General features: G+C 36.0%; 193 protein-coding genes, 4 tRNA genes, 1 pseudogene and 2 riboswitches (2 of these 200 only partly in view). Of the genes and pseudogenes, 84 read left to right on the forward strand and 114 right to left on the reverse strand.

Annotation, left to right across the window (positions count from 1 at the left end):
* The 8 genes from ACKXGU_RS06125 to ACKXGU_RS06160 all read right to left on the reverse strand — a co-directional run.
* Positions 1-326: the beginning of a DUF3857 domain-containing protein gene (locus ACKXGU_RS06125; protein ID WP_463467172.1), read on the reverse strand. The gene continues 1,684 nt to the left of window position 1, outside the view; 326 of the gene's 2,010 nt are visible here — the first part of the coding sequence; it begins with the start codon at positions 324-326; its stop codon lies off the left edge, out of view.
* Position 327: 1 nt separating this feature from the next.
* The gene (locus ACKXGU_RS06130) at positions 328-2,232 is read right to left on the reverse strand and encodes a DUF3857 domain-containing protein (RefSeq protein WP_463467173.1); all 1,905 of its coding nucleotides are present in this window, start codon (positions 2,230-2,232) and stop codon (positions 328-330) included.
* A gap of 69 nt (positions 2,233-2,301) precedes the next feature.
* Positions 2,302-2,754, reverse strand: a complete 453-nt coding sequence (gene dtd, locus ACKXGU_RS06135; RefSeq protein WP_463467174.1) for a D-aminoacyl-tRNA deacylase — start codon at positions 2,752-2,754, stop codon at positions 2,302-2,304.
* Complete coding sequence (gene rsgA, locus ACKXGU_RS06140; RefSeq protein ID WP_463467407.1) at positions 2,751-3,707, reverse strand: ribosome small subunit-dependent GTPase A; 957 nt, start codon at positions 3,705-3,707, stop codon at positions 2,751-2,753. Before rsgA ends, dtd begins: the two co-directional genes overlap by 4 nt.
* 21 nt (positions 3,708-3,728) lie before the next feature.
* Positions 3,729-4,814: a chorismate mutase gene (locus ACKXGU_RS06145; protein WP_463467175.1), complete on the reverse strand. Its 1,086-nt coding sequence runs from the start codon at positions 4,812-4,814 to the stop codon at positions 3,729-3,731.
* Between the two features lie 11 nt (positions 4,815-4,825).
* Positions 4,826-5,677: a prephenate dehydrogenase gene (locus tag ACKXGU_RS06150; protein ID WP_463467176.1), complete on the reverse strand. Its 852-nt coding sequence runs from the start codon at positions 5,675-5,677 to the stop codon at positions 4,826-4,828.
* Between the two features lie 7 nt (positions 5,678-5,684).
* Positions 5,685-6,827 carry a pyridoxal phosphate-dependent aminotransferase gene (locus tag ACKXGU_RS06155; RefSeq protein ID WP_463467177.1) on the reverse strand — a complete coding sequence of 381 codons (1,143 nt, stop codon included), beginning with the start codon at positions 6,825-6,827 and terminating at the stop codon, positions 5,685-5,687.
* The gene (locus ACKXGU_RS06160; protein ID WP_463467178.1) at positions 6,824-7,651 is read right to left on the reverse strand and encodes a prephenate dehydratase; all 828 of its coding nucleotides are present in this window, start codon (positions 7,649-7,651) and stop codon (positions 6,824-6,826) included. Before ACKXGU_RS06160 ends, ACKXGU_RS06155 begins: the two co-directional genes overlap by 4 nt.
* Before the next feature lie 361 nt (positions 7,652-8,012).
* Here ACKXGU_RS06160 and gldA point away from each other — a divergent pair, with 361 nt between their 5' ends.
* Entirely contained in the window at positions 8,013-8,909 is an 897-nt protein-coding gene (gldA, locus tag ACKXGU_RS06165; RefSeq protein ID WP_463467179.1) for a gliding motility-associated ABC transporter ATP-binding subunit GldA, read from the forward strand.
* On the opposite strand, the gene ACKXGU_RS06170 is transcribed toward gldA, so the two are convergent.
* From ACKXGU_RS06170 to thrA, 16 genes are all read right to left on the reverse strand, one after another.
* Positions 8,902-9,648: a head GIN domain-containing protein gene (locus ACKXGU_RS06170; RefSeq protein WP_463467180.1), complete on the reverse strand. Its 747-nt coding sequence runs from the start codon at positions 9,646-9,648 to the stop codon at positions 8,902-8,904. The two genes, gldA and ACKXGU_RS06170, sit on opposite strands and share 8 nt — an antisense overlap.
* Positions 9,649-9,682: 34 nt before the next feature.
* Positions 9,683-10,774, reverse strand: a complete 1,092-nt coding sequence (locus ACKXGU_RS06175) for an acyloxyacyl hydrolase (protein ID WP_463467181.1) — start codon at positions 10,772-10,774, stop codon at positions 9,683-9,685.
* 44 nt (positions 10,775-10,818) lie between these two features.
* A complete protein-coding gene (locus ACKXGU_RS06180; RefSeq protein WP_463467182.1) occupies positions 10,819-12,078 on the reverse strand; it encodes a pyridoxal phosphate-dependent aminotransferase in 1,260 nt (419 codons plus the stop codon).
* 65 nt (positions 12,079-12,143) lie between these two features.
* Positions 12,144-13,100, reverse strand: a complete 957-nt coding sequence (gene metF / locus ACKXGU_RS06185) for a methylenetetrahydrofolate reductase [NAD(P)H] (protein WP_463467183.1) — start codon at positions 13,098-13,100, stop codon at positions 12,144-12,146.
* A gap of 79 nt (positions 13,101-13,179) precedes the next feature.
* Positions 13,180-15,837 (reverse strand): methionine synthase, encoded by a 2,658-nt coding sequence (gene metH / locus ACKXGU_RS06190; protein WP_463467184.1) that lies wholly within the window; start codon positions 15,835-15,837, stop codon positions 13,180-13,182.
* Positions 15,830-16,837 (reverse strand): homocysteine S-methyltransferase family protein, encoded by a 1,008-nt coding sequence (locus tag ACKXGU_RS06195; RefSeq protein ID WP_463467185.1) that lies wholly within the window; start codon positions 16,835-16,837, stop codon positions 15,830-15,832. The genes metH and ACKXGU_RS06195 overlap by 8 nt, the downstream gene beginning before the upstream one ends.
* A 48-nt stretch (positions 16,838-16,885) precedes the next feature.
* Positions 16,886-16,991, reverse strand: a riboswitch (SAM riboswitch).
* 56 nt (positions 16,992-17,047) lie between these two features.
* Complete coding sequence (cysM, locus tag ACKXGU_RS06200; protein WP_463467186.1) at positions 17,048-17,938, reverse strand: cysteine synthase CysM; 891 nt, start codon at positions 17,936-17,938, stop codon at positions 17,048-17,050.
* Entirely contained in the window at positions 17,935-18,666 is a 732-nt protein-coding gene (gene epsC / locus ACKXGU_RS06205; protein WP_463467187.1) for a serine O-acetyltransferase EpsC, read from the reverse strand. Before epsC ends, cysM begins: the two co-directional genes overlap by 4 nt.
* Positions 18,667-18,808: 142 nt before the next feature.
* The gene (locus tag ACKXGU_RS06210) at positions 18,809-19,858 is read right to left on the reverse strand and encodes an NAD(P)/FAD-dependent oxidoreductase (protein WP_463467188.1); all 1,050 of its coding nucleotides are present in this window, start codon (positions 19,856-19,858) and stop codon (positions 18,809-18,811) included.
* Positions 19,851-20,405: a precorrin-2 dehydrogenase/sirohydrochlorin ferrochelatase family protein gene (locus ACKXGU_RS06215; protein WP_463467189.1), complete on the reverse strand. Its 555-nt coding sequence runs from the start codon at positions 20,403-20,405 to the stop codon at positions 19,851-19,853. The genes ACKXGU_RS06210 and ACKXGU_RS06215 overlap by 8 nt, the downstream gene beginning before the upstream one ends.
* Before the next feature lie 41 nt (positions 20,406-20,446).
* A complete protein-coding gene (cobA, locus tag ACKXGU_RS06220) occupies positions 20,447-21,217 on the reverse strand; it encodes a uroporphyrinogen-III C-methyltransferase (protein WP_463467408.1) in 771 nt (256 codons plus the stop codon).
* A gap of 2 nt (positions 21,218-21,219) precedes the next feature.
* Positions 21,220-23,310, reverse strand: coding sequence for a HEPN domain-containing protein (locus ACKXGU_RS06225; RefSeq protein ID WP_463467190.1), 2,091 nt, complete (start codon positions 23,308-23,310; stop codon positions 21,220-21,222).
* Between the two features lie 15 nt (positions 23,311-23,325).
* Positions 23,326-23,952: a phosphoadenosine phosphosulfate reductase domain-containing protein gene (locus ACKXGU_RS06230; protein WP_463467191.1), complete on the reverse strand. Its 627-nt coding sequence runs from the start codon at positions 23,950-23,952 to the stop codon at positions 23,326-23,328.
* Positions 23,953-24,103: 151 nt separating this feature from the next.
* Entirely contained in the window at positions 24,104-24,511 is a 408-nt protein-coding gene (locus tag ACKXGU_RS06235; RefSeq protein WP_463467192.1) for an RrF2 family transcriptional regulator, read from the reverse strand.
* Positions 24,512-24,538: 27 nt separating this feature from the next.
* Positions 24,539-25,708 carry a trans-sulfuration enzyme family protein gene (locus tag ACKXGU_RS06240; protein ID WP_463467193.1) on the reverse strand — a complete coding sequence of 390 codons (1,170 nt, stop codon included), beginning with the start codon at positions 25,706-25,708 and terminating at the stop codon, positions 24,539-24,541.
* A gap of 18 nt (positions 25,709-25,726) precedes the next feature.
* Positions 25,727-29,122 carry a bifunctional aspartate kinase/homoserine dehydrogenase I gene (gene thrA / locus ACKXGU_RS06245; RefSeq protein ID WP_463467194.1) on the reverse strand — a complete coding sequence of 1,132 codons (3,396 nt, stop codon included), beginning with the start codon at positions 29,120-29,122 and terminating at the stop codon, positions 25,727-25,729.
* Between the two features lie 111 nt (positions 29,123-29,233).
* A riboswitch (SAM riboswitch) is annotated at positions 29,234-29,385 on the reverse strand.
* A gap of 249 nt (positions 29,386-29,634) precedes the next feature.
* On the opposite strand from thrA, the gene ACKXGU_RS06250 reads away from it, so the two are divergent.
* The 5 genes from ACKXGU_RS06250 (at position 29,635) to ACKXGU_RS06270 (ending at position 36,511) form a co-directional block, all read left to right on the forward strand.
* Positions 29,635-29,973, forward strand: coding sequence for a P-II family nitrogen regulator (locus ACKXGU_RS06250; RefSeq protein WP_463467195.1), 339 nt, complete (start codon positions 29,635-29,637; stop codon positions 29,971-29,973).
* A gap of 9 nt (positions 29,974-29,982) precedes the next feature.
* Positions 29,983-31,221: an ammonium transporter gene (locus ACKXGU_RS06255; protein WP_463467196.1), complete on the forward strand. Its 1,239-nt coding sequence runs from the start codon at positions 29,983-29,985 to the stop codon at positions 31,219-31,221.
* Positions 31,222-31,472: 251 nt separating this feature from the next.
* Positions 31,473-32,726 carry a methionine adenosyltransferase gene (metK, locus tag ACKXGU_RS06260; protein WP_463467197.1) on the forward strand — a complete coding sequence of 418 codons (1,254 nt, stop codon included), beginning with the start codon at positions 31,473-31,475 and terminating at the stop codon, positions 32,724-32,726.
* 129 nt (positions 32,727-32,855) lie between these two features.
* A complete protein-coding gene (locus ACKXGU_RS06265) occupies positions 32,856-34,637 on the forward strand; it encodes a carboxypeptidase-like regulatory domain-containing protein (RefSeq protein WP_463467198.1) in 1,782 nt (593 codons plus the stop codon).
* Between the two features lie 77 nt (positions 34,638-34,714).
* The gene (locus ACKXGU_RS06270) at positions 34,715-36,511 is read left to right on the forward strand and encodes a carboxypeptidase-like regulatory domain-containing protein (RefSeq protein WP_463467199.1); all 1,797 of its coding nucleotides are present in this window, start codon (positions 34,715-34,717) and stop codon (positions 36,509-36,511) included.
* A 36-nt stretch (positions 36,512-36,547) separates the two neighbouring features.
* Here the strand turns inward: ACKXGU_RS06270 and ACKXGU_RS06275 are convergent, their stop codons facing one another.
* From ACKXGU_RS06275 to ACKXGU_RS06285, 3 genes are all read right to left on the reverse strand, one after another.
* Positions 36,548-39,301, reverse strand: coding sequence for a carboxypeptidase regulatory-like domain-containing protein (locus ACKXGU_RS06275; RefSeq protein WP_463467200.1), 2,754 nt, complete (start codon positions 39,299-39,301; stop codon positions 36,548-36,550).
* Between the two features lie 38 nt (positions 39,302-39,339).
* Positions 39,340-40,236 carry a GLPGLI family protein gene (locus tag ACKXGU_RS06280; protein WP_463467201.1) on the reverse strand — a complete coding sequence of 299 codons (897 nt, stop codon included), beginning with the start codon at positions 40,234-40,236 and terminating at the stop codon, positions 39,340-39,342.
* 101 nt (positions 40,237-40,337) lie between these two features.
* Positions 40,338-41,186, reverse strand: a complete 849-nt coding sequence (locus ACKXGU_RS06285) for a GLPGLI family protein (RefSeq protein ID WP_463467202.1) — start codon at positions 41,184-41,186, stop codon at positions 40,338-40,340.
* Between the two features lie 123 nt (positions 41,187-41,309).
* Here ACKXGU_RS06285 and ACKXGU_RS06290 point away from each other — a divergent pair, with 123 nt between their 5' ends.
* Genes ACKXGU_RS06290 through ACKXGU_RS06305 form a run of 4 tightly spaced genes read left to right on the forward strand, consistent with a single transcriptional unit; the run spans position 41,310 to position 44,899 of the window.
* Positions 41,310-42,791 carry a sensor histidine kinase gene (locus ACKXGU_RS06290; RefSeq protein ID WP_463467203.1) on the forward strand — a complete coding sequence of 494 codons (1,482 nt, stop codon included), beginning with the start codon at positions 41,310-41,312 and terminating at the stop codon, positions 42,789-42,791.
* Entirely contained in the window at positions 42,784-43,467 is a 684-nt protein-coding gene (locus ACKXGU_RS06295; RefSeq protein WP_463467204.1) for a response regulator transcription factor, read from the forward strand. The genes ACKXGU_RS06290 and ACKXGU_RS06295 overlap by 8 nt, the downstream gene beginning before the upstream one ends.
* A 33-nt stretch (positions 43,468-43,500) precedes the next feature.
* Complete coding sequence (locus ACKXGU_RS06300) at positions 43,501-44,277, forward strand: hypothetical protein (RefSeq protein WP_463467205.1); 777 nt, start codon at positions 43,501-43,503, stop codon at positions 44,275-44,277.
* A 7-nt stretch (positions 44,278-44,284) separates the two neighbouring features.
* Positions 44,285-44,899 (forward strand): deoxynucleoside kinase, encoded by a 615-nt coding sequence (locus ACKXGU_RS06305; RefSeq protein ID WP_463467206.1) that lies wholly within the window; start codon positions 44,285-44,287, stop codon positions 44,897-44,899.
* A gap of 71 nt (positions 44,900-44,970) precedes the next feature.
* Here the strand turns inward: ACKXGU_RS06305 and ACKXGU_RS06310 are convergent, their stop codons facing one another.
* Both ACKXGU_RS06310 and ACKXGU_RS06315 read right to left on the reverse strand, forming a co-directional pair.
* Positions 44,971-47,403 (reverse strand): sodium-translocating pyrophosphatase, encoded by a 2,433-nt coding sequence (locus ACKXGU_RS06310; RefSeq protein WP_463467207.1) that lies wholly within the window; start codon positions 47,401-47,403, stop codon positions 44,971-44,973.
* Between the two features lie 117 nt (positions 47,404-47,520).
* Complete coding sequence (locus ACKXGU_RS06315; RefSeq protein ID WP_463467208.1) at positions 47,521-48,048, reverse strand: inorganic diphosphatase; 528 nt, start codon at positions 48,046-48,048, stop codon at positions 47,521-47,523.
* Positions 48,049-48,175: 127 nt separating this feature from the next.
* Here ACKXGU_RS06315 and ACKXGU_RS06320 point away from each other — a divergent pair, with 127 nt between their 5' ends.
* From ACKXGU_RS06320 to ACKXGU_RS06340, 5 genes are all read left to right on the forward strand, one after another.
* Positions 48,176-48,535, forward strand: coding sequence for a hypothetical protein (locus ACKXGU_RS06320; RefSeq protein ID WP_463467209.1), 360 nt, complete (start codon positions 48,176-48,178; stop codon positions 48,533-48,535).
* Positions 48,536-48,612: 77 nt separating this feature from the next.
* The gene (locus ACKXGU_RS06325) at positions 48,613-50,838 is read left to right on the forward strand and encodes a M1 family metallopeptidase (protein ID WP_463467210.1); all 2,226 of its coding nucleotides are present in this window, start codon (positions 48,613-48,615) and stop codon (positions 50,836-50,838) included.
* Between the two features lie 71 nt (positions 50,839-50,909).
* Positions 50,910-51,509: a (2Fe-2S)-binding protein gene (locus tag ACKXGU_RS06330; protein ID WP_463467211.1), complete on the forward strand. Its 600-nt coding sequence runs from the start codon at positions 50,910-50,912 to the stop codon at positions 51,507-51,509.
* Positions 51,506-52,495, forward strand: coding sequence for an FAD binding domain-containing protein (locus tag ACKXGU_RS06335; protein WP_463467212.1), 990 nt, complete (start codon positions 51,506-51,508; stop codon positions 52,493-52,495). The genes ACKXGU_RS06330 and ACKXGU_RS06335 overlap by 4 nt, the downstream gene beginning before the upstream one ends.
* Entirely contained in the window at positions 52,492-54,675 is a 2,184-nt protein-coding gene (locus tag ACKXGU_RS06340) for a xanthine dehydrogenase family protein molybdopterin-binding subunit (protein WP_463467213.1), read from the forward strand. Before ACKXGU_RS06335 ends, ACKXGU_RS06340 begins: the two co-directional genes overlap by 4 nt.
* 11 nt (positions 54,676-54,686) lie before the next feature.
* Here ACKXGU_RS06340 and ACKXGU_RS06345 read toward each other — a convergent pair whose 3' ends face one another.
* On the reverse strand, positions 54,687-57,188 hold the full coding sequence (locus tag ACKXGU_RS06345) for a DUF5686 and carboxypeptidase-like regulatory domain-containing protein (RefSeq protein ID WP_463467214.1): 2,502 nt from the start codon (positions 57,186-57,188) through the stop codon (positions 54,687-54,689).
* Positions 57,189-57,252: 64 nt separating this feature from the next.
* Entirely contained in the window at positions 57,253-58,230 is a 978-nt protein-coding gene (locus tag ACKXGU_RS06350; RefSeq protein ID WP_463467215.1) for a pyruvate dehydrogenase complex E1 component subunit beta, read from the reverse strand.
* Between the two features lie 158 nt (positions 58,231-58,388).
* Between ACKXGU_RS06350 and ACKXGU_RS06355 the strand changes: the two genes are divergently transcribed.
* From ACKXGU_RS06355 to lspA, 10 genes are all read left to right on the forward strand, one after another.
* Positions 58,389-59,135, forward strand: coding sequence for an electron transfer flavoprotein subunit beta/FixA family protein (locus tag ACKXGU_RS06355; protein ID WP_463467216.1), 747 nt, complete (start codon positions 58,389-58,391; stop codon positions 59,133-59,135).
* 23 nt (positions 59,136-59,158) lie between these two features.
* Positions 59,159-60,118: an electron transfer flavoprotein subunit alpha/FixB family protein gene (locus tag ACKXGU_RS06360; RefSeq protein ID WP_463467217.1), complete on the forward strand. Its 960-nt coding sequence runs from the start codon at positions 59,159-59,161 to the stop codon at positions 60,116-60,118.
* 120 nt (positions 60,119-60,238) lie between these two features.
* Positions 60,239-60,853, forward strand: coding sequence for a bifunctional nuclease family protein (locus ACKXGU_RS06365; protein ID WP_463467218.1), 615 nt, complete (start codon positions 60,239-60,241; stop codon positions 60,851-60,853).
* A gap of 6 nt (positions 60,854-60,859) precedes the next feature.
* Positions 60,860-62,581 (forward strand): NupC/NupG family nucleoside CNT transporter, encoded by a 1,722-nt coding sequence (locus ACKXGU_RS06370; protein WP_463467219.1) that lies wholly within the window; start codon positions 60,860-60,862, stop codon positions 62,579-62,581.
* Between the two features lie 102 nt (positions 62,582-62,683).
* Complete coding sequence (locus tag ACKXGU_RS06375; protein ID WP_463467220.1) at positions 62,684-63,508, forward strand: thymidylate synthase; 825 nt, start codon at positions 62,684-62,686, stop codon at positions 63,506-63,508.
* Positions 63,509-63,592: 84 nt separating this feature from the next.
* Complete coding sequence (locus ACKXGU_RS06380; RefSeq protein ID WP_463467221.1) at positions 63,593-64,501, forward strand: dihydrofolate reductase; 909 nt, start codon at positions 63,593-63,595, stop codon at positions 64,499-64,501.
* Positions 64,502-64,562: 61 nt separating this feature from the next.
* Positions 64,563-65,615 carry a DUF6340 family protein gene (locus ACKXGU_RS06385; protein WP_463467222.1) on the forward strand — a complete coding sequence of 351 codons (1,053 nt, stop codon included), beginning with the start codon at positions 64,563-64,565 and terminating at the stop codon, positions 65,613-65,615.
* Positions 65,616-65,619: 4 nt separating this feature from the next.
* Positions 65,620-66,513 carry an alpha/beta fold hydrolase gene (locus tag ACKXGU_RS06390; protein WP_463467223.1) on the forward strand — a complete coding sequence of 298 codons (894 nt, stop codon included), beginning with the start codon at positions 65,620-65,622 and terminating at the stop codon, positions 66,511-66,513.
* An 80-nt stretch (positions 66,514-66,593) separates the two neighbouring features.
* Entirely contained in the window at positions 66,594-67,487 is an 894-nt protein-coding gene (gene fabD, locus ACKXGU_RS06395) for an ACP S-malonyltransferase (RefSeq protein WP_463467224.1), read from the forward strand.
* Complete coding sequence (gene lspA / locus ACKXGU_RS06400) at positions 67,487-67,987, forward strand: signal peptidase II (RefSeq protein WP_463467225.1); 501 nt, start codon at positions 67,487-67,489, stop codon at positions 67,985-67,987. Before fabD ends, lspA begins: the two co-directional genes overlap by 1 nt.
* An 18-nt stretch (positions 67,988-68,005) precedes the next feature.
* Here lspA and ACKXGU_RS06405 read toward each other — a convergent pair whose 3' ends face one another.
* From ACKXGU_RS06405 to ACKXGU_RS06420, 4 genes are all read right to left on the reverse strand, one after another.
* On the reverse strand, positions 68,006-68,197 hold the full coding sequence (locus ACKXGU_RS06405) for a hypothetical protein (protein ID WP_463467409.1): 192 nt from the start codon (positions 68,195-68,197) through the stop codon (positions 68,006-68,008).
* A 166-nt stretch (positions 68,198-68,363) separates the two neighbouring features.
* Entirely contained in the window at positions 68,364-69,644 is a 1,281-nt protein-coding gene (locus tag ACKXGU_RS06410; RefSeq protein ID WP_463467226.1) for a metal-dependent hydrolase family protein, read from the reverse strand.
* A gap of 10 nt (positions 69,645-69,654) precedes the next feature.
* Positions 69,655-70,677, reverse strand: coding sequence for a UDP-glucose 4-epimerase GalE (gene galE, locus ACKXGU_RS06415; RefSeq protein WP_463467227.1), 1,023 nt, complete (start codon positions 70,675-70,677; stop codon positions 69,655-69,657).
* Entirely contained in the window at positions 70,670-71,827 is a 1,158-nt protein-coding gene (locus ACKXGU_RS06420) for a DegT/DnrJ/EryC1/StrS family aminotransferase (RefSeq protein WP_463467228.1), read from the reverse strand. The genes galE and ACKXGU_RS06420 overlap by 8 nt, the downstream gene beginning before the upstream one ends.
* 88 nt (positions 71,828-71,915) lie before the next feature.
* On the opposite strand from ACKXGU_RS06420, the gene ACKXGU_RS06425 reads away from it, so the two are divergent.
* Both ACKXGU_RS06425 and ACKXGU_RS06430 read left to right on the forward strand, forming a co-directional pair.
* The gene (locus tag ACKXGU_RS06425) at positions 71,916-73,175 is read left to right on the forward strand and encodes a 3-deoxy-D-manno-octulosonic acid transferase (protein WP_463467229.1); all 1,260 of its coding nucleotides are present in this window, start codon (positions 71,916-71,918) and stop codon (positions 73,173-73,175) included.
* A gap of 109 nt (positions 73,176-73,284) precedes the next feature.
* Positions 73,285-73,596, forward strand: a complete 312-nt coding sequence (locus tag ACKXGU_RS06430; protein WP_463467230.1) for a hypothetical protein — start codon at positions 73,285-73,287, stop codon at positions 73,594-73,596.
* A 113-nt stretch (positions 73,597-73,709) separates the two neighbouring features.
* Here ACKXGU_RS06430 and ACKXGU_RS06435 read toward each other — a convergent pair.
* The 3 genes from ACKXGU_RS06435 to mutS all read right to left on the reverse strand — a co-directional run bounded on the left by ACKXGU_RS06435 (position 73,710) and on the right by mutS (position 76,608).
* Positions 73,710-73,794: transfer RNA gene (locus tag ACKXGU_RS06435), tRNA-Leu, on the reverse strand.
* A gap of 31 nt (positions 73,795-73,825) precedes the next feature.
* Positions 73,826-73,897, reverse strand: a tRNA-Gly gene (locus ACKXGU_RS06440).
* 95 nt (positions 73,898-73,992) lie between these two features.
* A complete protein-coding gene (mutS, locus tag ACKXGU_RS06445) occupies positions 73,993-76,608 on the reverse strand; it encodes a DNA mismatch repair protein MutS (protein ID WP_463467231.1) in 2,616 nt (871 codons plus the stop codon).
* Positions 76,609-76,730: 122 nt separating this feature from the next.
* On the opposite strand from mutS, the gene ACKXGU_RS06450 reads away from it, so the two are divergent.
* From ACKXGU_RS06450 to ACKXGU_RS06460, 3 genes are all read left to right on the forward strand, one after another.
* A complete protein-coding gene (locus ACKXGU_RS06450; RefSeq protein ID WP_463467232.1) occupies positions 76,731-77,264 on the forward strand; it encodes an RNA methyltransferase in 534 nt (177 codons plus the stop codon).
* Between the two features lie 38 nt (positions 77,265-77,302).
* Positions 77,303-77,920, forward strand: a complete 618-nt coding sequence (locus ACKXGU_RS06455) for a class I SAM-dependent methyltransferase (protein ID WP_463467233.1) — start codon at positions 77,303-77,305, stop codon at positions 77,918-77,920.
* Between the two features lie 73 nt (positions 77,921-77,993).
* Positions 77,994-79,067, forward strand: a complete 1,074-nt coding sequence (locus ACKXGU_RS06460; protein WP_463467234.1) for a toxin-antitoxin system YwqK family antitoxin — start codon at positions 77,994-77,996, stop codon at positions 79,065-79,067.
* Between the two features lie 3 nt (positions 79,068-79,070).
* Here the strand turns inward: ACKXGU_RS06460 and ACKXGU_RS06465 are convergent, their stop codons facing one another.
* Positions 79,071-79,556 (reverse strand): GyrI-like domain-containing protein, encoded by a 486-nt coding sequence (locus ACKXGU_RS06465; RefSeq protein ID WP_463467235.1) that lies wholly within the window; start codon positions 79,554-79,556, stop codon positions 79,071-79,073.
* Entirely contained in the window at positions 79,546-80,679 is a 1,134-nt protein-coding gene (gene folK / locus ACKXGU_RS06470) for a 2-amino-4-hydroxy-6-hydroxymethyldihydropteridine diphosphokinase (RefSeq protein ID WP_463467236.1), read from the reverse strand. The genes ACKXGU_RS06465 and folK overlap by 11 nt, the downstream gene beginning before the upstream one ends.
* 72 nt (positions 80,680-80,751) lie before the next feature.
* On the opposite strand from folK, the gene ACKXGU_RS06475 reads away from it, so the two are divergent.
* The 3 genes from ACKXGU_RS06475 (at position 80,752) to rpsU (ending at position 84,415) form a co-directional block, all read left to right on the forward strand.
* Positions 80,752-81,456 (forward strand): queuosine precursor transporter, encoded by a 705-nt coding sequence (locus ACKXGU_RS06475; RefSeq protein WP_463467237.1) that lies wholly within the window; start codon positions 80,752-80,754, stop codon positions 81,454-81,456.
* A gap of 90 nt (positions 81,457-81,546) precedes the next feature.
* Positions 81,547-84,174 carry an AsmA family protein gene (locus tag ACKXGU_RS06480; RefSeq protein ID WP_463467238.1) on the forward strand — a complete coding sequence of 876 codons (2,628 nt, stop codon included), beginning with the start codon at positions 81,547-81,549 and terminating at the stop codon, positions 84,172-84,174.
* A 46-nt stretch (positions 84,175-84,220) separates the two neighbouring features.
* Positions 84,221-84,415: a 30S ribosomal protein S21 gene (gene rpsU, locus ACKXGU_RS06485; protein ID WP_103051659.1), complete on the forward strand. Its 195-nt coding sequence runs from the start codon at positions 84,221-84,223 to the stop codon at positions 84,413-84,415.
* Between the two features lie 60 nt (positions 84,416-84,475).
* Here the strand turns inward: rpsU and ACKXGU_RS06490 are convergent, their stop codons facing one another.
* The gene (locus tag ACKXGU_RS06490) at positions 84,476-85,267 is read right to left on the reverse strand and encodes a DUF2797 domain-containing protein (RefSeq protein ID WP_463467239.1); all 792 of its coding nucleotides are present in this window, start codon (positions 85,265-85,267) and stop codon (positions 84,476-84,478) included.
* A gap of 43 nt (positions 85,268-85,310) precedes the next feature.
* Between ACKXGU_RS06490 and ACKXGU_RS06495 the strand changes: the two genes are divergently transcribed.
* A complete protein-coding gene (locus ACKXGU_RS06495) occupies positions 85,311-86,831 on the forward strand; it encodes a GH3 auxin-responsive promoter family protein (protein WP_463467240.1) in 1,521 nt (506 codons plus the stop codon).
* A gap of 226 nt (positions 86,832-87,057) precedes the next feature.
* Here ACKXGU_RS06495 and ACKXGU_RS06500 read toward each other — a convergent pair whose 3' ends face one another.
* The gene (locus ACKXGU_RS06500; protein WP_463467241.1) at positions 87,058-87,933 is read right to left on the reverse strand and encodes a MerR family transcriptional regulator; all 876 of its coding nucleotides are present in this window, start codon (positions 87,931-87,933) and stop codon (positions 87,058-87,060) included.
* Positions 87,934-88,083: 150 nt separating this feature from the next.
* On the opposite strand from ACKXGU_RS06500, the gene ACKXGU_RS06505 reads away from it, so the two are divergent.
* From ACKXGU_RS06505 to ACKXGU_RS06525, 5 genes are all read left to right on the forward strand, one after another.
* Positions 88,084-89,514 carry a fasciclin domain-containing protein gene (locus ACKXGU_RS06505; protein WP_463467242.1) on the forward strand — a complete coding sequence of 477 codons (1,431 nt, stop codon included), beginning with the start codon at positions 88,084-88,086 and terminating at the stop codon, positions 89,512-89,514.
* Between the two features lie 134 nt (positions 89,515-89,648).
* Positions 89,649-91,118, forward strand: coding sequence for a phytoene desaturase family protein (locus ACKXGU_RS06510; RefSeq protein ID WP_463467243.1), 1,470 nt, complete (start codon positions 89,649-89,651; stop codon positions 91,116-91,118).
* On the forward strand, positions 91,115-91,951 hold the full coding sequence (locus tag ACKXGU_RS06515; RefSeq protein WP_463467244.1) for a phytoene/squalene synthase family protein: 837 nt from the start codon (positions 91,115-91,117) through the stop codon (positions 91,949-91,951). Before ACKXGU_RS06510 ends, ACKXGU_RS06515 begins: the two co-directional genes overlap by 4 nt.
* A 27-nt stretch (positions 91,952-91,978) precedes the next feature.
* Positions 91,979-92,434, forward strand: a complete 456-nt coding sequence (locus ACKXGU_RS06520; RefSeq protein WP_463467245.1) for a sterol desaturase family protein — start codon at positions 91,979-91,981, stop codon at positions 92,432-92,434.
* Positions 92,434-93,114, forward strand: a complete 681-nt coding sequence (locus tag ACKXGU_RS06525) for a lycopene cyclase domain-containing protein (protein ID WP_463467246.1) — start codon at positions 92,434-92,436, stop codon at positions 93,112-93,114. The genes ACKXGU_RS06520 and ACKXGU_RS06525 overlap by 1 nt, the downstream gene beginning before the upstream one ends.
* A 49-nt stretch (positions 93,115-93,163) precedes the next feature.
* Here ACKXGU_RS06525 and clpX read toward each other — a convergent pair whose 3' ends face one another.
* From clpX to ACKXGU_RS06555, 6 genes are all read right to left on the reverse strand, one after another.
* A complete protein-coding gene (gene clpX / locus ACKXGU_RS06530) occupies positions 93,164-94,396 on the reverse strand; it encodes an ATP-dependent Clp protease ATP-binding subunit ClpX (RefSeq protein ID WP_463467247.1) in 1,233 nt (410 codons plus the stop codon).
* A 31-nt stretch (positions 94,397-94,427) separates the two neighbouring features.
* Positions 94,428-95,102 (reverse strand): ATP-dependent Clp endopeptidase proteolytic subunit ClpP, encoded by a 675-nt coding sequence (gene clpP, locus ACKXGU_RS06535; RefSeq protein WP_103051669.1) that lies wholly within the window; start codon positions 95,100-95,102, stop codon positions 94,428-94,430.
* Between the two features lie 95 nt (positions 95,103-95,197).
* Complete coding sequence (tig, locus tag ACKXGU_RS06540) at positions 95,198-96,526, reverse strand: trigger factor (protein ID WP_463467248.1); 1,329 nt, start codon at positions 96,524-96,526, stop codon at positions 95,198-95,200.
* A gap of 75 nt (positions 96,527-96,601) precedes the next feature.
* The gene (locus ACKXGU_RS06545) at positions 96,602-96,952 is read right to left on the reverse strand and encodes a phage holin family protein (protein ID WP_463467249.1); all 351 of its coding nucleotides are present in this window, start codon (positions 96,950-96,952) and stop codon (positions 96,602-96,604) included.
* A gap of 37 nt (positions 96,953-96,989) precedes the next feature.
* A complete protein-coding gene (locus ACKXGU_RS06550; RefSeq protein ID WP_463467250.1) occupies positions 96,990-97,754 on the reverse strand; it encodes an alpha/beta fold hydrolase in 765 nt (254 codons plus the stop codon).
* Positions 97,754-98,467 (reverse strand): pyridoxine 5'-phosphate synthase, encoded by a 714-nt coding sequence (locus tag ACKXGU_RS06555; RefSeq protein ID WP_463467251.1) that lies wholly within the window; start codon positions 98,465-98,467, stop codon positions 97,754-97,756. The genes ACKXGU_RS06550 and ACKXGU_RS06555 overlap by 1 nt, the downstream gene beginning before the upstream one ends.
* A 91-nt stretch (positions 98,468-98,558) precedes the next feature.
* On the opposite strand from ACKXGU_RS06555, the gene ACKXGU_RS06560 reads away from it, so the two are divergent.
* The 8 genes from ACKXGU_RS06560 to murI all read left to right on the forward strand — a co-directional run bounded on the left by ACKXGU_RS06560 (position 98,559) and on the right by murI (position 106,825).
* The gene (locus ACKXGU_RS06560; protein ID WP_463467252.1) at positions 98,559-99,218 is read left to right on the forward strand and encodes a CBS domain-containing protein; all 660 of its coding nucleotides are present in this window, start codon (positions 98,559-98,561) and stop codon (positions 99,216-99,218) included.
* A 4-nt stretch (positions 99,219-99,222) separates the two neighbouring features.
* Entirely contained in the window at positions 99,223-100,107 is an 885-nt protein-coding gene (locus ACKXGU_RS06565; protein ID WP_463467253.1) for an NAD kinase, read from the forward strand.
* 99 nt (positions 100,108-100,206) lie between these two features.
* Positions 100,207-100,899 (forward strand): type IX secretion system protein PorG, encoded by a 693-nt coding sequence (porG, locus tag ACKXGU_RS06570; protein ID WP_463467254.1) that lies wholly within the window; start codon positions 100,207-100,209, stop codon positions 100,897-100,899.
* Position 100,900: 1 nt separating this feature from the next.
* Positions 100,901-101,641 (forward strand): isoprenyl transferase, encoded by a 741-nt coding sequence (locus ACKXGU_RS06575; protein WP_463467410.1) that lies wholly within the window; start codon positions 100,901-100,903, stop codon positions 101,639-101,641.
* On the forward strand, positions 101,574-104,252 hold the full coding sequence (locus ACKXGU_RS06580; protein ID WP_463467255.1) for a BamA/OMP85 family outer membrane protein: 2,679 nt from the start codon (positions 101,574-101,576) through the stop codon (positions 104,250-104,252). The genes ACKXGU_RS06575 and ACKXGU_RS06580 overlap by 68 nt, the downstream gene beginning before the upstream one ends.
* Positions 104,253-104,420: 168 nt before the next feature.
* The gene (locus ACKXGU_RS06585; protein WP_463467256.1) at positions 104,421-105,443 is read left to right on the forward strand and encodes an OmpH/Skp family outer membrane protein; all 1,023 of its coding nucleotides are present in this window, start codon (positions 104,421-104,423) and stop codon (positions 105,441-105,443) included.
* Between the two features lie 30 nt (positions 105,444-105,473).
* Entirely contained in the window at positions 105,474-105,983 is a 510-nt protein-coding gene (locus tag ACKXGU_RS06590; protein ID WP_463467257.1) for an OmpH/Skp family outer membrane protein, read from the forward strand.
* Positions 105,984-106,045: 62 nt separating this feature from the next.
* Complete coding sequence (gene murI / locus ACKXGU_RS06595) at positions 106,046-106,825, forward strand: glutamate racemase (RefSeq protein ID WP_463467258.1); 780 nt, start codon at positions 106,046-106,048, stop codon at positions 106,823-106,825.
* On the opposite strand, the gene ACKXGU_RS06600 is transcribed toward murI, so the two are convergent.
* From ACKXGU_RS06600 to ACKXGU_RS06625, 6 genes are all read right to left on the reverse strand, one after another.
* Positions 106,822-107,319: a DUF6265 family protein gene (locus tag ACKXGU_RS06600; protein WP_463467259.1), complete on the reverse strand. Its 498-nt coding sequence runs from the start codon at positions 107,317-107,319 to the stop codon at positions 106,822-106,824. The two genes, murI and ACKXGU_RS06600, sit on opposite strands and share 4 nt — an antisense overlap.
* Before the next feature lies 1 nt (position 107,320).
* Positions 107,321-107,839 carry a gamma carbonic anhydrase family protein gene (locus ACKXGU_RS06605; RefSeq protein ID WP_463467260.1) on the reverse strand — a complete coding sequence of 173 codons (519 nt, stop codon included), beginning with the start codon at positions 107,837-107,839 and terminating at the stop codon, positions 107,321-107,323.
* 47 nt (positions 107,840-107,886) lie between these two features.
* Positions 107,887-108,621 (reverse strand): LytR/AlgR family response regulator transcription factor, encoded by a 735-nt coding sequence (locus ACKXGU_RS06610; protein WP_463467261.1) that lies wholly within the window; start codon positions 108,619-108,621, stop codon positions 107,887-107,889.
* 39 nt (positions 108,622-108,660) lie between these two features.
* A complete protein-coding gene (locus ACKXGU_RS06615) occupies positions 108,661-109,176 on the reverse strand; it encodes a hypothetical protein (RefSeq protein ID WP_463467262.1) in 516 nt (171 codons plus the stop codon).
* Between the two features lie 15 nt (positions 109,177-109,191).
* Complete coding sequence (locus tag ACKXGU_RS06620; RefSeq protein ID WP_463467263.1) at positions 109,192-111,345, reverse strand: tetratricopeptide repeat-containing sensor histidine kinase; 2,154 nt, start codon at positions 111,343-111,345, stop codon at positions 109,192-109,194.
* 286 nt (positions 111,346-111,631) lie between these two features.
* Positions 111,632-112,633 carry a PorP/SprF family type IX secretion system membrane protein gene (locus ACKXGU_RS06625; RefSeq protein ID WP_463467264.1) on the reverse strand — a complete coding sequence of 334 codons (1,002 nt, stop codon included), beginning with the start codon at positions 112,631-112,633 and terminating at the stop codon, positions 111,632-111,634.
* A 252-nt stretch (positions 112,634-112,885) separates the two neighbouring features.
* On the opposite strand from ACKXGU_RS06625, the gene ACKXGU_RS06630 reads away from it, so the two are divergent.
* From ACKXGU_RS06630 to ACKXGU_RS06645, 4 genes are all read left to right on the forward strand, one after another.
* Positions 112,886-113,788, forward strand: coding sequence for a NifU family protein (locus ACKXGU_RS06630; RefSeq protein ID WP_463467265.1), 903 nt, complete (start codon positions 112,886-112,888; stop codon positions 113,786-113,788).
* Between the two features lie 79 nt (positions 113,789-113,867).
* Positions 113,868-114,068 carry a dodecin family protein gene (locus ACKXGU_RS06635; protein ID WP_103051687.1) on the forward strand — a complete coding sequence of 67 codons (201 nt, stop codon included), beginning with the start codon at positions 113,868-113,870 and terminating at the stop codon, positions 114,066-114,068.
* 39 nt (positions 114,069-114,107) lie between these two features.
* Complete coding sequence (locus ACKXGU_RS06640; protein ID WP_463467266.1) at positions 114,108-114,464, forward strand: DUF1304 domain-containing protein; 357 nt, start codon at positions 114,108-114,110, stop codon at positions 114,462-114,464.
* A 65-nt stretch (positions 114,465-114,529) separates the two neighbouring features.
* Complete coding sequence (locus ACKXGU_RS06645; RefSeq protein ID WP_463467267.1) at positions 114,530-115,348, forward strand: mechanosensitive ion channel family protein; 819 nt, start codon at positions 114,530-114,532, stop codon at positions 115,346-115,348.
* A gap of 5 nt (positions 115,349-115,353) precedes the next feature.
* Here the strand turns inward: ACKXGU_RS06645 and tsaB are convergent, their stop codons facing one another.
* The 33 genes from tsaB to ACKXGU_RS06810 all read right to left on the reverse strand — a co-directional run bounded on the left by tsaB (position 115,354) and on the right by ACKXGU_RS06810 (position 157,150).
* Positions 115,354-116,028 (reverse strand): tRNA (adenosine(37)-N6)-threonylcarbamoyltransferase complex dimerization subunit type 1 TsaB, encoded by a 675-nt coding sequence (tsaB, locus tag ACKXGU_RS06650; protein ID WP_463467268.1) that lies wholly within the window; start codon positions 116,026-116,028, stop codon positions 115,354-115,356.
* Position 116,029: 1 nt separating this feature from the next.
* On the reverse strand, positions 116,030-117,361 hold the full coding sequence (locus tag ACKXGU_RS06655; RefSeq protein ID WP_463467269.1) for a TolC family protein: 1,332 nt from the start codon (positions 117,359-117,361) through the stop codon (positions 116,030-116,032).
* Positions 117,354-118,463 carry an efflux RND transporter periplasmic adaptor subunit gene (locus ACKXGU_RS06660; RefSeq protein WP_463467270.1) on the reverse strand — a complete coding sequence of 370 codons (1,110 nt, stop codon included), beginning with the start codon at positions 118,461-118,463 and terminating at the stop codon, positions 117,354-117,356. Before ACKXGU_RS06660 ends, ACKXGU_RS06655 begins: the two co-directional genes overlap by 8 nt.
* Positions 118,464-118,486: 23 nt before the next feature.
* Positions 118,487-119,731, reverse strand: coding sequence for an ABC transporter permease (locus tag ACKXGU_RS06665; protein ID WP_463467271.1), 1,245 nt, complete (start codon positions 119,729-119,731; stop codon positions 118,487-118,489).
* 1 nt (position 119,732) lies between these two features.
* Complete coding sequence (locus ACKXGU_RS06670) at positions 119,733-120,962, reverse strand: ABC transporter permease (protein ID WP_463467272.1); 1,230 nt, start codon at positions 120,960-120,962, stop codon at positions 119,733-119,735.
* Complete coding sequence (locus ACKXGU_RS06675; RefSeq protein ID WP_463467273.1) at positions 120,955-121,656, reverse strand: ABC transporter ATP-binding protein; 702 nt, start codon at positions 121,654-121,656, stop codon at positions 120,955-120,957. Before ACKXGU_RS06675 ends, ACKXGU_RS06670 begins: the two co-directional genes overlap by 8 nt.
* A 79-nt stretch (positions 121,657-121,735) precedes the next feature.
* Entirely contained in the window at positions 121,736-121,933 is a 198-nt protein-coding gene (locus ACKXGU_RS06680) for a hypothetical protein (protein ID WP_463467274.1), read from the reverse strand.
* A 31-nt stretch (positions 121,934-121,964) separates the two neighbouring features.
* Positions 121,965-122,489 carry a DUF420 domain-containing protein gene (locus tag ACKXGU_RS06685; protein ID WP_463467275.1) on the reverse strand — a complete coding sequence of 175 codons (525 nt, stop codon included), beginning with the start codon at positions 122,487-122,489 and terminating at the stop codon, positions 121,965-121,967.
* Complete coding sequence (locus ACKXGU_RS06690; RefSeq protein WP_463467276.1) at positions 122,489-123,244, reverse strand: SCO family protein; 756 nt, start codon at positions 123,242-123,244, stop codon at positions 122,489-122,491. The genes ACKXGU_RS06685 and ACKXGU_RS06690 overlap by 1 nt, the downstream gene beginning before the upstream one ends.
* The gene (locus tag ACKXGU_RS06695; RefSeq protein ID WP_463467277.1) at positions 123,237-123,944 is read right to left on the reverse strand and encodes a hypothetical protein; all 708 of its coding nucleotides are present in this window, start codon (positions 123,942-123,944) and stop codon (positions 123,237-123,239) included. The genes ACKXGU_RS06690 and ACKXGU_RS06695 overlap by 8 nt, the downstream gene beginning before the upstream one ends.
* A gap of 65 nt (positions 123,945-124,009) precedes the next feature.
* Complete coding sequence (locus ACKXGU_RS06700) at positions 124,010-124,390, reverse strand: cytochrome C oxidase subunit IV family protein (protein ID WP_463467278.1); 381 nt, start codon at positions 124,388-124,390, stop codon at positions 124,010-124,012.
* Positions 124,391-124,411: 21 nt separating this feature from the next.
* Positions 124,412-125,392 carry a cytochrome c oxidase subunit 3 gene (locus tag ACKXGU_RS06705; RefSeq protein ID WP_463467279.1) on the reverse strand — a complete coding sequence of 327 codons (981 nt, stop codon included), beginning with the start codon at positions 125,390-125,392 and terminating at the stop codon, positions 124,412-124,414.
* A 126-nt stretch (positions 125,393-125,518) separates the two neighbouring features.
* The gene (locus ACKXGU_RS06710; RefSeq protein ID WP_463467280.1) at positions 125,519-126,100 is read right to left on the reverse strand and encodes a cytochrome c oxidase subunit 3; all 582 of its coding nucleotides are present in this window, start codon (positions 126,098-126,100) and stop codon (positions 125,519-125,521) included.
* Between the two features lie 2 nt (positions 126,101-126,102).
* Entirely contained in the window at positions 126,103-126,996 is an 894-nt protein-coding gene (gene cyoE / locus ACKXGU_RS06715) for a heme o synthase (RefSeq protein ID WP_463467281.1), read from the reverse strand.
* A 97-nt stretch (positions 126,997-127,093) separates the two neighbouring features.
* The gene (locus tag ACKXGU_RS06720; protein ID WP_463467282.1) at positions 127,094-129,199 is read right to left on the reverse strand and encodes a gliding motility protein RemB; all 2,106 of its coding nucleotides are present in this window, start codon (positions 129,197-129,199) and stop codon (positions 127,094-127,096) included.
* Between the two features lie 107 nt (positions 129,200-129,306).
* Positions 129,307-130,101: an energy transducer TonB gene (locus ACKXGU_RS06725; RefSeq protein ID WP_463467283.1), complete on the reverse strand. Its 795-nt coding sequence runs from the start codon at positions 130,099-130,101 to the stop codon at positions 129,307-129,309.
* A 116-nt stretch (positions 130,102-130,217) separates the two neighbouring features.
* The gene (locus ACKXGU_RS06730) at positions 130,218-130,937 is read right to left on the reverse strand and encodes an energy transducer TonB (RefSeq protein ID WP_463467284.1); all 720 of its coding nucleotides are present in this window, start codon (positions 130,935-130,937) and stop codon (positions 130,218-130,220) included.
* Positions 130,938-130,996: 59 nt separating this feature from the next.
* The gene (locus tag ACKXGU_RS06735; protein WP_463467285.1) at positions 130,997-131,401 is read right to left on the reverse strand and encodes a VanZ family protein; all 405 of its coding nucleotides are present in this window, start codon (positions 131,399-131,401) and stop codon (positions 130,997-130,999) included.
* On the reverse strand, positions 131,373-131,753 hold the full coding sequence (gene gcvH, locus ACKXGU_RS06740) for a glycine cleavage system protein GcvH (protein ID WP_463467286.1): 381 nt from the start codon (positions 131,751-131,753) through the stop codon (positions 131,373-131,375). The genes ACKXGU_RS06735 and gcvH overlap by 29 nt, the downstream gene beginning before the upstream one ends.
* A gap of 59 nt (positions 131,754-131,812) precedes the next feature.
* Complete coding sequence (sov, locus tag ACKXGU_RS06745) at positions 131,813-139,024, reverse strand: T9SS outer membrane translocon Sov/SprA (RefSeq protein WP_463467287.1); 7,212 nt, start codon at positions 139,022-139,024, stop codon at positions 131,813-131,815.
* Positions 139,025-139,030: 6 nt separating this feature from the next.
* Entirely contained in the window at positions 139,031-139,612 is a 582-nt protein-coding gene (gene ruvA, locus ACKXGU_RS06750; protein ID WP_463467288.1) for a Holliday junction branch migration protein RuvA, read from the reverse strand.
* A gap of 58 nt (positions 139,613-139,670) precedes the next feature.
* Positions 139,671-141,974 carry an NADP-dependent malic enzyme gene (locus ACKXGU_RS06755; RefSeq protein ID WP_463467289.1) on the reverse strand — a complete coding sequence of 768 codons (2,304 nt, stop codon included), beginning with the start codon at positions 141,972-141,974 and terminating at the stop codon, positions 139,671-139,673.
* Positions 141,975-142,025: 51 nt separating this feature from the next.
* Positions 142,026-142,952, reverse strand: coding sequence for a tRNA epoxyqueuosine(34) reductase QueG (gene queG / locus ACKXGU_RS06760; protein ID WP_463467290.1), 927 nt, complete (start codon positions 142,950-142,952; stop codon positions 142,026-142,028).
* A complete protein-coding gene (locus tag ACKXGU_RS06765; protein WP_463467291.1) occupies positions 142,952-144,283 on the reverse strand; it encodes a cytochrome P450 in 1,332 nt (443 codons plus the stop codon). The genes queG and ACKXGU_RS06765 overlap by 1 nt, the downstream gene beginning before the upstream one ends.
* Entirely contained in the window at positions 144,283-145,305 is a 1,023-nt protein-coding gene (gene ruvB, locus ACKXGU_RS06770) for a Holliday junction branch migration DNA helicase RuvB (RefSeq protein ID WP_463467292.1), read from the reverse strand. The genes ACKXGU_RS06765 and ruvB overlap by 1 nt, the downstream gene beginning before the upstream one ends.
* Positions 145,306-145,376: 71 nt before the next feature.
* Positions 145,377-147,170: a cytochrome c oxidase subunit I gene (locus tag ACKXGU_RS06775; RefSeq protein WP_463467293.1), complete on the reverse strand. Its 1,794-nt coding sequence runs from the start codon at positions 147,168-147,170 to the stop codon at positions 145,377-145,379.
* A gap of 34 nt (positions 147,171-147,204) precedes the next feature.
* Entirely contained in the window at positions 147,205-148,272 is a 1,068-nt protein-coding gene (locus ACKXGU_RS06780; protein WP_463467294.1) for a cytochrome c oxidase subunit II, read from the reverse strand.
* Between the two features lie 26 nt (positions 148,273-148,298).
* Positions 148,299-149,672, reverse strand: a complete 1,374-nt coding sequence (locus ACKXGU_RS06785) for a quinol:cytochrome C oxidoreductase (RefSeq protein ID WP_463467295.1) — start codon at positions 149,670-149,672, stop codon at positions 148,299-148,301.
* A gap of 24 nt (positions 149,673-149,696) precedes the next feature.
* Positions 149,697-150,254, reverse strand: a complete 558-nt coding sequence (locus ACKXGU_RS06790; protein WP_165780079.1) for a c-type cytochrome — start codon at positions 150,252-150,254, stop codon at positions 149,697-149,699.
* Positions 150,255-150,260: 6 nt separating this feature from the next.
* Positions 150,261-150,794 carry a DUF3341 domain-containing protein gene (locus tag ACKXGU_RS06795; protein WP_463467296.1) on the reverse strand — a complete coding sequence of 178 codons (534 nt, stop codon included), beginning with the start codon at positions 150,792-150,794 and terminating at the stop codon, positions 150,261-150,263.
* Positions 150,795-150,802: 8 nt separating this feature from the next.
* Entirely contained in the window at positions 150,803-152,533 is a 1,731-nt protein-coding gene (nrfD, locus tag ACKXGU_RS06800) for an NrfD/PsrC family molybdoenzyme membrane anchor subunit (RefSeq protein ID WP_463467297.1), read from the reverse strand.
* Between the two features lie 31 nt (positions 152,534-152,564).
* The gene (locus ACKXGU_RS06805; RefSeq protein WP_463467298.1) at positions 152,565-155,834 is read right to left on the reverse strand and encodes a TAT-variant-translocated molybdopterin oxidoreductase; all 3,270 of its coding nucleotides are present in this window, start codon (positions 155,832-155,834) and stop codon (positions 152,565-152,567) included.
* Positions 155,835-155,863: 29 nt separating this feature from the next.
* Positions 155,864-157,150, reverse strand: a complete 1,287-nt coding sequence (locus ACKXGU_RS06810) for a c-type cytochrome (protein ID WP_463467411.1) — start codon at positions 157,148-157,150, stop codon at positions 155,864-155,866.
* Between the two features lie 214 nt (positions 157,151-157,364).
* On the opposite strand from ACKXGU_RS06810, the gene ACKXGU_RS06815 reads away from it, so the two are divergent.
* A complete protein-coding gene (locus ACKXGU_RS06815; RefSeq protein WP_463467299.1) occupies positions 157,365-157,766 on the forward strand; it encodes an SPOR domain-containing protein in 402 nt (133 codons plus the stop codon).
* A gap of 50 nt (positions 157,767-157,816) precedes the next feature.
* Here the strand turns inward: ACKXGU_RS06815 and infB are convergent, their stop codons facing one another.
* Genes infB through rimP form a run of 3 tightly spaced genes read right to left on the reverse strand, consistent with a single transcriptional unit; the run spans position 157,817 to position 162,279 of the window.
* Positions 157,817-160,540: a translation initiation factor IF-2 gene (gene infB / locus ACKXGU_RS06820; protein WP_463467300.1), complete on the reverse strand. Its 2,724-nt coding sequence runs from the start codon at positions 160,538-160,540 to the stop codon at positions 157,817-157,819.
* A 31-nt stretch (positions 160,541-160,571) separates the two neighbouring features.
* A complete protein-coding gene (nusA, locus tag ACKXGU_RS06825) occupies positions 160,572-161,804 on the reverse strand; it encodes a transcription termination factor NusA (RefSeq protein WP_463467301.1) in 1,233 nt (410 codons plus the stop codon).
* Between the two features lie 13 nt (positions 161,805-161,817).
* Positions 161,818-162,279, reverse strand: a complete 462-nt coding sequence (rimP, locus tag ACKXGU_RS06830) for a ribosome assembly cofactor RimP (RefSeq protein WP_463467302.1) — start codon at positions 162,277-162,279, stop codon at positions 161,818-161,820.
* Positions 162,280-162,435: 156 nt separating this feature from the next.
* On the opposite strand from rimP, the gene ACKXGU_RS06835 reads away from it, so the two are divergent.
* Positions 162,436-163,260, forward strand: a complete 825-nt coding sequence (locus ACKXGU_RS06835) for a universal stress protein (RefSeq protein WP_463467303.1) — start codon at positions 162,436-162,438, stop codon at positions 163,258-163,260.
* A 64-nt stretch (positions 163,261-163,324) separates the two neighbouring features.
* Here the strand turns inward: ACKXGU_RS06835 and ACKXGU_RS06840 are convergent.
* Positions 163,325-163,397 (reverse strand) — tRNA-Gln (locus ACKXGU_RS06840).
* Positions 163,398-163,549: 152 nt separating this feature from the next.
* Here ACKXGU_RS06840 and ACKXGU_RS06845 point away from each other — a divergent pair.
* Both ACKXGU_RS06845 and ACKXGU_RS06850 read left to right on the forward strand, forming a co-directional pair.
* Complete coding sequence (locus tag ACKXGU_RS06845) at positions 163,550-166,897, forward strand: glycosyltransferase family 117 protein (protein WP_463467304.1); 3,348 nt, start codon at positions 163,550-163,552, stop codon at positions 166,895-166,897.
* Between the two features lie 16 nt (positions 166,898-166,913).
* Entirely contained in the window at positions 166,914-167,564 is a 651-nt protein-coding gene (locus tag ACKXGU_RS06850; protein ID WP_463467305.1) for a polysaccharide deacetylase family protein, read from the forward strand.
* On the opposite strand, the gene ACKXGU_RS06855 is transcribed toward ACKXGU_RS06850, so the two are convergent.
* The 5 genes from ACKXGU_RS06855 to ACKXGU_RS06875 all read right to left on the reverse strand — a co-directional run bounded on the left by ACKXGU_RS06855 (position 167,561) and on the right by ACKXGU_RS06875 (position 174,733).
* Entirely contained in the window at positions 167,561-167,857 is a 297-nt protein-coding gene (locus ACKXGU_RS06855; RefSeq protein WP_103051734.1) for a thioredoxin family protein, read from the reverse strand. The genes ACKXGU_RS06850 and ACKXGU_RS06855 overlap by 4 nt on opposite strands.
* 136 nt (positions 167,858-167,993) lie before the next feature.
* Positions 167,994-169,229: a metallophosphoesterase gene (locus ACKXGU_RS06860; RefSeq protein WP_463467306.1), complete on the reverse strand. Its 1,236-nt coding sequence runs from the start codon at positions 169,227-169,229 to the stop codon at positions 167,994-167,996.
* A 65-nt stretch (positions 169,230-169,294) separates the two neighbouring features.
* Positions 169,295-171,766: a beta-mannosidase gene (locus ACKXGU_RS06865; RefSeq protein ID WP_463467307.1), complete on the reverse strand. Its 2,472-nt coding sequence runs from the start codon at positions 171,764-171,766 to the stop codon at positions 169,295-169,297.
* Positions 171,763-172,461, reverse strand: coding sequence for a copper homeostasis protein CutC (locus tag ACKXGU_RS06870; protein WP_463467308.1), 699 nt, complete (start codon positions 172,459-172,461; stop codon positions 171,763-171,765). Before ACKXGU_RS06870 ends, ACKXGU_RS06865 begins: the two co-directional genes overlap by 4 nt.
* Before the next feature lies 1 nt (position 172,462).
* Positions 172,463-174,733 (reverse strand): glycoside hydrolase family 20 protein, encoded by a 2,271-nt coding sequence (locus ACKXGU_RS06875; RefSeq protein ID WP_463467309.1) that lies wholly within the window; start codon positions 174,731-174,733, stop codon positions 172,463-172,465.
* 42 nt (positions 174,734-174,775) lie between these two features.
* Between ACKXGU_RS06875 and ACKXGU_RS06880 the strand changes: the two genes are divergently transcribed.
* From ACKXGU_RS06880 to ACKXGU_RS06900, 5 genes are read left to right on the forward strand one after another with little or no spacing between them, the layout of a single operon-like run.
* Positions 174,776-175,330 (forward strand): hypothetical protein, encoded by a 555-nt coding sequence (locus ACKXGU_RS06880; protein ID WP_463467310.1) that lies wholly within the window; start codon positions 174,776-174,778, stop codon positions 175,328-175,330.
* A complete protein-coding gene (locus ACKXGU_RS06885; RefSeq protein ID WP_463467311.1) occupies positions 175,248-177,695 on the forward strand; it encodes a GH92 family glycosyl hydrolase in 2,448 nt (815 codons plus the stop codon). Before ACKXGU_RS06880 ends, ACKXGU_RS06885 begins: the two co-directional genes overlap by 83 nt.
* A gap of 2 nt (positions 177,696-177,697) precedes the next feature.
* Positions 177,698-180,034 carry a GH92 family glycosyl hydrolase gene (locus ACKXGU_RS06890; RefSeq protein ID WP_463467312.1) on the forward strand — a complete coding sequence of 779 codons (2,337 nt, stop codon included), beginning with the start codon at positions 177,698-177,700 and terminating at the stop codon, positions 180,032-180,034.
* Complete coding sequence (locus tag ACKXGU_RS06895) at positions 180,027-182,357, forward strand: GH92 family glycosyl hydrolase (protein ID WP_463467313.1); 2,331 nt, start codon at positions 180,027-180,029, stop codon at positions 182,355-182,357. Before ACKXGU_RS06890 ends, ACKXGU_RS06895 begins: the two co-directional genes overlap by 8 nt.
* A 1-nt stretch (position 182,358) precedes the next feature.
* Positions 182,359-183,369: an isoaspartyl peptidase/L-asparaginase family protein gene (locus ACKXGU_RS06900; RefSeq protein ID WP_463467314.1), complete on the forward strand. Its 1,011-nt coding sequence runs from the start codon at positions 182,359-182,361 to the stop codon at positions 183,367-183,369.
* Here ACKXGU_RS06900 and ACKXGU_RS06905 read toward each other — a convergent pair.
* Both ACKXGU_RS06905 and cphA read right to left on the reverse strand, forming a co-directional pair.
* The gene (locus ACKXGU_RS06905; RefSeq protein WP_463467315.1) at positions 183,366-184,775 is read right to left on the reverse strand and encodes an aldehyde dehydrogenase family protein; all 1,410 of its coding nucleotides are present in this window, start codon (positions 184,773-184,775) and stop codon (positions 183,366-183,368) included. The genes ACKXGU_RS06900 and ACKXGU_RS06905 overlap by 4 nt on opposite strands.
* Before the next feature lie 7 nt (positions 184,776-184,782).
* Positions 184,783-187,422, reverse strand: a complete 2,640-nt coding sequence (cphA, locus tag ACKXGU_RS06910; protein ID WP_463467316.1) for a cyanophycin synthetase — start codon at positions 187,420-187,422, stop codon at positions 184,783-184,785.
* A 106-nt stretch (positions 187,423-187,528) separates the two neighbouring features.
* Here cphA and ACKXGU_RS06915 point away from each other — a divergent pair, with 106 nt between their 5' ends.
* Positions 187,529-188,389, forward strand: coding sequence for a cyanophycinase (locus ACKXGU_RS06915; protein ID WP_463467317.1), 861 nt, complete (start codon positions 187,529-187,531; stop codon positions 188,387-188,389).
* 20 nt (positions 188,390-188,409) lie between these two features.
* Here ACKXGU_RS06915 and ACKXGU_RS06920 read toward each other — a convergent pair whose 3' ends face one another.
* Positions 188,410-189,339 (reverse strand): isoaspartyl peptidase/L-asparaginase family protein, encoded by a 930-nt coding sequence (locus ACKXGU_RS06920; RefSeq protein ID WP_463467318.1) that lies wholly within the window; start codon positions 189,337-189,339, stop codon positions 188,410-188,412.
* 100 nt (positions 189,340-189,439) lie between these two features.
* Here ACKXGU_RS06920 and polA point away from each other — a divergent pair, with 100 nt between their 5' ends.
* Together polA and ACKXGU_RS06930 are read left to right on the forward strand one after the other, a co-directional pair.
* Entirely contained in the window at positions 189,440-192,286 is a 2,847-nt protein-coding gene (gene polA / locus ACKXGU_RS06925; protein ID WP_463467319.1) for a DNA polymerase I, read from the forward strand.
* 33 nt (positions 192,287-192,319) lie between these two features.
* A complete protein-coding gene (locus ACKXGU_RS06930) occupies positions 192,320-192,826 on the forward strand; it encodes a hypothetical protein (RefSeq protein WP_463467320.1) in 507 nt (168 codons plus the stop codon).
* A 202-nt stretch (positions 192,827-193,028) separates the two neighbouring features.
* Here ACKXGU_RS06930 and ACKXGU_RS06935 read toward each other — a convergent pair whose 3' ends face one another.
* Positions 193,029-194,198, reverse strand: a complete 1,170-nt coding sequence (locus tag ACKXGU_RS06935) for a lipase family protein (RefSeq protein WP_463467321.1) — start codon at positions 194,196-194,198, stop codon at positions 193,029-193,031.
* Positions 194,199-194,390: 192 nt separating this feature from the next.
* Here ACKXGU_RS06935 and rplM point away from each other — a divergent pair, with 192 nt between their 5' ends.
* From rplM to ACKXGU_RS06990, 11 genes are all read left to right on the forward strand, one after another.
* On the forward strand, positions 194,391-194,846 hold the full coding sequence (gene rplM, locus ACKXGU_RS06940) for a 50S ribosomal protein L13 (RefSeq protein ID WP_463467322.1): 456 nt from the start codon (positions 194,391-194,393) through the stop codon (positions 194,844-194,846).
* On the forward strand, positions 194,846-195,232 hold the full coding sequence (rpsI, locus tag ACKXGU_RS06945; RefSeq protein ID WP_103053087.1) for a 30S ribosomal protein S9: 387 nt from the start codon (positions 194,846-194,848) through the stop codon (positions 195,230-195,232). The genes rplM and rpsI overlap by 1 nt, the downstream gene beginning before the upstream one ends.
* A gap of 258 nt (positions 195,233-195,490) precedes the next feature.
* Positions 195,491-196,264 (forward strand): 30S ribosomal protein S2, encoded by a 774-nt coding sequence (gene rpsB, locus ACKXGU_RS06950; RefSeq protein WP_463467323.1) that lies wholly within the window; start codon positions 195,491-195,493, stop codon positions 196,262-196,264.
* An 83-nt stretch (positions 196,265-196,347) separates the two neighbouring features.
* Complete coding sequence (gene tsf / locus ACKXGU_RS06955; RefSeq protein ID WP_463467324.1) at positions 196,348-197,322, forward strand: translation elongation factor Ts; 975 nt, start codon at positions 196,348-196,350, stop codon at positions 197,320-197,322.
* A 130-nt stretch (positions 197,323-197,452) separates the two neighbouring features.
* On the forward strand, positions 197,453-198,160 hold the full coding sequence (gene pyrH, locus ACKXGU_RS06960) for a UMP kinase (protein WP_103053132.1): 708 nt from the start codon (positions 197,453-197,455) through the stop codon (positions 198,158-198,160).
* A gap of 52 nt (positions 198,161-198,212) precedes the next feature.
* The gene (gene frr, locus ACKXGU_RS06965) at positions 198,213-198,770 is read left to right on the forward strand and encodes a ribosome recycling factor (RefSeq protein ID WP_463467325.1); all 558 of its coding nucleotides are present in this window, start codon (positions 198,213-198,215) and stop codon (positions 198,768-198,770) included.
* Positions 198,771-198,863: 93 nt separating this feature from the next.
* A complete protein-coding gene (locus ACKXGU_RS06970; protein ID WP_463467326.1) occupies positions 198,864-200,102 on the forward strand; it encodes a DUF5686 family protein in 1,239 nt (412 codons plus the stop codon).
* Positions 200,103-200,160: 58 nt separating this feature from the next.
* Positions 200,161-202,575, forward strand: a complete 2,415-nt coding sequence (locus tag ACKXGU_RS06975; RefSeq protein WP_463467327.1) for an efflux RND transporter permease subunit — start codon at positions 200,161-200,163, stop codon at positions 202,573-202,575.
* 67 nt (positions 202,576-202,642) lie between these two features.
* On the forward strand, positions 202,643-204,079 hold the full coding sequence (asnS, locus tag ACKXGU_RS06980; RefSeq protein ID WP_463467328.1) for an asparagine--tRNA ligase: 1,437 nt from the start codon (positions 202,643-202,645) through the stop codon (positions 204,077-204,079).
* A gap of 90 nt (positions 204,080-204,169) precedes the next feature.
* Positions 204,170-205,630 (forward strand): RNA polymerase factor sigma-54, encoded by a 1,461-nt coding sequence (rpoN, locus tag ACKXGU_RS06985; RefSeq protein WP_463467329.1) that lies wholly within the window; start codon positions 204,170-204,172, stop codon positions 205,628-205,630.
* Positions 205,627-206,235: a hypothetical protein gene (locus ACKXGU_RS06990; protein ID WP_463467330.1), complete on the forward strand. Its 609-nt coding sequence runs from the start codon at positions 205,627-205,629 to the stop codon at positions 206,233-206,235. The genes rpoN and ACKXGU_RS06990 overlap by 4 nt, the downstream gene beginning before the upstream one ends.
* Before the next feature lie 33 nt (positions 206,236-206,268).
* Here ACKXGU_RS06990 and ACKXGU_RS06995 read toward each other — a convergent pair whose 3' ends face one another.
* The 8 genes from ACKXGU_RS06995 to ACKXGU_RS07030 all read right to left on the reverse strand — a co-directional run bounded on the left by ACKXGU_RS06995 (position 206,269) and on the right by ACKXGU_RS07030 (position 211,482).
* Entirely contained in the window at positions 206,269-206,970 is a 702-nt protein-coding gene (locus ACKXGU_RS06995) for a porin family protein (protein ID WP_463467331.1), read from the reverse strand.
* Between the two features lie 87 nt (positions 206,971-207,057).
* A complete protein-coding gene (locus ACKXGU_RS07000; protein WP_463467332.1) occupies positions 207,058-207,540 on the reverse strand; it encodes an ExbD/TolR family protein in 483 nt (160 codons plus the stop codon).
* A gap of 16 nt (positions 207,541-207,556) precedes the next feature.
* Positions 207,557-208,192, reverse strand: coding sequence for an ExbD/TolR family protein (locus tag ACKXGU_RS07005; protein WP_463467333.1), 636 nt, complete (start codon positions 208,190-208,192; stop codon positions 207,557-207,559).
* Positions 208,193-208,194: 2 nt separating this feature from the next.
* The gene (locus ACKXGU_RS07010; RefSeq protein ID WP_463467334.1) at positions 208,195-208,647 is read right to left on the reverse strand and encodes a hypothetical protein; all 453 of its coding nucleotides are present in this window, start codon (positions 208,645-208,647) and stop codon (positions 208,195-208,197) included.
* A 26-nt stretch (positions 208,648-208,673) separates the two neighbouring features.
* Positions 208,674-209,447: a MotA/TolQ/ExbB proton channel family protein gene (locus tag ACKXGU_RS07015; protein ID WP_463467335.1), complete on the reverse strand. Its 774-nt coding sequence runs from the start codon at positions 209,445-209,447 to the stop codon at positions 208,674-208,676.
* A gap of 74 nt (positions 209,448-209,521) precedes the next feature.
* Positions 209,522-209,609, reverse strand: a tRNA-Ser gene (locus ACKXGU_RS07020).
* Between the two features lie 71 nt (positions 209,610-209,680).
* A complete protein-coding gene (locus ACKXGU_RS07025; RefSeq protein ID WP_463467336.1) occupies positions 209,681-210,712 on the reverse strand; it encodes an asparaginase in 1,032 nt (343 codons plus the stop codon).
* Between the two features lie 2 nt (positions 210,713-210,714).
* Entirely contained in the window at positions 210,715-211,482 is a 768-nt protein-coding gene (locus ACKXGU_RS07030) for a TatD family hydrolase (protein ID WP_463467337.1), read from the reverse strand.
* A gap of 50 nt (positions 211,483-211,532) precedes the next feature.
* Between ACKXGU_RS07030 and ACKXGU_RS07035 the strand changes: the two genes are divergently transcribed.
* Entirely contained in the window at positions 211,533-211,973 is a 441-nt protein-coding gene (locus ACKXGU_RS07035; RefSeq protein ID WP_463467338.1) for a retropepsin-like aspartic protease, read from the forward strand.
* Positions 211,974-212,029: 56 nt separating this feature from the next.
* Entirely contained in the window at positions 212,030-212,662 is a 633-nt protein-coding gene (locus ACKXGU_RS07040; RefSeq protein ID WP_463467339.1) for a response regulator, read from the forward strand.
* 570 nt (positions 212,663-213,232) lie between these two features.
* On the opposite strand, the gene odhB is transcribed toward ACKXGU_RS07040, so the two are convergent.
* Both odhB and ACKXGU_RS07050 read right to left on the reverse strand, forming a co-directional pair.
* Complete coding sequence (gene odhB / locus ACKXGU_RS07045) at positions 213,233-214,450, reverse strand: 2-oxoglutarate dehydrogenase complex dihydrolipoyllysine-residue succinyltransferase (RefSeq protein WP_463467340.1); 1,218 nt, start codon at positions 214,448-214,450, stop codon at positions 213,233-213,235.
* Positions 214,451-214,481: 31 nt separating this feature from the next.
* Positions 214,482-217,238, reverse strand: coding sequence for a 2-oxoglutarate dehydrogenase E1 component (locus ACKXGU_RS07050; protein ID WP_463467341.1), 2,757 nt, complete (start codon positions 217,236-217,238; stop codon positions 214,482-214,484).
* A 116-nt stretch (positions 217,239-217,354) separates the two neighbouring features.
* Here ACKXGU_RS07050 and ACKXGU_RS07055 point away from each other — a divergent pair, with 116 nt between their 5' ends.
* Positions 217,355-217,897, forward strand: coding sequence for an alpha-ketoglutarate decarboxylase (locus ACKXGU_RS07055; RefSeq protein WP_463467342.1), 543 nt, complete (start codon positions 217,355-217,357; stop codon positions 217,895-217,897).
* Here the strand turns inward: ACKXGU_RS07055 and ACKXGU_RS07060 are convergent.
* Together ACKXGU_RS07060 and ACKXGU_RS07065 are read right to left on the reverse strand one after the other, a co-directional pair.
* Complete coding sequence (locus ACKXGU_RS07060; protein WP_463467343.1) at positions 217,894-218,247, reverse strand: hypothetical protein; 354 nt, start codon at positions 218,245-218,247, stop codon at positions 217,894-217,896. The two genes, ACKXGU_RS07055 and ACKXGU_RS07060, sit on opposite strands and share 4 nt — an antisense overlap.
* Positions 218,247-219,221: a polyprenyl synthetase family protein gene (locus ACKXGU_RS07065; protein WP_463467344.1), complete on the reverse strand. Its 975-nt coding sequence runs from the start codon at positions 219,219-219,221 to the stop codon at positions 218,247-218,249. The genes ACKXGU_RS07060 and ACKXGU_RS07065 overlap by 1 nt, the downstream gene beginning before the upstream one ends.
* A gap of 123 nt (positions 219,222-219,344) precedes the next feature.
* Here ACKXGU_RS07065 and ACKXGU_RS07070 point away from each other — a divergent pair, with 123 nt between their 5' ends.
* From ACKXGU_RS07070 to ACKXGU_RS07100, 7 genes and pseudogenes are all read left to right on the forward strand, one after another.
* Entirely contained in the window at positions 219,345-219,950 is a 606-nt protein-coding gene (locus ACKXGU_RS07070) for a TetR/AcrR family transcriptional regulator (protein ID WP_463467345.1), read from the forward strand.
* Positions 219,951-219,974: 24 nt separating this feature from the next.
* The gene (locus tag ACKXGU_RS07075; RefSeq protein ID WP_463467346.1) at positions 219,975-221,387 is read left to right on the forward strand and encodes a TolC family protein; all 1,413 of its coding nucleotides are present in this window, start codon (positions 219,975-219,977) and stop codon (positions 221,385-221,387) included.
* Positions 221,388-221,402: 15 nt separating this feature from the next.
* Positions 221,403-222,587, forward strand: a complete 1,185-nt coding sequence (locus ACKXGU_RS07080) for an efflux RND transporter periplasmic adaptor subunit (protein WP_463467347.1) — start codon at positions 221,403-221,405, stop codon at positions 222,585-222,587.
* A gap of 27 nt (positions 222,588-222,614) precedes the next feature.
* Positions 222,615-226,121, forward strand: a complete 3,507-nt coding sequence (locus ACKXGU_RS07085) for an efflux RND transporter permease subunit (RefSeq protein WP_463467348.1) — start codon at positions 222,615-222,617, stop codon at positions 226,119-226,121.
* A 98-nt stretch (positions 226,122-226,219) separates the two neighbouring features.
* Positions 226,220-227,975 (forward strand): annotated as a pseudogene (gene aspS, locus ACKXGU_RS07090) (aspartate--tRNA ligase).
* 60 nt (positions 227,976-228,035) lie between these two features.
* Positions 228,036-229,814 (forward strand): chloride channel protein, encoded by a 1,779-nt coding sequence (locus tag ACKXGU_RS07095; RefSeq protein WP_463467349.1) that lies wholly within the window; start codon positions 228,036-228,038, stop codon positions 229,812-229,814.
* Between the two features lie 2 nt (positions 229,815-229,816).
* Positions 229,817-230,050, forward strand: coding sequence for a hypothetical protein (locus tag ACKXGU_RS07100; RefSeq protein WP_463467350.1), 234 nt, complete (start codon positions 229,817-229,819; stop codon positions 230,048-230,050).
* Here ACKXGU_RS07100 and ACKXGU_RS07105 read toward each other — a convergent pair.
* Both ACKXGU_RS07105 and ACKXGU_RS07110 read right to left on the reverse strand, forming a co-directional pair.
* Positions 230,047-230,496 (reverse strand): nucleoside deaminase, encoded by a 450-nt coding sequence (locus ACKXGU_RS07105; protein WP_463467351.1) that lies wholly within the window; start codon positions 230,494-230,496, stop codon positions 230,047-230,049. The genes ACKXGU_RS07100 and ACKXGU_RS07105 overlap by 4 nt on opposite strands.
* Before the next feature lie 66 nt (positions 230,497-230,562).
* Positions 230,563-230,686, reverse strand: the 3' portion of a protein-coding gene (locus ACKXGU_RS07110) for a T9SS-dependent M36 family metallopeptidase (protein ID WP_463467352.1). The gene runs 2,516 nt beyond the window's last position; only the last 124 of its 2,640 coding nucleotides appear in the window; the start codon falls outside the window, past its right edge; the stop codon is at positions 230,563-230,565.

Genomic DNA, 230,686 nt, shown 5'->3' on the forward strand with positions numbered 1-230,686 from the left:
TAAGTATATGCTTTTAGACCTTTTAAATTTTCACTATTTGCAGCAGATTTATCATACAACTTTACTTTATGAGTTGCCCAATCATAACCCTCTTTATCATATATTTTAATTCTTTTATGTATGTAATTAATTTTAGAAAACCCATCTTGTTGACTGTAACGATAACTTATCTCTTGATTTTGATATAATATAGTTGCATGTGCTAAAGAATCCTTTGGGTTTTGCTTTTCCAAAAGCTCATCCTCACTTACTTTCCCAAATCTAAAGTCTTGAGAATATACAGTAACACTTATAAATAAAACCAAAACTCTTATAAAATACCTCATTTTAATCCTTTTTAACTAATGCAATTCTGGATTTATCATATTTGATAATATCAAGCCAAAATTTTCTAAAATCTTGATATAGTTCTTTTTCAAATGTTCCTTTATTAAGAAGAAATTTTCTTTTAAATATCAATTTATTTGGCTCTGACAACTTAACTGAATATCCATATTCACCAAATTTGTTTTTTATGTTAATATCATCTTGGAGGGTTTCTACTTCAAAAGCATCTGGAATAATTATTTCAAATTCGTCAACATCCAAAAACCCCCTATCAATTTCAATGGGCAACCTTCTATTTTTGTATCTAGGAGGAGCTTCTAAAACCCTATTAAACACATTTGGCTGCAACAGTAATCTGTTTCCTGATTTTGAAGCATAGTTTGATGCCGTAACATTAATCTCTTCTGATAATTCAACTTTGGTTTTATCATTAATTATTTCAATATCTGTTATTGACAAACCATTAATATAACTCCAATACTCTTTATAATGTAAATCTTGATACTTTTCTGTTTTTGAAAGAACATTTTCGTGGGTATCATATTGAGTGCCGCCTGATAGCATTTTAACAATAGCAGATATATTTCCTGCATCATCTAAAATAATTTTCGCATCAGTTTTTAGTAGATTCTCACTTGCTTCATAGACTCTTGTATGAACAACCTTACCCCCTTCAGGTGTTATTATAAGGGCATCCCTATCATCAGTGAAATTAGCGATATGACCAAATGGATTTGTTTGGCTCGTACACTCTAACCATATTTCATTCCCTTCAATTGGCATATACAAAATGGCATGATTACCTTCGGTTGCAGAAAACTCTTTGTCAATATTAGTTATATTTCTGCTACCATAAATTATTGTATAATATGATTCAATTCCTACTTCTTTTAGCAAGGATTTAGTATAATTTGTAAGTGCCTTACAATCTCCATATCCCAACCTATCAACATCTGAAGCATACATAGGTTTCCATCCGCCAATACCCACCTGAACACTAATATATCGTGTTTTATTCTGCATATATTCATAAACAATTTTGGCTTTTTCCATTTCTGTTTCAGCATTTGCAGTCAATGCTTGAATTTCATCTTTTATGCTTTGAGGCAATTCTTGGGTATTTGACAGTAACTCATCATTTACCCATAAACCAAAATCTTCCCAACTATTATTATATCCATTTACACCTTCCATATCAAATTCTGTTAGCGCTAATCGTAAATGAGGTGCAAAAGTTCTGAATGATGGCCCATAGGCTTCTGGTTTGAGTGAATTTAAACGAGACGCTTTAAAAAAAGAGTCTCCTTTTTTTTCAATATTGTAACCTTCAAAATTTGAGGTTTTAATTTTCAAATCAATTCCAGAGGAGTTAATAACTTCATAATGCGATTCTTGAGTACTAACATAATACCCTTCAATGGGCATCCAATTTGGTAAAAAAGCAGTTGATTTGAATTGCACTTCCACCTCAAAATCTACTGTATAAGGGTAGCTTATAGGGGTGTAATTGAGGTATTTTCTTCTTTTATCAGAATACAAAGTGCCTCCATCTACGGCACTGACATCGTTAAAGTCTTTTTCTCTAATTTTTTTTATTTGATTTCCGTTGGCATCATAAATCCTACATTCCATATTTTTTATAACACGATTCTCATCATATCCCATATGAGCACCAACATAGGCATCTCCGTATTCATTTAAAACAGTAACTATTCTACGATTAGAGTAATAGACATTATTGTAATCTTCTATTTCTAGTTTTTCACTATTATACCTAATTACTGCATTAGCCTTATTTTTTAGATCTAAAGGTATATTGTAAGCATTAAAGACACCCTCTTCTTGAGAGAACAAAATAAAAGGCAAACAAAATAAAATGAATTGAATTGAAAATTTAGAGGTCATTATTGGAATTTATTCCATAAAAATAGAATTAATTACATAAGATTAGGGTCGAACGCCAAAAAAATTGTACTAAACTTTATCTTTACTATCTATAATAATCGTGACCGGTCCATCATTCAACAATGCCACTTTCATATCGGCACCAAATTCACCAGATTGCACCTTTTTACCAAAATCAGTTTCTAGTTGTTTAATAAAAATCTCATACAATGGAATAGCCAATTCAGGTTTTGCAGCTTTGATGTAGCTGGGTCTGTTTCCCTTTTTTGTGCTGGCATGTAATGTAAACTGACTAACCACAATGATATCACCATTTACATCTAGAATTGATCTATTCATAACACCATTAGCGTCAGGAAAAATACGCATATTAATAATCTTATTGGATATCCATTGAATATCTTCCAATGTATCATCATCAACAATACCAAGCAATATCAAAAGTCCGTTTTGAATATTGGCTATTCTTTCTTTGTTAACTGTTACACTAGCCTGTGATACTCGTTGTATAACTACTTTCATAATGATTCATTATCCCAATTATCTGTTCGATAGTTTTCATCTTCACCTTCGAGTATTTGAATATAACTGCGATAACGCGAATACGCAATCTCACCACTTTCAAGAGCATCTTTTACAGCACATTTTGGTTCATCAATATGAATGCAATTGTTAAACTTACAGTCCTGTTTTAGCACAAAAAATTCAGGAAAATAATCTCCAACTTCTTCTCGATCCATATCCACGACTCCAAAGCCTTTTATGCCTGGTGTATCAATTATCTTGGCTCCGAAACTTAAATCAAACATTTCGGCAAACGTTGTAGTATGTTGACCTTGCATATGCTGATTTGAGATTTCTTTAGTTTTTAAATCCAACGTTGGTTCAATAACATTGACTAGAGTCGATTTACCGACACCGGAATGTCCGGCAAACATACTCACCTTGTCTACCATTAAGGCTTTAACCTTATCGATATTTTTTCCGGTTTTGGCAGAAATACCAATACACTCATATCCGATCTTTCTATAAACATGAGCCAAATATTTTACCTCATCCAAGGTATCACCGTAATAGGAATCAACTTTATTAAACAGTAAAACTGTTTTGACGTCATAAGCTTGAGCTGTGACCAAAAAACGATCAATAAAACTGGTAAATGTGGGTGGATTGTCAATGGTAATTAATAAAAAAACCTGATCAATATTGGCAGCAATGATATGTGTTTGTTTCGATAGGTTTACCGATTTTCTAACGATGTAGTTTTCACGATCGTGAATGGATTCAATCACACCCGTAACTTCATCATTTTTGGTTTCCAGTTCAAAATCTACAACATCACCAACTGCAATAGGATTGGTGCTTTTTATACCTTTGAGTCTAAACTTACCTTTAATTCGGCATTGATAACTTGCACCCAATGTTGTTTTTACGGTGTACCAACTTCCAGTAGATTTATAAACAGTTCCTGTCATCACTACAAAGATGCTAAAATTCTAATTAGCATTGATAATCTTCTCCTGATGATTGATAGATTCTTGGTGAACCGCTTTAAAAACTCTTAATATAAATTCTTCACTCAAATTCTTTTCTTCACCCTGCAATATCATTTTACCTAAAATTTCATTCCAACGCTTGGTCTGTAATACAGCCACATTATGAGCTTTTTTAAGCGAACCAATGTCATCGGCCACCTTCATACGTTTGCCTAGTATCTCAATGAGTTGATGATCTATAACATCTATCTGTGTTCGAAGTGTGTTTATCTTATTTTTGAATTCAGCCGCTTCACCGGTTTCCTTTCTGATTTTCAAATTGTTCATAAATTCAATCAGCGTACTCGGTGTGATTTGCTGTGCTACATCACTCCAAGCATTATCAGGATCAAAATGCGTTTCTACCATTAAACCATCATAATTTAAATCTAGAGCCGTTTGACATAAATCAAAAATGATATCGCGTCGTCCAGCTATATGCGAAGGATCCAAAATAAGGGGTAAATCTGGGAAACGATTTTGTAAATCAATAGGTAATTGCCATTCTGGGTTATTTCTATATCGGGTTTTTTCGTAGGTTGAAAACCCTCTATGAATAACTCCTAATTTTTTTACATTGGCTGTATAAAACCGTTCAACAGCTCCCAGCCACAAGGCCAAATCTGGATTAACCGGATTCTTGACCAATACCGTTTTATCCGTTCCCTTTAGGGCTTCAGCAATTTCTTGGACTATAAATGGACTCACAGTTGTTCTGGCTCCTATCCATAGAATATCCACATCATGTTGTAATGCCAAATCGACATGATTCGCATTGGCCACTTCCGTGGTAATGAGCATACCCGTTTCTTCTTTTGCTTTTTGCAACCATTTAAGTCCCAATGCACCTACACCCTCAAAATTTCCCGGACGTGTTCTGGGTTTCCAGATACCGGCTCGTAAAACCGTAGCATCACTATCTTTTAATTGATGCGCTATTTTTAACACTTGCTCTTCGGTCTCTGCGCTACAGGGACCTGCTATGACCAATGGATGATTCAACCCAAATGCATCTAACCAAGACCTTAATTCCTTTTTGTTTTCCATAGTCTTCTCCTTTATTTTATTCCGTTTAATATATCCTTAATATGATTGGTATTTCTCATCTCATTGTAGATTTCATCAAAATCATCATGCTTCATAAAATCTTTAAAAGCTGTCAAATTTTGAATATACTCTTCCAGGGTTTCAATAACATTGGTTTTATTTTGCCTAAATATTGGGGTCCACATGTCGGGTGAACTTTTTGCCAATCGAACTGTTGACGCGAAACCACTGCCTGCCAAATCAAAAATATCCCGTTCGTTTTTTTCCTTTTCGATGACTGTTTTTCCAAGCATAAATGAACTGATATGCGACAGATGCGACACATACGCAATATGCTTGTCATGAGCTTCAGGGTTCATATAACGAATACGCATACCCATAATTTTAAATATCGCCAATGCACGTTCCTGTAACTTGAATGCCGTTTTTTCAACTTCGCAGATAATGTTGGTTTTTCCCTGAAATAGACCTTCCATGGCAGCTTTTGGCCCTGAAAATTCCGTTCCAGCAATGGGATGGGTTGCTAAAAAATTTCGGCGTTTGGGGTGGTTAGCAACACTATTACAAATGGCTGACTTTGTTGAACCAGACTCCATGACCAAGGCATCATCAGAAACAGCATCTAAAATTTTGGGAAGCATTTCAACCGTAGCATCTACTGGAATTGACACAATAACGATGTCGGCCTTTTTTAAATCGCTAAACACCGCTTTCTTGTCAATGATTCCAAGTTCCAAAGCTTCTTCCAGATGACTATTATTACTATCAATTCCATTAATGGTAATTTCTGGATTGAGCTTTTTAACATCTTTGGCAATACTACCACCAATTAAACCAACTCCTATGATATAAATATTCTTCATACTTTTCTTATATTCTGGCTAATGCTTCTTCTAAATCATCCGTTGTGGCACACAGTGAAAAACGAATATACCCTTCGCCTTTTGGACCGAAGATGGTACCTGGCGCAACAAATATGTTTTTGTCCTTGAGTAACACATCAATAAATTCTTCGGATTTCACATAAGCTGGTAATTTTGCCCAAACAAACATACCAGAACTATTTTTGTCATAAGTACAGTTGAGTGCTTCGGCTATTTTCCAAACAATTTCACGTCGTTGTTCATAGACATTGTTGAGACTGACATACCATAATTTAGTACACTTTAAAGCCTCAATAGCACCTTTTTGAATACCATAAAACATCCCAGAATCCATATTGCTTTTAACTTTTAAAATGGCATTAATGAACTCGGATTTCCCCAAGACCATTCCCACGCGCCATCCAGCCATATTAAAGGTTTTACTTAATGAGTTTAACTCCAGACCAACATCTTTGGCTCCCGAAACACTAAACAAACTTTTTGGTGAATCATTCAAGATAAAACTATACGGATTGTCATTGACAATTAAAATTTGATGCCTTTTTGCAAAAGCCACCAATCGTGTAAAAAAAGCTTCACTGGCCTTTGCTCCTGTTGGCATATGCGGATAGCTAATCCACATTAGTTTGACGTTTGACAAATCTTGTTCTTCCAGAGCATCCAAATCTGGTAACCAATTATTTGATGCATCCAATTCATAAAAAATGGGTTTGGCACCAACCAATTTAGTAACCGATGTATAGGTTGGATAACCCGGATTTGGAATAAGCACGCCATCACCTTCATTTAAAAAAGCCATTGAGATATGCATAATCCCTTCTTTGCTTCCCATAAGTGGCAATACTTCCGTTGAAGGACTCATATACACATCAAACATATCACGATAAAATGCCACAATAGCCTCGCGCAGATCTGGTAATCCTTGATAACTTTGATATCTATGCGCCTGTTCATCATTCAAACCTTCAACCAAAGCCGAAATGACTTTTTGAGGTGGCTGCAAATCCGGACTACCAATACCCAAGTTAATGATTGGCTTACCGTTTGCCTTTAAAAAATTGACCTCGCGCAACTTCCTTGAGAAATAGTATTCCTCTACTGATTCCAGTCTATTTGCAAATTCAATCATGGTTTCGCATTTATATATTCTCCCAATACCTTAAAATGTTCTGTCATTATGGCCATTATGGACTTGGCTTTTTTAAAATGTTTATAATCATCAAAAGTAACATCAATAAAAAAAGCGTATTTCCAAGGTGTTTCAATTTTAGGCATGGATTGTATTTTGGTTAAATTCAAATGACAATCACTCATCACATTCAACATAGCTGCCAAACTCCCTCGCTTATGTTCCAACTCGAATTTTAGTGATGCTTTGTTTATAAGATTTTCAGCAACTTCATGATTTTCCCTTTTCACTATAACAAATCGCGTTTCGTTATGTTTAATAGTCTGAATACTTTTGGCTACTATCTCTAAACCATATAGTTCGGAAGCTAATTGGCTACCAATAGCAGCTATTTTTTTGACTTCAGTATCTGCAATCCGTTTAGCTACTTCGGCTGTATCAGTATCTTCTACAAGTTTCATGTGCGGGTAGGACTTAAAAAAATCCTTACACTGTAGCAGTGCCATTGGGTGTGAACGAACTTCCTCAATTTCTTGTAAAGACTGATTTGGCAATGCCATTAAACAGTGCTGAATATCCAAATAATGCTCACCAACAATATGCAAATTATGAGTATCAATCAATGCATAGTTAGGAATAATTGAGCCCGCTATTGAATTTTCCAAAGCCATAACCACAGCATCAGTTTCATCAGTTAACAAACTTTGAACCGCACTATCAAAAGTCAAACATTCTTGTATGGTAACTTCCTTTCCAAAATATTGATTGGAAACGATATGATGGAATGATCCTTTTATACCTTGTATGGCAACCGATTTTATCATGTAAAAAAAAAGTCCCGATTTCCATCGAGACTTATATTTATAGTTTATTCAAAATACACCTATAACGTCTCGTTTCTTCTGTTAAAAAAGAAATAATAACCGCTATAGTATGTAAAATTTGTGCTTGTTTTCATAATCTGAATAGCTAAAGTAACCAATAAAATGAAAAAACAAAATCATTTTTAAAATCTTTTAAAATTATATCGTTTTCGTAGTACAAGGCAATAATAGAATTTCTAAAGGGAGTGCTCTAAAAAAGAAATTCTATTATTTTGGATTCCCGTCTTCACGGGAATGACAATTTCAACGGAATTCTTTTTTTATCGAATTAAATCCTATTTTTGAGAAACAATTCACACCTATGTCAATATCTGTTGAAAACATTAGCAAACTTTATGGCGAACAAAAAGCTCTAAACAATATTTCCTTTAAGGTCAACAAACCTGAAATTGTCGGGTTTTTAGGTCCTAATGGTGCTGGTAAGTCAACGATGATGAAAATCTTGACAACCTACATTGAACCATCGGAGGGTCAAGCCAAAGTCAATGATTTTGATATTACGGCTCAAAAAAAACAAGTACAACAAAGCGTTGGTTATTTGCCTGAACACAATCCGTTGTATCTGGAACAATATGTCAAAGAGTATTTAGCGTTCAATGCCCAAGTTTATGGGGTTAAAAAAACACGCATAGATGAAGTCATTGAATTGACGGGATTAACGCCGGAAGCACATAAAAAAATAGGGCAACTATCTAAAGGCTATAGACAGCGTGTTGGGCTTGCCAATGCCATGTTACACAATCCTGATGTGCTCATTCTTGATGAACCCACAACGGGTTTGGACCCCAATCAATTGGTGGATATACGCAACTTAATCAAGTCTATTGGTAAAGAAAAAACGGTCTTCTTATCAACTCATATCATGCAAGAGGTGGAAGCTATGTGCGACCGTGTTATCATCATCAATAAAGGTGAAATTGTAGCCAACAAAACCCTTAAGGAATTAAGAGATGATAAGGAACAAGTGGTGATAGTTGAATTTGATTATCGTGTGGAGGACGCCTTTTTATTAAAACTTCCGAAGGTGAAACAGGTTGAAAATACCCACGACTTCGTGTATGAAATCACCTTTTCAACAACTGATGATATGCGTTCGCATGTGTTTGATTTCGCCCATGACAATCAATTAAAAATTCTGCAGCTGAATCAAAAAAATGCTAGTTTGGAAAGTCTGTTTTGGGAGTTGACAGCTAATTAAAAATAAGCCTTCCAGTATATAATTGCTCCACCTCTACTGTTGGTGGTCTATTTACCGAAATCAAATCGCCTGTTCCAACCAATTCGCCACTCAAGGATTGTTGTGGGTTCACAATCATATCATTACTGCCTCGATGGTATATTTCTACATCTTGAGCAACCAAATGAGCGCCTTCAAATCGTCCGGCTCCGGAATAGAATTCAACTGTGAGATTATTGGTTTCACCAGAGATATAAAAAGAAGAAATATTATTCGATACGATTCGCAAATTGTTGGTATTTAACTGTAAATTAAAATCCCCAACCGTAAAGGTACCAGTAGCATTAAAATCTTCCGAAAGCAGGTTCAATGTTTGGTAATTTAAAACACCATCTGATTTTACGGAATATTGTGAAGACGTTCTAATAGTTCTAATATTGGGTGCCGAAACATAAACTTTCGTTATACCATATTCACGCACATAATTACAGGTATTATTGTCTATTAATTGTAATTCATTATCCACAACGCGAGCTTCCACATCATTCAACAAGTATTCACCAGTTTCAATAATAACTTGATAGTCGGAAGCTTCCTTCAAAATTAATTCCACATCGCGATTAACCAAAATCTTGTCAAAATCTGAAACCGCAACCTCCTGCTGAATGATAGTCCCGGCATTTTGAATGCAGTCATTGGCATTCTCCTTGCTACAAGATGCAATAAAAACTATAATTAATATGTATATAATTTTCTTCATAATAGATTCCTGCCTTCGCAGGAATGACAGACTTTTATAATCGAATTCCAGCACCAAATTCAACGGCTTCGGCTTTAGCGCCATGAGATTTTAAAGTCAAAGCTCCAAACCATTTATCACCAAAATAACGTTTCAGACCAACCCGAATATAGGTTCTACCTTCAAAATCAAACGGGTAATACACATAATATCCCAATTGGGTAACCACCGACATTTTATTGATAAATAATTCATGCCCTGCAAACAAACCTACACGCTTATAATCTTCATCACCAGACACATTCTCTTCTGGAAACGCGACCGATTGGTAATATATTAATTCATCCAAAAACTTCGAGAAAAAAGCATCGACACCTAATTGCACCGCACTTTTGTGACCCAATCGCTTATCAGCATAGGCCGACACAATATAAAATGGAAACTGACCACTACCTACAACATCACTTTCATTCACGCCACTTCTGAATACCAAATTATACTTTATACGCTCTGTAAATTTTTCTTTGGTGATGGTTTTAATGTATTCAGCATCTTCTTCATCCAAATTATAGGTCACACCCACATTAAAGGTTATGGAATTTACACTGGTATTTGGTGCCTTAACATTGGCATTGCTATAGTGAATTAAACTCACACCTGCCTGTAATCCAAACCTATCAAAAATGCGCTCCTTTTTATAATTAAGCATCAAATAGGTGCTACTTAATAATCGTGATCCAAATGCTATATTTTTGTGATTATCAACCTTATCATAAGGATTGGTAGTATAAGCCAGCCCTTGACCAATTCGTAACATCAGGTTACGCTTCAAGAAATAAAAATTGTAATGGGCATACAATGAGTAGTTATTTCCTAACACGTCATTCTTCAAATTTTGATAGGCAAATGATACGCCATAATCAGGATAACCATAACGTTGTTCCCAATCTTGATTACCAAAGGTCTTTTTATTCCAGCTTAAAATAAAACCTTCAGGATGTCCTTTGATTAAATGAAGGATATCGTTGTTATGAAGCGCGATATTTCCCTTAAAGTAGTTAATATCGAAGTAAGAATTGGTTTGTTTTTCTTGAGAAAAACTCAATAAACCAAAACCGAAAAGAAAAAACGCTAAATAAGGCCTCATGAACAAAGTTGTGGCGTAAATGTATGTAAATTCTTAAACAGTCATTAGCTTAATTTCAACAAAGCAGCTTCCAGCAATTCAAAAATGGTTTCAATATCTTCTGTTCTTGCTGTTCCAACTGATAATCTGAACCAATTAGAATCTGTCGATGCCCCAAAGGCATAAAAGGGAACGATTGCTAACTTGGCTTCATTTAATAAATAACTGGTTACTTCTTGAATAGTATGCAATTGACTCCCATCTTGAGTTGTTTTACCAATCAAATCAAACTGAACAGTCAAATACAAAGCGGCTTCGGGTTCTATGGCTTTTACTGGAAATCCTTTGTCCTGCAACGCACTAAACCCTTTATAAAATGACACTAAACGATCATTTAATTCCGATTTAATGTTTGAAAGATAATCAGAGACTTCAGCATCTTGATTCAGATAGGTTGCTGTTGCCAATTGTTCTGCTTTAGGTGACCAAGCACCGATGTGGCTTAACATGGCTTTCATTTTATTGATAACATGACTTGGTCCAAAAGCCCAGCCTACACGAACACCAGTCGCTGCGAAGGCTTTAGAGATTCCATCAACAAAAATAGTATAGGCTCTCATTTCTGAAACCAGCTCTACTGGATTATAGTGAACGGTCTCTCCATAGGTTAATTGCCAATAAATTTGATCGTATAACACATATAATGGTTTTTCATCATTTACCGTTCTGCGTTTGTTTTCCTTGACAACCAGTTCAGATATTTCAAACAGTGTATCCTTATTAAATGTGGTCCCTGTTGGGTTTAACGGTGAACACAATGCTATTAAATTCACTGACTCAATATGAGGTTCAATATCAGCAACTGTTGGCATGAATTTATTTTCCGCTTTTGTTTCAACAACCACCGCATTGTTTCTTGACAAATATGTATAAGCATCATTGTTCCATGATGGCACTGGGTACAAAACGGTATCGTTAATATCTAGTATCGTCTGGTAAATGGCATAAATTAAAGGTCTTGCGCCACCAGATACTAAAATTTCGTCTTTTGAATAATCTAACTTGAGATTTTCAGATAAATAATTAGCAACACTCACACGCAGCGATTCCATACCATTAGCAGCAGGATAATTTGTGTGATTGTTACCATAAGCTTTAATAATCTCTTCCTTAAGGGCATTAGGAATAGGAAAAATATTAGGATCAAAATCACCAATAGTTTGGTTATAAACCACTACCCCTTGTTCTTTGAGAGCATTAACTTCTCCCGCAATTTTTATAATTTCTGAACCTTTTAACCCTTCGGCTAATTTAGACGTTTTCATTACCTGACATATTTTCCGCAAAAGTACACTTTATAAAACTATTTTTATAAAGCATCACGCTTTTATTAAAACACGGCTTTAGCAATAGATTTAATATTATCACTCTTACCCATTGAGTAATAATGCAATACCGGGATACCTGCTTTTTGAAGTTCTTTAGATTGTTGAATACACCATTCCATGCCCACTTGAGCGACTTGGGTATTGTCTTGACACTTTATAATCTCCAAAATTAAAGCTTCAGGCAAGTCTACATGAAACCGATGCGGAATTAAGTTCAATTGTTTTTTAGTTGCAATGGGTTTTAAACCTGGAATAATAGGAACTGTAATACCTTCGCTTCGACATTTTTCAACGAATTTGAAGTACTTATCATTATCAAAAAACATTTGTGTCACAATATATTCAGCCCCTTTTTTGATTTTCTTTTTTAAAAAGTGAATATCACTTTCCAAACTAGGTGCTTCAGCATGCTTTTCTGGGTATGCAGCCACACCAACGCAAAAGTTTGTTTTGGACGAATTCTGTAAATCATCATCCAAATAATTTCCTTGATTCAATTCCTGAATTTGGTGTACTAATTCACTGGCATAAGCATGACCCTCTTTTTCGGGTCTAAAATAGGTTTCTGTTTTTACGGCATCACCTCGTAAAGCCATGACATTATTAATGCCCAAAAAATCTAAATCAATTAAAAAATTCTCCGTATCCTCCTTCGTAAATCCACCACATAAAATATGTGGGATAGCATCAACACCATATTTGTTTTGAATGGCCGCACAAATCCCAACAGTCCCTGGACGTTTTTTTACGACCTGCTTTTTTAATAAGCCATCCTCCAATTCTTTATACACATACTCTTCTCGATGGTAAGTTACATCAATGAATGGTGGTTTAAACTCCATCAAGGGGTCGATATTATCAAAAATGGACTGTATGTGCTGCCCTTTTAATGGTGGTAAAATTTCAAAGGAAAACTGCGTTTTCCCGTTGGCATTCTTAAGGTGTTCTGTTACTTTCATACTCATGCCTGCAAAAGCAGGTGTCTTTTTATTTAATATTTATGCTTTCAATAGATTCCAGCCTACGCAGGAATGACAGTTATTCTACCAAGTTTGGACTCAACCATTTTTCAGCGTCTTCTTTACTTAATTGTCTCCGTTTGGCATAATCCTCCAATTGGTCGTTGGTAATCTTACCCAAACCAAAATATTTGGCCTCTTTGTTGCCAAAATAATAACCACTAACACTAGCAGCAGGCCACATGGCTAAACTCTCTGTGAGTTTCACACCTATGGCTTCTTCAACATTTAAAATATCCCAAATGGTTTTCTTCTCCAGATGATCTGGACAGGCAGGATAACCGGGCGCTGGACGAATACCCTTGTAATGTTCCGAAATTAATTGGTCATTATTTAAATTTTCTTCAGCAGCATAACCCCAAAACTTCTTACGAACCTGTTCATGCAAGTATTCAGCAAAAGCTTCAGCCAATCGATCAGCCAAAGCTTTAATCATGATGGCGTTATAATCATCATGATTCGCTTCAAAGTCTTTAGCTATTTCATCGGTACCGAAACCAGTAGTGACACAAAAGCAACCCATATAATCTGTTTTACCAGATTCTTTGGGCGCAATAAAATCGGCTAAAGCGTAATTAGGAATTCCATCTCGTTTTTTGAGTTGTTGGCGCAGCGTTAAAAACTTAAATTGATTATCAATTTCAATGTCATCATCATTTACGGTGTTTGCCGGAAACAAACCAAAAATGGCTTTGGCTTTCAAGAGTTTTTCTTTGAATATTTTTTGAAGTAGTATTTGAGCATCGTTGAATAATTCTGAAGCTTGTTTACCAACTATCTGATCAGTTAAAATTTCAGGATATTTTCCATGTAAATCCCAACTTCTAAAAAACGGAGTCCAATCAATATAGCCCTCCAAAATTGATATATTAAAATCCTCTAAAACCTGAATACCGAGTTGATTTGGCTTAATAATGTCAGCACTTTCCCAATTAATTTGGAATTTTCTCTTTCGGGCTTCTTCTAAAGTCACATATTCCTTTTGCTTACTTCGTCCCAGGAATTGTTCACGGAAATTTTCGTATTCTTCTTGAATTTGTTCCTTATAAACACGGTTATCCTTTTGTAGCAAATTTCCAACAACCGTTACTGCGCGAGAAGCATCATTGACATGCACCACCGTATTGGAATAATTGGGCGCAATTTTTACAGCCGAATGTGCCCTTGAAGTTGTAGCCCCTCCAATCATTAATGGAATATGAAAACCTTTTTCTTCCATGGCTTTCGAAACATAAACCATTTCATCTAAAGATGGTGTGATTAATCCACTTAATCCAATGACATCCACATTCTCTTCAATAGCTGTTTGTATAATTTTTTCAGGTGGCACCATGACGCCTAGGTCAATAATATCATAGTTATTACAACCCAGAACCACACTCACAATATTTTTACCAATATCATGTACATCACCCTTAACCGTTGCAAGCAATATACGACCGGCACTTTTTGCGGTGGAATCTTTGTCTTTTTCTATAAACGGTTGTAAATATGCTACAGCCTTTTTCATCACGCGTGCCGATTTTACAACTTGCGGTAAGAACATTTTTCCGCTTCCAAATAAATCGCCAACGACATTCATACCTTTCATTAAATGGCCTTCTATAACTTCAATAGGTCGTTCTACGGATTGTCGTGCCTCTTCTACATCATCAACAATGAAAGCATCAATACCTTTTACCAAGGCATGGGTAATTCGTTCTTGAAGAGGCTCTTGTCGCCACTCTTGAACTTTGGTATTATCATCCTTTTTCTGTCCTTTTACTTTTTCGGCAAACTCTAATAAACGTTCAGTGGCGTCATCACGACGATCAAGTAGAACATCTTCGACGTGCTCGAGTAAATCTCTTGGTATTTCATCATAAACTTCCAGCATAGCCGGATTCACAATTCCCATAGTCATGCCATGTTTAATGGCATGGTAAAGAAATGCTGAATGCATGGCTTCTCTCACTGTATCGTTTCCACGGAATGAAAAGGATACGTTACTCACACCACCTGATACATTCACACATGGTAAATTTTCTCGAATCCACTGTGTTGCTTTGAAGAAATCTACTGCATTTTTTCGGTGTTCATCCATCCCAGTCGCAACCGGAAAAATATTGGGATCAAAAATGATATCTTCTGGTGAAAAGTGAACAATATCAACTAATATGTCATAGGAACGTTTACAAATCTCAATTCGTCGCTCATAGTTGTCCGCCTGTCCTTGCTCGTCAAAAGCCATGACAATTACAGCAGCTCCATAACGTTTTATCAATTTAGCCTGACGTGTAAATTCAGCTTCACCTTCTTTTAAGCTTATAGAGTTCACGACACATTTCCCCTGCACCACTCTTAAACCCGCTTCAATAATTTCCCATTTGGAACTGTCAATCATAATGGGAATTCTTGCAATATCGGGCTCTGAAGCAATCAAATTAAGAAAGGTTGTCATGGCTTGCACACCATCGAGCATACCTTCATCCATGTTCACATCCAAAATCTGCGCACCACCTTCAACTTGATGCCGAGCAATTTCCAAAGCTTCAGAAAAATTTTCTTCCTGAATCAATCGTAAAAATTTTCTGGAACCTGTAACATTGGTACGTTCCCCAACATTAATAAAATTACTTTCAGGCGTGACAACCAATGGTTCTAAACCTGATAATGTTAAATAGTTACAATTAGACATTGGCGGCAGTTTTTAAGGGTCTAGGTCTATATTCTTCAGCCACTTCAGCAATGGCTTTAATATGTTCAGGTGTGGTACCACAGCAACCACCAATAATGTTGACTAGCTCATGATCCAAATAATCTCTGATGAGTGCTTGCATTTCTTTGGGTGTTTGATCATATTCCCCAAAGGCATTCGGTAAGCCTGCATTAGGATGTGCCGAAGTAAAAAATTCTGTTTTTTGGGCTAATCGTTGTAAATAGGGCTTCAATTGTTCAGCTCCCAAAGCACAATTAAACCCAATACTTAATAACGGGATATGAGAAACAGACGCCATGAATGCTTCTACCGTTTGTCCTGACAATGTTCTCCCTGAAGCATCCGTAATGGTACCTGAAACCATTACTGGTATATCTATCTGGCGTGTCTCTTTGACTTCTTCAATGGCAAATAAAGCCGCTTTGGCATTGAGTGTATCAAATATGGTTTCCACCAAAAGCATATCAACACCACCATCAATCAAAGCTTCCACTTGCTCTTTATAGGCAATACGTAGTTCTTCAAATGTAATGGCCCTATACTCTGGACGGTTAACATCAGGTGATAAACTCGCCGTACGATTGGTCGGCCCAATACTTCCAGCAACAAAACGTGGTTTGGTTGGGTTAGTATTTGTAAATTCTTCAGCAACTAGTTTAGCTATTTTTGCAGATTCATAATTCAACTCATAAACCAAATCTTCCATATGGTAATCAGCCATCCCTATAGAAGTTCCAGAGAAGGTATTCGTTTCCACAATATCAGCTCCAGCTTCAAAATACTTTCTATGTACTTCAGCAATAGCCTGCGGTTGGGTTAAGGACAGTAAATCGTTATTTCCTTTTAAGGGATATGGAAAATCTTTAAATCGATCTCCGCGATAATCTGCTTCATCAAATTTATAGCGTTGCAACATGGTACCCATGGCGCCATCAAGCACAAGAATTCGATTTTGTAATATTTTGAAAATTTCTGACATTTTATAGTATTTAAAATGTCATCAAGAAAAGAGAGAAGAATAATTCTCGGGTTATCTGTCCCATTCTATATGGGTAGAATTTAGCACCTTCTTTAGAAATAAAGGGTTGCTAAGGCTTCAACGGGTCTATTCCCTCTGCCTTTCGTGATAACATCAATAATATTATGAACTAAAGGACAAATAAAAAGAATAAAAATGGGATACACAATTTTATTCAAACAAATCTGAAGACAAATACCTATCACCAATATCACAGATGACGGCAACAATTGTCCCTTTATCAATCTGATGCGCAACCTTCAAAGCCACAGCAACTGAACCACCACTGCTCATTCCTGCAAAAACGCCTTCTTTTTGAGCTAATAATCCGGCTGTTTCTCTAGCTTCCCCCTCGCTCACTTCAATAATTTCATCTACTTTTTCAGGGTTAAAAATCTTTGGTAAATAGGCTTCTGGCCATTTGCGGATACCTGGAATTTTAGAACCGTCGGTAGGCTGTGCGCCTATAATTTGAATATTTTGATTTTGTTCTTTTAAAAAAGTTGACGTTCCCATAATGGTTCCTGTGGTTCCCATGGCAGATACAAAATGGGTGATTTCTCCGTTAGTATCTTTCCAAATTTCTGGGCCAGTGGTTTTGTAATGCGCTTTCCAGTTATCATCGTTAGCGAATTGATTGAGCATAAAGTAGCCTTTTTCTTTTTGCAATTTTTCGGCAAAATCGCGAGCACCTTCTATGCCTCCTTCATTGGAGGTTAAAATTAATTCGGCTCCATAAGCTCGCATAGTTTTAATGCGTTCCTCCGTTGAGTTTTCAGGCATTACCAAAACCATATTCAATCCTAACAATCTTGAAATAAATGCCAAAGCTATGCCTGTATTGCCACTTGTTGCCTCCACAAGCGTATCGCCTATTTTGATTTCACCTCGATTTAAGGCTTCAGAAATCATATTGAAGGCTGCCCGATCCTTTACACTGCCTCCTGGGTTTTTTCCTTCCAATTTCAGAAACAATTTAACGCCTTCTTTATTGACGATGTTTCGAGCTTCAACAAGTGGCGTGTTGCCAATAAAATCTAAAATGGTTTTTTTGTAGGTCATGGTTTTCTTGTGCTAATTTTAATTTCAGATTGATACGTGACCAAGGAATTTGGCGGCACAGATTGGGTGATCCAGACATTGGCACCAATAATACTGTTTTCACCAATAACAATATCCCCTCCCAATATGGTAGCATTAGCATAAATAGTCACATTATCCTCTATGGTTGGATGGCGTTTGGTCTGTGCCAAACTTTTTTTGATGGACAATCCGCCTAAAGTAACCCCTTGATAGATCTTGACATGGTCTTTTATAATAGACGTCTCTCCAATTACAATTCCTGTACCATGATCAATAAAAAAAGACTTACCTATAGAAGCTCCAGGATGGATATCGATTCCTGTTTTGCCATGTACCGATTCACTCATCATACGCGCTAAAATGGGTAAACCCAAATTAAAAAGTTCGTGACTCAATCTATATATGGCAATAGCATAAAAGCCAGGATAGGCTAAATAAACTTCCTGCAAACTATTACTGGCTGGATCATTTTTCTCTATGGCTATGGCATCCAATTCTATATTTTGTTTAATAAAAGGGATTTTTGATTTAAAGGCTTCCCAAAGCGGTTTGCTGTTATTATTGCTTACTTCTGAAACAATAGTTTCAAATAGTGACTCCAGTTCATTAAATTCCTGTTTCTGTTTATTGTCATCATCAAACAAGGCATAGAACAATTGCTTTGTAAATTCATTTACCGTTTCCTTAATCCTTAAATTTATTTGCATGTTGTTTTAAATAAAATCATAATCAATATAAAATTAACACTTCTATTTTAAATTATGCTATTCAATATTTAACATCAAAAATAAACCCTCACAACAAAAACGCCGTGAGGATTCATCAATTAACTAAACTAACCATAGAACACTAATTTATGGCTTGTACCACGGCTTTTGGGGCTTCTTTTCTGGTGCCGTCAAAACCATCAACACCACTGACGGTTGTATATTTTAACACATATTTTTTTCCTGGATTGATAATTTTATAAGCCGATTGACACATTAAAGTTGCTTCGTGGAAACCACACAAAATGAGTTTTAATTTACCTTCGTAGGTATTAACATCGCCTATGGCAAAAATTCCCGAAATGTTGGTTTGATAATCCAAGGTATCCACCTTAATGGCATTTTTTTCGATTTCCAATCCCCAATTTGAAATAGGTCCAAGTTTTGGTGACAACCCAAAAAGTGGTATGAAATAATCGGTTTCCAAAAGGATTTTTTCGCGTTCTTTTTCGATAGTTACACCTTCAACTGTTTTATTACCATGAATGGCAGTAACTTCGGCAGGTGTTATCAAGTTTATCTTGCCTAATAATTTCAATTCCCTAACGCGTTCTACTGAATCCAAAGCACCTCTAAATTCATTCCTTCTATGTACCAATGTCACTTCCTCGGCAACATCTGCCAAAAAAATACTCCAATCCAATGCCGAATCGCCACCACCTGAAATAACCACTTTTTTGTTGCGATACACTTCTGGATCCTTTATAAAATAGTCTACACCTTTATCCTCATAATACTCTAAATTATCAATAACCGGTTTTCTGGGTTCAAAGGAGCCTAAACCACCTGCAATGGCAACTACTGGAGCGTTGTGCTTGGTGCCCTTGTTGGTAGTAACAACAAAGCTACCATCTTCCAGTTTCTCAATAGTATCGGCACGTTCTCCCAATGTAAATCCGGGTTCAAACTGCTTACCTTGATCCAATAGGTTCTTGGTCAAGTCGCCAGCTAAAATTTCTGGAAACCCTGGAATATCGTAAATTGGTTTTTTAGGGTATAATTCCGAGCATTGCCCCCCAGGTTGTGGCAATGCATCTATTAAGTGGCATTTCATTTTTAATAATCCTGCTTCAAAAACGGTAAACAATCCGGTTGGGCCTGCACCAATAATCAATAGGTCTGTTTTAATCATTGTATTTCTCATTTTGAATTAAAGTTTTGGTAACCGTGTTCAAGGTCTGTACTTTTTGTTGAAAGTCACCTCTTATGGTCTGTCTGTATCGGTTTAAATTTTGCACTAGATCGTTTATATTTTCGGGAATCACATCTTCATAAAACTGTCGTAACCGCTTGGCCGTAGTAGGCGATTTCCCATTGGTAGAAATAGCTACTTTAACATGACCCTTTGTAACAATTCCTCCTAAATAAAAATCACATAATTCTGGTGTATCTGCGACATTTACCAATATGTGATTTGCTTTGGCATCGTTGTAAATTTGCTTATTTACTTCTGGTTTGTCAGTCGCAGCAATAATTAAATCTTGATCCAATAAAAACGAATCGTGATAAGACATCTTAATTAACTTAACATCAAACTGCTTTGCTAACATTATAACATCTGGTCTAAAAAAGTTAGCAACCATAGTAACTTTAGCATTTGGACTAGATTTCAGTAAAAACGTCAACTTTTCTAAAGCCACATAACCACCACCAACAATTAGCGTGTTAATGCTATGCATTTTTATAAAAATTGGATATAAATTATTTCTTTCATTCATGGTTATGCTACTTTTAAAGTTTCTACTTGTTTAGCTATGGAATTAAGCACAACACGCTGTTTTACAACATCACCAACTACAATAATTGCAGGATTAGACAGTTGCTGCTTTTTTACAACATCGCAAATCGTATCTACGGTTCCAATGCCGAACTTTTCATCTTTTGTTGTTCCGTTTTGAATAATTCCAACGGCAGTTTTTGCTTTACCTTCAGATGAAAACACATCCATAATTTGTTGTAGTTTTCCCATTCCCATAAGGATAACAACTGTTGCTGTAGATTTTGCTGCAAGCACAATATCGTTCGACATATTGTGCGATTTGGTTGTACCAGTAATGACCCAAAAACTTTCTGAAGCGCCACGTTTTGTTAACGGAATTCCTTGAAATGCTGGCACTGCTAATGCTGAAGAAATACCAGGCACCACAAAAGTTTCTAAACCAAAAGGCTTCACATAATCAATCTCTTCAGCTCCACGACCAAACACAAAAGGATCGCCGCCTTTTAGTCTTACAACATGTCCTTTTGTTTTTGCTCGCTGAACGATTAACTCGTTAATTTGTTCTTGTAGATAAGCATAACAACCTTTGCGTTTACCAACAAAAATCAGTTCTGCCTTTTTTGACGCATAGGCAAGCAAATCTTTATTTATTAATGCATCGTAGAGAATTACATCTGCTGACTGAATGGCTTTAATAGCTTTAAGTGTTATTAATTCTGGATCGCCAGGTCCTGCACCAACAATGGTCAATTTTGGAATTATTGTCTTCATCATCATCCTACTTTTTGATCATTTTCACGATAGGCTTTTACTGTTTTTAAAAATGCTTCGGCACTTTTAAAATATTGTGCTGCAAATGCTTTATTTGGTGCATTTTCTTTAATTTGAAATACTAACTCTGAAAATGATACGTCAAGCGGAATACGTTTTGTTGCTACAAAATCTTCATCAAACTGCTTAATAATTCCTGCTTGAGAGTTAGTAGATTTATTTTCTGTTAGTAATATTGCTTTAGCTGAATTTATAAACGCATTATACGTGTGATAAATCGCATGAGAATACACCTTGTTCTCTAAAGCGTCTTTTGCTAGCTCTAATTTTTCTTCGCTTTCTAAAAATAAAGTTGAAATTAAATCGATAACTACACCTGCACATTCGCCAATACCAATTGCTTTTTCATAAACTTCGGTATTTCCCCAATCGATAAAATCGTTTTGAGTTAAATTACTTACATCTGATAAGTCTGTAAGCATATCATAAAAATACATTTGCCCTTTTTCTTGGTAGTAATCTTCAAACGACAGGTTTTTTGCATTAATTTGAAAATCGTCCAACAAACGACGTAACGCAATTGGTGCACGACGACTTGGTACTTTTACTACTTTGTCAGCAAAAACACCATGTCCGTTACCTTTATTTGCTCCACCTAAAAGCACTTGTAATGCTGGTGCAACTAATTTATCTGGCGTACGAATAGACATACCTTGAAACCCAATATTTGCCATATTGTGTTGACCGCAAGCATTCATACAACCGCTAATTTTAATTACAAGATCATTATTATTTAAGTATTGCGGATATTCGGTTTTAATCACACGTTCTAACTCTTCGGCAATTCCTGTACTGCTTGCTATTCCTAAATTACAAGTGTCTGTTCCTGGACAAGCTGTAATATCTACCGCTTTGTTATAACCTGCTTCTGCAAACCCTAATCTGGATAATTCTTGATAGAAATATGGTAATAAATCTTCCTTTACAAAAGGAATTAAAATGTTTTGTCTTAACGTCAAACGAATTTCTCCTGCTGCATAATTTTCAACTAAATTAGCTAACAACCTTGCTTTGTCTGTGTAAAAATCACCTAACAACACTTTTATTCCTATCGCTACATAACCGTCTTGTTTTTGCTGAATAACGTTGGTGTTTTTCCAAGTTTGAAATGCTCTTTCGTCTTTTATAACAACTTCTGGCGCTGTAACATTTACTGGTTTTGAAACCGGATAATGCTTTGCATCTATTGGAATAGAAGCAAATTCTATTGCTTTTTGCTCTTCTGCTACAAGTCGCTTAAATTCCTCTAAACCAATATCTTTTATTAAGAATTTCATACGTGCTTTTGCACGACTTTTACGTTCGCCATAACGATCGAAAATGCGCAAAATACCTTCCATTACAGGAATAATTTTTTCACTTGGTAAAAACTCATAAAACACATCGGCATGCCTTGGTTGCGAACCTAATCCGCCACCAAGCATAACTTTAAATCCACGTACATTGTTTTCAACTTTTGCGATAAAGCCTAAATCGTGCATGTAAGACAATCCTGTATCTTCATCTGAAGCCGAAAATGACACTTTAAACTTTCTTCCCATTTCTTGACAAATTGGGTTACGTAAAAAGAACTTAAACAAAGCATCTGCGTAAGGTGACACATCAAAAGGCTCGTTTATGTCAATTCCAGCTGTTTCACTGGCTGTTACATTTCTTACAGTATTACCACAAGCTTCACGAAGGGTTACATCGTCTCGTTCTAATTCTGCCCAAAGTTCTGGCGTTCTATCAAGATCTACGTAATGAATTTGTATATCTTGTCTAGTTGTAATATGTAATCTTCCGCGAGAATATTCGTCTGAAACATTTGCAATTCGGCGTAATTGCTTACTTAACACTTTTCCGTAAGGCAATTTAATTCGGATCATTTGTACACCGTGTTGTCGTTGTCCATAAACTCCGCGTGCCAAACGGAGACTTCGGAATTTTTCTTCATTAATTTTACCATTATGGAACAACTCAATTTTATTAGCTAATTCAATAATGTCTTGTTCCACAACGGGATTTTCTATTTCTGTTCTAAAACTCTGCATGGTGCGTCGCTTTTTTTATTGTAAATGAATGCCACATTCACGATTGTGAAGGGCTTTTACTGGATCGAAATAATCACTATTCTTGGTTAGCTTGTTTTTGGCAACATAAGCATCCAGGTCGGTATCAGTCCAGTAATAAAATGGACTGACCTTTAAAATACCATCTTTGCTAAAACTTAAAATGTCTTTCTTGCTCCTCAATTCGGTTTGTCGTACCCGAATGTTTGTAAACCACACTTCGGGTTGGTGTTCTTTTAAGGCCCTTCTGAAAGGCTCTAACTTTACAGTTTCAGAAAAAGCTTCAAAATTTTCGTCCTCAACACTAGGAAACCCTATAGTAGTCTCGACCTCTTCTTTGGTAATCAACGCCTTGTAGCGATGAATATTTAAACTGTATTTTTCAATGAGGTTAGAAGCGTGTTTATAAGTACTTGGCTGATTATATAATGTATCACACCAAATGGTTTTTATGTTTTTGTCGTGGTTGGTTATGGTACTCAACAAAACTTCAGAATACACCCCAAAACTTGTTGTCACAATACGGTTATCTGTTAATCGTAATGCCCAATCAATAATTTCATCAGGTAATTTGTCTCTCAACTTCTTGTTCCAAAAATCAATATCAATACGGTTGTTCATCATTGCATTAATTAATTTACTTTATTCCTATCGGATTAATAGGATTATGAAGCAAAACTAAATAAAAATATTTAACCGACAAGCATTTATGAAAAAAAAACAGAAGAAAACTCTTTTTAATATGAAGAATTTTTAAACAGAAACAACACCTAAGCTAAATTAAATCTGCCAAGGATCTGTTATTGAAAATATTAAGCGTACTATCCCTTACTTCGAGCATTAAATTATGGACGGTGCAGGCGGTTTCGTCTGGGCAATCATCACATCTTTCATAAAAATTCAAACTCACACAAGGCACCATTGCAATAGGCCCTTCCAGAATACGCATAACGGGTGCCATCTTAATATCTTTAGGATCTTTAAGCAAATAATATCCTCCATTTTTACCTTTTTTAGATCCTAAAAAACCATTCTTACGAAGCGTGAGCAATATACTCTCCAAAAACTTTCTAGAGATATTTTCACTTTGGGAAATGGCACTGATTTGAACTGGTTGGTTTCCTTCCTGTCGCGCTATATAAGTTAATGCCTTTAGGCCGTATTTTGTTTTCTTTGAAAGCATACTTCCAAAGATAACCAAATTCTTAAATCAACCTAAAGCTTGGTTTAAATCGGCTATAATATCATCGGGATGCTCCAACCCTACAGAAACACGCACCAGACCATCAGTAATTCCAACTTCCATTCTGTCGGCTTCGCTTAATTTACTATGTGTTGTTGATGCTGGATGGGTTGCAATACTTCGGGTATCTCCCAAATTTGCTGACAATGACAATAGTTGCAATTTGTTTAAAAACTGTCTACCGGCTTCAATGCCTCCTTTTATTTCAAAAGCCACAATATTACCCCCTTTTTTCATCTGCTTTTTGGCAATGTCATATTGCGGATGCGATTTTAAAAATGGATACTTTACCAATTGCACATTTTTATGCAACTCTAAAAACTCTGCTACTTTTAACGCATTTTCACAATGCCTATCAACACGAACAGAAAGTGTCTCCAAACTTTTTGATAATACCCACGCATTAAATGGCGATAATGCTGGACCTGTATTTCTTGAAAACAAATAAATTTCCCTAATCAAATCGGCTTTACCAACAGTAACACCACCTAAAACACGACCTTGACCATCAATTAATTTGGTGGCAGAATGGATGACCAAATCTGCACCGTATTTAATTGGGTTCTGTAAATAGGGCGTTGCAAAACAATTGTCAATCACCAATAACAAATTGTATTTTTTTGCTATGCTTCCTAGTAACTCCAAATCCAAAATATCAACTGCAGGATTAGTTGGCGTTTCGGCATACAGAATTTTGGTGTTTGGTTGAATAAAGCTTTCTATTTTATCAATTTCATTCACCTTAAAATAACTGGTTTCAATATTCCATTTTGGCAAAAAATTGGTAAACAAACTATGCGTTGATCCAAAAACGCTTCGGCAAGACACCACATGATCACCAGCATTTAACAAAGCTGCAAATGTTGAAAACACAGCCGACATTCCTGTTGCGTATGCATAACCTGCTTCAGCGCCTTCTAACTTGCAAATTTTATCTACAAATTCTGACGTGTTTGGGTTTGTAAATCGGCTGTAAATATTACGTTCTTTTTCCTCGGCAAATGAAGCTCGCATATCTTCGGCATCTTCAAACACAAAACTACTGGTTAAGTGCAATGGCGTTGAATGTTCTAAATATTGCGAACGCTCCATTTGTGTTCGTATCGCTTGGGTTTCAAAATGGTTTTCTTTGCTCATTATCTTTAGTTTTTTCTTTTAATTAATATGTTTTGAAAGGCGTAAAATATCTCCAAAAACACCTCTTGCTGTAACTTCAGCACCTGCTCCAGCTCCTTGAATTACAATGGGATGCTCGCCATACGATTCGGTGAAAATCTCAAAAATAGCATCGGCTCCTTTTACTTGACCTAAAGCACTTCCTTCAGGAATTGACACCAATTTCACCTCTAGATTCCCTTTATCTTGTTGTAAATCTCCAGATAAATCACCAACATATCGCAATACATGGTTTGGTTGTTGTGTATCTTTTATATTCTGAAATTCTGAATCAAGAACATCTAATTGCTGTAAAAATTCTTCAACCGAAATATCACGATATGCTTCAGGTATTAAATTTTGAACAGCAACATCATCAAACTCGTTTATTAAATCCAATTCGCGAGCTAGAATTAGTAGTTTCCTAGCCACATCATTTCCTGAAAAATCCTCTCGTGGGTCTGGTTCAGTAAACCCTTTGTCAATCGTTTCCTGAATTATGGCACTAAAGGGTTTATCCTGAACCGAAAAATTATTGAACAAGTAGCTTAACGTTCCTGAAAACACACCACGGATGCGTGTGATATTCTCACCCGATTCGTGCAACAGTTTTATGGTATCTATCAGTGGTAAACCCGCACCAACTGTAGTTTCATACAAGTATTGCTTGTTGTGTTCTTTTAAATGCTGACGTAAATCGGTATAGAAATCACAGGAAATGGTATTGGCAATTTTATTGGACGACACCAAGTCAAAACCAGCATCTACCAAGGGTTTATAATTACTGTGAAATGTTTTGCTTGCCGTATTATCAACTGCAATAAGGTTTTCAAAATGATGTGCTTTGGCAAATTCAATAACGTCTTGAATGCTATAATTTTCCTTAACTGAAGCAATCTCGGTTTTCCAGTTTTCCGAAACACAATGTTTTGCCAATAATAGTTTTTTGGAATTGGCAATAGCAAAAACATTTAAGTTAATGTCTTTGCGTTTTTCAATCTCTGCTTTTGATTTCAAAATCTGGTCAATCAACGTGCCACCAACCAATCCGTGACCAAAAATGGCGATGTTTATCTTTTTTGAAACGCCAAAAATTTCACCGTGAATCACGTTAACAGCCTTGTACAATTGTGCTTTTTTAACTACCAAACTCACATTCCGCCCTGTAACTGTATTGTTGAATAACAGTGGCGTGATTTGGTTTTTAATTAATGCGTTGAATGGTTTATGGAACGAGCTTAACTCGATACCAATAATGGAAAGGACTGCAACATCATCTACCACTTCAATTTTATTAACATCCTTTGTGTAGAAATCGGTTTCAAACTCACGTTCCAAAGCAATTACCGCTTGCGTGGCTTGCGCCGAATTGATGACCAGACCAATACCTCTTTCCGAAGAGCCCTGAGACACAATACTCACACTAATGCCCTGATTGCTCAAAGCCTTGAAAATCCTAGCATCAACACCTACTTTTCCCAATAAACCACGACCTTCTAAATTGACAAGCGCCACATCTTCCAAAACCGATAACGACGTCACCTCCTTGTTACTTGGCTTGGCAGTAATTAGTGTACCTTCGTCTTCGGGATTAAACGTATTTAAAATACGAAGGCTGATGTTTTTTTCAACCAACGGAATAATGGTTTTGGCATGTAGAACACTAGTACCAAAGTTTGCCAATTCATTGGCTTCGTTAAACGATAATTCCCTGATTTTTTGGGCATCTTCTACCAAATCTGGGTTTGCTGTATAAATACCATTTACATGCGTGTAGTTTTGCAATTCTTCGGCATCTAAATAGTTTGCCAATAAAGATGCCGAATAGTTACTGCCATTTCTACCCAACAATGTGGTTTCGCCATTCTGGTTTGATCCAATAAAACCTGTTACAACATTTACAGTTGTACCATTGTAGTTTTTAAAATGCGCCAAAACATTGTCTTTGGACAATTTATCTTGAGGTTGCGCGTTTATATAGTCTGCATCTGTTTTTATCAAGACTCTGGCATCGGTTGGGTTAGCGTTAATGCCTTTTGACTTTAATAATTCTGAAATCAATTTCACGGATAATAATTCGCCATACGACAATACTTGTGCCTTAATTTTATCACTGTAGTCACCTAGTAGCTTAACACCTTCAAAAATGTTGTTCAATTCTGAAAATTCTGTAGTAAAATCAATACTTGACAAAGGTTCTATTTGATAGTTTTTAAACGCTTCAAAACTTGATTGATACTCTTGTTTTTTGGTAGCCTTTTCTAAAATATTTTCTAATATGTCTGTAGCATTTCCTCTTGCCGATACTACCACTGTAATATGTTCGCCATCGTTGACTTTGTTTTCAATAATTGACAATACTCGGTTTAATCCGTCGCCATTGGCAAGCGATTTTCCTCCAAACTTTAATACTTTCATCCTTTTGTTTTTTGCTTCAGGTCTAAAAATGCCTGTTATTATGTTTTCCAATTGTTCAAACTCTATTAAAAATGCATCGTGACCGTGACTGGAATGGATTTCGCCATAGGTCACATTTGGATGCGTTACTGCCAATTGGCGTTGGGTTTCTCGGTTTTCTTCAGCGGTAAAAAACAAATCGGAATCCACACCAATAATGGCAATGTGGGACTTTATACTATCCAAAACATTCACATTGTCACCTCGACCTCGTGTGACGTCAATGGTTTTTAGTAATTGATTCATGAGTTTGTAAGCAGATAGTTGAAAACGCTCTTGCAATTTTTTTCCGTGATGCAACAACCAGCTTTCCACATTAAAGATTTCTAAATCATTATTTTTACTACGTTGAAAACGCTCTTTAAACGATTGTGGTGTTCGGTAACACAACATGGCGTGCATACGAGCATCATGAACCGGATTTTTAGAGTTTACCAAGAATTGTTCTTGGATTTGGCAGTTGGCAATCAACCAATCGGTAGATTTCCAATCAGTTGCCACAGGAATTAAATACTCGGCTAGGTTTGGTGACAAAAACGCCATTTCCCAAGCAATTCCGCCACCAAGCGAACCTCCTATTAGCGCAAAAAGTTTATCAATTTGTAGTGCTTTTAAACCTAAAAGAAAAATGTTTGCGATATCTCTCGCTACAAAATCTTTATAGTTCTCAACCACAAATCCATCGTAGCCATTTCCTGGAATATTGAATGACAAAACGGTAAGTTTTTGGGTATCTATAACTTTGTTATCGCCTATTAAGTCTTTCCACCAACCGCTTTCACCAGCAACATTGCTGTTTCCAGTAAGCGCATGGTTTACCAAAACAATTGGCGCACAACCCAAGGGTTTCCCAAAGATTTGATAGGACAATCTTATTGTAATGCTCACATTGCTTTCAAGTAAGACATCATCTAATAAAACATATTTAAGTTTGCTCATGTTTGATTTATAAATTTTAAAAAAACAAAAAGTCAAAACACCTCTTTTGTGAGGACTTAAATAGAATATGTTAAAAAGAAATTAGGTAATTACAGAACTGTAATTAGTTTTGTGTTATCTATCTAATTGGAATTTTCGATTGTACTCGAAATAACAAAAAGTAGAATTTAGCACCTTCTTAAATAAAGATTCCTATTTCCACAGGAATTTAAGGGTTGCCAAGGTTTCATAGGGTCTATTCCCTCCACCTTTCTTGATAACATTTCAATAAGTAATTTGAACTTTGTGAGCGCAAATATTGCAACACAAAATTTTAATATCCAAATTTTAAATAACTTTTTTGAAATTCATTCTGCTAATTAATAAATTCCCAAAATAAACTTTAAAAATAATAAACCCCACATTTATTAGGGTGTAATATTATTTATTTTATAAAATATGAGCATATACCCTTATTTTTTTAGGGTATATAGTTTTTTTAATTATTTTTAAACCGTTTTTAATTATTTTTTATGAAAAAAATTGAAGCTGTAATTAGAAAATCAAAATTTTCAGATGTTAAGAAAGCACTACATCAAGTCGGTGTTAATTTTTTCTCCTATTGGGATGTCACAGGTCTGGGCAATGAAAAAGAAGGCCACGTGTACCGAGGCGTAAGTTATAGCACTAGCGACATCCAAAGACGATACTTATCCATTGTTGTTAACGATGATTTCGAAACCGCAACCATAAATGCCATTTTAGAAGCTGGCTCTACAGGTGAAGTGGGTGATGGTAAAATATTTGTCTCCCATATTGAAGAAGTTTACAGAATACGAACCGGTGAGAAAGGCGGACAAACATTAAACTAATTAAAGACCATGGAAATGCTCACTATAAATAATGTCTGGATGATGATTTGCACGGCTTTGGTCTTTTTCATGCATTTAGGTTTTGCCTTTTTAGAGATTGGCTTAACGCGGCAAAAAAACACACTCAATATTCTTTTCAAAAACATCTTTATAATTACCATTGGACTACTCCTGTATTACATTATTGGGTTTAACCTGATGTATCCGGGTTTTGGTGATGATTCCTGGGGTCTATTTGGTTTTTCAGGATTTGGCTTGGAGGCTCCTTTAGCCTCTGGAAATTTAGACTTGACATACAATTCAGGATACACGTATTGGACGGACTTTTTATTCCAAGGTATGTTTGCTGCAACTGCCGCAACTATTGTATCTGGTGCTGTTGCCGAACGCATTAAAATTGGTCCGTTCATGATTTTTACATTAATCTATGTTGGAATTGTTTATCCCATTGCTGGTTCCTGGAAATGGGGAGGCGGCTTTTTACAAACATTAGAAACGCCATTTTATGATTTCGCAGGCTCCACATTAGTACATTCCGTTGGTGGCTGGGCAGCTCTGGTAGCTGTCTGTTTGTTGGGTGCCCGAATTGGAAAATTTAAGAACGGGCAAATTCAAGCCATTCCTGGTCACAATATTCCCTTGGCCACTGCAGGTGTGCTCATATTATGGCTCGGCTGGTTTGGTTTTAATGGTGGCTCCGTATTATCAGCTGATCCGTCTTTAACCTCCATTACTCTGGTAACCACGTGTTTGGCAGCTGCTGCTGGTGGAGCTACCTGCGCTATAGTTTCTTTTATCATTTACAAGAATTTAGATCTGACTATGTTTTTGAACGGTATATTGGGAGGTTTGGTCAGTATAACTGCTGGTGCCGATGTTATGAGTCCTGGTGATGCCATCTTTATTGGGGCTATCGGTGGTGCTATTATAGTATTTGCTGTTTCTTTAATTGACAGACTAAAGCTTGATGATCCCGTGGGCGCGATTGCCGTTCACTTAATTTGTGGTATTTGGGGCACATTGGCCGTCGGTATTTTTGGCAAGTTGGCTGGAACCGCCCAATTTGTCAGTCAACTTATAGGCATCGTATCCTATGCCATTATTTGTATATCATCGTCATTTGTAATTTTCTTCGTTATGAAAAAAACCATTGGCATTAGAGTGTCCGAACGAGAGGAAATTGAAGGATTGGACGCTCACGAACATGGTATGAATGCCTACCCCGATTTTAGATTGAATGAACATTAATTAAAATATTTGTTTTGTTAGTTTTAATACGAAAAGGCCTTTAGAATTTATTTTTAAAGGTCTTTTAACTTCAAAAGTCATTTTGTAATTATAATTTAAAGTGTACTTTTGCCAAACAAATAAAATAAGAGGAAAAATTTGTCTGATTGCAACCTCATAAAAAAATGCTAAAGCAGTTCCTATTTCACTTCTTTAGCCTTAGCGTAATCTCACTTTTTTTCCGTATTTTCAACAACAAAAAATTAGGATTTATGCCATATTTATTTACTTCAGAAAGTGTATCTGAAGGTCATCCAGATAAAGTAGCCGATCAGATTAGTGATGCTTTAATCGATCATTTTTTAGCATTTGACAAAAACGCAAAAGTAGCCTGTGAAACATTGGTTACTACTGGGCAAGTAGTTTTAGCCGGTGAAGTCAAGTCCGAAACGTATTTGGACGTTCAAAAAATTGCCAGAGATACTATCAATAAAATAGGATACACCAAAGGTGCTTATATGTTTGACGGAAATTCCTGCGGTGTGTTTTCTGCTATTCACGAACAATCTGAAGATATCAATCGTGGTGTTGATAGAGCCAGTAAGGAAGAACAAGGAGCTGGTGATCAAGGTATGATGTTTGGCTATGCTACTCGCGAAACCGAAAACTACATGCCTTTGGCATTGGACCTGGCACATCGTATATTAATTGAATTGGCTGCCTTACGCCGTGAAAATAAAGAGATTACTTATCTACGTCCCGATTCAAAAAGTCAGGTAACTATTGAATACAGTGACGATAATATCCCCCAACGCATTGATGCCATAGTCGTTTCTACACAACATGATGATTTTGGTTCCGACGACGACATGTTGGCAAAAATTCGTAAAGATATTGTAGAGATATTAATACCACGTGTGGTTGCCAAATTACCAGAGCATTTACAGGCATTATTTAATGACAATATCAAATATCATATCAATCCAACTGGCAAGTTTGTTATTGGTGGACCACATGGTGATACCGGACTAACGGGTCGTAAAATTATTGTGGACACGTATGGTGGAAAAGGCGCTCATGGTGGTGGTGCCTTTTCAGGAAAAGACCCCAGTAAGGTTGACCGCAGTGCCGCCTATGCTACCAGACACATTGCTAAAAACCTCGTAGCTGCTGGTGTTTGTGACGAGGTATTAGTACAAGTTAGTTATGCTATTGGTGTTGTAGAGCCTATGGGTATTTTTATCGATACCTATGGAACCTGTCCTTTTAATATGACTGATGGTGAAATTGCTCAAAAAGTTTCCGAAACTTTTGACATGCGACCATCGGCTATCGAAGAGCGCTTAAAATTACGCCAACCTATGTATAGTGAAACAGCGGCTTATGGCCATATGGGACGCAAACCCGAAACCATCTCAAAAACATTTTCACAACCTAATGGAGAGGATGTCACTTTAGATGTGGAACTGTTCACTTGGGAAAAATTAGATTATGTCGACAAGGTCAAAAAAGCCTTTGATTTATAAGTGTTTACAAACATAAAAAAAGCCTCGTAAAAATATTACGAGGCTTTTTTTTGAAATTAATGTCAGAATTCACGCAACCTTTTTGAAGTTTCTGCATCTATAAAAAAAACGCTATAACTAATCAATCTCATGAAACTTCTTAAAATTTTATCTCTTTGCCTATTTTTTATTGTTGTCTATTCCTGCAAAAATGATGATGACAATAGTTTGTCTGACACCAATCCCAATACAAATCCCGAAGTTTTTACCGAGAATTTTGGTAATGATATTAACAGGGACTTTTTGGGTGAGGTGGTAGACAAAAACAACAATCCTATTCAAAATGCCACCATTACCATTGGTGACCAAACCACCTTTACAGACCTCAATGGAGTGTTTATTATTAGAAATGCCAATATTTATGAACGCTTTGGCTATGTAAAAGTTGAAAAAGCGGGTTACATTCATGGTTCGCGTTCAGTAGTACCAACTTCGGGAACCAATAAAGTCAAAATTATGTTGCTGGAAGAAACCCATGTAGGAACCACCTCCAGCGGCACCTCGGAAACCATTGCTTTACCCAATGGGGCTTCTGTGTCTTTGGAAGGAGAATACATCAAAGAAGATGGTTCGGCTTATTCAGGCAATGTGAATGTCATTATGCACCATTTAGACCCTACCGATGAAAACATGAGCGACCAAATGCCAGGCATGCTCTATGCGGCCAATACCCAAAATGAAGAGCGTATGCTACAAACCTTTGGCATGCTAGCTGTGGAATTGCGTGGTAGTAATGGTGAAGACTTAAATTTAGCCACAGGTAGCACTGCTGAAATTATCGTACCTCTTGATGCCAGTTTATTAGCTACAGCACCAGCAACCATACCGTTGTGGTATTTTGATGAAGCAGCTGGTTATTGGAAAGAAGAAGGTCAAGCCACTTTAATTGGTAATGCCTATGTGGGAGCGGTTTCACATTTCTCGTTTTGGAATTGTGATATCCCAGCAAAGGCTGTAAATCTCTGCATTATTGTTACCGATGAGGATGGTAATCCAGTTTCAAATTCCGCTGTTTTGCTTTCTAGTGTAAATTATGGTAACACTGTTGGTTACACTAATGACGATGGAGAAGTTTGTGGACTTATACCAGAGGATGAGAATCTAACAGTTGAAATTCTTCCTTGGTACCTTGAAGAAACCTGTGATGCTGGCAGTGTTTTTTCTTCTTCAATAGGACCCTTTTTAGAAGATAGCACATACGATTTACAGATTTCAATTAATAATTCCTATGTTTTTGAAACTGTTTTTGGGGAATTTATGACTTGCGATGGGGAACCTGTTTCATCTGGCTATGTTTCATTAAACTACATTGGTGTTGAATTTATTGATTTTGTTGATAATGGTACTTTCAGCTTCAACTTTTTAAATTGCGATGATACAAACACATTTACTATTCATGGTTATGATTTTGATAATATTCAGCAAACGAATTCCTCTACACATACATTCACTACACCAAATACCGATGTAGGTACATTAGCAGCATGTAACAACGTTGAAGAGTTTGTAACATATCAAATTGATAATGGAGAAGCTGTAACTTATTTTCAAGACATACAAGTAAGCTTAAACAATCCCAACATTTTAAGGATTAATTATTCTCAAGATCAATTTGAGACTTTCACACTAGGCATTTCGGATCAAGCGAATCCGATAGGAGTCGGTAGCTACCCACCTGCGAATACCTACATTATTATACTGAGTGATAGTTATACAACCCATGTTTCTGGAACCAGCAGTATTAATGCTAATATTACCAACTTCGGGAACATTGATGAATATATTGATCTCAATTTTTCCGGGACTTTTTTAGATGACACCGGTATAACACGTGATATTAACGGTACTATTCATGCTATAAGGGACAATTAGCATTTAGGACATTTGTCTGGGAACCTGTTATATAATAAAACCTCTTTGATTCAGTTATCATCTATAAAGAAACAAACATGAAACCATCACACCTTTTAACTCTTCTAATTTTTACACTCATTTTTTCTTGCAAAAATGATGATGACAATAGTTTGTCTGACACCAATCCCAATCCAAATCCCGAGGTTTTTACCGAGAATTTTGGTGCCGAAATAAACAGAGACTTTCTAGGAGAAGTAGTAGACCAAAATAACAATTCTGTACGAAATGCTACAGTTACCATTGGTGACCAAACCACCTTAACTGATGCCAATGGTGTATTTATTATCAGAGGCGCTAATATCTATGAACGCTTTGGCTATATACAAGTGGAGAAAACAGGCTATTTACATGGGTCACGTTCAGTAGTGCCCACTTCGGGGACCAACAAAGTCAAAATTATGTTGTTGGAAGAAACTGTTGCAGGCACCACTTCTAGTGGCACTTCTGAAACTATCGCCTTATCTAATGGCGCTTCGGTTGCTTTGCAAGGAGAATACACCAAAGAAGATGGCTCGGCTTATTCAGGCAATGTGAATGTCATTGTGCATCATTTAGACCCAACCGATGAAAACATGCTCAATCAAATGCCAGGCATGCTCTATGCGGCCAATGCTCAAAATGAGGAGCGCATGCTCCAAACCTTTGGCATGCTGGCTGTGGAATTACGTGGTAGCAATGGTGAAGACTTAAATTTAGCCACAGGCAGTACTGCTGAAATTACCGTACCTCTAGATGCCAGCTTACTAGCTACAGCACCAGCAACCATACCGTTATGGTATTTTGATGAAGTAGCAGGCTATTGGAAAGAAGAAGGCGAAGCTACCTTGGTTGGTAATGCCTATGTGGGAACGGTATCCCATTTCTCATTTTGGAATTGTGATATTCCAGCCGAAGCTGTTATGTTGTGTATAAATGTAACCGATGAAGACGACAGTGTTTTATCTAATGTACAGGTTATAATTACCAGTGAAAATTATGGCTCACGATATGGCTTCACAAATTCCAACGGTCAAGTTTGCGGTTTAGTACCAAGCAACGAAACACTGATGGTCAGTATTAATATAAATAATGAACTATGTACGGGTAACATTCATTCTGGATCTATTGGGCCTTTTTCTTCAGATTCGGAATCAAATATAATATTAGACTTCAATTCTAGCAATGATGAATGGCTTTCTGAAACTGTGACAGGCAGTTTTACAGATTGTGATGGCAATAACATAACTGAGGGCTATGTCGAACTAATTAATGAAAATGGTTACCCGGATGATTATGATTTTGTTGATAACGGCAACTTTGAATTAACGACCGTCAGATGTAGTAATACGTCCAATATCTTCAAATTAAAAGCATACGATTATATTAATTTACAAGAAACTGATACTTTAAGTTTTACTTATACAACACCTTCAACTAATGTTGGCACTATTGCATCTTGCAATGCTATAGATGAGTTTATTTCCTATCAAGTTGATAACGGCAATGCAAGAATTGGTACTTCTATTCTTCATAGTAACATGGAAAATGAAAATTTTTTAGACATATATCGCACTGACGAATCTGGAGTTAGCAACTTTAGAATACAAATATTCGATCAGGACAATCCCATAATAGTGGGAGCTTACGATTCGATAAACACCTCACTAAACTTTATAGATGACGAATTTGGTACCAATTGGACATCAAGCGAAACTAATATAACAATTAACGTATCAGCAATTGGTGCTGTGGGGGAATATATAGACTTAACATTTTCTGGCACCTTTATAGATGCCTCTACAAGCACAGAGCATTCTATTTCAGGAACCATACATACTCTAAGAGACCGTTAAAACAAAAAGCCTCACAATTGTGAGGCTTTTTTTGTTTTATAAATTATAGATCACCCTAAAGGTTAAAAAGCGTGGTTGTATAAAATACTCATTGGTACTCACACTCAAACCACCAGCATTAACCTGTGTTTGCGATTGCGTGTTTAACAAGTTAGTTGCCTTGAGTTCATACTCCCATTTGGCATCGGCATCTTTTCTATAGGCCAATGAAGCATCCCAAAAATCAAAACTATTCGAGCCACCTACTTCTCTACTAATATTGGTATATTGGTATTCCGAACGCAGCGTAAAAGATTTCCAAATAAGCGCATCAAACTCAATGGTTGGCGCACTGGTATAAGCCTTGGTACGGCTAGATCCTTGGTCAATATCCTGAATGCCGTAACGATAACCTACTTCAAAATTTGGTGCTTCCTTAAAATTGGTACGTAATTGTGCACGATAGGTTTGATTATAATTCTCATTCACCGAACGCACCAGCTCATCGGGGTTTTGACTGGTAGTAATAAATTGGTTAAACTTGGTATAACTAAAGTTGGCACTTGCAGTTGCCCGAAACTTTCCAAAATTTCGTTGAAAACGGCCGTTGGCATTCACGCTCTCATCGGCGAAATTCGAATTAAACGGTGTAGATACTCTAATAACACTTCCTTCCTGGAAGCTAGAGGCTGTACGTATGTTGTCAATATTCTTGGTATAGCTAATTCTAGCAAACACATTGGTATAGTTAAACATGTTAAAACTAAAATAGTTCAAACTCACATTGTGTGCCAAAGAGCTTTCTAATTGCTGGTTACCAATATAGAAGGAATCGTAATTATTCAACACTAATCCTTCAGCCAATTGATTGACATCGGTAAACTGGGTTTGCATACGGTAATCAAAAATAAGCTGCTCGCTTTTCTTTAACTGAATTCTGGCATTAAAATCTGGCAATACCCTGAAAAAATTATCTGTGTAATTACCAACAAATTGCTTGTTTTTCATGGAGTAAGCATGGGCAGATAAACCTGGTGTGAACGTAAAAATCCCGGCTTTTAATCGGTAATGAACACCCAAATACACATCGGTAAATGTATAATCGGTGTCATTTATTGGATCATAATCCGCAGGTTGAATATCAAACAGGGATCCATTGTCCAGTGTCTGGAAAATTTCTGAATTAAACTTTTGATTACTATAAATAGTCCCTACCGTAAAATTGATATTGCTTTTACTGTTCAAGACGTTCCAGTAATCCAGTTTGGCATCCAGTTGATTGGATTTAACCCGTTTATTCTGTGAAAGATTGTACTCAAATTGGTTACGGTCCATTCCTAAATCTTCGGCCGTATCATCATAAGGATCATTTGGATCACTATCGTTATTCAGCGGGTCATTCGCCAGGACAGCATTATAGAATGGGTCTTCATCTTTGATGACATGCGTGGCTTCAAAGGCAAAAATGTTACTATCGTTTAAAGTATAATAGTAATTTAAAACTTGATTGATACTAAACGGATTGGTTTCTTCATATTGGTTATTATTGGCCAAAACAGAAGAAAAGAAATCCTGTTCTTGAGTCTCTTTGGAAACACGTCCTAAAATCTCGTAATCCAGTTGATTATTGGCATTGGGTTTATAAGTAGTATTTAATTTCAACATTCCCAAATCGCTACGCTGTGTTGTTTGACTTTCAGTACGTTCATCGGGAATTCCCAAATCACGGTCAGTATACACACGGTCATTATTTTCCTGAAGTAAAATTTTATTACCTGTATAGATTCCAAAACCACCAATATCCAATTTATCGGTTGGGGAATAGCTAAAATTAGCTGCTGCAAAACGCGCGTTTATTTGTTTGGCATTATTATTCTGAAGGGACAAAAACCCTAATCCATTATCACCTAAACTAATATTGGTACCACTGCTTTGGCTAGGTTGCCTAAAGCCACCCGAAAAGTTAAAATAGTCTCTTCGCGAAAAAGCCATTTCGCCTATATTATTGATATCGCCAATAACATTCACACTGTATTTGGGACTGTAATAAAAGAGTTTGGGCTGTGCCAAATAGAGGCCATTTTCATCTGACACACCTCCTCCAGCAGTCACTGTTCCAAACCAAAAGCTTTCTTTACCTTCTTTTAGTTTAATATTTAAGGCAACATTGTCCTGATTGTTTTGCACACCGCTTAACTGCCCGACTTCAGCATAGTTTTTAAGTACCTGAACCTTATCAACCGCATTGGCTGGTATATTTTTGGTTGCCAGTTTGGAATCGCCATCAAAAAAGTCTTTTCCTTCAACCATCACTTTGGAGACCACCTTACCTTCTACTTCAATTTGACCATCATCATTAATCTCTACGCCTGGAAGATTTTTAAGAACATCTTCCAATTTTCGTTCGGTTCCGGTATTAAAGGAATCGGCATTATATACCAACGTATCCCCTTTGATGGTCACTGGCATTTCATAAATGAGCTCGACCTCGTCCAGGCTATTGTCATTGGCCAAGGTAAAGTTTTTGGAAATATCCTGATCAGTTGTAGAAATGGATTCATCGGCTGTTTTCATTCCAATATAACTGACCTGTAGTTTATAATTGGTATTTTTCTCCAATGACAACTTATAGCGTCCTTGATCATTGGTGATGCCATAGGAATCCAGCTTATTGGTTTCTTGATTAATGGCAATAACATTGGCTAACTCCAATGGATTGCCTATGCTATCTTTAACAACGCCCTCTATTTTAATTTGAGCAAAGGTTGTACTTGATACTACTAATAGTAGTACTAAAAATAGGTTCTTCATGTTTTGGTTTTTGATTTTTTTGATTGTAGCTTAAAGAATTAATGACCTCTATCTCTTCCGCCTCTACGGCCTCCATACATTTCGCGCATTTCTTCCATTTTCTGTTTGACGATATCATTATATTCCTTTCGAGTGACTTCTTTTCCTTTTGATGGTTTTTTGATATCGTCTTTTTCATCCGGATTCAATACGATTTTAGTGCACAACATGGTGGTTCTATCCGCATTGATTTCTAGAATTAAACCAGGTAATCCCCAATATTCTCCAGGTCCATTGTTTACTGGAATCTGTGGTGTGTACCAAGCTGTAACCACAATTTCTTTTGGCACTTCTATTTCATCCATTGGGTTGTCACTTTTAGCATCTGCAGTATCTGTAGAATCCTTTTTCTTTTCGGTATCATCTTTATCACGATCACGACGTCTCATACTGCTCCAATCAAATTCATCTACTTTTTTAACAGCTGTCGCCTTAAAACAAGTATACTGCCCTATCTGTTTGGTTTCAGTTCCCATCTCCCATTCTAAATTAGGCAACGAATCTTTGATTAGGAACTGTTTTCCAAAAAACTCCTGCTCTTGTAATATTTGTTTTTCCTTTACATTTTTATATTGGGCGCCACCAGTAAAGCTACTCATCATTCCAAATCCACGTCCACCACCTGCTCCAGGAGCTTCTAATTTTTCATCCTCTTTGTATAAAGATTCCGATTGCGAAAATGTTAGAATATACTGCTTTTCCAAAAAGCTCTTCATACGCTCCATGATTTGTTTCTTTTGTTGTTCGCTCATTTGGCCACGACCCCAATTATCCAGATCCATAGTGGTTTTAGTTTGGTAATAGGCTTTACCTTGAAAATCCTGTTGAGCAGCCAAACAGAAAGGCACCAGTAATATGAAGCAAGTAATCAGTAATTGTTTTGGAAATAGTCTCATTGTAATTGTCTTTATAATTTTTATAAAATTACCTATAATTACGATAAGACTCACAAATGCTTTAAATGTTTAACTCACAACTGTTAAAGTTATCATAAAAATTAACCGCCAATTCGGATTTCAACGTTTTCGCCTCTACCGTTTTCATTCCAATTGGACTTCATGCGTTCCTGCATTTCATTGAGTTTCTTTTCAATAATGGCATCATATTCTTCCTGATTGACTTTTTTCCCTTTTGTGGGTTCTTCTATGTTAAGATCTTTTTCTGAGTTCAAAACCAGTTTACTGCAAACCATAGTTGTTGTACCATCGTTCACTTCCAAAATCAACCCGGGAAGTCCTTGGTAGTTCCCAGGCCCATTGTTTACAGGAATCTGTGGTGTATACCAGGCGGTTACCGTAACCTTTTTCATTTCGGGTTCGGCTTCAGCTTCGGCATCTAAATCCTTATCTCCATTGATGCTAATACCGCCACGAACAACCTCCATCTCACGAATTTTGGTTGCCTTGTAACATTCATAATCTCCAATGAACTTTTTCTCGTTGGTCAATTCCCAATCATGTTCCTCCAAGGTATCTTGGATTAAAAACAATTTACTGAAGGATTCACTTTGATTCGTATAGCGGTTTTCCTTTAAATTCTTGTAGAGATTATCTGCTCCACCCGTATTGATAACCATAACCTGAACACCTGCTGGTTGTGGCGCTTCTAATTCTTTATCTTCTTTATAAATAGAAGCTTCTTTGTTAAAACTCAATATGTACGTTTTTTGAAATTGCTTCTTTAGCATGTCCATCATCATTTGATGCTGTTCGGAATTGACTTGTGTGCTATCCAATTGAATATCTACTTTTCTGGACGTTTTGTAAATAGCCTTCCCTTGGAAATCTTGTGCCGTAACCAAACTAGCTGTTAGGATTAAGGCAAATAGCATAACTGTTCGTTTCATAATTTGATGTTTTTGTTTTTATACCCTACAAATATGCAACGATTCATTTCGTTTTTAAGTTAATCAGTGTTAACGTGTGTTAACCGATTAGTTTTACTAATTTTTAACCTATACATTTGAAATATGAATAAGGTACGATACGGCTGGATTTTAAATACTATTGTGATTGTTGCTATATGTACAATCGCTATTCAAGTGTATTGGAATTACAAAAATTATTTGACCAACAAACAACAGCTTATTAATGATGTTCAGATAAGTTTGGACAATGCCGTAGACAGTTATTATGCCAAAATTGCTGAACAAAATACTTTAGCATTTGCCTTTAGTGTGGATGATTCCACAGAAATGCATAATCATCACAAACAAATCAATGATATCATTAAACACATTGATATTGATTCTGACCGTGACTCATTAAAAATAGAAATCTTTGACGACGTATCCCATTTCGGTAATTCCGATACAGTACAAAAAAAAGTGGTCAAAAAATGGCAACCGATAAAATTTGAAATGTCAACAGATAGGGATTTTTCAATCGATTCAATCACCCAAGATTCTTTCAAAATGCTAACATCAAAAGTCATCTATTCGATGACCAATGACACGTTAAAATTGGAACAATTGGACTCCCTGGTAAAAACCGAGTTAACCCGTAAAAACCTAAATATTGATTATGGCCTATTGTTTAAATCGCCAGTTGATAGTTTAACTAGTAAGCCATTAGACAACATAAAACTATCTGCCTTAAAGACCACTTCCAAATCTACGTATTTGCCAAAAGACAGTGAATTGGAAATATACTTTAGCAATGCCACTGCACTCATTTTAAAACGCATTATGTTAGGCATATTCGTTTCATTATTATTGGTCTTATCAGTTATTGGGTGTTTAATATATCTTCTCAAAATCATCAAGCATCAAAAACAATTGGCTGAAGTTAAGAATGATTTGATTAGCAACATCACACACGAGTTCAAAACACCTATAGCTACTATTAGTGTGGCTTTGGAAAGTATTAAAAGCTTCAACACCAAAAATGACCCAGAAAAGACGAAGTCATATTTGGAGATGTCTTCAAACCAATTGGAAAAATTAAATACCATGGTTGAAAAACTTTTGGAAACTGCCACGCTAGATAGTGAGGAAATAGACCTCAACAAAGAATCTTGCGATATGATTCCATTATTGGAAAGTCTCATTGCTAAATATCAAATTCAGGCACCTCATAAAACTCTGACCTTTATCAAACCCCAGCAGGAAATTACGGTCATGGTTGACGTCTTTCATTTTGAAAATGCCATTAGTAATGTTATCGATAATGCTGTAAAATATGGTGGTGAGACCATTACGGTTAGTATTCAGCAAACCGCCATATCATTGACTATTTTAATTTCTGATAATGGTGCTTCTTTGAATAACGAATCAAAAAATCACATTTTTGAAAAATTCTATCGGGTTCCAAAAGGCAATACTCATGATGTCAAAGGATTTGGTATCGGACTTTACTACACTAAAAAAATTATTGAAAAACACGGTGGGTTAATCACCCTACATCTGGAGCCAAAACTAACAACGTTTAAAATCACGCTGCCTAATGGCTAAAAAAACAAGCATATTATTGGCTGAAGATGAACCTGCCTTGGGCCAGATTATAAAGGAAAGTCTAGAAACCCGAGACTTTGAGGTTCATTTGTTTGAAAATGGCGAAAAGGCACTGCAAGGATACCATGAAAATCAACCTGAACTTTTAGTTTTGGACGTGATGATGCCAAAAAAAGATGGTTTCACATTGGCTAAAGAAATCAGAGCCATTGATGATCATATTCCCATTATATTTTTGACAGCCAAGTCACAAACCCAGGATGTGGTTGAAGGGTTTAGCATTGGTGGTAATGATTATTTAAAGAAACCTTTTAGTATGGAGGAATTGATTGTCCGTATTCACAACCTCCTCAACAGAAAACACGTTCAAAGCAACTCTAAAATTTTAACCGTTGGGCAATATACATTTGATTTTCCCAAACAATTATTACAGTTTGGTGACGAAGAACCCATGCAATTAACACATAGAGAAGCACATTTACTCTTTCATTTAATAAACAACCAAAATCAGGTACTAGACCGTTCTTTGATTTTGAATAAACTTTGGGGCAATGACGATTTTTTTAGTGGACGCAGTATGGATGTTTTTATTACCAAACTTCGAAAAAAATTACATCGTGACGAGCATATTCAAATTTTAAATGTTCGTGGATTTGGGTATAAATTAATCTGTTGATTTTTGGATTGATTTTTGTACTTTTCAAGTTCAATGAAATGGTTTAGCTATTTATTATTTTTTTGCGTCATTACGGTCAATTCCCAAGACAGTATTTCCGTTATCAATCAAAGTCAAAGGCCTTTGGATGTCTCACAAATTATTGGCATTGATAATTTTGGAACCGAATATTTTCTGAAAAACAACATTTTTCACAAAAAAACTACAGACAACACCATCAATTACAGTAATGTGCAACTTGGAAACTTGACAACTGTAAATACATTTAATCCGTTGAAATTAGTATTATTTTATAGGGCCTTCAACACCGTCATAATATTGGATAACAGACTTGCTGAAGTTTTTAAAATTGACTTTAATACTACGCAGCCCTACAAAAACATTACCCATGTTTCTATTGGCAATGATAATACCATTTGGACCTTTAATCAAGATTTACAGCAATTGCAACTTTATGATTATAAAGCCAAATTGGTTCGATCGACTACACTTCCTGTAGTTTCTAATGTATTGGATCTTACCAGCAACTACAATTATTGCTGGCTTTTGACAGAAAGGTTCTTGTATAAGTATAGTTATTTTGGCAGCTTGCTATTTAAGATTGAAAACAAGGGTTATTCAAAACTCGCTGAAAGCAATGATAATATCATTTTAAAACAGGGCAATACACTGTTTTATTTAGATGATAAGACCCAAAAAATAACGCCTTTAAAAACACCTGAATTGTTAATAAATCAGTTTTTAGTAACCGCCGAAACCTTGTATATTTACGATTCTAAAATTCTACATGAATTCCAACTAAAAAACTAAAGAATATATGCATGTTGCAGTAGCGGGAAATATTGGTGCAGGAAAAACGACACTTACCAAATTATTAGCCAAACATTACAGATGGGAACCTCAATTAGAAGATGTAGTTGACAATCCTTATTTGGATGATTTTTATAACCAAATGGAACGTTGGAGCTTTAATTTACAAGTATATTTTTTGAATAGTCGTTTCCGCCAAGTGGCTCAAATTAGACAAAGTGGCAAAGACATTATTCAGGATAGGACCATTTACGAAGATGCCCATATTTTCGCACCTAATTTACATGCCATGGGACTCATGACCAATCGTGATTATGAGAATTACCGTTCGCTCTTTGATTTGATGGAATCGTTTGTGCAAGGACCTGATTTATTGATTTATTTAAGAAGTTCCATTCCGAATTTGGTCAATCAGATTCACAAACGTGGTCGGGATTATGAAAACTCTATCAGCATTGATTATTTAAGCCGTTTGAACGAACGATACGAAGCATGGATTCACGGATATGACAAAGGCAAATTATTAATTATAGATGTGGACAATATGGATTTTGTTTCAAACCCTGAAGATTTGGGAACCATTGTCAATAAAATTGAAGCCGAAATACATGGTCTCTTTTAAAAAACTTAAAATAATACATTAAAAAAGCCACGCAATGCGTGGCTTTTTTTCTAATTGTGTATTGCAAAAAGTTATTTTCTAATAACTTTTTCTTCAATGGTTAAATCATTGATATTCTCTTTAACTTGAGAAGCGTCAGCTTTAATTTCTTCAACACGGGCTTTAACTTCAGCTTTAGTTCCTGAAATAATTTTTTCTGTAACAATAGTTTCTCCATTTATCACTGATGTCGTCGTGACTACTGCTTTCGCAATGTCATCACTAACTACGTCCATATCTATCAAGACTTTTTTATAAACATCGCCAGTAGATTTAGTGGTTGTAGTTGTTTCCATAGCAACACCTTCCTCAATATCATGACCACCTAAAATAGGTGCAATGACCAATCCAACTAAACAGGTTAATTTAATTAAGATGTTCATTGATGGTCCTGAAGTATCTTTAAATGGATCACCAACCGTATCACCCGTTACAGCTGCTTTGTGAGCATCAGAACCTTTGTAAGTCATCTCACCATTGATTTCAACACCGGCTTCAAATGATTTCTTGGCATTATCCCATGCGCCACCAGCATTGTTTTGGAAGATAGCCCACATAACACCAGACACGCAAACACCAGCCATATAACCTCCAAGTGGTTCAGCACCAAATACCAATCCTATAATGATTGGTGTGATAATAGTAATTAAACCTGGTAAAATCATTTCTTTTAAGGCCGCTTTAGTCGAAATATCCACACACTTCGCATATTCAGGTGTTCCAGTCCCTTCCATAATACCTGGAATTTCTCTAAACTGACGACGAACTTCCTGAACCATTTCCATAGCCGCTTTACCAACTGATTGCATAGCCAAAGCCGAAAAGATGACTGGAATCATACCTCCAACAAATAACATAGCCAATACATCGGCTCTAAAAATATTGATACCATCAATACCTGTAAAAGTCACATAAGCTGCAAATAAAGCTAAAGCTGTTAAAGCCGCTGAAGCAATGGCAAATCCTTTACCTACAGCAGCAGTTGTATTACCAACTGAATCTAATATATCCGTACGCTCACGAACGTGAGGCTCCAATTCACTCATTTCAGCAACACCTCCAGCATTATCAGCAATTGGTCCAAAGGCATCAATAGCCAATTGCATAGCTGTTGTAGCCATCATAGCAGAAGCCGCTAAAGCTACTCCATAAAAACCTGCTAATTCATAAGAACCATAAATAGCAGCAGCAAATAATACCACTGATAAAAATGTTGATTTCATACCTACTGCCAAACCTGCAATAATGTTGGTTGCAGCACCTGTAGAACTATTTTTTACGATATCTAATACTGGTTTTTTACCTAAACTTGTATAGAAAGCCGTTACCATAGAAATTAAAGCACCAACTGCCAAACCAATACAAGCTGACCAAAACACGTTGATAGATGGAATTGCTTTATAACCCTCACCAAAGAACTTCATATTCATAGTTTCTGGTAACATCATATCAATTAAGAACCAACTAGCAATTAATGTAATCACGATAGCTACCCAGTTCCCCATATCCAATGCTTTTTGAACTTGTGGTTCTTTAGCATCATTATTCGAAATCTTAACCAAAAATGTTCCTAATATAGAAGCAATGATACCAACACCAGCAATAACTATAGGTAATAAAATGGGTCCCATATTGTTAAACGCATCCGTAAAAGGCGCATTCAACGACATATCTTTAATTAAATAATTTCCTAATACCATAGCGGCTAGAACTGTCGCCACATAAGAACCAAATAAATCAGCTCCCATTCCGGCAACGTCACCAACATTATCACCTACGTTATCAGCAATAGTAGCTGGGTTACGAGGATCATCTTCAGGGATACCTGCTTCAACCTTACCAACCAAGTCAGCACCAACATCGGCAGCTTTTGTATAAATACCACCACCAACACGTGCAAACAAGGCAATAGATTCAGCACCTAATGAGAATCCAGCCAAGGCTTCAAGAGCCATGGTCATATCATTATAGAATGACGAACCGCCATCCACAAACATTTTTACAAACACGAAAAAGAACAAACTCAAACCTAATACAGCCAAACTCGCTACACCAAGTCCCATAACAGTTCCTCCACCAAACGATACTTTTAAAGCTTGTGGCAAGCTAGTTTTAGCAGCTTCAGCGGTACGGGCGTTCGCTTCTGTTGCAATACGCATACCAATGTTTCCTGCCAAGGCCGAAGCAAATGCACCAACAATAAATGCCACTATAATAATCCAATGGGTTGTGTCAACCATCATAGAAATAATGCCCAGTGCTACTGCTGCAATAACCACAAAGATTAATAGCAATCTGTATTCAGCACCTAAAAAAGCTAAAGCTCCTTCTTTAATGGCTTTAGATATGCCTTGCATTTTGTCATTTCCAGGCGCTTGCTTTTTTACCCAAGCCATTTTTATCATCATAAAAATGAGCCCTATCACCGCCATAGCAATTGGCACAAAAATCATGTTTGATTCCATATTTTTTAGTTTATTTTAATAATTAGCTGCGCAAAAGTAATGAAATGGATTCTAAAAGAAAAACCCTCTTAACTAATAGATTAAAAGGGTTTTTATTTTTGATTTTTTCAAAATGAATTAAATCTTGAAATTTCCTTTGGCTTTATGCTCACTATTTTCATAGCGTTCTACACATTTATTGAAAATATCGTAAGCTTCTTCAGCATTTCCCCAACCTCCAACATCAACTTTCTTTTTTTCCAAATCCTTATAGACTTGAAAGAAATGGGTAATCTCTTTGATTCTATGCGGATTCAAATCCTCAATATCATTGTAGCTATTCCAGATAGGATCACTCACTGGCACACACACCAACTTCTCATCAGGTCCTTTTTCATCTGCCATGTGAAACACACCAATAGGTTTTACTTCCATCACGCACATAGGAAAGGTAGGTTCGGTTCCCATAACCAAAACATCCAATGGGTCACCATCCAATGCCAAGGTTTCTGGAATAAAACCATAATCACCAGGATACATCATAGAAGAAAACAGCATCCGGTCAAAACGTATTTTGTTCAATTCAAAATCGTATTCGTATTTGTTACGACTACCCTTAGGAATTTCAATCAGCACATCAAAGGTGGTTTTACCTGTATTTGTCATTGTAAATTTTTTAGGACTGCAAAGGTACGGAAGTGTTTGGGTTTGGACAATATATAAGTTAACTTTAAAGTAATATTTTAATTTAATTTGAACATTTTAAATGAAACTCAAAGTCCTTATATTTTGTATGATATTATTCTCCCTAATTGGATATTTACAATGGGGAAATAACAACCATGTATTTTTATTTCAAGCTGAAATTGACATTTTCAAAAAATTATTTGAGGACCCTGGTTCTGTAATCCATCCGTTTACCATGCTTCCATTATTTGGTCAAATACTATTGATTATTGCTTTATTTCAGAAAAAAGTCAGCAAATCAGTAATTTATATTGCCATGACTGGAATTGGAATATTGTTTCTCTTGATGCTTTTTATAGGGTTAATTGAATTTAATATTAAAATCATTCTGTCAACCTTACCATTTATAATAACCAGTATTCTCATTATTAAATACTTCAGAGGAATAAAGCATTTAAACACATAACTGTTAAAATAAAAATTCTCATTTCAATTTTTTTTATCTTGCTGTTTCAATCAAAAAAATTAATCAAACCACACATTATGAGGTATTTTCTTTTCCTGTTCGTTTTTAGTTTCAGCTTTTCTAGCATTCAATCGCAAACACAACCTTGGCAAGGCAAGTTTGAACCCATTGATAATATGATTGCACCACCCAATACCTACCGAACCGCAAGTGGAGCTCCGGGAAAAGCCTATTGGCAACAACGCGCCGATTACAAAATAAAGGCTACCCTTGATGAAAAAAACAACATGCTTTCGGGTGAAGAAACCATAACCTATCACAATAATTCGCCAGACGATTTGAGTTACTTGTGGATTCAGTTAGAACAAAACGTCAATAAAAAAGGAAATCCTGATTTTGGCGATGCCTTTGGTGGTGTTCGCGACAACATGACCACCAAACAAATGCAAAGCTTAACGCGCGCCATTGACTTTCCTGCTGGTTACAGCATCAAATACATAAAAGACAATTCAGGCAATAATATGAAAGCCTTTGTTAATAATACCATGATGAAGGTCATGCTAAACCAGCCACTAAAATCTGGTGAATCCATGAGTTTTTCATTGGCGTGGTCCTACCCTATTACCGATAGAAGTATGTTTTTACTTTCACGTGAAGGGTATGAATATTTCCCGGAAGATGATAATACGGTATATCTAATAGCACATTGGTTCCCTAGAATGGCCGTTTATAATGATACGGAAGGTTGGCAAAATCAACAATTTCAACGATTGGGAGAATTTGCCTTGGAATTTGGAGACTATGATGTGGAGATTACAGTACCTGAAGACCATATTGTAGCGTCCACTGGACGGCTTCAAAATAGTGAATCGGTTTTAACCAAAACTCAAAGACAACGCTTGTCTCAAGCCGAAAATACCTTTGACAAACCGGTTATGATTGTGACAGTTGACGAAGCAAAAGCCAATGAAAAGTCCAAATCGACCAATTCAAAAACATGGCGATATACCGCTAAAAATGTGCGTGATTTTGCTTTTGCATCCTCTAGAAAATTTATCTGGGATGCACAAGCAGTTCAATTGGAAACGAATAAAGTTATGGCCATGTCTTTTTATCCCAAAGAAGGCTTACCTGTTTGGAGTGAAGAATCAACCAAAGCTGTAAAGGCGGCTTTGGAAGTCTATTCCGAAGCAACTTTTGAATATCCTTACCCTGTGGCGATTTCGGTTAATACATCCAATATTGGTATGGAGTTCCCCATGATTAGTTTCAATGGCGGTAGACCACGTAATGGTAAAATGAGCGATAATGCCAAGTCTGGAATGATTGGAACCATCATTCATGAAGTAGGCCATAATTGGTTCCCGATGATTGTCAGTTCTGATGAACGCAAATGGATGTGGATGGATGAAGGGCTCAATACCTTTTTGCATCAGAGAACAGTAGCAGAACGTTACCCTGAATTTCATAGCACGGAACCCAAAGACATTGTTCCGTTTATGCAAGGTGATAAAAATATATTACGCCCTATTATGACGACTTCTGATAGTGAATTACTCACGCAGTTTGGAAACAATTTCTATCAAAAGCCAACCGTAGGATTACAAATGTTACGCAATTCCATTATTGGTCCTGAATTATTTGATCAAGCGTTTAAGGAATATGCTAACCGTTGGAAATATAAACACCCGAACCCAGGTGATTTATTTAGAACTTTGGAAGATGCCACAGCTACGGATTTAGATTGGTTTTTTAGAGGATGGTTTTTTACCACCGATAATGTGGACATGGAATTGACCGATGTTAAATGGTTTAAGGTTTATGAAGAAGATTTGAATATTGAAGACCAGCAGAAAAAAGTTAAAATAGCAGCAACAGGCGCAGGCACAGAACAAAAGGCCAAAGATTTTTCAAGTGGACCAGATATGATTAAATTGTCTGAAACACCTGACCAAGCTTATGGTGGATTCTTATCTCGTTTGGATGAAGACGAATTACGAAAACAAGTTTCAGGAAAGAACATCTACGAAGTAACCATCAAAAATATGGGTGGTTTAGTCATGCCTGTTAAAATAGAGTGGGTTTATAAAGATGGCAGCAAAGAAACGGATATGCTTCCAGCTGATATTTGGAGACGCAATGAGTATCAGGTAACCAAAACATTTCTTAAAGATAAAGAGGTTGAAAAGGTAAATCTGGATCCTAATTTTGAATTTGCTGATACAAATATGAAGAATAATAGCTTTCCAAAGGTTGAAGAACCCTCTCAATTTGACGAGTTTAAAGAAAAGAAAAGCAATTAATTTCATTTGACCTTTAAGTATTTGTTAGGTTTTTTCTGTATCTTTAAGAACATCCCTAGCTATCATTTTAAATGAGCTATTCTAAAAACCAAAATAAATACAGCAGACGTTTTTTCATTAAGACATCTTCTGCATTTACCGCGTTGGCATTTGTCCCTAATTCCATTAAGGCTTTTTATTATGATATAAAAGAAACTTACTTTACAAAAAAAGTAACCTTACCTATTTCTCTGGTCATTAATGGAAAAGATTATAACGTAAATGTCGACAGCAGAACAACCTTATTAGATTTATTGCGAGAAAACCTCAAACTGACAGGCACTAAAAAAGGCTGTGACCATGGACAATGCGGTGCATGTACCGTTCATGTTCATGGTGATCGTGCTTTAAGTTGTTTATCCTTGGCTGCTATGATGTCCGGAAAAGAAATAACGACCATAGAGGGTCTTGCCAATGGCGATATTTTACACCCTATGCAGCAAGCATTTTTGGATCATGATGGTTACCAGTGTGGCTATTGTACAACTGGACAAATTATGTCTGCCGTGGCTTGTGTTAACGAAGGTCACACCAATTCTGTTGAAGAAATCAAAGAGTATATGAGTGGCAACATTTGTAGATGTGGTGCCTATAACGGTATTACCAATGCCATAAAAAGTGTCGCCAAATGAAGCCGTTTGAATTCCATAAAGTTGAAAATATTGGAGAAGCGCTTAAATTCGCCAATAATTCCAGTTCCTATATTTCTGGAGGTACCAACTTGGTTGATTTAATGAAGAAGCAGATTAGTCAGCCAGATGCTTTAATTGATTTAAGTAACGCTTTATCTAATGGTATTACACAAACTAAAAAAGGCATCTATTTGGGAGCTATGGCAACTAATACAGCTGTAGCAGAACATGACATTATCAAGAAAGAATTTCCGTTAATTTCAAAAGCCATTTTGGCTGGTGCCTCACCACAAATTAGGAATATGGCATCTGTAGGTGGAAATTTATTGCAACGAACCCGTTGTCCCTATTTTTATGATACCGTATTACCTTGCAATAAACGTAAACCCAATAGTGGTTGTGGTGCCCAAAATGGCCATCAACGTATGGCTGCCATTATTGGTTATTCTGATAGTTGCGTAGCTGTGCATCCTTCGGACTTTTGCGTGGCATTGACTGCTTTAGATGCCATAGTTGATATAGTTACTCAAGATGGCTCACAAAAAACAATTGCGTTTAAAGACTTCCACAGACTACCAGGAAACAACCCAGAAAAGGATAACAATTTACCCACTAATGCTATCATCACAGGTATTACAATACCCAACAATAAATTTGGGAAGTGTGTATCCTATGTAAAAATCAGAGAACGCGATTCCTATGCTTTTACCTTGGTATCTGTTGCTGCTGCCTTAAAATTAAAAAAAGACAAGATTAAAGAAGCTCGATTAGCATCAGGCGGTATAGCCCACAAACCTTGGCGATGGACATCTGCTGAAAGGTTTTTAAAAAATAAGGAAGCAACTCGTGAAAACTTTATAAAAGCTGCTGAACTAATTGCTTTAGAAACAAAACCCTTACAACATAACACCTTTAAAGTTTCGCTTTTAAAAGGTGCTGTTGAAACTGCTTTAATGGAGTGTTTAACCAATTCCAAGAGCTCATGAGTTTTAGTTTGTCCAAAAACAAAGGCCGTATTGAAGGCATTGCCAAGGTAACTGGAAAGGCGAAATATTCAGCTGAATACAATTTACCCAATATGGCTTATGGTGTGCTTGTGGGAAGCACTATTACCAGCGGAACAGTTACAAATATCAATACAGAAGAAGCCAAACAAATCTCTGGCGTTATTGATGTGTTATCCTATTGGAATAAACCAAGAACAGAAGGATTAGAAGATGAAATCACTTTTAAAGACTTTTCTATTTATCACAAATACTTTCATACTAAACATATAGAATTTAATGACCAACCTATTGCATTAGTGTTAGCAGAGACTTTTGAGGATGCTTCTTATGCAGCTAGTTTAGTAAAAGCTAACTATAGAGAAGAAAGCTTTGAAGTAGATTTTAAAGATCATGCTAAAACTACAGAACTTGAAACCTATAAAGGTGAACGTGGAAATTATCAAGAGTGGCAAAGGTTAGAAAATATCGTTGATGAAGAATATACACTTCCCATTGAGGTACATAATCCAATGGAGATGCATGCCACAATTGCGCATTGGACAGATAATAATAAATTAAGCATTTATGATAAAAGTCAAAATGTAAACGGAGTACAAAAAGATATAGCAGATATATATAATTTAAACCCTGAAGATATTACAGTTAATAGCCAATTTGTAGGAGGTGGTTTTGGTTCAGGACTGAAAAGATGGTTCAACACTGTAGCAGCTAGTATGGGAGCTAAACACTTAAACCGCCCTGTAAAAGTTGTTTTAACTAGACCGCAAATGTTTACTATGGTAGGCTACAGACCAACTTCTTGGCAACGTGTGCGACTAGGGGCAAATGATGAAGGTAAACTAATGGGGATATTACATCAATCCAAACATAATCAATCCAAATATGTCGGTTTTGGGGAAAGTATTACTGCTATTTCTACAAAAGTTTATAATTTTAAACATGTAAAAAGAGATTGGGCTTACGTACCTTTAAACTTACCACACCCTGTTTGGATGCGTGGTCCGGGAGATTCAACCGGTACTTTTGGTGTAGAATCTGCACTTGATGAGCTTTGTTACAAAATGAATGCTGATCCCGTTGAACTGCGTTTAAAAAACATTGCGCCATACGAAATGGATTCCGGAAAACCATGGTCTACCCATTATTTAAAAGACTGTCTAGAACGTGGTGCCAAAGCAATTGGTTGGGAAAACCGTCCTAAACAACCTAGAATGCTCAAAGAAGGTGACTGGTACACTGGCTATGGCATGGCTGTTGGGCTATGGAATTCTTGGCGCCAAGAAGCAGGTGCATCCATAGAGATGCAACCCAATGGGAATATTATGGTTAGAACTGCCATGACCGATATTGGAACAGGAACTGGAGAAGCTATGGTGAATATGGCTCATGAGTTTTTAGGTATTCCAAGAGAAAAAATATCGATTGAACTGGGAAGTTCTGCATTTCCTTCATCTCCAAGTCAAGGTGGCAGTTGGGGCATTTCATCTTTAAGTGGTGCGGTTGATGCTGCTTGTAAAACATTAAAGCAAAAATTAGCGGACTATACTTGGAGCAAATCTGAAATTACTAATATTGAGAATATCGACTTGTCAGAAAATGGTATCACTCTTAACGGCAATCTAGACTCCTTTAAATCGTACACTGACATCTTTACCAACAATAACCTTGAAAAAATATATGTCGAAGAGTATTCTAGCCCAGGTGAAGAAGGAAATAAATTTGCCTTCTGCTCATCGGCTGCACATTTTTATAAGGTAAAAGTTAATGTCATTACCGGTCAGGTGAAAATGGATAGAATGGTTATTGTGGTTGACGGTGGAAAAATTATAAATCCTCAAGCTGCAGCCAATCAAATTATTGGGGCAAGTGTTGGCGGTGTGGGTATGGCATTACGTGAAAAACAAGATATTGATTTAGCTTCCGGAAGATTGGTTGGTAATGATTTTGCAGGTTACCATGTCCCTGTAAATGCTGATGTTCCCATTATAGAAGTTTCATTTATAAATAAACCTGATTACAATAGAAATCCTTCTGGCGCAAAAGGTTTGGGTGAAGTGGGCATTATTGGAAGCGCTCCAGCCATAACCAATGCTATTTATAACGCCATTGGTAAACGCTTTACAAGCCTGCCAGTGACACCTGATATGATTGTAGCATAACCCAAAAAAGATCAAAACATAAAACCAAAACTTCCTGTAATTCCAAAATCGCGTGAATCTGGATTATCCAGGTAATTCCCTCTAAAATTGAAGTCTATTCTAAAAACCTTGAATATATTACCAATACCAAAGCTGTATTCATAATATATCTCATCGGTTGGAGCAACTAACGGGATATTGGAAGGTGCACTTAAAGCAACATTCTCTTGAGAAATATCTCCCCAAACGCCGCGTATTCCAACTATTTCACGCCAATTGAGTTTTCGTAGTAATGGAATTCTTGAAAAAAGCCTACCATTAAAATTATGTTCCAAATGTAATGACGCATAAGTATCCGTTACAAATTCGTAGAAATTCAACTGGGAAAACGATTTATAAATAGAAAAGTACGATTGGTTACCAGGCACAACACTCAATAAACCCAAAGGTACTTCACCAAATGTTTTACCGACTTCCACCGTAGAATACAATCTTCCAAAACCACCTAATATCCAAGGTTGAATATAAGAAAATTGTAATTTAGTGTAGGTAAAATCACTATGAAACAGATCCTTTCTTCCAACACTCATTTGAGCAAAAATAGATGCGTAAGTATCATTGGCATTACGCCTTTCAACTCCGAAGCCTGACATCTTTCGTCCTGGGAAATAGGAAACGGCAAATGTACTTTCAAACTGTTGAACCTCGGATGATATTCCTGTAGGTGATTCCAAATCGACATAATCCAAACTGAATGTTGGTGATGCCGAAGACAGCGTCCGATAATCGCCACCAACCCGGAATAATACATTCTTTATAGGCTCAATCTCAATAGCCAATGCCGTTAAATTAATATTGGAAAGCTTATCATTGGGAGCCGTAGTAAATACCGCATTTGAAGCCAAACTTCGACCAAGAACATCGGTTGATGTGGTCAAACTAGCTCCTATTTGTTCAATGTCTCGCCTATGACCTGCTGATATAATCAATCGGTTGCGTTTATTCAACAACCATTTAGCCGAAAAGCCATATTTAAACTTATCGTCATTAAAACCATAAGCCAGAAATCCTTGCAAACGCCAAAGGTCATTGGGTCCAAAATAGGTCCTTCCGCCAGCTCGTAACCTAATGCCTTCAACATCATTATAGCCAACCGTGGAAAATATGGGTCCATAATCAAGGTTTAAGTCGTCAAATTCAATGTAACCAGAGGCTAAAACACTTCCGACATTATAAAGTCGCTTGAATTTTTTGACCGTTTTTAACGTGTCCAGCATTTTATATACAGCTTTCTCATCCTTGCTCAATTCCTCCATGCGATTGGCTTCCCAAAAGGCATCATCACGATTATAAGCATCCTTGTCATAATCAAAGACCTCTTCCTTGTAAAACTTTTCGTCTTTGACTTCATCAAAGAGATAGTTATCATATAAGGTTGTTCGTTTACCATAAATACCACGAGATTTCTCCTTTTTGTTGAAGGTAAAATCAGACATGAAATAATCACGTTTAATTAAAAACACGGAATCGTTAACAACATCAAATTCTTGCTCAATATATATTTCCTTAACCCAGTTAATATTGGCGCTTTTTGAAGCTTGAAGATTAATTTCCTTAATGGCAAAGGTTGAATCGTTAACCCAGAAATCGCCTTTAAAAGTTAACTCGTTCTTTCTACGTGGGTAATAAATAATATTGTAGCACCACTTATCACCAATATAGGCACTATCAGCTAAAACGTAATTATAAGTATTGACACCTGTTTTTGATAATGGGCTAACAAAACTTTTATCAAAGAACTTGAGATAATTGTCATACACATCATACTGTGAATACAAGTCCTTGATAAAGTCTATAATGGTTTGGTTGTTGCTAAACCCAGAGTTTTTATTCCCTTTAAGTTCAACTTTTTCCTTTTCTAGCAAGTTATCACCATAAACTTTGGCCACCTCCTCATTAACAAAAATCGGCAGGTAGGTTTTACCAGTTACTTTAGACGTATCAACTTGCTCAAAAACAAACTCCATACCCTTGAATAAGTTACTTTTGATGAGTGAACTATCAATAGTATTTAAATCAAATTCGACCTTTTCATATCTGTCATAGGCATATTGATTGAATTGGCGAAGTCCATTTTGATGCTTACGTGCCCAAATTTTTTGTAAAATGGCAATAGCAGGGTTTTCTTCAGCTTTTTTGGATTGTTTCCCAGAAACCAGAACCACTTCATTTAAGGCGGCAGCTTCTTCCTCAATAACAAAATTCAAATCGTAATTGACTCTTTTAGTCAATGGGTATTCAATGGTTTTATAGCCAACAAATGATACTATGAGCGTGTCCCACGTTGAATCGGACTCCAGATAAAAACGGCCATTCTCATTAGTGATAGTACCTTCAGAAGAATTCTTAAATATGATATTGGCATAAGGTACAGGCTCATTTCCTGCCTCTGTAACATGACCACTTACTTTGGTCTGGGAGTAACCAGATATAAATCCAAAAAATACTAATGTAAGTAGTAGATTAAACCTCATAATTATAAAAAAACTTCATCAACAATGTTGCCAATGAAGTTAATTCAACGTAAAAAACGTCATTTTATTTATACATAACCTTTTTAACGGCCTTTATAACATCGTCGCTATTTGGCAACCATTCTTCTAATAAAACAGGAGAATAAGGAGCAGGGGTATCTGCAGTGTTTATTTTTACAATGGGTGCATCCAAATAATCAAACGCTTTTGATTGCACTTGATAAGTAATTTCAGTCGCCACATTACCAAAAGGCCAAGCCTCTTCCAAAATAACCAATCTGTTGGTTTTCTTAACCGAATTCAAAATGGCATCATGATCCATTGGTCTCACGGTTCTTAAATCTATAATTTCGCAAGAAATACCTTCCTTTTCCAATTCTTCGGCTGCTTTATAAGCCTCTTTAATAATTTTCCCGAATGACACGATGGTCACGTCAGTACCTTGACGTTTAATATCGGCAACACCAATAGGAATTACATATTCCCCTTCAGGAACTTCACCTTTATCACCATACATTTGCTCACTTTCCATAAAAATCACGGGATCATCATCACGAATAGCTGATTTCAATAAACCTTTAGCATCATAAGGATTGGACGGGACAATGACTTTTAAACCAGGTGTATTAGCATACCAGCTTTCAAATGCCTGAGAGTGAGTAGCTGCTAATTGCCCAGCAGAAGCCGTAGGTCCTCTAAAAACAATAGGACATTTAAACTGTCCGCCAGACATTTGTCTGATCTTTGCAGCGTTATTAATAATTTGATCTATACCAACTAAAGAGAAATTAAAGGTCATAAACTCAACTATTGGACGACATCCCGTCATGGTAGAGCCGACTCCAATTCCTGCAAAACCCAATTCAGCAATTGGTGTGTCAATCACACGCTTTGGGCCAAATTCATCCAACATACCTTTACTAGCTTTATAGGCACCATTATATTCGGCTACTTCCTCACCCATCAAATAAATGCTCTCATCACGACGCATTTCTTCACTCATGGCCTCACATACGGCTTCCCTAAATTGTATTGTCTTCATAGTATCAATTATTATAATGAGCAAAAATAGAAATAAATGAAAAACTTTACTCCATAGAATTAATTAAAAATTTACTATGCACGCATAGTAAAAAATCAGAATAAAATAAGTAACTTCGTAACCTCAAAAAATTAAACATTTTATTTAAAAATTTCGATATGAAAATATTAGTATGTATTAGTCATGTTCCTGATACGACTTCCAAAATCAATTTCACTGAAAATGACACAAAGTTTGATACTAATGGTGTTCAATTTGTCATCAATCCAAACGATGAATTTGGTTTAACGAGAGCTATGTGGTTTAAAGAAAAACAAGGCGCCAACGTTACCGTTGTTAATGTTGGAGGTGCTGAAACTGAACCAACACTTCGTAAGGCTTTGGCAATTGGGGCTGATAGTGCCATACGAGTTAATACGGCTGCAAAAGACGGATTTCAAGTTGCCAAAGAATTAGCAAAAGTTGTTCAGGATGGTGGTTATGACTTGGTAATTGCAGGTCGAGAATCTATTGATTACAATGGTGGTATGGTTCCTGGAATGTTAGCAGGTTTAACCAATGCCAATTTTGTGAATAACTGTATAAGTCTTGAAGTAGACGGCAATAATGCCAAAGCTGTGAGAGAAATTGATGGCGGTAAAGAAACTGTTTCTACTGGTCTGCCTTTGGTGATTGGCGGACAAAAGGGATTGGTTGAAGAAAGTGATTTGCGTATTCCAAATATGAGAGGTATTATGATGGCACGTCAAAAACCCCTCCAAGTTGTTGATCCAACTGATGCTCAAGCCGAAACAGACTCTGTTAAGTTTGAAAAACCAGCACCAAAAGGAGCGGTCAAGTTAGTTGACGCAGACAATGTCCAAGAGCTTGTAAATTTATTGCATAACGAAGCCAAAGTCATTTAATTAACGTACAAAAAGAAAAGAAAATGTCAGTTTTAGTATATACAGAATCAGAAAACGGAAAATTTAAGAAAACCGCTTTGGAAGTGGCTTCCTATGCCAAGGCTGTTGCCGATCATATGGGAACATCGGTTACGGCTATTACGTTTAATGCCAGTGATGTTAGTGTTTTAGGAAATCATGGTGTTGACAAAGTTTTAAAGGTAACTAATTCGCAATTAGAATCCTTCAACGCCAAAGCCTATGCAAGTGCCATTTCACAAGCCGCAAAAAACGAAAATGCAAAAGTAGTTGTCGTTAGCTCAAGTGCAGACAGTAAGTATCTAGCGCCGCTTTTGGCTATTGAATTGGAAGCTGGCTATGCCTCAAATGTGGTTGAAGCTCCAAGTAGTGTTTCCCCATTTACCGTTAAGAGAACCGCTTTTACCAATAAGGCATTCAATTCAACCGCAATCAACACTGATGTGAAATTAGTAGGTGTTTCCAAAAACGCCTTTGGTGTTGTAGAAACATCAGTATCTGCAAGTGCAGAAGATTTTTCACCAAACATTCCTGAATTAGGAGTTTCTGTTGAATCGGTTGATAAAGTCACTGGAAAAGTCACTATCGCTGATGCTGAAATAGTTGTATCAGGTGGTCGTGGTTTAAAGGGTCCAGAAAATTGGGGTATGATTGAAGAATTAGCAGATGTATTGGGTGCTGCTACAGCATGCTCGAAACCCGTAAGTGATTTAGGATGGAGACCACATAGTGAACACGTGGGGCAAACAGGTAAGCCAGTAGCTTCAAATTTATATATAGCCGTGGGAATTTCAGGAGCAATTCAACATTTGGCTGGAATCAATGCCTCTAAAGTAAAAGTAGTCATCAATACCGATCCCGAAGCACCTTTCTTTAAGGCTGCAGATTATGGAATCGTGGGTGATGCCTTTGAAGTAGTTCCTAAACTCATTGAGAATTTAAAAGCGTTTAAGGCACAACAATAAATATATTTTTTTTAAATTGTATTTATAAAGGGCTGTTTAAATTAGTTTAAAGTACCAAAAACTGTTCATAACCGTTTGGTAAAGTCCTAATTTAAACAGTTCTTTGCTTTTTTATATTCTATGAGTTTAGTTCGACTGAAAATAAAAGGTATTTCTTACAGCCAAACGCAAAATGGAGCTTATGCCTTAATATTAAATGAAGTAGATAGCGATCGAAAGTTACCAATTGTTATTGGTGCGTTTGAAGCTCAATCCATTGCCATTGCTCTAGAAAAGGAAATTAGACCACCAAGACCATTAACCCATGATCTTTTTAAGAACTTTGCTGACCGATTTGATATTGTTGTTAAGCAGGTTATTATCCACAAATTAGTTGATGGTGTATTTTACTCCAGTATTATTTGTGAACGCGATAAAATTGAAGAGATTATTGATGCCCGAACCAGTGATGCCATAGCTTTGGCATTGCGATTTCAAGCACCTATTTTCACCTACAAAAACATCCTGGATAAAGCTGGTATTTACCTAAAAATAAATCCAGAAAAAGAAGACGAGTCCGAAGAGGATAGTGTCTTGGTTGATGATTTAATTGCAGAAGAGCTCGAAACGGGAACAGTTCAAGAAAGTTACAAGAGTAAAACTTTGGAAGAACTTCACAACCTACTCGATGAAGCTGTTGCCAATGAAGACTACGAAAAGGCTGCAAAAATTCGAGACGAAATTTCTAAACGATAACAAACAATGAAACAGTTTTTATTAGCTATTACAGCTATTTTTTTTGGTCTAAACGCAATTTGTGCTCAAAGTATTGAAAAAAAATGGCAGTTTCAAGCAATAGAAAATGATACTGTTTCCAAGCTATTTCAATTATCAGAATCTGATGTTTTTGTTTTAGATAATGGCGATTTTAAATATAATATTGCATCTCGAAATCTTGAAGCATCAGGAGATTATATTCATCAAAATAACTTATTGGTTTTTTATTACAATCAACCCAATGATACGATAAGAAGATATAAAATATCGGAACTTACTGACTCAACATTGGTTTTTGTTGAAAACAATACAACATACCGTTTTAAATCATTTCCAGAGCTTCAGCAGTCAGCAGCCAATAGCATTTCAGAAAACAATAAAGACACTATAATTCCCAGTCAAGGATTTTCAATAAATAGTCTTTGGAGAGGTATATTGGGGATGATTTCCTTAATTTTTATAGCCTTTTTATTTAGTAGCAACAGACGCGCTATTAACTGGAAAACAGTTGGTATTGGCCTGGCTTTTCAACTTTTAATAGCAATAGGGGTTTTAAAAATACCTTTTGTACAGGCTATTTTTAAATATTTAGGCAAGGCTTTTAATAAAGTTCTGACTTTTACTGAAGCCGGAACCGAATTCTTATTTAGTTCATTTATTTCTAATGAGATAGAAAGTCCTTTAATAAATTTTGCAATAACTATTTTACCGACAATTATATTCTTTTCTGCTTTAACATCTGTTTTGTTTTATTTAGGAATTATTCAAAAAATAGTAAAAGCCATGGGATGGCTTCTTACAAAGCTATTAGGAATTTCTGGCGCTGAAAGTTTAAGTGTGGCTGGAAATATCTTTTTGGGACAAACCGAAGCTCCATTAATGATTAAAGCCTATTTAGAAAAAATGAATAAATCTGAAATGTTGTTGGTGATGATTGGTGGTATGGCAACTGTAGCTGGAGGTGTACTGGCAGCTTATATCCAGTTTTTGGGAGGTGACGATATGATATTAAGAGAATATTTTGCTAAGCATCTTTTAGCTGCATCGGTCATGGCGGCTCCAGGTGCTATTGTTATTTCTAAAATGCTCTATCCCCAAACTGAAGAAATTAATACTGATATTACAATATCTAAACAAAAAATAGGGTCTAACATATTAGATTCTATTGCCATTGGTACTACCGAAGGATTTAAGCTTGCAGTAAATGTTGCCGCAATGTTATTAGTATTTGTTGCCTTTATTGCCTTTATAAACTATGGGTTAATCAAAGTAGGAACAATAGGTAATATTAACGAATGGGTAAGTATTAACTCCCCTTATCCATCTTTATCTCTAGAGGCTATTCTTGGAACAATTTTTGCACCATTAATGTGGCTAATTGGTGTCGCAACAGATGATATAATGATGATGGGGCAATTATTGGGTATTAAATTGGCAGCAAGTGAATTTGTAGGTTATATACAGCTAGGTGAATTAAAAAATATAGCTAACACTACACATTTAAACTATGAAAAATCCATTATTATGGCTACCTATATGCTTTGTGGTTTTGCAAATTTTGCTTCCATAGGCATTCAAATTGGTGGGATTGGATCTTTGGCTCCGGGTCAACGCAAAACCTTATCCGAATTTGGTATGAAAGCCTTAATTGGTGGAACAATAGCTTCTTTAATTTCAGCAACCATTGCAGGAATGATCATTGGTTAATTACCACCTGATTTAGTTAATAACTTTTAATAGAAATTATTGGTTGGTTTATTCTGATTTGACCCTTTTTTCTATTTTTATTTCCAGTAAAATTAATTGACGATGAAGCAATATCACGACCTTGTAAAGCATGTTTTAGAAAATGGTAATGAGAAATCTGACCGCACGGGAACGGGAACCAAAAGTGTTTTTGGTTATCAAATGCGTTTTGATTTAAGTGACGGGTTTCCAATGGTCACCACCAAGAAGCTTCATTTAAAATCTATCGTACATGAATTACTATGGTTTTTAAAAGGTGATACCAACATAAACTACCTTACTGAAAATGGTGTCCGAATTTGGAACGAGTGGGCTGATGACAATGGTGATTTAGGACCTGTTTATGGTCACCAGTGGCGTAATTGGAATAGTGATGAAATCGATCAAATAAAAGATGTCATCAATACACTCAAAAACAATCCTGATAGTCGTCGCATGTTAGTTTCTGCTTGGAATCCATCGGTTTTGCCAGACACCTCCAAATCCTTTGCTGAAAATGTCGCTAATGGGAAAGCGGCCTTACCTCCTTGCCATGCTTTTTTTCAATTTTATGTAGCTGATGGCAAATTGTCTTGCCAATTATACCAACGCAGCGCTGATATTTTCCTAGGTGTGCCTTTCAATATTGCTTCTTATGCATTATTGACTTTAATGATTGCTCAGGTTTGTGGCTATCAACCAGGGGATTTTATACATACGTTTGGTGACGCACATATTTACAGCAATCATTATGAGCAATTGGAATTACAACTGTCTCGCGATATTAGACCACTTCCTAAAATGATTTTAAATCCTGAAATTAACGATATTTTTGATTTTAGCTTTGAAGATTTTACGCTAGTAGATTATAACCCGCATCCACATATTAAAGGTGTAGTAGCGGTTTAGAAATCTTTTGAATGGGATTAAATTTTTGATTTAATCTAATAACTAACAGAAAAAAGTTACTTTTACTAGGTTAAATAACTGAACATGTTCGGAAAGAAGAAATCCCAAACCACTGAAATTGACAAAGAACAGTTAGAGCTCATTAAACAGGCTCAAAAACGGATCAAACAAAAAAAACGCTTGTATGCGCATTTTGTATTATTTCTTATTGGAGCTGTATTCTTTATAATTGCGAATCTTGTTTTAAACATAGGAGCTGATGTCACATTCTTTGGAATAAAATGGTTTGTTTTTGCCATTTTAATTTGGTTTTTCCTATTTGTTTACCATCTATTCAATGTATTTGTCACGTCAAAATTATTAAGTCAAAAATGGGAAGATAAACAGCTTAATCGGTTGGTCACCAAACAAAAAGAGCGCATAGCTGAACTTCAAAAACAGGTTGACAAAGACTACCCGCTACCCACTGAAAAAAAAACTTTAACCAGGATCTCTAAAAATTCTGAAATAACACTCATAGTAGCCGCTGGGGAAGATAACGCTATTGGGAAGGACAATGATCTTATCTGGCATTTGAGTGACGATCTTAAACGTTTTAAAAGTCTTACAAATGGTCATCACATCATAATGGGTCGTAAAACTTTTGAGAGTTTTCCAAAACCACTTCCAAACCGAACACATATTGTTATTACCCGTCAAGATAACTATCAGGTTCCAAATGGCGTTATTGTGGTCAACAATTTAGATGATGCCTTTGATGCTGCTAAAAATGATAAACAGCCCTTTGTGATAGGCGGTGGGGAAATTTATAAACAGGCTATGCCTTTTGCTGATAAAATTGAACTCACTCGAGTTCATGGTATTTTTGACAATGCTGATACTTTCTTCCCTGAAATCGATTATTCCGTTTGGGAAGAAGTCAATAAAAAACACCATGAAAAAGATGAAAAACATGACTATGCGTTTTCATTTATCACCTATTTAAAAAAGTAAATAGGCTTAATTCATTACATTTTAGTACATTAGCTCTGTTAGAAACCCAAATCTAAACATTATGAAACGATTTCGTTTTAATTTTCTTGGAATAGCATTTTTAATGATAATGCTATTATTTTCATGTCAGTCCATGAATAACCTCACCATGAGTGTTACCGAACCTGCTCCTGTTTACATACCAACTTCCATAAAAAATATTGGTCTTTTAAATCGAAGTTTGGCTTCAGACAAAAACAAACCTCTTGATGCTATTGACCAGATATTATCTATTGAAGGTAAAAATTTAGATGCTGAAGGCGCCTCCAAAACTTTACAAGGTATTAAGGATACCTTTGAGAAAGATAACCAATATGAAGTCATTCAATTAATTGAATCTGAAAAAATTGAAAATCCAGGCCTTGGTATTTTCCCAAGCTCCCTGCCTTGGGAAACTGTAGAATCACTGTGCAAAGAAAATAATTTAGATGCCATTGTGGCCTTGTCTTTTTATGATACAGATGCCAAAGTTTCTTATAAAACCAGAACCGTGGAACAGCTTAATGCCTTTGGTGTTAAAATCCCTATGATTGAGCATGAAGCGACCATATCAACCCATATAAAAGCTGGTTTTAGAATTTATGATAATGTCAATAAAGTGATTCGTGATGAAATTACATTGGATCGGTGGATAACCTCTGTTGGAAAAGGCATTAATCCTACCAAGGCTATTGAGGCTATTGTGGGACGTAAAGAGTCACTCTTACAAGCCAGTAGTATAATTGGTGAAGATTATGTTTATAGAACTTATCCCTTTAAAATTCGAGTAACCAGACAATACTATGTGAAGGGTACCAACAACTTTGAAATTGGAAAACGTCGTGCGCAAACGGGTGATTGGGACGGTGCAGCCGAATTATGGGAACAAGAACTCAATAATCCCAAGGGCAAAATAGCTGGACGTGCTTGTTATAATATGGCAATCATCAATGAAATTAATGGTGATTTAGAAGCGGCCATGAGTTGGGCTTCGAAGGCCTACACCGATTATGAGGACAAAAATGGTTTACGATATCTAAACATCTTAAAAAACAGACAGCGAAGAAATAGACTATTGGAAGAACAATCACAATAATCTTATGGTTAAATGGCTTAAGTTTCTATTCATTATACCCTTATTAGGATTTACCCAGTCCCACATCGACATTCCATTTGAAAATGGTAATTTACACGTTACTGCCTTCGGTAAGGGTCAACCCATACTGATTATAAATGGCGGCCCAGGTATGAACAGCAGTGGCTTTGTTTCATTGGCTGAAGAATTGGGCAAAACCCATTTCGCCATTTTATATGACCAACGAGGTACTGGTCAATCTACCATGTCAAATATTAACCCTGAAACCATGACTATGGACTTGATGATTTCCGATATTGAAATCATTAGACAGTATTTTGGCTTTGAAAATTGGGTGGTTTTGGGTCATTCTTTTGGAGGTATGCTAGCCTCCTATTATCTCCAAAAACACCCTGAACGTATTCGCGGATTAATTTTATCCGGATCTGGTGGATTTGATCTAAGCATCACACGAAGTTTAAATTTACAATCTAGGTTAACTGAAACTGAACGCGATTCACTTAATTATTGGAATCAACAAATTAACCAAGGTGACACCACGTATTTGGCTCGTTATAATCGCGGTAAATATTTAGCTCCGGCTTATGTATATGATCGAAAATATGTACCTGTCATTGCAGAACGTTTAACACAAGGTAATTCAGCAATTAATAGTTTAATTTGGCAAAATATGCGTGCTATTGCATTTAATTGTCGTGATGCCTATAGTAATTTTACAAATCCTGTTTTAATTATTCAAGGTAAGCAAGATGTCATGGGTGACACTATTGCCAAAGAAACTCATAAATTACTCGCAAACTCTGAATTGGTCTTTTTGGATGCCTGTGTGCATTATGGCTGGGTGGAACAACCTGAAGGTTATTTTGAAGCTATCCATCAGTTTTTATCAAACTTTTGATAGTTTGATCTTCACCAGTAATTACAGAATTCTTTTAAAGATATAATTCCTATTTTTGCACCAAACAAAAATTGAAATTTATGAACGCATATATATTTCCTGGTCAAGGTGCCCAATTTACGGGAATGGGATTAGATCTTTATGAAAACTCATCATTAGCTCAAGAATTGTTTGAGCGAGCCAATGAAATTTTAGGATTTTCTATTACCGACACCATGTTTGAGGGATCGGCAGATGATTTAAAACAGACCAAGGTTACGCAACCTGCTATATTTTTACACTCTGTTATTTTAGCCAAAACATTGGGAGATAGTTTTAAACCTGATATGGTTGCTGGTCATTCATTAGGCGAATTTTCTGCATTGGTTGCCAATGGCACCTTAAATTTTGAAGATGGATTGAGATTGGTTTCTCAACGTGCTATGGCCATGCAAAAAGCCTGTGAATTAAAACCAAGTACCATGGCTGCTGTATTAGGGTTGGATGATGATATCGTTGAAAAAGTTTGTGCCAAGACAGATGGTATTGTTGTGGCTGCCAATTATAATTGTCCAGGACAATTGGTGATTTCTGGTGAAGTTGATGCTATTAACAAAGCTTGTGAAACACTTAAAGAAGAAGGTGCGCGTCGGGCATTAGTATTACCAGTGGGTGGTGCATTTCATTCGCCACTTATGGAACCAGCTCGCGAAGAATTGGCCTCGGCTATTGAAAATACAGCATTTAGCAAGCCTATTTGTCCCATTTACCAAAATGTATCTACGACTGCTGTGATGGATGAAAACACCATTAAAGCAAACTTAATTTCTCAATTAACTGCTCCGGTAAAATGGACTCAATCTGTACAACACATGATTGCAGATGGCGCCACATTATTTACGGAAGTTGGACCAGGTAATGTATTACAAGGATTGGTAAAGAAAATAAACAGAGATGCTCAAACAGCTTCTGCAGCATTTGAAACCAACGCCTAATGAAATTATCACGAACGGCTTTTATTGTACTGTTGATTGTTTTCAATATTGCCATTGATCAAATCTCCAAAATTATTGTTAGGACTCATGTAACGCCTAAAAGCGAAACACCTATAATTGGTGATTACTTTACGCTTCACAATGTTGAAAACACAGGTGCGTTTTTAGGAATGGGGAGTGATTTAAGTGACCCTTTGAAGATAATTCTTCTATTATTGTTGCCAATTGGTGTTCTTGGCTATGTACTCTACTATATCATTAAAAACAAATCGTTGGATCGCTTTTCCTTAATCGGATTTTGCTGTATAATAGGCGGTGGCATTGCCAATGTGTATGATAGAATTGTTTATGGCTCAGTAACCGATTTTTTCCATATTGATTTAGGCGGTGTTTTTAAAACCGGTATTTTTAATGTAGCCGATATGTCCGTTATGCTAGGTATGGGATTACTACTTTACAGTAGTTTCACAAATACAAAAAAAGAAAAAGCCTCAAACTAATTTGAGGCTTTTTATATTTTATCTTGCTAATTCGCAGGCTTCACAATCTTTGACTTCTCCATAATAAGTCTCTCGGTACTTATGAACCGTCTTAAAAGGAATACTTAAAAATTGCTTTTTAATATAGGTTACTTTGGTTAGTAGTTCACCCATTTTAGGTGTGAATCGCTTTTCGGTTTGGGTCTCGCGTTTTACTGTAATCAATTTCATCATATCATTTATCATTTGGTACAAAGTAACAAAGGATATGACGCTAATCCAAAAAAACAATATTAAACCTTTGTTAATCAATTGATTAATATGAATACCATAATGATATCAAGGTATAATTAAGAAATTTCTAATAATTCCTTGAAATTGTTAACAGTTTTAAAAACTATTTTTTATAGATTTTACCTGATTTCATTACAAATACGACATTTTCAGTTGTTTTGATATTTTCAACTGGGTTGTCATTGGTGGCAATGATGTCTGCAGTAAAACCAGGTTTTAATTGCCCTATTTCCGTTTCCATATTCAATATTTTGGCATTGGTAATGGTTGCACTTTGCAAAGCTTTCATTTCAGGCATACCAGCCTCTACCATATAACCAAACTCTTTGGCATTTTCGCCATGTAAAAAAACTCCAGCGTCTGTTCCAAAAGCAATTCCAACCCCTTTTTTATAAGCTTTCCCAAATGTGTCCTGAATTTTGGGACCAATATCCAACGCCTTTCCTACAACCACATCTGGGTAATAACCTGGAATTTTAGCTTTTTCAGTAACCGATTTTCCAGCCGTAATAGTTGGTACTAAATACGCATCATGTTCTATCATTAATTGCATAGTTTCAGCACTCATTAGGGTGCCGTGTTCAATGGTTTTGACACCACCTAATACAGCACGCTGCATCCCTTCATCTCCATGTGCATGAGCAGCAACGTGGAATCCATAATCTTTTGCTGTCTGGCAAATGGCTTTAATTTCTTCGAGTGTAAATTGTGGGTTTTGTCCACTTTTAGCCACACTCAAAACACCTCCAGTAGCTGTTATTTTTATTAAATCGGCACCATTTTTATAGCGTTGTCTAACTGCTTTTTTGGCATCGTCTATACTATTTACAACACCATCTTTTGGACCTGGGTCACCTTGCAATTCATCTTTTACACCATTGGTTGGGTCAGCATGACCACCTGTTGTAGCCAAAGCTTTTTCAGCAGTGAAAATTCTAGGTCCTTCAACTTTTCCTGAATTTATGGCATTACGTAAGGACACATTGATTCCACTACCTCCTAAATCCCTTACAGTTGTAAAACCAGCCATCAATGTCCGTTTGGCAAATTCAATGGTATTATAGGCAACATCGGCATCATTGAGGGTAAATCCTTCTAAATATTCTTGCGGATTTGTTTCCATTTCCAAATGTACATGCATATCTATAAAACCTGGCATAACCGTTTTATCTTTGAGATCTATGACTTCATCATCTTCAGGGGAGTCAGGTTGCTTATACCCATTTTCAATCGCCAAAATTTTATCACCTGAAACAATAATGGTTTTAGTTTCTAAAATTTTGCCATTTTTAGTATCCAAAATTTTACCACAGTGCAAATAGGTGTTCTGGCCTATTATTAGTGTCGTAAACAATAGGGCGAAACAATAAATGAGATTTTTCATTATGGTGGTTTTATAAGTTTCTAATGTGCTTTTCCCACAACCAAGCAGATTTCATGGCATCATCTAAAGTAGATTTGGCTTGCCATCCCAATTCCAGATTGGCTTTAGTGGTATCGGCATAAGCTTGGGTTACGTCCCCTTCACGTCTTGGGGCTATTTTATAATTTAAGGACAATCCTGTAACACGTTCAAAAGATTGAATAACTTCTAAAACGGAACTCCCTACTCCTGTCCCCACATTAAAGGTTTCAAAATTACTTTTATTCTGACCATTTAGCAATCGTTGTAAAGCGACCACGTGGGCTTTCGCTAAATCCACTACATGAATATAATCCCTAATACAAGTACCGTCTGCCGTGGGATAATCAGCTCCAAAAACAGAAAGACAATCACGCAATCCAACCGCAGTTTGGGTAATAAACGGCACTAAATTTTGGGGAACACCAATGGGCAACTCGCCTATATTAGCACTTGGGTGCGCACCGATTGGATTGAAATACCGTAAGGAAATAGCTTTTAAAGATTGTACAACATTACAGGTATCACGAATAATTTCCTCACCTATCTGTTTGGTATTTCCATAAGGCGATTCCGCAGGTTTTACCGGAGCATCTTCGGTTATTGGCATCACATCAGCTTGACCGTAAACCGTACAAGATGAGCTAAAAATAACATTTGCTTCAGATAAAAGAGATACCTCCTGAAGGACATAAACCAAGGTATTAATATTATTTTCATAATACATTAGCGGTTTCTGTACACTTTCGCCTACTGCTTTACTTGCGGCAAAATGAATAACACCTTTAATGTCTTGATGTTCTTTAAAAAATTTCTGAAGTTTTGACTTATCCTTTAAATCCAGTTTCTCGAAAATTGGCGTTTTGCCTGTTATGGAAGTTATACCATGCAACACATCAATGGATGAATTGGATAAATCATCAATAACAACGACTTCGAAACCTTCATTTTGTAATTCGACAACTGTATGTGAACCAATAAAACCTAAACCTCCTGTGACCAGTATTTTATCCATTAACGAATTCTAAAACTTTTGAAGTAATAAAATCAATTTGTTCATCATCCAGCTCGGTATGCATAGGCAAAGAAATCACTTCTTTAACAAGCTGGTTGGTTACTGTAAAATCAGCTTCATTGTAACGCTCATCAAGGTAGGCTTTCTGTTTGTGTAGTGGTATTGGATAATAAACACCACACGGAATATCGTTGGTATTTAAAAACTTAACCAAGCCGTCACGATCAACCCCACTTAACTTAAGGGTATATTGATGAAAAACATGGCAATCACAAGTATCGCAGTTTCCTGAACAGCCATTGCTTTTTCTGAAAGGTGTTTCAATTTTGGGATGATTTTGAAAAGCTTTATCATATTTTGACGCGGCCTTTTGGCGTGCTTTATTGTAGGCATCCAAATGCGGTAATTTTGCATCTAAAACAACCGCCTGGATAGAATCTAAACGGGAGTTCACTCCTACAACGTCATGGTGATACCGCTCATACATTCCGTGGTTTACAATTCCCCTGATTATATGGGCTAAATCATCGTCGTTGGTAAAAATAGCGCCACCATCACCATAACAACCCAAGTTTTTAGATGGAAAAAACGAGGTTGATGCTACATGACCAATAGTTCCTGTTTTGGCTTTTTTACCATTGCTGAATGTGTAATTTGCTCCAATACCTTGCGCATTATCTTCAATTACATATAAATTATGCTCATTAGCTATATCCATGATAGCTTCCATATCAGCTGCTTGACCAAATAAATGAACGGGAACAATGGCTTTTGTTTTAGGTGTAATGGCATTTTTGATTGCTTCAACACTAATGTTAAAGTCGTCTGGATTGACATCAACTAAAACAGGTGTTAACTGCAACAAAGCAATCACCTCAACAGTCGCTGCAAACGTAAAATCGGCCGTAATGACTTCATCACCAGGCTTCAATCCAAGTCCCATCATGGCAATCTGTAATGCATCCGTGCCATTGGCACAAGGAATGACGTGTTTTACGCCTAAATAATTTTCAAGATTCTTTTGAAACTCATGGACCTTTGGCCCATTTATAAATGCAGTTGTCTCAATAACTTCCTGGATTGCAGGGTCGACAACGTTTTTTATTGCGGCATATTGACCCTTTAGGTCAACCATTTGAATTTTTTTCATACGTTACGAAATTACAAAATTCACCCTTGCAAACCAATGAATGATTCGCTAATAATATTAATTTTAATCGGGATGTTATTTTAAAGAAATGTATTTTAGCAACAAAGTACAGACATTGGGTATTTTATACAATATTGGAATTCTATTAGCGCAACTTGGCCTCCAGGTGATTGCCTTATTCAATCATAAAATAAAATTAGGCGTTGGTGGTCGATCAGAAACATTCCAGATTTTAAAAAAAAGCATCCAAGAAACAGACAAATGTTTGTGGTTCCATTGTGCTTCTTTGGGAGAATTCGAGCAGGGACTGCCTGTATTTCAGGAAGTCAGAAAACAGTATCCAAATCACAAGATCGTACTCACTTTTTTCTCTCCTTCGGGTTATGAAGTTAGAAAAAACACAACTGTGGCTGACGTTGTATGCTATCTTCCGATAGATACGTCAATTAATGCCAATCGTTTTTTGAAGTTGGTCAATCCTGATTTAACCATTTTTGTAAAATATGACATTTGGCCAAACTACTTAAAGAAACTTAAAAAACGAGGCCATAAAGCCATATTGATTTCGGCTTTATTTCGAGAAAATCAATCCTATTTCAAGTTTTATGGTGGCTATATGAGAAACAAACTTTTTGCGTTTGAACATATTTTCACTCAAGATCTGAAATCGAAGGAGTTATTGGAGCAAATTGGTTATCATAATACAACTATTTCTGGAGACACCCGTTTTGACCGTGTTTACAGTCAATTGAGCCAAGACAATGAATTAGATTTCATTAAAACTTTCAAAAATGATTCTTTATGTCTTGTTGCAGGAAGTACATGGCCTGAAGACGAAAATGTTTTAATTGACTATATCAATAATGCTCCTGAAAATCTAAAATTTATAATTGCACCTCATAATATCAAAACTGGTCAAATACAAAAACTACGACAGCATCTCTCTAAAAAAACCATACTATACTCTGAAAAAGAAGGGCAAAACCTTACCGAATATTCTGTTTTAATAGTTGACACCATCGGACTACTCTCCAAAATTTATAGCTATGCTGATATTGCCTATGTAGGTGGTGCTATAGGCTCAACTGGTTTACACAATACTCTTGAACCAGCCGTATTTGGTATTCCAATTATTATTGGAACCCACTACGATAAGTACCCTGAAGCTAAAAACATGATTGAAATTGGTGGTATGTTCCCGGTTAAGGACGCCAACTCCTTTATTCTGATAATGAATAAGTTAGCTGACAATGAAACCTTTCGCGAAAATTCCGGAAGAAAAAATTTCAATTTTATCAAAAAAAATACTGGTGCCGTAATCCAAATTATAGACCACCTTCGTATATAGTCCTAAAAGTGCCGTTGATAACAATGTTAAAAAATGTTAAAAAAAATAATTAACATTCAGAATTAGTTATTAAATTCGCACTATTAATTAACACTAAAACTTTAAACTAATGAAAAAATTATTATTAAGTGTTGCTTTCTTATTAGCCTTAAGTATTTCTTTTACATCTTGTAGAGATGAGAAAAAAGCTGATTCTGCAGAGGAAGCTGTAGAAAATGCTGTTGATGCTACTGAAGAAACAATGGAAGATGCTGGTGATGCAGTTGAAGAAGCTGTAGAAGACGCTGGTGAAGCTATTGACGATGCTGTTGATGCTACTGGCGAAGCTATTGATAACGCTGCTGATGCTGTTGAAGAAACTGTTGATGATGCTGCTGACAAAGTAGACGAAAAAGCTAAAGAAGTTACAGGAGGTCACTAATCAGTGAATCTTTTGAAATAAAAAATGCCCTCCAACATGAGGGCATTTTTTATTTGGATACATTATGTAATGAAAACAAAAAAGCCGAAACATTAGTTTCGGCTTTTTTTCAGTACTGAAGGCGGGACTTGAACCCGCACGGCCATAATGGCCATTGGATTTTAAGTCCAACGTGTCTACCAATTCCACCACTTCAGCATCTCGACTTATTTTTCAAGAAAGTTTTCAGAGCGAAAGACGGGATTTGAACCCGCGACCCTCACCTTGGCAAGGTGATGCTCTACCCCTGAGCTACTTTCGCAATTTAAATGAACATACAATCTTGCGATTGCGGATGCAAATTTAAAATATTTCTAGGAAATGCAAAGCCTTTTTAAAAAAATAATGGATTTTATTTTAGGCATGTTTTTTCTTGACTAACATGCGTTTTATCTCATTGAGTTTCATGAGTGCTTCCACAGGAGTCAGGGTATTGATATCAATATGGAGGATCTCTTCTTTGATGTTCTCCAATAGTGGGTCGTCTAAATTAAAGAAACTCAATTGCATCTCATCATCTTTTAAGGATTTCACCTTATCCGTTAACTCCTCACTGGAATGCGATTTTTCTAATTTCCTTAATATCTTATTTGCGCGATGAATTACCTGTTGTGGCATACCAGCCATTTTAGCCACGTGAATACCAAAACTATGTTCACTACCACCTTCCACAAGCTTACGCAAAAAAAGCACGTTATCTTTCAATTCTTTAACCGAAACATTAAAATTTTTGATTCGCTCAAACGTTTCAGTCATTTCATTAAGCTCGTGATAATGGGTTGCAAATAAGGTTTTAGCTTTCGCTGGATGCTCATGTAAATACTCACTTATGGCCCAAGCTATGGAAATACCATCGTAAGTACTGGTACCACGACCAATTTCATCAAGCAAGACCAGGCTACGCTCTGAAATATTATTTAGAATAGATGCCGTTTCATTCATCTCCACCATAAAGGTCGATTCGCCCATAGAAATATTATCACTGGCTCCTACACGAGTAAAAATTTTATCAACGAGTCCAATTCTTGCTGATTTAGCAGGCACAAAACTACCTGTTTGCGCTAATAATACAATAAGTGCTGTTTGACGTAAAATAGCCGATTTACCAGACATGTTAGGCCCTGTAATCATAATCATTTGCTGTTTTTCACGGTCTAAATAGACATCATTGGCAATATAAGCCTCACTTGGTGGCAACTGCTTTTCGATTACAGGATGACGACCATCTTTGATATCTAAATCAAACGAATCGTCAATTGTTGGATAGGTATAATTATTATCATTGGCCAATTGTGCAAAGCCACACAAACAATCCATTTGACCAATTAAATGCGCATTCTGTTGTACAGGTTTGATATATTGAGTCATCCATTGAATCAATTCCGAAAACAATTGTTGTTCAATAGCCAGAATACGTTCTTCTGCCCCTAATATTTTGGCTTCATATTCTTTAAGCTCTTCCGTAATATAGCGTTCGGCATTGACCAATGTTTGCTTACGAATCCATTCTTGAGGCACTTTATCCTTATGCGTGTTACGAACTTCAATATAATAACCAAATACATTATTGGAAGCTATCTTTAAAGACGTAATACCGGTTCGCTCGCTTTCTCGCTCCAGCATTTGATCTAAATAGTCTTTTCCTGAAGTAGACAAAACCCGCAGTTCATCCAACTCTATTGAAAAACCATCAGCAATAGTATGCCCTTTTAACACATTCACAGGAGCATCTTCATTTAAAGTCTCTTTTATTTTTTCACGCAGTAAATCGCAACTTTGCAAGGTGCCACCTATAATATTGAGCGCTTCATTATCGGTATTTGAAGCCAAAGCCTTAATGGGAACTATGGCTTCCAAAGAGTTTTTAAGTTGAATAACTTCTCTGGGGTTCACCTTCGCAGTTGCAATCTTGGAAATCAAACGCTCCAGATCACCAATGTGCTTGATGTGGTTTTGGATTTTTTGAAGAATATACTTATTCTTCCTTAAATAGTCAACTACCTCATGACGCTGTTTAATTTTCTTGACATCTTTTAATGGCAATGCCAACCAGCGTTTGAGCATGCGCCCACCCATGGGCGAAATAGTTTTATCAATAACATTCAGCAAGGTTACCGCATTGTTATTGGTAGAATGATAAAGCTCTAAATTCCGAATGGTAAACTTATCCATCCACACATAATCATCTTCAGCTATGCGACTAATGGATGTGATATGTTGCAACTTGTGATGTTGTGTTTCGCCTAGATAATGAAGAATAGCTCCGGAAGCAATAATACCTTCATATAAATCTTCAATACCATACCCTTTTAATGTTTTGGTATTGAAATGCTTGATTAGAGTTTCATGGGCATAATCAGTTTGATAAACCCAATCTTCTAAATAAAAGGTGTGAAAATCCTGACCGAAGGTTTCATTGAAATGCATTCTTTTTTGCTTGGAAACCAATATTTCACTTGGGCTAAAATTCTGAAGTAATTTATCAATATATTCAGCATTTCCTTGGGAGGTGAGAAATTCACCAGTAGAGATATCCAAAAAAGAAATCCCATTAAAGTTTTTACCAAAATAAACCGAACATAAAAAATTATTGGACTTTGATTTCAGCACCTCATCATTCAAAGCGACTCCAGGAGTCACCAATTCGGTTACTCCACGTTTTACAATGGTTTTGGTTTGTTTGGGATCTTCCAACTGATCACAAATAGCCACGCGTTCACCGGCTTTAACTAATTTAGGTAAATACGTGTTTAAGGAATGGTGTGGAAAACCTGCTAGTTCGGTTTCGCTCTCACTGCCAGCGCCACGTTTGGTGAGGATAATATCCAATATTTTGGCTGTACGAACTGCATCTTCGCCAAAAGTCTCATAAAAATCGCCTACACGAAACAACAGCAGAGCATCTGGATACTTAGCCTTAATGGCATTGTACTGCTTCATTAACGGTGTTTCCTTCTTAACTTTTTTAGCCAATGTTTAACTGATTTTTATATGTTACTTTTGCATAAAATGTAGGATTGCTAAAGTACTTATTAATTTAAGGTTTTTAAAACCTGAAACTTATAAGTTATCTACAATTATCATAAGAAATTAACATGCGTAAATTAAAAAATAGCGAGCTGGACCGATTGAGTGTTGATGAGTTTAAAAACACCGAAAAGACGCCTTTAATTATTGTTTTGGACAATATCCGGAGTTTAAACAACATTGGATCGGTGTTTAGAACTAGCGATGCTTTTTTAATTGAAAAAATTTACCTCTGTGGCATTACGGCCAAACCACCACATAAAGATATTCATAAAACCGCCTTGGGTAGTACCGAAACAGTTGCTTGGGAATATGTTGAAAACACCATGGAATTAGTCAAAATACTTCAAGCTGAAAATATAATCGTTTGTTCCATTGAACAAGCCGAAAATGCTACCATGCTGAATGACTTTATGCCCAAACCTGACCAAAAATACGCTATGGTATTCGGCAATGAGGTCAAGGGTGTCCAGCAAGATGTGGTTTCTAATAGTGATGTTGTTCTAGAGATCCCTCAGTTTGGCACCAAGCATTCCTTAAATATATCTGTGAGTTGTGGTGTCGTGGTGTGGGATGTGTTTAGCAAGATTCAATCACTGTGATAAAAAAATCTAAAAAACCCTGGCCAACCAAAGCGGTTATGGAGCAAATCTATGACCAGCATCTGTGGGGTGGTAAGGAGTATGATTTTTATTCAGGAGAAGGTTCACACAGGGCACATATAGTCAAACCTTATATAGATAGTGTCAGAGCGTTTCTACAAAGCCATGAAAATCCTTTAACGGTTTGTGATTTAGGTTGTGGTGATTTTAACATTGGCAACCTATTGACACCTTATACCAAAAGTTATGTGGGTGTGGATATTGTTGAAGGACTCATTGAAAGAAACCAAAAGCTGTATCAGAATGACCATATAAATTTTGTCTGTCTCGATATTTCTAAAGACGAACTCCCTCAAGCAGATTGCATCATTATACGCCAAGTGTTACAACATTTATCCAATTCAGAAATACAAGATATTCTTAATAAGTTAACGACTTACCGATACATTATTCTAACCGAACACCTCCCCATGGGTGACTTTATTCCAAACCAAGATATCATTTCTGGGCAAGGCATCAGATTGAAAAACAACAGTGGTGTTGATATAATGCAACCGCCTTTTAATTTTAAAGTCGAAAACCAACAAGTGTTTAACGAGGTTATATTAGACAATAAAAAGGGACGAATTATGACCACATTGTTTACGGTTTATTAGATTGGCTTGGTTCTAACTATTAAAAAAACTAACTTCGTTTTTTACGTTAAGACTATTAAATCTTCTAGTTTATTTGAAAACAAAGTACTTACTTATAGCTTTACTGTTTCTTTCTTCTTGTAAAGATGATATTTCGAATGAGAGCTATAGAAATGAAAATTACGTTTTCTATCAAGAAAATGGAAAAAATGGAAAGTGGCTAAAAATCGATCCAGAATTAGATATGGAATTACCAAAATCTCACTCAACATACTTCTTCCCCAATGGGAGCAGATATGCAGAATTAGAAGTCATTGACAGTTTTCCTAACCGAATAATAAAATTCTACAACAAAAAGGATAAGTTAATGAGAACAACAACATACCGTTCTAATTCAATAAAAAGCGAGTTTTATGAAAATGGATATTACAATCAATATCACTCTAATCTTGGAATAATTCAATCTGAAGGACTAATTGAAAATAACATGTCTCAAGGAAGGTGGAAATTCTATAGAAAAGACGGATCTCTTAAGCAAATAGTTCATTATGTCAATGATACTTTGATGGGGATGAGAGAAGATTATTGGGAAAACGGGAACCTTGAAGGATCAGTAAACATTATAAATGGTATTCATAATGGTGAATCTCTACATTACTATGAAAACGGTCATCTAAAAGAGAAAAACTTTCTTAAAAATGGTGAATTTCATGGTTCAATGACAAAATATTATCAAAATGGAAATATTGAGTCGGACAGAACTTATTGGAATGGCAAACTCATTGACACGTGCAAAAGTTTTTATGAGAATGGACAGTTGAAACTCCTACAGTTTTTCAATTTGGACACAATTTCTATGAATACTAGCGGTTATGAAATTAAATATTATCCAAATAAGAAAACAAACTACGAAGCAACGTTTGATGGTAAAAAATCAAATATAACTTTATACTATGAAAATGGTCATCTAAAAGAGAAATCCATTAAATGGAATGGTAAACATCATGGAGAGTTTACAGCTTATTATGATTCTGGTAAAAAACAACTTGAAGGAGTTGCTAACCATGGTTTTTTTAATGGAAAAATAAAATATTATAATGATAAAGGAAATCTAATCAAAACCGTTAATTATGATAACGGAACAGCATTGGATTCAATTATACATTAAAATTCAATTTAATCTCACAGGCACCCAAACCTGTTCTTCATTAATCAAGTTTTTCGGATTGTAGCTTTCAGGTAACTTTTCAAAATGTGGTCTGTTGTCTAATTCGTATTTAGAATTTGGCAACCAATCAGTTAAAGTGATTTGCCAGAGCTTTGGGAAATCGGCCAAGCTCCCCTTATAGTCAACCACTAAAAAGTCGCCTCCTTTTAAAATGAAGGGCAGCATGCCTTCAGGAACGTGGTTATGATTTTCAACTTCAACAGCTACCCATTTATAAAAGGTGGTTTGTGGTGTTATCTTATTAAAATCCTGGTCAGCATAATCTTGAATAGAAAAACTATGTGTCCCTACTCTGCCTACAATCTCATGTCTTCTAGGCATAAACTGTCTTGCCAATTTACCTATTTCCATAGACATAGTCTGTAACGTTACTTGGGCTTTCATGCCAACAACCAAGATATCGTTTTGGGTAACGAACCTATATTCCATTATTAATTTCGTTTAAAATCCACAGGTAGTCTTCACGGTTTTTTACAAAATCCCGATCGGAAATATCAATGGTTTTGACATTCAAATCTGTTTGATTCTTTAGGAACTCGAGATATCCAGCATTGATTTTATCCAGATAGTCATTGTCGATATTCTGCTCATAATCGCGACCGCGTTTTTTGATATTTTCCTGTAAACGCTCTGTATTCTGATAGAGATACACGTATAATTCGGGTTTGGCAATATCTTTGTACATTAGGTAAAACAAGCGTCGGTACAATCTGAACTCGTCTTCAGGCAAAGTGATTTTTGAGAAAATTAAAGATTTATAGATGTCATAATCGCTTACAATAAAATCCTTAAACAAATCCAATTGCGATAAATCGTCAGAAATTTGTTGGTATCGATCCGCCAGAAAACTCATTTCCAAAGTAAAGGCATAGCGCTTCGCATCTTCATAAAACTTCGGCAAAAACGGATTGTCGGCAAATCGTTCCAAAATGAGTTTGGCATTGTAATCAATTGAGATTTTGGTAGCCAAACTAGTTTTACCGGCACCAATATTACCTTCAATGGCTATATAATTAAATTGCGACAAACCATATTGCTTGCTTGGGTTCTTCAACCAAATATTAATCGGTTCCAAAACGCTGTCATCATTACAGTTATTAAGCAATTCTAAAATAGGTACTTTCAATACAGGATGTTCCTGTTTTGGAGCAATTTCATAGAGTGGCTGTAATACAAACCGACGATTTGGAATTTGTGGATGCGGAATAGTGAGTTCTTTAGTATGAATAATCTCATCATTAAACAATAAAATATCTAAGTCAATGATTCGCGATTCATAGCCACCTGATTGGGTACGCTCACGACCCATTTGCGATTCGATTTTTAAAAGGCCTTCCAAAACCTCTTGGGCCGATAAATCAGTTAAAAGCATCAAACAGGTATTCAGGAAATCAGGACCTTTAAATCCTAAAGCCGGTGTATTGTAGACTTTAGCTATCAGCTTTACATTGCCAACTTGCTTAAAAATGGCATCAACTGCCAATTGCAAGTTTTGTAATCGGTCACCTTGATTACTTCCCAGAGATATATAAACAGCATTTTGTTGACTCATAGCGCATGCCAAAATAACTAAAAGAAAATTTAATAGTTTATATTTACAAAGCCTATTTATCCACAATTTTAAATGACTTTAAAAGACCGATTACTAGCCCATCGTATTTATTTACTTCTGGCAGCACTATTTATTACCTCGTTGGTAGTTTCCAATCTCATCTTTCAAAAGTTTTTTTATTGGTATCCTATAGATGTTGAGATTTTCGGGACCAAGTTATTTGAAATTTCGGTGGGTATTCTGCCCTATCCCATTACCTTTTTAATAACAGACTTAATCAGTGAGATTTATGGCAAAAAAGCCGCCAATCAAGTGGTGGTTACGGGGATTTTTGCATCATTTTTCTCCATGCTTATTGTGTATACAGCCAATGCTGTTCCGGCTACACCATGGTCCCCAGTAACAGATGATTTATTTACAACTGTTTTTGGCAGTACGGCTATTGCCGTGTTGGCCAGCATGCTAGCTTACTTATTTGCACAGTTTGTGGATATTCAAATCTATCATTTTTGGAAACGCCTGACGAAAGGCAAACATCTGTGGTTACGGAATAATTTTTCAACCTTTTTCTCCCAGTTTGTGGATACCTGTACCATTTTATTGCTGCTGTGCTCATTCCATATTATTGAATGGGATAAATTTCTGGGTTTATTGATAGCTGGATTTTTATTTAAGGTCTTGATTGCCATACTGGACACACCATTTCTATATCTAGGTGTTTTTCTGTTCAGAAGGCGATTTAAGCTGAAAATAAATGATGAAATCCCTTTGCAGTAATTACTAAAGTTTTATTAAAGTTTTGGTTTCAGGCAACCTTTAGGTTATTCTGTACGTATATACTGATAGCTAAACACTTAATCACATTTTATGAAAAAAGTATTCAAAATTATTGGAATTACTTTACTTATCTTCTTACTAATTTTATTCGCTATACCTTTTGTATTGCAATCTCAAATAGAAACCATTGTACAGCGTTATGCCGACGAAAACCTAAATGCCAAGGTATCTTTTAGTTCGGCAAACTTAAGCTTAATTAAAAGTTTCCCTAATGCTCAGGTTGACATTAATGACCTAGCTATAACTAATTACAAACCCTTTGAAGGTGAAACTTTGGCAACATCCAAATCCATTTCATTAACCTTGCCTATTGCTGAAGTTTTTAAGACTTCCGAAGATGAGGCTTTGATTATCAACAAAATTTATATTGATGAAACCCTTTTAACACTTAAAACCAATAAACTAGGCGATGTTAATTATGACATTTTAAAGCCATCCCAAAACAATGATCAAGATCTTTCTGACTCGAGTGGCTTTACATTTGATGTTCAAGACTATCGTATTGAAAACAGTGCGCTTACCTATATTGATGAGACTAACAATACCACATTTTACATAACAGAGTTCAACCATATTGGGAAAGGGACTTTCTCGGGTGATATCTCAGAATTGGACACTAAAACTGATGCGCGCTTGAGTTTAACCATAGACAGCACCAATTACTTAAACAACAACACCTTAAAACTAGATGCGCTAATTGATTTAGATTTAGTGAATAACAAATACACATTTAAAGAAAACAAAGGGTATATCAATGATCTTTTGTTGGAATTTAATGGTTTTGTACAACAGCTTGATAATGGCCAGCAATTTGATTTGTCCTTTCAAAATCCTGGTGCCTCATTTAAGGACTTTCTGGCTGTTATCCCGTCTAATTATTCTAAAAGCATTGCCGATGTAGAAACACAGGGTGATTTTAAAGTGAATGGTATTATTAAGGGTCTGCTTTCAGAGGAGACCATTCCAGAGTTGGATATTAGCATGATATCAAACAATGCCTCATTTAAATACCCTGATTTACCAAAACGCGTTGAAAATATTTCAATAGATGCCGACTTAAAAAACACAACTGGTAATCCCGATGAAACCTTTATAAACATAGACAGGTTTAATTTTAAGATTGATGCTGATGAATTCAAATCTTCGGCAACGCTTAAGAATATTACCGAAAACATGTTGGTGAATGCGAATATAGATGGCACTTTAAATCTTGCCAATATTTCGAAGGCCTACCCTATTGAACTTGAAAAGGAATTGAGCGGTATCCTAAAAGCTAAACTGAATACCGAATTTGATATGAATGCCATTGAAACCAATGCTTATAATCGAATCAAAAACAATGGAACGGCCAGTGTTTCTGATTTTGTGTTTTCTTCTGAAGATATTGTCAATCCCATTCATATAAAAACGGCTCAAATGAGTTTTAATCCAGGAACCGTATCGTTAAATACATTCAATGCAATTTCAGGTAACAGTGATATTTCTGCAACGGGAACCATTACCAATTTATTAGGTTTCTTGTTGAGTGACAAAAACCTTCAAGGAAATTTCAATGTGAATTCCAAACAATTTTTGGTAAGTGATTTTATGGTAGCTGATGACGATTCTAAAGAATCGAACAAAACAACTTCCGAAGGAGAATCACTGAAAATTCCGGCCTTTTTGGATTGCACCATTAATGCCAACGTTCAAACAGTGGTTTATGACAACCTCAATCTAAAAAATGTTACGGGTAAACTTGTTATAAAAGATCAAATAGCCAGTCTAAAAAATATGACCTCGAACATTTTTGATGGTAAAATGACTATTGCTGGTGATGTTAATACCCAAGCGAAAACACCTTCATTCAATTTAAATTTAGGAGCTGATGGATTTGATATTGCACAATCGTTCACCGATTTAGATTTATTGCAAGCCTTGGCACCAATAGCCAAGGTATTTAATGGTAAATTAAATTCAACCATCAACTTACAAGGTCTGCTGAACGAATCGTTTTCACCCAATTTACAGACTGTTTCAGGAAATGCATTTGCCGAATTAATGACTACCCAATTCAATTCGGACAACAGTAATGTTTTAAAAGCATTAGAAGACAAAATAAGTTTTGTTGACTTTAATAAATTAAATCTAAAGGATTTAAAAACCTCTTTGACTTTTGAGGATGGCGGTGTGAATGTGAAACCAATTTATTTAAAATATGACGATGTTGATATAGCTGTCGCTGGAAACCATGGATTTGACAAAACTATGGACTACAATGTGGTTTTTAATGTCCCAGCAAAATATTTGGGTAGTGACGTTAACAGGCTTATAGGGCAAATAAACGACCCAGAAGTCAATAAAATTAGTATTCCCGTTACTGCTAACTTGACAGGATCTTTTACAAATCCTCAAGTGAAAACGGATTTAAGTTCAAGTGTTTCCAACTTAATGAATCAATTAGTAGAAATACAAAAACAAAAATTATTGAATCAAGGGGAAGAAACAGTCAAGGAAATTTTGGGAGGTATTATTACTGGGAATTCAGAAAACACCAATGATTCTTCAAGCGCACAAGATTCAACTTCAAGCAACACAACCAGCGGCCAACAAACCATTAAAAATATTTTGGGAGGTATTCTAAATAAGAATAAAAAGGAAAAGGATACGCTTAATTAAAATAATTACCGTAACTTATAAAAAATTTAAGAATTAAACAGAATTTATGATTAAAATAGAGATTAAAGAAGGCGAAAATATCGAAAGAGCTTTAAAACGTTACAAACGTAAACACAGAAACGTCAAGGTTATGCAAAATTTGAGAGAAAGACAGTTTTTTACTAAACCTTCTGTTAAACGCAGACGTGAAATTCAAAAAGCATCATATATACAAAGCTTAAGAGATCAAGAAGATATTTAGTCTTTTTAAACTTACGCCATTTTAAAAAACGCACTATTTAAACATAGCGCGTTTTTTATTTTATAGACTCAATCCTATCACAAGACCTTCGTTAGATCGAATATTAAAAACCGTATCATCGTCAAAAATCAAATACTGCCCTTTAATACCCACCAGTTTCCCTGAATATTGTTTCTCTTTGGCCAAGTTTAAGCTTTTAGGTTTTTCTGGATACTTGTCAACAGGAAAAACCAAATTGGTTTCTGTATTATTAGCAATGTAATAGTCATGCGCTTCTTCAGGAATGTAAGATTTTAAACGTTCACGCCATGCTACCAAATCTTCATCTTGTATGTCATTCTTTAACATGGTGCGCCAATTGGTTTTATCACTAACATGCTCTTTAAGTGCTACCTCCGTTATCCCTGCCAAATACCTATTGGGCACTTCAACAATCTCAATGGCTTCATGAGCACCTTGGTCTATCCATCGCGTGGGCACCTGACTTTTCCGGGTTACACCTACTTTAACATTACTGGAATTTGCCAAATACACTATATGGGGTTGCAACTGTACCTTCTTTTCATATTCCAGATCTCGATCTTCTTGATCCAAATGCGCTGTGCTCAATTCAGGTCGCATAATCCAATCAGCTGCTTGTGGAATGTCATAAAAACAACTTTTACAGAAGCCTTGTCTATAAATGGGCTTGTTTAAGCCACAGTTTAAACACTGATAACCAACAAACTCTAAAGCTATTTGTTTTTCCAATAATTGGTTCATATTAATAAAGTCATTCTCAAACACCAAATAGTATTGAATTGGCTCCAGAAACTCACTCTCCATTTTTGTCAGAACACCTTGGTAGGTCATAAAAAAAAGTATTATTTTTAGTTTTTTTAAAGATAATGCAAATATGCCAATTCCTATAGTAAATTCAATTGCTTCATGGTTTTTAAAAAAACGATTTCATCAAATTGAATTGTTTTTAAAATACCCCAATGAAGTACAAACAGAATTACTAAACAACTTGTTGGCTAAAGCAAAAGACACCGAGCTTGGTAAAAAATATAGCTTTGAATCCATCAATAGTTATCAAGCATTTACGGAGCAGATTCCTATATCAACTTACGAAGACTATCAAGACTATATTGAGCGATCGCGTCTGGGCGAAGATAACATCTTTTGGCCGCAACCCATAAAATGGTTCGCCAAATCCAGTGGCACTACTAACGCGAAAAGCAAATTTATCCCTGTTAGTGAAGATTCATTAGAAGATTGTCATTACGCAGCGAGTAAAGATTTGCTTTGCATGTACCTCAACAACAATGAAGACTCTCAATTATTCACTGGAAAAAGTTTAAGACTTGGAGGCAGTAAAGAACTTTATAAAGAAAACGGAACCGTTTTTGGAGATCTTTCAGCCATACTTATAGATAACATGCCTTTTTGGGCTGAATTCAGTAGCACCCCAAGTAGCAAAGTTTCATTAATGAGTAACTGGGAAGAAAAAATGCAAGCCATCGTAAATGAAACAATTCAAGAAAATGTTACCAGTTTGGCAGGTGTGCCTTCTTGGATGCTTGTACTACTTAATAATGTTTTGGAGGAAACGGGCAAAGACAATCTTTTTGATATTTGGCCCAACCTAGAAGTGTACTTTCATGGAGGCGTGAGTTTTCTGCCTTATGTTGATCAGTATAAAAAAATTCTACCCAAAAAAGATTTTAGATATTACGAAATTTATAATGCCTCTGAAGGTTTCTTTGCCATACAAGATCAAAATAGATCCAGTGAATTATTGTTGATGTTAGACTACGGCATATTTTATGAATTTATTCCTATGGATACCTATGGCACCAAAAACGAAAAAGTTATTCCACTGAGTGAGGTAGAAGTCAATAAAAATTATGCGGTAATCATTACTACTAATGCTGGGCTTTGGCGCTATAAAATTGGTGACACGGTAAGGTTTACATCTGTCAACCCATATAGAATAAAAGTTTCAGGAAGAACCAAACATCATATTAATGCATTTGGAGAAGAGTTAATCATTGAAAATGCCGAAGATGCACTGAAAAAAGTGTGTAAAAAAACCAAATCAGAGATTGTAGATTATACAGCAGCACCCATTTTTATGGATGGCAAAGAAAAAGGAGCCCATGAATGGCTCATCGAGTTCAAGACACCTCCTAATGATATTGATTATTTCAACGAACTGCTAGACAATGCTTTAAAAGCCTTGAATTCAGATTACGAAGCCAAACGCTACAACAACATGACCTTGAATAAACCTAAAATCCATATGGCTAGAGAACGTTTGTTCTATGATTGGCTTAAGGAGAATAATAAATTAGGCGGTCAACACAAAGTTCCCAGATTATCAAATTCGCGAAATTATTTAGACGATTTATTAAATTTAAATCATAGTATTTAAACGAAGAAATTAGCCAAAAAAAAACTGTAATCGAATTTAAAAGGTGGTTAATCTAAAAATTAATACAGTCTCTTTATTCTTACAAAAAAAATGATAGTTTTACAGAGCTATTAATCATTGAACAATATACTTTATTCATAATGTATAAGTATTAATTAACAACTATCCATACAACCAAATAAAAAACCCACTCGATTGAGTGGGTTCTTTTTTTTGATGAAAGCCATCAATCTTTCTCTTTCAGTTTATCTATAAAATCTTCAGGTGTTGGTAAATAAAATACCCTTTTATCATTTTTTATTTCGTCTATGTTATCAGGGTTACCGGAAACCCACAATGGTGTGTTTCCCGCATGGGCAAATAGGTCATCGACTTTGGGTATGATTGTTTTATGAATTGGTGTGACGAACATGGTGAACATAACATCTGGTTTGACATCTTGTAAAACCTGTTTCAAATTGACTATGGGAACATTTTGTCCCAAGTAGTAAACTTTCCACCCCATTTTTCTTGCGATATAATAAGCAAGCAAAAGACCTAACTCATGATGCTCATATTCTGTGAGAAACATCACAATTGAAGGTGACTCATTTTTCGAATAAGGCAATTGGTCAATGGAGGAGTAAAATCGTTTTTTGATAAGACTTGAGATAAAGTGCTCTTGCGCTGGCATAACTTTATCAATTCCCCAAAGCACACCAACCTGATTCAAAAATGGATAAATAATTTCAACGGTAGTGGCTAAAAGACCCCGTTTGATTATTTGTTCTTTAAAAATTTGGTCAAACGCCCTTTCATCCATATCTAACATGGCTGAAATCATTGCATTTATTTCAGCTTCATGGTGTGCATCTGATACCTGATTACTAACCGCTTCATGGATTTCAGATTCAGACATTTTATCAATCTTTGATATTCTAAAGCCATTTTTGGTCAATAAGCTGATGTTCAGCAGTTTTTTAAGCTGTGCATCTGAATAGTACCTGATGTTGGTATCCGTTCTTTCGGGATCAATTATATTATATCGTGTTTCCCACTTTCGCAAGGTATGCGCATTGATACCTGTTAAAGTCACGATTTGCGCCATAGTGTATTTACTCATGTCTAGCAATTTACTGTACAAACTTATACAAAAAAAATTAATATTCATAATGAACAAATTTATTTTTGTCTAGTTTTTTTAATTTTTAATTTGACAATATTAAATTTATTTATACATTTGTCTAGTGTTTAACTAAAAACAATTGACAAAATGAAAAATTTAAAAATTACTTTACTATTATTTTGCCTGGCCTTTGTAGGCGTTTCATGTAGTAGTGATGATGACAACTCCACGCCCTCAAATCCGAACCCACAACAACAAAATATTGTTGAGATAGCCCTTGACACTCCTGAATTATCAACCCTAGTAGCCGCATTGACTAGAGCAGACGGAAACTTGGTTAGTGTTTTAAATGGTGATGGCCCATTTACCGTTTTAGCACCTACCAATGCTGCCTTTACGGCGTTTTTAAATCAAAACGGTTTTGCTTCTTTAGAAGATGTTCCTACTGACGTGCTTTCTCAAATCTTATTAAACCACGTAATTATGGCAGATGTAACCTCTACTGATTTGGTTGCCATGGGTGCAGGATACGCTTCAGGAAGTGCTACTGGTGCTACAGGGATGAACATTAGTATTTATTTCGACACATCAAATGGTGTTCGATTTAATAATGCTGGAACTGTAACCACGCCAGATATTGACGCGTCAAATGGTACCATTCATATTATTAACGGCGTATTAGGCCTGCCTGACATTGTTGACCATGCAATTAATAACTCTGCTTTTTCAAGTTTAGTGACCGCATTGGGTGCTGCTGATGGTGATTTGGTTTCAGATTTGAGATTAGATGGACCTTATACGGTTCTTGCTCCTGACAACGATGCGTTCGAAACATTCCTTGATGGTGTACCATTAGGTAGTGTTGATACGGCTGTTTTAAGACAAATTCTTTTAAATCATGTTTTAACTGATGCTGTAAATGCCGAAACACTAGTAGATGCTGGAGCAGGATATACAAATACTTTAGCCACAGGTGCTGGTGGTAATGCTATGAGTTTGTATTTTAATACGAGCAGCGGTGTCAGTTTTAATGGTTTTTCTAATGTATTTGAGGCAGATGTTGTGGGAACCAATGGTATCATTCATGCTGTTGATGCTGTAATTGGCTTACCAACAGTGGTGACATTTGCTGCGGCAGATCCTAACTTCTCTACGCTAGTTTCAGCATTAACTGATTTAACTCCAGGTACAGATTTTGCAGGGATTTTATCAAGAACTTCCGGTAGTAATGCTGATGGTATTAATCCAGATTACACTGTTTTTGCCCCAACTAATGATGCTTTTGATGCCCTAATTCAAGAACTTGGAGGTGTTCCAGATGAAGCTACTTTGACAACGGTCTTATTGTATCATGTTGCAAGTGAAGCCAACGTAACATCCAGTGATCTTATGCCTGGTGCGAATATGGTCACATCTTTACAAGGAGGTTCTTTTACTTTAAATGTCCCAGGAACTGGAGATAACATAGCCGATATAACTGACGGATCTGGTGCCACCGATATAGGTGTAGTCGCTGTAGATGTTCAAGCAGCTAACGGTGTCATACATGTAATTAATAAGGTTATGTTACCAAACTAATATTGGAATTAGTCAATTTTAAAAATCATTTCTTAAAAACGATCTAGTTTCAGTTGTTTTAAGTTAGTTAGTTAGTCAACCGGTAACTCAATATGGTTATCGGTTGACTTCATTAAAAAAACGTAAATTTAAAGATGTCCGCTAAAAACATTATCATCATCGGTTCAGGGTTTTCATCACTCTCTGCTGCCTGCTATCTAGCCAATAGTGGACATACCGTTACTGTTTTAGAGAAAAACAAAACAGTTGGTGGACGTGCCCGCCAATTAAAGAAAGATGGTTTTACATTTGATATCGGGCCTACTTTTTATTGGATGCCTGATGTTTTTGAGCGATTCTTTAATGATTTTAATAAATCCACTAAAGATTATTACAAACTAGAAAAACTTAATCCAGCCTATCAAATATACTTTGGAAAAGATGATTCAGTTAGTATTTCTGATAACCTTGAAAATATTAAAGAAACATTCGAATCCATAGAGCTAGGAAGTGGTGAAAATTTACAAAAGTTCATTGACAAGGCTCAAATAAACTATAACATAGCCATAAAAGATTTAGTTTATAAGCCTGGTGAAAACATTTTCGAAATTATCAATGGTAAAACATTTTTAAAACTTCATGAGTTTATACAAACTATCAAAAATCAAGTTTCTGGTTATGTTAAAAATGAAAAATTACAAAAGATACTAGAATTCCCAGTGTTATTCCTGGGGGCGAAACCAAGTAACACACCGTCTTTCTATAATTTCATGAATTATGCAGACTTTAAGCTGGGAACTTGGCATCCAAAAGGTGGCATGTATCAAGTTGTTCAAGCCATGAATACCCTTGCAACAAGTCTAGGTGTGACTGTTCTAACTGATTCTGAAGTTAGTAATATAGAAATTGTTGGCGGTAAAGTTTCACAAGTTAACACTAAAACAAAATCCTATGACTGTGATATTTTGTTAAGTGGCGCAGACTATCATCATACTGAATCGCTTTTACCTCAAAAGTTCAGGCAATATTCAGAAACCTTCTGGGATAAAAAAACGTTTGCTCCTTCAGCCTTATTATTCTATGTTGGTTTTAATAAAAAGCTGAAGAATATCTCTCATCACACCTTATTTTTTGACACGGATTTTGAAGCTCATGCCAAAACCATTTATGACACCAAAGAATGGGCTGAAAAACCGTTGTTCTATGCCAGTTTTCCGAGTATAACAGATGATTCATCTGCTCCAGAAGATAAAGAAGCTGGTATTTTCCTTATTCCAATCGCTCCAGATATTGAGGACACTCAAGCCATTCGAGAACGTTATTTTGATCAACTTATAACCCGATTGGAAACTATTACTGGGGAAACCCTCAGAGAACATATTTTGTTCAAAGAATCTTACTGTGTTAAAGATTTTAAAGAAGACTACCATTCCTATAAAGGCAATGCTTATGGTTTAGCTAATACCTTAATGCAAACGCACATCTTAAGACCAAAATTAAAAAGTAAAAAAGTATCGAACTTATATTTCTGTGGCCAGTTAACGGTTCCTGGACCTGGAGTTCCGCCATCCCTTATTTCTGGCAAAATTGTCAGTGATTTAATCAACAAATATCACAAATTATGAAAGCACTATTTGACAAATCCAGTTTAAAATGCAGTAAAATTGTAACCAATTCATACAGCACGTCATTTTCACTTGGTATAAAACTGTTCGCCCCTTCAATCAGGCCAGCCATTTATGCCATTTATGGTTTTGTACGCTATGCTGATGAAATAGTTGATTCATTTGAAAACTACGATCAAAGTGAACTATTTAAAGATTTTGTTGATGAATATCATAAGGCTCTGGAACGAAAAATAAGTCTAAACCCTATTATAAACTCGTTTCAAGAAGTAGCCAGACATTATAAGCTAGAAAACTACGCTGAAGACTTCCTAAAGCGTATGGAAGCTGACTTGTATGTTTCAGATTATACTACCCAAGAAGATTATGAGAATTATATTTATGGTTCTGCTGATGTTGTTGGACTCATGTGTTTGCGGGTTTTTGTAAATAATGATGAAGAAAAATTCAACGATTTAAAACACGCAGCTAAACATTTAGGGTCTGCATTCCAGAAAGTTAATTTTTTAAGGGATTTTAAAGATGATACTGAAAAACTGGGCAGATCCTATTTCCCCAACTTATCCAGTAACGCGTTGAACAATGTTTCGAAAAAAGAAATTGTTCAAGATATCGAACAGGATTTACAAATAGCGTACAAAGGAATCATTCAGTTACCCATGGAAAGTAAGCTTGGCGTTTATATTGCTTATAGATACTATTTAAAGTTACTTAAAAAACTAAAAAAAGCTGATTCCAAAAAAATAGCCACTGAACGCATCAGAATTTCAAATGGATTGAAATTGTTCATACTAACCAAATCTTACATTAGATATAAATTACATGCTTTTTAATAAGCTTAAATTTTCTTACATTACGATATGCAGATTCTTTTATTTATCATAATAACTTTCGCAACGTTTTTCTTAATGGAGCTCATTACATGGTTCACCCATAAATACATTATGCATGGGTTTTTATGGTATTTGCATGAAGATCATCATCAACCAAAATATCCACATGTTTTTGAAAAAAACGATGCTTTTTTCGTGATTTTTGCCATTCCCAGTATCTTATTGTTCTATTTTGGATTAGTTCCCGAACTTAATTTCATGTTTTTCATTGGTCTCGGTATCTTCTTTTATGGTGTAACCTATTTTTTGGTTCATGATGTTTTAATCCATCAGCGCTTTAAGTGGTTTAAACACACTAAAAATAAATTTTTACTAGGTTTGAGAAAAGCACACAAAGTTCATCATAAGCATTTAGGAAAAGAAGATGGTGAGTGTTTTGGAATGCTTTATGTTCCAAAAAAATATCATGACCAATACAAATAATGAAATCCTTTACTTATCTTTTGGTTAATCTGGCATGTATAAGTATACCCTTATTTGCTAGCTTTTATCCAAAAAAACCTTTTTACAGAGAATGGAATTCATTTTTCAAGGCTAATATTTTAGTGGCAATAATTTTTTTAATTTGGGACTATTGGTTTACTGAAATTGGGGTTTGGGGATTTAATAATGATTATGTAACTGGAATTTATTTAGGTGCTATCCCTTTAGAGGAAATCCTGTTTTTTATTTGCATTCCTTTTTGTTGTGTTTTCAGTTATTTCGCATTTAAATTCTTAATCAAAAAGAATCCCATTAAAAAAATACACCATATTATTTCCTATGCTTTAATTGGCATTTTATTAATTACAGCAATCATTTACTACAATAGGTTATATACATCCGTAACATTTTTTAGTGCCAGTCTCTATTTGACGTATTTAATTATTAAAAAGAAAGATCTTTCCTATCATTATTTGAGTTACTTATTTATTTTTCCATTTTTTATTTTGAGCAATGGCGTTCTAACAGGGAGTTTCCTTGTGGAACCTATAGTCTGGTATAATGATTTAGAAAATTTGGGTATCAGGTTGTTCAACATCCCTATTGAGGATTCTATTTACGGATTATTGCTAATCCTTGTGAATATTGAGGGTTATGAATATTTTAAATTTAAGGCATAAAAAAACCACTGCATCTTAATACAGTGGTCTTTAATAAGTCTATTTATATTTAAGATACGGCTTTCAATTTTTTGAGAGTCGTTTTAGTAATCTTATCTTCAGCATAAGCTTTCGTGACTTTTAATTCCTTTTCGTCACTTCCCGGCATTTCAAACATGGCATCAGTTAAAATTTCTTCACATAATGAGCGAAGCCCTCTGGCACCGAGTTTATATTCAATAGCTTTATCAACAATAAAATCCAAAGCGCCATCCGTAATACTGAAATCAATTTCATCCATTTCAAACAACTTTTTATATTGCTTAATAATAGCGTTTTTTGGTTCTGTTAAAATGGCTCTTAACGTATCGGCATCCAGCGGATCCATATAGGTCAACACTGGTAATCGCCCAATTATCTCGGGGATTAAACCAAAGTCCTTTAAATCTTTTGGAATAATATATTGTAATAGATTAGCCTGATCAACACGCTCATCTGACATAGAAGCACTGTATCCAACAGCCTGCATGTTCAAACGCTTGGAGATAACTTTTTCAATCCCATCAAAAGCACCACCTGCAATAAACAAAATATTTTCCGTGTTAACTTCAATAAATTTTTGATCAGGATGCTTTCGGCCTCCTTTAGGTGGAACATTAACTGTAGTACCCTCCAATAATTTCAATAAAGCTTGCTGCACACCTTCGCCAGAGACATCTCGTGTGATTGAAGGATTGTCACTTTTGCGGGCTATTTTGTCAATTTCATCAATAAATACGATACCTTTTTCTGCTTTTTCCAAATTATAATCAGCAGCCTGTAAAAGTCTTGTCAAAATACTTTCAACATCCTCTCCCACATAACCTGCTTCAGTTAGAACGGTAGCATCAACTATAGCTAATGGCACATTCAACATTTTAGCAACTGTTTTGGCCATCAGGGTTTTTCCTGTACCCGTTTGACCAACCATGATAATATTACTTTTTTGAATTTCAATATCATCATCTGATGGTGGTTGCAATAAACGCTTATAGTGATTATAAACTGCAACAGACATTACCTTTTTGGTAGCCTCTTGACCAATGATATATTCATCAAGAAATGATTTTATTTTTTGAGGTTTTCGAAGCATTAATTCAGCAGAAAGCTCACTATTATCACTTTGTTTAGATTCCTCTAAAACTATTCCATGCGCCTGTTCAATACACCTATCGCAGATATGAGCATCCAATCCGGCAATAAGTAAATTGGTTTCAGGCTTTTTTCGACCGCAAAACGAGCATTCTAAATCTTCCTTTGACATAAATCTAAATTCTGTATTCTTTTAATAACGATTAACTGCGTACCAATATTTCGTCAATCATTCCATATTCTTTGGCTTTATCGGCTTTCATCCAATAATCACGATCACTATCAGAATACACTTTGTCGTAATCCTGACCAGAATGCTTACTGATTATTTTATAAAGCTCTTCTTTTAATGTAAGAATTTCTCTGGCTGTAATTTCAATATCACTTGCTTGACCTTGAGCTCCTCCTAAAGGCTGATGAATCATGACACGTGAATGCGTTAATCCACTACGTTTACCTTTTTCTCCAGCACATAATAATACAGCACCCATTGATGCAGCCATTCCTGTACAAATTGTTGCTACATCTGGCTTTATAAATTGCATGGTATCATAAATTCCCAGTCCAGCATAAACACTTCCTCCCGGCGAATTAATATAGATTTGAATATCCTTTGAGGAATCTGTGCTTTCCAAAAACAACAACTGGGCCTGAATGATATTGGCAACTTGATCATTAATGCCTGTGCCAAGAAAAATAATACGGTCCATCATCAAGCGCGAAAACACGTCAAAAATCGCAATGTTCATTTGGCGTTCTTCAATGATGTTTGGAGTTAAATTGGTAGGATACATACTGCTTATTATCTTGTTGTAATATGTGCTGCTTATCCCTTGGTCCTTTATAGCGAATTTTTCAAATTCTTTAGCGTAATCCATAGTTATATATAGGGTTTTTTATAAAAATTTAGGCGCTGAACTTTAATAGTTTCAGCGCCTAAATATAATGATTTATTCTTTAAAAGCTTTATGGCTTATTTATCACCATATACTTCTTTTACAAAGTCATCATAAGTAATTTCTTTAGTCTTGATGTTGGCTTTTTCTTTATACATGGCCAATAGTCTTTGACTAATAATTTGTTCTGAAATACGACGCGCCTCTTCTTGATTCGATAATACACGTGCAGCAATGTCTTCTAGCTCTTTGTCAGATGGATTCATTTGCCCAAATTGTGCCATTTGAGCTTTAATCATGTTTTTTGCATGATTTTTAATGTCATCCATAGTTACTTTGATATCATTGTCCGTGATTAATTTGCCTTCAATTAACTGATAACGTAAGCTTTTTTCAGACTTCTCATATTCCTCTTTTGCTTGCTCTTCAGACAATTCCTGTTCACCTGCAGTTTGCATCCATTTTTGTAAAAATGCTGATGGCAAATCAAACTTGGTGTTTTCTACTAAATATTCAGTAACATCATTTAATAGTTTTTGATCAGACTGTTGCGTAAATTGCTTTTCAGCATCTTCTTTAATCTTCTCTTTCAATTCAGTTACCGAAGTTACTACACCTTTTCCAAACAACTTATCAAATAACTCTTGATCTAAATCCGCCAATACGCGTTCGTTGATTTCAGTAATGGTAAATGTTACATTGATATCCAAACCGTGAACATCGTCATGACCTAATTTTAATGCATGCATTAATTCGTGCTCATCATCATAAAGGCCTTTAGTTTTAAGCTCAATAACATCTCCTGCTTTGGCTCCTACAAATTTCTTTTCAGTAGCTTTTCCTTTAAATTTATCTAAAGTTAAAGTCACCGTGTTTTCAATTTCACGCTCTTCATTTTTAAAAACACCCGTGATTTCACTGTCTTTAGCTACCTCTTTTTGGGAAACCAGTTTACCATACTGCTTTTGGATATTCTCAACTTGATCATTGATCATTTTATCTCCAGCAACAATAATGTAATGAATGAAGGCTTTCTTTGGTTTTAGGTTGACATCAAATTCAGGTGCTAAACCCAATTCGAATTCAAACGACAATTTATCGGCGTCCCAATCTAAATTATCTTGAGGTTTTGGTAATGGATTACCTAAAACATCTAATTTTTCTTCAGTTAAATATTTGTTTAATGCATCTTGAAGTAATTTATTAACCTCATCAACCAATACAGCTTTACCATATTGTTTTTTCACCATTCCCATTGGCACATGTCCTTTTCTAAATCCTGGAATGTTGGCTGTTTTCCGATAATCTGATAAGATTTTTTCGACTTTGTCATTATAATCTTCTTTAGCAATATCTACTTTTACGACAGCATTTAACGCATCAATGTTTTCTCTTGTAATATTCATTTTCTAACTATAAAAATTGGAGTGCAAAAGTAGTACTTTTTCACACTCCAACAAAGTATTTTAACGTATTGTATTTCAGTCCGTTCTCTCCTCTCCCAAAACGGAGTAAAATATAGATTGTAAAATGGTTAGCAGTATACTAAACAACAATGCTGTCCAAAAACTACTCACCATAAACCCATCCACCAATTTATCAGCCAAAAGAATGATACAGGCATTTATTACGAATAAGAATAAACCCAATGTCAGGATGGTTGCCGGCAAAGTAAAAAGCACCAACAATGGTTTAACAAAAATATTGAGAAGGCCTAAAACCGCAGCAACAATTATGGCTGTTGTATAGCCATCCACTGAAACACCTGACAATAACTTGGATAATAAAACAACGGCAACAGCGGTTAGTAATACCTTTAAAATAATTTTCATAATCTTTAATGTTTAGTTTTTAAAAAGGTACAATTTTTTAGTTTAAAAAACTGATTACAGCATTGTAAAAATCTTCGGGATTTTCAGCATGCAACCAGTGACCTGCGTTAGAAATCGTTACCAACTTATAATGAGGAAAGTGGTTTTTGATGATGGCCTCGTCTTGATGCCCTATATATTCCGATTTATCACCTCGTAAAAACAATACATCACCTTCAAACCTGGCATGAACCGGCAAAGCCTCACCAACCTCACTTACTTGCTCACGCAAAACGTCAATATTCATTCGCAACGCTAGCTGTCCTTTTTCTTTCCAATACAAATTTTTTAATAAAAACTGACGTATACCAAATTCGGGCACATAATTAGCTAATTGTTTATCGGCGGCACCTCTACTTTTTATTTTAGAAAAGTCCAAACTGTTTAAACCTTCAAGAATGGTATCATGATGTACAGGGTAATATCTTGGTGAAATATCGGCTACAATTAGCTTATTGACATATTCCGGATATTTAGTAGCAAATAGCATAGCCGTTTTCCCTCCCATGGAATGCCCCAAAAGCACTATTTCTCTTAATGCCTTATCATCTAAATAGTGCTTTAAATCCTCTACCAAGACATCATAATTAAAAACCTCATCATGGAAACTCCTGCCATGATTGCGTTGATCAACCAAATGCACTTCATAATCAGCTTCACTAAATTGTTGACCCAATGTTTTCCAATTATCGCCCATACCCAAAAAGCCATGCAAGATTATAAATGGTTTTCCTTCACCTAGAATATTTGAGTATAAATCCATCACTTTAGTTTATGCAAATACATTTGAATAACATTTTCAGCTCCTAAATACAGGCTTTCGGAAATTAAAGCATGCCCAATAGAAACTTCTAATAGACCAGGAATGTTTTCCTTAAAAAAGCGGATGTTATCCAAGGATAAGTCATGACCTGCATTAATACCCAATTCTAGATTATTGGCTAATTCAGCACATGCCACATAAGGTTGGATGGCATTTTTATTTCCTAATCCATATTGATGCGCATAAGCCTCGGTGTAAAGCTCAATTCTATCGGTTCCAGTTTCTTTGGCACCTTCAATCTGCTTCAATACAGGATCTACAAATATAGAGGTGCGAATGCCATTATTTTTAAATTCTTTGATGGTCTCAATTAAAAAATCCTGATGTTTTATAGTATCCCATCCCGCATTGCTTGTTATGGCATCAACAGCATCGGGAACCAAGGTTACTTGAGTTGGTTTTATTTCTAAAACCATGTCTACAAATTTTGCAATAGGGTTGCCTTCAATATTGTATTCGGTGTAAACTTCTGATTTCAAATCATAGGCATCCTGATAACGGATATGACGTTCATCTGGTCTCGGATGAATGGTAATGCCTTCTGCTCCAAAACGTTGAGAATCTTGAGCAAAACGAACCACATTTGGTTCATTTCCACCTCGGGAATTTCTTAAAGTCGCTATCTTATTAATATTCACACTTAATTTAGTCATTCTCTATTTTTTTGAATACAAAAATACAAACTCGTTAAGGCTTAATGTAGTATTTTTTAATTAATTTGCATGTTCATAGCCATGCTCACAAATGAATCTTTCAGAATACATTATAAACGATATAAAACCTTTAAACAACACTGATAAAGTTGGTGATATACAGGTATTGTTCAATCAGCTAACCTATTCGCATATTCCAATAAAAAATGCAAGCAATATTTATTTGGGTTGTATGTCTGAAACTGATGCACATTGTTTTGATAGCAGAAAAGATATTTTGGAGTATGCTCATGCCATTGAAGGCTTTTTTGTTCGGGACACAACCAATTGGCTAGATGTTCTTGAGGCCTTTGCCATGAACTCCACCAATATCATGCCTGTTCTTAATGCCAAAAACACGTATCTAGGATATTATGAATTAAATGACATCATTAGCTTGTTTAATGAAACACCTTTTTTCTCCGAAGCTGGTGGCATTTTGGTTATTGAAAAAGGACTTGTTGACTATTCCTTTAGTGAAGTTAGTCAAATAGTAGAATCCAATGACGGAAAACTATTGGGGGCTTTTATTTCAAAAATTGAAAATGATATCGTCCAGATAACACTAAAAATTGGAAATACTGGATTAAATGATATCATGCAAACCTTTAGGCGGTACAGTTACAATATTGTTTCAGGACATGAAGAAGACAGCTATTTACAGAGTCTTAAAGAACGATCGGAATATTTGAATAAATATTTAAACATGTAAGGTTATGAAAATTGCTGTTTTTGGTCAATCCTATCAAAAAAGTAACGAAGAGTCGCTTCAAATTCTTTTAGACCATTTTAAAACCAAAAATGTGTCAATTTATATTGAGCGTCAATTTTTCAATAATGCCAAAAACCTATTCAACAATCTTTTTGACTCTGAAATACATAAAACATTTGACATTTTAGAATCGAGTTATGATTTACTAATTAGTATAGGTGGCGATGGAACTATATTGAGGGCCATTACTTATGTTAAAGATTTTGATATTCCTATTATTGGAATAAACACCGGCAGATTAGGGTTTTTAGCCACCATTCAAAATGAGAACATCATTCAGGCTATTGATGCTATTTTAGATAACAAATACAAAATATCCGAACGTAACTTATTGACCATTGCCACGGATCCGGAGCACGAAGAATTTAAAATTCTTGATTTTGCTCTAAACGAAATTGCCGTTAGCCGAAAAAATACGACTTCCATGATAACCGTTGAAACCAGGCTAAACGGCGAATATCTTACTTCCTATTGGAGTGACGGATTGATAGTATCAACTCCAACGGGTTCAACTGGATATTCCTTGAGCTGTGGTGGACCTGTAATAACACCGGACACCAATAGTTTTGTTATTACACCAATCGCTCCCCACAATTTAAGTGCTAGGCCACTCGTTATTACTGACTCTACTGAAATTCAATTGCGTGTAAGTGGTCGAGAAGATAATTATTTGGTCTCATTAGACTCCCGAATTGCTACATTATCAAACGATACCGTAGTAACCATAAAAAAAGCTCCTTTCACAATAAAAATGATTGAATTATTGGAAGAAAGTTTTTTGGATACTCTCCGAAAAAAATTACTTTGGGGAGAAGACAAACGCAACTAAACAATAATTTGTACTAAAAACAGTTTAAATCAAATACAATTTGATTCAAATTGTCATAGGCTAATCATATTTATTATATTTGCAAACTTTTGAACATTTATGAGGGATTTAACCGTTATCGTATTATTATTTTTCGGCTATCAACTTTGCCAATCTCAAACTCATGAAATTGGATTGTATGTTGGTGGAAGTAATTTTATTGGCGATGTTGGATCCACCAAATATATATCTCCAAATAAACCTGCATTTGGCGGTGTTTATAAGTGGAATAGAAGTCCACGGCATTCCTTTAGATTCTCATTGATTTACACTGAATTAGAAGGAAAAGATTCGGAATCAGATGATCCAAGACGGATTGAACGTAATTATTCGTTTTCCAATCAAATAATTGAAGCCTCTGCAGGATTGGAGTTTACCTTTTTTGATTTTGACTTACATACTGGTAAAAATGTAGCTACTCCCTATTTATACACGGGTATAACAGTAGCTTATCATGACAATTTTTATTTCAATCAACAAGGACAGCTGCGATCGGAAAACACATCCAGTTACGCTTATGGAATTCCAATGACTTTAGGATTTAAAATGAACCTTTTGGATAGTATCATTATTGCTGCCGAAATAGGTGCACGTTATACATTTTCTGATGAATTGGATGGTAGCGTTCCAGATTCCAAAGACATCCAAGACATTCATAGTTTTGGTAACATCAACAACAATGACTGGTACATGTTTACTGGTCTTACACTAACATACACATTTGGCAAAAAACCTTGTTTTTGCATTTTCTAAAATGAGCCTAAAAGAATCTATTGACATAAAATCACTCCCAAAACATATTGCCATTATTATGGACGGCAATGGTCGCTGGGCAAAACAAAAAGGGCTCTTAAGAACGGTTGGTCATGAAAATGGCACCAAATCAGTTAGAAATACCGTAGAGAGTTGTGCCGAGTTAGGGATTGAAAACTTAACGCTCTATGCATTTTCTACCGAAAACTGGAACAGACCAAAATTAGAGGTACAAACTTTAATGAAGTTATTGGTTTCCTCACTAAAAAAAGAGATAAAGACTTTAAACGACAACGATATTAAACTTTCTGCAATTGGCAGTTTAGATGAACTTCCCAAGAAGGTTCGAAAAGAGCTATTGGAGGTCATTGAAAAGACTAAAGACAACAAAAGAATGTGCCTGTCTTTGGCTTTGAGCTATGGATCAAGGGAAGAATTATTAAATACCGTTAAAAAAATAAGTATTAAAGTTAAAAATAATATAATTTCGCCTGAAAAAATTGATGAATCGGTTATAAATAAGCATCTTTACACGCATAATTTACCTGATGTAGATTTATTGATACGCACAAGTGGCGAACAACGAATTAGTAATTTTCTATTATGGCAAATAGCTTACGCAGAATTGTATTTTACACCTGTTCTTTGGCCCGATTTTACCAAAGAAAATTTATATGAGGCTATTATTGAATATCAAAAAAGAGAAAGACGATTTGGGAAAACAAGCGAACAACTTAATTAAGCTAACATCATTGAAAACATATATAGGTCTAACAATTACTTTTTTATTTCTACTAGGTAGTTTCCAAACACAAGCTCAAGAAACTTTTACAACTGAAGGTAAACAATACACTTTAGGCGATATAACTGTTTCTGGTAATACCCATTTTAGCCCACAAACCATTGTAACCTATTCTGGATTAAGAAAGGGTCAGCAAATATTAATTCCAGGTGATAAAATTAGTGAAGCTATCAAAAAACTATGGAAATCTAATTTATTCAGTGATATCAATATTTATTTAACCAAAACAGAAGGCGATGTTGCCTATATTGAAATCAGACTATTCGATTTACCAGAACTTAATGAGCTTAAAATAAACGGCATTAAAAAGGGTAAAAAGGATGACCTTATCAAGGAAAACAACCTACAAACTGGTGTAAAAGTTACCGAAAACCTTTTAACTACAACCAAAAACTATCTTACCCATAAATATCAAAAAGATGGCTTCTTAAACACCAAAGTTTATATCAATACCATAGAAGTCCAAGATTCAACCAGTCGACCGCAAGTCAATATGGTTATTAATATTGATAAAGGCAAAAAAGTTAAAGTAAAAGATATTGTGTTCGTTGGTGATAGTGTTTTAACTGAATCCAAATTGCGGAAGGCCATGAAAAACACCAAACAAAAAAGTGTTTTTGGCCACCCTTTTAAACGTTCAAAATATATTGAAGAAAATTATAAAGAAGATTTAATTAGTCTTGTAGACAAATACAAGGAAAATGGTTATCGTGATGCTCGTGTTATTTCGGATACTATTATTCATAATGACAAAAAGAACATTACCCTTCAAATAAAACTTGAAGAAGGCGATCAATACCATTTTGGAGATATAAAATTTATTGGAAATACGGTTTATTCTGACCAAACCCTTAAAAATGTATTACGTATTAACAAAGGTGATGTTTATAATGGAGTGGAATTGGAAAAACGAATTGCCGATAATACAAAACCAGACGCCAATGATATCACTAACCTATATCAGAATTCAGGATATTTATTTTCAACCATTAACCCTGTAGAAGTTAATACAGATGGGAATGTTATAGATATGGAAATCCGGATTACTGAAGGTAAACCGGTATATTTTAATAACATTACCGTTACGGGTAATGATGTTACCAATGACCGCGTTATCTATAGAGAGTTACACACAAGACCAGGTCAATTATATAGCAAGGAAAAAGTTGTACGTACCATCCGTGAATTGAGTCAATTAGGCTTTTTTGATGCTGAACAAATTGCTACAAACTTTAAAAACCCTAATCCCAATGAAGGTACCATTGATTTAGAGTATGGTTTAGTAGAAACAGGCTCTAGTCAAATTGAGCTACAAGGTGGCTACGGTGGTGGTGGTTTTATCGGAACTTTAGGACTATCTTTCAACAATTTCTCTTTAAGAGATATTTTTAACCTTGATGCTTACAAACCTGTCCCAAGAGGTGACGGTCAAAAACTTGCTTTAAGATTGCAGGCCAGTCGCTTTTTTCAAACTTATAGCTTTTCATTTACAGAACCGTGGATGGGTGGTAAGAAACCTGTTCAGTTTTCAACATCGCTTTCCCATTCCAAACAGTTCCTATATGATCCTCAAACAGGAAATGCCGATAGAGACAAGCGTTTTAATATTACAGGTATTACTGTTGGTTTGGCAAAACGCTTAACGATACCTGATGATTATTTCACCTTATCCCAAGCTATAAGTTACCAACATTACAACCTCAAAAACTATAACACAGGGCTTTTTACATTTGGTGATGGATATTCCAACAATTTATCCTACACTATTGGCTTAAGTAGAAACAACACCTATAATGATCCTATTTTTCCTATGGGTGGTTCAAGTTTTAGTATAAGTGCCAAGCTTTCGCTTCCGTATTCATTGTTTAATGGTGTTGATTACAAAGCCCTAGCTGAAGAACGTGAAGGATATGAAGCTATCTATAATGATGCTAGTTATTCTCAAATATTACGCGGCCAAGCCTATGAACAAATGGGTATTATTGACCAGGAACGTTATAAATGGCTTGAATTTTATAAAATCAAGATGAAAGGTGATTGGTACACCCGTTTGGTAGACAAGCTAATTGTTAAGTCCAGTCTGGAATTTGGTTTCCTGGGAGCTTACAACCAATACAGAGGTGTCATACCTTTTGAAAGATTCTTTTTAGGTGGTGATGGATTAGGTAATTTTAGTTTAGATGGTCGTGAAGCCATAGCGCTTCGAGGCTACCCTAACCAATCTTTACAACCTATTGACGATAATGGCAATGTAACCAATGATGGTGGTAGTATTTATAATAAATTTTCGTTGGAGTTACGTTATCCTGTGAGTCTAAAACCTCAAGCCAAGATATTTGTTTTAGGGTTTGTTGACGGAGGTGTTTCTTACAATGACTTTAAAGATTACAACCCTTTTTCGTTATATAGATCTACAGGTGCTGGTTTAAGAGTTTTCATGCCTGCATTTGGATTATTAGGTATTGATTTTGGTTATGGATTTGATCCGCTACCGGGACAAACTAAAGCCAATGGTTGGGAAACACATTTCATAATTGGTCAGCAATTTTAATTTTGGCACGATATTTTCTACTACCATTTTAGTTATTTAAACTCGAATTAATTTTTTTAAAGTTAAAATTCATTAATTTTGAAAAGATAAATTCTGAATGGGTAGAATAATTATAAAGCTCTGTCGTTTTAGAATTTATAGGTCAATAAATTATAAAATATGAAACAGATGAAATTAAAAGTTCTTTTTTTAGTGACTGTGGTATTCATGTTAAGCCTTTCTACATTTGCTCAACGTGGTGTGAGAATAGGCTATATAGATACAGAATACATACTTGAAAATGTTCCTGAATATCAAGAAGCAACTTTACAATTGGAAAATAAAGTTCAGAAATGGAAGAGCGAAATTGAAACACAATTGAGCGGCATTGAACAAAAGCGTAAAGACTTGAGCAATGAAAAAGCACTTTTAACCAAAGAATTGATTGAAGAACGCGAAGAAGATATTGCATTTGAGGAAAAGGAAATATTGGATTATCAGCAAAAACGTTTTGGACCCAATGGTGATTTAATGATTCAAAAAAAACAATTGATTCAGCCCATTCAAGATCAAATATTTGCAGCAGTTCAGGATATTGCTGAAAAACAAAAATATGATTTTGTCTTTGACAAATCAGCTGATGTAGTTATGCTCTATTCAGCCAAACGTTTTGATTTTAGCGAACAGGTTATCAGAAGTATAACGAGAAGTGCCAAACGCCAACAAGCAGGCTCTAAAGCCGAAAGAAAAGCTGCAAAGGAAGAAGATGTGGTTATTGAAATTAATGAGGAGTTGGAAGCCAAACAAGCAGCTGATGAAGAACGAAAACAAGCTGTTTTGGATGAACGGGAAGCCAGAAAACAAGCTGCCCAAAGACGTAGAGACAGTATCATAGAAGCTAGAAATGCAGCCAGGGAAGCTAAAATGAATGAGCGAAATCAACAACAAACCGTTGAAGATGTTCAAGATGGCACGGTTAGTGAAGAAAGTGAAACAGGCACTGATGAGGAAGCCAAAACTCCAGAACAGATTGCCGAAGAACGCCGACAAGCTAAATTAGCTGATAGGGAACGTAGAAAACAAGAGCTTGAGGCACGGAAACAAAGAATACTGGAAGAAAGACAACAAGCGCAAGAAGAAAGAGAGAATCAACAAAATAATAACGACGACGAACAAGAAGAAGCACCCGACGACGATGGAGGCGATAATTAATAATTTATAACACACATTAATACTTTTACAATGAAACAATTCAAAACCCTATTATTTGCAGCAGCATTATTTATTGGAGCTACAAGTTTTACACAAGCTCAAAGCAAAGTTGCTCATATTAATACCCAAGATCTTATTCAGGCTATGCCAGAAATGGCAGCTGCTCAGGCTGAAATGGAAAAGCTTGGAAAAACCTACGAGGCTGATATCAAGGCTATGGCTACTGAATATCAAAACAAGATGAAGCAGTACGAAGCTGAAGCTTCATCTAAAACAGATGAAGAAAATCAAAAGCGTTTGGTTGAAGTACAAACCATGCAACAAAACATTCAACAATACCAAGGTACTGCGCAACAACAAATGCAACAAAAAGAACTTGATTTATTAAAGCCTATCACTGAAAAAGCAAAAGCAGCTATTTTAAAAGTTGCCAGAGCGCAAGGATTTCAATATGTTTTAGACTCTACTCAAGGTGGTGGCGTTATTATGGCCGATGGCAAAAACTTATTGGATGATGTTAAAAAAGAATTAGGTATTTAATTTTTTTAAAATATAAATTCTAGAGCCACTTTTTAAAGTGGCTTTTTTTATTTTTATACTGTATGAATACAAATCCAATTGGCATATTTGATTCTGGTGTTGGTGGCACTTCCATTTGGAAGGAAATACATGCTCTAATGCCTTATGAAAATACCATTTATCTGGCCGATAGTAAAAATGCGCCTTACGGTAACAAATCTCGAGAAAAGATTATGGAATTGAGCATTAAGAACACTGAATTCCTGATTGAAAAAGGTTGCAAACTGATTGTGGTAGCTTGTAATACAGCTACAACTAATGCCATAAAAACACTCCGAAATAATTATAACATACCGTTTATTGGTATTGAACCCGCTATTAAACCAGCAGCACTTAAAACACAAACAAAAGCTATAGGTATTTTAGCAACAAAAGGAACACTCTCAAGTGAATTGTTTCATCAAACCACGGACCTTTACAGTAATGGGATTCATGTAATCGAACAAGAAGGTGAAGGCATTGTTCCCTTAATTGAATCAGGAAAGCTGAATTCCCCAGAAATGAATGCTTTATTACAAGCCTATTTGCAACCTATGATCAATGCCAATATTGATTATTTGGTTTTAGGCTGTACGCATTATCCATACCTCATACCTCAACTTCTGGAACTGCTCCCAAATCACATTAAAATTATTGATTCAGGAGAAGCAGTTGCCAAGCAAACCCTAGCTATTCTTAATCAATATGATCTGGTAAATACTATTGCTAAAAAACCCACGCTCCAGTTTTATAGCAACGCTAATCCCGAAGTTATGGCTTCTCTTCTGGAAAATAGGCACGAAGTTATTCAATTGAATTTTTAATTAGAGCGTTGAAATTTGAAATCAATTTTTTGAAATTCACCATCCACCTGCCCTTCTATCCATGCATGAATGGAATCTTTTGAAGGATTTGAATATGAAATGCGCGTTGGAAAATCGTGCTCTGGATTATCAAATGTAAAAATACCTGCCTCGGTAGATGACAGTTTAAAAGTTATGGGCTTATCATCATTTTGCTGATAGGCAATGACCGTAAAAAACACCTCATCATCAACTTGCTTTAAAGTTACTTTTTCTGCAAAAACAGTATCAGTCCCAATTAAAGTGAAACTATGTCCCAAAAGGGTACTATCGTTTTTTTGAGTCCAATTTTCATAAGACTGTTCCAGTTCAGTTGTATTTTCCCAATTGCCAACTAACCAGTTAAGCTGTTCAATTTCAGGATATGCTTTTGCATTTGCTGTCTGCGGTTTTTTATCACGCTTGCAGGCAACAACCAAAAGGCCAATCACTAGAATAAAACACAAATTCTTCATACTATTCTTCTTTAAACCAAGTGGAATATTTCACATAATTATTGGCTATTCGGTCAATTTCTCCAGATATTAATTCCTTACTGATATCCTTAACCTTCTTTGCAGGAACACCTGCATAAATACTGCCTGCTTCCACTCTGGTATTTTGAGTGACTACAGCTCCAGCGGCAATAATACTATTACTTTCAACAACACAATCATCCATAACGATACTGCCCATACCAATCAGCACATTATCATGAATGGTACAACCATGTACAATCGCGTTGTGACCAATAGATACATTGTTACCAATGGTTGTTGGCGATTTTTGATAGGTAGCGTGAATAACAGCGCCATCCTGAACATTTACCTTATTACCCATTTTAATAAAATGGACATCACCTCTAATAACGGCATTGAACCAAACACTACATTCGGATCCCATACTGACTTCACCAACAATGGTAGCGTTATCAGCTATAAAGCAATCATTGGGTATTTCAGGATGTTTTCCATTCACAGGTTTAATTATGGGCATATTCAAATTCTTTTAATAAGATTATTACATTAAAGCTAAACGACAAATTACTTAAAATAAGACAATAAATCTGACTTTTTTGATGCCGATACCATAATTTGTTTTCCATTACTTAAAACCACACTACCGCCTTTGCCTTTAACATATTTTACAATTTCATTGACATTGACCAAATAGGACTTATGGACTCTGGCAAAACCACCTCCATTTAGGGCATCTTCAAAATACTTTAAGGTTTTACTCACCAACTTCTTTTTATTGTTATTTAAATATATCTCGGTGTAATTATCATCGGCTTTACAAAACATGATATCTGCAGTATTAATAACCTCAAAACCATCTTGTTGCGGAATGGTAATTTTACCATTGACTGGATTGGTTTTTGGCGTGAGCACCTCTTCATGCAGGGCGTTTTCCTTGGTTTTTATTTCAACCACATAATCAACCGCTTTAATCAATTCTTCTATAGAAATTGGTTTCATAAGGTAGTATGATGCATGGGCATTCAAGGCATCCATGGCATATTGATTATAGGCTGTCACAAATATGGTTTCAAAATTAATGTCACCAACCTTTTCCAATAGATCGAATGCGTTTCCATAAGGCATTTCAACATCTAAAAAAACCAAGTCTAGCTCATTGTTTCTGATAAGTTCCAAGGCTTGATCAATATTTTCAGCCTCACCAAGCACCTGAACATTGGGACAGTACTTACCCAAGTAATTCTTTAAAATATCCCGACTGTTTTTTTCGTCTTCTACAATTATGGCTTTTAGTTTCACTTTTTAACACGATTAAATTATACTTAAAACAAATACTAACTATTGTTTTTCTAATAAATAAAATGCTAATACATTAATACTTTTCTCTTCATTAATTCTAATATTTGGAACAGAATATTGAATTTTTAATGTATTTCTCCTTTCAATTTTTCTTAATTCTTTTCTATTAGTTTCAATACCATTTACAAGCAATATTGTTTCATCACTTACATAATTCTTTTTCATTTTTGTTTCTAAAGCGACAACACCATCTTTAGCATTTTCTCCGAATAGACTAATGAAATATTGAGAATTTTTAGGAACAAATGAATGATTGGAAATTTGAACAAAAGTCGTATCTAATTCTAAACTGTCAATTTCATTGTAAAGTTTATAAGACTCTCCATCTTTTAAAATTAATGGGTTTTGAGCAATTCTTCCATTCATTATATATTGATCAATTTTATGCTTCAATTGATATCTTATTACTAAACAAGGCTCCATATGGGTAACTTTTTTAGATTTACAACTGAAAACCATCAATATAATCCCAACAAAAAAAATCTTGGTTTTCATACTCAATTTTAAAATTTAATCCTTTTTTAGTGTTACAACCACTTGGGTACCAACATCACCAGCAGGTTGAAAATCTTCAATGGACACATCTACCTTGTCATGGTACATATCGTTTAAAATAGCAACCCGTTTTTTAATATTACTCATTCCTTTAGAGTTGTGTTTTTTCTGGTTTTCTGTCTTTAATTGTTTAGAGCGTTCACGGCCAATACCATCATCGATTATGGAAATGGTTATTTCGTTTTCATTCTTTTGTTTAACAGCTATGGTCAAATGCCCTTTTTCAGTTTTGTAACGCAAACCATGCCAAACCGCATTTTCTATGTACGGCTGTAATAACATGGGTGGTATTTTGTAAGAAGAAATATCTATGGATTCATCAATCTCAATGCTATAATCAAATTTTTCCTGAAATCTAAAATGTTCCAATTGCGTATAACGTTCCAAAAGTTCAATTTCCTTTTCCAAAGGAATAAAATCCTCTTCACTGTTTTCCAAAACAGCTCGCATCAAAAACGAGAAATCAGTAAGGTATTTATTGGCGGTGCGTTCATCGTTTTTGGCAATAAAATCGTTTACCGAATTAAGTGCGTTGAAGATAAAATGTGGGTTCATCTGACTTCGCAGCGATTTAAGAGCCAGCAAATTGTTAGCCAGACGTTGTTGTCTAATATAATTCAACATAAAATAGGCAGCAACGAGCAGCAAAGCCAATCCACCAATCAATGAGTATATCCACAGCTGTTGCCGCTTATTGCGTTCTATTGTTAGTTGATACTTACTTTCCGACAACAATCTATCGGTCTCCAGACTGGTAATACGGCTTTGTTTATTGGCTATTTCACGGCTAAAACGTGCTGCTTGAATAATTTCCTGCTCCTTTTTTATGTATAAGGCCTCAACTAAATTGGTGTATTCCTTGTAGGTTTCTAAAGCTTTGTTATAATCCCCAGAACTACTATAGACTTCCGACAACCTTCTGGTGGCATCTTTCTCAACCACTAAATCATTTTTGGATTTGGCCTCTTCGATACTTTTGTCCAAATAGGTAATGGCATTCTCATAATCCTTTTTCAAAAAATAGGCATTACCTATTTTATAGCTTTGCTTTTGAATGGTTAAGGCGCTTTCAACTCCTAAAGCAGAATCTTTTTCAATCTCCCTGATATTTTCAATGGCCTCTTTACGTAATTGAATTTCATCGTTAAAATTTTGTTTGGCACTCTTAAAATCGGCTACTTTAACCTTCTCCTCCAATTCCCGCTTCTTATTTTCTTTAGAAGCCAGATTCAAAGAACTCTCGAAATACACTTCCGCTTCACTATCTTGTCCAATGGCCTCATAGGTTTGCGCCGTTTTGGAGTTTAAATCAATAATTTTAGGCTTGATAGCATGCTCCTGGGCAACTTCAAGACCTTGTTTGTAATGCTTTAATGCGTTGGTGTAGTCTTTGATGCTATAATATGTATCACCCAAGCCTTCATGCAGAACAACTTGTTGCCAATTGGATAAGTTATCTATTTCTATATCATTATAAGCTGAAATACTTTCTTGATAATTCTTATTGAACCAATAGGCTTTTGCCAACTTTAATTTGACTTCATTCGCTTTGATACTTTGCAAGCTTATTCGATAATTTGTCACAGCCAAATCGTGCTGTTTCCAATGCAAATAAATATCTCCCAACACTTCATAAACTTCAGAATTCTCTTTTGCCGAACGACTTTCGGAAAGGGCATTGGTTACAAACTGAATGCTTTTTTCAAAGTCAGTTTTTAGATAAACGTTGGCCGAATCTATCAAAGAGTTAAAGGGAATGTCTGGTTCATCAATGATCTCACCTTCATTTGAAAATCGATATGGATATACCTCAACCCTGATGCGCTCCTGATTTTTTATGGTATAATAGACTGTTTCAAAATCTTTATGCTTAATAACCAATTCGTCTCCTTTCTTTACTTGAATCCTGAATTCTCCTGCCAAATTAGATGTTGTATAAGCCCCGCCATTTACTTCAATATTGGCTTTGGCTATGGGTTTCTGGAATTCACTATCATAAATAAACCCTCTTACTGTAAAGGATTGTCCGTCCTTTAATTCCTGGGAGTAAATATTAAGACCAACCAAAAAAACGACAAGTGTCAATGCGAGTTTATAAACGAATCTCATGGTTTAATTATCAATTGTATAAACTTACACACTTTAGGCAATAAAATAAAATGGGCAAAATCAATTTTAACTGTTTTTAGGTTAAAAAAAGACATATTGACAAAATAAAGGGTATGGTTCACTCATTAAAAGCGGCTGTTCACTAATTCTAACTTTTTAGGGAATTATTTCTGGAATATCTTGGACCCATGATGATTGATTCACCCATTAATAATTGATATGGGATGATTGCTAAAAAAAACGCCTTGAAATTTCAAGGCGTTTTTTGTTATGTATCTTACTGATGTTAATTAACTGCCGGACAATTACAGTGGTAACGTTCCTTACGACAATTAAAGTTATATCCTAAAGTAATTTGGTGAAACCCACCATTGTTATACACAATGGAATTGGCTTGATATGCGTAGGTGTAAGCAAACATGAATTGATCAAAATTAATTCCAACCAGTGGTGACACTAATTGCAGTTTTTGACTACTAACACTACCATTATCATAATATTCTGCGCCATCAAAACTTCTGCGGTAAGACAGTCCTCCCCAAAGTTTACCAAAATCCATTTCTTTGTAAACTTTAGCATTGATGTCTATAAAAGATTCTTTAGACCCATCTCTGTACTGATACATGATTGACGGTTCATAACTCCACTCACTTCCAAACTTACCAAAAACGTAACCCATAGACACCATATAACGTCTTAAATTACTTGTTATTTGTTGATCGTAATTTATCCCTTTGTTTTCAAGAATGTTTTTAACAGTGGCATGTGCATAGAAATTATACAAATGATATGAGAATCCAAAGTCAATGTTGAAATTGGTAGAGCTTTGCTCAATACCCGAAATCAACCTGTCGGGTAATTCATTTAAAAATTCTGTTTCATCTAATTTATATTGGATGGCACCAACACTTAATCCAAAGGACAACATATTTAAATCGATTTCATTTCTGGAAAACATGATATGATGCGCATACGTTATGTAGCCTCCTGTTTGAGAATGAAAACCATTTTTATCTGTATAAAACATGGCGCCGATACCTGAATTAGATTCGCCAATTCGTCCATTAGCACTTAAAGTCAATAGTTTAGGTGCATTTTCATGACCAAACCATTGTTGACGTCCTGTTAATCTAATTTTAGCACAATTGGCAGCACCTGCCATTGATGGGTGAATTAAGTAATAATTATCGGTAAGATAATCGGTATATATTGGAAGCCCCTCCTGTGCATTTACAAACTTCGTGAAAAAGGCAACAATTGCTATTAAATAAAACCTTTTGATTCTCATAGTATTTCTTTCAAGGTAGATTGGCATAATTTTAATTAGGTTTCGCCCTATATAAACTCCATTTTTTAATTAAAATTATAAATCAAGACACCAAATATATAAAATTTACTTTGCATCCCTTAATTACAAAAGTTAAAGCGCGCAAAATAATCAATTTTATTTAAATGATTGCATTTAAATTCCTGCTTTTAAAAATGATGATTGAAGCCAATCCTTGTTTTCTTTTAGTATTTTTGCAAAAAAAATATTATTATGAGTTCCTACATAGTTTCAATTAAAGAGACTTCCAACGATACTATTATAAAATTTGAAGTTAACAAGTTCATCACAAACCATCAAAGTTTTGAATACAACAACATTGATGAAGCCAAAAATTCGCCTTTGGCGCAACAATTATTCTATTTGCCTTTTGTCAAAAAGGTTTATATCACCAGTCACTTTATTGCCGTAGAACGCTTTAGCATTGTGGAGTGGCAAGATGTCCAGGATGAAGTTGGCACCCAAATACAAGATTATCTTAATTCTGGAGGTATTGTGATCAATGAGAGCGAAACAACTAAAAAAGTTCCCGTTACGGTTTATGCGGAAAGTACCCCTAATCCAGCAGTCCTCAAGTTTGTTGCCAATAAAAAATTGGTTACGGCCACTTACGAGTTTACTTCTATTGATGAAGCCAAACTATCTCCTCTAGCTACGGAATTATTTCATTTTCCTTTTGTTAAAAGTGTTTTTATTGAGGACAATTACATATCTGTAACTAAATATGATATTGCTGAATGGGAAACCATTACCATGGAAGTTCGTGAGTTTATAAGAACTTATATTGAAAAAGGCAAAGATGTTGTTGATGCCCAAGCACCTGAAGTATTAAAAACCACTACCGAAGCTTTGGATAAATCCTTTGAAGCATTAGACGACACCTCTAAAGAAATAGTCAACATCATTGAGGAATACATCAAGCCAGCTGTGGCTAGTGATGGTGGCAATATTAAATTTGAATCCTATAACCCTTCCAGTAAATTAGTGAAAGTTATTTTACAGGGAGCATGCAGTGGTTGTCCATCCTCTACGTTTACCCTTAAAAATGGTATTGAAAATATGCTTAAGGAAATGCTCAACGGGAAAGTAGATACCGTTGAAGCTATCAATGGTTAGCACTGTGACTTTTTACTTTTTTGTGTGTCAGAAAAAATAGTTAACTTTAAGTAATCTCAAATTAAAATTTAAAACCATTATGGCAGTATTAAAAGTAATTGAAGTATTATCAAATTCTGATAAAAGTTGGGAAGATGCAACTAAAAAAGCGGTAAAGGAAGCTTCTAAAACAGTCAAAAATATCAAATCAGTTTATGTAAAAGAACAAAGTGCCATCGTGAACGGCAATGACGTTACTGAATTTAGAGTGAATTTAAAATTGACTTTTGAAGTAAAATAAATAATCACGAAAGCGCCATAAAAGGCGCTTTTTTATTTCATGGATAATATTATTACCATTCTTGTTTTTTTTGTGGCTTTGGAACATTTCTACTTTTTAATTTTGGAAATGTTCTTGTGGACCAAGCCAAAGGGTATTAAGACTTTTGGCTTAAAATCTAAATCATATGCCGAAGAAACCAAAGTGCTTGCAGCCAATCAAGGCTTATACAATGGCTTTTTGGCATCTGGTCTTCTATTTGCTCATTTTAACAATAGCCTGCCGTTTATAGGTTTCTTTTTAGGCTGCGTTATTATTGCTGGCATTTATGGTGCATTTTCCACAAAAAAAATTAAATTATTTTATGTACAATCCCTTCCTGCAATCTTGGCACTTCTGTTAATAATGTTTAATTAACATACCAATCAATTACAAAGTTTAATCTGATTGCTAAATTTGTAACTCAATAAATTAACAAAAACATGGAAAACATCGATTTAAGTAAATGGACTGAAATGGGTATGAATATCATAACTACCTATGGACTAAAAATAATTGGCGCTATAATCATATGGATTATAGGTTCTTGGATTATTAAAAAAATGATTAAGGCTGTAAAAAAAGTCATGGTCAAAAGTAATTATGACGAGAGCCTACAAAAGTTCCTCCTAAACCTTTTAGGATGGACCTTGAAAATCCTACTCATTTTAGCCATTTTATCCCAACTGGGTATCGAAACCACTTCATTTGCAGCAGTATTGGCTGCAGCTGGTTTGGCGGTCGGTATGGCATTACAGGGTTCACTGGGCAATTTTGCCGGAGGTGTATTATTAATGATTTTTAAACCCATTAAAATTGGCGATTTAATAGAAGCCCAAGGCGAAATTGGCGTTGTCAAGGAGATTGAAATTTTCACGACTAAACTTACAGGCTTATCCAACAAAGAAATCATTATCCCTAACGGTGCATTGTCCAATGGCAATATTGTAAACTACACAACCGAAGGAACCCGAAGAGTGGATTTGGTCTTTGGCGTTAGCTATGATGCTGATATTAAACAAACCAAGAATGTTATCATGAACGTTTTAACGTCACATCCAAGTGTTCTTAAAGATCCTGCACCTGCCGTAACGGTATTAGAATTAGCTGATAGCTCTGTAAACTTTGCAACAAGACCATGGTGTAAAACGGAAGATTACTGGACTGTATATTTTGATGTAACCGAACAGGTTAAAGAAGCACTTGATGCTGCTGGAATTGAAATTCCTTACCCACACCAAGTTGAAATACACAAGGAATAAGTAAGTTATTTGGATTTTGGCTTTAAGGCCACAAAATCTTTTAAATAATAAGGTTCAAAATAAGCGACATCTTCGGTGTCGCTTATTTGATATTTGGCATAAGCCAAAGCACCCATTTGATCAGCGGATGGAAGCTTGTCTTCAATAAAAATGGCATTGTCACTCGATAGCAGTGATTTGGTTTTTCCAACACCGCTTCCTATAAAATGTACTGGATCACTTTTCAAAAAGTTCCCGTAAGAGGACTCATCAAGAATTTCGGCTTCAATACCTCTCACAGAGACATGATTAAAGTCGAATATTTCCGAATAAACCTCCATACGCCTGGCATCTAACATAGGAACAATAAAACCAGTATTTGTATGAACTTGATGCGCTAAAGATTCCAACGTAGAAACACTAATCAACGGGATATTCAATGCAAAACAAAGCCCTTTAGCAGCCGAAACACCTATTCTTAATCCTGTATAAGAACCTGGCCCTTTACTGACGGCTATGGCATCAATATCGGATTTCTTAATATCGTTCTCTATTAAGATGTTCTCTATAAAAACATGGAGCTTTTCAGCATGGGAAAAACCATCCTTATAATCTTCCTTTAAAGCAAAAGTCTCTCCATTCTTAGAAAGAGAGACCGAGCAGTTTCTTGTAGCTGTTTCTATGCTTAATATTATAGCCAATTTATTGGGTTATTGGTTTACCAAGGTAGAAATCTAACACTTTTGTTTTAAACACAAAATCATATTTGGCATTAATTAAACGAGATTGTGCATTTATAAGCTGAATTCTAGACTGCTCCAAATCAAAGGAGTTCATTGAACCCAAGTTATAACGCTCTTGAGAATTTTGAAATGCTAATTGCTGTGCTTCCCTTGATTTTTTTGCAGCTTCATAAGCCTTTAGAGCTGCTTGGGCATCAGTAAAGGCCCGCTGAATGTTGCTTTCTAAATTCAGCTTTGCTTGATCCAAATTTAACTTGGCATTATCTTCTCGAATTTGTGCTTGAGCAACAGCCGTTTTGTTTTGAAATTGTGAAAAGATAGGCACTCGAAAGCTTAATCCAAAACTTTGTGATTTATTATCATTCAATTGATTAAGAAAGCTTGCCTCATCATCTCTTAAGTTAGTGTAAAACACATTTGTTCCAAATCCATAATTAAAAGACACTGATGGTAGGAATCCACTTTTAGAAATTTTTGTACTTAATTCAGCACTTTCTATATCTTTTTCTGCTACTTTAATTTCATAGCGATTATTAAAGGCATAATCTAAAATTGGACTAATATCATCATACATTAATGCCGCTGAAGGGCTATCAACTTCAATAATTTCAACCTCAAAACCATCATAAGGTAATTGCAATAATTGAGATAAACTTAACAACGCCAAATTATAATTATTTTCTGCAACGGTTAAGTTTTGTTCATCACTGCTTAAGGTCGCTTCAACATCATAAATATTAGCACGTGGCTGTACTCCGGCATCCACCAATTCTTTTACTTGATCCAATTGTTTTTGAGAAAAATCTACTTGGGCTTGAGCTGTTTCTAAATTTTCTTTATTGAAAACAACATTTAAATAGGCATTAACGACATTAAGTGAGATGTCATCTTTAATTCTATTTAACTCCAGTTGATTTCTTTCTAAAGTCAATTGAGATTGTTTATATAGATTAGTCAATCTAAAACCATTGAATATTGTTTGGCTAACATTAATACCTAAATTGGTACTATTTGCTGTTCGATCAACAAACTGACCAGGGAATATTTCCTGGTTACCCAATGTCAAACCTTGTCTACCACTTAAATCCAATGATGGCAATCTGTTCCCATTGCTGGAAATTACATCTTGCTCATTAATTAGGAGGGTGTTTTCCCCTTGTTGAACCGAAATATTATTCTCCAACGCATAATTTACACATTCCTCCAAGGTCCAGACTTTTTTGTCTTGCGCTTGTGTAAAAGCTGAAAACAGTACTGTAAAAACTAATATTAAACCTATTCTATTACTCATCTTCATTATCTTTTGATGCTTTATTCCAAATCTTAATTTTATCACCTTCACTCACACCTTCGGTAATTTCAACATTTATACCATCAGAAATACCTAGCTCAACATACTTTTCCTCAAAAGACCCATCCTCTTTTTGAATTTCAACATAAGGTTTTTCAGTAATCCTATTGAATTGCAACAACGCTTCCCTGACTACCATAATACTATCCTTACTTTCCAGATCTATTTCGGCATTGGCACTATATCCGGCTCTAATTTTGGTTGATTGTTCTACTTGAACATCGGCCTTTATGGTAAACTGAACAGCTCCATTTTCTTCTATTCCTTTTGGCGCTACAAATGTTAATTTGGCTGGAAATTCTTTCTGATTGATGGCACCCAAAACGACAATGATATCTTTGCCTTCTTCTAACTTACCAACTTCGGCCTCATCAACCTTACCTTCAAATATCATTTTACTCATATCTGCCACCATAGCAATAGTGGTACCTGCGTTGAAGTTGTTACTTTCAATAACCTGATCTCCCTCACGGATTGGAATTTCCAAAACCGTTCCTGAAATCTGGGCAACAATATTGGTATTGGCAGAGCTTCCTCCAGATAATGAACCTTGCTGGATGATTTGAAAGTCATTTTGAGCCTGTCTTAAGGATTCGCGAGCTTGATTTAAAGACAGTTCGCTATTTTCAAAATCCTGCTTTGAAATAACACCTTTTTCAAAAAGTGCCTTGTTTCTGTCATACAATGTTTTGGCATTGTCAAATGACAACTGGGCTGTATTGATACGGCTTCTGGCACTCACAAGACTTTGCTCATTGGGCACTACACGAATTTTGGCAATCAAGTCGCCTTTCTTCACAATATCACCTTCCTCAACAACTATTTTATCGACAATTCCAGAAATTTGTGGCTTTAATTCGATTTCTTCCTCTGGATTCAGTTTTCCAGTCGCAACCACTTTGGTCTTGATAGAAGTGTAAAAAGGTTCTTCTACTTTAAATTCCTCTATTTCTTTAGAATTGGAATCCTTAAAATATTTAATTACCCAAACAAATAGCACTAACACTATTATTCCAATGATTATTTTAACTGTTTTGTTCATTTTTAATTATATGATTGATTATTTTATTCTTCTCTTAATGCTTCTATAGGTTTGATACTGGTTGCCTTGAATGCCGGAATTAATCCAATTAAAGTGCCCAGTACTACCAAAATGATTAATGCAATAAATACAACGGCTATGGACACGGATGCATTCACTATTGTGGCATCATCGCCCTGTCCAAATGCTTTATCTAAAGCAATTAAAATCCAACCGCCACTTATGATACCAACAAATCCAGCCAAGAGCGTTAAAAACACAGCCTCAACAACAATTTGTCTTTTTATTTCAAATGGAGTAGCTCCTAAAGCACGTCTAACACCTATTTCTTTAGTTCGTTCCTTTACAGTAATTAAAAGGATATTACCAATGGCAAAAACACCGGCTATTAAGGTCGCTATTCCCACAAACCAGGTTAAAAATTGCATGCCTGTCAAAAATCCAGTCATTTTAGCGAATTCATTCCCTAAATTAAAACTCCCAAATGCACGATTATCTTTCGGGTGTATTCGGTTAAGGTTTTTTAATAACAATTTTGCATCTTCCTCAATTTGCTTAATGTCATACTGTGGTTTTCCAGTTATCATCATCCAGCCAATGCGATCTCCTCGATTATAAATTTGCTGAAAGGTTGTGAAGGGAATATGCATATCTGTTGAAGGTCCCATATTAATATTACCATCTTCAAAAATTCCAATCACCATAAAATTCATACCATTTATACGAATCAATTCTCCAATAGCCTGCTCATCCTTTTCAAATAATTGCTTATACACATTCTCTGAAATAACAGCTACCTTTTTATTATCATCAATATCATTCTGATTGATAAAGCGACCGTGAATAAGCTTCTTTTTTTGAACTTTATCCAGCAAAGGATAATCTCCATTTATTCCAAAAGTTCCTGATAAAAAATTTCGGACTACAGTAGCCTGGTTTTGATTTCTTGGCACAACAAATTCAATGCCTTCAATATTTTCTTCAACTTTTTTAGCATCGGTCAAAGTAAGCTGTACTTGCTTTCCTTCCTGAAATCCTTTGAATGGCTTGCTGGTACTTTGACCCCAAATAAAGACACTATTGGTTGCAAAATCACCAAAAAGTCTATTGAATGCATTCTCCAAACCGCGAGCCGACCCCAATAACCCAATAAGCAATAAGATGCCCCACCAAACACCGACCATGGTCAATATGGACCGCAGTTTGTTTTTGCTAAGGCTATCGAAAACCTCTTGCCAAGTATCTCTATCTGTTAAAAACTTAAACATATTAGTCGTCTCTTAATGCTACTATTGGTTTTATTTTCGAGGCCTTTTTTGCAGGCAAATAACCTGCAATGGCTCCCGCTAAAATTAAGGTTACGGTTGCTCCAATAATTAAAGAGGGTTTGACACTTGGGTCTTTAATAAAATAGGTTTCCAACATAGGTCCGGCCCATTCCAATATTCCCATACCCAATAATAATCCTACATAACCCGCAATGGCCGTAATAATGATGGATTCAATTAATATAATGGACACAATTGATTTTGGTGTCGCTCCCAAAGCCTTACGAATACCTATTTCTTTGGTGCGTTCTTTCACAATAAAAATCATAATATTACTAATACCAACTACTCCTGCAATCAAGGTTCCAAAACCAATAATTAATATGATGATTCCCAAAGCCGAAGTCATTTGACCGACACCTTTATTGGCTTCGGCCATATTTTGAATTCTAATGGCTCTTTGATCTGAAGACGCTACATCAAACCGGTCTTTCATTTTTTCGGTTATCTCCCTTCCAAAACCTATGGCTTCATCATAATTCATTTCAGGATTATAGGTCAGGTTTATTTGATCTATATAGTCATTATTACCATAGATTCTTTGAGCCGTTGTGATAGGCATATAAATGATGCGCTCTTCATTATCATTCCCTTCATCAGTAAAAACACCAATCACTTTATATTGAATACCATCCAGATTAATATATTTTCCTAGTGCAGTTGTTTTTAAAAACAGGTCTTCTTCAACCAACCTACCTATTACAACGACTTTAGTATTATTTTCAATATCATTTTGGTTAATGTAACGCCCATCTTTTATGAGTGTCATTTCGAGATATTGATGATCTGGATGTACGGCTCTAACACTGTAGCTATTTTTTTCGTTTCTAAAGGTAGCTGTAACGTTTCGGTATATTCTGGCTGTAATGTATTGTACCTTATCTGAAAACTCTTCTTTCAAATAATCGAAATCATCATTTTTAAACTGAATGCGTCTTCCTGCCTGTAATCCTTTATGAGCCTTTGTAGTCATGCCAGAACGGATGAAAATAGAATTATTGGCGTCGTCATTAAAGGCTTCAGCAAAAGTATTTTCCAATCCTTTGGCCAAACCAAACAAAATAGCAAACAACAAAATAGCAAAGGCTACCGTGAAACCTGACAATAGGCTTCGCGTTCTATTTTTATTGATACTTTGAAATATTTCGCGCCAGAGATGTATATCAAACATGCTGTTCGGCTCTTACTTGTTCCACAAATGTGTCTTCCATGATAACACCGTCACGTAAACGCACGATGCGCTTGCACATATTGGCAATATCTTCTTCATGCGTAACCATTAAAATGGTCTTACCTTCATCATTCAATTGTTGAATGAATTCCATAATCTCATAAGACGTTTTAGTATCCAAGGCTCCAGTAGGCTCATCGGCAAGAAGTAATTTAGGGTTAGCAGCCAAAGCTCTGGCAATAGCCACACGTTGTTTTTGACCACCAGACAATTCATTTGGCAAATGATGGGCCCAATCTCTTAAACCAACTTTTTCTAAATGGAATAACGCTTTTTCCTGACGTTCAGAACGTTTCATCCCTTGATAATATAACGGCAAAGCCACATTTTCAAGGGCATTTTTATAATTGATGAGATTAAAGGATTGAAAAATAAAACCCAAAAATTTATTGCGATAAATAGCAGCTTTCTTTTCTGTTAAGTTCTTAATGGGAACACCATCTAAAATGTATTCACCTTCGTCAGCCTCATCTAACATCCCAATGATATTGAGTAAAGTAGATTTACCCGAACCAGAAGAGCCCATAATGGCTACCATTTCACCTTCTTTTACCGAAAGATCAATACCTTTTAAAACATGTAAACTTGAATCGCCTATTGGATAAGACTTGTGCAGTTTATTGATGGTTAGCATAATTTACTTTTTGTTTATTCCCACAGTTATTAGTTAGACTACTTAACCGAAAAATTGTTACAACAAAAGTAAATATTAATTAAGCCTTGCTTTTTTTTGCCTTGTTAAACTTTTTATAAATTACAAAGCCTATACCGCCTATAAGTAAGTATGGAATAGCCATTAAATAAATGATCCCATCATTGATTCCTTTGGCTGCTCCTTGACCTTCTTCACTTTCCAACACAGCACGACACATAGCACATTGCGCTTCGGCTGAAGTGCTAAAAATTAGCATTAGGATTACTATGAAAATATATTTTTTCAATTTAATAATACGGTGAAATCATAATATAAACCACAACGCCAGAAATAGCTACAAACAACCAAATCGGAAAGGTTATTTTAGCAATCTTTTTGTGCTTTTCAAAATCATTCGTTATGGCTCTAACATAGGTTATCAAAACAAAAGGAATAACTACTACCGATAAGACAATATGTAATACTAAAATCGTAAAATATACATATCGCATCATGCCCTCCCCTCCATATTTTGTAGAATCGCTGGTCATATGATAGGCAACATACATAACCAAAAATAATACCGATAACACAATAGCAAACTTCATGAGGCGTTCATGCAAGGTTCTTTTGCCATTAGTGATTGCTACAAAAGCTAAAACCAAAACCAAAGCAGTTATGGCATTAGTGGTAGCATAAATAGGTGGTAAAAAAACAGGTAATTCTACATCCAACTTTACTCCAAATAAGGTAGCTACTACCAATGGAATGACAATGGATAAAACCACAATCCATTTATTATACTTCTTACTTTCTAAATTTGTGTTCTCCATTATTCCTTTAATAGTTTAGCAATATCTTCTTTTAGCATACTGATTTCTTCCTTGATACCTTCATCATCAACCTTTTCAGCTTCACTAATGATTCCCGAATAGAAAATTTTGGGATTCCCAAAGTCGTCCTTTCTAGAACGAATGAATCCATTCTTATCAATTAATGCAAAATTTCCAGAGTGTTCAAATCCAGCCGCTACCGAATCATCTTTACCTACATAAATATTGAACCCTACGTTGGCCAAATCATAAATTTTATCTTCGTCACCAGTCATTAAATGCCAATTAGGGTTGGTAATCCCATAATTATCAGCATAGGTTTTCAACACTTCAGGCGTATCTATTTCTGGAGTAATCGTGAAAGATGCGACTCCAAAATTATCAAACTCTTCAAATTCATTTTGTATTTCAACCAGATTGCGATTCATTCTAGGACAGATAGTAGGACATGTTGTGAAAAAGAATTCTACTACATAAACCTTCCCCAAATAATCATTTTGAGTTATAGTATCCCGATTCTGGTCCACAAAACTAAATTCAGGTACTTTTTTTGGTGCACCATTTATTTCCAAAAACATCAAATCTGAAGCAACATTGGTATCTCTTACATTGGTGGAAACCTGCTGACTTCTGCTATCATTCCTTACGGTATCATCATTGGATATTCTATCAATGATTTTAGGAATAAAAATAATTCCGAAAACCAAAATGATAAATGCTATTCCAACAAAAGAGTAATTTGTTTTCTTATTCATTTTTTCTGTTTAAATCTTCTGCTCGCCTAGTAGTCGAGTCAAAATTTCCTTTGCGTTTTTGACGATATTCTGTAAACAAAACTCGTAAATCTTCAGAACCCATTTTGTTTTTCAAGATGGCTACTTCAATACAGTCATAGGAAAACAATCCATAGATAGGTTTGTCCTTTTCAATTTCGTTATCAGTTCGGTCATCCAATCGGCCACGTTGGTTTAAATCCGTATCAATAATAAAAACATGATCTGTTGCCAGATTTTCATCTAATTCAATATCCGAATTCAGCCCTTTAAATGTGCTTAATATCTCATAGTCGTTGGCATACACAAAATGCCAAAACCGCAAATCTTCATAGGTTGCTATTTCGCGAAAAAGCTCTTCCGCATCCTCTTTAGCCGCTTGGTTTACTAAAACTACTATCTGAAATTTCTTAAACCCCTTGAATTTATCATAAATCAACTCCTTTAAATTGGAAGCTGCAATAACATTATCCATTGGTTTATTGCCTAAAAAAGCCAATACTGTAATATGATCCTTTAAAGTTATATTCGCTTGGTTTTTTGGCAGCTCAACGACACCTTCCTTAACGATATCCAGCGTGTTATAATTGTCCTTGGAAAGCGACAAAATCAGCACAAAAAAAACAGGCAGTAAGAATAAAATTCCCAGAATCAGGTTTCTTTTTATCAGCTTTTTGTTCATAGTGCAAAAATAAAAAAAGGCGGTTTAATAACCGCCTTTAATACTGTATATTTCTAAATGGTAAATTAAAAATCGCGCTTCACAAATCCTGTTGAGTAAACACCTTCAATATAACCACCTTCTTGTAGTAAAATAAAAATTAAGTAACATATTAAAAATACGGCTGTCCATACTACCATGCGTCTTAAAGCTTTGGTTTCATCGCGCATGTGCATGAAGTCCCATGTAATATAATAAGCTTTTACAATGGTCAAGATGATGAAAATCCAGTTTAATATTTTCATACCTAATACTTTTGCCATCAAAGCTTCTGGTTTGTAAATACCTAAAGCAACCTCAACAGCAGTAACAATTGACAGTAGTACCAGGACGCCCCAAATTTTTTGGGTATTGGATTTAAACTTAACAAGTCCTCTTAATATTTCTAATTTATGTGCGTGTGCCATTTTAAATTGTATTATCTGAAATTAAACAAGGTAGAAGAACGTGAATACAAATACCCAAACTAAATCTACAAAGTGCCAATAAAGACCAACTTTTTCAACCATTTCATAACTCTTACGTCTTTCATAGGTTCCCAATATCACGTTGAAAAAGATAATGATATTGATAACCACTCCTGAAAATACGTGGAATCCATGGAATCCTGTGATAAAGAAAAAGAAATCCGCAAATAATGGCGATCCGTATTCATTGACGTGAAGGTTTGCTCCTTCAACAACTAGCTTTCCATTATCTTTTAATTGTTTCAAAGACTCTTCTCTAGATAAAACCGTTTTCTCACCATGCTCATTAATCATTTGTGTTCTAACTAACACGTTGTCATGAGATTCCAACCCATGAATAACTTCATCCACAGTATAAGTCGGCAATGTACCTTCATCAACAAACCAAAGACCATTTTTACGCTCGTGAGCTGTTCTGTCTTTATGTTCTGCAACCACGAAATCGCTTAAAGCCACACGGTGTCCATCAGTATCCACAAACTGTAAAATATTGCCACCCTTTGTTTGAACAGCACCATAATCTCCTTTTATAAACGTAGCCCATTCCCATGCTTGAGAACCAACGAAAATTAAACCACCTATGATTGTCAAAAACATATACCAAGTTACCTTGGTCTTTTGCATTTTATGTCCAGCATCAACCGCTAATACCATAGTCACCGATGACATAATCAGTATAAACGTCATGAACGCCACATAGATCATGGGCAATTCTTGACCATGCAGAAATGGTACGTGGGTAAAAACTTCATCGGCAATTGGCCATGATTCAATAAATTTAAATCTTGAAAATCCGTAGGCTGCTAAAAACCCAGAAAACGTCAAGGCATCCGATACGATAAAAAACCACATCATCATTTTACCGTAACTCGCTTTTAGAGGCTGATTTCCACCTCCCCAAGTTTTACCTTCCGTTCCAGTATTTACAACTGTAGTATTCATATTTAAGGTTTAGTTTATAAAAGTTGCACAAAAATAATCATTTTATTTATCTAACGAAACTAACAAGCTAAATTTTAAACACTCTAAATAAGGCTAATGTCGAACGTGATTTTAAGCTTCTTGTTTCTATTTCACATAGTACAAAAACAGAAACAGAAAAACCCATAGAATATCAACAAAATGCCAAAAAGTAGCAGCCAATTCAAAACCTAACATGTTGTTTGGCGTATATTTCTTTCTAAAATGATTAATCATCACCACCAATAAACATATCAACCCAACGATCACATGCAAGATATGTACTACGGCAATGACGTATATAAATGATGTTTTGGGATTGCTTGTTGGCCCTGTAAAATTATATCCAAGACCAATTATGTCGCCAAAACCTACAAACTGAAATGAGATGAATAGTATTCCCAAAACAACCGTTGCCAAAACCCCTATAGTTGTTAATTGTCTATTGCCGTTTTGCAAGGCTCTTTTGGCCAAAATAACCATCACACTACTCAAAACAATGAGAACTGTACTAACAATAAAAGCCTGTGGCAAATCAAAATCCCGCAACCAATCTGGTCTTGTTCTACTTACTATATAAGCACTTGTCCAACCTGCAAAAGACATGATTAAAGAAACAATGCCAAACCAAAGCATCATTTTTTTGGCTCTGTTGTTTTTTTCTTCCTGGGTTCCTTGGGTTAAATCCATGGTTATCTTAAAAATTTATCTAAAACGTAAACTATTTGTAAAAGGGTTATATACGATACACTTGCCAACATGAGTTGTTTAGCAGCTTTAACCGTCATTTTTTTGTACAGTTGAATAGCGTAATAGACCATTCCCATTCCCAACAACGCCACCATTACAGCGGAAAGCGGTGTTAAATATAGACGTCCTGTAAATCCAAAAACTGGTATTATGGAGACCAATAAGGTCCAAATGGAATACATCAAGGTTTGTAAAGCCGTTGCTTTATCCTGTTTGCCTGTTGGCAACATAAAAAACCCACCTTTTTTGTAATCGTCATACAAAAACCAGCCTATGGCCCAAAAATGTGGAAACTGCCAAAAAAACTGAATGGCAAACAAGGTTCCTGGCTCAATACCAAAATCATCGGTTGCAGCAACCCAACCTAACATAAAAGGGATGGCTCCAGGAATGGCGCCAACAAATACAGCCAAAGGTGTTTTGGTCTTTAAAGGCGTGTATACACAGGTATAAAGAAATATGGAAATAGCCCCAAACATAGCCGTTTGCGGATTGATAATATACAAAATCACAATACCTAAAATGGCAAAAACAGTGGCAATAATAAATGCAGTGGTCACTGACATACGTCCCGCAGGAATGGGTCTGTTTTTGGTACGATTCATTAAGGCGTCCAGATCCTTTTCAATGATTTGGTTGTACGCATTGGAGGCACCCACCATAAAATACCCGCCTAACGCCAATAAAAGCAATGTTTGGAAGTCGACAATCTCGGCACCAAGTAAATACCCTGCTAATGACGAAAACACCACACTTAATGCCAAACGCATTTTGGTAATTTCCTTAAAGTCTGAAATTAGGGAATGGGATGTTGTAGACGTAACCGATTTACTCAAAGTAATACTTGCTTGTTTGCTTGTTTAATGCGTGTGCAAAGATACTTTGAAAAGTTAAATTAACCATTATTTAGCACTAAAAACATCTAAAGCAGACCTATAAATCAAAATACCAGTTAAACAAGTCGGTTCTTATCCCCAAATTAAACCAAACGGTATTCCTCTTAATAGCGGTATTGGTAACAGTATTAGGATTAAAGTCCCTAAAGGTCACATCAGCAAAAATCTTAAGATTGGTAGCTGGATTGATTAAGTAACCAGCCTGTACATTGGTAAAAAATGTCGTGGTCTTGTTACCTTGACCCAAATTTACGCCAGTATTGCCTGGTCTATCGTTATAATCACGGTAAATATCACCACCATAACTAAAATCGTCTTCAGCCGTATTAAAATCCAATCCGCGTTCACCAACTACCATCTTGGCATTGGCAAACCAGCGTTTATAATGGTATCGTCCTATTAATACAAATTCACTAAAATTAGAACCCCACAAGTGTGCCATGGACTGGTTATTATGTCCGTAGTTAAGCACAATCGTGTTATGGGAATAGGTATAAGGCCTCACTCTATTGTATTCTGCTTGAAGCATCAAGTTTTTAACCTTGAAGGCATTAAAATATTTTACGCCCAATTGATAGCCATATTTGTTTTTCCAGCTTTTGTTTCCACCTGTCATATCATCCAATGAAAATTCATCTATAATGAATTGTCCATAGCTGTAGATATTATCGGTAAATTTATATTTAGCTGATAATCCCATCACCGCATTTCCAGCATCCTGTCCCGTTTGGAATTCAATGGCTCGATAAAAAATAATCGGGTTTAAATAACTGACATCAAAACCGCGATTATCGGTTTTGGCCCAAATAACGGATTCAAACATCCCAATGTTCAAACGTTTGGTGGCATTCCAGCTTAAAAAATGGGTTGCCATATACTTACTTAAGTAAGCGCCTTCCTGATCAGCTACTTGAGGTCTGGAATCTCGAAGCCACATCCAAGTACTGGTATATTTTATTTTCCAAAATTTAGTATTTAATTTTAAAAACGGATAGGGAGTGGCTACATCGCTTATAAACAAAGACCGATATCCATCACCAATAAAATTTTTACTTTGTCCAAACTGTACGTTGAAAAATTTAATTGGCGAATATGATAAATATGCCTCTGCTACTGGATAATCATAAGCGTCTTTTTTAAATCTTTTTGCAATACCACGTCCAGGTATGATAGCTGCCTCATCGGCTGCTTTAATAGATTCGGCATATTGATTATAGTATTGTGGAAAACGCCCTTGGCTTTCAAAAACCGACGTGTAAAAGGTTAATTTTTTACCCAAGCCTCCCTGAAACATTATCCCTCGCGTGTTATTAAACGTACTACTGAATTCTGCTTCGGTATCCGTACCGACTTCGAAATCAAAAATGGGGTCAACAGTAAACCAATAATCCTTCCCTTCTACCCTGACAAAACGCTCATTCCACAATTTTCTACCGGCAAAAGATGATTTTTCCTTGGTTAGTTTGGCTTGTTCAACTTCAAAATCATAATATTTAGTGACATCTTCATACATGTAAGGCTTTGATCCTGTATGGCTATTGGTCCCAACTAAATTGACATTTCTATCAAACCGGGCATAATAACTATGGGTAAACGGAATATTTAATGTACTGGTATATTCCCTATTGGAAAATGGTTTCAAATTTTGATTAACGCTATCGTATTCTGATTTGACTGCGTTTTCCAATTCGGCCAATTCCTTATCTTCAGATAGATCTTTGGTAGTTGCCGATTGGTCAACTAATGGGATTTGAATTCCCATGGAATACTGTTTAAAGGTCGCATTACCATTATAAGTAGCTGGTTGAATTTTAGGAAAGCTTTTAAAAATCCGCCTGGCTTCTTCCTTCAATTCACTATACATGGCATCCACATAAATCACACGAAATTCCCCTTCAACATCCACTTCAAAAAGAATAACAACCTCACCTTTATAATTGTCTTTAGTTACCTTTTCTGGAACCTGAAATTCATTAAATATTTTAGTATAGATTTGCTTGTCAAAACAGGCTTGAAGCGAATCGACTGACACGCCCTCACATTCAGGAAAAACAGGGGGCTTTTCAAAAAATAAATCATCCTGTGAATACAGATTGTATTGTATTGTGCACAACACTATTACCAAGAGTGGTTTCCAATTCATTGATACAATTTTTATGAGTGCAGAAAGATACTATTTTTTTAATAATGTCATAAAAAATACCGCCATCAAAACAGATTAATGGCGGTAGGATAAAAAAAAAGTATGGCTTAATTCTGAATGCTAAACGCTATAGGTAATGTATATAAAACATCGACTGTTTTATTCCCATGCTTCCCTGGAGTCATTCGAGGCAGTTTATTGACGACTCTATTGGCCTCTTCACCCAACTTATCGTGACTGGCTTGGGTCTGTAATATTTCAACCTCGCCTTGTTTGTTAATTTTAAAGTTAACGTAAATTCTCTGTTTACCAGTAAGTCCTAATTCAGGTCCTAAATCCGTATCGAACTTTTTCTGAATAAACTTTGTCAATTTGGAAGACATACAGTCTCGTCTTTCCTGATTGGAATTGAGATTTTCGCAACCTGGAAACACAGGTACCGTTTCAACCAACATAATATTCATAGGACCTTCAGGTTCTTTTTCTACATTAATGTCTCCTGGTTTGATTGGATCATCTGTTTTCGGTAAATTCTCATCAAAGATATCATCAGAATTCTCCTTGACGTCATCGGTGTTTTTGGCGACCTCAATCTCATTGGAATACTTTGTTGGCTTTTTAGGAGTCTTTTCAAGCTTTTCAACTGGCTCTTTGTAAATTTCATACTTGTCCATTGAAAACTCGGTTGGGACCTCATCAGCATAAGCCATGTCCGGAATACTGGTTTCTGTTTTTAGAAATTTCATCTCCAATAACCCATAGGCAAAGAGCAAGCACAGAATAAGTCCGATTTGAAAATAAAGCGTTGAGTTTTTTTGTAAATTTACATCATGCTTTTGCGATTTTTTCACGTTTCCCTCATTTTGCCGAATGAGTTCGTGGTTTTTTTTTGAAAAATTCATAATACTATAGTTTAAATTGTTAATATTATGATAAAATCACAATAAGCATACCAAAAAAGAAATCCCGTTACAAAATTTGTAACGGGATTTTAATTTATGATAAAATTTTAGTTTTCTTAATCCTGTACTTGGAATTTAATTGGCAGGTAGTATGGTACTCTTACTGCTTTACCACGCTGTTTCCCCGGTTGCATTTTTGGAAGCAGTCCAATAACGCGTTTTGCTTCTTTTTCCAAACTTGGGTGTGGTGCTCTTACTTGTACATCAACAATATCACCTGTTTTGTCTATCTTAAAAAACACACGAATTTGTTGGATTCCTGATAATCCTAATTCTTGTGCCAATTCGGTGTTGAACTTTTTTCTGATGAAATCATTCATCTTTTGGTTCATACATGCTTTTTTTGCATCGTTGTTCCCTTTTTCACATCCAGGAAAAACTGGCACATTTTCAATAACAGCGAAAGGCACTTCAACATCTTCCTCAACTTCTTCTACCTCTACCTCTTCAACCTCAACGATTTCTTCTTCCTGACTGGTTTCTGTTGATTCGATTACCGTTTCCTCTACCTCTTCCTCATCTTCAACTACCTCAATAACTTCTGGAGCTGCTGGTGGCGGTGGTGGCGGTGGCGGTGTCGCAATCTGTTCAGTAATTGGAACTTCTTCTTCCAGTTCTTCATCTAAATTCAACTGTCCTATGTCGATATCTGACTTATCGTATGTTTTGTAGTTTATAGCATAATTGGTCAAAAACAGCATGAGTGCCAAACCAATAGCAAAAAACAGGGAACTGTTTCTACCTACATTTGATTCTGGATTTTTTTTAGATTCCATAATTTTAAGTTTATTACTGTTCGCTAAAATAACCAAATTAATGGTAAATAAGCAAACGATTAATATATTTTAACGTCTGTTTTTTTGACCAATAATATCAAAACACTCATTAGTGTGACACCCGCAATATTGGATAAAATATCTGCTTCGTCATAAAAACGGGAAATGGTCAACAGTTTTTGTAAAACTTCAATAATTGTACCAAAAGCAATACAAGATAGCGCTACCAAAGCCAAGGTTTTAAATTTTGAATAGTTAATTCGCCATTTTACAGCAAAAAACCATAATAAGGTTAACATGGCATAGGCTCCAAAATGAAAAATCTTATCACCATAAGATGGTACGATACTGTCCAATCCGCCAAAATCAATTGTAATTAAACTTACAATTAATAATGCAACGGTGTATAAAATGGCTATTTGTAGTGATTTTTCCTTAAGCACCAATGAGTTCTTTGTATTCATCAGAAGACAGCAATCCATCTACTTGAGAAACATCAGAACATTTTACCTTTATCATCCAACCATTACCATAAGGATCGGAATTCACCATTTCTGGTTCGTCTTCCAAAGACTCGTTGAACTCTATGATTTCGCCCGATACAGGCAAGAACAAGTCTGAAACAGTTTTAACGGCTTCAACGGTTCCAAAAATTTCATCAGCTTCTAAAGACTCATCAACTGTTTCAACTTCTACATATACAATGTCGCCCAATTCACTTTGAGCAAAATCCGTAATGCCTACAGTGGCTACATCGCCTTCTAACTTAACCCATTCATGGTCTTTGGTGTACTTTAATTCTGATGGTATATTCATGGTTCATTAATTTTTTTACAAATGTATTTATTCGGCTTCTAAAATCAAACAAATAGTTTTTAATTACCGAAATTATATCGCAATGTTATACCTGAACGAATAGTAGTTTGCGGAAAGGCAGTAGAAATAGCATACTCCGAAAATGCATAATCAAAATAGAAAATACCTGTAAGGTGTTTACTAAAAGCATAATCGGCTGTGAATTTGGCAGACCAGATAGTTTGTCCTGAAGTAATCTGGTTATTATCTAAATCCAAATACCTGATTATGGTCTTATTTTCTCGAACAGAAACATCTGCTTTCATATTCAAATCACTTACAATCATTCGTCGTGGACCTGCCAATTTTGATTTTATCCTAACATCCTTTACTCTATAACCAAGTCCTAATATATACTCATTGCCTTGTATTTCAGTCATGAGATTATTATCAAAGCTCAATGACAATAGCCTATCCTTTTTCATTTCGGCCAATATCTTAATAGAGTTGTTCATTTCCATATCTAATCTGAAAAGCGGTGTAAACATTTCAGCTAGGTTAATGTTGCTGTATATTGTTTTATTTTTAAAGTTACCACTTTGGTCAACTTCGGTAGGATTGTCTGGGTCATAATCTAAATTAGATCGGAATTGGTTAATGGTATAGTTTGAGCGATACCCATGAATTATGGAAAATCGCTTGAATCTATCCTTAAACCATTTAAAATTCATTAACCCTGTATACTTCAAATCCCAGTTTGGAATGGGCACATCCCTAAAGGCACTTAATGATACTTTTCCGGCATCTTGACCTGAATATGCAGAAAGGAAAGCTGGCAATAATACCGATTGGCTATTTTTTCCAAATCCTACAGGGTAGCCTTCTGCATCTATTGGGAAGGCTGTAGTACCATAAAACTCTTCAGCCAACCTATTGGCAACGGTAATTCGATTATTTCGGAACTCATTAAATGCTTGTGATTGGGTCTCATCACTTTTGCTAAATGCTGTTTTAATTAAAATGGTTGAAATATTGAAATTACCGAATGAATTAGGTGTCAGGGATTCGTACTCTAATTCATCCCCCAAATCATTTACACGATAATTTTCAGTATAGTTTTCGGCATAAATTCTGTTTCCTACCAAGTCAATCTTTAAATCCTTAAAGGGTTCAACAGTAGCTGTATAATCAAATTGTCGCGTTTTATTCACACGATACTGGTCGTTAAACTCAGGATAAAGTGTTAGCCAACCTCTTCTAGCAGCCATATTCCTTACATCTTGCTGACTACCAAATGTAAAACCAGTGGTCGGCTTTAAAGTCCCTATAAAACCAGGGGTTTGCAAATAACCTGGCAAGTATGTTCCATTCGTTTCAGAATAGTTGAATGTCATACGCTTAACACTAGTTAAAATACCTATTCCCGCATTCAATAATTTTGTACCACCACTATTGGATACTTTTTTTGGAGGTTTCTTCCCATCTTTAGAATCCTCTCCATCTTTAGATGAAGGTGGCTCAGCCTTACTATCTCTGCTTATTGGACCTGACGTTCGACTTCGTCTAACAGGTTTCTTTTTCAATCCTATATAATTATAGAATTTGTTCATGTTGAGCGTTGAATTCAAGGTATGTTGATTGGCATTGGAAATAGTATTACCCAAGTCATACGTTTGTCCATCAATTTCTAAATCACCAAATAAATCAGAACCCTTTTGCCACTGAAATTCACCACTGTATGAATAATTGGCATCTATGAAGGCAAATGTTGGAATTTTATTTAATGGTATTTGATAGTTAACTCCTAATTGCTGGTATTGGGTATTAGGATCTCCAAAATCGAACATACCATCCCAAATATCCAACTCTGGATCCTGCTCACCATTGAGGATATCATTCTTAAAGTAATTCCTAACAATATTGACATTTGAAGCCGTAAAGTTCAAACTCAAGGAATTTGTTAGATTGTAATTAATGGTATAACCAAAATCAAAGGTGTAATTTCTTCTAAACAATTCTTCTAGTCCAATATTATTGCCAGACAAATCTATTTCCCTGAATTTTTGTTTGTTGAACTGTCGGTTGATATTCGTATTGACCACAAAACTTGCAGGCAATGGATTGATATTAAAATCTTTTAGTAATTTCCAATACTTCCCTGTAAACAGTGAATCATTTTTCTTAAATGGTTCGATGACCAATGGGTTAAAGTTATAGGCATAGTTAACTCCTGTACTCAAGTTTTTATCAACTGAACTCTCAATTTCAAAATCACGATGTTCAACTTTATTGTAGGAATAATTAAAGGTGAAATTTTCCACATCATAAAAGCGTGGTTTAGCTTCACCTGTCCTCACTTTTCTAACGCCAATAAAGTTTATACTCTTTCGCTTGGTATAATTTTCATTGACATTTAAAATAGAATCCTGATTGGCATTATTATCCAATTGGGTTTGCAATTCAATGTCCCTGTAGAACTCATCAAATTTTGGTGTAATCTTATCTTCACTAACACCATAATTAAAAGGTACTTCTACTCCCCACTTTTTTGGTAATAACTGCCCTAAATTAACATTAGTAACCACATCGTACTGTACCACATCTTCAATGCTTCTCTCAATAGGCCCTTGTTCTATGGTTCCAAACCCTGAAGTACTTTGCCTTCCAGTGACACTTAAACTAGCAAAATCGGCTATATTGGAATCCATACTCAAGATAGCAGCCCAACCGCCTTTGTTTTCCATATCGGATAAACGCAACTCGTTAAACCATAAAACCCCACATTGATTAACATTGGATCGGTTTTTAACACCAACCATCAAGGTTCTTATATCTCCAAAATTGGGATTACCTACAATAGCCACACGATGATAGGCATCACCAGTTCCAATTCCTGCAGGTATTGGATCATATTCTAAAACAGGTGTCTCGCCAACTTCCTCCCTGACAACATCATAAAATGTAGGATCCGGATTACTAATATTTCCTGAAGCAATTGATTTTGCTTTTATTTCCTGAAGTACTTTTAACGGTAAATTTATTTGGTTGTCTTCAGGCCATAATGCTTCACGAGATAACCCTTGGGAAACTTTTAAAGGCACTTCAATTTGATAGTAATTTTGCGTTAAATCGTTACCCATTCTGATAAAACCTACCAAATCATCATCTGTTAAACCTGGTGTGTTACCTGGCTCGGCATGCATAAACATACGTAAACGCTTATATTGACGCATATCAACATTGATATTCTTGAAGACCGCACGACCATCATGAGATTCCAAATCACAAACATTTACCAATAAAGACTGTTCGTTTTGTCTAATAACTGTGTTGTTGTTGAATAATTCTTCTGGATCAACTCCCGGTGGTGATTGATAACTACCATCGTTTTTCAATGTACTGATAACACCAACCGAAAATTCAGTATTATCTAACGACGGGTCACCTTCATCCTCGTCTAAAGTTTGTGTATAACGTCTCCATTCACTCCTTACTAAATCTAGTGTTCCAAAACGGAAAACCGTTTTTTCTGAAAACTCCTTGACATACATACGGGCAAAACGAATAGATCGTAAGTCTGTGATACCGCCTTCAGCATTGGTATATTCTGTAACTGGAATTCTGAATTGATACCAAACTGGTGTCACAGTTTGACCATTGGGAAGGCTTCTAATTTGTGTGTTTTTAATATCAACAATATACGGGTTGTTGATATTCAAGGTAGCAGGTGATAGTTCCAGTTCATATTCAAAATAACTGTCAATCGTATTCATCGTATTATCTCGGTTGACATCCTCAACATCCGGTTGCGGATTTGATCCTCGGTTTGTATCCGAAAAAGTATCCGGTGAATTTCCTTGAACCCCATTATAACGTTTGTAACGATCAAATATATCTCCTTCTGAATTCAAGAAATAGGTATAATTATCATTTGCCGGATCATTTAATGAAGCAAAGGGCAAAAACTTGGTGCGCTCTTCATTATCATCATAACCATCATATCCAACATCCTGATTAGTACGTTCATCTCCTGTTGTATCAAAGGCATAAATCAACGATTGGTTTTGAGGGTAAACAGTTCCCCATGATGGTGATTCTGGAAGTACGCCAATAACATTACCATCAGCCGGTAAACCGTTTTCATATAGCTTTCTACCATCTTTAATAATATCTTCAGAAATGTTTCCAAGGTTAAATACTAATTTTCCCCCTGTGTTAGTGGTGTTTTCCTGAAAAGGATCTTGCAGCCAAAATTCAATATACTCCACATTAGCCTGCTCAAAATCGGTAGAGGTTATTTGTCGCGTTATACCAGCCCAACTATCCTCAGGATTTGTAAGCGTGTTGGTATTGATATCGATGTTAGTAGTTTGAAAATTGTAAGGCCCTCTTTCTTCAGGATAGAATGCCAGATCCAACGTGTTGAGAATGGTTGTTTGCCCTTGAGCAATATCCTGTTGCGGGAAGAGTTCATTTATAAAAACACGGCTAGTAAATAAATCGGAAATATCATCATCACTGATACCATCTGGCGCTCTATTGCTATAAAAAATGGGATCTATGAAATACCAGTTCAACATGGCTCTGTTAAACCCTTGTTCAATACCGTTCTGATCATCGTCATTGTTATTAATCCCTCTAGGTCTACTGGATAAAAACCATGACTGAGGCGATTTAAGGTCGATATTATTTTGGGTTCCTTCAAAATCATCAACGTAGGAAGTTGCCTCACCCTGAAAGTCTGTTCCTTTGGGTGAGCCTGGTGCTAAATATGCAAACTCTCCCCTTAATGACACATTTGAGGGGACATCCGTATCAATATTAGGAAGCTTATTAACCATCCGAGTTAAAAATGGAACTTCGGTTGAGTAATTTCCATTAAAACCAAAAATATGGTTGTTAATAGGTTCTTGAGCGTAATTGGCTTTTTGGGTAATAGGTCTTTCATTTAAGTGCAACCATGTACCACCTATTACAAAATTTTCATTGAACTTATGCTCCACATTAACACCTGTAAATCGTTTTGTTTGTTGACCAAAAACAGCATTGTTTTCAGTAGATACCTGAATTGGTGTATTAGAAGCTTTAAGGGCTTCGTCTAAAATCTGAACAGTTCCTTGCTGGTAATTCACGGTATAATCTATCCCTTCAACCAATGTTCTACCACCAGCTGTTACGGTTACTGACCCTCTGGGGACATTAAATGCCCCAATAGGAATTCCGTCGCTCCCTGAAGACTTGTAGCGTCCTTTAATTTTAAACTTATTTTTATCGGCTTCTTCTAGTGCGGCTGTTTTAGTTTCTTTATATAATATATCATAGACATATTTTGCCTGATTATCATTATAGGTGGCATTATTGTTATAATCCTCACTACCCAATGCCAAAGTATTGAACAGATATTCACCAAACGGTTCGGCCTTTGTAAAGATTATTTTTCCATTTTGTGGAAATACCGTAATACCTGGTACAAAATCAAAAAATCCATCACCATTGGCTTGAGGGTCATTATTGAAATTCAATCTATCTAAATTGAACAATCGTAATAATGTAGTTTCCTGAATTGGATTTCCTTCAAATGTAGGAAAAGACGTTCCTTCAACGGGTGATATAAAATTTAATGGTGACGCTTCATTGTAGAAAATATTTAATTTAAAGTCTTCTTGACTCAACTGATACGCTCCAGTATCATAAATATTTTTCATCATTAAGTCCCAAATAGGTTGCTGTACATTGGTCACTGGACTCTTTAATAATTTTAAAACCAAACTATTGTTTGTTATGGTTGTAATGGTTCCAGAAGTATCAACACCTGTTGGATCAACTCCACCATTCGCAAACTCACCTACTTGAAATACTTGACCACCAACAGTATATTGAAAGGCGACAGCAATTACCTCATCATTTAGCAATCGTTGATTTAAAGAGATATAACCTAACTGGGTATTAACTGTGTATTCCTGCCCTTCAATTAATTTTCTGGCATTCTCCAGTTTCGCGTAGTCAGATCCTTCGTTGACCCTATTTGATAAAGCTCCAAAACCTTGTTGTGCAGTAGCAATGTCTCTAATTAAATTGTTTAATATTGAACCCGTTCCTATAGCTGTCGGATCATAATCATTATTCCCGTTGTCTGGAAAGGCATTAGGCCCTGCATTTAAAAATCCTGGTGGTATTGGTTGTAAATAGATGTCATTGTCAACAGGGTCTGGATTAGATTCACCTAAATCTTGAATAGCAACAACATTTCTAACATTTTCCGTTCTGTTGGTTCTATTGGTTACCCAAACTTCAATTCTTGTTATTTGAACATTGGTATTTATAAATGGATAGTTGGCCAATGCTTCATCGTAGTGATCTCTAAAATAATGCGCTAAAAAGAAGTGTCGGTTTTCGTCATAGTCACGAGCAAAAAACTCAAATTCCTCAAGTGTCCCTCCGCCTTGAGATACGACCGTTCTTCGATCCGAACGTTGCTCTGAAAATACACCGGTAATAGTGGTTCTACCAAATTGCAACTGTGTTTTCACACCAAATAAACTCTGTGCTCCCGTAATTAAAGAACTATTTAGTGGCATACTGACATTACCCACTTCAATTTTTTGAATAATATCATCTTCCGTAGGTGTATACTCTAACCTAATCAGGTTTTGGAAATCGAAAGTGGACTCCGTATCATAGTTTGCAGTAACCTGTAATCGCGTACCAACTTTACCCAATAAACTTAAACTGATTCTTTGATCAAAATCGAAAGTAAAACTACTTCTGTTTCTTGGTGAAAATGCCGGGTTGTCTTGTTTGGTGTATAGTATACCCAAATCCATTTCAACCGACCCCTGTGGAATAACTTCAATGGTATTACTCCCAAAAATGGTTTCAAAAAACCCTGAATTGATATAAAATTCCGGGAGAAGATTTCTCTGTTCCTCTTCGGCTCCTTCCTTTTTTCCATCCAAAGCATCAATTTGTTGCTTATAATAAGATTGAATGCTTTCTTGTAAAATTAAATCTTCATATTCTTCCCTGGTCAGAATAATTGGATAGTTAATATTGAAACTACCTACTGTTTCCGTATAAATATATCTATCGGTTATAGGGTCGTAAGTATATTTCGATTCTATACTGTTAGGGTTGGGCATTTGCATATTGCCCAGATTAAAACCAGTAACCGTAGCTGTTGAGTCTTGCTCTACAGGTTCTTGGGAAAAAGCAAATACCGTGCACAATAGTGCAACAATGGAGACTAAACGGTTTTTATGTGATATAAATATACTTGAGTTGGTTGTATTCAAAATCAATTATAAATTTTTTAGCGCTTGCTTTATAATAGTTTCTACATCAGCATTTGGATCTTGTGACAAAATCTTATCGACAACACGTTCCGATTGTTTTTTCAAAAAGCCCAAAACTTCTAATGCTGATAACGCCTCATCTTTATTTGTATTGCTTTCTTGGGCAGAATTTTCATCAATATCGTAGACTTTCAAAATTTTATCTTTCAAATCCAAAATTACTCGTTGAGCGGTTTTAGCTCCAATTCCCTTAATGGATTGTATCAATGCCACATCTCCAACAGCGATACCTTCCCTAACCTGTTTGGGTGTCAAAGACGACAACATGGTTCTTGCAGTACTGGCACCAACACCACTAACCGATATTAAAAGTCTAAAAATGTCCCTTTCAGAAGTCGTTGTAAAGCCGAAAAGCGTATGGGAATCTTCTTTAACCTGTAAATGCGTAAAGAGTTTCAGGTTTTCCTGGTCAGGAATTTGAGAAAATGTATGTAAAGAAATATTTAATTGATAGCCAACTCCACCACAATCAATAATAACATTCGTTGGTTTTTTTTCGACAAGTTTTCCTTGAATATGTGAAATCATTAAATAGGAATCTATTACCTCTCAAATGTAATAAAATTATTTACAAAACAAAGTTGTTTTATTTGACAGTTAAGCCTTTTAACTCCAATTCCTTTTTTTCTTTCTGTTGCGCATCAATCACAGCAATGGCAGTCATATTAACGATCTCATCAACACTAGCATCCAGTTGTAAAATATGCACCGGTTTTCGCATACCCATCATGATTGGGCCAATGGAGTCAGCTTTGTTCAACTCCTTGAGCAATTTATAGGTAATGTTAGCCGATTCCAAATTAGGAAATATCAGTGTATTGACCTTTTTACCTGCCAATTTCGAAAACGGAAAAATATCCTGAAGCATCTCACTATTCAATGCAAAGTCCGTTTGAAGTTCGCCATCAACCAATAAGTTCGGATGTCTTTTATGCAAATAGGCAACTGCCTCACCAACTTTTGTGGCTGTTTGATTTTTTGACGACCCAAAATTGGAATATGAAATCATAGCCATTACAGGTTCCATACCAAACATTTTGACGACTCCTGCTGTCATTTGAGCAATCTTGGTTAGATCACTTGCCGAAGGATTAATATTGATAGACGTATCACTTAAAAACATGGGGCCACGTTGGGTCATCATAACATTCGTAGTCGCTACTCGTGTTGAGCCAGGTGCCAGACCAATTAATTCTAGCATGGGTTTTACTACTGAAGGATAACTGCGAGAGTAACCTGAAATCATTGCATCGGCATCACCTTCATTAACCATCATAGCCGCAAAGTAATTACGTTCACGCATTATTTTTTCAGCAGAATATTGCGTAACACCTTTTCTTTTACGTTGTTCCCAATAAACTTTAGCATATTTATTCTTCCTAACCTCCTCTTCATCAGCTTTTGGATCAATTATGGGGACATCGGCGTCAAATTCTATTTCTTCTTTTAGTTTTTCTATGGTATCCCGTCTACCCAATAAAATTGGAAATGCAATTCCTTCGTCATATGCTATTTGAGCTGCTTTTAATACATCTAAATGGTCCGCTTCAGCATAGACTACACGTTTTGGATTTGTTTTGGCCCGATTAAGTAATAGGCGAACAATTTTATTGTCGGAACCTGAACGTTCCAATAATTCATCTTCATATTTCTGCCAATCTGTTATGGGTTGTTTGGCAACCCCACTTTCCATAGCAGCTTTTGCAACTGCTGGAGGAACTTGAGCAATTAATCTTGGGTCAAATGGCTTCGGAATGATGTAATCCGTACCGAAAGTCAAGCGCGTTTCTCCATAGGCAATATTTACTTGTTCAGGCACAGGTTCTTTAGCTAATTCTGCTAAAGCACGAACTGCCGCCATTTTCATTTCCTCATTAATTTTAGTGGCACGAACATCTAATGCACCTCTAAAAATAAATGGAAAACCAAGTACATTATTTACTTGATTAGGATGATCACTTCTTCCTGTAGCCATAATAATATCGTCACGTGTATCGATTGCCAAATCATAAGCGATCTCCGGATCCGGGTTTGACATGGCAAATACAATAGGGTTAGCTGACATGGATTTTAGCATTTCAGGAGAGACTATATTGGCCGTAGACAATCCGATAAATACATCGGCATTTTCCATGGCTTGCTCAAGTGTGTCAATTTTTCTATGTGTAGCAAACTCTGCTTTTTCTTTAGTCAGGTTTTCTCGGTCCTGCCTGATAACTCCTTTACTATCCAACATCACCATATTCTCACGTACCGCACCACAAGCCTGGTATAATCTCGAACAAGAAATGGCTGCGGCTCCTGCTCCACTAATCACAATCTTCACCTCGTCAATTTTCTTTTCAGCTAATTCCAATGCGTTAATCAATGCAGCAGCAGAAATTATAGCTGTGCCATGCTGATCATCATGCATCACCGGAATATCCAACTCTTCCTTTAAACGACGTTCAATCTCAAACGCCTCTGGAGCTTTGATATCCTCAAGGTTAATACCTCCAAATGTTGGTGCGATATTTTTAACGGTGGCAATGAATTCTTCAATGTTTTCCGTATCAACCTCTATGTCAAAAACATCAATATCTGCAAATATTTTGAATAACAAACCTTTACCTTCCATAACAGGTTTCGAGGCTTCAGGACCAATATTCCCCAACCCTAAAACAGCTGTTCCGTTTGATATTACAGCAACTAGATTGCCTTTTGTGGTATACTTATATACGTTGTTTTTATCTTTCTCAATTTCTAGGCATGGTTCTGCCACACCAGGGGAATATGCTAGGGATAAATCTCTTTGACTTGCATATTTTTTGGTAGGAACTACTTTTATCTTTCCAGGCGTTGGTTTAGCATGATAGACCAAGGCTTCTCTTCTTCTGCTCTGTTTGCTCATAAATAGTTTTTTATCTGACTTACAAATGTACTAAACCTATAGCTTAAATAACTATTGTTTTAAGAAATTGATATTTCTTTTCAAACCAGAGAATTTGGTTCGTTTTACGGCTGATTTTTTGAATACTTTTTTGAATGTCTCTTCGGTAATTTCCTCCCAATCCTGTTTGGTCATCTCTAAAAGCTCTGGATGTGGATTGAACAACGGCTCTTGATGTGGTTTAGAAAAACGATTCCAAGGACAAACATCTTGACACACATCACATCCAAACATCCAATTATCCATTTGACCTTTAAATGCTGTCGGTATATTATCTTTTAACTCAATGGTTAAATAAGAAATACATTTACTACCGTCTACCACATAAGGTTGTATAATGGCTTCTGTTGGGCACGCATCAATGCAGGCCGTACATGTGCCACAATGGTTGGTAGTTGGTAAATCATAATCTAATTCCAAATCCACAATCAATTCCGCAATAAAATAAAATGACCCTACCTGCTGCGTTAACAAATTACTATGTTTCCCTATCCAACCTAAACCACTTTTGGCAGCCCAGGCTTTATCTAAAACTGGTGCCGAGTCCACAAAGGCGCGTCCAGATACTTCGCCAATTTCTTCTTGAATAAATTGCAATAACGCTTTCAATTTATCTTTAATCACAAAATGATAATCGGTTCCATAAGCATATTGGCTTATTTTTGGTGCCAATTCATCGTTCTGCTTTTCAGGATTATAATAATTGAGCAATAGCGAAATGACACTTTTGGAACCTTCAACCAACTTTGTTGGATTCAGGCGTTTATCAAAATGATTTTCCATATATCCCATTTCTCCATGCATGTTGTCTTTCAACCATTTTTCAAGTCTGGGTGCTTCTTCTTCTAAAAACCCTGCTTTACTAATACCACAAGACAAAAAACCGAGGCGTTTGGCTTCAGCTTTTATCTTATGGGTATATTGCGATTTAAAATCCATCAGTCTTCTAGCCTTAAGGTCAACCCAACTGGTTTTAATGTTATCAATGGATTAACTTGTATGTTTCTTGTAGTTGTGGAAATCTTATAGTTCTTTAAAATTTCAAATACAGTCAAGACCATTTCATACATAGCAAAGTTGTTTCCTATACACAATCGAGGTCCAGCTCCAAATGGCATGTAATAATCTGCTTTCATAAGTTCTGGTTTTTCAATAAACCGTTCTGGACTAAATTCATTCGGGTTTTCCCAATATTCTGAATTTCGATGTAACTCATAGATTGAAACACCAATCATAGTACCTTTTTTAATGTAATAATCCCCAAGTTGTATATCATTAATTGCAACGCGATCGGTAATCCATGCTGGCGGATACAACCGTAAACTCTCATTAATACAAGCAGAGACGTAATTTAAACTTGTAATTACCTCTAATGGATCATTAGTTTTTAATGCTACTTCCGCTACTTCCCTTTTTGCTTTTTCTAAAATACTTTTATGTTGAGCCAATAAGGTTAAGGTAAAGGTCAATGCGTTGGCCGTAGTTTCATGACCTGCAACAAACAAAATTAATATCTCATCTATTAATTGCGTATTCGTCATCGATGATCCATCTTCATATTGAGCGTCCAATAACATTTGAAGCAAATCATCATGAGTTTGATCTGAAGCTCTTCGTTGATTAATTATAGCTTCAATAATATCTCGACTCTCTTTAACCAGTCCCTTATGATATCTCATTTTTCCAGACACATAAAATCCTAATTTTTTATAAGGTTGTCGTATTTCAGTAGTTATAAATTTTTGAAGGTTTTCAATAATAAATTGTAGCCGTTTTAAGGTTTCCTTTTCAGCAGAAAAATTGAAAAGGGATTTTGCAACGACTTCAAAAGCCAACTCATTCATTATTGGATAAAGCTCCAATTCTTCGTTTGGCTTTATTTTTTTTATTTGATCCTTTATAGCTGAATCAATTACTGAAACAAGATTTTTAATCTTTTCTTTATGAAAACCCGGTTGAATTAACCGTCTTTGTTGCAACCAATAATCGCCGCTAGATGTTAGTAGTCCATAACCAATATATTTTGAAAGAAATTGTGTTTGGATTTTTGATTTATGAAAATCCTTATGCTTTTTTTGAAGCATTTGACTGGCCACATCCTTATTACATGAAATAATGACGGCATCTTGAAAAAATGGTCTTACATAAAAGGAATTGTTATTCTGCTTGAGCCATTTATTTTGAAACGGAATAGGATTTTTGGCAATTTTAGAAGAATTAAGTATAAACTTATAAAACGGAATTTTATTTGGATACTGATATTCCGGCATTAGAATAATCCTCCTTGAATAGGCCCCTTAGTTTTACCTAGGTGTCTATAAGCTTGTTCCGTTACTTCTCTTCCACGAGGTGTTCTCATAATAAAACCTTGTTGAATTAAAAAAGGTTCATAAACTTCTTCTATGGTTTCGGCACTTTCACTAACGGCTGTGGCCAAAGTGGTAATTCCTACTGGACCTCCTTTAAATTTATCAATGATTGTTGATAGAATTTTATTGTCCATTTCATCCAATCCATGAGCATCCACATTCAACGCCTCAAGGGCAAAACGAGCAATTTTAATATCAATATTGCCATCACCTTTTATCTGCGCAAAATCACGCACTCTTCTTAAAAGGGCATTGGCTATACGTGGTGTCCCCCGACTTCTTCCTGCTATTTCAACGGCAGCTTCCATAGTAATGGGCACCTGTAAAATGGAGGCACTACGTTGTACAATAGTTGTTAACAATTCAGTATTATAATATTGAAGTCTGCTTTGAATACCAAATCGTGCACGCATGGGAGCGGTAAGCAATCCTGAACGCGTGGTAGCTCCTACTAATGTAAAGGGGTTTAAATTGATTTGAACCGTTCTGGCGTTAGGTCCAGATTCAATCATGATATCAATTTTATAATCCTCCATGGCCGAGTATAAATATTCTTCAACTATGGGACTCAATCGATGGATTTCATCAATAAACAGCACATCACGATCTTCCAGATTGGTAAGTAACCCAGCCAAATCTCCAGGTTTATCCAAGACTGGACCTGAAGTTACTTTAATACCAACATTCAATTCGCTCGCTAGAATATGAGCCAAGGTTGTTTTTCCTAGTCCAGGAGGGCCATGGAATAAGGTATGATCTAAAGCTTCTTCTCGACCATTTGCGGCTTGAACAAAAATTTGAAGATTTTCCAACACCTGATCCTGACCCGTAAAATCATCAAAAGTTAAGGGCCTTAATCTTTTTTCTACATCAAGTTCTTCTGATGAAAAATGTTCGTTAGTTGGATTGAGATTCTCGTTCATATAACACAAATATAAACAAAAAGCCTTTCTAAATCAGAAAGGCCTTGTTAGTATTATTAAGTTGTCACTTACTAATGATGCAACTCTTCTTCGCCATCTTTTAAAGGCACATTTTGAGGTACAAAATCATCATCGTGACCTGGTTTATTATAATCATATGACCAACGGTAAACATGAGGAATTTCTCCTTCCCAGTTTCCGTGAATATGTTTTACTGGAGCAGTCCATTCAAGAGTAGTTGATCTCCATGGATTCTGAACTGTTTTCTCTCCAAAGAAAATACTGCTAAAGAAGTTGTATAAGTATACCAATTGGAATACACCTCCAACCAATGCAAAAACTGTAATGATTACATTCACATCAGCTAAATCATCAAACAATGGGAAATTGGAGTTCGTATAATAACGTCTCGGTAATCCTGCCATACCAATAAAGTGCATTGGGAAGAAAACACCGTAAGCACAAACGGCCGTTACCCAAAAATGGATATAACCCAAACGTTTATTCAACATACGACCAAACATTTTAGGGAACCAATGGTAAATACCAGCAAACATTCCATATAGTGCCGAAATACCCATTACCAAATGGAAGTGAGCCACTACGAAATACGTATCATGCACATTGATATCTAAAGCACTATCTCCTAAAATAATACCAGTAAGACCACCTGTGATAAACGTTGAAACAAATCCAATTGAGAATAGCATAGCCGGGTTCATTTGGAGATTTCCTTTCCAAATGGTTGTAATCCAGTTAAAGGCTTTTACCGCTGAAGGGATTGCAATCAATAATGTTGTAAATGTAAAGACTGACCCCAAGAATGGGTTCATTCCCGAAATAAACATGTGGTGACCCCAAACAATGGTTGATAGAAAAGCAATGGCCAAAATAGACATAATCATGGCGCGATAACCAAAAATAGGTTTTCTTGAACTAGAGGCCATAATTTCAGAAACTAATCCCATAGCCGGTAGAATAACAATATATACCTCTGGGTGACCTAAAAACCAAAATAAGTGTTCAAATAATACTGGTGAACCACCTTGGTAATGCAATACCTCTCCTTGAATAAATATATCCGATAAAAAGAAAGATGTACCAAAACTTCTATCCATTATCAACAATAATGCAGCAGACAATAACACTGGGAAAGATACCACACCAATAATTGCTGTGATGAAAAATGCCCAGATTGTTAATGGTAAGCGAGTCATTGACATCCCTTTAGTACGCAAGTTAATAACGGTAACTATGTAGTTCAATGATCCTAATAAGGATGATGCAATAAAGATAGCCATAGATACTAACCATAATGTCATACCCATACCTGATCCACCTTGTGCCATTGGCAATGCTGAAAGCGGTGGGTAGATAGTCCAACCAGCTGCAGCAGGTCCTGCTTCAACAAATAAAGAGATAACCATGACCACACTAGAAAGGAAGAATAACCAATAAGATACCATGTTCAAAAATCCAGATGCCATATCTCTAGCTCCAATTTGCAATGGAATCAACAGGTTACTAAATGTACCACTTAATCCAGCCGTCAATACAAAGAATACCATGATAGTACCATGGATAGTTACTAAAGCTAAATAAATATCAGCATCCATAACACCATCAGGTGCCCATTTGCCCAACAATGCCTCAAACAATACATTAGGCTCTTCTGGCCATGCAATTTGCATACGAAACATTAAAGACATTAATACACCTATAACACCCATAATAGTACCTGTAATAAGATACTGCTTGGCAATCATCTTATGATCCTGACTAAAAATGTATTTAGTTACGAATGTTTCTTTATGATGATGTCCGTGATCGTCTTCGTGTGCGTGAGTATCTGCGTGTGTTGACATAATCTTCTATATACTTTTAAAAACTGTTTTTAAATTACTTTAATAAAGAATCTTTAAATTCTTTTTGTTCAGCCATCCAAGCGTCATATTCTTCTTGAGTCTCAACAATTATTTTCATTTGCATGTTGTAATGTGATTTTCCACAAATTTTATTACAAAGCAATAAATAATCAAACTCATAGCGTTCTAATTCTCCCTCTCCTTTGGCAACTAATTCCTTACTTTTCTCAACTCTGATTCTGTTGATATTAGCAACTTTATCAATCATTTGAGGTGTTTGTCTCATTTCAGCAGTCGTTACTGTTGGTGTAAATCCAAACTGTGTAATCATACCAGGAACACAGTTCATTTGTGCTCTAAAATGTGGCATGTAAGCCGAGTGTAACACATCTTGAGAACGCATTTTGAATAATACTGGTCTACCAACTGGTAAGTGAAGTTCGGTTGTGATAACATCATCTTGAGCATTAGGATCCGATTCATCCAATCCTAAAATGTTGGCGTTATCAATATTGATTAAACGCACATTTGCTTGTCCCAATGTATTGTCTTTACCTGCATAGCGCGCTTTCCAGTTAAATTGTTGTGCATATAACTCCACAACCAATGGATCATCATCTTCATTGACATTCATGATGGTATTCCAGGTAAACAGACCGTAAATGATTAATCCAGCCAAAACTATTACTGGAATGATAGTCCAAATGGCTTCTAATGTATTGTTATCTGCAAAATATAAGGCTTTCTTACCTTCTTCACCTCTATATTTAAATGCAAAATAATGCAATAGATATTGGGTAATAGTCTGTACAATAAAAATGATGACCATAGAGATAATCATTAAATTATCGATTCCTGGTCCATGTTCAGATGCCGAATTTGACATTAATGGCAAATCACCCCACTTGACCATACAAACTATAGTAATGGCATAAATAAAGATTAGGAAACCAATCATTAAATAACCATTCAAACGGTTATCATGATCATTGGCCACTTGGTTATTTGATACACCAACCTGTGCCAAATCAAATATCTTGACCATTTGCCAAATTGCAATAGCTATAAAAAGTACTATTATAATGGATAAAAAAGCTGTCATTGTCTTTTCTCTACTTTAATTAAATATTAATAATGAAAGTGTTCACTCTCTTTAATAAATGGATTCCCTTTAGCTAATAATGGATGTTTAGATAGTGCTGTAAACACTATAAATATGAACAACCCAGCAAAGAACATGATTGAACTTATTTCAGGGATACCAATAAACCATCTGTCTCCCACTGTAGCCGGCATAATCATATTGAAAACGTCAATGTAGTGACCACATAATATAACAATACCTGCCATTACCACAAACCAAGGAATACGCTTGTAATCACTATTCATAAGCACCAATAATGGGAATACGAAGTTCATGACCACCATGCCTAGGAACGGTAATTTATAATCTGCAAAACGCGTTACAAAATAAGTTACCTCTTCTGGGATGTTTGAATACCAAATAAGCATGAATTGTGAGAACCAAAGGTAAGTCCAGAAAATACTGATAGCAAACATGAATTTCGCTAAATCATGCAAGTGACTGTCATTTACAAATGGTAATAAATCTTTTGATTTTAAATACATGGTAATCATCGCAATAACGGTAATACCACTTACAAACATGCTGGCAAATACATACCAACCAAATAAGGTACTAAACCAGTGCGGGTCAACACTCATAATCCAATCCCAAGACATCATAGACTCGGTATAGATATAGAACACTAAAAATCCAGCAGCGATTCTAAATGATTTTTTGAAGTTTCGATTATCATTCACATCAGCTTTATCTTGAGCCAATGAGAACTTCCGTGCAAAGTGTCTATATAAACTCCATCCAGCAATAAAGATTAATCCTCGAATGATAAAACCAGTCATATTTAAAAATCCTGATTTTCCTTGGATTAATTTATCATGTTCAACCACTTCAGGATCCATCCAAACAAAAATATTATAATGCCCAATCGTACCAGAAGCAACAGCTATACCCAACACAATTAGCGCACCTGGCAACACATAAGCTGTAATAGCTTCCATAATTCTGAACAGTACTGGTGACCAACCTGCTTGCGCTGCAAACTGAATGGCATAAAACGCTAAAACACCCAATGCAATCATAAAGAAAAAGAATGCTGCTACGTACACAGCAGACCATGGTCTGTTGGCTATCTGGTGTTGCACGTGCTCAACATGTTTCGTATGCTCATCTACATGTTCTTCAGTTGAATCAGCATGACCTTCCACATGAGCAGCTTCAGCATCATGTGCATCATGGCTGGTTCCATGCGCAGCTTCTTCACCATGACCTCCTCCGTGATGGGAAGCCTCTTCTGTCAAGATGGTTTCCACCTCTTCAAAAGATTTGTGAGATGTCATAAAACCATATCCCACACCAAGCGCTCCAATAATCATTAGGGCTATAGAAACGGTCTTTAATTTATTCGAGAATGTGTACATATCTATATATAAACTTTATCGTTCTTATTTTTCTAATTTAGCTTTTAGATCCATAACGTAAGCCACAACCTGCCAACGCTCTTGTTCATTCAATTGATTGGCATAGGAACCCATGGCATTTTTACCATAATAAATAGTGTGGTATACACTGCCTTCGGTAATAGCCCTTCCCACATCATCATAACTTGGGATACCTAAAATTTTCTCACGCTTGACTAAATTACCTTGACCATCACCTTTATTACCATGACAAATACCACAATAAATATCATAAAGTTCTTTCCCTTTAGCCAGATCAACCTGCATTGAATCAAGAGGACTCATTAAATTTTCTTTTGCAAAATTGTAGCCGTCAGTTGTATTTTCAATATCAAAAGGTTTGAAACCTCTTGGAATACTTCCCTCTGCAGGTAACTGTCCTTCTTTACCGTTTTTAAATGCATCCGATTCAGCATAAGTTTCATAACCAACTGGTTCGTACATGTTTGGCATGAATTGATAATTCGGTCTAGAATCCTTTTTACAGGAAACCACCACAATCAATACTAATGCTACAAGTGTTATTTTAAATAAGCTTTTCATAATATACTAGTGCGCTTCTTTTTCAACTATATTTAATTCTACAGCTCCGGTTTCTTTCAATAAACTTTCCAATTCCTTTTCATTTCCATGAATAGCAATTTCCATCAAGAAATGATCATCAGTTGTTCTTTTATCAGGATTTTCAGCTTTTTTAAATGGCCACATTCTACTACGTAAATAAAAAGTGATTACCATTAAATGCGCTGCGAAGAATACCGTTAACTCAAACATAATAGGCACGAAAGCTGGCATATTCTCCAAGTAGCTAAAGCTAGGCTTTCCACCGATATTTTGAGGCCAGTCTTCAATCATGATGAAATTCATCATTGTAATAGCAACCGTTAAACCAATGCAACCATAGATAAATGATGCAATAGCTATTCGTGTTGGTTCCAAGCCCATTGCCTTGTCCAATCCATGAACAGGAAAAGGTGTGTAAACTTCTTCTATATGATGTTTTTCTGCTTTAACTCGTTTAACAGCAGACATTAATACATCGTCATCTGTATAAATAGCGTGAATTACTTTTGAAGCTTCCATATGCTACTTTAGTTTAATAAATTTTTAGCTTGTCCTGACCAATCATCACGTTCTGCCCTTCCTGGGAACAAACCGGTAATTTCATCCAACAAATCATATTCTTTTTTAGTCATTTTACTTACTTGTAAGAAAGTATAAATGCCAATGCTATTTAGTGCTTCTTCCATTTTAGGACCAACACCATTTATTTTCTTTAAATCATCAGCTGATTGCGATTCTGAATCAAAAGAACCAATACTTGATAATAAATTATTGATTTTATCAGAATGATCAACCGTTAGATGTGATTCAGCTGTTTCTTTTGGTAATTTTAAAACAGAAGTTCTAGCATCTGCTCCAGTACCAACCAAACTTTCACCTCTTTCTCTGATATTCTTATAACGTTGTCCAGAAGATTTCAAAATAGTTTTAACCTCTGCTTGTGCAATTACAGGGAATGTTCTAGCATACAATAGGAATAACACAAAGAAGAATCCAATCGTTCCAATGAAAATTCCAATATCAACAAACGTTGGTGAGAACATAGTCCAAGAAGATGGTAGGTAATCACGGTGTAAAGACGTTACGATAATTACAAATCGCTCAAACCACATACCAATATTTACTACAATTGAGATAAAGAATGAGAACATGATACTCGTACGTAATTTTTTGAACCACATAAACTGTGGTGAAAATACGTTACAGCTCATCATAGCCCAATACGCCCACCAGTAAGGTCCAGTTGCTCTGTTTAAGAAGGCATATTGTTCGTATTCAACTCCAGAATACCAAGCAATAAACAACTCCGTAATATAGGCCACACCAACTATTGAACCTGTAATCATGATGACTATGTTCATTAATTCAATGTGTTGAACCGTAATATAATCTTCAAGGCTACACACTTTTCTCATAATAATAAGAAGCGTGTTTACCATAGCAAATCCAGAGAAAATCGCACCAGCAACGAAGTAAGGCGGGAATATAGTGGTATGCCATCCTGGAATTACCGACGTTGCGAAGTCAAACGATACAATAGTATGTACAGAAAGTACTAAAGGCGTTGCTAAACCAGCAAGTACCAAAGATACTTCTTCAAAACGTTGCCAATCTTTCGCACGACCTGTCCATCCGAAGCTCAATAAAGAATATATTTTCTTTTGGAATGGTTTCACAGCTCTATCACGAATCATTGCAAAATCAGGTAATAATCCTGTCCACCAGAATACTAACGATACTGATAAATACGTAGAAATCGCAAAAACGTCCCAAAGTAATGGCGAGTTAAAGTTCACCCATAGCGATCCAAATTGGTTTGGAATTGGTAACACCCAATATCCTAACCATGGACGACCCATGTGAATAATTGGGAACAAACCAGCCTGAACTACCGAGAATATTGTCATGGCCTCCGCAGAACGGTTAATTGCCATTCTCCATTTCTGACGGAACAGTAATAGTACTGCAGAAATCAGTGTTCCTGCGTGACCAATACCAACCCACCAAACGAAGTTAGTAATATCCCAAGCCCAACCTACGGTTTTATTTAAACCCCAAGTTCCGATACCTGTTGAAATTGTATAGATAATACAGCCTATTCCCCAAAGGAATGCTACAAGACTTATAGAAAATACAATCCACCAAGATTTATTTGCTTTACCTTCAACAGGTGCTGCTACATCCACTGATACATCGTGGTATGATTTTTCGCCTGTAACTAAAGGTCTTCTAATAGGTGCTTCGTAATGAGACGCCATAATCCTTTTATAATTGTTTCTTAATTAATGTTTATGCTTCAGTTGTATTTCTCACTTTAGTTTGGTACATCACGTTTGGTTTTGTTCCAACGTGCTCCAATAAGTGGTACATACGGTTATCTTCTTTAAGGTGAGCCACCTTACTTTCTTTATCATTGATATCTCCAAATGTCATAGCGCCACTGCTACATGCAGCAGAACATGCTGTTTGGAATTCACCATCCTTAATTTGACGTCCATCACGCTTGGCATCTAAAATGGTCTTTTGTGTCATTTGGATACACATAGAACATTTTTCCATCACACCACGTGAACGAACAGTTACATCTGGATTCAATACCATACGACCTAAATCATCATTCATGTGGTAATCAAACTCATCGTTTTGAGCGTATAAGAACCAGTTGAAACGACGTACTTTATAAGGACAGTTGTTTGCACAGTATCTCGTACCTACACAACGGTTATAAGCCATGTGGTTTTGACCTTGACGACCATGTGATGTTGCCGCTACTGGACAAACTGTTTCACAAGGTGCATGATTACAATGCTGACACATAACTGGTTGAAAAGCTACTTGTGGATTTTCAGAAGCGTGCTCCATTTCGCCAAACTCGCTCAATGAACTGCTTAAACCAGAAATATTGTCTTTTTTGGCATTATCACCTTCAAAAGACTCTTCAGAAGAATAATACCTGTCAATACGCAACCAGTGCATATCACGACTACGACGAACTTCTTCTTTACCTACAACAGGTACGTTGTTTTCAGCGTGACAAGCAATCACACAGGCACCACAACCTGTACAAGCATTCAAATCAATTGAAAGGTTGAAATGATGACCGATAGAGCGATCAAATTCATCCCAAAGATCAACATCTGGAGATGTTACTGGCGTTTCTTCATGATTTAAAGAAACAACAGGAATCGCATTCCAGTATTTTTTATCTTTAGTATTGAAAATTTCTAATGAGGTTTCCTTGATAATATCACCACGACCCATTAAGGTATTATGCAACTGAACACAAGCAAATTCATGCATTCCAGAAGCAGGTTCAACTTTTACATTTTGAACATTATTAGAATCGTGATATAAGGTGTAGGCGTTAACGCCTGTTTTCATTTCGTCTTTTAATCCTGCAGAACGACCATATCCAAAGGATAGACCAACAGTTCCATTAGCCTGACCTGGCTGAATAAGAACAGGAACGTTATTTAAAGTCGTTCCATTGACAGTAACGTTAGCATAACTACCATCTAAAGCACCTGTTGCTACATGAACATTCTTAAGTCCAATTCTATCTGCATCTGCTTTAGAAACCGTTAAGTAGTTATCCCAAGATACTCTTGAAATTGGATCTGGAAACTCCTGCAACCATGGGTTGTTTGCTTGTTGGCCATCACCCATTCCTGTTTTGGTGTATAACACCAATTCCATATCAGAACCCGATGTGTTAGCCAAAGCTCTGGCAGCCGCTCCAGCGGACACCGCATTCATAGTAACCGACCCATCTGCAGAACCTCCTGTTGAAACAGTCTCTGAAGTAGTTGTTGTGACATATTCATCTTTGTCTTCTTCAGCAATACCTAATCCAACAGCCGCATCATGAATAATGCCTCCTACTAATGTTCTATCTTTTTTCTCTTTTAATTCCGTTGAAGTGGTTTCGATAGTTTCAGTCGTACTGGTTGAAGCACCTCCAAAGTAAACACTACCTTTAACAAAAACACCATCATGTAATGCTTTGTTAAAAGACGATCCACCCAATACACTGGTATTCCAAGTTTCTTTTAAGTAACTATGATAGTTAGAATTATTACCATTCCAAACCAATAATGCTTCTTGAAATTGTCTTGTGTCAAATAATGGACGAATTGTTGGTTGCGTCAAAGCAAAATGCCCTTTCTTCATTTCAACATCACCCCAAGATTCCAAATAATGTGGTGCTGCAGCTATGTATTGACATTTTGAAGATGTCTCATCGGACTTCATTGAAAATGCAACAGACAATTCAGTTTTAGCTAAACCTGATTCAAATTCCGAGGCATTAGACAAAGTATACATTGGATTCACACCACTCATGATAATAGCACCAACCTTACCTGCATTCATATCTGCAATTAAAGTTTGAACCGCTTTATCATTTCCTTGTCTGGTTTTTATAGGTGTACTAGGGTCAAATGCCTGACTTCCCAAGTGCTCATTGATTGCAAATACAACCGTTTGCGCATTGACATCTTGAATACCTGTAACCACTACAGCTTTTCCTTTTGCTGCTTTAAGTTCAGAAGCTGCTTTACTTACAGCCTCTGCTATATGTTCTGGTAATTCTACAGATACCGAACCACCAACTACTTCGCTATATAATTTTGCTAAAGCCAACTTTTGCTGACTAGCTGTCATAGGCACACGCTTATCAGCATTAGCACCCGTTAATGACATATTAGATTCAAACTGAATATGACGAGACATTTTACCATGATCTGGCACCCGATTTTTAGCATAGTCAGAATCAAATCCGCCACCTTGCCAATCACCTAAAAAGTCTGCACCTACAGAAACAATTGTCATCGCTTTAGAGAAATCATAATTGGCTAAACCACGCTCTCCGTAATTAGCTTGATAGGCATCTAAAGCCGCTGATTCAGAAACCGCATCATAAACCACATGACTCACATTGCCATATTTAGCTTTGAATTCAGCAACCAATTTTGAAGTCGAAGGGCTGGCAAAGGTTTGTGTCAATAACACAATTTGCTTTCCTGAACCACTCAATCTGTTCAATTCTTTGGTAGTTTCCGTATCAAAATTGCTCCAAGAAATTGGACTACCGTCCTTCATTGGACCTTGTACTCTCAAACTATCATACAAACCAAGAACCGATGCATTCACTCTGGCATTTGCACTACCATTGGTAGCAGCCATAGCATTGTTCTCAATTTTAATTGGACGACCTTCACGGGTTTTCACTAAAACACTTGCAAAATCATACCCATCTGCAATTGTGGTTGCATAATAATTGGCTACACCTGGAATAATCTCCTCTGGCTGCACAACATATGGTATAGATTTAATAACTGGCCCTTCACAGGCAGCTAAAGAAGCTGCAGCTGTACTAAAACCAACATATTTTAAGAAATCACGACGGGTTGTTTTCGAGTCACTTAATGATTCTTTATTCCCTAAAAACTCATCAGTAGGAATCTCTTGAACAAATTCGTTTTGTTTCAGCGTCTCAACAATAGAGCTATTCTCGTTTAGCTCTTCAACACTTTTCCAGTATTTCTTGTTTGATGACATATTATATAATTGAATTACTTCTTAATAAATTAATAATGACACTTACCACATTCCAATCCGCCCATTTGAGCAGCTGTCAATTGGTCTACACCGTACTTTTTAGATAATTCTGCATGAATTTTCTCGTAGTAAGCATTGTCTTGTACTTTCACATTGGTTTCTCTGTGACAGTTAATACACCAACCCATGGTCAATGGTGCATGCTGATACATAATCTCCATTTCTTCAACTGGTCCATGACAAGTTTGACATTCAATACCTGCAACAGAAACGTGTTGAGAGTGATTGAAATAAGCAAAGTCTGGCAAATTATGAATACGTACCCATTTTACAGGTTGCGATTCACCGGTATATTTTTGGTCTGCATCACTCCATCCTGCAGCGGCATATAATTTTTGTATTTCACCGTCATAGAACTCTTTTGAGTATTCTGCACTAGTTTCCCCATTATATTCATAAATGGACTTATGACAGTTCATACACACATTTAATGATGGGATACCAGATGTTTTACTCACTCGAGCTGACGAGTGGCAGTATTTACAATCGATACCATTATCCCCAGCGTGAATTTTGTGAGAGAAATGTATTGGTTGTACGGGTTGATAACCTTGGTCAATACCTATTTGCATGAGGTAACCATACACAAAATAACCACTAGCCAATAATAAGAAAATGGCTGTAACCAGCACTAAAAATTGATTTTGAATAAACGCTTTCCAGATTGGTGTGCCCTTTGTTTCAGAAACATCCACACCTTTAGCTTCAGCAAAACGATTCAACGTTTGTCTTACTAAAATAAGCGCCATAGCCAATAAGGCAAACAATACCGCTAGAGCACCTAAAACCAATTTGCTTGAGAAGCCGCCTCCTTGTGTACTTGTCCCACCAGGACCAGGTTTATCAACAACAACTGGAGCAGGAGCTTCTTCAGCGGTGTAAGCCAAAATATCCGAAATATCCTGATCGGTTAATTGAGGAAAAGGAGTCATAGCTGCACCGCCATACTCATCAAAAATTTTCTTGGCATAAGCATCTCCAGAGGCAATTACGGCAGGACTGTTACGAATCCATGCTGCAATCCATGCTCTGTCCAACCCTTGATCATCAGCCAATCGCTGCTCGACATTTCTAAGAGCAGGCCCTGTCATCTTCTTGTCTAGTTTATGACAAGCCGCACAGTTGGCATTAAATAAAGTTTTTCCTTTTGCTGGGTCGCCTTCTTGGGCAGAAAGTGAGGTTGAAAACGCTAGTAAAATAATTAAACTTAAACGGAGAATGTTTTGGCTTAATTTTCGGTGATTCACCTGTTTCATATTATTAGTTGAATTAACTTCTAAACTTTGGTATGATTTTTTCATTTAATAACAGAAAAAAATACAATAATAAAATCTCACGCAAAAGTAACATTTAAAGTCGATTTTAGAAATGTTACAGAAGTGTTAATTGTTAATTTAGAGAAATTCTAAATAATAAAATACCCGAAGATTTAGTTATTATCATTTACATTTGTATAAAACACCATTGAAAATGAAATTATTGAACACCAAATTCCTGATACCAACCCTGTTTTTAGCAGTTATAACTATGCATACTTCCCACGCGCAACAAGGCCGTGTGGTCATCAATCAAGATGATGATTTGGTTAAATTATTAGCTCTAAAGCGAGACATGAATCTGAATGATAATGATTCCGATCGTTATAAAATCCAGATCTTTTCAGGTAACCGTCATGATGATGCTCAAAAAGCCAAGTCCAAATTACAAACAAAATTACCCGATTTGCCTGTGAGCTTGGAGTTTGAAACACCGAATTATAAAGTTTGGGTTGGGAATTTTAGAAGCCGATTGGAAGCTGACAGAAGTTTGGTTAAAGTCCAGAAAGAATTCCAAAACGCTTTTGTATTTAAACCTAAAAAAGAAAAAGAATAACCATAAAAAAAGCGACCGATTGGTCGCTTTTTTTATTACTAAAATGAAACTTATTTCAATTTCTTTTTAACCTCAACTTCTTGGAAAGCTTCAATGATATCACCTTCCTTAATGTCGTTATAGTTTTTAATTTGCATACCACAATCGTATCCTTTGGATACCTCTTTTACATCATCCTTAAAACGTTTTAGAGATGCCAATTCTCCTGTGTAAACTACGACGCCTTCACGGATTAAACGCACGCCTGAATTTCGGAATATCTTACCATTGGTTACCATACAACCTGCTATGCTTCCTATTTTAGAAACCTTGAATATCTCTCTGATTTCTGCAGTACCTGTCACCTCTTCTTTCAATTCTGGCGACAACATACCTTCCATAGCATCCTTAAGATCATTAATAGCATCATAGATAATAGAATACATTCTGATATCTATTTCTTCCTTATCGGCTATTTGACGGGCGTTACCCATTGGTCTCACGTTAAATCCAATAATTACCGCATCTGAAGCCGAAGCCAGTAATACGTCACTTTCTGTTATTGGACCAACCCCTTTATGGATAATATTCACCTGAATTTCTTCTGTTGATAGTTTCTGGAATGAATCTGTTAATGCTTCCACAGAACCATCCACATCTCCTTTAAGTATGATATTCAATTCTTGGAAATCACCTAAAGCAATTCGACGACCAATTTCATCAAGCGTAATATGACGCTGCGTTCTAACTGATTGTTCACGCTGTAATTGTGTACGTTTCGATGCAATTTGTTTTGCTTCGCGTTCGTCTTCAAATACATTAAACTTATCTCCAGCTTGAGGTGCACCATCTAACCCTAATATTGATACTGGTGTCGATGGTCCTGCGGCCTTAACTTCTTTACCACGCTCATCATGCATGGCTCTAACTTTACCACTATTTTTCCCTGCCAACACATAATCACCAACTCTTAAAGTACCAGCCTGAACTAATATAGTCGATACATATCCTCGACCTTTATCCAAGAATGCTTCCACAACGGTCCCTTGCGCTGGTTTATCTGGGTTGGCTTTGAGCTCTAATAATTCCGCTTCAAGCAACACTTTTTCCAATAGCTCCTTAACACCTTGACCTGTTTTCGCTGAAATATCATGCGATTGAATTTTTCCACCCCAATCTTCAACCAATAAATTCATATTGGCCAATCCTTCTTTTATCTTATCAGGATTTGCAGTTGGTCTATCTATCTTGTTGATTGCAAATACAATTGGCACGCCAGCTGCTTGTGCATGCGAAATAGCTTCTTTAGTTTGCGGCATGATATCGTCATCAGCAGCAATAACAATGATTGCAATATCTGTGACTTGAGCACCACGAGCACGCATGGCCGTAAAGGCTTCGTGACCAGGCGTATCTAAAAATGCAATTTTTTGACCACTTTCCAATTCAACACCATAAGCACCAATGTGCTGTGTGATACCACCTGACTCACCTGCTATGACATTCTCTTCACGAATGTAATCCAATAACGAGGTTTTACCGTGATCAACGTGACCCATGACCGTAACAATTGGCGCACGTGATTTTAAATCTTCTGGCTTATCTTCAACTTCTTCGATTGATTCTTCAATATCGGCAGTGACAAATTCTACTTCATAACCAAACTCTTCTGCAACAATAGTCAAAGTTTCAGCATCCAATCGTTGGTTCATAGTAACCATCATACCCAGTGACATACAGGCCGAAATAATTTCGGTTACAGATACATCCATCATGGTGGCAACTTCACTAGCTGTAACAAACTCGGTTACTTTCAGAATCTTACTTTCTGCTGCTTCTGCCTGTAAATCTTTTTCGGTTTGTTCTCTGTGCTGGTCACGCTTTTCACGACGATACTTGGCACCTTTACCTTTAGTTGATTTACCTTGAAGTTTCTCTAGTGTTTCCCGTACTTGTTTTTGTACTTCTTCTTCACTTGGCTCCTCCTTAACAATATTCCTTCTGCCTTTTCCACCAGGCTTACCTTTAAATCTATCATTACCGCCACCTCTTGAAAAATTATTGTCGTCCGGACCTCCAGCTTTACTGATACGTCTACGCTTTTTCCTTCCGGCTCCAGCTTCTTTATTATCAGTCTTTTTCTCTTCCTTTTTCTTTTTAGGCTTATTGAATTGTGTTAAATCAATCTTATCGCCAGCAATTTTAGGTCCAGAAAGTTTTTGATATTGAGTTTTTACTTTTTCTTCAGCAGGTTCTTCTTGCTCTTGACTTTCGGTTTTCTTTTCTACTGATTCCTTTTTAGGTTTTTCTAAAGTTTTCTCTTCCTTTATAGCTTTAGGAGCCTCCTCTTTTACAGGTGTTTCTTTTTTCGCGGTCTCTTCAGCTTCTTCAACTTTAGCTTCTTTAGGTTTTGCAGGTTTTTTCTTATCGGCATCCAAGTCGATTTTTCCAACTTGTTTAGGCCCTGAAAGGGTTGATTTTGCTTTAACAACCTCTTCTTTCTCCGCTGCTTCTTTTTTGGCTCTTGCTTGCTCTCTCTCTTCTAATTCACGTTCACGCTGAATCCTTAATGCTTCCTTCTCTTTCTGTTTAGCCTCACTAACCTCTTGAGATTTTGCTTTTTTATTGGCATCTGTCTCAAACTCATCTTGTAAAAGTTGGTGTACTTCTTCAGATATTTTGGTGGTTGGACGCTTCTCTATTTCAATGCCTTTAGAATCTAAATATTCTACAGCACGATCTAGCGAAATATTAAGTTCACGTAATACTTTATTTAATCTAATTGTTTCAGCCATAAATTGCCTTTAAAATAACCTAAAATTATATTTAATCTTCGAATTCCTCCTTCAGAATCCTAATAACATCTAAAATTGTTTCTTCTTCTAAATCTGTGCGCTTAACTAAATCATCAACTTCCTGCTCTAAAATACTCTTGGCAGTATCCAATCCAGCTTTGCTGAATTCTTCAATAATCCACTCATCGATTTCATCAGAGAACTCACGTAGCTCAACATCTTCTTCAGCGCCTTCTCTAAATACATCAATTTCATAACCGGTTAATTGGCCGGCCAAACGAATGTTATGACCACCTCTACCGATAGCTTTACTTACCTCTTCTGGCTTTAAGATAGCTTCCGCACGTTTGTTTTCTTCATCAATCTTTATTGAAGTTACTCTTGCAGGACTCAAGGCTCTGGTAATATACAGTTGTAAGTTATTGGTATAATTGATAACATCAATATTTTCATTACCCAACTCACGAACAATACCATGAATTCTGGATCCTTTCATTCCAACACACGCACCTACCGGATCAATTCTGTCATCATAAGAATCCACAGCTACTTTAGCTTTTTCACCTGGAATCCTAACAACTTTTTTAACCGTAATCAAGCCATCAAAAACTTCAGGGATTTCCTGCTCGAACAATTTCTCTAAAAATTCCGGAGCCGTTCTTGACATGATAATGGCTGGCTTGTTCCCTTTAAGTTCAACGCTCTCAATTATGCCACGAACATTATCCCCTTTTCTAAAAAAATCTGATGGTATTTGTTTTTCCTTTGGAAGGATAATTTCATTGCCTTCATCATCCAACAAAATTACAGCTCTGTGACGGATGTGGTGCACTTCAGCCGTGTAAATATCACCAACTAAATCCTTAAACTGCTTATAAATATTGGTATTATCATGCTCATGGATTTTAGAAATCAAATTCTGTCTTAATGCCAAAATTGAACGACGTCCTAAATCTATTAACTTCACTTCTTCAGATACATCCTCTCCAACTTCAAAATCAGGCTCAATCTTTCTAGCTTCAGACAACGATATTTCCTGATTAGGTTCTTCTACTTCTCCATCGGCTACAACCACACGATTTCTCCAGATTTCCAAATCTCCCTTATCAGGGTTAATAATGATATCGAAATTGTCATCATCACCAAACTTCTTCTTCAATGCATTTCTAAACACATCTTCTAAAATCGCCATTAAGGTTACACGATCTATTAATTTATCGTCTTTAAATTCCGAGAAAGACTCAATTAACGCAAGATTTTCCATATCTCTCTTTTAATTAAAATTTTATCATAACTTTTGCTTCTACAATATCTTCATAGGCAATATCTGCCTGTTTTTGAACCGTCACTTTTCCTTTACCAACTGGTTTAGGCTCTCTAGCTTTCCAATTTAAAGTGATTTTTGTCTCATCAGCCTTCGCAAGCGTTCCTTTATACTGCCCATCATGAGTTGCAACCTCTAAATCTCTGCCAACACTTTTAGCATATTGTCTTTGATTAACTAAAGGCGCAGCAGCTCCAGCTGACGCTACTTCCAAGGAAAAATCTTGATCCTCACGATCCAAATTATGCTCAATGGCCCGGCTTATAAAAATACAGTCATCAACTGTAACACCTTGATCGCCATCAATGATAACTTTAATGTTATTATCATTTGAAATCGACAGGTCTATCAGAAAAAGATCATCTCTTTCCTCAAGCCCTTCAGCCAATAATTTTTCTACTCTTTCCTTAAACATTTTTGGTATAAAAAGAGGGGACTTCCCGTCCCCTCATTAAATCTTTTTACTTTCAACGGTGCAAATATACAACAATTAAATTGAATTCCATAATGATTGAAATATCAATTTTTATTCTTAATTTTATTCGCAACTACTAATCCAGAAAATCCTTTTATGAAAAAAATACTCGTTCCTACAGATTTTTCAAAACAAGCCGAAAATGCCTTACAAGTTGCAGCTCAATTAGCCAAGAAACATGGTAGTGAGATTTACTTACTCCATATGCTTGAACTACCTTTAAGTCAAGTGGATGCTTTGAGCCAACACAGTGAATTACCTGAAGCCATGTTTTTTATGAAATTGGCACATAAAAAGTTTGAGCAAACAATGAATCAAGATTATTTGAATGATGTGGTCGTGCATGAAACTGTTGATTTCAATCAGACTTTTACTGGCATATCCAACACCTGTAAGGAACATGGAATTGATTTAATCATTATGGGTTCTCATGGCTCGAGTGGATTTAAAGAAATGTTTATTGGATCCAATACTGAAAAAGTGGTTAGAACAGCTGAAGTTCCTGTTCTAGTCATCAAAAATGAACATGATAATTTTAAAATTGACAATTTTGTTTTTGCATCCGACTTTAAAAATGATAACAAGGAAACCTATAGGCAAGCTACAGAACTAGCTAAAGCATTTGGTGCAAAAATCCACTTATTGTTTGTAAATACTGCTAGTAATTTTGTTACGACGGCAACTGCTAAAGCTCGAATAATGGATTTTATTGAAGGGTATGATTTTGAAGATTATTCCATTTCCATTTACAATGATGAAAGTGTTGAAAAAGGCATCTTAAACTTCTCTCATATCATCAGTGCTGATTTAATTGGTATTAGTACGCATGGCAGACAAGGTATCGCACACTTCTTCAACGGCAGTATTAGTGAAGATTTGGTAAACCATGCCAAGCGACCGGTAGTGACATTTAAAATTTAATTGAAAAACCATTATAAAACAAAAAACCTAATCAATAATGATTAGGTTTTTTTTTAATTACTTGTTGGCCTACTAGGGCTCGAACCTAGACTCTTCTGGACCAAAACCAGACGTGTTGCCAGTTACACCATAGGCCATTGTGTAATTGAGGTTGCAAATTTAAAACAAAGTTTCGTTTGCACAAACATTTTTTACATAAAATAATACTCCAAAACTTAACGTTTCCTTAAAAGTATTTTTGGTTTGATATTTATTGTTAAATTCGCCTAATCTAATAAACAGCAATTACATGGCACATATTAGCTTTAAAAAATGGAACAATCTATTAGCTTGGTTTTCATTTTTAGTGGCTTTATTCACATTCGGTCTTACTGTTGAACCTACTGTTAGTTTTTGGGATGCCGGAGAATATATTTTAACCTCTTCTAAACTTCAAGTTGGACATCCACCAGGAGCTCCATTGTTTCAAATGTTTGGTGCATTTTTCTCCATGTTTGCTTTAGAATCTTCTCAAATTGGTTTTATGTTAAATATGATGAGTGCTGTTGCCAGTGCCTTTACCATTTTATTTATGTTTTGGACAATTTCCCTTTTATTGAGAAAATTAGCTGGAAATGAAGAGACCTTATCCGAAACTCAAAAAATAGCAATTTTAGGTGGTTCTTTAGTTGGAAGTTTAGCTTTCACTTTTACAGATTCATTTTGGTTTAACGCAGTGGAAACGGAGGTTTATGCTATGGCCACACTCATAATGTCTGTGTTATTTTATTTGGCATTACGTTGGGAGCGCGAAATGGATCAACCTCGCGGAAATCGTTGGTTAATCCTAATTGCTTTTGTTATTGGATTGTCATTTGGAGTTCATTTCATGGGTTTATTAACCATACCAGCTATAGGGTTGATATACTATTTTAAAAACTATAGAGAGATAACAGTCAAGAATTTTATAATTGCCAATGTACTTTCTGTTGCTATCCTGTTGTTCATTTTTAAATTATTAGCACCAAATATTTTAAGGTACTTTAGTGCCATGGAAATTTTCTTTGTGAATTCCATTGGCTTACCATTTAATTCAGGTTCCATTATCGCAGGAGTTATATTGGTAGCGGTCATTTATTTTGGGCTGAAATACACGAGAGAAAAACAATACAAACACTTGAACACAGCTATATTGTGTGTGACGTTTGTAATGGTTGGTTTCTCGTCCTGGATGATGTTACCCATTCGTGCTAACGCAGATGTGGTTATCAATGAGAATGACCCATCTGATGCCAGGGAATTGCTAGCCTATTATAATTTAGAACAATACCCAGAAACCCATTTATTTTATGGGCCTCAATTTACAGACCAGTATTCAGGTTTGGATGAAAACGAACCTTACATCGATGATAAACCCAATTATGAGAAAGATGAGACAACGGGTAAATACGTTATTATAAACGATTGGGAGAATGCCAGACAGAATTACAATTCTAAACATGCCTCAATTTTACCAAGGATGTGGAGTGGCGAAAACGCTGAAAACTATATGATTTTTACTGGATATTTAGACTTCAAATTGAAGCCTGAATACCAAATGGAAAATGAGCTGCGCGGAGCTATTACAAATTTTAAGAATGACGTGGCTAATGGCATGGTTGACTATGAAGACTATCATAATTTCTTGCGACAGTTTAGTCAATATATTGATGTTGAAAAACCATCTTTGGGAAGTAATATCGCTTATATGCTAGAGTACCAATTAGGCTATATGTACTGGCGTTATTTTATGTGGAATTTTGTAGGCAGACAGGATGATATTCAAGGTAAATACGATAATCACGGTAATTGGTTAAGTGGCATCAACTTTATAGATGAATGGCATTTGGGGTTATCTCAAGACAACTTACCAAGTGATGTTGAAAATAATAAAGCGCGAAACACCTATTATTTTTTACCCTTCATTTTAGGGCTGATTGGCTTGTTCTTTTTATTCAACAAAGACAAAAAATTATTCTGGGTCATGTTGGTGTTTTTCCTGTTTACCGGTTTGGCTATTCAGGTTTATACGAATGTGAGACCCTTTGAGCCTCGTGAAAGAGATTACTCCGTAGTTGGTTCTTTTTATGTATTTGCCCTTTGGATTGGATTTGGTGTGTACGCCATAGTTGACTCTCTGAAGCAAAAGTTTTCATCTAAATTACTAGCGCCTGCTGTTTCAGTTGTTTGCCTCATTTTGGTGCCTGGTATTTTGGCTGCCAACAATTGGGATGATCACGACCGTTCAAACAAATATACAGCTCAAGCGATGGCCAAAAAATATCTGGATTCTTGTGCTGAAAACGGCATCTTATTTTCAATAGGTGATAATGATACCTTTGCACTTTGGTATGCTCAAGAAATTGAGGGCTACAGAACGGATGTTCGTGTGGTTAATACCAGTTTGTTCCAGACAGATTGGTACATTGACCAAATGAAGCGGAAAGCTTATGAGAGTGATCCTGTTCCTTCATCACTATCACATGATCAATACCGTTATGGCACACGTGATTATATATTGAAAAAATTATTTATTTATGATGCCAATGGCAGACCACAACGATTACTGAATAAGGACACATTAAATATTAAAGACTTTTTAGAATTTGTCTCCAGTGACAATCCAAGAACCAAGTTCAAATATTTATTACAGCAACAAGGTGAAGACCCTAGTTTCTATCCAGTACAATATCAAAACTCCAACTATTTTCCTGTTGAATATGTGCAAATTCCTGTCAACAAAGAAAATGTTTTAAAATATGGTATCGTAAAAGCAGAAGTTTCAGATGATATTGTGGATAACATCACTATTAAAATTACTGATGGTGCCTTATATAAAAATAGACTGCTCATGCTGGATATCATTGCTAATAACGATTGGAAGCGCCCTATTTATTTTACGGGTGGTGCCTTTGGTGATGACGATTATATCTGGATGAAAGACTACTTACAACTTGATGGCATGTGCTACAAGTTAGTTCCTATCAAAACACCTGTTGATAAAGCCAATCCGTTTGACATGGGGCGTGTGGATTCTGATTTAATGTATGATAAAGTTGTAAATTGGGATTGGGGTAATAGTGGTGACCCAAATATTTACCATGATACCGAAACCCGACGAAATTCCATAACTTATAGAGGAAACCTGGCGCGACTGATTGAACAATTAATCAATGAAGAAAAGTTGGATAAAGCTGAAAAAATTGCAGATATCGCCATGGACAATATGCCAGTAGACTATTTTGGATATTACACCCTTTTAGAACCCTACATAAGTGCTTATTATGAAGTTGACGCTAAAGATAAAGCACAAAAATTGTTTAAGGATGTTGCCAGAAAATATCAAGAGAATTTAACGTATTACAGCAAGTTGGATGGTGAGCAACAAAGACGTGTTTTTGAGGAAATCTACACCGATATTGAACGCTACAAGAGTATTGTTGACGTGGTTATAGAATATGACAGGGACTTTGGCGCCCAAGAGGCCAAGACCTTTTCAAATTATCTGAATTTATTCAAGCATTTCTATGATGACGAACCAAGTGCTGAAGAAGCTTCATTTGATTTGGATTCTGACATCCAACAAGGTGACAGTAGTATTATTGAACCCGAGCAATAAGCAATAACTTGGATACATGGGAATAACGCCTGTAAAAACGCCTAAAATTGTCAAAAAGGCTCTACCAAAGTATGTTTGGGAAAAACAAACTAACGAGAAAATTCTCTATATCACTTTTGATGATGGTCCAACACCAAATATTACGGATCAAGTCTTAAGCTTATTATCAGATTTCCATGCGAAAGCAACTTTTTTTTGTATTGGCAATAATGTAGAAAAGAATCCTGAAATTTTTAAAAATATTGTGTCAAAAGGACATGCAATTGGTAACCACACCCAAAACCATTTAAAGGGTTGGAAAACTGATTTAGAACATTACCTAGCTGATGTCGATCAAGCTCAAGATGTCATCAATTCAGAATTAAAGGATGGTAAGTTTAGCAAAAAACTATTTCGTCCACCATATGGCAAAATAAAACCAAGCCAAGGAAAAGCATTAATTAATTTGGGATATACCATTATCATGTGGAATGTCTTATCCTTTGATTGGGACTATAAAACTTCCCCTGAAAGCTGCTTGAAAAATGTTTTAGATAAATCTGAACCTGGAAGTATCATTGTTTTTCATGACAGTGAAAAAGCCGCAAAAAATCTTTTGTATGCTCTACCAAAAGTTTTGGAGCATTTCTCTAACAAGGGCTATACTTTTAAAGCATTAGCTAGCTAAACATATTCTTGAATAATACCAATAAGCGTATTGGCATCCTGTTCGCCACTATGACGCCATTTCATTTCGCCATTTTTGTAGATAATCAATGTTGGCAAACCTTTGACACGAAGGGCTTCAGCAAGCTCCTTATTCTTATCAACATCAATTTTAATAACTTTGGCCTTATCACCAAGGGCAGCCGCCACATCTCTCAATACGGCATGCATAGCTGTCGATTGCTCATTCCATTCTGTGAAAAAATCCAACAACACAGGAATGTTAACATCTATTAGTTCCCCAAATTTTGACATATGCAACAATTTTAGTCAACCTGTTCCTACAAACCTACAACATTTTACTTAAATAAAACTTGTTTATTTTCAATAGGTTATTGTCATGTAATATAAAAATAAACATTTTTTAAGAAAATAGCACTATTGCAAGAAATTAAGTGTCTCGAGTACCTTGTTTAAGTTCAATAACCGTGATCTCTGGCCAGATTCCCACGCGTCCTGGAAACGCATGATATCCAAAACCACGATTCACGTTTATAAACCTTCCAAATTCATTGTACAATCCAGCCCATTGTTTGTAAACATATTGAGATGGACTCCATCTAAAAAACCCAGGAATTTCAATTCCCATTTGCAACCCATGTGTGTGTCCACTTAAGGTCAGGTGATAGTGAAAGTCATCTTCCTTAACATGATATTCCCAATGAGATGGATCATGTGTCATTAAAATTTTAAAATCATCTTGGCTAACTTGAGATGATGCTTTTTGTAAATCCCCTGCTTGATTAAATCCTTTTCCCCAATTTTCAACACCAATGAGCGCCAATTTCTCACCATCTTTTTCGATATAGCGATGTTCATCCAACAATAAATCAAAACCAATTTTAGGATGAATATCCTTCACAGCCTGAAAATTGGCTACTTTATCTTCAGGTTTTTTCCATTCCACATAATCACCATAGTCATGATTTCCCAAAATAGAATATTTACCATAAGGCGCATCCAACTCCTTGAACATATCAATCCAGTCATCCATTTCATCGGCTTTATTGTTTACAATATCACCCGTAAACAGCATGACATCGGATTTTTGTTCATTTATTAAATCAACACCATACTTTATCTTTTCCTTATTTGTAAAACTCCCTGAATGGATATCAGAAATCTGAGTAATGGTAAATCCGTCAAAGGCTTTGGGTAAATCTTCGAAAAACAATTGGTACTTCAGCACTTTATAGTTATAGCGTCCTTGCCATATACCATATAGAAATGATGCGAATGGAATGGTCGCAATTCCCAAAGCAATTTTCGCAATAAACTCGCGCCTACCTGAAAAATCTTTTGTTTCACCGGGCGATAAAAATGAAAATAGCTTGCCCACTACTCTAAAAACATCTTCTCCAAACATAATGACTAGCAAGACCAATTTGGGTATTAAAAACGTCAACATAAGGCCTGCTGCCAACTGAAAGTTGACTGTTTGACCGGCACTTCGTGGTGTAGAAAAGATGACATATAAAAAATTAGCATAGATAGCCAATGAAACCAATAACCAAACCCATTTTATTATTCGGCTTTTAGTTAATGTTTTAATTGCTTGGAACGCATAGATTTCAATAAATAAGAATATTATTGAAAATACGATAAGGGTTATAATCCACCGTGACATAAATATCTTTTTCTTAAGGCTTTACAAATATACTGGCAAATAAAGCGAAGTCTTTTAATACTCTGTTAATTTTTTAATCCGCTTAGAGTTTTTATTTTCAAAGATGATAGGTTGATTGCTTGACTAAAAAACGTGATTGTTTTTTTTTCATTGGGCAACAAATCAAAATAGTTGTCGGAAAAATGCCCTTTTTCATTACAAAATAAAAATACATCTTTTTGCAATGTTGAGCTTGATAGTTGAATTTCAAAACCTGTATCCGTTTTTGTAATTGTTTTTTGAATAGCTTGAGGTTTCAGCTTGAGATCTTTTGGTTTTGAGAAATAGTAAAGCCATGTTTGATCATTGTTATCAATCCTTAAAACGGTTGATTGCTTATCAAAATTAATATCATTTAAATCCATATTAAAAATTTGCTTACTAACATCAAAAGGAATGACATCTTGAATTTGTTTATGCATGATACTTTTGCCATCAAAATCTAGCAACCGCACATTTAGGCTTAAGGGCACCTTTTCCAGACTATCATTTATAGCATATACATTTAAAATATTGTTTTCAACTTTTGAGGAAATCAATAGGTTTTCAAAACTACGCTTAGCTTTATAGTGCAAAGCTTTCCAGTTCCCAAAGAAGTCAATGCTTGACCAAGACACAGCAGGCCAGCAATCATTTAACTGCCAAATGAGCGTACCCATGTTATAAGGTTTTGCACGACGGTGTGCCTCAATACCTTTTGTAATACCATAAGCTTGCAACAACTGACTTACATAGAAATAATCTTCCGCATTATTAGGAACTGGAAAATCACGTTGCATATAGGCATCCATGATTTGAAATCCTCGAGCATGCTTTTGATGGTTTTTAAACCCTTCAGAGGTAATATCCAAAGAATCGCTTTGGTTGATATAATGGATTGCTTCATAACTTGGAAAGGATTGAAATCCAAACTCACTCATAAATCGCGGTACATGTGCCTCTAAATGTTCAAAGGGATAGCCATCATGCCAAATCCACCAATCGTGGGCATCGCCTTCAAATTCGTATTTTGGATTGCCGCGCCCAAATTTCGGAGAGCTTTCCCAATAATCCGTATCTGAATATTGACCGACTGTTCTTGGTAAAATAGAATCAAAAACCTTTAAATAGCTACTCCAAATTTCCTGTTTCTCTTCCTCACTTCTGTCATTTTGCCAACCCCAACGATGCCAACCTTCAGAGCTTTCATTATTACCACACCATAAGGCTATAGATGGATGATTTCGTAAACTCTTGACATTATCAATAGCTTCTTGTTCAACATTTTCTAAAAATGCTTCATCGCCTGGATACATGGCACAAGCAAACATAAAATCCTGCCAGACTAAAATGCCTTTTTCATCACATAAATCATAAAACACATCATTCTCATAAATGCCGCCACCCCAAACGCGAAGCATATTCATATTGGCCGAAACAACATCATTTAAAAGCTTTTCGTAATTACTATCAGTAACTTGGTTTTGAAAACAATTTTGCGGAATGTAATTGGCGCCTTTGGCGTATACAGGAACACCATTAACCTTAAAATAAAACGATTCACCAAGACTATCTTTTTCATTGACCAAATCAATAGTTCGTAAACCTACTTTCTTGGACATACTATCCAAAACGGCTTCCCCATCTTTTATAACAACTTTGATGTCATACAAATAGGGTTCACCCAAATTATGAGGCCACCAGCGATTGGGATTTTTAATTTGAAATGGAATTAACATTGGGTTATATTCTAATCCTTCGCTAAAAACTGAAGTCAACGAATTATTAACATATACCTCTATAGTGTATACATTGATTTCACTTCTTCCTAAATCAACCTGAACTAAAAGTTTGGCCATCGAATCATTTACTTCTAACTGCTTAACATAAACATCTTCTATCTTAAAATCATCCCAAGCCTGTAATTTCACATCACGCCAAATACCACTAGTATTCAGAGTGGGTCCCCAATCCCAACCATACTGAAATTGGGCTTTTCTGGTGAAAATCCTGTTTCCTTCAGGCAATGTATAATTCAATTTTGCTTTGGTTTCTTCTTCATATTTAGATGTGCTTTCAAACAGAATTCGCAATTCATTATCTGTTTTTAAAATCGGTTTCACATCAACCGCAAAGCGTCTGAAGGCATTATTGGTTTTTAAAATCAAACTGTCATTTAAATACACCGTAGCATAGGTATCCAAGCCTTCAAATTCAAGTTCTAGATGCTTACGATTCAAAATTTCTGAATCAACATTAAAATTCGTTTTGTATTCCCAATCGGTTTTTGAAATGCCTTGTACTAATTGCTCATTATTACCAATAAAAGGGTCATTTATCAGGCCATTTTCCATTAAATCCGAAAACACGTTACCCGGCACCTTTGCCGACAACCACGTATCAGAGTCCACTTGCTTGAATTGCCAACTATCATGTAGCAATATAGTTGTTGGCGTCTCATATTGGGTTTGGCATGACAAACAACAAATTAGCAGAAAAGCAATTAGACCATATCTCATTGAATAGCGTTTAAAATGTCCTGAATGGTTTTCATATCTGAAACGGTTTGTGGTGTGTTTCCAAAATATTCTGAAGCTGCATTACGCACTAATTTGGAAGCTGAAGCATGAATTTCGTCAAATCCAGCTTTTTTGAAATCAGCCGCATTTTCAGGATTAATACCACCTCCTGCAAGAATAACCACTTTATTTCCTGCTAGCTCTTTCATTTTGCTTAAGAGTTGAATGCCATCTATGGCTTTAGTTTGCTGACCAGAAGTCAGTACACGATTAACACCTAATTTGATTAAGAATTCTAACGCCTCTTTAGGATTTGGAACACAGTCGAAGGCGCGATGATAGGTGAATGGTAATGGATAAGCCCATTCCACTAAAGTTTGTGTACGCTTTACATCAATGGTATTGTCTTCCTTAAGAACTCCAGATACAATGCCTTGAACACCCAAATCCTTACAGACTTGAATATCGCGCTTCATAACTTCAAACTCATCATCAGAATAATCAAAATTTCCACTTCGAGGACGAATCAAAACACACACAGGAATGGATAAAGCAGTAACAACTTGTTTGATAAGTCCGTAGCTTGGTGTGATCCCTCCAACTGATAACTCACTGCACAACTCAATACGATGTGCACCAGCTTCTTGAGCATTGACAGCAGATTGATAGGAATTGGCACAAATTTCTAAAAGCATATTATTTCACTATAATTTCATCAATAAAGGTCCAAGCCTTATTACCAGAACCTTGATTCCCTTCTGGAATTATTCCGTAATTAGGCACTATCAATTTTATATATCTTGTTCTCACTTTTTTATCAAATACAACAGGAACTAAAATATCATTTGAATCAGGAACTTCTATAATTTGACTGTCATGATCAAATTGAAATTCGATGTCTTTCGGTGCATAAATCCATTGTCCTTGTCCATTATGAAATCGTGTTTTTATTGAATTAATTTCCATTTCTTTGCCCATGTCAATAGTGATTTCAACATCATCTCCCCAAAATCCTAACCACTCTTTATCGCCATAGCGCGTGTCACTACCCGAAATACCATTTATTAAACCTTGAGCACCACTTCCAGCATACACTTTACTGTGATCAGGACTGATTGTAATCTTTTTACCTACGGCTTTATGATAATTGAAATGCTCTGTAAATGTTGTCCCTAATTGTTTTCCATTTTTGAATACAGCGGCTTTTAAAGTCATATTTTCATTAAAAGGAATGGGATGATCATACTCTATAGATTGATCATTTGGCTCGGAGTCATCTGCGGTGTAGCGTATGGCTTTGTCTTTGGTGAGTGTTTTTAAAGTGTAGAAAGACTGTTCTTTTTCAGTAATGAGTGCGCCTTCTACTTCATATAAATGATTGGCATAATTGACCCCCAAAACATCCAAACGCGCATTAAAAGCTTCTACTCTTGGTACAAAATCCTCATAGTTTTTGTGTTCAGGATTACTCCAAGCGACTTCACTCATGGCCAAAATTCTAGGAAATACCATATACTCAACCTGACGTTCGGTTGGAATATATTCGGTCCAAAGATTACCTTGAACGCCCAAAACATATTGCGACTCATCTTGATTTAATTCTTCTGGAATAGGGTTGAAACCATACACCTTTTCCAATGGTAAATAGCCCCCAATAGCCAGAGGCTCTCCCTCATTAGTAGACTGGTAATAATCAAAATAGCAATGGCTGGTAGGCGTCATGATAACGTTGTGTCTTGCTTTTGCAGCTTCAACAGCACCATTAGTGCCTCGCCAAGACATGACCGTGGCATTTGGAGCCAGACCGCCTTCCAAAATCTCATCCCATCCAATAATTTGTCTTCCTTTCGAATTTAAATATTTTTCAATTCGTGTGATAAAATAATTCTGCAATTCATGTTCGTCTTTTAACCCTAAATCTTTAATTCTGTTTTGACAAGCATCACAGGTTTTCCAATGCGTCTTTGGCGCTTCGTCGCCTCCAATGTGAACATACTCGCTTGGGAATAAGTCAATAACCTCATCCAAAACAGATTCTAAAAAAGTGAAGGTGCTTTCTTTTCCTGCGCAAAAAATATCTTCAAATACACCCCAAGTCTGGGCTACTTTTATGGAATCGCCACGACAACCCAATTCCGGGTAAGCCGAAATTGCCGCTTGCGCATGGCCAGGCATTTCAATTTCCGGGATAACAGTTATATGTTGTTTTTGAGCATAGGCAACTACTTCCTTGATGTCTTCTTGCGTGTAAAATCCACCATAGCGTTTGCCATCATAAGTTGTTGGTTGATCTGAAAAATGCCCTACCAATGTTTGTTCTCTGTAGGCTGCCACCTCCTGAAGTTTCGGGTATTTTTTTATGTCTATGCGCCAGCCTTGATCATCTGTTAAATGCCAATGAAAGGTATTCATTTTCAACATGGCTAAAGCATCAATATATTTTTTGATGAATTCAACTGAAAACTTGTGACGCGCTACATCCAGATGCATCCCACGATATGGAAATCTCGGTGCGTCTTCAATGTTTAAACAAGGAATAGCCGCTTCATTCTTATAAAACGAACCATTTTCAAAACCAACAGGTAATAATTGCCTTAAGGTTTGTACCGCATAAAAAGCACCTTGGTCTGAATTGGCTTTTATCCGAATTTGTGACGTGCTAATCTCTAAAACATATCCTTCAACATTGGAAATACTGGTATCTTTTACAAAAACGATATCATCGTTTTCTTTTAACGTGATATTACTTCCTTCTTTAATAAAATTCTTTAAAAAATCAGCAGAAATACTAAAATCCGAATCATTTTGAATGCCCATTCCATCTCTTAAAACAAAATTTCCCTCCATAATTAATTGATTTTGAGGATTAGGAATGATCTGCGGTACAATTACTTCAGATGGTTTTTGTTGGCAGCTCCAAAACAGGACAGCAAAAACAATGAAAACAGTAAATTTCTTGATTGGCATTTTAGTATATTAGATGCTTTAAATTTAGCAATCCTATTTTAAATGAAACTCCCTATTACGTTCTTTTTTGCATTGGTAATACTATTTACTGCCTGCAAGGAAAATAAAGACATTCAACCAGCCCAAAAAGACACATCACTAATATCCTATGTCAATCCGTTTATTGGAACTGGCGGACATGGACATACCTATCCTGGCGCGACCATGCCTTTTGGGATGATGCAATTAAGTCCAGATACGCGATTGGATGGTTGGGATGGCTGTTCTGGCTATCATTATTCCGACAATTACATCTATGGTTTTTCACATACCCATTTAAGCGGCACAGGTGTATCGGACTATGGTGATATTTTATTGATGCCAACCAATGAAGTGAACTTTAATAATGGAGCCGATGGCAATAAAGGCTATCGAGCTCATTTTAGTCACGACAATGAAATTGCAGAACCTGGTTACTATAAAGTACATTTAGATTCAACAAATATTGATGTGGAACTAACCGTTTCCAAACGCAGTGGTATACACAAGTATCAGTTCCAAAAATCAAGCAGTCAATACATCGTACTGGATTTGGAACATAGAGAACGAGTTACTTGATTACAATATTACACAAGTAAGCCCAAAAATATTTAAAGGCTACAGACATTCTAAAGCATGGGCAACCAATCAAAAATTGTTTTATTATTTTGAATTATCTCATGAGGCAATTACACAATATCCAGCTCTTGATAAACCTACAAAAGCTATTTTAAGTCTGAATAATCCAACTCACGAACCAGTTTATTTAAAAATTGGCATTTCCCCGGTTGATGAGGAAGGTGCACGAAAGAATTTAGAAACTGAAATAGGTAACAAAAGCTTTGAAGAAGTAAAACAAGAAGCCCAAGATGCCTGGGAAAGTCAGCTTGAAAAAATAGTAGTTGAAAGCACCAATACCGATTACAAAACCAATTTCTACACGTCACTATATCACTCCATGTTGGCACCTAACCTCTATCAAGATGTTGATGGTCGCTATCGTGGCATGGATTTAGAAATCCATCAAACTAAAGACTTTGAGTATTACACCGTGTTCTCACTTTGGGACACCTATCGTGCGGCACATCCACTTTACACCATTATTGAAGAAGACCGAACCAATGATTTTATCAATACCTTTTTAGCCAAATATGACGAAGGCGGCATCATGCCCATATGGGATTTATCAGCCTGTTACACTGGTTGTATGATTGGGTATCATGCGGTTCCCGTGATTGCAGACGCCTATTTAAAAGGCATCAAGGGTTATGACACCGAAAAGGCATTGGAAGCTATGAAACATTCGGCTACTCGTGATAAATTAGGATTGAAAAGCTATAAGGAATTCGGTTTCATTCCTGTCGAAGAGGAGAGCGAATCTGTTTCCAAAACTTTGGAATATGCCTATGACGACTGGACCATTGCACAAATGGCCAAAGCCATGAATAAAACTGACGATTATAAAACTTATTCAGAACGCGCCCAATATTATAAAAACGTGTTTGACCCAGAAAGTCAATTTATGCGTGGTCGTTTTCGCAACACCTGGTTCGCGCCTTTTGATCCTTACGAAGTGAATTTCAATTACACCGAGGCTAATTCCTGGCAATACAGCTATTATGTCCCACAAGACATTTCTGGGTTTATGAATTTGCTAGGTGGAAAAGATAAATTAGATGCCCATTTAGATAAATTGTTTACAGCCCAAGTGGAAACTTCAGGACGCGACCAAGCCGATATTACAGGTTTAATTGGCCAGTATGCGCATGGTAATGAACCTAGCCATCATATGGCCTACCTGTACAACTTTGTCAATAAACCTTATAAAACCCAAGAGAAAGTCCATCAGATTTTAACGGAGTTGTATACCAACGAACCCGATGGTATTTCAGGGAATGAAGATTGCGGACAGATGAGTGCGTGGTTTGTGTTTTCATCCATGGGATTCTATCCAGTTACTCCAGCGAGCAATCAATACATTATTGGAACACCTTTGTTTGAAAAAGCAACCATTAATTTAGAAAATGGCAAGCAATTCACCATTCAAGCCAATAACCTCTCTAATGACAATATCTATATCGCATCGGTTGAACTTAATGGCCAACCATTAAACCATTCCCATATCTCTCATGAAGATATTATGAAAGGCGGTCAATTAGTCTTCAATATGACCAATCAACCTACGGAGTGGGCGACACAAGAAGGCGAAGAACCCGTAACGCATATTTCCGACAATTTGATTGTACCTGTGCCCTTTATTGCCAAAGGCGATGTGGCGTTCAAGGGTGAAACAGAGGTTATGTTAGAAAATGTGGATAATGCAGCTCAAATACTTTATAGATTAAATGATGGTGAATTTAAAACGTATGAGAATCCGTTTACCATTTCAGAACCTACAACACTAGAAATTTATTCTAAAAAAGCAGGTGCAGAAAGTGCTAAAATCACGACCCAATTTTATAAAATAGACCCTAACATTTCCATAAAACTGGATACCGAATATGCTAATCAATACAATGGTGGAGGTAATAATGCGCTTATTGATGGCATTTACGGTACACAAGATTTTAGAACAGGAACTTGGCAAGGGTATTTTGATACCGATGTCATTGCAACGGTTGATTTGGGAAGTAAAAAGGATATTCAAACTATTTCCGTTAACTTTCTTCAAGACCAAAAGAGCTGGATTTTTCTACCAACAGAAGTTACTTTTTTAATATCATCTGATGGTAAAAATTTCAAATCTATTTATATAAAAACAATAGATACTCCAACACCTGTGGAAGGTTCACAAATAGAAACCTTAAATTTTGAGTTAAATAAGAGCAAAGCTCGTTATGTACAAATAATCGCCAAAAAATTAGGCAAACTTCCGGAATGGCATCTCGGTTACGAACATGATGGCCGAAGTTGGCTATTTGTAGATGAAATCTCGATTAAATAATTATGATAAAAAAACTATCAATACTATTCCTTTTAGCAATTTGTTTTAACTGTAAAGACGAAACTGTTCCTAAAGAGAAAACAGAAGAGCAAACTGACTCATACCCAACCACCAAAGACTATACAAAATACGTCAACCCATTCATTGGTACCAGTAAAATGGGTCATGTTTTCCCTGGAGCCACAGCACCTTTTGGCATGGTACAATTGAGTCCGCAAACCAATTTTGAGGTCATGCATAATGAAGACGGTAGCTATAACAGTGAAACTTACGAATACTGTGCTGGCTATCAACACCGAGATTCAACCATTATTGGCTTTGCGCATACCAACTTTAGTGGCACCGGACATTCCGATTTAGGCGATTTTTTGGTGATGCCAACGGTTGGTGATTTGGTGTTGGATCCTTTACAAACTGCTGAAGGGAAAAAGGGGTTTTACTCTAGTTTCCTGCATAAATATGAAGAAGCATCTCCAGGATATTACAGTGTGAAATTGGACAGTTATGATATTCAAGCTGAATTGACAGCCAGTGAGCGTGTGGGGTTTCATCAATACACCTTTCCACAATCAGATAACGCACATATCATTTTAGATATGGTTTACAATGTGTACCATCATGACAACAAAAATGTATGGACGTTTATTCGAGTTGAAAATGATTCTACGATAACAGGTTATAGGCAAACCAAGGGTTGGGCACGCGATAAAAAAGTGTTTTTTGCTGCGAAATTTTCCAAGCCCTTTAAAAGTTATGGCCATAAAAAATATGACGCAATAAAATATGACGGGTTTTACAGACGATTTAAGCAAGAGGAGAACTTCCCCGAAATGGCTGGAAAAGATTTGAGAGCTTATTTCAATTTTGACACTGAAGAAGGTGAACAAATCAAGCTAAAATTTGCACTTTCCAATGTTAGTTCAGCTGGTGCGTTGAACAATCTGGAAACTGAAATTCCGCATTGGGACTTCAACAAAACGTATGAAGAAACCAGTGACAAATGGAACCATGAACTCTCTAAAATTGAAGTTGAAACATTAACCGAAGATCAAAAGACCACATTTTACACAGCCATGTATCACACCAATCTTTCGCCTATTTTATATGAGGACGTGGATGGACAATATCGTGGTTTAGACCAAAATATCCATACTTCAGAAGGATTTACCAACTATACTATTTTTTCACTTTGGGATACTTATCGTGCTTTGCATCCATTGTTCAATATAACGCAACCGAAGCGCAACAACGATATGATAAAAAGTATGCTGGCACATCACGATCAAAGCGTCCATAATATGCTTCCTGTTTGGAGTCATTATGCCAATGAGAATTGGTGTATGATTGGATATCACGCCACATCGGTCATTGCAGATGCCATGGTAAAAAACGTTGGTGATTTTGACAACAAAAGAGCTTTACAAGCTTCAGTAAATACAGCTAATGTGCGTTATTTTGACGGCTTGGGAGATTATATGGATTATCATTATGTCCCAGATGACAAAAGCCATTCCTCTGTTTCAAAAACCTTGGAATATGCTTACAACGATTGGTGTATTGCTCAAATGGCAAAACAAGTGGGAGACACCTCAACAGAAGAAGAATTCTCAAAACGCTCCGAATATTACAACAACGTTTATGATCCTAGTATTGGATTTATGCGACCTAAATTAAGTGATGGCACTTTTAGAAAAGACTTCGATCCAATGGACACACATGGACAAGGATTTATTGAAGGTAATGCCTGGAATTACGGTTTGTATGTCCCGCAAAACATTGACAAAATGGTAAGCATGATGGGTGGAAAAGAGCAATTTACCCAACATTTAGATTCGCTATTTACTATGGAAATTGAAGATAAATACATCGAAAAGCATGAAGATATTACTCGAGATGGAATCATTGGCAACTATGTTCAAGGTAACGAACCCGGACATCATATCCCGTACTTATACAACTGGACAGGTCATCCAGAAAAAACACAATCTCGCGTGCGAATGATTATGGATACCATGTATGGTCCAACGGTTGAAGGACTTTGTGGCAATGATGATGCCGGACAAATGAGTGCCTGGTATATTTTTAGTAGTCTCGGATTTTATCCGGTAACACCAGGTTCTAATGATTATGCTTTAGGAAGTCCATTGGTTAAAGAAGCAAAAATTCATTTAGATAACGGAAAAACTTTGACTATCATAGCTAAAAACCAAGGCAAAGAAAACGTTTATGTAAAACGTGTTTTAATTAATGGAAATGTTTTGGAAGGCACCTTGATTTCGCATCAAGATATTATGAATGGTGGTGAAATTGTATTTGAAATGAGCAATAATTATGAATAAGCAAATCTTAATCATTTTATTAGTCTGTCTGATTACAGCTTGTAAAAAGAATCCTGAAATCAACCATAAAACTGAAACGAAGGATACTGCAGTTAATTTGGTAGATTATGTTAATCCATTAATGGGAACAGACTCCAAATACAGTCTTTCCAATGGAAATACGTATCCAGCTATTGCCACACCTTGGGGCATGAACTTTTGGACACCCATGACCTCAAAAATGGGAGATGGCTGGACCTACAAATACAACGAAAACAAAATAAGAGGTATTAAACAAACCCATCAACCGAGCCCCTGGATTAATGATTATGCAGCCTTTTCATTTATGGCCGTTACAGGTGATTTAAAGTTTAATGAAGAAGAGCGCCAATCATGGTTTTCGCATAAGGCCGAAACGGTTAAACCATATTATTACAGTGTGTATCTGGCCGACTATGATACAAAAGTTGAAGTCACTCCAACTGAACGAGCCGCTCAATTTAAATTTACCTTTCCTGAAGCGGATTCGTCCTATATTATGTTGGATGCTTTTTACAAAGGTTCTATGGTAAAAATCATTCCTGAAGAAAGAAAAATTATTGGGTATTGCCGAAACAATCGCGGTGGTGTTCCTGATAATTTCCATAATTATTTTGTCGCTGAATTTGATAAGGATTTCGAAATTTCCCATACTTGGACAGATGATTGGACACTTCAAAAGAACCAAAAGGACAGTGAAGGCAATCACGTTGGTGCCATTATTGGTTTTAAAACAAAAAAAGGAGAAGTTGTTCATGTGAAGGTAGCTTCGTCCTTTATAAGTCCTGAACAAGCACTACTGAATTTAGATCGAGAAATTGGCAATGATTCTTTTGAAACCACCAAAGAAAAAGCCAAACAAACTTGGCAAACGGAATTTAACAAAATTCAAATTGAAGATGATAACATAGGTAACATCAGAACCTTTTATTCCTGCTTGTATCGTGTGTTGTTATTTCCAAGAAAATTCTATGAATTTGATAAAAATAATGCCGTGGTGCATTACAGTCCTTATAATGGGGAAGTGCTTCCTGGTTATATGTTTACTGACAATGGCTTTTGGGATACCTTCAGAGCCGTGTATCCATTTTTTAACATGATGTATCCCGAATTGAATTCCCATATCATGGAAGGATTAGCAAATGCTTATGAAGAATCTGGATGGTTGCCAGAATGGGCAAGTCCAGGACATCGTGATTGTATGATTGGTTCCAATTCAGCACCCATAATTGCAGATGCTTTTTTAACAGGTAACATGGCCGATAAAGATGTCAACGTCTTGTTTGAAGCTATCTTAAAAAATGCTCAAGTGGAATTAGGCAGGCCTGCAAGTTCTGTTGGCCGTGAAGGGTTGAATTATTATAACGATTTAGGTTATGTGCCATATGACGTTGGTGTCAACGAAAATGTCGCCAGAACTTTGGAATATGCCTATGCTGATTTTACTATTGCCCAAATGGCCAAAAAATTAGGCAAACAGGATATTGCCAATAAATTCTACCAACATTCCTTAAACTATAAAAATGTTTTTGACCCGTCTACGAATTTAATGCGAGGCAAGAATGAAGACGGCACTTTTCAGTCACCCTTCAACCCGCTAAAATGGGGTGATGCCTTTACTGAAGGTAATAGTTTGCACTATACTTGGTCTGTTTTTCATGATGTGCAAGGACTTATTGATCTAATGGGAGGAAAAAACAAATTCATTGAACAATTAGACGCTGTTTTCACCATGCCTCCTGATTTTGATGATTCCTATTATGGTGGCACCATTCATGAAATCCGTGAAATGCAAATTGTGAATATGGGCAATTATGCTCATGGGAATCAACCCATCCAACACATGATTTATTTATTCAACCATGCCAATGCCTCTTATAAAGCACAAGAAAAAATAAGGGATGTATTAACTAAATTATATTCAGCCACACCAGATGGTTATTGTGGTGATGAAGATAACGGACAAACTTCTGCCTGGTATGTGTTCAGTGCTTTGGGATTTTATCCCGTAGCTCCAGCTACCGATCAGTATATTATTGGAAGTCCCTTATTTAAAAAGGCTACTTTGCATTTAGAAAATGGAAACAACTTTGTTATTGAAGCGCCAAACAATTCAAAAACTAATGTTTATATTGATTCGGCTACATTTAATGGAAACCCTTATCCCAAAAGCTACCTGAACTATGATACTATTCAGAATGGTGGCACCTTTAGATTTGATATGACCAATTCACCAAATAAAAATTGGGGCAGTCATAATGATGATGTTCCATATTCATTAACTTTAGAAACCAAATACGAGTAATATGAAACGCAGACACTTCATAAAAAACGCAGCATTATCGGGAGCGGGTGTTGCTGTTGGGAGCACACTATTAAGTTGTGCTGATAGCGATAAAAAAGCTGAAACAAACGTGGTAACTCCTACGACGGATTCTAAAGCGAACTTACCATTGGTTATTGCCACTTGGCATGTAAAAGAAGCTACCGCTAAAGCCTGGGAAGTTTTACAAGCTGGCGGGAATGCTTTAGATGCCGTAGAGCAAGGTTGTATGGTGGAAGAAGCTAACGAAAAAGGTCAATCGGTTGGCAAAGGTGGTTTGCCGGATCGTGATGGTCATGTGACATTAGACGCTTGCATTATGGATAAACATGGTAATTGTGGCTCTGTTGTTTTTCTAGAAAATATTGTTCATGCTGTTTCTGTGGCCAGAAAAGTGATGGAGGACACACCTCATGTGATGCTTGCAGGAAAAGGTGCTGAACAATTTGCCTTGGAACAAGGCTTTAAAAGAGAGAATTTATTGACTGAAGCCTCAAAAAAAGCTTGGGAAGAATGGAAAGTTGACAGTGAGTACAAACCCATAATAAACATTGAAAATCACGATACCATTGGTATGCTAGCCATAGATAAAAATGGTGATATTTCTGGCGCTTGCACTACAAGCGGATTAGGCTACAAAATGCATGGTCGTGTTGGTGACTCTCCCATTATTGGTTCTGGATTGTTCGTGGATAATGAAATTGGAGCTTGTGTAGCCACAGGTTTGGGTGAAGAAGTAGTTAAAACCGTTGGCAGCTTTTTGGTTGTGGAATTGATGCGTCAAGGTAAAACACCCCAAGAAGCTTGCGAAGAAGCTATTAGCCGGATAGTAAATAAACCCAATAGTAATTATAAGGATTTTCAAGTTGGCTATATTGCCGTAAACAAACAAGGCGAAACGGGAAGTTATTCCATTCATCAATGGTTCAGTATGACTAAATACCAAGATGGTGTCAATGAGCAGATTCAATCAGATTTTTTCAATAAATCTTAAAACCATTTAATAGTTAAATCCACTATCTTTTGTTTCCAATGAGTATAAGGTGGTTTTAATAAATCAACTGCTCCAAAGGTATGTTGTTTTAATAACGATCGTTGGTTGGTAAACTCCAAAAAACCAAAAAAGCCATGGGATTTCCCAATGCCGCTATTATTAGAGCCACCAAATGGCAAATTATGATTTAAGTATTGTAATAAATTATGATTGACACAGGTGCCTCCAGCACGGGTATTATCTAATATATAATTGATATTCTTTTTCTTTTTGCTATATATATATAAAGCCAAGGGTTTTTCTTTTGAATTAATATAGTCTACGGCTTCTTCAATTGTCTTATACGTTTTCAAAGGTAAGACGGGACCAAAAATTTCTTCCTGCATAAGTTTACTATCCTCATTCAAATCTGAAATCAATGTTGGTTCTATATAGTTGTCCTCATCATTTGACTGACCTCCCAAGTCTATTTTCGCGTTTTGGGATTTTGCCTCTTCCAGCCCTTCGTTCAGGCGACTGAAATGCTTATTGTTTACAATACGGCTATAAGCTTCTGATGATTCTGGTTGCTTAGAATAAAATTTGCTCACCTGCTTTTTGAAACTTGTAATAAATGATTCTTTGATGCGTTCGTCAACAAGCACATAATCTGGTGCAATACATGTCTGACCTGCATTCATGAACTTACCATAAATTATTTTTCCGACAACTTTATCAATATTTACGGAATCATCAATAATCGTTGGAGACTTCCCTCCTAATTCCAAGGTCACGGAAGTAAGATGTTTAGAAGCCGCTTTCATCACGATTTTCCCTACTGATGGTGACCCTGTAAAGAAAATATGATTAAAGGGTAATTCCAATAAAGCTTGTGACGTTTTCACTTCACCTTCGACTAAAGCAATTTCGTTTTCATCAAATAAATCAGAGACTATTCGAGCCATCAAACGAGATGTATTCGGAGTCATTTCCGAAGGCTTTAAGATAACCGTGTTACCAGCGGCAATTGCTGACACCAAAGGCCCAAATGTTAAGTTTATAGGATAGTTCCAGGGCGAAATAATCAAACAAACACCTTTTGGTTCATTGATAATATATGAACTGCTTCCCAACATGGCCAAAGGTGTACCTACTTGTTGTTTTTTAAGCCATGATTTCAAGCTTTTAGAAACAAACTTGATTTCATCAATAACGGGATAAATTTCAGTGAGATCAACCTCTAATTGGGGTTTTTTAAAATCGGCATATAACGCATCGCGAATATCTTGTTTGTAAGTGTATTCTAATGCATGTTTTAATTTTTTGAGTTTTTTGACACGCTCCTTATAATTGGTATTACCAATATTGAATTGGTTTGCTTTTTGTTTGTCAAACAAACTCGCAAACATATTGTCAGAATAACTCATAAATTCATTAGGCCATGAATGGCTCCCCTTTTAAATCTTGTTCCTTAAATTTCTTCACTAACTCCAATGCATCAGGAATGACATCACTACATAAAATAATTAATGACCCTTTTTCTGCGTTTTTTACAGCATGGGTTATAGCTTCTTTTTCTGAAGGAATGATGGTGGTTTTCTTATTGGGATCTTTCATTTGAATACCATCATTCAAGAGTTTAATAAGCTCCTCTTCCGTGCGACCTCTCAAACGTTTATCCTGACGGATTATGATTTCGTCAAACATCTCTGCAGCAATACTCCCGACTTGATTAGTATCTTCATCACGTCTATCGCCTACACCAGCGATAATACCAACCTTAACCGTAGCATCCAGTTCATCTGTAAATTTCTTTAATGCCAGCATCCCGGCTGGATTGTGTGCATAATCCAGTAAAATGGTAAAATCTTTAAATTCGAATAAATTCAGTCGACCTGGTGTTTGTGATGCCGAAGGTATGAAGGTTTCCAAAGCCGCTTTAATATCTTCGATACTGATTCCTTGTACATGGGCAGCCAGTACGGCTGCTAGTACATTTTGAATCATAAAAGTCGCTTTGCCTCCATAGGTTAATGGAATGTTTTCGGCTCTCATAATACGCATTTTCCAAACACCTCTGCAAATAGTAACATATCCGTTTTCATATACTGCTGTGATACCATTTAAACGCTGTAAGGCTTTTATTCTAGGGTTATTTTCATCCATTGAAAACAAGGCCACGTTACATTCTACAGAACGTCTCATATCGTAAACCAAATCATCATCAGCATTTAAAATGGCATAACCGCTCGGTAAAACCGTTTCAGGGATAACCCCTTTAACCTTTGCCAACTGCTCAATGGTATGAATCCCTTTTAAACCTAAATGGTCTGCAGCCACATTGGTCACTATCCCTACATCACATTTTTTAAAACCTAAACCAGCACGCAATAAACCGCCTCTAGCACATTCCAAAACTGCAAAATTGACGGTTGGGTCTTTCAGTACAAATTCGGCACTCGCTGGACCCGTACAATCTCCTTTCATCAATAATCGGTTTTGAATATAAACACCGTCACTGGTTGTGTAACCCACTCGATATCCTTTCATTTTTGCAATGTGAGCCATTAATCTTGATGTTGTCGTCTTTCCATTGGTTCCCGTAATGGCTACAATAGGAATTCTTCCAGTATCTCCTTTTTGCGGGAATAATTTGTCAATTACTGGTGCTGCCACATTACGAGGTAACCCAGATGTTGGTGCCAGGTGCATTCTAAATCCGGGACCTGCATTAACCTCTAAAACGGCTCCACCTGTTTCCGATAGCGGTTGAGAGATATCAGTCGTCATGATATCAATTCCACATATATCCAAATCAATGATTTTTGAAATACGCTCTGCCATACTCACGTTTGCCGGATGCACAATATCCGTGACATCTTCAGCGGTTCCACCGGTGCTTAAGTTAGCTGTGTCTTTTAATATTAGTCGTTCACCATCTGGAATTATGGATTCTAATGTATAACCAGCATCTTTTATAATGGTTTTGGTCAGTTCGTTAACAGTAATCTGCGTAAGAACATTTTCATGCCCATATCCTCGACGTGGATCTTTATTGACTTCATCAATCAATTCCTGAACGGTTGACTTACCATTACCGATGACATGAGCAGGTGTTCGCTTGGCTGCAGCAACCAATTTGTTGTTAATAACCAATAATCGATAATCTTCCCCAACTATAAATTTTTCTACGATTATGGCACCACTTCTGGAACTTTCTTTGGCTTGTCTAAAGGCTTCCAAAGCCTCATCATAATTTTGAATGTTAACTGTTATCCCACGGCCATGATTACCGTCTATTGGTTTGATTACCAATGGGAATCCCACATAATCACAGGCATCTTCCAAACTACTTTCTCTTCGAATAATATCCCCACGAGGTACTTCGACTTCGGCTTGCTCCAAAAGGAATTTGGTGTCCTCTTTATCACAAGCTAATTCAACTCCAATACTACTTGTTTCACTGGTTACCGTCGCTTGAATACGTTTTTGATTGGCACCATAACCCAATTGACACAACGAATATTTATTCAAACGAATCCATGGAATACCTCGAGCTTCGGCTTCTTCAACTATAGAGCCGGTACTTGGCCCTAAACGATCATCCTCGCGCAATTCACGCATTTTTTGAATATCGTCTGCCATGTCATAGTCCTCGCCTGCAATTAAAGCTTCACATATTCTTACTGATGCCTTGGCCGCATAACGCCCAACCGATTCTTCCATGTAGGCGAACACAACATTATAAACTCCTTTTTCACCATAACCGCGCGTTCTTCCAAATCCAACATCCATGCCAGCCAATGTTTGGATTTCCAAAGCAATGTGCTCAATAATATGACCCATCCAGGTGCCTTCCTCTACGCGCTGAAAAAACCCACCAAGTTCTCCAACAGAACAACGGTGTTCATACATTCCAGGAAACATTGCTTTCAGTCTGTCATAAAACCCATCAACCTTGTTGGATGGTCGCTCTTCCATGTCTTCCAAATCCAGAACCATGACGATTAGTTTATGACGACGAACAGACCAATAATTTGGCCCTCTCATAGCATTGATTTCCCGTATTTTCATATTGTTAGTTTTTAGTTTTATTTAAAGTGAAAGATTATAAATATATACATTTTTCTAATAAAATTTTAGTTTATTTTTGTCCAATAATTTTTTTGAAACAGATTGCATGAAGCGGAATAAAGGCACATTAATCCCTATTGGCGGAAATGAAGATAAAGGTGTTGTTGAAGATGACTTTAACAAGCTTGATTATATTGAAGAAGGTATCTTATCCCATGTGGTTCGAGAAGCAGGTGGTGTTGAAGCCAAAATTGTAGTCATACCCACAGCTTCCAGAATCCCAAAGGAAGTGGGTAACAATTACATAGATGCCTTTGAAACATTGGGTTGTAAACATGTTACTGTTGTGAATATCAGAAGCAAAAAAGATTCTGAAAATCCTGAATTCATTACAGCCGTCAAAGCAGCAGATTGCGTTATGTTTTCTGGTGGCGATCAATCCAAAATTACCGACAGAATTGGTGGTTCATCCATTCATAATATTCTAATCAATCGTTACAAAAACGAAAAAGGGTTCGTGATTGCCGGAACCAGTGCTGGTGCTATGGCTATGGCTCAAGAAATGATTGCAGGTGGCAGTGCCAGTGAATCTTTTGTAAAAGGTGCTGTCAATATGTACAAAGGTTTAAGTCTGATTCCTGAATTGATTATTGACACACATTTTATTCAACGTGGTCGATTTGGACGGGTTTCTGAAGCTGTTGCCAAGTTCCCTAAAAAGATTGGAATTGGATTAGCTGAAGATACTGGACTCATCATCAAGCATGGCATTGTTGAAGTTATTGGTTCAGGTATGGTTATTATTTTTGATCCGCGAAAATTGAAACACAATAACGAAAAGATTCTAAAGGTTGGTACACCCATGTCTTTGACCAACTTAAAGGTTCATGTATTAGCCAATGGTGACCGTTTTAACATTAAAAAGAAAAAGGTAAAAGTGCTACCCGTAGAATCCCCTTTCATCTAAAATGTACTTTCAGTTGAGTTTTACTTATAAATAGCAATTGTTTCGGTTCCCATAGATGATTTGCAGGCACGATACATGCCTTCTGTATTAAAAGCCATAGTGATATTTCCTTGGGAATCTACAGCTATTAAACCGCCATCACCTCCTATTTTCAAAATACGCTTATTGATAACCTCATTGGCTGCTTCTTGCAAACCCATATTTTTATACTCCATGAGGCACGCCACATCATAAGCCACGACACCACGAATAAAAAACTCACCACTTCCTGTACAACTCACCGCACAGGTATTATTATTGGCGTAATTTCCAGCACCTATCATCGGGCTATCACCAACACGCCCCCATTTTTTATTGGTCATACCACCAGTAGATGTGGCAGCAGCAATGTTTCCATCTTGGTCGCAAGCTACCGCTCCAACGGTTCCAAATTTAGAGTCTTTCTTTGTAGAATGATCCAATTGAAAATGATCTGAATCTTTAATCTCCAACCATTGCTTATGCCTGAATTCATCGTAGAAGTATTCCGGGTTTTCTAATTTATAGTGCAACTCCTTTGCAAATTGCATGGCTCCTTCACCTGCCAAAAATACATGCTCACTCTTATTCATTACATCCTTTGCCAGGCATACCGGGTTTTTGATTCCGGTAATCAAACTCACAGCTCCAGCATTTAGGTTTTTACCATCCATAATGGCTGCATCCATTTCATGAGAACCTTCAGCGGTAAAGACACTCCCCTTACCAGCATTGAACAAGGGCGAGTCCTCTAAAACTTTTACAGCTGCCTCAACAGCATCAACTGCAGTGCCGCCATTTTCTAATAAGTAATAGCCAGCATCTAACGCATCTTTTAGAGCGTCTTTATATTTAGTTTCCAATTCTGGTGTCATCATACCTTTCACCAAGGTACCTGCGCCACCATGAATCGCTATTGAAAAAGTCCTCATTTGTGAATTTTTGAGGTTGTGAAATTACAAATTGCAAACCAATTCGCATTCATGAAAGCATAACTTTTTGTAGTTTTGAGATTCTTACAAAAACAATCCTATGTCAGAACAAAAACGCCTTTTTCTTGTTGATGCCTATGCACTCATTTTCCGTGGTTATTATGCTTTTATAAAAAATCCAAGAATCAATAGCAAAGGCGTTGATACCTCGGCCATCATGGGCTTTATGAACTCGCTTTTGGATGTGATTAAGCGTGAACGTCCTGATCATCTAGCGGTTTGTTTTGATAAAGGTGGTAGCGTGGATCGCGTAGAGATGTTTGAGGCCTATAAAGCCAATCGAGATGAAACACCCGAAGCTATAAAAGTTGCTGTCCCGTATATTCAGGAGATTTTAAAAGCCATGCATATTCCGATTATGGTCAAAGAAGGCTATGAGGCAGATGATGTTATTGGAACCTTATCTGTTCAGGCAGAAAAGCAAGGCTATCAGACGTTCATGGTTACACCTGATAAAGACTTTGCACAATTGGTAACGGAAAATGTATTTATGTACCGACCCAAATCTTTTGGAGGCGGTTATGAAACCTGGGGAATTCCTGAAGTGCAGAAAAAATTCGAAGTTGAAAGCCCGTTGCAGGTTATTGATCTTTTGGGTATGATGGGAGATTCCAGCGACAATATTCCTGGATTGCCTGGAGTTGGTGAAAAAACAGCCAAAAAATTTATTCAGGCTTATGGCAGTATCGAAGGGCTGTTCGAAAACGTCCATGAATTAAAGGGTAAAATGAAAGAAAAGGTTGAAGCCAATCAAGAATTGGGTCTTTTATCTAAAAAATTAGCGACCATCATGTTGGATGTCCCTGTGGAATTTGATGAAAAAGATTTTGAACTCAACACACCTGATATAGAGAAGGTCAAAGAAATTTTTCAGGAGTTGGAATTTAGACGCCTCACCGAAAACTTCATAAAAACATTTGCTACTGAAGAAGACGTTGCTACAGCTACTTCAGAAGCATCAAAAACGGAAGAAAAACCTAAACCAAAAGCTAACGCTACGGCTGGGGCAGGCCAATTTTCATTATTCGGGAATGACGGCGAAGTAGCAACTGAAACGACTTCAGAGTTTACCCGAAAAACAGCTGACACCACAAGTCATTTTTATCAGAGCGTCGCACAAGGTATGGCAACCAAACTGTTTATTAAAAACTTAATGAATCAAACCAGTGTGTGTTTTGATACCGAAACGACTAGTATCAATCCCATTGAAGCCCAATTGGTCGGTATTGCATTCTCCTGGGAAACAGGCAAAGGTTTTTACCTGCCCTTTCCTGAAAACAACGATGACGCTCAAGAATTAATTGAACAGTTACGCCCATTTTTTGAAAATGATGCCATTGAAAAAATAGGGCAAAATTTAAAATACGATATAAAAGTTTTAGCCAAATACAACCTTCAGGTTAAAGGCAAGCTATTTGACACCATGTTGGCCCATTACCTTATTAATCCAGATATGCGTCATAATATGGATGTGCTGGCTGAAACCTATTTAAACTACACACCTATTTCCATTGAAACGTTGATTGGTAAAAAAGGTAAAAATCAATTATCCATGCGTGACGTTCCATTGGATAAACAGACTGAATATGCTGTAGAAGATGCAGATATCACTTTGCAGCTTAAAGAACACTTTCAAAATGAATTAGGTGAAGCCAATACGCAAAAACTGTTTGATGACATTGAAATTCCACTATTGCGTGTTCTGGCTTCCATGGAATTGGAAGGCATCAATCTGGATAAAGACTTTTTAGGTTCGCTTTCAGAGGCATTGACCAACGATATTGCTACTCTAGAAAAAAGTATCTATGAAGCAGCTGGCGAAGAATTTAATATTGCCTCACCTAAACAATTGGGTGTTATTTTGTTCGAGAAAATGAAACTGGTTGATAAGCCTAAAAAGACCAAAACGGGACAATATTCTACGGCTGAAGATGTCTTGAGTTATTTGGCAAAAGATCATAAAATTATTCAGAATATTTTAGATTTTAGAGGGTTGAGCAAACTTAAAAGCACCTATGTAGATGCGTTACCGCTTCAGGTTGAACCAACAACTGGACGTGTACATACAGACTATATGCAAACGGTTGCTGCTACTGGCCGATTGAGTAGTAATAACCCTAATTTACAGAATATCCCAATTCGTACCGAACGCGGTCGCCAAGTGAGAAAAGCCTTTATTCCTAGAAACGAAGATTACACCCTTTTAGCTGCCGATTATTCACAAATAGAACTCCGCATTATTGCCGCTTTGAGTGAAGAAGAAACGATGATTGAAGCCTTTAAAAATGGTGAAGACATTCATGCATCAACGGCCTCAAAAGTATTCAATGTACCAATCTCTGAAGTCACCCGCGAACAACGTAGTAACGCTAAAACAGTGAATTTTGGGATTATTTATGGGGTTTCAGCTTTTGGGTTGAGTAATCAGACCAATTTGTCACGAAGTGAATCCAAGGAATTGATTGACACCTATTACGAAACCTATCCGAAACTTAAAAGCTATATTGGCAAGCAGGTTGATTTTGCCAGAGACCACGGCTACGTACAAACGGTTTTGGGTCGTCGTCGTTATTTAAAAGATATCAACTCCCGAAATGCCGTAGTGAGAGGTGCCGCCGAACGCAACGCAGTCAATGCACCCATACAAGGTAGTGCAGCCGACATTATAAAAATTGCCATGATTAATATTCATAATAAATTAGAGGCTGGGCAATACAAAACTAAAATGTTGTTGCAGGTACATGATGAATTGGTTTTTGATGTTTATAAAGCCGAATTAGACAATATCAAAACACTCATTAAGTCAGAAATGGAAAATGCCTATAAACTATCCGTCCCTTTGGTAGTTGATTTAGATACAGGTGACAATTGGTTGGAGGCGCATTAAGTGTTTTCCAATCAGAAAACCGTTAACCGCCATTTGAAAAAAACACTACAAATATTAATCATACTGACTTTTGGACTGAATTTATCAGCTCAAAACATAAAAATTGACCCAAACTTTGAAGTTAATTCGACTCATTTGACCTTTGAGGAACGTAATGACATCAGAAATGGATTTAGTTCTTTGGACAATAAAAAAACTGATTCATTAGAAGTAAGTTTCTTCACTATAGGTTTGACCGCTGTTGCTTTAAAAATTGACTTTATAGATGGTATAAAACCAAAGATTAGTTTGTGGTCTGATGCTCCCGATTTCAATGGAAGTCACACTTTGGACGTTGACCTAATTTCATATGACTTGACCTTAAATAAAACGGACTTCAAAATTGGCGACATTATCATAGGCGAAATAACTGCCGAATCAAATGTAATTACGGACTTAATCGGAGATTATCGGATTAAAATAAAAGGGCATTTTAAACACATTATTGGCAAAACAATGATTAAGAGAAAAGCCGAGTATAACTATTATATAAAAGATTAAAAACTGTGGGCAACACTGGCTATAATTCATTGCTGCGGTAATCCACACAGTTTATTTGGGCAACTTTACTATCTTTAAGTCTGGCAGAAAAGTCCTGCGGACGTTTTCCGCAACGAAACCATAGCCAAGACCGTTGTAAAAACATTTAAACGATTTTAAAAAATCGTTTCAGAGCATTAAGTATCTTTCGATGTTTAAACCTTTATAAATCCGACTCCAAATAGGTCATATCCAAGTTATGATAGGCTTCTGGATCCCATTCCTTTAAAACATACACATAGTAGTTGTAAGGTTTATGCTGAAAGAATTTTTTTTCTTTTTTATACCAATTACCAAACATATCTTGTTCATAATCAGCTAACTCATCTTCCGTCATGCCAGTGACATCGACCTGTATTTTTGGATACTTAAATGTTGGTAATTCCTTAACCTTACCGGTTGGGAAATAATTGATATCTGAAACAAATTCCGGCAGCTCCACATTTCCAACCTGAAAGCTCACAATCTTACTAATGAGTCGGTTGCTATTTTTAATGTGTTTGGTCAAGCCTCCCTCCATTAAACGTATCAAAGCGCTCTGTCCAAATTTTGTTGGTTCAAAATTAGCTTCACCAAATAACCAACCCTTAATCTTATCTTTGGTAATGAGTTTATCCTCTTCATAATTAAAAGGCAAATTCGGCACAGGATCTTTAGGATTGATAATGCTATAACTGGTTCCTTGTTCACTAAATTGCTCGTTGTATTCCTCGGCAAATTCTTTATTACCGCACATGGGTTGTGCATAGGCATAGGTTTTATAATTGTTTTTAAATGCGAATTCAGATTCTGGTAAATTCTCTAAATAGGCTCTGGTCATGGTTGCCAAAGCACCACCTTGACTATGCCCTGTAATGATAAAATCTGAAACACCCATTTGGTTCAGATTGTTAATTTGCTTCTTTAATTGTTCGGAGATTAACAGGACACTCAAAGCATAACCAGCATGCACAGCCGAGCTGTCTGCCTTGGCAAAAGTATATTCATAGGTTTTATCTTCAATTTTTAAACTACCCGAAGCCGGAATCATAGCCGAATAAAAGTTTTCAACCCAGCTAATCAATTTGTCGGTTGACCCTCTAAAACTAATGATACCTGTCGTTCCATTGTTATATACTTCAAACTTGTTATCCATTCCAATAATATCTGAACTATAACTTCTTTGAAAATCATCAGGCACAATAGCTTCGGCGGAGCCATATTGTTCCATAAAATTATAACTGTTACACAGGGCTATGGTTGTGGTAACTTCATCTGTATGGAAACCCGGTTTCAATTGCGCAAATTGAAAATTAATAATCATCAAGGCGAGCGTTGTCAATAGAATTCTCATGTCTGGTTCATTATGAGTTTGCACGGTTATACATTACAAAAACGATTCCAAAGTCATTTTGGTATAATGTCTGAATGACCTTCAAATTATTAAATAATAAAAATCCCGATACTATTTGGTAATCAAATAGATTATCGTAAATTTGCAAACTCTTTTTGGGAGAGGAATGTTTAATAAGAAAAATTAGAACGTGTGGACACATTAAGCTACAAAACGATTTCAGCAAACAAAGCTACTGTTAACAAAGAGTGGGTTTTGGTTGATGCTGAAGGTCAGTCGCTTGGACGTTTAGCTTCTAAAGTTGCGAAACTTTTAAGAGGTAAACACAAGCCAAACTTCACACCTCATGTTGATTGTGGCGATAACGTAATTGTTATCAATGCTGAAAAAGTCAACTTAACCGGAAACAAGTGGAACGATAAAACTTATCTTCGTCACACAGGGTATCCAGGAGGTCAAAGAAGTTTGTCTGCTAGTGAATTGTTTGGTAAAGACCCTGCAAGACTAGTGGAAAAATCAGTAAAAGGAATGTTACCTAAAAACAAATTAGGTGCCGATTTATTCCGTAACCTTAACGTTGTTTCTGGTTCCGAGCACACACATGAAGCTCAAAAGCCAAAGACAATCAATTTAAACGAATTTAATTAATGGAAGTAATTCACAAAATTGGCCGTAGAAAGACGGCTGTTGCTCGTGTATACGTTGCCAAAGGAAAAGGTAACATTACGGTGAACAAAAAAGACATGGCGGTTTATTTTCCTACTGCAACATTGCAGTACAAAGTAAATCAACCTTTAACCATGACTAACAATGATGGCAACTTTGATATTACAGTAAATGTATATGGAGGTGGCATCACCGGTCAGGCTGAAGCTATCCGTTTAGCATTATCTCGTGCAATGTGCGATGTTGACGCAGAAAACAGATTAATTTTAAAACCAGAAGGTTTATTAACAAGAGACCCAAGAATGGTAGAGCGTAAGAAATTCGGTCAGAAGAAAGCTCGTAAGAAATTCCAGTTCTCTAAACGTTAATATTCAACAAAAACAATGTCATGCTGAGCGCAGTCGAAGCATCTTTAATCGAGATTTCTCGACTACGCTCGAAATGACACGATCAAAATTAAAAAAGCTGAATATTCAGCAATTATTATTTAACCCAGTTATTGTTGTCGATGACGTTTCGATTGAATCGAAAGTCACGATTTAGTTTAGCATCTAAATGATTAAGGCGATTTAAAAAAATGACCACTTAATCATTGCTAATTCAACAGAACGTAAACTATTACAAACATGGCAGTAGAAGTAAAAGAACTACTAGAAGCAGGTGTACACTTTGGACACCTGACGCGTAAGTGGGACCCAAATATGGCTCCTTACGTTTATATGGAGCGTAACGGTATCCATATTATTAACCTTTACAAAACAGCAGCTAAAATTGAAGAAGCTGGAGCCGCATTAAGTAAAATTGCAGCATCAGGTCGTAAAATTTTATTTGTTGCAACTAAAAAACAAGCAAAAGATATTGTTGCTGAAAAAGCTGGTGCTATCAACATGCCTTACATCACTGAAAGATGGCCAGGTGGTATGTTAACCAACTTTGTTACTATTAGAAAAGCCGTTAAAAAAATGGCTGCAATTGATAGAATGAAGAAAGATGGTACATTTAATTCTTTATCTAAAAAAGAGCGTTTACAAGTAGACCGTCAACGTGCCAAATTAGAAAAGAACTTAGGCTCTATTGCAGACATGACTCGTTTGCCAGGTGCTTTATTTGTTGTTGACATCAAGCGTGAACACATTGCCATTAAAGAAGCTCAAAAATTAAACATTCCAATTTTTGCGATGGTTGATACTAACTCTGACCCACGTCAGGTTGATTATGTTATCCCAGCAAATGATGATGCTTCTAAATCTATTGACAAAGTATTATCGCATGTTGCAACAGCCATTTCTCAAGGTTTATCGGAGCGTAAAGCTGAAAAAGATAATGGAAAAGCTGAAAAATCTGCTCCAAAAGCAAAAGCTGCAAAAAAAGCAGTAGCTGCCAACGAAGAAGAAGAATAAATAACATTAACAAAACATAAAAAAGTCGTTTAGTTCTTTTCTTTGTGAAAATATATTGAACGACTTTTTAAATTTAAAAGAATATGGAATCTACAGTAAAAGTTACAGCAGCAGAAGTAAACAAATTAAGACAAGCTACTGGTGCAGGAATGATGGATTGTAAAAAAGCCTTAGTTGAAGCTGGTGGTGATTTTGATAAAGCTATTGAAGTTTTACGTAAAAAAGGTCAAAAAGTAGCTGAAAAAAGAGCCGACAGAGATTCTTCTGAAGGTGCAGCTATCGCTAAAATAAATGCTGACAACACAGCTGGTGTTGCCATTGTATTAGGTTGTGAAACTGATTTCGTTGGTAAAAACGAAAACTTCGTGGCTTTGGCTAACGATTTGGCAGAAGTGGCTTTAAATTACGATTCAAAAGAGGCATTTTTAGCAGCTGATTTTGGCGGAATGACTGTTGCTGACAAATTAACCGAGCAAACCGGTGTTATTGGTGAAAAATTAGACATCACATCTTTCGAAAAGCTAGAAGCTCCTTATGTTGGACAGTACGTTCACATTAATAAAATTGCAGCTTTAGTTGGTTTATCGGCTGAAGTTGACAATGCTGAAACATTGGTTAAAGATGTGGCTATGCAAGTAGCTTCAATGGGAGCAACGACTTTATCTTATAAAGATTTTGACCCGGCTTACATCGCATCTGAAACAGAAGCTAGAATCGCAGCTATTAAAAAAGATAACGAAGAATTGGCACGTTTAGGTAAAACCCTTAAAAACGTACCAGAATATATCTCTATGGCACAATTAACTCCTGAAGTTTTAGCAAAAGCTGAAGAAGCTGCTAAAGCCGAGTTAAAAGCTGAAGGAAAACCAGAGCAAATTTGGGATAGAATCCTTCCTGGAAAAATGGAGCGTTTCATTTCAGATAATACGACTTTAGACCAAGAGCAGTGTCTTTTGGATCAAAAGTTTATTAAAGATGACAAGCTAACTGTTGCACAATATGTTGAATCTTATGGTAATGTTGAAATTACCGGTTTCAAACGTGCTACAGTAGGATAATTTATATTATCTCACAAAATATAAAGCCTCTCAAGTTTTTTGAGAGGCTTTTTTTATATCAATCCAACAAAAAAATCTCAATCCAAAAACAAAAATTTTGTGTAGTTTTGCTAAACTCTCAAAAGTTACCATGAAATATAAAAGAATACTCTTAAAACTATCTGGGGAAGCCCTAATGGGCAATCGTCAATATGGTATTGATCCAGAACGTTTAGCTGAATATGCTGAAGATATAAAATCCATTACTGATAAAGGTGTTGAAGTGGCCATAGTTATTGGTGGCGGCAATATTTTTAGAGGTGTGGCTGGAGCCAGTAAAGGTATGGATCGTGTTCAGGGTGATTATATGGGTATGTTGGCAACGGTCATTAATGGATTGGCGTTACAAGGCGCTTTGGAAGATACTGACGTACCAACGCGCTTGCAAACAGCTATAAAAATTAATGAAGTAGCCGAACCTTTTATTCGAAGAAAAGCTATGCGCCATTTGGAAAAAGGGCGTGTTGTTATTTTTGGCGGCGGAACAGGAAACCCTTATTTCACGACAGATTCAGCTGCTGTATTGCGTGCTATTGAGATAGAAGCCGATGTTATTTTGAAAGGCACGCGTGTGGATGGTATTTATACATCAGATCCGGAGAAAGATGCTAACGCTATTAAATTTGATCATATTACCTTTGATGATGTTTTGCGTAAAGGTTTAAAAGTTATGGATACGACAGCTTTCACCTTAAGTCAAGAGAATGAATTGCCTATTATTGTCTTTGATATGAATAAAAAAGGGAACCTTTTAAAAGTCGTGTCAGGAGAAAAAATTGGAACGAAAGTAAACTTATAATACATTTTGGCTTGTTTTTTGAAACAGCATTTTAAAATTAAATTTTTTAGAGATGAACGAAGACATTCAATTTATATTAGACTCTGCAAAGGAATCCATGGATGCGGCTATTAAGCATTTAGAAAAGCAATTGGTTAATATTCGTGCTGGTAAAGCTAGCCCTGCCATGCTTGGAAGTGTTATGGTTGACTATTATGGGTCGCAAACACCTTTGAATCAAGTTGCCAATGTGAATACACCAGATGGTAGAACCATTACGGTTCAACCATGGGAGAAAGCCATGTTACAGGAAATTGAACGTGGTATTATGATTGCCAATTTGGGCTTCAACCCTATGAACAATGGAGAATCTATTATCATCAATGTGCCACCTCTAACAGAAGAACGTCGTATTGTGCTTGCCAAACAGGCAAAAGCTGAAGCTGAAGATGCCAAAGTTGGTGTGAGAAATGCCAGAAAAGATGCCAATAATGAAATTAAGAAATTGGATGACGTTTCAGAAGATGTTCAAAAAAATACCGAAATTGATATTCAGGAGATGACTAACAAGTATGTGACTAAAATAAACCACATCTTCGAGAATAAAGAAAAAGAAATCATGACAGTTTAATCGTATAAAGCGACTTTTATAGTCGCTTTTTTTAACCCTATTACTTCCTTACTGTCTATGTTGATGCGCCTTATAACTATTGTTTGTTTTCTTATGTTGAGCATAGGGTCCTATTCCCAAGCGACGCATCGAGATTCAACGGAAACCAAACAAGACTCCCTTAAAAGGCGACATATACTTAACCAATTGGGAAATGGATTTTATTCCACCAAGTATTTTGATATTGATTTACGGTATCTCATAAAGTTTAACCAGTACGAAGGGCTACGAACGGGATTTGGAGGTGTGACCAATGAAACTTTTTCAAAAAAATATCGTGTAAACGGCTATGTTGCTTATGGTTTTCGAGACCATCGTTTTAAATATGGTTTTGGCGGTGGCGTCAGGCTGGTTCCAGAATCCAACACCTGGCTAAACTTTAGTTATATAGACGACCTCCAAGAAACAGGGAGTTCAAAATTTATTACAGATAAACGGTTTTTTAAATTCATCGAACCGCGATTATTGAATATTGATTTATTTTACAAATACATTGAAAAGCATATTTCATTAGAGCATCAGATATCACCGCATCTGGTCACAGAGACTCAATTGGGAGTCAGCAATATAAATCCCACCTACAATTATACCTATCTGGTAGATGGCGAATCGTTTCAAGAATTTAATTTAAGTACTGCTATCATTTCGCTTCAATGGAGTCCTTTCAGCCATTATGAATTGGTTGATAAACGGATTAAAGAAGTTAAAGTTGGTTTCCCAAAATTCACATTGCAGTACACTCAAAGTTTTAAAGGTGTCTTTAAAAGTGATTTGAATTTTGCCAAAATTGACTTCCGAACAGTCTACGAATTGAACTATAAGAAAGATAATTTTTCACGCATTGTTTTAACGGCGGGTATTGCAAGAGGTAATGCACCGCTGTCACATTTATACCATGCCTACCCAAATAATATTAACAAGGAAACCATATTGCGTCGTTTTTCAGTTGCTGGAATTGACAGTTTTGAAACCATGTATTTTAATGAATTTTTTTCCGACAGGTTTACAACGATTCAATTCAGACATTACTTCAGTCCTTTCAACATTTCCGCTAGATTTAAACCGCAGTTAGTGCTTATCTCGAGATATGCAATCGGTAATATGAATAATATGGAACGTCATCAAGGCATTACTTTTAACACTCTGGACAAAGGCTTTACGGAATCTGGTTTTGAGTTGAATAAGTTATTATTAGGATTCGGGTTAAGCGGCACTTATCGCTATGGCGCCTATCACCTACCAAAAACTGAAGACAACATTGCCATTAAGTTCACATTTAACGTGACATTATAGACTATTATTAAAGCTAATACACAGTATTTTTCTACCTTTGCAGTTCGTTAATTAGCACATGTTTAAACTCTTTACAACAAGCTTTTGGGATCTTATTGCCAGACTGATTCTACGCAATAAAATTGGTATTCTTGCTGGTATTTTGGCAGCTACTATTTTCTTTGCTTATCAATGGGAAAACATGCGTTTTACCTACACTGAAGCCAACCTATTGCCAGATGATCATGAAGTGAATTTGGTCTACAAAGACTTCCTGGATATTTTTGGTGAAGAAGGAAACTTAATTGTTCTTGGTGTCAAAGATTCCACTTTTTTTACGGTTGATCATGTGAATGCCTGGAACCATCTCTCCGATTCTTTTAAGGAATATGACGAAGTGGAAATGGTCGTATCACTCAAAGACCTTCAAAAACTAGTTAAGAATACTGAAGAAGAGCGCTTTGTTCTAAAACCTTTTATAACAGATTCCATTCAGTCCCAGGAAGAATTGGAAACGTTGCAAAATGACTTGTTTGAAAAATATCCTTTTTATGATAATTTTTTGTTCAATTCAGAAACCAAAACCATTCGTTCAGCAATTTATCTAAAAAAGGATATTGTTAACACCCCTGTTAGAAAAGACTTTGTTTTTAACAAACTCATGCCTAAAATTTCGGCTTTTGAGAATAGTACTGGTTTAGATGTTCGAGTTTCCGGAATGCCCTATGTGCGTACACTAAACGCACAAAACATCGTTGACGAAATTGGCATATTCATTGCTGCGGCATTGGCAGTAACATCGCTTATTTTCTTTTTCTTTTTCCGATCGTTCCGAGCAACATTAATTTCCATGATTGTAGTGTGTTTGGGTGTCATGTGGACTTTTGGAATTATTGGATTATTGAACTATGAAATAACGGTTTTAACAGCATTAATACCACCTTTGATTATTGTTATTGGTATTCCTAATTGTATTTTCCTTATCAATAAATATCAACATGAAGTCAAGCTTCATGGTAATAAAGTAAAATCGTTGCAACGCGTCATTACCAAAATTGGCAATGCCACCCTAATGACCAATGTGACGACCGCATCGGGATTTGCAACTTTTATTTTAACCGAAAGTACGTTGTTAAAGGAGTTTGGTATTGTAGCCTCATTGAGTATTCTGGCCATATTTATTTTGTGTTTGTTAATCATTCCCATTATTTACACATTCCTGCCATTTCCAAAAAACCGTCATTTGGAACACCTCAACAAACGCTGGATAGGTGGTTTTGTGGATTGGATGGAACGTATGGTTAAACAAAGACGTATTACGATTTATGTGACCTCTCTGATCCTTTTAATTTTGAGTATGATTGGCATGAATCAAATCAAGATTTCTGGAAGCCTTATTGAAGACATGTCCAAAACCTCCGAATTTTTTAGTGATATACGGTTTTTTGAGGAAGAGTTTAATGGCATCATGCCCATGGAAATTCTGGTTGATACCAAACGTAAAAAAGGGGTTACCAAATTAGCGACCCTCAAACGCATGGATGAATTGGAGGACCTCATAATTGAAACACCCGAATTATCAAGGCCTATATCCATTGTCAGTCTGGTTAAATACTCCAAACAAGCCTATACTAATGGCAATCCCGATTATTATCAATTGCCGACCAGTCAGGAGAACTTATTCATTTCCTCCTATATTAAAAATTCAACATCAGATGTGGACCTATTGAAAAACTTTGTGGACAGTACGGGTCAATACGCACGAATTACAACATTCATGAAAGATATTGGGACGGATAAAATGGAGCGAATTGAAGAAAACATCCAAAACAAAATCACAAAGGTTTTTCCTTCTGAAAAATACAATGTCACCATTACCGGAAAAGCATTGGTATTCCAAAAAGGAACCAAATATTTGGTTAAAAATTTAGCAATTTCATTATCATTGGCCATCGTATTGATATCCTTATTTATGGCTTATATGTTCCGCTCATTTAGAATGATTGTCATATCCTTAATTCCTAATTTATTACCGCTAGTCATAACAGCTGGATTAATGGGGTATATTGGCGTTCCTATTAAACCATCTACTATTTTGGTATTTAGTATCGCCTTTGGGATATCGGTTGATGACACTATTCACTTTTTAGCAAAATACAGACAGGAACTTCAAGCCAACCATTGGAAAATCAGAAAATCAGTTTATGCCGCACTTCGTGAGACCGGTGTTAGTATGTTTTATACTTCTATTGTCTTGTTTTTTGGTTTTTCGGTTTTTACCATTTCAAGTTTTGGAGGCACTGTAGCCTTGGGTGCTTTGGTTTCAGCAACACTACTTTTTGCCATGCTTTCCAATTTGTTATTACTTCCATCATTACTTCTATCATTGGAACGTAATATTGCAAACAAAGAAGTTTTGAAAGAACCAGCCATCAATATTATTCCTGAAGAGGATGACGAAATCCCCGAAAATGACATGCAAGATTTAAAATAATTTTAAAATTTTGTACTTGATTTTTGCCATCTGAAAAGGTTATCTTTGCAATCAAAATTTTTTAATGATGAAAACGTATACAGTAGCAGACTTACTGAAACAGGATACAAATTCCTTACACGAAGTAGAAGTAAAAGGATGGGTGCGCACCTTTCGCGCTAACAGGTTTATTGCCTTAAATGATGGATCTACTTTAAACAATATTCAGTGTGTTGTTGATTTCGAAAGCATAGATGATGCACTATTAAAACGCATTACCACAGGTGCTGCTGTTCATATTGTTGGTGAATTGACTGAAAGTCAAGGCAAGGGTCAGAGTGTTGAAATTCAGGTTTCTAAAATTACGGTTTTAGGAGATTCTGATCCTGAAGCATATCCTATACAACCTAAAAAACATTCGTTTGAGTTTTTAAGAGAAAACGCTCATTTAAGAACTCGAACAAATACGTTTAGTGCTGTTATGCGGTTGCGCTCGTCGTTATCTTTTGCCATTCACAAATACTTTAATGAAAATGGCTTTTACTATATGCACACACCTATCATTACAGGTAGTGACGCTGAAGGTGCTGGTGAAATGTTTCGCGTAAGTGCTTTAGATGCTAAAAATCCTCCATTGACTGAAGCTGGTGAGGTGGATTACAAAGAAGATTTCTTTGGGAAGGAAACCAATTTAACCGTTTCGGGACAATTGGAAGCTGAAACCTACGCCATGTCTCTAGGTAAGGTCTATACCTTTGGTCCTACTTTTAGAGCCGAAAACTCGAATACTTCTAGACATTTAGCTGAATTTTGGATGATAGAGCCAGAAGTCGCTTTTATGGATTTGGATGGCAATATGGATTTGGCGGAAGATTTTATGAAATATGTTTTAAAATATGTTTTGGATAACAATCCAGAAGATTTGGAGTTTTTGAATGACCGTCTGTTACAAGAGGAAAAAACAAAACCTCAAGCCGAACGTTCAGAAATGAGCTTAATTGAGAAAATAAAGTTTGTTGTAGACAATAATTTCAAGCGTGTAAGCTACACGGAAGCTATTGATATTTTAAGAAACAGTAAACCAAACAAGAAAAAGAAATTTAAATATTTAATTGAAGAATGGGGCGCTGATTTACAAAGTGAACACGAGCGTTTCCTGGTTGAAAAACATTTTAATTGCCCAGTTATTTTATTTGACTATCCAGCCAATATCAAAGCCTTTTACATGCGCTTGAACGAAGATGGCAAAACGGTACGCGCTATGGATATTCTGTTCCCGGGTATTGGTGAAATGGTTGGTGGATCTCAACGTGAAGAACGATTGGATGTTCTAAAAGAGAAAATGGCAGCTTTAGATATAGATGAAAAGGAACTTTGGTGGTATTTGGACTTGCGCAAGTATGGAACCGCTGTGCATTCAGGTTTTGGTTTAGGATTTGAGCGCTTGGTGATGTTTGCCACAGGTATGAGCAACATTCGTGATGTGATTCCTTATCCTAGAACACCTCAAAACGCAGAGTTTTAAAAAACATTTTTAAATAATTATCGAAAACAATCTACGTTAATAATATATGTAGATTGTTTTTTTTATTTTTATGAAAACCCAAATATCAGAATGCTAAAACAGTATTTACAATTTAAGTTATCTCAAAAATTATCACCGCAACAAATCCAGTTAATGAAACTGATTCAGTTGCCTACTCAAGCATTTGAACAGCGTCTAAAACAAGAATTGGAAGAAAATCCGGCTCTTGAGGGTGGTAAAGAAACACTTGATGATGATTTTGATGACAACTTTGATAATAGTACCGATGATTATGATGATAACGAATCCATCAACTCGGATGATATTAATGTTGATGAATATTTAAGTGATGATGAAATTCCTGATTATAGAACCCAAGCCAACAACTATAGTGCTGACGATGATGAAAAAAGCATGCCCTACGCTGCTGGCACATCATTTACGCAACATTTAATTAATCAGTTAAACACGTTTCGCTTGGATGATGAAGAACGAGATATTGCAGAGTTCTTGGTTGGCAGTGTTGATGAAAGTGGTTATATCCGTCGGGATATCATTGACATCATGGATGATTTGGCATTTACTCAAAACGTATATACCACGGAAGAAAAAATAAAGGATGTTTTAAAGATCGTCCATCAATTAGATCCTTCTGGTGTAGGTGCCCGAAATCTTCAGGAATGTTTGAGTATTCAATTACACCGAAAAGAAAAAACAGCCGATTGTGAATTAGCTATTGATATTATAGATAATGCCTTTGAGCAATTCACCAAAAAGCACTATAAGAAATTATTGCAAAAATTCGATATCACGGAAGCGCAATTAAAAGATGCTATTGGTGTCATTGAGCATTTGAATCCTAAACCTGGAGGCTCCTACTCTGGAAATAATAGAATTGTAGAACATGTGGTACCAGATTTTGCTATCAAAATTGTAGATGGAGAACTAGAGCTCACTTTAAATGGCCGTAATGCACCTGAACTACATGTCTCACGTGAGTATAGCAATATGCTTAAAGGTTATAAGGACAGTAAAGATAAATCCAAATCGCAAAAAGATGCCGTTCAGTTTATAAAACAAAAGCTTGATGCTGCCAAATGGTTTATTGAAGCCATAAAACAACGTCAACAAACCTTATTTGTTACTATGAGTGCCATTATGCATTATCAGAAAGAATATTTTTTGACTGGTGATGAACGTAAGTTAAGGCCCATGATTCTAAAAGATATTGCTGATGAGATTGAAATGGATGTTTCAACCGTCTCCAGAGTTGCTAATAGCAAGTATGTTGACACACCTTATGGTACCAAATTAATTAAGGAATTCTTTTCTGAATCTATGACCAATGATCAGGGTGAAGAAGTTTCAACAAGAGAAATTAAGAAAATTCTTGAAACAGTCATTGAAGACGAAAACAAGAAAAAACCACTCACTGACGAAGCCTTGGCTAAAATTTTAAAAGAAAAAGGATATCCAATTGCCAGACGAACTGTCGCAAAATATAGAGAGCAGCTTGATATTCCTGTGGCAAGATTACGCAAGAAAATATGATGAATAACATACTCAAAAGTATCTCATTTATTTTTCATCCAATCTTGATGCCTATGTTAGGGGTCATTTTTTATTTTTCAAAATCACCAAGATATATACCAGTTGAGATTATTCAGGCAAAACTGTTATCCTTATTTATACTGACCATTTTACTGCCCATTTTATTGTACTTTTTGTTGAAAACGATGGGTAGAACCTCAACCTTTTATTTATCAACAACAAAAGAGCGTATTACACCACTTATCTTGAACAGTATTATCATTCTTCTCATTTTATTGAGAGTCCTTCCCAGCACGGAGATTATTGAATTGTACTACTTCTTTGTTGGTATATTAATTTCAACTTTAAGCTGTCTCATTTTGGCCATACTAAAGTTTAAAGCCAGTATACATATGGTAGCTATTGCAGGTGTCTTTATGTTTTATGTAGCCTTGAGTATTCATTTTAGCATTAACATTAATGGCACTTTGGCACTCATGGCAATATTGATTGGCGCTATTGCAACCTCTCGCTTACACATGGAGGCACACAATTACAAGGAACTCATTATTGGTTTTTTTATTGGGTTTATACCTCAATTAATATTAGTAAACTATTGGCTGTAAATTGAATTGGAGATTTTAAGGAACGTAGTAAACTTAAAAAATATAAAATATCAAGCCTATTTTTACCGCGTTCATATCGACTTTCTTATTATTAAGAGAAATACCCTCGAAAATTGGATTTAAGCCATAATACAAATAAATATTCCAGGTATTGTATCCAGCGCTTAAAGTCAAACCATATTGAAAATCATTAAATTCCTTAATTCTATCATTTTTAAAATCCCCAATATCACTCTTAAATTTGGTTGAATTATAAACTACATAGCCAATATTCATTCCCAAGTAAATACGCCAAAATTTGTATTCTTCAGCTGTTGAAGTTCGCCAGCGCAACTGAAGGGGCATTTCAACCATATAGGTTGTAAACTTATTTTTTGTATAGTTTATATCATTTTTATCTAATACTATATAATCGTAATTATTATTCTCATCCTTAAAAATCAGAAAGTTATTGTTAAAAGAATTGGAAGATAATCCAAGTCCTAGTCCTAATGCCCAGTTGCGCCTTTTGTTGATAGGAAAGTCTCTAATGAAGCCCAGATGAAAACCGCTTGAAAATCCACTTTGAGAAACCCCGTCAGGTTTTTTTCCCAGTAGATTATAAGTAACTGCAAAATAGAATTGGTCTTCTCTATATTTGGTATCTGTTTCTTTTACAATAGTATCGTTTTTTACCTGGCCCATAGTTGACCAAAAACTTAATAATGTAATAACAGTCAGAAATAAATGCTTCATTGGTAGAAATTAGCTATGCTTAAATTAACAAAAAAATGGCGTAAAGATTTCTCTAAACGCCATAGATATAAAATTAAGAAATTTATTTTAATTTTTAAGTTCTTTTAAGGCATCTCCCTTACGAGTCTTATAATTAATCTTCAAAGCATTTACTTTACGTAATTCTTGTTTAATGTCCGATACTAATCCCATATTCGTCTCTTTATCAACACTTAAAACAGTTGTCAAAAATGGAATTTCCTCTTCTCTTTTATCAGCTCGCTCTGCAGCTATAAAAGCTGCTACTTCAGAGACGCTAGCAAATTTATCATTTAACTGAATTCTTGCAACTGACCCCATATCCTTATAAGCACTACTCGGTTTACCAGCATAAATATACATTAGTAAATTACGCTTTGCTAATTTTTCAACTTGATCAGCAGCTGGCAGGCTATTTTCAATCTTCAATGTATTTTGGCGCATAACCGTCGCAACCATGAAGAAGAATAACAACATAAATACAATATCTGGTAAAGATGCTGTAGAAATAGCTGGTAAATCGCCTCCTTTTTTCTTTTTAAATTTAGACATATAAATTAATCTTTATCTAATTAGTCTTTTTAGGTTCTGCCTCGGAAAACTTCTGTGGAATCAAGAGTTTAATGGCTTCAATTTTGTCTTTTAATCTAGCTTTTTCTGATGCCGATGTTCTTGGGTCTGAATACATTTTATCCGCTTCAACATAGCTCATATTTTCACCAGGATAGGCTAATTTAAACTCTCGGTCACGCAACTCATTATAGGCTGCAATGATTTCGTTTTGAACCGCTATATAAGTCTCATAACTGGTTGCTCTGTCATTCTGCAGAGAAATAATAGCCTTTTGAAAATTATCGGATGACTGCGGATTTTTCTTACCCTTACATTTCTGACAAGCGTCTTCGCCTTTACCACCACCATTATCCAAAAAAGCAATGGCTTTTTTACGAAGGTCTTTTATTTCAATAACCTCACCATCGTTTCCGTTAGCTTTTAACAATAATTGGTTCTTCCTATTAACGGTTAATTGAAAAATATTTTTTTCCTTAATAATCGGTGGTTCTGTTTCTTCTATTGGCGGTAATTTTCTGTTCAAACCAGAATCTATCTCAATGGTTGTGGTAACCAAAAAGAAAATCAAAAGAAGGAACGCAATATCGGCCATAGAGCCTGCATTAACTTCTGGTGCTGCTCGTTTTGCCATAATTATTTATTCAATATTTTCTTTAACCCTGAAAGAAGCATCGCTCCACCAGCAGTCAAAATTAAAATGTAAAATGCAACTAAACCTGCTCCAACCATGTGTGATTGAGATTCAGTTGCTTGAGTGTCATTGTAGAAATACGTTAAAGTATCTCCTCCAGAAACAGCATAAGCTATAATTAAGACTGCAGCGAAAATACCTACTCCTATTAATGTATTCTTAAGATTAGCTGCATTTGTGAAAAGGTTTTTTAGCACAAAAAATGCAACAAATAATAAAGTTAGAAATATGATTGCATAAGCCACATAAGCCATAGGGTCAACAATTGCTGTGTCACCTGCTAATGCATCGGCCTTAATAACTTCGTCACCTCTAGAAATAATTCTAACAAGAAAAACTATTCCCAAAAGACCTAAAACAGCTGCTCCTATTTTTAAAATTTTGTGTAAGTTCATAATTTAAAAATTATTGCTGTTAGTTATTATTTTTTGTTTCTGATTAACAAATCCATTAAAGTAATTGACGCATCTTCCATATCGTTTACAATGCTATCAATTTTCGCAATGATATAGTTGTAAAAAATTTGAAGTATAATCGCTACGATTAGACCGAATACAGTTGTCAAAAGTGCTACTTTAATACCACCTGCTACAAGTGATGGCTGCATGTCTCCAGCCGCTTGAATTTTATCGAAAGCTTGAATCATACCGATTACCGTACCCATAAATCCTAACATTGGTGCTAATGCGATGAATAAGGATATCCAAGATACATTCTTCTCAAGTTGTCCCATTTGAACACCACCATAAGCGATAACTGCTTTTTCAGCAGCGTCAATACCTTCATCGGTTCTATCCAATCCTTGGTAAAAGATAGACGCCACAGGTCCTTTAGTGTTTCTGCAAACTTCTTTTGCAGCTTCAACACCCCCTGATTGCAAGGCATCTTCTACGTCTTGAGTTAATTTTTTAGTATTGGTAGTTGAAAGGTTTAAAAAGATAATTCTCTCAATAGCGATTGCTAAACCAAGTATCAAACAAAGTAATACAATCCCCATAAATCCAGGGCCACCTTCTATAAAACGTTTCTTTAGCTCTTGATGAAACCCTAAAGTTTCCTCAGCTGCTTCTTCAGCTGCTTCCTCTTGAATTGTGTTTACAACTGTTGTTGCACTTGTAGTTGCAATAGGCGTTGCATTAACTGTTCCGATTGCCATAAAACACATAATGGCTAGGATAGAAAATAATCTTTTCATTGTTCTTGTTCTTAATTTTATTAGTTAAAGGTTAAAGATATAAAAAAAATGTAATTAAAAAATTAAAATTACAGCAGAGAGGAAGGGATTCGAACCCTCGATACGCTTTTGGCGTATACACACTTTCCAGGCGTGCGCCTTCGACCACTCGGCCACCTCTCTGTAATAGTTTTGAATTACAGTGTGCCAAATAACAAAAAAACTAGCAAAAGGGAAAATTTTGGAAGTTAATTTTATGCCATTTCTCCCCTCAAAGCCGTTTCAAATACCGTTTTAAAAGTTTTAGTCGAAATTTTCTCTCCTAATAGGTACATTAATTTAGCAATCGCTGCCTCCGTAGTAATGTCTTTACCAGAAATAACTCCTAAATTCTTTAATTGAGAACTTGTTTCATACTGACCCATTGACACACTGCCACCAGAACATTGCGTAACATTTATGATTTGTATACCTCTTTTTATAGCTTCTTTTAATATCTCAACGAACCAATCTTCAGTAGTGGCATTTCCAGCACCATAAGTTTCCAAAACGACTCCTCTCAAATCTGGACTATTCAAAATACTTTCCAATACCCTTTGAGAAATACCTGGAAACAATTTAATGAGTGCAATGTTGGTGCCAAATACTTTATGGACTACTAGTTTTTTTCTGGTGTTTGGCACAAACAAGGCTTCATGATTAATTTTGATGTGAACTCCTGATTCAGCCAAATGCGGATAATTAAGCGATTCGAAAGCTTCAAAATGTTCTGCATTTATTTTGGTTGTTCGGTTACCTCTGTACAATTTATATTCAAAATACAAGCCGACTTCACGAATAACTGGCCTGTTTCTGTATTGCAAACTTGCCATTTGTATTGACGTTATTAAATTTTCTTTGGCATCAGTTCGCAAATCACCAATTGGTAATTGAGAACCCGTTAATATCACTGGCTTAGCCAAATTTTCGAGCATAAAACTTAATGCTGAAGCGGTATAACTCATGGTGTCGCTTCCATGCAGCACTACAAATCCATCGAATTCATTATAGTTTTCCTCAATGATGTTAGCTATTTGAACCCAATAATCTGGATTCATATTTGATGAATCTATGGGCTCTTTAAAAGAAATGGTTGAAATATTACAGCTTAATAATTTTAATTCCGGGATACGTTTCAATAAATTGCTAAAGTCAAATGATTTCAAAGCTCCCGTATTTGGATTTTTAATCATTCCAATTGTGCCTCCTGTATATATCAAAAGAATATTTGGCTGTGAATTATTCATAATTATATTTTAAAGATATCTTTAGAATTCTGTGTTGTAATTTCGGCAATTTTTTCTTCGGAAAGTCCATACAATTCAGATAGTTTTTCCAAAACTTTGACAATATAGGCGCTTTCATTTCGCTTACCCCTATAAGGTTTTGGAGCTAAATATGGCGAATCTGTTTCTAAAACAATATATTTCAAATCTATTTGATTCAAAAACTGGTCTATCTTACCATTTTTGAATGTTACAACACCGCCTATACCTAGTTTCATATTATAGGATAAGGCTCTTTTAGCATCTTCAATAGTTCCAGTAAAACAGTGAAATATACCAAATAAAGCATCTGATTTTTCAGATTCCAAAACTTCAAAAATCTCCTCAAAAGCTTCCCTACAATGAATGACTATTGGTAATTTATATTTTTTTGCAAGTTGAATTTGATACCTAAAAGCCTTTTTTTGTATTTCCAATGTTGATTTATCCCAATATAAATCAATACCTATTTCTCCTATGGCATAAAATGATCTTTTGGTAAGCATGTCTTCAACTTGAGCCAATTCATTTTTATAATTTTCTTTTACTGAAGTTGGGTGCAAACCCGTCATCAAAAACATATTTTGAGGAAATTCCTGCTCTAATTGTAACATGGATTTCGTATAAGTAGAATCAATAGCTGGAATAAAAAAACGGGTAACACCTGCGTCCATGGCTCTCTGAATCATTTCCTGTCTATCCTCTTCAAATGCTTCACTGTATAAATGGGTATGCGTGTCAGTTATTATCATTTAGCAAAAATATATCTTTTTACATTACTACCTTTGTAATAAAATGGAATATGGAAAACTTACAGGAATTTCTTTTAGATAAAGGCTATACAAAAATCAAATTAAAGCTTACAAAAACTAATCATTTTGAGGTCCGAGCTACCATCAATGGTGTCAAGGGTCTGTTTATTTTGGATACTGGTGCATCAGGATCATGCGTAGGCTTTGAAGCTATTGACACTTTTAAACTAAAAGCAAAAGATTCTGAAGTTAAAGCTGCTGGAGCTGGAGCAACTGATATGGTAACTCAAATTTCAAAAAAGAATGATTTGAAAATTGGTAGATGGAAAAAAAATAAAGTTGCTTTAATACTATTTAATATGACACATGTCAATAGTGCTTTGATTGCTCATAACGCCAAACCTGTTGATGGTATTATTGGTGCGGATATCTTGAAAAAATCCAAAGCCATTATTGACTATGAAAAAAAATATTTATATTTAAAAATGTAGTATTATTCTTAACGTTTCAAGCTAATAATCTCCACACCACAAAAAAATAGACATTAATGAATACCTCCATAATAATTGCCGATGATCATCCTTTAATGTTGAGAGGCTTAAGTGATTTTTTAACCTCTAAAGGCTATAATATTGTTGGCAGTGCTACCAATGGCAATGAAGCTTACAATCAAATTGTAAAACACAAACCCGACATCGCTATTTTGGATATTAGAATGCCTTTCAAGACTGGCTTGGAAGTTGCTGAAGATTGTGTAAAAAACGATTTGGATACAAAAATAATCCTCATCACATTTGACAAAGGCGAAGAACTTTATGGCAAAGCCAAAGAACTTAATGTATATGGCTATATACTAAAAGAATTTGCTATTGAAGAAATCGAGATGTGTATCAGCCATGTAACTGAAGGACAGCCTTATTTTAGTGCGGAAATAGCGTCCTATTTAACATCTTATATTCCTTCTGCCAAACCCGAAGAAATTGAAAAACTCACTAAATCTGAATTAAAAATCCTGCGTTTTATTTCTGAAAACAAAACCAGTCAGAATATTGCTGATATTTTGGATATTTCTTTCAGAACTGTTACTACTCACAGAAGTAATATTGTTCACAAACTACAATTAGAAAACAGACCATCTTCACTTTTCCTTTGGGCCAGTAAGAACAAGAATTTGTTGTAAAATACGTATAAGTACGTATTTTTTATCAGCATAAATGGTTGTATATTTACAGTGCTATTAATCGAAATTCTTGTAGGGAATTATGGAAGGCTTTTTTGTTAGTTCAAAAAAGCCTTCTTTTTTGGTTCAAAATGCAAACTACCGCTTCCAGTAAAAATACGTATAAGTACGTATTTTTTAATTCAACAAAGCATTATACCTTTACCATGCTATTAATTAGTTCTTAGGGAGAATTATATTTTGGAACTCTGTGTTGGTCAAACAACACGGAGTTTCTTTTTTAAGAAGAATAATTGATAAAGAAAAATACGTATAAGTACGTATTTTTTTAAAGGTTTATACATTTTAACTTTACAGATATATTTTATTCCCAAAACTTATAATTACTTGACCTAATGGAAAACGATACTGGAGCAAATAAATATTTTGTTATAGGCTTGATACTTTTGGCAGCCATAGTTGTATCAATAAATATTCTTGTTATATTTTTTAGTTAGTTAATTTCATATCAAGAAAAAAGCGCAACCAGAATGGTTGCGCTTTTAGTTTCTCTTCACTATGAATAACTAATTAGAGCTCTAATGCTCTTTTGACATCATTATCCATCAATAATTCCACAGGACTTTCCAAAGCTTCTTTTACAGCCACTAAAAATCCAACAGATTCTTTACCGTCAATAATTCTATGATCATAAGATAATGCCACATACATAATTGGTCGTATTTCTACTTTTCCATTAACTGCTACTGGTCTTTCCACAATATTATGCATCCCCAAAATACCACTTTGAGGAGGGTTAATAATTGGTGTGGACAACATACTTCCAAAAACACCGCCATTTGAAATGGTAAATGTTCCTCCTGTCATTTCATCCACAGTTATTTGACCATCACGAGCACGTATTGCCAATCGTTTAACTTCGGCTTCAACACCTCTAAACGATAAGTTTTCAGCATTTCTAATAACCGGTACCATAAGTCCTTTTGGTCCTGAAACAGCAATGGAAACGTCAACAAAATCATAGCTTATCATTTCCTTTCCATCAATCATGGAGTTAACAGCAGGATACATTTTTAATGCTCTGACCACAGCCAAAGTAAAGAAGGACATAAATCCTAAACTAACACCATGTTTTTCCTTAAAGGCATCTTTGTATTCTTTTCTTAAATCAAAAATAGGTGACATATCTACTTCGTTAAAAGTAGTTAACATTGCTGTTGTATTCTTGGCTTCCACCAAACGCTCTGCTACTTTCCGTCTCAACATAGACATCTTGCTTCTAGAGGTTGATCTATTCCCTCCCGTTGGAGTTCCCATAGATGGAACAGCTTTTACAGCATCATCTTTAGTAACACGACCATCTTTACCTGTACCTTCAACATCACTTGCTGACATATTTTTTTCAGCTAGGATTTTTTTAGCAGCTGGACTTGCAGATCCTGTGGCATAGGTTTGAGTTTCTTTTTTATCAGATTTTGATTCAGATACCTCAACTTTAGGAGCATCTTCTTTTTTGGTTTCTTTTTCTTCAGATTCACCTTCTGGCTTTTCAGCACCTGTATCAATCAAGCAAACTACCGCTCCCACGGCTACAGCGTCTCCCTCCTCTGCTTTTAAGGTAATGGTTCCGCTAGCCTCTGCTGGTAACTCTAGAGTTGCCTTATCACTATCTACCTCTGCAATAGCCTGATCCTTTTCAACATAGTCACCATCTTCAACTAACCAAGTTGCTATTTCTACTTCTGTGATAGATTCTCCTGGTGAAGGAACTTTCATTTCTAAAATCATTGTGTTACCTATTTTAGTTTTTTATTTATTTTTAATGTTGATTGTTTTTCGATTTGTCAAATACAAAATCAATGACTTCTTGATGGCGTTTTTTCGAGCGTACGGAACTTCCTGCAGCAGGTGACCCATAAGGTCTGCGAGTTGCAGCCCTGAAAGTCTTTGCTTCATCCAAATGCATGAGCATATGGCTGTAAGCACCCATATTTCGTGGCTCTTCCTGTGCCCAAACAACGTCATTGACGTTTTTGTATTTATTTAAAATAGTCCTAATATCTTCTACTGGCAGTGGGAATAATTGTTCTACCCTAACCAACGCTACATCATTTCTATTGAGGTTTTCTTGCTCCTCAAGCAAATCGTAGTAAAACTTCCCTGTCACAAAAACCAAGGTTTTTATGTTATTCAAATCAGCACGCTCATCATCAATCACCATTTGGAAACTACCGTTGGTAAATTCATCAACCGTTGAAACCACTCTTGGGTGACGCAGCAAACTTTTTGGTGTGAAAACAATAAGTGGTTTCCTGAAATTAGCTTTCATTTGTTTACGCAAGAGGTGGTACATATTTGCTGGCGTCGTACAATCTGCCACAAACATATTATCTTTTGCACATAATTGTAAATATCGCTCCATTCTTGCCGAGGAATGTTCTGCTCCCTGACCTTCATAACCATGAGGTAATAACATAACCAATCCATTCTGAAGTTTCCATTTATCTTCAGCTGCTGAAATATACTGATCCAACATGATTTGGGCTCCATTACTGAAATCACCAAATTGTGCTTCCCAAATGGTAAGTGTTTTTGGGCTCGCCATAGCATAACCATAGTCAAAACCAACCACACCATACTCTGAAAGCAACGAATTATATATAAAAAATCGGCCTTGATTGTCACTAATATTATTCAATAAAACAACCTCCTCTTCACTATCTTCTACCTTAACAACAGCATGACGATGAGAAAATGTTCCCCTTTCAACATCCTGTCCAGAAATACGCACATCATAACCTTCTTGAAGAAGAGAACCGTAAGCCAAATGCTCCGCCATGGCCCAATCTAATTTGTCTTCATCAAACATGGTTTTCCTGGATTCAACCAATCTGGATATTTTTCTAATAAACTTCTTATCACTTGGCAAAGTTGAAATAACATCTGTAATTTTAGATAATTCCTCTTTTGGATATGAAGTATCTATAGGCTTCATCATTTTGTCTTCTTCAACAGTCGTATAATTCACCCATTCATTTTGCATAAAAGGGGTTATGACTGTTTTATCTTCCTTACGGGAATCTTCAAGATTCTCTTCTAATTTCGCCTTGTAATCTTCTTCAAGGTTTTTAACGAAAGAATCATCAACAACACCCTCTGCCTTTAATTTTTCAGCATAGATATCTCGCGGATTTTGATGCTTTGCAATGGCTTTGTATAAAAGCGGCTGTGTGAATCGAGGTTCGTCTCCCTCGTTATGGCCATACTTTCTATAACCCAATAAATCAATAAACACATCGCGCTTAAATGTCATTCTGAAATCCAATGCGAAAAGCATCGCATGCACAACAGCTTCAGCATCATCGGCATTTACATGCAATACAGGCGAAAGTGTCACCTTACCAACATCGGTACAATAGGTACTGGAACGCGCATCAAGATAATTGGTAGTGAACCCTATTTGATTATTGACTACAATATGAATGGTTCCATTGGTTTTATAACCATCCAATTGTGCCATTTGAACAACTTCATATACCAATCCCTGACCTGCAATGGCAGCATCACCATGAACAACTATTGGTAAAACTTGTGATGGGTTTTTAGGGTATTTATCGTCTTGTTTTGCTCTGGCTATTCCTTCAACGACAGCACCAACTGTTTCCAAATGTGATGGATTAGGCGCTATATTTAAGTTAATTTTCTTTCCTGAATCGGTAACGCGATCACTCGTCCAACCTAAATGGTATTTAACATCACCATCAAAAACTTCTTGCTCATAATCCTTACCGTCAAACTCACTGAAAATATCTTTAGCCGATTTTCCAAAAATGTTGGTAAGGGTACTTAGTCTTCCTCTGTGAGCCATTCCCATGACAAATTCCTTGACATCATATTCCGATGCTTTTTCAATGAGTGTGTCTAACGCAGGTATAAGCGATTCACCGCCCTCCAAAGAAAATCGTTTTTGACCAACATATTTTGTGTGTAAAAATGTTTCAAACGAAACAGCTTCATTTAGCTTCTTAAGGATATGTTTTTTTTCATCAGCAGAAAATTTAGGCTGATTATCATTGATGTTGAGCTTATTTTGAATCCATTGTATTTCTTCCGGTTTTCTGATATACATGTATTCAATGCCAATGGAATCACAATAAATCCGTTCTAGATGATCTACTATTTGTCGTAAAGTTTGTGATCCGATGCCTAATATTTCACCAGCATTGAAAACGGTATCCATATCCGTTTGGGATAATCCAAAGTTTTCTATTTCTAAAGTTGGAGCATATTTTCTTCTGGCTCTTACAGGATTCGTTTTAGTGAATAAATGTCCCCGAGTTCTATAACCATCTATGAGCTTTACAACTTGAAATTCTTTTTGAACATGCTCTGGAATTTGAGTGGAAACACCTTCGACAATTTCTCCATTCATACCATAATTCTCACTACCAAAATCGTAACCTTGAAAAAAGGCCCTCCAACTTGGTTCAACAGAATCTGGATTTTCTAAATATTGGTCGTATAAATCAGCAAAGTAAGCTGTATGTGCGGCGTTTAAAAAGGAATATTTATCCATAAATATTTTAAAACTGAATCTTTCAGACAAAATTTATACAAAAGTACAATTTTTAGTATAATTAGGTATGGTTTTGTTATTTTTATAACATGTTTAAAACGCTAATTATGTTGTTGATGAAAAAAGAGCTCGTTTTTGGAAAATTAAGCTTATTAACCCTATTATTTTTATCAAGTTTTCAACCATCTGTTTTAGCACAAAATGAAAAAAGTGATTTCTGGAATCATGTTGCCATTGGTGGCGGTATTGGTTTAAGTTTTGGTAGTGGTTTTTTTAGTGGTACCATTGCGCCAAGTGCTATTTACCGGTTTAATCCACAAGTTGCCATGGGTTTAGGCTTGAACTACACTTATAACGAAGACAAGGATTTTTATCGTTCGTCCATTGTTGGAGGAAGTGTCATTGGGTTTTATAACCCAATAAGAGAGGTTCAACTTTCTGCAGAATTTGAGCAATTGAATGTTAATAGAAATTACTACAACACTGTTTTAAATTTCGATGAAAACTATTGGTACCCTGCTTTGTTTTTGGGTGCTGGATACAGCATCATTACTGAAAATGTTTCAATTGCCATTGGCATGCGCTATGATGTATTATATGATAGAGATAAAAGTATTTATGCACAACCTTGGGCACCATTTATACGCGTATATTTTTAACTTTTATAGTGGTTTTTGTACCAAACCTTTTGCCATTCGCGTTGCAATATCATAAAAGAAACCTGTTCTGACATCTCTAAAGTGTCTGTACCATCTAAAGATCTTATTTGTTTTTCCGAAACATCAATGATATACAACAGGTTCAAATAGTCCATGAACCTTTCTTGTATCAACTTATATAAGGCTTCATGGAGCAAAAACTTTAAACTGGATGGTAGAATATCTTCAGCAAAACTTAAATCCATATTGGCTAAAGCCAAATCCTTGTTCAATTGTTTAACCAACTGATTATAAAGCTGATATTTTTCAGCTTCCGAAATCAAATCATTGAATGATACTGGCAACTGCATTAAACCTCTCTATTCATTAGCATCAACCCAAAATCTTTTAAAACTTGTCTGTTAGACGCCGATATATTCAGCGTATTCAAAATTGACATGGCCTTGGCAGTATAGTTCTCTATAGCATTTTTTGTTTCCTTATCAGATCCAGATTCAATAAACAACTGCTTGACAGACTCTATCTTATCTGTTTGGTCATTAGGGGAAATACTATACAAATGTTGCAATTGCAATTGGTCATCAGTATTTAAATGTTCTACCGCTTTAAGGTATAAATAGGTTTTTTTGTTCTCAATAATATCACCACCTACCTGCTTACCAAATGTCTCTGGGTTTCCAAAAACATCCAAATAATCATCTTGCAACTGAAAGGCTATACCCAAATTTTTTCCGAAATCATATATACCCTCTTGATCATCTTCACTCGCTCCTGCAACAATGGCACCCATTTTCATGGCAGCTCCAACCAAAACAGCTGTTTTATATTCAATCATTTTAAGGTATTGTCCAATAGTAACATCGTCCTGTGTTTCAAAATCGATATCATATTGTTGCCCTTCACAAACCTCTAATGCTGTTTTGCTGAATAATTTCGCCAAAGCCTGAAATGTTTCAGCCTCATAATTCTCAAATAATTGATAGGCCAGAATCAGCATGGCATCTCCAGATAAGATGCCCGTATTAATATCCCACTTTTCATGCACGGTTTCTTGACCCCTTCTTAAGGGAGCATCATCCATGATATCATCGTGAACTAATGAGAAATTATGGAACACTTCAATGCTTAATGCCGCATCCAAAGCATTCTTATAGCTACTGCCAAAAATTTCTGCAGTCATTAACGTTAAAACAGGCCGTAACCGTTTTCCTCCCAGTTGTAAAATATAATTGACAGGATCGTACAAAGATCTCGGTTCCCGTTCTTTAGAAAAGCCTATTAAATGGTCATTAAAAGCTTGTTGAAAGTGTTCTACATTTTGCATCCAACAAAAATAAAGGAATTGATTATACAATCGCAACAAGTTTATCCCAATGTTAAAAAAACATTAAAACTTTGGAAACTTTTTTTGTTTTTAAAGTTTCCTTGCGTAGCTTTGCACCTAATTATGAAAGAAGATATTTTAAAAACAGCTGTTGATTTATTTTTAACCTATGGGTTTAAAAGTGTGACTATGGATGATATTGCCAATAATTTGGGTATATCTAAAAAAACCATTTATCAATACTTTGAAAACAAAACTATCCTGGTTGAAGAATCTGTAATGTACTTATTCCAATTTATATCCAGTGGCATTGAAGATATCAGGGATATGGAGAAAAACCCAATTGAGGAAATTTATGAAATCAAAAAATTCCTGATGCACAATCTAAAGGATGAAAAATCCTCTCCTCAATTTCAGTTGGAAAAATATTATCCTAAAATATTCAAAGATATAAAGGAGAAACAATATTGCGTGATGGATGATTGTGTGAGCTGCAATCTGGAAAGAGGTAAGAAAATTGGATTATACAGAGAAAACCTTAATGTCAATTTTATTTCCAAAATCTATTTCAATTGCATGATGTCTTTAAAGGATAAGGGGTTATTTCCATTGGAGAATTTTTCAATGAAAACTTTAATGGACAATTATTTAGAGTATCATTTACGAGGAATCTGTACCCCTAAAGGAATAGAATTACTCAACCAGTATTTAAAAGTGAATCAATCCTAATAAAAACTTTCCAAATAACAATCAATGAAACAAACTTTATTAATAATTATCACTTTCCTGTTTTCCAGTATCTCTTTTAGCCAAGAGAGTACGTATAGTTTTACATTACAGGAAGCCATAGATTTTGCATTGGAAAATAACCGAGCTGCAAAAAATGCAGTTCGTGATGTAGAAATTGCAGAAAAAGAAAAATGGGAAACTACTGCAACAGGTTTACCACAAATAAACGGTGCTATAGATTACCAAAACTGGATAAAGCAACAAGTACAGCTTTTACCTGCTGCGGCTTTTGACAACACCCAAAGTACTATTGACATTGTCGACACCTATTTTGATGGTGCTGTTAGAAATGATACGCCAGTAAACAGCCCTGAAGGTTTTATTCCTTTAAGATTTGGAACCAAACAAAGTGTGAACGCCACAGCAACGTTAAGTCAGCTATTGTTCGATGGATCCTATTTAGTTGGTCTTCAAGCTGCCAAAGTCTATCTTTTAATTTCAGAAAATTCCAAAACCAAAACAGATTTGGAAGTCAGAAAAGCCGTGATTAATGCCTATGGCAATGTTTTGCTTGCAGAAAAGAGTCTGGAAATTGTAAATAATAACATAGCTGTCCTTCAAAAAAACCTGGATGAAACTACAAAGATTTATGAAAACGGCTTGGAAGAAGAAGAAAGTGTTGAACAGTTAAAAATAACATTAAGCAGTTTAAAAAGCTATCTGAACAATTATATTAGATTGAAAGATTTAGCCTACAAAATGTTTAATATTTCATTGGGGTTAGATTTGAACACAAATACCGTTCTTACTGATGATTTGGAAACTCTAACCCTTCAGAATATCTCTCTGGATTTATTGAGTTCTGATGACAATGTTGAAAACACAATAGATTATAGAATAGCGTCTAATTACATGGAAACAACCGAATTGCAGTTAAAGCTTGAAAAAAGCACGTACATGCCAAGCTTGAACGCTTTTGTGTCGGCTGGCTATAATGGATTCAGTGATAAGTTTACATTCACCAACAACAATCAGGAATGGTTTGGTCAAGCGCTATTTGGAGTCGGGCTCACAGTGCCCATCTTCAGTTCAGGTATGCGCAGTGCCGCTACCCAGCGAGCTAAAATTAATGTTGAAAAAGCGAAAGAAGAACTAACGCAGACTGAACAAGAATTACGTTTTCAAATAGCCAATGCTAAAAGTGATTATCAATTTGCCATTGAAGAATATACCAATAAAAAAGAAAATTTAGATTTAGCCGAACGCATAGAATCAAAAAACGAAACCAAATTTTTTGAGGGTATTGCTACCAGTTTTGATTTGCGTCAAGCTCAAACACAATTATATACTGCCCAGCAAGAATATTTGCAAGCCATGTTTAACGTCATTGCTAAAAAAGCAGAATTAGAAACCATATTGAACACTGTTAATTATTAAGCTATCACAATAAAAATGAAAAATATACTAACACTCCTATTAGCAACCACTATTTTGTTCTCTTGCGGAGAGGGCAAAAAAAATTCGTTGGAAAACGTCTTAAGTTCAAACAATCTGGAACTTATGCGCCAAAAACGTGCTGAAATTGTTGAACAACAGCAAACCATTCATGACCAGTTAGTTCAATTGGATGACGCCATAGCCAAAGTAGATACGGTTAAAAAAGTACCTTTAATAACAACATTTAAGGCCAAAACGGAGTCTTTTAATCACTATTTTGAAATTCAAGGAAATGTTACCACCAAAGACCTTTTAGTGATTACACCAGAATATAATGGTATTTTGACCCAGGTATATGTAACCGAAGGCCAGCAGGTTAACAAAGGTCAAACCCTTGCAAAAATTGATGATGGCGGTTTAAGTCAGCAACTGGCACAATTACAAATTCAAGCTGATTTAGCAAAGACTACGTACGAACGCCAAAAACGCCTTTGGGACCAAAATATAGGCAGTGAAATTCAATTTCTACAAGCCAAATCCAACTATGAGGCGCAAGAAAAAGCCGTTAATCAGCTTAATCAACAAATAGCCAAAACGGTTGTCAAAGCACCTTTTTCAGGAACCATTGATGACGTGATTACCGAACAAGGTAGTGTTGTGGCTGCTGGGCAATCGCAATTATTTAGATTGGTCAACCTTAACAATATGTATATTGAAACCAATGTGCCTGAACGTTACATTGAAGATGTTACCAAAGGCAAACATGTCGTTGTGGAGTTCCCTGTTTTAGGAAAAAGTATAGAAACAGAAATTCGTCAAGCCGGTGATTTTATCAATCCATCCAACCGTACTTTTAAGGTTGAAGTTGGTATTCCAAATTCCGAAAAGAACATCAAACCAAACTTAACGGCTAAACTGAAGATTAATGATTATACCAATAAGGAAGCCATTTTAATTCCTCAAAGTGTCATTTCGGAAAATGCTGAAGGTTTACAATATATTTACACTGTATCAGAAAAAGATGGCGATAATATTGGTGTTGCCAAAAAGACCATTATCACTACTGGAAAAACACAAGGCGATGTTATTGAAGTCCTTTCTGGAATTGAAAACAATACCGAAATTATCAAAGAAGGTGCGCGTAGTGTCAAGGATGGACAATCTGTTGAAGTTATTGACTACAACGAAACGCAACAATAAACTAACCCAAAGCCAAAAAAATAAAATATGACTGAAAGACAGAAAAAAGTCGATAAAGAATTTGGACTATCATCATGGGCTATTAATAACAAAACCACCATTTATGTCCTGATTCTGGTATTCTTTTACTTGGGTGTTTCGGCATTCTTTGAAATGCCAAGGGAAAACTTCCCTGAAGTAAACGAAACGAAAATATATGTCAGTACTGTTTTCCCTGGAAATACAGCTGAAGATATAGAAAAACTTATTACAGATCCTTTAGAAGATGAGTTGAAAACCGTCAGTAATGTTGTTGAAATAACCTCAACATCACAAGAGGATTATTCCATGGTCATCGTTGAATTTGATGAAGGGATTACCGTTGAAGAAGCTAAATTAAAAGTGAAGGATGAAGTAGAATCTAAAACAACGGGTGAGGACTGGCCTACCTTTAATGGCGCTAAAGTAGAACCGGATGTTTTTGATTTGAGTATGTCTGAAGAAATGCCCATTCTGAACATTAATATTTCAGGTGATTACCCAGTAGAAAAATTAAAGGAATATGGCGAATATCTTCAGGATGAAATTGAAGATCTTTTAGAGATAAAAGAAGTTGCCATTCGGGGTGCTCAAGAAAAAGAAGTTGAAGTGGCTGTTGACATCTATAAAATGATGGCTGCTCAAGTATCCTTTAGTGATGTTATCAATGCTATTAACGGTGGTAACGTTACTATGTCGGCAGGAAACATCAAGGCCAGTGGACAACGTAGAACCATCCGGATTTTGGGTGAAATTGAAGATCCAGATCAACTTCGTGATTTTGTCGTAAAATCAGAACACGACAATCCAATTTATTTAAAAGATATCGCATCCGTTAGTTTTAAGGAAGAAGACAGAACCACGTATGCTAGAGAATATGGCGAACCAGTAGTTATGCTGGATGTTAAAAAGCGGGCAGGAAAAAACATGGTTGCTGCAGCGGAACAAGTAAGAGAGATCGTTGAGGATGCTAAAGTCAGTGTTTTTCCTCAAGACTTGAAAGTGACTATCACCAATGATCAATCTTCGGTAACAATTGGTCAAGTTGACGATTTAGTTAACAACATCATTTTTGGAGTTATTTTAGTTGTTACTGTTCTTATGTTTTTCCTTGGTTTTAAGAATGCCATCTTTGTTGGTTTTGCCATACCTATGTCCATGTTTATTTCATTGATGATTCTAAACATGTTCGGTTTTACGCTAAACGTCATGGTACTATTCGGACTAATTATGGGATTAGGTATGCTGGTGGATAACGGAATTGTTGTAGTCGAAAATGTTTATCGATTAATGGATGAGGAAGGTATGAGTCGTGTAGAAGCCGCCAAAAAAGGAATTGGCGAAATTGCCTTTCCAATAATTATTTCAACAGCTACAACGGTTGCAGCTTTTATTCCTATCGGTTTATGGCCTGGTATCATGGGTGAATTCATGAAAATATTACCTCAAACACTTTCCATAGTATTGGGCTCTTCGTTGTTTGTAGCCATATTTTTTAACTCGGTATTGGTTTCACAATTCATGAGTATAGAAGATAAGGATATGCCATTAAAACGTATTGTGACGCTTACAGGCATCATGGCTGCTTTGGGTATTATGGTCTATTTTGTTGCAGGCGAATATCGTGCTTTAGGCAGTTTAATGGTTTTCACAGCCATTATGTTGTGGGTTTACCGATTGCTTTTACGCAAATGGGCCAATAATTTCCAAACCAAAACTCTAGTAAAATTAGAGCGTTTATACGAAAGAACACTACGATGGTCACTATCTGGATGGAAACCGTATACTTTAAGTTTTGGAGCTTTCTTGCTTTTTGTAATTTCAATAGCTGCTTTTATTGGATCTCTTATGAGTGAACGCACCAAAGTCGAATTCTTTCCTGATAACATACCCAATCAAATTATTGTTTACATCGAGTATCCTGAAGGTACCGCTATAGAGAAGACCAATACCATAACCAAAGAAATTGAAAAACGTGTTTTTAAGGTTTTGGATGATTCGCAGTACAAAGATGGCGACTATAATTTTATGGTAGAAAGTGCTGTATCACAAGTTGGGGAAGGTGCCGGAAACCCTCAAACGGATGCCGGCTCCGCTGCTGAAATGCCACACAAAGCAAAAATTACCGCTTCTATGCGTGAGTTCAAATACAGAGAGGGTGAAGATAGTGAAGTCTTGCGCCAAAAAGTCCAAAAAGCATTGGTTGGTATTTACCCTGGAGTTTTAATCTCGGTTGAAAAGGATATGGCAGGCCCTCCTGCAGGTGCTCCTATTAATATTGAAATAGAAGGTAATGATTATGATGAGTTAATCAATACTGCAGAAAAGATGCGTCAATTCATTAATAGTAAAAATGTTGCTGGTGTCGATGAGCTTAAAATTGATGTCAATAAAGACAAACCTGTCATGCGCGTGATTGTTGACCGTGAAAAGGCCGGCGAATTGGGTATTAGCGCATCGCAAGTGGGACAACAATTACGTAATTCCATTTTTGGAGCTAAAGCTGGTGTCTATAAAGAAGATGGCGATGATTATGATATCTATGTAAGGTTTAACGAAGCCAATCGCTATGATAAAAGTGCCCTTTTCAATCAGAAAATCACTTTCAGGGATATGGCTTCCGGTCAGATTAAAGAGATTCCTATTTCAGCCATTGCAGTACACGAAAACTCTTCAGGATTCAGCGCTATTAAACACAGGGATACTAAACGTGTTGTAACCGTTTATTCGGCATTAGCGCCGGGAGAAACAGATGCAGGTGCTGTTGTTAGACAAATACAAAATGAAATGAAGAGTTTTGAAAATATGCCAGAGGGTATTAAAATTGACTATACGGGTCAAATTGAAGAACAAAACAAGCAAATGGCCTTTTTGGTAGGCGCCTTTTTTACTGGACTAGCTTTGATTTTCTTCATTTTAATCTTCCAATTCAATTCAGTCTCTAAACCAGCCATTATCATGATTGCCATTTTCTTGAGCTTTATAGGTGTATTTGGCGGTATTGTTATCACTGGAAGTTCGTTTGTAATCATGATGACCATGGTTGGAATTATCTCGCTAGCTGGAGTAGTTGTTAATAATGGTGTGGTGTTATTGGATTATGCTCAATTATTGATTGATAGGAAGAAAGTCAACCTAAATGTTGATGAACATGACTATTTGGAAGTCGATGATTTATTTGAATCTATCGTCAGGGCTGGTAAAGCGCGTTTACGTCCCGTTTTATTGACTGCGATAACTACTATATTGGGTCTTATTCCATTGGCAGTTGGTTTCAACATCAATTTCTTTACTTTGTTCAAAGATTTTGATGCGAATATCTATATCGGAGGAGACAATGTGGTGTTCTGGGGTCCATTAGCTTGGACCGTTATATACGGTTTGATTGTAGCAACGTTTCTAACTTTAGTCATAGTCCCCGTTTTATTTTTCCTAGTCATGAAATTAAAAATGTGGTTGCACAAAAAACGTACTGGTAATTTAATAATTGAAAATGAATCCGTTTCCCTCAAATAATGGATTGATTAATAGCAGAAAAAGCCTTAACAATTGTTAAGGCTTTTTCATTTGATAATCATTTAACTTCATTAAATTTGCAACTCTAAATTTTGATTATGTATAGAAGTCATAATTGTGGTGAATTAAGGTCATCACACATCAACGAGGAAGTTACATTAGCTGGTTGGGTTCAAAAATCTCGCGACAAGGGATTCATTGTTTGGGTAGATTTGCGAGATCGATATGGTATTACCCAATTGGTATTTGATGAGGAGCGTACTTCAAAAACATTGATTGAACAAGCTCAAAATTTAGGTCGTGAATTTGTTATTCAAGTAAAAGGAACAGTCATTGAACGCGCTTCCAAAAACCCCAATATCCCAACTGGTGATATTGAGATTTTGGTTTCCGAATTGACAGTATTGAATGAGGCACTCCTCCCGCCTTTTACTATTGAAGACAAAACCGATGGTGGCGAAGACATTCGTATGAAATATCGGTATTTGGATATTCGTCGTAACCCTGTTAAAAACAGTTTAATCTTTAGGCATAAAGTCACTCAAGAAGTTCGTAATTATCTTTCTAACGAAGGTTTTATCGAAGTAGAAACCCCTTATTTAATAAAATCAACTCCAGAAGGAGCCAGAGATTTTGTTGTGCCTAGTAGAATGAACGAAGGTCAATTTTATGCCTTACCGCAATCACCTCAAACCTTTAAGCAGTTGCTCATGGTAGGTGGTATGGATAAGTATTTTCAGATTGTTAAATGTTTTAGGGATGAAGATTTACGCGCTGACAGACAACCAGAATTCACTCAAATAGATTGTGAAATGGCATTTATTGAGCAAGAGGATATTTTAAATGCTTTTGAAGGATTAACACGTCATTTATTAAAGGAAGTAAATGGCATTGAAATTGATAAGTTTCCTCGAATGCTTTATGATGATGCTATGCGTTTATATGGTAATGACAAACCAGATATTCGTTTTGGTATGGAGTTTGGTGAACTCAATGAGGTAGCACAACATAAGGAATTTGGTGTTTTTAACAACGCTGAATTAGTAGTTGGTATTGCAGTTCCAGGAGGAAACAACTACACCCGAAAAGAGATAGAACAATTTGATTGATTGGGTCAAGCGCCCACAAATTGGTGCTTTAGGGATGGTGTATTGCCGTTGTAATGAAGATGGCACCTATAAATCATCTGTTGATAAATTTTATGACCAAGATGATTTAGCTAAATGGGCTGAAGTTACTGGAGCCAAACCTGGTGATTTAATCTGCGTGCTTTCTGGAGATACTAACAAAGTAAGAACCCAATTAAGTGCATTGCGTATGGAATTGGCAGAACGTTTAGGTTTACGTAAACCAGATGAGTTTGCACCGCTTTGGGTACTAGACTTTCCTTTATTGGAATGGGATGAAGAAACCGAGCGATATCATGCCATGCATCACCCATTTACTTCGCCAAAACCAGGTCAGTTAGAATTATTGGAAACGAATCCTGGTGCTGTAAAGGCTAATGCCTATGATTTAGTGTTGAATGGTAATGAAATTGGCGGTGGTTCCATAAGAATTCACGATAAAAAAACACAAGCTTTAATGTTTGACTATCTCGGTTTTACGCCTCAAGAAGCCAAAGCACAGTTTGGCTTCCTCATGGATGCATTTCAATATGGTGCACCACCACATGGTGGACTCGCTTTTGGGTTGGATCGATTGGTCGCTATTTTGGGAGGTCAAGAAACCATCAGAGATTTTATTGCGTTTCCTAAAAACAACTCGGGTCGTGATGTTATGATTGATGCACCTGCTCCTATAGATAATGAACAATTGGAAGAGTTGAGCTTAAAATTAAATTTAAAATCATAAACATAAAATCCTGCTCCATGCAGGATTTTTTAGTAGTTTTAGTTTATACTAACTAAATTGATGACTACACAGGCATTTATAAAACGAATACTCATTTTACGTTATAAGTATATCTCTCAAAAGAACTTTGTTTTTTTATTGAGTATGCTTATTGGACTTTTAGCTGGTTTAGTATCCGTAACCATCAAAAATATCACTTTTGGAATAGAATGGTTACTTGAAAAAGTCATTGTTTGGTCACAAAACAGCATCTATTTTATTTTACCCGTCATTGGTATTTGGTTGGTGTATTTATTTATGAAATACGTTGCTAAAAAACCCGTTGAACATGCCATCCCGAGTATACTATTTTCACTTTCAAAAAAAAATGGACTTATAAAACCCAGTAAAATATATTTACCTTTAATAACAGCTCCACTGACGGTCGGTTTTGGTGGTTCAGTTGGTTTACTTGGCCCTGCTATTGCTTCAGCATCGGCAATAAGTTCCAATATTGGCCAACTATTCCACATTGATAGAAAAACACGCACGCTACTCATTGGTTGTGCCGCAGCCGGAGCCATTGCCTCCATTTTTAAATCGCCCATTGCTGCCATTATTTTTGCCATAGAAGTATTCAGTCTTGATTTAACCTTTGCTTCTTTACTCCCATTACTCATTGCATCGGTTTCTTCGGTTTTGACTTCTTACTTTTTCCTGGGAGATGGCGTATTGTTCAATTTCAATGTGTCAGATAAGTTTTTATTAAAAGACACCTTGTTCTACATCGTATTGGGAATTGGCACTGGGATTGCTTCCATATACTTTTCTAAAATATACTTTAGCACCTATGCTTTTTTCAATCGGTTTAAGACCAATGGGCAAAAACTGATTGTTGGTGGTTTAGCCATAGGTGTCATGTTATATTTCATTCCGCCTCTATACGGGGAAGGTTTTGGGTTTATAAACGATTTGTTGGACGGTAATCATTTACATGCTTTGGGGCACACGCCTTTTGATAAATATTTAGGTAATATCTGGGTTATCATTGCCCTATTAATTGGAATAACCATCTTCAAAGCTGTCGCCATGACAACAACATTTGCGGCAGGTGGATCTGGTGGTATCATCATTCCAACCATGGTAATGGGTAGTGCTTTAGGAAATGTTGTTGCCAAAATAATTAATAATGTTGGTTTGAATTTTCATGTATCTGAAGCCAATTTTACCTTGATTGGTATGGCAGGTCTTATTTCTGGTGTACTTCATGCACCACTTACAGCGATATTTTTAATCGCTGAAATTACAGGTGGTTATGAGTTATTTGTACCATTAATGATTACGGTTTCTATGTCATTTATTATTACTAGAAATGCCGTTGAGCATACTATTTACACTAAAGAATTAGCTGAAAAAGGAGCCTTGCTAACCCATGATAAAGATCACAGTGTTTTGACTTTAATGACTCTAGATAGTGTGATAGAAAAAGACTTTATTACATTACATCCTGATATGTCCTTGGGAGACATGCTTCACAAGGGCGTAGCCAAATCCAACCGAAACCTCTTTCCTGTCGTTGATGAGAGTAAGCATTTAGTGGGCATTCTGCTTTTGGACGACATCCGTAACATCATGTTTGACCAATCATTGTATCATTCCACTTCTGTAGAAACGTTTATGCAAATGCCTCCAGGATTTATTGATTATAATCAGGATAGTATGAAGCAAGTAATGCAAAAATTTCAGGATTTGGGCGTTTGGAATCTCCCCGTAATTAAAAACGGGATTTATTTAGGGTTTGTTTCTAAATCCAAATTACTAACGGCATACCGACGGGAACTCATTAATTTTACAACATAACTATGAAATATGTAATTGCGTTTTTATTTCTTGTATCCATAGTTTCAATTATTGTTGGCTTTTCAACAGATTTAGACCTTTCAGAAAAATTAGTTGGTTTTGGCGTAATGGGTTTGTTCTTTGTTGTTTTTCCACTCTTTAGTTGGTATCGATGGAAAAACAAAGATGTCAAGGACTATCTTCTGACCAAGGAAAATTTAGATAAAATGCGCGAAAGGGAAAGTCAAAAAAACTAATTCAAATTTCGTTTCTCAATAAAAAATCGCTTCAACAATTTGGATGCTTCATCTGCCATGATGCCCCCTTCAATTTTGGTTTTGGGATGTAAGGTTGTTTTTAAATTTATACATCCGCGATCTTCATCTCGAGCACCAAAAACAATCCGCGATATTTGACTCCAATATAAAGCTCCTGCACACATTTGACATGGTTCAAGTGTTACATATAAAGTACAATCATGTAAATATTTACCCCCTAAAAAATTAGCAGCAGCTGTTATAGCTTGCATCTCTGCATGGGCTGTGACATCATTCAACAATTCTGTGAGATTATGTCCTCGCGCAATAATTCGATCTTTAATAACGACAACCGCCCCAACAGGTATCTCGCCTTTATCAAAAGCTAATTCAGCTTCCTGTAAAGCCTTTTGCATAAAATAATTATCATCAAATGGTGATTTCATAGTTCTATAAAAATAAAAAAAGGCAGCTAAATGAATAACTGCCTTTTACTATTTTTTTAATAAAAATTAATTTTTAATAATCTTATCGTTAGAGTTTATGAATTCTCCTCTAATATTCAATACATAGATACCCGATTGGAATGGTGTCATATCTACTTCAACTTCACCAAATAAATCAACACGTTTAGCA

It is taken from the genome of Hanstruepera sp. CR43 (genome assembly GCF_055227665.1).

Bases quoted from the DNA above. Each gene is read 5' to 3' on its own strand.
- ACKXGU_RS06550 (WP_463467250.1), bottom strand. From the start codon at position 97,754: ATGGATTTATACTCAAATATTCTAGGTGAAGGAAAACCATTTATAATC.
- ACKXGU_RS06660 (WP_463467270.1), bottom strand. From the start codon at position 118,463: ATGAACAAAACAGTTAAAATAATCATTGGAATAATAGTGTTAGTGCTA.
- ACKXGU_RS06725 (WP_463467283.1), bottom strand. From the start codon at position 130,101: ATGAATTTTTCAAAAAAAAACCACGAACTCATTCGGCAAAATGAGGGA.
- ACKXGU_RS06290 (WP_463467203.1), top strand. From the start codon at position 41,310: ATGAATAAGGTACGATACGGCTGGATTTTAAATACTATTGTGATTGTT.
- ACKXGU_RS06315 (WP_463467208.1), bottom strand. From the start codon at position 48,048: ATGACAAATACAGGTAAAACCACCTTTGATGTGCTGATTGAAATTCCT.
- ACKXGU_RS06970 (WP_463467326.1), top strand. From the start codon at position 198,864: ATGTTGAGCATAGGGTCCTATTCCCAAGCGACGCATCGAGATTCAACG.
- ACKXGU_RS06695 (WP_463467277.1), bottom strand. From the start codon at position 123,944: ATGAACAAAAAGCTGATAAAAAGAAACCTGATTCTGGGAATTTTATTC.
- infB (WP_463467300.1), bottom strand. From the start codon at position 160,540: ATGGCTGAAACAATTAGATTAAATAAAGTATTACGTGAACTTAATATT.
- ACKXGU_RS06895 (WP_463467313.1), top strand. From the start codon at position 180,027: ATGAATAAGCAAATCTTAATCATTTTATTAGTCTGTCTGATTACAGCT.
- ACKXGU_RS07015 (WP_463467335.1), bottom strand. From the start codon at position 209,447: ATGAAAAGATTATTTTCTATCCTAGCCATTATGTGTTTTATGGCAATC.
- ACKXGU_RS06795 (WP_463467296.1), bottom strand. From the start codon at position 150,794: ATGGAAGCTTCAAAAGTAATTCACGCTATTTATACAGATGACGATGTA.
- ACKXGU_RS06225 (WP_463467190.1), bottom strand. From the start codon at position 23,310: ATGCAGAGTTTTAGAACAGAAATAGAAAATCCCGTTGTGGAACAAGAC.
- cysM (WP_463467186.1), bottom strand. From the start codon at position 17,938: ATGACCTACAAAAAAACCATTTTAGATTTTATTGGCAACACGCCACTT.
- ACKXGU_RS06170 (WP_463467180.1), bottom strand. From the start codon at position 9,648: ATGAAGAAAATTATATACATATTAATTATAGTTTTTATTGCATCTTGT.
- ACKXGU_RS06900 (WP_463467314.1), top strand. From the start codon at position 182,359: ATGAAACGCAGACACTTCATAAAAAACGCAGCATTATCGGGAGCGGGT.
- ACKXGU_RS06625 (WP_463467264.1), bottom strand. From the start codon at position 112,633: ATGAGAATCAAAAGGTTTTATTTAATAGCAATTGTTGCCTTTTTCACG.
- ACKXGU_RS06765 (WP_463467291.1), bottom strand. From the start codon at position 144,283: ATGCCGGAATATCAGTATCCAAATAAAATTCCGTTTTATAAGTTTATA.
- ACKXGU_RS06620 (WP_463467263.1), bottom strand. From the start codon at position 111,345: ATGAGATTCGTTTATAAACTCGCATTGACACTTGTCGTTTTTTTGGTT.
- ACKXGU_RS06340 (WP_463467213.1), top strand. From the start codon at position 52,492: ATGAGTTTTAGTTTGTCCAAAAACAAAGGCCGTATTGAAGGCATTGCC.
- ACKXGU_RS06335 (WP_463467212.1), top strand. From the start codon at position 51,506: ATGAAGCCGTTTGAATTCCATAAAGTTGAAAATATTGGAGAAGCGCTT.
- ACKXGU_RS06330 (WP_463467211.1), top strand. From the start codon at position 50,910: ATGAGCTATTCTAAAAACCAAAATAAATACAGCAGACGTTTTTTCATT.
- ACKXGU_RS06250 (WP_463467195.1), top strand. From the start codon at position 29,635: ATGAAAAAAATTGAAGCTGTAATTAGAAAATCAAAATTTTCAGATGTT.
- ACKXGU_RS07010 (WP_463467334.1), bottom strand. From the start codon at position 208,647: ATGAACTTACACAAAATTTTAAAAATAGGAGCAGCTGTTTTAGGTCTT.
- cphA (WP_463467316.1), bottom strand. From the start codon at position 187,422: ATGAAAATACGGGAAATCAATGCTATGAGAGGGCCAAATTATTGGTCT.
- ACKXGU_RS06575 (WP_463467410.1), top strand. From the start codon at position 100,901: ATGAGCCTAAAAGAATCTATTGACATAAAATCACTCCCAAAACATATT.
- ACKXGU_RS06545 (WP_463467249.1), bottom strand. From the start codon at position 96,952: ATGAAAATTATTTTAAAGGTATTACTAACCGCTGTTGCCGTTGTTTTA.
- ACKXGU_RS07050 (WP_463467341.1), bottom strand. From the start codon at position 217,238: ATGGATAAATATTCCTTTTTAAACGCCGCACATACAGCTTACTTTGCT.
- ACKXGU_RS06280 (WP_463467201.1), bottom strand. From the start codon at position 40,236: ATGAGACTATTTCCAAAACAATTACTGATTACTTGCTTCATATTACTG.
- ACKXGU_RS06915 (WP_463467317.1), top strand. From the start codon at position 187,529: ATGAAGCGGAATAAAGGCACATTAATCCCTATTGGCGGAAATGAAGAT.
- ACKXGU_RS06270 (WP_463467199.1), top strand. From the start codon at position 34,715: ATGAAACCATCACACCTTTTAACTCTTCTAATTTTTACACTCATTTTT.
- ACKXGU_RS06525 (WP_463467246.1), top strand. From the start codon at position 92,434: ATGAAATCCTTTACTTATCTTTTGGTTAATCTGGCATGTATAAGTATA.
- ACKXGU_RS06410 (WP_463467226.1), bottom strand. From the start codon at position 69,644: ATGAAAAATCTCATTTATTGTTTCGCCCTATTGTTTACGACACTAATA.
- ACKXGU_RS07085 (WP_463467348.1), top strand. From the start codon at position 222,615: ATGACTGAAAGACAGAAAAAAGTCGATAAAGAATTTGGACTATCATCA.
- ACKXGU_RS06565 (WP_463467253.1), top strand. From the start codon at position 99,223: ATGAAAATTGCTGTTTTTGGTCAATCCTATCAAAAAAGTAACGAAGAG.
- ACKXGU_RS06300 (WP_463467205.1), top strand. From the start codon at position 43,501: ATGAAATGGTTTAGCTATTTATTATTTTTTTGCGTCATTACGGTCAAT.
- ACKXGU_RS06210 (WP_463467188.1), bottom strand. From the start codon at position 19,858: ATGATTAAAACAGACCTATTGATTATTGGTGCAGGCCCAACCGGATTG.
- ACKXGU_RS06160 (WP_463467178.1), bottom strand. From the start codon at position 7,651: ATGATAAAATCGGTTGCCATACAAGGTATAAAAGGATCATTCCATCAT.
- ACKXGU_RS06880 (WP_463467310.1), top strand. From the start codon at position 174,776: ATGAAACTCCCTATTACGTTCTTTTTTGCATTGGTAATACTATTTACT.
- ACKXGU_RS06130 (WP_463467173.1), bottom strand. From the start codon at position 2,232: ATGACCTCTAAATTTTCAATTCAATTCATTTTATTTTGTTTGCCTTTT.
- ACKXGU_RS06645 (WP_463467267.1), top strand. From the start codon at position 114,530: ATGGAAAACATCGATTTAAGTAAATGGACTGAAATGGGTATGAATATC.
- metH (WP_463467184.1), bottom strand. From the start codon at position 15,837: ATGTCTAATTGTAACTATTTAACATTATCAGGTTTAGAACCATTGGTT.
- ACKXGU_RS06790 (WP_165780079.1), bottom strand. From the start codon at position 150,254: ATGAAAAGCTTATTTAAAATAACACTTGTAGCATTAGTATTGATTGTG.
- porG (WP_463467254.1), top strand. From the start codon at position 100,207: ATGAGGGATTTAACCGTTATCGTATTATTATTTTTCGGCTATCAACTT.
- ACKXGU_RS06850 (WP_463467305.1), top strand. From the start codon at position 166,914: ATGGGAATAACGCCTGTAAAAACGCCTAAAATTGTCAAAAAGGCTCTA.
- ACKXGU_RS06310 (WP_463467207.1), bottom strand. From the start codon at position 47,403: ATGGAATCAAACATGATTTTTGTGCCAATTGCTATGGCGGTGATAGGG.
- rsgA (WP_463467407.1), bottom strand. From the start codon at position 3,707: ATGACAGGAACTGTTTATAAATCTACTGGAAGTTGGTACACCGTAAAA.
- pyrH (WP_103053132.1), top strand. From the start codon at position 197,453: ATGAAATATAAAAGAATACTCTTAAAACTATCTGGGGAAGCCCTAATG.
- ACKXGU_RS06580 (WP_463467255.1), top strand. From the start codon at position 101,574: ATGAGGCTATTATTGAATATCAAAAAAGAGAAAGACGATTTGGGAAAA.
- ACKXGU_RS06630 (WP_463467265.1), top strand. From the start codon at position 112,886: ATGAGTTCCTACATAGTTTCAATTAAAGAGACTTCCAACGATACTATT.
- gcvH (WP_463467286.1), bottom strand. From the start codon at position 131,753: ATGAATATACCATCAGAATTAAAGTACACCAAAGACCATGAATGGGTT.
- ACKXGU_RS06785 (WP_463467295.1), bottom strand. From the start codon at position 149,672: ATGTACACATTCTCGAATAAATTAAAGACCGTTTCTATAGCCCTAATG.
- ACKXGU_RS06600 (WP_463467259.1), bottom strand. From the start codon at position 107,319: ATGAAGAATTTGTGTTTTATTCTAGTGATTGGCCTTTTGGTTGTTGCC.
- ACKXGU_RS06420 (WP_463467228.1), bottom strand. From the start codon at position 71,827: ATGAAAAAAATTCAAATGGTTGACCTAAAGGGTCAATATGCCGCAATA.
- ACKXGU_RS06345 (WP_463467214.1), bottom strand. From the start codon at position 57,188: ATGAGGTTTAATCTACTACTTACATTAGTATTTTTTGGATTTATATCT.
- ACKXGU_RS06380 (WP_463467221.1), top strand. From the start codon at position 63,593: ATGTTCGGAAAGAAGAAATCCCAAACCACTGAAATTGACAAAGAACAG.
- ACKXGU_RS06490 (WP_463467239.1), bottom strand. From the start codon at position 85,267: ATGACCTACCAAGGTGTTCTGACAAAAATGGAGAGTGAGTTTCTGGAG.
- ACKXGU_RS06365 (WP_463467218.1), top strand. From the start codon at position 60,239: ATGAGTTTAGTTCGACTGAAAATAAAAGGTATTTCTTACAGCCAAACG.
- ACKXGU_RS06995 (WP_463467331.1), bottom strand. From the start codon at position 206,970: ATGAAGCATTTATTTCTGACTGTTATTACATTATTAAGTTTTTGGTCA.
- ruvA (WP_463467288.1), bottom strand. From the start codon at position 139,612: ATGATTTCACATATTCAAGGAAAACTTGTCGAAAAAAAACCAACGAAT.
- ACKXGU_RS06835 (WP_463467303.1), top strand. From the start codon at position 162,436: ATGAAAAAAATACTCGTTCCTACAGATTTTTCAAAACAAGCCGAAAAT.
- ACKXGU_RS07075 (WP_463467346.1), top strand. From the start codon at position 219,975: ATGAAACAAACTTTATTAATAATTATCACTTTCCTGTTTTCCAGTATC.
- ACKXGU_RS06655 (WP_463467269.1), bottom strand. From the start codon at position 117,361: ATGAGTAATAGAATAGGTTTAATATTAGTTTTTACAGTACTGTTTTCA.
- ACKXGU_RS06920 (WP_463467318.1), bottom strand. From the start codon at position 189,339: ATGAGGACTTTTTCAATAGCGATTCATGGTGGCGCAGGTACCTTGGTG.
- ACKXGU_RS06370 (WP_463467219.1), top strand. From the start codon at position 60,860: ATGAAACAGTTTTTATTAGCTATTACAGCTATTTTTTTTGGTCTAAAC.
- ACKXGU_RS06385 (WP_463467222.1), top strand. From the start codon at position 64,563: ATGAAACGATTTCGTTTTAATTTTCTTGGAATAGCATTTTTAATGATA.
- ACKXGU_RS06855 (WP_103051734.1), bottom strand. From the start codon at position 167,857: ATGTCAAAATTTGGGGAACTAATAGATGTTAACATTCCTGTGTTGTTG.
- ACKXGU_RS06860 (WP_463467306.1), bottom strand. From the start codon at position 169,229: ATGTCACGGTGGATTATAACCCTTATCGTATTTTCAATAATATTCTTA.
- ACKXGU_RS06255 (WP_463467196.1), top strand. From the start codon at position 29,983: ATGGAAATGCTCACTATAAATAATGTCTGGATGATGATTTGCACGGCT.
- ACKXGU_RS07040 (WP_463467339.1), top strand. From the start codon at position 212,030: ATGAATACCTCCATAATAATTGCCGATGATCATCCTTTAATGTTGAGA.
- frr (WP_463467325.1), top strand. From the start codon at position 198,213: ATGAACGAAGACATTCAATTTATATTAGACTCTGCAAAGGAATCCATG.
- murI (WP_463467258.1), top strand. From the start codon at position 106,046: ATGAATACAAATCCAATTGGCATATTTGATTCTGGTGTTGGTGGCACT.
- polA (WP_463467319.1), top strand. From the start codon at position 189,440: ATGTCAGAACAAAAACGCCTTTTTCTTGTTGATGCCTATGCACTCATT.
- ACKXGU_RS06180 (WP_463467182.1), bottom strand. From the start codon at position 12,078: ATGAAAACGTCTAAATTAGCCGAAGGGTTAAAAGGTTCAGAAATTATA.
- ACKXGU_RS06635 (WP_103051687.1), top strand. From the start codon at position 113,868: ATGGCAGTATTAAAAGTAATTGAAGTATTATCAAATTCTGATAAAAGT.
- ACKXGU_RS06555 (WP_463467251.1), bottom strand. From the start codon at position 98,467: ATGACTAAATTAAGTGTGAATATTAATAAGATAGCGACTTTAAGAAAT.
- ACKXGU_RS06145 (WP_463467175.1), bottom strand. From the start codon at position 4,814: ATGGAAAACAAAAAGGAATTAAGGTCTTGGTTAGATGCATTTGGGTTG.
- ACKXGU_RS06235 (WP_463467192.1), bottom strand. From the start codon at position 24,511: ATGCTTTCAAAGAAAACAAAATACGGCCTAAAGGCATTAACTTATATA.
- ACKXGU_RS06275 (WP_463467200.1), bottom strand. From the start codon at position 39,301: ATGAAGAACCTATTTTTAGTACTACTATTAGTAGTATCAAGTACAACC.
- ACKXGU_RS06585 (WP_463467256.1), top strand. From the start codon at position 104,421: ATGAAATTAAAAGTTCTTTTTTTAGTGACTGTGGTATTCATGTTAAGC.
- folK (WP_463467236.1), bottom strand. From the start codon at position 80,679: ATGAGTCAACAAAATGCTGTTTATATATCTCTGGGAAGTAATCAAGGT.
- fabD (WP_463467224.1), top strand. From the start codon at position 66,594: ATGAACGCATATATATTTCCTGGTCAAGGTGCCCAATTTACGGGAATG.
- ACKXGU_RS06875 (WP_463467309.1), bottom strand. From the start codon at position 174,733: ATGCCAATCAAGAAATTTACTGTTTTCATTGTTTTTGCTGTCCTGTTT.
- ACKXGU_RS06430 (WP_463467230.1), top strand. From the start codon at position 73,285: ATGAAAAAATTATTATTAAGTGTTGCTTTCTTATTAGCCTTAAGTATT.
- ACKXGU_RS06405 (WP_463467409.1), bottom strand. From the start codon at position 68,197: ATGAAATTGATTACAGTAAAACGCGAGACCCAAACCGAAAAGCGATTC.
- ACKXGU_RS06990 (WP_463467330.1), top strand. From the start codon at position 205,627: ATGATGAATAACATACTCAAAAGTATCTCATTTATTTTTCATCCAATC.
- ACKXGU_RS06455 (WP_463467233.1), top strand. From the start codon at position 77,303: ATGGAGCAAATCTATGACCAGCATCTGTGGGGTGGTAAGGAGTATGAT.
- rpsB (WP_463467323.1), top strand. From the start codon at position 195,491: ATGGCAGTAGAAGTAAAAGAACTACTAGAAGCAGGTGTACACTTTGGA.
- ACKXGU_RS06935 (WP_463467321.1), bottom strand. From the start codon at position 194,198: ATGAGAATTCTATTGACAACGCTCGCCTTGATGATTATTAATTTTCAA.
- ACKXGU_RS06475 (WP_463467237.1), top strand. From the start codon at position 80,752: ATGACTTTAAAAGACCGATTACTAGCCCATCGTATTTATTTACTTCTG.
- ACKXGU_RS06465 (WP_463467235.1), bottom strand. From the start codon at position 79,556: ATGGAATATAGGTTCGTTACCCAAAACGATATCTTGGTTGTTGGCATG.
- ACKXGU_RS06230 (WP_463467191.1), bottom strand. From the start codon at position 23,952: ATGATGAACAACCGTATTGATATTGATTTTTGGAACAAGAAGTTGAGA.
- ACKXGU_RS06975 (WP_463467327.1), top strand. From the start codon at position 200,161: ATGTTTAAACTCTTTACAACAAGCTTTTGGGATCTTATTGCCAGACTG.
- ACKXGU_RS06640 (WP_463467266.1), top strand. From the start codon at position 114,108: ATGGATAATATTATTACCATTCTTGTTTTTTTTGTGGCTTTGGAACAT.
- ACKXGU_RS06605 (WP_463467260.1), bottom strand. From the start codon at position 107,839: ATGCCCATAATTAAACCTGTGAATGGAAAACATCCTGAAATACCCAAT.
- ACKXGU_RS06665 (WP_463467271.1), bottom strand. From the start codon at position 119,731: ATGTTTAAGTTTTTAACAGATAGAGATACTTGGCAAGAGGTTTTCGAT.
- ACKXGU_RS06360 (WP_463467217.1), top strand. From the start codon at position 59,159: ATGTCAGTTTTAGTATATACAGAATCAGAAAACGGAAAATTTAAGAAA.
- ACKXGU_RS06515 (WP_463467244.1), top strand. From the start codon at position 91,115: ATGAAAGCACTATTTGACAAATCCAGTTTAAAATGCAGTAAAATTGTA.
- rimP (WP_463467302.1), bottom strand. From the start codon at position 162,279: ATGTTTAAGGAAAGAGTAGAAAAATTATTGGCTGAAGGGCTTGAGGAA.
- ACKXGU_RS07105 (WP_463467351.1), bottom strand. From the start codon at position 230,496: ATGAAATCACCATTTGATGATAATTATTTTATGCAAAAGGCTTTACAG.
- ACKXGU_RS06730 (WP_463467284.1), bottom strand. From the start codon at position 130,937: ATGGAATCTAAAAAAAATCCAGAATCAAATGTAGGTAGAAACAGTTCC.
- ACKXGU_RS06865 (WP_463467307.1), bottom strand. From the start codon at position 171,766: ATGAGATATGGTCTAATTGCTTTTCTGCTAATTTGTTGTTTGTCATGC.
- ACKXGU_RS06890 (WP_463467312.1), top strand. From the start codon at position 177,698: ATGATAAAAAAACTATCAATACTATTCCTTTTAGCAATTTGTTTTAAC.
- ACKXGU_RS06500 (WP_463467241.1), bottom strand. From the start codon at position 87,933: ATGAGTAAATACACTATGGCGCAAATCGTGACTTTAACAGGTATCAAT.
- ACKXGU_RS06560 (WP_463467252.1), top strand. From the start codon at position 98,559: ATGAATCTTTCAGAATACATTATAAACGATATAAAACCTTTAAACAAC.
- ACKXGU_RS06815 (WP_463467299.1), top strand. From the start codon at position 157,365: ATGAAATTATTGAACACCAAATTCCTGATACCAACCCTGTTTTTAGCA.
- ACKXGU_RS06510 (WP_463467243.1), top strand. From the start codon at position 89,649: ATGTCCGCTAAAAACATTATCATCATCGGTTCAGGGTTTTCATCACTC.
- ACKXGU_RS06705 (WP_463467279.1), bottom strand. From the start codon at position 125,392: ATGAATACTACAGTTGTAAATACTGGAACGGAAGGTAAAACTTGGGGA.
- ACKXGU_RS06350 (WP_463467215.1), bottom strand. From the start codon at position 58,230: ATGAAGACAATACAATTTAGGGAAGCCGTATGTGAGGCCATGAGTGAA.
- ACKXGU_RS07005 (WP_463467333.1), bottom strand. From the start codon at position 208,192: ATGGCAAAACGAGCAGCACCAGAAGTTAATGCAGGCTCTATGGCCGAT.
- ACKXGU_RS06355 (WP_463467216.1), top strand. From the start codon at position 58,389: ATGAAAATATTAGTATGTATTAGTCATGTTCCTGATACGACTTCCAAA.
- metK (WP_463467197.1), top strand. From the start codon at position 31,473: ATGCCATATTTATTTACTTCAGAAAGTGTATCTGAAGGTCATCCAGAT.
- ACKXGU_RS06685 (WP_463467275.1), bottom strand. From the start codon at position 122,489: ATGGAGAACACAAATTTAGAAAGTAAGAAGTATAATAAATGGATTGTG.
- ACKXGU_RS06590 (WP_463467257.1), top strand. From the start codon at position 105,474: ATGAAACAATTCAAAACCCTATTATTTGCAGCAGCATTATTTATTGGA.
- ACKXGU_RS06175 (WP_463467181.1), bottom strand. From the start codon at position 10,774: ATGAGGCCTTATTTAGCGTTTTTTCTTTTCGGTTTTGGTTTATTGAGT.
- ACKXGU_RS06425 (WP_463467229.1), top strand. From the start codon at position 71,916: ATGTATTTTAGCAACAAAGTACAGACATTGGGTATTTTATACAATATT.
- tig (WP_463467248.1), bottom strand. From the start codon at position 96,526: ATGAATATTACAAGAGAAAACATTGATGCGTTAAATGCTGTCGTAAAA.
- ACKXGU_RS07030 (WP_463467337.1), bottom strand. From the start codon at position 211,482: ATGATAATAACTGACACGCATACCCATTTATACAGTGAAGCATTTGAA.
- lspA (WP_463467225.1), top strand. From the start codon at position 67,487: ATGAAATTATCACGAACGGCTTTTATTGTACTGTTGATTGTTTTCAAT.
- clpX (WP_463467247.1), bottom strand. From the start codon at position 94,396: ATGTCAAAGGAAGATTTAGAATGCTCGTTTTGCGGTCGAAAAAAGCCT.
- ACKXGU_RS07060 (WP_463467343.1), bottom strand. From the start codon at position 218,247: ATGCAGTTGCCAGTATCATTCAATGATTTGATTTCGGAAGCTGAAAAA.
- ACKXGU_RS07055 (WP_463467342.1), top strand. From the start codon at position 217,355: ATGAAAAAAGAGCTCGTTTTTGGAAAATTAAGCTTATTAACCCTATTA.
- ACKXGU_RS06870 (WP_463467308.1), bottom strand. From the start codon at position 172,461: ATGCTTTTAGAAATTTGTGCCAATTCCTATCAATCTGCTGTCAATGCT.
- ACKXGU_RS06905 (WP_463467315.1), bottom strand. From the start codon at position 184,775: ATGAGTTATTCTGACAATATGTTTGCGAGTTTGTTTGACAAACAAAAA.
- ACKXGU_RS06150 (WP_463467176.1), bottom strand. From the start codon at position 5,677: ATGAAGAATATTTATATCATAGGAGTTGGTTTAATTGGTGGTAGTATT.
- ACKXGU_RS07035 (WP_463467338.1), top strand. From the start codon at position 211,533: ATGGAAAACTTACAGGAATTTCTTTTAGATAAAGGCTATACAAAAATC.
- ACKXGU_RS06265 (WP_463467198.1), top strand. From the start codon at position 32,856: ATGAAACTTCTTAAAATTTTATCTCTTTGCCTATTTTTTATTGTTGTC.
- ACKXGU_RS07000 (WP_463467332.1), bottom strand. From the start codon at position 207,540: ATGTCTAAATTTAAAAAGAAAAAAGGAGGCGATTTACCAGCTATTTCT.
- ACKXGU_RS06295 (WP_463467204.1), top strand. From the start codon at position 42,784: ATGGCTAAAAAAACAAGCATATTATTGGCTGAAGATGAACCTGCCTTG.
- ACKXGU_RS06480 (WP_463467238.1), top strand. From the start codon at position 81,547: ATGAAAAAAGTATTCAAAATTATTGGAATTACTTTACTTATCTTCTTA.
- asnS (WP_463467328.1), top strand. From the start codon at position 202,643: ATGAAAACGTATACAGTAGCAGACTTACTGAAACAGGATACAAATTCC.
- ACKXGU_RS06690 (WP_463467276.1), bottom strand. From the start codon at position 123,244: ATGAATAAGAAAACAAATTACTCTTTTGTTGGAATAGCATTTATCATT.
- gldA (WP_463467179.1), top strand. From the start codon at position 8,013: ATGTCAATATCTGTTGAAAACATTAGCAAACTTTATGGCGAACAAAAA.
- ACKXGU_RS06495 (WP_463467240.1), top strand. From the start codon at position 85,311: ATGCCAATTCCTATAGTAAATTCAATTGCTTCATGGTTTTTAAAAAAA.
- ACKXGU_RS06195 (WP_463467185.1), bottom strand. From the start codon at position 16,837: ATGTCAGAAATTTTCAAAATATTACAAAATCGAATTCTTGTGCTTGAT.
- ACKXGU_RS06615 (WP_463467262.1), bottom strand. From the start codon at position 109,176: ATGAAAACCAAGATTTTTTTTGTTGGGATTATATTGATGGTTTTCAGT.
- nrfD (WP_463467297.1), bottom strand. From the start codon at position 152,533: ATGGCGTCTCATTACGAAGCACCTATTAGAAGACCTTTAGTTACAGGC.
- ACKXGU_RS06450 (WP_463467232.1), top strand. From the start codon at position 76,731: ATGCGTAAATTAAAAAATAGCGAGCTGGACCGATTGAGTGTTGATGAG.
- ACKXGU_RS06520 (WP_463467245.1), top strand. From the start codon at position 91,979: ATGCAGATTCTTTTATTTATCATAATAACTTTCGCAACGTTTTTCTTA.
- ACKXGU_RS06680 (WP_463467274.1), bottom strand. From the start codon at position 121,933: ATGCTAATTTTTAGCACTTCAGCCGAAGCGCAATGTGCTATGTGTCGT.
- rpoN (WP_463467329.1), top strand. From the start codon at position 204,170: ATGCTAAAACAGTATTTACAATTTAAGTTATCTCAAAAATTATCACCG.
- odhB (WP_463467340.1), bottom strand. From the start codon at position 214,450: ATGATTTTAGAAATGAAAGTTCCTTCACCAGGAGAATCTATCACAGAA.
- thrA (WP_463467194.1), bottom strand. From the start codon at position 29,122: ATGAGCAAACTTAAATATGTTTTATTAGATGATGTCTTACTTGAAAGC.
- ACKXGU_RS06390 (WP_463467223.1), top strand. From the start codon at position 65,620: ATGGTTAAATGGCTTAAGTTTCTATTCATTATACCCTTATTAGGATTT.
- ACKXGU_RS06670 (WP_463467272.1), bottom strand. From the start codon at position 120,962: ATGTTTGATATACATCTCTGGCGCGAAATATTTCAAAGTATCAATAAA.
- ACKXGU_RS06845 (WP_463467304.1), top strand. From the start codon at position 163,550: ATGGCACATATTAGCTTTAAAAAATGGAACAATCTATTAGCTTGGTTT.
- ACKXGU_RS06240 (WP_463467193.1), bottom strand. From the start codon at position 25,708: ATGAGCAAAGAAAACCATTTTGAAACCCAAGCGATACGAACACAAATG.
- ACKXGU_RS06775 (WP_463467293.1), bottom strand. From the start codon at position 147,170: ATGTCAACACACGCAGATACTCACGCACACGAAGACGATCACGGACAT.
- ACKXGU_RS06305 (WP_463467206.1), top strand. From the start codon at position 44,285: ATGCATGTTGCAGTAGCGGGAAATATTGGTGCAGGAAAAACGACACTT.
- ACKXGU_RS06320 (WP_463467209.1), top strand. From the start codon at position 48,176: ATGATATTATTCTCCCTAATTGGATATTTACAATGGGGAAATAACAAC.
- ACKXGU_RS06325 (WP_463467210.1), top strand. From the start codon at position 48,613: ATGAGGTATTTTCTTTTCCTGTTCGTTTTTAGTTTCAGCTTTTCTAGC.
- ACKXGU_RS07025 (WP_463467336.1), bottom strand. From the start codon at position 210,712: ATGAATAATTCACAGCCAAATATTCTTTTGATATATACAGGAGGCACA.
- epsC (WP_463467187.1), bottom strand. From the start codon at position 18,666: ATGCAAATAAATTTAAGGATTAAGGAAACGGTAAATGAATTTACAAAG.
- galE (WP_463467227.1), bottom strand. From the start codon at position 70,677: ATGGATAAAATACTGGTCACAGGAGGTTTAGGTTTTATTGGTTCACAT.
- dtd (WP_463467174.1), bottom strand. From the start codon at position 2,754: ATGAAAGTAGTTATACAACGAGTATCACAGGCTAGTGTAACAGTTAAC.
- queG (WP_463467290.1), bottom strand. From the start codon at position 142,952: ATGGATTTTAAATCGCAATATACCCATAAGATAAAAGCTGAAGCCAAA.
- ACKXGU_RS07065 (WP_463467344.1), bottom strand. From the start codon at position 219,221: ATGCAAAATGTAGAACACTTTCAACAAGCTTTTAATGACCATTTAATA.
- ACKXGU_RS06755 (WP_463467289.1), bottom strand. From the start codon at position 141,974: ATGAGCAAACAGAGCAGAAGAAGAGAAGCCTTGGTCTATCATGCTAAA.
- ACKXGU_RS06675 (WP_463467273.1), bottom strand. From the start codon at position 121,656: ATGCTAACCATCAATAAACTGCACAAGTCTTATCCAATAGGCGATTCA.
- nusA (WP_463467301.1), bottom strand. From the start codon at position 161,804: ATGGAAAATCTTGCGTTAATTGAGTCTTTCTCGGAATTTAAAGACGAT.
- ACKXGU_RS06700 (WP_463467278.1), bottom strand. From the start codon at position 124,390: ATGGCACACGCACATAAATTAGAAATATTAAGAGGACTTGTTAAGTTT.
- ACKXGU_RS07100 (WP_463467350.1), top strand. From the start codon at position 229,817: ATGAAATATGTAATTGCGTTTTTATTTCTTGTATCCATAGTTTCAATT.
- metF (WP_463467183.1), bottom strand. From the start codon at position 13,100: ATGAAAGTAACAGAACACCTTAAGAATGCCAACGGGAAAACGCAGTTT.
- cobA (WP_463467408.1), bottom strand. From the start codon at position 21,217: ATGAAGACAATAATTCCAAAATTGACCATTGTTGGTGCAGGACCTGGC.
- ACKXGU_RS06155 (WP_463467177.1), bottom strand. From the start codon at position 6,827: ATGATTGAATTTGCAAATAGACTGGAATCAGTAGAGGAATACTATTTC.
- ruvB (WP_463467292.1), bottom strand. From the start codon at position 145,305: ATGAACGAGAATCTCAATCCAACTAACGAACATTTTTCATCAGAAGAA.
- ACKXGU_RS06215 (WP_463467189.1), bottom strand. From the start codon at position 20,405: ATGCATAGCATTAACACGCTAATTGTTGGTGGTGGTTATGTGGCTTTA.
- ACKXGU_RS07080 (WP_463467347.1), top strand. From the start codon at position 221,403: ATGAAAAATATACTAACACTCCTATTAGCAACCACTATTTTGTTCTCT.
- tsf (WP_463467324.1), top strand. From the start codon at position 196,348: ATGGAATCTACAGTAAAAGTTACAGCAGCAGAAGTAAACAAATTAAGA.
- ACKXGU_RS06375 (WP_463467220.1), top strand. From the start codon at position 62,684: ATGAAGCAATATCACGACCTTGTAAAGCATGTTTTAGAAAATGGTAAT.
- ACKXGU_RS07095 (WP_463467349.1), top strand. From the start codon at position 228,036: ATGACTACACAGGCATTTATAAAACGAATACTCATTTTACGTTATAAG.
- ACKXGU_RS06720 (WP_463467282.1), bottom strand. From the start codon at position 129,199: ATGAATTGGAAACCACTCTTGGTAATAGTGTTGTGCACAATACAATAC.
- ACKXGU_RS06805 (WP_463467298.1), bottom strand. From the start codon at position 155,834: ATGTCATCAAACAAGAAATACTGGAAAAGTGTTGAAGAGCTAAACGAG.
- ACKXGU_RS06780 (WP_463467294.1), bottom strand. From the start codon at position 148,272: ATGACAGCTTTTTTATCCATTATAATAGTACTTTTTATAGCTATTGCA.
- ACKXGU_RS06810 (WP_463467411.1), bottom strand. From the start codon at position 157,150: ATGAAACAGGTGAATCACCGAAAATTAAGCCAAAACATTCTCCGTTTA.
- ACKXGU_RS06285 (WP_463467202.1), bottom strand. From the start codon at position 41,186: ATGAAACGAACAGTTATGCTATTTGCCTTAATCCTAACAGCTAGTTTG.
- clpP (WP_103051669.1), bottom strand. From the start codon at position 95,102: ATGGATTACGCTAAAGAATTTGAAAAATTCGCTATAAAGGACCAAGGG.
- rpsI (WP_103053087.1), top strand. From the start codon at position 194,846: ATGGAAGTAATTCACAAAATTGGCCGTAGAAAGACGGCTGTTGCTCGT.
- rpsU (WP_103051659.1), top strand. From the start codon at position 84,221: ATGATTAAAATAGAGATTAAAGAAGGCGAAAATATCGAAAGAGCTTTA.
- ACKXGU_RS06735 (WP_463467285.1), bottom strand. From the start codon at position 131,401: ATGAATACAAAGAACTCATTGGTGCTTAAGGAAAAATCACTACAAATA.
- ACKXGU_RS06505 (WP_463467242.1), top strand. From the start codon at position 88,084: ATGAAAAATTTAAAAATTACTTTACTATTATTTTGCCTGGCCTTTGTA.
- ACKXGU_RS07070 (WP_463467345.1), top strand. From the start codon at position 219,345: ATGAAAGAAGATATTTTAAAAACAGCTGTTGATTTATTTTTAACCTAT.
- ACKXGU_RS06710 (WP_463467280.1), bottom strand. From the start codon at position 126,100: ATGGATTTAACCCAAGGAACCCAGGAAGAAAAAAACAACAGAGCCAAA.